We start from the raw sequence: 230,686 nt of genomic DNA, 5'->3' as shown, positions 1-230,686 counted from the left end.
CATGCAACATCCTGTTTATCTATTCCGGAAATCGACGTTTTTGCGCTGATTAAATTTTGAATCATTAAAATAAAATCTTCGTCTTTCGCTAGGTCTAAAATACGAAGATCTGTTCTTTCTATAAGGGGAGAACGCATCACTTTTTCATATTTTGGAAGTCCATTGTTCGGGAGATTAACCCCAATGGAATCTTTTACAGCAACAGAGCAATAGTGAACAATAGCATTTAGATATAATTCAGCCTCATCCATATCCATCACTTGTGTTGGAAAATTTGGATACATCGGATGAAAACTTCCATTTGCTCCAGTCATTTCTTGGAGGTCAAGGATAAGAGTATTATAGAAATAGAAAAACTCCTTTTCGTTCATCGTGCGAACAGTATTTATCAACTTTTCTGAAAATGTAAAGCCAAGTTTTTCAATGTTTTTTAAAGCTGTGGCTAACACATCTAAACATAATACGTTTTCAGGTCCTTGATTCACAATCAATTTCCCTTTTCTGCGCACAAAGATACTGTTTTTGCCCATCTCCATCAGCTTCCAATCTAGAATTCATTATTTTAAAAAAAATAAAAAAATCAGGTAATCGAGATATCTCACAGCCTGATTTTTTCTAATGATATTTCTGTTTATAATTATAATCAGGAAAGCGATACCTCTGCTTTTTATTCGATAAGTTGTAGAAGGAAGAAGTATCATAGCCTGATATATAAAGTATAATAGATAAAAACTAATAATGAAATGGTCTTATAAAAATTTTTTTGATTCCTAACAAGTTTTGGTGCAAATTACAGAAACGCCTTCATTAGTTGAAAAGTGGATGTTTTTGTTTAATTATTTACGATGGATACGGTCAAAGCTCATACTATATATATCTGCCGCGGTGAATAGAAAACGGGATCTCAGCAGCCATTTCATTTTTAACATAAGCACCCGATAGTTTAAGTCCAATATTTCACAATCTTTATTCAGGATAAAAAAAGGGACCTTGCTATTAAAAAAATCACACCTATAAAATTAGCTAATTAAATGTTTCACAATTAGGTCTTGAGCAAAATAGAGGATTAGCCAACCAGTGATTCCCAGACCTAATGAAGCAATTAAATGAACGGAATGTTTCAGTGCTATTCCTATAATTAACAACATTACAACAGTACCAGGAATCCCCCAAACTACACCCATAGCAAACTTGCTTAATTTGTCCATATGTTCACCCTGTACATATAGCCAAAAAATACTTAAAACGCTAACGATAGGTAAAGCAGCAATTATTCCACCTTGTTGAGGGTATCTTCGTGAAATTTCTGTAATAACGCCAATGATAATAGCTGAAATAAGGATTTTAACGATTGCGAACATCTTCTGCTCTCTCCTTTAATAATGTAAATGCCTCTAAGATGAGTATCCTTTCTTCTTCGCTCATTTTTTCTAATAAAACTTGCTTAAGTTTTTCTTCATCGAGACTGGAATGATGGTGCAATACATTGCTTCCCAAATCGGTAAGCCTTAAAATGACCTTTCGCTCATCCTCGATGCTGCGAGTTTTAAATACATAATTTTTTTCCAATAAGCGTTTAATATGTTCTGAAGCCGTGTTATGAGACACCTGAATCGCTTCAGCAATTTCTTTTATTCCTATTCCTACTTCGTCCTCTTTTTGGATCACTTGTAGGATCCTTATCGCTTGGTGAGTAATTTTTTCTTGGTGGTTATAACGTAATTGATAATAAATATCCGTCCAAAGTTGATTCAACTGTTCAATTTCATTTACCATATTACACCTCATTATATCGCATCTTAAGAATATATCTTATAATACGATATAAAATAATAAAAAGCAACTATTCTTTAACTAACCTGCTCCTTTAGTTCAACAACAATGAAACAATCCTTTAAATCTCCGCACCAGCTTCTCTTGCACCGTTCGTATAAAGTACAACTAAATATTGTAAAATATTCCTCCTTCAGATTGGCACGAACATTTATTCGTGTATAATTATAATATGCTTATCAAAGGAGGTACTTTTATGAATTCAATAGAATTAATTATTTTAAACTTAAATGAAGTTAGAAGAAGAAGTATCAAAGTCTGGAAGTCTATTCCTGAAGAAAAACTAGGTTGGAAGCCAGATAATGAAGCAATGCATTGTCTAGAAATGGTCCGGCACGTACTGGAAAGCGAATATTATTATCACCTGGCACTTATTAATCAAGGAAGTTTATCCGTTTTTAATTCGCCTTTTGAAAACAGACCTTTCACTTCTGTAAATTCTGAATTGGAATTTGCCGAACCCTATCGTAATCAATTCATAAATACAATCAGATCATTTTCTGAAGAAGACTTAACTAATATTAAGATTGACCGTTCTGATTCAGGATACATAAGAGACCTGGGGGATATGCTCCTACGCATTGCGTATCACGAATCTGTTCATACTGGTCAGTTATTAGATTATTTAAGAACCGCAGGTGTTCCAAGAATCCGTATCTGGGATTAGTGTGTAATTTAGGTGCTGTCACTGTTGTGAAGCACTATTTTTATTGCGTATTGGTTTTTTAAAAGTGCTCCTTCTTCAACTAATCAGCCAGATTGTTTAAGTACATCATCTCACAATCTTTCTTTGAAAAAGGAAAAAAGGCGACCTCCTATTTGAAGAATCGCACCCGTTACTTTAAGTACAACATTTCACAAACTTTTATTTATTACCCCGTTAAAGATGTGTCCAAGTATAAAGAACCTTTTTTAGTAAAGCCTACTGTAAACATTGGTGAAAGACATGAGAATATAATTAGCACTACCACATACAATATTTTCTTTTTAAATTACATTTCTTTAAGGTGTTTCAAACATTTAAGATCTTCCTACTATAGTTTAAACAATTCCTCAAAGGTATCCGCAAGAACATACAACTGATTATCTCTCACGGACTTAAGTTGTTGTATAAGAATTTTGGCTTTATGATTATCTGTATCATGCAAATTTTCTACAGGTTTGTTGTTCTTCAATTTTTCTACTAGGTTTAACAACATATCGCATAGTGTTTGTTTGAATTCTTTTAAATCATCAGGGTAAAGGTTAGAAAGTTCATTATATTGGCTAACTACATAGTGGATTTGCGTAAAAGTAAGTCCTGGCTTATGTTCAAGGGCAAGAGACAATACATCAAAATGAGGATGTTTTTTCATAAATTTGTATAAGTTGCCCATTGCTTCCGGGAAATTGCTTGGGGAAACGGGATGTTCCTGGTGATAAGAAAAACATTTAGGGTCCAGGATAAAGCGTGCACTTTCTTTATACAATCGGTAACCCAACTCCCAGTCCTCTGCACCATATCCTTGGAAGGACTCATCAAAATATCCCGTTTTTTCCAATTGCTTTCGATGCACCGAAACATTCCCTGTTAAAAACGCAATATAGGGAAGTGTATAATTCCTTAGGTCTGAACCAAAATCACGTAAACCCATGTTTAGCATGTTAGTAAAATACCAGTTCGGAAATGAAAGTCTTTTATAGCTATAATCGTCGATGTTTTTATTGGTAATAAGTGGATAAAGGCTATCCGAGCCAGGATGATTTTGGATATAATTATTATACGAAAATTTAAAGAAAGAATCGTTGCCTACAAAGGAATTTATATGACTCCATTGATTTTGATTATATTTAGATGTTAGAAACGTGTATATTCCCCGATAGTGCATTGCTCCACAAACAACTAAATTTTCCTCGTTCTGATGATGCCTAAAGTGATTTTCAACAAAGTCGGGTTCTGTAAGCATTTCAGCATCCAGAAAAATGATGATATCTCCTTCTGCATACCTTAAACCAAGGTTACGTGCTTTAGATCTTCCGATATTTTTTTTTGGGCGTATATACTTAAACTTCTTAAATAAAGGATTGAATTCCTCTGGAATTAAGTGTGTATTATCCGTCGAACAATCATCTACTAAAATTACTTCATAATTAGCAGGACTAAAGGTTTGCCTGTTCAAACAATACAGCGAAAGGGAAACATAATCGTATTTATTGTAGGAAGGCATTATAATACTTACTTTTAGGTCTTTTAATTTTTCGCTCTTTACGTTTATATCATTATTGACGTTTTTTGAATGCATCATGTCCAATCTATTCCTCCCTCTTATAAATTTCACTTTATAATCTATGTAAAAGTGGACAGAGGAGATTAGACAAGTGTATTACTTTTTTTAAAAAAGTTCAGTGCAATAAGAAAAACTAATCACCATCTATAGATTCGTGGTTTATTTCACCCAGTTAGGAAAATGAGGACCGAAGTATTTACCGATTTTCTCAGCCCCTTTCATTACACGTTATATCCTTTCTTCAGATAATAAACAGTTTTCCTTAGTTATTTCAGTCCTGTCAATTTTGGGCGAAACAAAGTATTCAGTTTCTTTTGTAAACGCCGTTTGATAAGAAAATAATGCTCTGCGGGAATGGTATGCTTTACATACCAATATGACCTTTTTCGGGTGTATTCCATTGTTCCAAGAACATCCAAGCAGAAACTTGCCTTTTCAAATATACTCATTTCTATATATTCCTTTAAAATGGATTCTTGAGGAGTCTCGCCTGTAATTCCAATATTTCTTAAGAGTTCCCAATCTGTGGATTCTAAACTTGGGTTAACCCCATGACAGTAATATGTAATGTGCAAATCCCTGTTGATATAAAGATACTGCAATTTCCATTAGTTGAGTCTCACTGCACCAGGAATTAAAATAACATCTGATGGAGCCATTTCAGTTTCAAAAAAAATAAACTCAGTAATGCAATTGAATGGAAACGACATTATGTATTGTCCTTTACAAAAAAGCTTTCAAAACTTCTTTTCAGTTCTTGCGTGAATTCCTTTTTTAAGTAACCTGCCCGATAGTTTAAGTGCAACATGTCACAATCTACCTTGTTGAAAAAGAAAATTGCAACCTTCTTCTTGAAGTATCGTACCCGTTAGTCACCCATGAATCGAAAAATCATCGCTTCACCACAGAGAATGAAAGTAGGGTTTTTGTGGTCATAATGATATTGCGACATGAGGTTTAATTTTAGGCTCAGCTTTTTTAAAAATTATAATTGCTGGGTCAACTTTAGCATTGTCTTTTTTAGATTTTCACTGTTTTGTACTTTCATGGTAGTTTAAGTGACCCGTCGGCTCCATTCCTACGATCACTTTTTTCCATTTTGTTTTGATCCATCAACTCTTTATGGGCATTTTTTCGAGTCAAGGATGACGAATAATGCCAAACAAGCCTTTAGCACGACTGGATCAATTAAGTTTTTCTAAGTGAGAAAGTTGAGAATATAATTAGACGAGTAAATTACTAATTATTAGAAAAGGGGTAATGGAATGCAAAAGGATTTTCATTCAAAAAATCGTAATCTATTATTTGAAAAACTGGAAGATGCCTCTCTCCTGATAATGTTTGCAGGGAAAGCACCGCAAAGATCTGCAGATGATGTATATCCATTTGTACCAAACCGTAATTTTTATTACCTAACTGGTATTGATGAACCTAATGTAATTTTACTAGTTCATAAAATTAATAAAAAAGCAGAAGAGTATTTATTTATCAAAAAAGCTGATCCACTATTAGAAAGATGGGTGGGTAAGTCTCTAACCAAAGAAGAAGTTGCCAAAGCTTCTGGAATAAGTAATATACTATTTATCGAAGAATTTGAATCAATGCTATCCCGGACTATAATCAGAAACACCATAACGAATGTATATTTAGATCTGGAGAGAAGAGAATTAGAATTCGTTACCACAAAAGCACAGCAATTTGCCGGAAAAATACAGTCCAATTATCCTTACCTGAAAATTAAAAATGTTTATAATGAAATTAGTGAACTGCGCGTTATTAAAACACCTGACGAAATTGAAGAAATGAAGAAGGCTATTGAGATTACCTATAGAGGAATCAAAAACCTAATGAGCCATTCAAAACCTGGAATGAAGGAATATGAGCTTGAAGCCTATTTTAATTTCACCCTTAAAACAGAAGGGATAAAACATTTTGCTTTTAACACGATTGTGGCGGGCGGCAAAAATGCTACTGTCCTTCATTATGAAAAAAATGATGCAGTAGTTGAAGATAACAGCCTTGTCCTTCTTGATTTAGGTGCACAACATAACTATTACAATGCTGATATTAGCTTTACCTATCCTGTTAATGGTAAATTTACAGAAAGACAAAAAACCTTCTACAATATTGTTTTAAAAGCATTAAGAGAAACCACAGCACTTATAAAACCAGGTGTTCCATTCGCGAAATTAAATGAGCATACAAACAAAGTCCTAGCTGAAGAGTGCGTGAGAATTGGTTTAATAAAAGAAGAAAATGAAATAGGGAATTATTATTTTCACCAGGTAAGCCACATGCTTGGACTAGACACTCATGACGTCGGCAGACGTGCGGACTTAATATTGCAGCCTGGAATGGTGCTAACCGTCGAACCAGGATTATATATTGAAGAAGAACGAATAGGAATAAGGATTGAGGATGACGTTTTAGTTACAGAAGAAGGTCATGAGGTTCTCTCAAAGAATATTTTCCGCTCTGTTGAGGAAATTGAAGGGTTTATGAATAGATAACATTTGAGGAAGGTTTGGGGATCAAGTAACCCGAACGCGCCGGGAACAATACGGCTAGGGGTAGCACCAGCAAAACGCGCATATTTACAACGTTAAGGAAATTCCAAAATAAAAAGCCCAATTTCTCAATTTTAAAACTGAGAAATTGGGCTTTTTCGTTACTCAATAAAAGCGCCCGATTGCTGAATATGAGAAAGTGTAAAAAGGCTACAAAAATGGCACTTTAGTTATTTTACTAAAGCAAACCGTTAGCCATCCATGAATCGCTAAAAATCAGCACTTCACCACAAAGAATGAAAATGTATTGAATCCGTCCATACTGCTTCTATGGCTGGGAGAGGAAGGTCGATCAACTATGGTGCCTTAGAGCCCATCCGTTAGTCTGACTCCAACGACCACGGTGCACCACAAACTGTCGCTCCCTTTCGGGAAGCACTCATGGTAGATTAATCCTAATTCTGATTGTTGCACCAGCCTCCAATTTTCAAGCCTAGAAAGGAAGATTTCAGTGGATGTTATCATTGAAAGAGCATGTGGATTAGATGTCCATAAGGACAATATCACTGCTTGTATTATGACTTCACAAGGAAAGGAGATTCAAACATTTTCTACTAAAACGGTTTTTCTATTAAAGTTATTGGACTGGATTAAGGAGAATAATTGTACTCACGTAGCTATGGAAAGTACGAGTGTTTATTGGAAACCTATTGTTAATTTATTAGAGTCCGAAGGAATAGAGTTTTTAGTTGTAAATGCTCAACACATGAAGGCACTTCCGGGACGCAAAACGGATGTTAAAGATGCCGAATGGATAGCCCAACTTCTTCGTCATGGACTACTGAAAGCAAGTTTCATTCCGGATCGGAATCAACGAGAACTGCGGGAACTTGTTCGCTATCGCCGGAGTATCATTGAAGAACGCGCCAGACAACATAATAGGATTCAAAAGGTTTTAGAAGGAGCCAACATTAAACTAGGTTCTGTTGTATCTGATATTATGGGTGTTTCATCGAAAGATATGCTTCGAGCAATCGCAGATGGTGAAGAAGATCCTGAAAAACTAGCAAACTTCGCTCGTCGTACAATGAAAAAGAAAAAAGAAGAACTTGAATTGGCACTTCAGGGCTATGTAAACCCACACCAACGCTTAATGTTAAAAACGATTTTAACTCACATTGATTTTCTAACTGAGCAAATTGAAATGTTAGACCAAGAGATAGCGCAAAGAGTAAGCACTTATCAAGAAGATATAGAACGACTCGATTCCATTCCTGGTATCGCCACAAGAATGGCTGAACAAATCTTAGCTGAAATTGGTACGGATGTTGGAAACCAATTCCCGACTGCCGCACATTTGTGTTCATGGGCAGCCTTGGTCCCTGGACACAATGAAAGCGCAGGAAAAAGAAAATCTAGCAGATCAAAAAAGGGAAATAAGTATTTAAGATCCGCATTAACAGAAGCAGCTCAATCAGTAAGAGGTTCAAAAAACTATCTCGGTGCACTGTATAGACGCACAGCTGGACGAAAGGGAAAGAAAAAGGCAGCAATTGTAGTCGCCCATGCGATGTTGCGAATCGCATATTACCTTCTAACCCGAAAAGAAATGTACGTTGACTTAGGCGAAGATTATTTTGATAAGCAAAGACAAGTATCTATTGTACGGCATTCGGTTCGAAGACTAGAAAACTTAGGTTATACGGTTACAATAACAGAAGCCTCCTAATCCATTAATCAAGTACATATACACCATCGATTAGACGCTCCTCCCCTTTTTTAAAAAGATGAATGAGCTGCGTCTATTTAAGTATTGCCATTTTTCGGATGTCACAGAAGTTAATTTTCATGGTAGTTGAAGAACCATTTTTTCCGTGGTACCGGGTAATATTCGCCGGCGACAAGTTCTGAAGGTACGGCTCCTTCAATTCGTAAAAGGTCGTCTGAACTTAAGTTCAGGTCAACTGCGCCGAGTGAAACATGAAGTTGTGACTGCTTTCTTGCACCAATCAATGGGATAACATCCTCACCCTTGGATAAAACCCACGCGATAGCAATCTCCGCAATGGTTGCTTGCTTTTCTTCAGCAATTTCACGCAATGCCTCTACAAGGGCTAAATTTTTTTCAATATTTTCGTTGGCAAACCGCGGACCATTACTGCGTTTATCATCCAAACCTAGAACCCGATCTTTTGACCATGTACCGCTCAATAAACCTCTTGAGAGAACACCATAAGCAGAAAGCGAAATACCTAATTCCCGTAGAGTTGGCAAGATATTTGATTCGATGCTCCGATTAAATAGTGAGTATTCCATTTGCAGCCAACTAATAGGATGTACAGCGTGTGCGCGACGAATTGTATCCACTCCTACTTCAGAAAGACCAAGGTAACGCACATATCCCTTCTTTACCATATCGGCAATTGCACCAACCGTTTCTTCAATTGGTACGTTTGGATCGATGCAGGCTGTGCCTGGTTGATACAGATCGATGTATTCAACACCTAGGCGCAGTAGGGTATCCTCAAGGAAATTCTTTACTGTATGAGGGTGGTTATCACTCTTTCGATGACTCTTGCCCTGAGAGTGTAGCTTGCCATCGAATTTTACTGAAATGAACACATTTTCCCGTTGGATTCCTTGGAATGCTTCACGTAGAAGTAATTCATTGTGTCCATCGCCATAGAAATCCCCTGTATCAAAGAGTGTAATGCCTTCCTCAAGTGCTGCGTGGATTGTTGCAATGCTTTCGTTTCGTTCAGCATTACCATATAGCCATGACATCCCCATACAACCGAGACCAATCTCAGAAACCAGTGGACCGTTATGACCAAGTGCTCGTTTTTTCATTGACACATTTCCCCCTCGGCAGTCTCAGTGATCCAATCTGTAACCAATTTCGTTCTGAAATCCTGCTCCAAACGGCATATCGAATAATAACAAATAGAACAACTAAACAAACAAAAGACATTAAATATTGAAAGCGGACAATCCCTATTACATAGTAATTCTTCATAAATGTTCACTACTTCAACATTACCATAAATCGGTAAAAAAGTGGGAGATATTTAAATGGTTCTTCTTAAGCTAACCTGCCCTTTACTTAAAGAAGGTAAGCCACCTTGATGGCAGTTGGTTCTTCAACTCTTGCACCCGATAGCTTAAGTATATTCCTTCACAATCTTCGTTTAAATATGAAAAACTATCCTATAACTAAAAGTTTCTATCCAACAAAATCCCCATCTGTTCTGCCACAACTTGAGTTGGTTCAGATAATCCATTGGCAATCCACGCTGTTACTAACTCTACTATTGCTGCTCCAAAAAATTTAAGAATTAAATCCTTATTTAATCCTTGATTCTTTCCTTCGGTCACATCTACTTCACCCTCTAACTCCTCAATCACAAATTTTAGGAAATGACTACGAAAAGTAGTGGCTCCTTTACTTGCTAGCATGGTTGAAAAGAATGAAGAATTACGTTCAAAGTATTCAAACCACATCAGATTTCCCTCGACAAAATTCAAATCAGCTGCCGATTTGCACAGTTTCCTTAATTCGTTTATATGTTCTTCAATGAGCTTATCCAGTAAATCATATTTATCGATGTAATGATCATAAATGGTTCTTCGACCGACGTTTGCCTTGTCAGAAATATCTTGTATCGTAATATGATCAAAACTTTTTTCAGACAACAGTTCAATAAAAGCCTTTTTTATTGCTTCTTGAGATTTTTGTACTCTTCTATCTACTTTAGGCATTGTTGTAATCACCGAGCTTTCTTAAAAGTTATCGTACAAATTTAATCAACTTGTGCAGTAACGCACAAATCACGGCATTTTGATTATTGCAGTTACCCTCTATTCATTTTATATTATATACAGATGTGCGATAACGTATCAATATGCGATTTATTAACACATCAACTTTTACTACTTTTGAAATAATTAAAGAGAGTTAATTGATTTCATAGAGGAGGTTTAATAATGAATCGTGTTGAAAGGAGCAAGGATAAGTTCAACCAGCTATTTGGCGAGGGAGTAACTGCCGCACATGCTACTGATCCTGATTTTCAGAACATACTGAGCTATTTCATTTTTGGGGAAGTTTTTTATCAAGGTAATTTAGATGACAAACAGCGTGAGTTAATTACTCTGGTAGTGCTCGCAACCAATCAGACGTTGCCTCAACTGAAGGCACATGTTAGTGCGGCACTAAATGTTGGTCTTACACCTGTAGAAATCAAAGAGGCTGTTTATCAGTGTGCTCCGTATATCGGATTCCCGAAAACATTAAATGCTATCAATGAGGTTAATGAGGTTTTCAAAATGAAGAATATCTCTTTACCGTTTGAAAGTCAAAATACTGTAGATGAAGATAATCGTTTTGATAAAGGACTTGCAGTACATGTTGAAATATTTGGCGAATTAATTGCAAAAATGCGGGAAAATGCTCCAACAAACCAAAAGCATATACAGGATTATCTTTCTGCTTTTTGCTTCGGAGATTTCTATACTCGTGGCGGGCTTGATTTAAAAACACGAGAATTGTTAACTCTCTGCATCATCAGTGCTTTGGGTGGTGCTGAAGGTCAAGTTAAGGCACATGTACAGGGTAATAAAAATGTGGGCAATGACAAAGAAACATTGATCACAGCCATCACCCATTGCCTTCCATATATGGGCTTTCCAAGAACACTGAACGCTTTAGCCTGCGTTAATTAAATTATTCCTGAAAATTAAGAAAGGGTGTTATTTATCATGTCTAATATTCAAAATAAAGTTGTCATTATTACTGGTGCTTCATCTGGAATTGGAGAAGCTACTGCTAAAGAACTTGCATCTAAAGGTGCAAAATTGATACTCGCAGCTCGTCGTGAAGACCGATTAAAGAAATTACAAGATGAGATTCAAACAAGTGGCGGACAAGCTATTTATAAAGTTACAGATGTGTCTTCTCGTCAACAAATGGAAGAACTTGCTGCGTATGCTCTTAAAGAATTTGGAAAAATTGATGTACTAGTCAACAATGCTGGAATCATGCCACAAGCGTTTCTTGCTGAAAATAAAGTTAACGAGTGGGATAAGATGATTGATGTAAACATCAAAGGTGTTTTGTATGCTATTGCTGCTATCGTTCCATCTATGAGACAGCGTAAATCAGGTCACGTTATTAATCTTTCTTCTGTAGCTGGACATAACATTTACCCAGGCGGAACGGTTTATTGCGGTACAAAATTTGCAGTAAAAGCCATTTCTGAAGGCTTGCGTCAAGAAGAAGCGATGAGTGGCACGAATATCCGTGTAACCAATGTTTCTCCTGGTGCTATTAGCAGTGAGCTCTTAGAAACGACAACCGACCCAACCATGAAAGCAGGCTTAGAGGACTTTTATCAAGTAGCCATTCCTGCAGAAAGAATTGCTAAGACTATCGCTTTTGCAATCGAACAACCAGAGGATGTTACAATCAATGAATTAATTGTCCGTCCAACTGTTCAAGTCGGTTAATAATAATAAAATTTATTGGAGGAATTAAAATGGCAAAACATGAAGAAGTAAAAAATGGAGTTATTTTCCCAGCTGGCGAGAAAAATGATGCATACGCACAATACTTTGTGGGACAAAGTTATCTTCAAGGATTAGTTGCTGACCCTAAAGTGAATGTTGGTGTTGGAAATGTAACTTTTGAACCTGGATGCAGAAATAACTGGCATATCCATCGTGATGGATTCCAGCTTTTATTGGTAACTGGTGGCGAAGGATGGTATCAAGAAGAAGGAAAGCCTGCTCAATTCTTAAAAGCTGGCGATGTTATTGTCACTCACGATGGTGTGAAACATTGGCATGGTGCAGCAAAAGATAGTTGGTTTGAACACATTGCAATCACTGCAGGTAAGCCGGAATGGTTAGAACCTGTCGATGATGAAACCTATAACAAATTGTAAAAAACTAACGTATCGAATCATTGATTCGATACGTTTATTATAACGGTCGTATGGCAGAAAAATATTGAAGTGGTACAGTCGTTACCTTAAGCTAAGAAGTTATTAAAAATGCAGCGATTAAGTTGATGATATGTATATTAGACATGCTGACTTAACCAACCTTTTATAGATACTCAACAATTTTGATTGATTTGTTGAGTAATCAACGAATTGCATTAATTTAACCATTGAATACATTCATTTCTCTTTATGATATTAAACAGATGTTGATTAATGAATTATCATTGATTTTTTTAAGGGTTATATGGTTAGGTCATGACCTTAAAATTGAACTTGCATAAAAAAATGTGGGGAAAGGAGATGGTTATTATTCGTATGGACAGGTTAAAAATATATTCTTTGCTGTCAGTTGCTTTGTTGATCTCATCAGGTCCTTTGATTGCCGCAAACATTCCTGCAATCGAAAAGGAATTTCCGACAGTAAATCCAACCCATGTAGGGCTGTTAACAACCATTCCTTCACTGTTTGTAATTTTAGGTATTTTAGTTGCGAACCGTTTGGAACTATGGATTGGAAAGAAAAGAACGATATTGATTGGTTTAACGCTTGTTTTTTTGCAGGGGTTTTTCCGGTACTAAAACATGATACCTTTTCGTTTTTATTTCTTACACGCATTTTCTTTGGTTTAGGAATCGGTTTATTCAACCGCTTAATCATTCAAATGATTAGTGATATATTTCAGGATGATCCCCGCAGAAAAGCAGCTGTTATTGGATTGGAAAGTGCCTTTGAAGGATTGGGCGGCATTTGTTTGACGTTTATAGTGGGGCAGTTGTTGAAATCAACTGGTATACATCGTTTCTTATATATACTCTGGCGCTTCCAATTTTTCTGGGATTCCTTTTCTTTGTTCCGAATGATAAGAAGAAGATGGCAAAAAGAAAAGCAGAACTAAAAGGAACTGAATCGGACAGCCCCAACGACGTAGGATCCTATCGCTCGGTCTTTGGTTATGGTATTTTGCTTTTTGTGATTGTAACCATTTTTATTAATTACAATATTCAGGTTACCCCACTGCTTTTAGAAAAACACATTGGCAATGCAACTATTGGCAGCAATAATCTTGCCTTCATTGGTTTAGGCGCATTTATTGCCGGTTTTTCATTCGGTAGAATTTTTCAACTGCTGAAGGATTATATCATGCCAGTTGCACTTTTATTTCTCGGAATTTCTATCTATATCACGACTATTTCAGAAAGTATCGTACTCACGACATTTTGTTCAATGGCTATTGGCTTTTCTTTTCGTTGTATGATGCCATATTTGTTTCATACATTTACGCAACAATGCAAAAAAATGGCAAAGCTTGGAACAACAATGGTGTTAGTTGCTTATAACATTGGTGCTACCCTATCTCCTTATGAGGGGACAGTGGTTTCTAAGCTATTAAACTTTCATACTGTTCAGTCTTTGTTCCTTTCAAATTCAATTATCATTATTTTGATTTCCCTCATTGTTTTGGGAGTTGTTCTTAAAAAGGCAAAAATGAGCAAAGTTCAACAAAGAAGTTTTTAGTTTACCGTTTATAACTATGGGGAAATTTGTTTCTTTTCTATAACTTTGTGAAGGAATGTACTTAAACTAAACTGCCACGTTAGCTCAATAAAAAAAGCTGCCTCAATGACAGCCGTGTTCTTCAACTCTTGCACCCGTTACTTTAAGTACATCTCTTCACAATCTCAATGGAGTAGAACCTATTGATACATAATTAAATCACCTTTAAATTAGACTTCATAATGCCTCATAAGACTTGTATCAAGCAAGTTTATAACGGAGTTCCATAAAACTTGGATTGGATATAATACCTTTCTCCATATTCATTACTTAAAAAGCCCACATTATAACTTTTTATATCTATTAGTTCCTTAAAAATGTTAAGAATACTGCAATTCCAGTCAATATTATGGTTTTTATATGGATAATTATCACTGTTGGGATTGAACGTATGAATAAATACTGCATCTTGTCCAGCGTCATTCAAGTTAATTAACACCCAAGATTGGTATGGTTTATTAAATGTTTCAAGTTCCTTTAATAAGTTATTGTATAAAGCCAAATGTGCTTTTACATGTTCTTTTCTATATCTCACACTATCATTACCAATTCCCCAAAAATCAAGATGTCTATGCCAAAAATCGAACCACCCATCAAGTTGAATGTCACATTTATTTACTTCTGTTTGTTTCCATAGTTCACGAAAATAACGTTTCTTTCCTCGGAATTTTTTCAATATATACCTCCTAAAGAAATTGAAATCTACAATGTCATTTTCGACAGATATATCCTTGTTCAACAATCCTGCACGTTAGTACAATAGCACCTAGCCAAGATACTCTTTTAAATTACCTTTATCCCACTCAATTATTAACATTTCAACATCAAATCCAAAAATTTGAGGTTTACTGACTAATCGTTTTAGTACATCTTTCGCCTTTGCTTCCTTTACCGAAAGTAAATGCGTGGCAGAACAATATTTAACATAGTCATTTGAGTGTTCCAGCAACTTTTCTAATTCATCAATCCCATTGCTTCCAAGACTTTTTAATGTTTTAAAGTTTTTGAAATTCTTATCAAATAATCGATTTGTTCTTCTTGAATTTTCGACAACCTCAAATGCAGCTACACCATATTCAATTGCTGATTTTATACATTTTTCTACCAAAGTATTAATTTCCACAGATACACCTCTCCAAAAATTCTATTTGCTTATTTCCTAATTCACTATCCTTATTAAACAATCCTGCTCCCTTAGTTCAATAAGAAAATGTGTTCCGAAGCAGCCTCGAACTTGAACTCAACTCCCCGTTAGCGGAACAAGAAAAGAGCTGCCGCAGCACCCCTTTGCTATACAAAAGAACCATTTAGTGACTTTTTTCAATCTTACAAATCCACTTATAATAATTCAGTAAAATAACCAACAAAATAGGGTCAACAAGAAAAGAATACTTCAATTTCCACCACCCATAATTGAAATATCCCCAAGGTTCTGGAAGTAATGCTATTAATTCATAAAACAACATAAAAACTAACCAGTAAATATAATAAAGTATTCTTTTTAATAATGGAGAGTTAAACGGATACCAATTCAAAAACATCATATTTATAGGTGGTAAAAGTATTGTGAGGGTAGGTAAAGATGCCCAATCAACATCTTTTGTAAAGTACCAATAACCTTGGTATTTGTGGTCAATATACAAATCAGCAATCCCCTGTAAAATAATAGTAAATGACCAAATATGAACAATTTGATTTTTAGTCAACTGCTTGTTAGTTTTAAAAGCAATTATATTAAAGAGAAAAACAGCAATAAAAAGTCCAATCATAAAAAAATCCTTTTTTTATTTACTTTTCTCTTATCAAAGTTCAATTATTCTGTCATTATTACTTGTTGAGCTAACCTGCCAGTTAGCACAAGAAGATTGACTTATAAAAGTGGTAATGTGGCACTTATTAATTCATCTTGCTGATTTAGATATTCTAAAACACTTTGTATATCCTCTACATTGTAACTTCTAACAACTATCATATGTTTTATGTGGAGTCCTGGAGGATGTATATCAGGTTTCTGTAAGGCATTTTTTAATCGTTCTGGGGTGAATAGAATACACCATCTTTCACTTCCGTCACTCATTTTCATACTGATTTCTATCCAATTGGTTTCATTAGCGTCATTTGATACTTCATCATCAAACTTCCAGCTTATTAAATCTATGATGTCCTCACTATTCACAATAAAGTGGGATAATGGAAACCATCTTAATCGTCCATTGTCGCATTTAATAAGAACCATTTCTTTATCATTATTTATATCAATTACTTTGTATGAGTTTCCTCTTGTTAATCCATCAGAGTATACACCAGGGGTTCGACAAAGGATATTCTTATTTATCATAAGACCTCCTTATTAAACCTGAATAACTATAATTTATCATATCACGTTATTAAGCTAACCTGCCCCGTTAGCGGAATAAGAAAAGCGACTGTTCTTATTGAACAATCGCACCCGTTATAGTGAGCAAAAAATATTTTTAAGTTTCCTCATCCCTATACCATATCAATTTACATTATTCGTAAGGCTCTTCATAATTGACGACATAAATATTCCCTAATGAATAATCAAATGTAAGCTCCCAAGCTTGCGGTATCTTCATTCGTTTATATATAGAGATAATCACACTTCTTCTTTGTTTCTCAAGTTCCTGAAATTTAAGCAGGAATTTATCAAATTCCTCAACAGTAGAGACCGAAATACTGATATGTTGAAGTGCAGCATCAAGTGCATCTACTTCCATTAAATGTTTGATATCTTCTTCAGTTAATTTTCCCACTAATGTGCCGTCAATAGGTTTATTTTCATTTACGTTTTTCATAGATTCTTCCCCTTTGTAATAAGAATTTTCAAAGCTTTCAGGTACGAAACTTTTTGCATTATAGAGAATCCCATCATGATTAGGCAATATATATGTATCTGACCTCCACTGCAAACCATATTGATTGTATAACGGTTCCCATACAGCATACCTCTTTTTTTCAAATTTTTCGGCTAACACTTCGATGTGTTGAACTAACTCCTGACTTGGATTTACCAACATTTTTTGTAATTTTCTAAACCCGTTAATCTTTGCAGAGAAAGATTGATATAGTGGAAAAAAACGCTTATTTTCTTCTTCTGTTAACCGACAAACAATCGTTCCGTATTTCGGGATAAAACGGCTCATTCATCTATCCAACTCCTATTAAAATTATATTAGCCTCTTTAATTACCTCCCTGTTTTTTGTTGAAGATTTTATTATCATTATTCTCGATAACACTAAGGCATTATTCCAACTAATCCAAGTAAAAAAGGAATTGGGGGGATTATATTATAAGCATTCATTTGTAAGACCTTTCTTTATCATTGGTGGGTTAATACAATAATAAGAGAAAACATCTTCTTCAACTATCCTGCCCTTTAGTTGAATAACAAAAAAAGCCGGCAATAGCAGCCAGCCCTTCAAGTTATTACTCTTCCATAAAAATACGTGCATAGTATTCCGTTTCTTCATCTAATTTGTTATCTTTTCTCATTTCCTCAATCGTTTCTTTTCGGTCGTCTTCAATCACTTGAAAACTTCCTGATACATTTGTTGTTTTCCCTTTGTCCTTATTCATACTTTTACTCCTACATTTCTTCTTATTTGTATTACGAATTCATTTCCGTTTTATTTTGTGCTTAATTTATTGCTTTATTCGAATGACCCTTAAGGGTTCTTCTTAAGCTAACTTGCTTTGTTAGCACAAAAAGAAAAGTTTAGCTTAAGAAGACTTTTAAAGAAACGGAAAGCTTATTCCCCATATCCCAGCAACAATACATAAGATTCCTCCGACTAGAAATAAAATTTTTAATGAACCAAAAATTAAAAGATAAGGCTAATTGAGTTATATACCTAACTTGGTCATAAGTCTTGTTGTTGTTGTAGAAGCGTTCCCGTGTTGCGTGAAAAAACATATATATTGCAAAAAATCCAACCGCCAAAATAAATGTATCCGCATAAAAGTCATTTCCCATTCAATTAGCCCCACACCACTTAAATATTCTAATTATGTAAATAAGCTTACTCAAAGAGTAAGCTTAACCTCTATAAACACTATCACATGTTCCAGGTTTCGGTTCATAAAAACAATGTTCTTTAAATGCACCAGTATGAGGTTGACCGTACCATGTTGGTGGACATGGAGCATGTGGATTAAAATACCATAGAGCAAACTTAGCTGGATGATCTCTCCAACCATTTATATTTTGTTGCGCTAACCTTCTTTCGGAAGTTCTTGATCTTTGATAAAATACATTCCCTTTTTGCACTGCTTCAAAAGAAAAATTTCCTCCTTGTACTTGAAATATTACATCATGAATATTGCCTACACTTTTAAAATCTAAGCATTGTGCGACAACACGATTTATTATTACATTTCCAACATATAACATTCCTTGCTGTCCTTCGCCTTCCGCTTCTGCTCTCATCATTCTTGCCATTTCATCTAATTCATGACTTCTAGCCCTTACTCTTGCCACTTCATCACCCCCAAAAATATAGTATGAAAAAAATCCTACATTCATGTCATTATTTATATAATAGAGTTGCTTAGTTACCATTATGCAAATATACTCCCTGTTACTTGAATAAGAATAAATCGATCCTTCATTATTGAAGCATCGCATCCGTTAGTGAAACAAGGTTCAAACTTCTTCTTGATATATTTCTAATATTATCGGCTTTAAATTCAAAGGTATTTTAAACTCCTGAAGGTTTTCTATATGAGTTAAAAAATCATCTATATCATCATAATCCATTGACCATTCTTCTACCTCTAACTTCCTTAACTCAAAAGTTGGTTTAAATAAAAATTCACAGTGAAGTTGTTCCATCTGAGAATACTCGTCTTCTTCATAAATAGTAAACTGACGTACAAAATCAAAATGAAATAGTTCCTGTCCAGTAAAATCAAACAAACCACATTGAAATAGAATCTCTTTACCTTCTTCTCCCTCAACTGGTTCTTTACAAAAATTCTTAAATGTTTCCCAAACTTTTTTTATATTTTTGGAATCTTTACCAACCTTATTTTTAAGGTAACTTTCAGCATTTTTGACCGAAATCATTCCAACACCTCCGATATTATTATGGAAGTATTTTTATTAAACTACCCACCACTCACCACCGTTAGGTGGGACATAGGTTTCCTCTATGTTCAATCTTTAGACCCTTACATTCGGAAATTCGTCAGTTCCTTTCCAAGAAACTATTCTCACCATATCTAGTTTTCTCCTGTTTATCACGTTGAAAGCGTTTATAACAGAACTTCTCCCGCTGGCCCGATTGTTGAAAATAAACAGACCGTCCTCTTTTGCTATTCTGCTTTCTTAGTTCATTGAATATCGGGTATTTACACATTTTTTGTGGCCGTTACATATAGTACATTAATGAAATTGCCTATGGGGGAATCTGAATGATAATACATGTTGTCAGCAGTGGTGAGACGCTTTGGCAAATCTCTAACCGTTATGCCGTTAGCATGAGTTCCATTGTACAAATAAATGATCTCCAGAATCCAAATCAATTAGTGGTTGGCCAGGCGTTAGTAATTCCAAAACCAGGAACTACCCACATCGTAAAATATGGGGAAACATTATGGTCGATTGCCCAAAAGTATGGTGTTTCGATTTCAGCGATTGTTCAATCCAGCAACTTAACAAACCCGAATCTTTTATATCCGGGAACCACACTCTACGTTCCAGCCATTACACATATCGTCCAACCTGGTGAAGCCTTATGGCAAATTGCCAATCGATATGGAACCACTGTTCAAGCTATCATCAATGAAAATCAGATTACTAACCCTAATTTGATTTATCCTGGACTGCAGCTGGCCATTCCAAGAACAAAACCAGCGATTGAAGTGAATGCTTATACCTATCAACCGAGTGCAGGAGCCGTCCAAACCCTTAATGAAATTGGCCATTTGTTAACGTACTTTAGTCCATTCGCCTACCTTATTGCAGAAGATGGAACGTTAAATCCCGTCAAAAATGATGAGGAAATGGTTAAAGCGTCATTGTCTAAAAATGTCGTGCCCATGATGTCAGTTACCAACTTTACTTCCACCCAGGCCGGATCAAATGTGGCACATACCATTTTGGCTACTCCAGAAATAAGAGATAAGGTCCTCACCAACATTCTCCAAGTCATGGATAGCAAAGGCTATAAAGGAGTTAATATAGATTTTGAGAATGTATTGCCGGCAGACCGTGAGGTATACAACCAGTTCCTACAGCTGGCAGTGGACCGCCTCCATCCAAAAGGATATTTTGTTTCAACTGCACTTGCACCAAAGGTGGGAGCCACTCAAGCCGGTCTCTTATATGAAGCCCATGACTATGAAGCGCACGGGAGAATTGCCGACTTTGTCGTGCTGATGACATATGAATGGGGATACCGCCTCGGTCCTCCGCAGGCCATCTCTCCTATAAATGAAATGAAGCGAGTAGTGGAATATGCATTATCCGTTATGCCAGCTGATAAAATCTTTTTAGGCTTCCAAATTTATGCGCGGGACTGGAAGATTCCTCATGTTAAGGGCCAAGAAGCCGAAACTTTCAGCCCACAGGAAGCCTTAAGACGTGCAGTAAAATATGGAGCTGCCATTCAATATGATGCTACCGCCCAATCTCCATTTTTCCGTTACGTAGATGAAAAAGGGCAGGGTCATGAGGTGTGGTTTGAGGATGCACGAAGTGCACAGGCCAAGTTTAATATGGTCAAAGACTATAACCTCCGTGGGATCAGTTACTGGGCATTGGGTTATCCATACCCAGAGAACTGGGCTTTATTGAGGGATAATTTTTCGATTAAAAAACTGATGTAACAATGATAAAATTCAAATCGAGCAGAATCATTCTGCTCGATTTATTAGTAAGCGTCAAATAGTTCCCACCTATTAACAGAATTTTCTCTAAGAGATTTTCTCCTCAATTGAAAATATTTAGGTAGGTTTTTTATTGTACAAATCAAAGTTGCTTAACGAATGGAAACTTTTAATATTATAAAGGACAAGATTCCTGAAGAGTTTTGCAAAGTATAGTATTTATTTAAAGATATCCAGGTTTTAGCGTCAATTTTACAATACATACAACAATGGTAAATCGTTTAAAAACAATTAAACACTATTAGCGGGTTTATTTCATAAAGAACTGAAGGAAACTTATTTTCATGGTAGTTAAAGTAGATCAATAAATTTCATTAGCATTTGGTGATAAGTTTTCTATATGCTTTAAATACTCCGTAACACCATTATCTTGTTCATATGGATATTCATAATTTAAACTATCTGCAACATATTTTGCTGTACTACGAAACAACTGAGCCATTGTTAATAATGCTTTCCAGACACCATCATAACTCCCATCAGCATAAGTAGAAAGAAGTTCCTTCCAGATTTCCTCTGGAAGAAATCTCTCTAGATATTTACCGCTTTTACCTAAGCTTACAGAAAAGTCAGTTTGAATACCTACCTGCCATTCCAGCATTTTGATTAGCATAGGTCTAACAATAACATTAAGATGTTCTTGTGCATAAAGAATTTCCTTCCTCCATAAACCCTTCGCTACGTAAGTGGATACCCACCAAAATTCATTACAACAATCTGCATAGAATTCAGCAGATGGACGTTTTACCCAATAATCCTCATCAGTAGGAGGAGGAATTGCAGGGAGGCAATGATCTTTATCCATCAATATTTTTGTTAGCTTATCCTCTTTACAATACTTTTCTTTTTCGTTTAAGGGAATTAACGTCAGATCAATACGATTTCCATCTGTAAATTGCATTAGATATGAGAATCGACTACCCAATGATGGAGAAAACATCGACATAGCCATAGGTGTTTGCATAATGATTCGTTTACCAAAAACCTCTATCCAATTGTGATTCCGTGAAAAAGAATCCATTTCGGTTACAAGATAAACAATATCAAAATCCTGAAACATATCATTTGAAACATTAGGATTTGTTCGTGAACCATTCATTACTACTGCACGAATTCGTTCATCTTTTTCTGCTGTGTCCAGAATTAAAGCTATCATTTCTTGTTCAGTACGCATAGATCTTTATCTCCTTTTCATTAACAATGAGTTTAGCATGTTGGATTCCTTGAATTACTATAAATTCTCTGATTGATTGACATTTCCTTCTATAACTAAACTGCCATGTTACTTGAATAAGAAAAAACGATCCTTCGAAATTGAAGAGTCTCAACAAGAGTTATTCTTTTAAGTATTCATCTAATCTTCTCATTACCTCTTCCAAAGATGTGATGGATAATAAGGTATCAAAAGGTTCCATATCTGTTGCAAAAGACCGCTGCGGCGACCACTTTCTTCAACACTTGCACCCGTTAGCATGGTTTATTTTGATATCCATTCGTATTGAATATCAGGTAAATTTTCTTCATTTTCGTGCCCTCTACCAATGATTTTAAATCCATTCTTTTCATAAAATAGTTGTGCTTTTTTATTTACTTCAAATGTATATAATGTTAATCTCCCACTTGATTTTGCTTTTACTTTTTCTAATAATGTTTGTCCTATACCCATTCCTTGATAATCTATATGAATATAAAGTTGGCTTATTTCCGTTTCATTAGAAGCAATCATTCCCACTACTCTATCGTCAATTAACGCTAAATTTATTTGAAACTGTCCAGGTAATATATTATTTAAAAAATAAACGTGATTTTCAAAGCTATGAATTTCTTTCTGACGAATTGCTTGTTCCTTACTATCTCGCCACATTTTCACTGTTTGTTCAGCGTACTTGGGATTATAATCAGTAATTATGATTTGGTGTTGGTTCACTACAAATACCTCCTCAATTTTTGTTTACTGCTTTTTTTGTTGTTTTCTTGTTATAAATTCGATGAATACTCCCCATTAGGTGTTTAGCTTTAATCAAGAATAGATTGTATTTTTTTACAAATATTACACCATATGGAGGTGACGAACATTTTCAAAAAAACACTTTTAACCTTAGTTTTTATCTTTCTTTTTTGTACACATTTTGTCTTTGCTGAAGAGTATCACCGCAAAGGATATAGTGATGATTTATACCGTGTAACAAATGATGTTCCACAAGAACAACATTTTAAAAATTTTATGTTAGACCTTCTAATCCCTGAAATTCTTAATGCTGCAAGGAAACAATATCATGATAAATCGATAAGCGGAATGTCCTTTGATTGGGAAAATCACTATAATGTTGTGGAAATTATAGAATCACAACTCCAAGATACTCGTCAGGAGTATCCATACATGGTGATAGTCACTGTTTCTCCGCATAGCGGTATTAAGAACCGTAAATCCTATGGAACTGATAAAATCACATTTGGTATTAACCCAAATATATTTTGGAGAAATATCAAGGATCGTCCTGCTATAAAGTTAATTAATTATCAGCATTTAAATTCTTCCAAAAGTCCTTAGACCTCCTGTATAGAGGTCTTTTTTGTCTCTTAATACGAATTTTGTGCAAATGGAACATAAGGAGTTATCTTTCTCTTCAACTAACGTGCAACGTAAGCCGAAAAAGATATTATTAATCTAAAAGTTGAGACGATTCTTTATCAAAGAATCGCCTCATAAATTAACCACCCAAACTGTAAACAAAGTCTATTTACTTGTTACTAGTAACTTTCGTGTTTTGGCATCATATATTTTATAACTAACTTCAAACTGATGGTCTTTTGTAACTGTAACTTTACAATAATAAGGGATTGACTTTCCATAAGCATCCAATGGAGGAATATCTCTGAAGCTAAACACTTCCTCTGTATTAAGCATTTTAAAGTCCGCTTCTGAAGAACGACCTGTTGAATCTATTTCGATCACACATTTCCCACTGACGACATCATATTCCTTCAGTACAACATATTTTAAACTTAGGAGAGTAATAACTAAAAGTAAAACACCAAATAAAAGGGTTAAAAGGCATTTACCTATTCCTAATAATGGGTAGTCTTTGTTAATAAACATTAGAATGAAGTAAATTGCTGAGCCTACTACAAACAATACTCCGAGTATGAGCAATAAATAATAAAAAAACATTTTTAACTTCCTATTACAACATTGTTAGGTCAATTTTTTTTCTAAATAATACTGGTTATGTCCTTTTGGGTGATCTTCAACTTTACCAATAACCTTATATCCACATTTCTTATAAAAGTCTGGTGCCTGGAAGCTAAAGGTATCTAATAATATTAACCTACAATTATTTTCTTTAGCTGTTTTTTCAATATGATTTAATAACTCTTCTCCATATCCTTTTCCTCTTTATGAATGATCAACCCAAAGATACTCAATATGTAGATGGTACCAGAAAATCGTTCCAGTAATCCCCCCAACTATTTTCCCCTCATCATTTCTAAGTATATGGCTAACCTTTATTGATGATTGTTTTACCTCATCAGGTAGTAATGAAAGGTTATATTCAATTACCTTTTTTCTAATATAATCACTATCTTCTAGATTCCACTCCTTAGAAAGTTCCATAGATTCCCTCCACATTATAAATATTCACAATATTTATAATATAATAAGAAAAATTAGCGAACTTCTTCTTGAAGTATCGCCCCCAATAGTTTAAGAAGACCTATCATTAATAATCTATGATTTTAACGGATTGCATTCATTATTCTATATCTTTTGGTCACCATAAATGTGAGGTGATTATCAAATGAAAAGAATTTTGTTTTTCTTTCTAGTTATTTCCCTTACATTCACAATGGGACTCAAAAAAGATGAAGAGCAGACTTGCAGAAAGTGGTGCCAACCGTTCTTAGAATATGCACACAAGAAAGCACTTTATAAAGGAACCATACAGGAACGTTATCGAATTATTTGTCACATGAAGTATGTTAAGAAAAGAAGTGATGAAGATATCATTGACATGGCAAATGTAACAAAGAAAGACATTGCTGAAGTGATGAGAATAGTGGATAGAAAAACTGGTAAATTTCCTTGGGAGTTACAAGGACAACAATAATAGGATGTATGTAACCTACCTGCTCCGTTAGCACAATTAAAGATGGGATCGCCGCAGCAACCCCATCTTTAACATAAGCACCCGTTAGCTTAATAAGAAACCCTTTAAATTTTTTCTAAAATTGATTTAACAAAAGCAGTTTTCTCTTCTGCATATTTATGTTTATTATTTTTATTTAACTTTGCTAAATTAAGTTTGAGCTGTTCATATTCAATTCTTGCTTCATCATTATCTCTCAAGTAATCTCTGAACTTTAGCTGTTCAAGTAAATATTTATTTCCACATTGATACATATGGATTTGATGGGTTCTTGGTTCACCCTTACTAAAATAATGTCTGTCTGGCAAAATATTTGTTCCTTTATACGAATATCCCAACTCCTCTAAAGATGAGGAAGTAGTCCCACCATCATTAAAATCTTTGATTTCTATGGCTATGTCAATAATTGGTTTTGCACTTAAATGTTTTTGTATTTGTCAATATTAATTTGAGCCAGAGCGATCACTTTAAAAGTGAGCCACTTCATTCTGAGTTATTTCCATATTTGATAGAGAAGTGGGAGTTTAGGGTATCTTGCCCCGAGGGGCAAGATACCCTAAACTCCTCGCACGCCAGCCTACTGGTCGGCCTCTTCCCTTTGTTTCATACTTTGTCTAAATCGATATGATTCTCCGTTTAGGAGGAGGATATGAGCCCTGTGGGTTAGCCGATCTAGAAGAGCAGCGGTCATCTTTTCATCTCCGAATATAGAGGTCCATTCTGTAAATTCTAGGTTCGTAGTTATCATGACGCTTGCCCGTTCGTACCGACCGGCAAAGAATTGGAATAAGAGCTCAGATCCTATTTTTGTGAACGGTACGTATCCAAGCTCGTCAATAATGATCAAATCAAATTTGAGCCACCTTTTTTCTAGTGCACCTAGCTTATGTTCTTCATGAGCCAGGAGAAGTTCTTCTACTAATTCTGCAGCCGAAACAAACTTAACTTTATAGCCATTTTTAATCATTTCAATGCCGAGCCCCGTAGCCAGATGCGACTTTCCAGTCCCACTGTTACCTAAAAATATTATGTTTTCCTTCTTTTCTACAAAATCTCCCTTTGATAGAGTCAAAAAACGATTCCTATTCAGACTTGGCATCAAACTAAAATCATAGCTATCTAGTGCTTTATGAACAGGAAAGGCTGCTTGTTTAAGCCTTCTTTGCCTTTGGTTATCTTCTCTAGACTCTGATTCAGCTTCTAGTAAAGCCAATAGAAATTCCTCATAGCTTAAGTTACGATCCTCAGCCTCTCTTGCGAGGGAACGATATTGTGCTGCGATAGTCGGAATCCGTAGTTGTTTAGTTAAGTGATCTAAAAGTAGTTCAGTTGTCATTTCCTTGTACCTCCTGTCAATTGACCATACTGTTCTATATTGGACTTGTTCACCTTGTAATCAAGGAGATTGACAGGTGTTTTATCCGTAGGAAGAGTACTGATTGGTATGTGCTGGTTTGTAAGCCTTTGTATGATTTCATGGACCTTCTCATAGCGAAAAACTTGCGTTTTCTCTGCTTCCGATAAGGCTTTCGTTAAATTGTCCATACCAATATCACGATGGAGGAGGAGAAGTCGAATGAACTTTCTATCACCTACAGATCCTTCCTGCTCTCGCATTTTCAAATGGAATCTCTTGAATACATCAGGGATCTCGTTTGAATGGAATGCGTGTGCGTCTCGGATTGCCCGTGGTTTTTTAAGTAATACTTCCAAATAATGATCAAGAACAGTAATCATCTGGTTGCGTTCATAAGACCGACTGTGTTCTGCGATCACTTGGTTTTGAGCCACTACGATTACACGGTCGACAAAAATTTTTGCCCATACAGATTGCCCTACATAGTTGCAGGGTACAGAATAACGATTGGTTTCCACTGTAATAAGGGAAGTTTTATTAACCTTGCATGATAAAAGCTTACAAGCTTCAAATCGGTTCTCAGGAAGAGGATGAAGATATTCCTTTTCCTTCTCCCACATTTCCAAGACAGTTTCTGATTTATTTGGGACGAGTGTCCTTCCGGCCTCTTTTAAACACCAATCCAAGAGATAGTCATTCAGTTCCTTTACAGAAAGAACTTCTGGTAAAGGTACCAAGGCATTTCTTCTTATGTATCCTACTGTACCTTCGACACGCCCTTTTTCGTTACCACTTGCAGGATTACAGAATTCTGCTTTAAACACGTAATGTGCTTGGAGCCCAATGAAAGATTCTTGTTCTAGCCGATCTCTTCCTTGGAGTATTTTTATTACAGCTGTTTTTAGATTATCCAGGAGACCCTCTGTAGGGACACCTCCTATGAATTCAAACGCATGGACAAAGCCATCCAGAAATGCTTCCTGTTTTTCATGAAGATACGCTCTTACATACCTCATTCGGCTTGCGGAGAGCTGAACGCAGAAGAGGAAAATACGTTGTTTTCGACCCTGTAGTATAATATCCGCCTCTCCCCAGTCGAATTGGAATTGGTGGCCGAGTTGAAAATCCAGAGGAATGAAGGCTTCCTGAATTTGTTGTCTGCGTTTGGCTACGATTTTACGAATGTTAGAGGCAGAGCCTTTAAAATCATATTCATCTTGTAATCTCTTAAAGATTTTTATAGCGGTATGCTTTTGTTTTCTCCAGTTCTTTTGATCTTCTTCCAACCATTGGTCAATGATTGGAATGACCCGTTTTGTTTCTGAAGAGTATTCCTTAGTTGCATAGACGGTTTTTCTTAAGACTGTGGTCGGTGCTGTATTGTTTTTTAGGTATTTGCTTACCGTGTTACGGGATATTCCAAGTTTTGTCGCTATTTGTCTTTGCGATAAACCTTCAACCTCTTTTAAGAATTTGATATTATGAAATTGAGCCATTTCGATCATCCTTTTCGTCCTCTCAAATGTAGTAAGTTTGGTCACTAACTATCATAAGAGAGGTTAATAGAATTGGAAATCATGTGGCTCATTTTTTATGTGATCAAATCGTATATATGTGGCTCAAATCTAGATTATCAAAAACAGTTTTACTGATGTACTTCCAATGTGGTGAATATCCATTATATATTCACCTATTTTATCTTGCATTTTTTCTTTCTCTAATAAAAATTCTTTATTCCATTCCTCTGTCCAAGGAACTAAGAAGACCTCTCCTTTTGGCAAGCCTAGCATCTTATTCCACCTTTTAACGTTAATACCGTTTTTAACCATTTGAACATCATACCATAATTAAAGACTCTTGTTCCATTAAACTTTCCCTTTAGTTCAATAAAAAAAGCTGCTGCTGCAACTCTTTTTTAAAATCCTACACTCTTTTAACTTAAGAAAGTTTTCTTTCATAAACGTGAAAATAGTAGTTATAAGGGTTTTTGTCATTCATAACCCCTTTTTCAACAGAAACTTCTTTCCATTCATCGAAATTAACATCAGGAAAAAATGTATCTCCTTTAAATTCATAATGAATTTTTGTAATGTACATCTTCTCAACAAAAGGAAGGAAAATATTATAAATCTGCTCCCCTCCGAAAATGAAAATCTCTTCTTCATTTTTACATAACTCAAAAACAGCTTCGATTGAGTGGACAATTTCACAACAGTCGAAATTGAAGTCCTTATCCCTCGTCAGAATAATATTTCTTCTGTCAGGTAAAGCTCTTCCAATTGACTCAAGGTTCTTTCTACCCAATATAATTGAATGGCCCTTTGTAATATTTTTAACATACTCCCAATCCTTTGGAATTCTCCAAGGAATGTCATTTTCTTTGCCTATTACTCTATTCTTATCCATCGCAACAATTAAAGAAACCTTCATATATAACACAGCCTTTTTAGCCTATTTTACAATATAATTTTGCATTTTTATTAAAATTCCTTATTATACTCCCTCAGTTTGATACGAATATCTCTTGAATGCTCACTTATTCGCAGGATTTCATAACCCTTGTAATTGGATTTACGGGTAATTAAAATGAATTCAGATCATTTGGCTTCGTGAAGGCATAGTCAAATAAAGGAGTTAGCTACTACTCCATATTTTACCATATAATGTACATCTCCACGCCGCCCCTGGAGGCTTTCCCTCCCATGTCTCAACGGGTCAATTGCCCTCTCATTCCTTCGTCATGCCTATCCAAGGGGTGGAGGCCAGTTATGCTAACCTGATGGGTCACAGTGCCCTTTTGTTAAATAAACCTGGTACTCGGTACATATTTGAAATCCTACGAATAAGACAACATTCAAAATTAAAGTCAATTTTTTTAATAATTTATTTTATTAATTAATGTCTTATTTCTAAGCAGCTAAAGGGATTAATTCTTGAATTTTATTAGGACAGTAAGACTCGTTTCGTCGTGCTATGCCTACAAAAATCCTTGCTAGTTTACCAATCAGTTTCATGATTGACTTCATCTTCTTTATCTTCTTGACCTTCACATTATGGGAATGCAGGGCTTTAAATTCAGGGTTATTCATCACAAGGCTCATAGTTGCTAAGTAGAGGAAGCGTCTTAGTCTTGATCTTCCACGCTTTGAAATGACAATCTGACCTTTCCATTTACCTGAACTTGCCTCAGCTAGATGTAATCCTGCATGACGTAATAGAGAGTTTCCGTGGGAGAATTGACTTAAATCTCCAGCCTCACCTAGTATCCCTGCTAATGAAATTTCACTTATTCCTTTAATCATGAGTAGTTTTTTTGCAAATGGTATTTTATTGAGAACCTCTTTAACTTGTTTTTCAACTCTTTCGAGTTGTTTTACTGCGAGGTCATATTCTTCTAATAATTGTTCTAGGTGGAATTTATAAGCATCAAGTGCTTGTCCAGTTCCAATAGAAGATTTTGCTAGATTGATCAGTAATTGAGCTTTTTTAGGTCCTGGTTGCCTTTTCATTAATGATTTCCATCCCCTCTGGACATCTAGTGACTCCATTGAAGATATTTCATCTGGAGTTGGAAACAAACGAAGGGTTGCGATGGCTCCTTTGCACGAAACATCGTTAAACACTTGTCTCAGCTCTGGAAAGACAACATCCACCCATCGATTTATTTGATTTATAGACATTACGAGTCGTTTTACAATCACATCACGGTTGGACATTAGAACTCTAAGTTTTTCAAATGATTCTGAGGATGGGCGAATCAAAGAATAGTAGCCGTTTTTGACCATATCTGCGATAACTAGTGCATCTTTTTTATCACTCTTAGATTGGGTATTATCACGATTCTCTTTATTCCTTTTTACTAAGTGGGGATTGACGGTTACTACCTCAATGTTTTGGTTATATAACCAGGTTAATAGGTTAATCCAGTAATGACCAGTAGGCTCCATACCTACTATTGCTTCATTTAAGTTTTTCAATCTTTTTAAATCTTGTATCCAGTTTAATAGTTTAAAGAACCCCTCTTCATTATTTTCAAATGAAATAGGGTCTCCTACAACAATTCCACGAAAATTAACTGCTCTTGCAACATGTAGTTGTTGAGCAATATCTACACCTACAATTAGATGTGTATCGGTAATTCTTTCTATTAGTTGATTTTGTTTGTCTTGCATTTTAAAATTCATAGTAGGGTTCCTCCTAAGATTTGAGTTAGAGTGGTGTCTATACTCATATCTTACTGAGGGGCTCTTTTTTTTTCAAAGTTCAAATTTAACCATCTACAGGAATGCTAACCTGCTCCGTTAGTACAATAAGAAAAAAGCCGCCTAGAATGGCAGCTGGACTTTAAATATTGGTATCATTTAATTTATTAAATTTAATAATCATTCACAGAGTGACTCAATATCATTCTCTATACTTACATTTTACCGTTATTTATATTTTTATAATAGAGAATTTTTTTGTTACTCCTACACTATATTATACTTTAAATACAAATCTAATATTTGAAGAGGTGTTTCAGTATGAATGACAAAAAAGATGTATTAGATAATGGTCCTTTTTTTCATGGTACTAAAGCAGCATTAGAAATTGGTGATTTATTAGAACCTCAACACTTATCAAATTACCAAGAAAAAAAATCTAACCATATATACTTTACTGCAACATTAAATGCTGCCAAATGGGGTGCTGAATTAGCAACATCTAATTCAAAAGAAAGAATCTACATTGTAGAACCATTAGGGGATTTTGAAAATGATCCTAACTTGACTGATAAAAGATTTCCTGGAAACCCAACACGCTCATATAGATCTAAATCACCTCTAAAAATAATAGCTGAATTAGCTTCATGGGAAAGACACTCTGATGAAGAGATAAATCATATGCTTACATCTTTAAAGAAATTAAGTGAAGAAGGAAAAAATGTGATATACGATTAATTTTCAAATATAATCTTTTCCCTTACTTCATAAATATCTAAGAATACTCTTATCCTAATTCTTTATATAATTCAATAGGGTCTATTTCTACCCCAATTAACTTCGCATTCTAATTAACACCAACTAATAAATCATCTGCATTCATTTTGTAAGAAATCTGACCGTTAGAAGAATTAGAAAAGCTGCACAATTATCATCTCTGCTTTCTCTAAAGCTACCCACCCAATTAATAAATTTATCTAACGGGATGGATGTCCGCTTATAATGCAACCTTTCTTCAACTGCACACATTCTTGTGCAGTTGCTTCATTACTAAGTTATTTTTAAAAGTAAGTAGTGAATTAAAACTTTTCAATTGATTTCTGAATTAACGAAGTCACTATTTTCAAAGTGTCTTTATCAGTTAATCTTTCGGATTAATGATGGCCAAAACCTGATGGTCTTCCCACTTTCCGTTTATCTTAGCGTTTTTTTAGCAATGACTTCTAGGGCTATCTCAGGTGACAATATGGATGGAATTATTGTGACCGTGTACGAATGAAAGATGTCCAAGCTAAAAGAACCATACAAAAGGTTTTAAGCACTAAAAAACTGGCTAGAAAATATCTAACCAGTTTTTTAAGATTACAGTTGACGTGAATGCTTTATCTTCCTTGAAGAGACTGGAATGCTGCTCACGAATGATAATAGCAATGCTATAAGTAGTAGACTAACGAAAAATCCAAAGCTCAGGCTGAAACTTGATGTCACGTTTAGGATTCGGCTCGCTATTGAAGGGCCAAATGACATTCCTAAAAAGTTGATTAAGTTATAGATTCCCAGCCCCATTGCACTTTTTTCCTTCTTTATCGTGTGGGGAATATCAATATTGATGACAATGGTAAGGATTGTAAAGCTTATATTAATAAGGGCAACGCCAACACTAGCCACTGCAAATTGGTTTACTCCAAAGATGGCTAATAGCAGAAATCCAATGAATTGAAGGACGACAGCAACGACCAATCGACCATTCCCTTGGATGCGGGTTATAGCTGGTCTTATTACGAAGCTCAGCAAAAAGGAAAAGATTGATATCCCCGCCAAAATAAAGCCAGTTTTCAAGGCAGAGACATGAAACTGCTGTCCTGCTAATAACGGAAAAAGAAAAATAATTCCCACCATGGCAGCACTATTAATAAAACTAAGCAAAAGGAACCGATTAAAGGCATAGAATCGAAAAACTGACAGATCCATAAATATCCCGACATCTTGACGTTTGCCATGGATCCCTATAAAAAATACAGATATCACGGTAATGATTAGCAAATAACCATTTAATTTGACTCCTAAAATAAACGTCACGACAAAAGTCAATAAATAAAGGAAGCCTAAAAAATCAAACGGTTGGGTAAGCTTCTTATGATTGGCATATCCGGAGGGCACAAACAAAATAATTCCTAGCAACGTAAAAATAGCCATACTCATTAATAAAAAGAGGGAGTGCCAGCCAAAAAAATGAGTAAAGAAGCCTCCGAGCAAAAATCCTATTCCTGAACCAAGTGATAGACAGGCACCTATTAATGTTAAAGCCAGATTGCGTTTTGGGAAGGTGAGATACTGATTCGTCAGGATCATGGATAATGCAATAAACGAGCTGCCACCCGCTGCTTGAATAATACGGGCCAAGACCACAACGCTAAAATCATTCGTCGTGTACCCTATAAGGGAACCTGTAACGAATAAACTAATCCCAAAAATCAACAAACTTTTAATTTGAAAATAAGAGGCTAGCTTACTATAAGTAATAGAACCACAGGCAATCAATAAAGTATAGGAAATAACCACCCAGCTAATTTTGGAAGCTGTCACCTCAAGCCCATTCATCATTTCAAATAAGGCAACATTAAACAGAAGTGAATTGACTACACCGGATAAAACGATTAAACATAATGTGATAATCAACCTATTCTCTTTTTTATTCATCTATTTCTCCCCCGTTATATCAAAGTCATAAAACTTTAGAACTAATAACCAAAAAAGGAGGCTACATTAAAGTGTAGCCAAAAACCCAGGTAAATAGCGGGTGAATGTCTCCTCATTTAATGAGACATATTTTATGACACCCTCACGATCAATCTTCACCAGCTCTGCTTCGGATAAAATTTTTAAATGATAGGAACCATTGGACTTACTTACACCTAAACTCCTTCCTATATCCGTACACATTGGGCGATTGTTTCCGTAATACAATAAGCGGATGATTGCGATCCTTTTTTCATCTGCTAAGGCATTAAATATTTTAATTCGTTGCGTATCGTTTTGTTCTAAAGTCATATGACTATTATATTATTAGAATTCACATTGTCAACTTATTTGCCGAATACTTTCTTGGATTTGGCCGGGATGCACAGATGATCAAACCAGTTCAACTAATAGAGCAGCACCTTAAAAAAGATTCGGGTAAAAGAAATATGGAAACAGTTGTTTCTAATCCCATTGTTCTCTGTATATTATTAAAAACTCGTAGAAAAGACTGTGTCCATGCCCTTGTAATCAAAAAATCGTATTTTCGTCAAATACTAGAAAAAATTTGAAATAAAATATTGATTATTTTTACAAATCTGGATTTCAAATTTTCTCTAATATGACTTTGCTTTTTATCCTTTAAAAATATAAAAATATGAACTATGCATTGATTGGTAAATTAATTAACATTTGCACACCATTAAATGGTTTCCATAAGGGTCTTTGAAATTAAACCAGTGATTATGCTCAATTTCTGTTGTTAATTCAACATTCTTATCCTTCATAAAGCTATAGGCTGCTTCAATATCGTGGGCATTAAAATGAAAAGCTGGAGTTTTAAAAATATTTTCTTTTGAATAAATCTTGCTATCTAATACAATTCCAGTTCCATTCGATGTTGGTATAATAAATAAATGTCCAAATAAAATCTCACCTTCTTCATCTAACCCCAAAATCTCACAATACCATTTTCGTGCTTCTTCAACATTACTTACAGGAATAAAGACTGTTCCGATTTGATTTAAAACAGGATTCATTGGAACCTCCTAAAATTGAATTTATTAAAATAATACGCTTTCTTATGTTACTCCTTTACTAAAGCAAAAGTTGAATTAGCCCTTCCTCGATAAAAGTGCCTCAATAGTTGAGTCAAGAAGTCGCAGGATGTATTCTTTAAAGCAAATTTCTATATTAGCCAGTACAAACCATAATAATATTTCTATCAGGATCCCTAATTGTAAAATAAGAAAAATCATCAAAATTTACAATTTCGGATTCAATTTTATATCCCAAACTATTTACGTAATTATAGGCTGCATTGATTTGATCTGTGTGAAAATTAAATAACGGATATTCGTAATTGTTCGCTTCTTTTATTATTTCTTCTGGTCCTGCATCTAGAGTTAAACCAGTATGATCGTTAATTTCAATATTATAAACAGGCCTTCTGATTTCTGCCGTATCGTATGCTTGACCAAGTAATTGTGAATACCAAATTACCGACTTCTCTAAATCGCTGACGTGGACAAAAATAGTATTGATCTGGTTCTTTATCGGACTGTTCATTCTTTCCACTCCTTTAATTATTTGAATCGTCTAGGGATTCATCTATATAAACGGTGAATGAAGTCATTACTTAATTGGTTTAGGTTCTCAATTGTCATATAGATCTCCATTTTTTTATTAAATTCACACTATAATGTTTTATTCAACATTAAAGGATGTTAACCCTTCTAATGTATGTACTATAACGTCATAAATTGCAGCATTAAAAACACCCTCTGTCATCGCCCTACCAAATCCAATAATCCGACCATTTATTGTAACCAATGCTATGACATTACTTGCTTCGAAAACTTGTTTGATAATCTCGTTTGTATGCTTTGTCCAACCGACGGAAGAATAGATTTCCTTCATTTCATCAAGATTCACTTTAGAAAAATCACTATGTATTCTTAAATCCATAAAACCCCTCCTTACAATACTTTAAGTATTTCTCCATTATTATTGATTGCACCTTCTTTAAGTAACCTGCTTCGTTAGCTCAATAAATAAAGTAGGGAAACCTTTCTCAAGGCTTCCCCCTTATCAAACCGTACGTGCCCTATTAAGGCATACGGCTTACCAAATGTTACAATGTTTATCAAGAGGATGCGTTCCAGGCATTTTGCATCTTTTGAAGTCGGTGAGGAGAATAATATTCCTCACCTTTTGCTTTTGAACGTTTGATGCTGTTTTGAAGGTCCCTTTTTGCTTTACTAGTCATTTCGTTTAAATACTGTTCCTTTGTGTACCCATATGCTTTATTTAAATAGAGCCAATATGTGGGAATCAGATTAATTTTGAGAAAGAAGGCTTTACTCCAAAGACTACGCATCTTCCTCTCTTTTCTTTGCGAGGGATGATTATGAATAAAAGCCACCCTTAGTCTTTTTCTTATGTAACCATCTAGAGAAGAAAGGGTTCTTCGAACCCACCTTGTAATACAATGGTTTGAAATCCCTAATTTTATATTTCCTTTTACTGCATCAACTACAGTTAGGTAGTAATTGACTTTCCCCCTGATTATAGGGTTAACACGTTCAATCCACTCTTCCTTACTCAATGTAAGTGTTTTGCGTGTCTTTTCCTTTATCTTAAGACGAAAGTCTTTAATGGATTCTTCCTTTGGTGTTACATGAAAGACAGGCTTTTTGTCTTTCTTTCCTTCTCTCCAATGGTGAAATGTAAAGCCAAGAAAATCGAAATCGTCTTTCTTAAAATCTACTATTTTTGTCTTTTCTTTAGAAATTTCTAGTCCGAGTTCTTTTAACTTATCCTTGGTTATTACGGCAGCCTTCTTAATATCCTCTTTTGTTTTAGCAAATAGTAGAAAATCATCTGCATAACGGACAAATCGTATCCCGTTTAAATCCCATTCCCAATCCATTTCGTTTAGATAGACATTGGCAAGGAGAGGTGAAATGACACCACCTTGAGGTGTCCCGTAATCAGAATGAATGGTTTTCCCCTCTTCCATATGCCCAGCTTTGAGCCATTTCTCAATCATATTAAGGACCGTACGGTCCGATACATATTTCCTTAATACTAGAAGGAGATTATTATGAGGTATGTTATCAAAGAATCCTTTAATATCACAATCGTAAATATGATTATAACCAGATTCTATGTTCCATAAAATTAATTGTAACGCTCGTTTGACTCCACGATTTGGACGGTAACCCACTGACCAATTGTGAAAGAGCATATCTTCGAATTTTGGTTGTAATACGTTTACCACACTCTGTTGCACAATACGGTCTTCTATCGTAGGGATTCCAAGAGGACGCCTCTTACCATTCTTCTTGGGAATGTATACTCTTTTTACTGGTTGAGGTTGATACGATTTTGCCCTTAATTTGTTAAGGAGGATTTGAATGTTCTCATCTAATTTAGCTTCATAACTTTCAATGGTTTCTCCGTCAATCCCACCTACACCTTTGTTTTCTTTTACTTTAAGAAAACTTTCGGTTAATTTACGGTCAAATAAGAGTTGTCCATATACACTATGTAATTTCATTTTCCACTCTTGATTCATTGCATATTCCACGCCTTTCCTTGATGTACATTCAAACGGTTTTACCGCAGTAACATGATTGTTGGCATTACATCTTGTTCATGGCTTGGAGCCATAGGTTATTCCCCTTCCGTTCACTCGATGTTCTGGTCATCAAGTTACTCCCGTACTATGAGAATGTCTGACTACTCCACCTGTTCTTTGTCACTTCGGATTACCCTTATAGACTAGAACCCTGCCTGTTCGGTAAGGTGGAGTCCTCACGGGGTCATCGCATTTCCCTTCTAAGCATACCCTGCACCATCACGCTATAAGTTACATTTTCTCGTTCTGACTTCTGAGGAAAATGTCTCCTGAGTGGGCTTCCTTACTCTTCGAAAAGTCGCCAACTTATCTCGCCGCCGTGCTTCACACTTATTGCATTAGGGTCTACCTATTCGCTTACGGGTCTCTCGACTTTCCGCATCTCCTTCAGACAACACCTCACGGTGTTGCCCTAGATTAAGCTTCCCAAGCTAGGTCAGTCTCCTTGGGTATGGATTTTCACCATCTGGGATTCCTATTCATTATCCTCACCAAGTCGTTTCACCGAGATGACGTCTCTTTCAGATAATGAAAAAGAAGAGTGTCGACTGAGTCAACACTCTACGCGACTGCCCGTCGCACAAAAAGCTGCCTCAATGACAGCAGTGTTCTTCAACTCTTGCACCCCGTTACTATAAGTACAATCCTTCACAAGTCTTTGAAAAGTTGTAATTTAATCATTTTAAGGTCAAAAATTATTGGGTCCGAAAGGATTTTCTGGTGGATATTCCTCTAACTTATCAGCTGTTCTTTCATCTGGTGAAGTCGCCCCAGATTTTTTGTCAAAATAAATGGCTATTCCAGCCAATATAATAATAGGTGTAAATATATAAATCCAAATCATCATGACACCTCCAAACTAACAAACGAATTACTAATATTATATTACAAATTTAACTTTTTTTTACAATATTATTAAACTAGTTTTTGTGCTTCGAATAAATTAAAAGTGTGAGACTAAATCACAAAAGAACAACATATTTTCATTATCCCTTTACTTTCAATTTGACTAAAAAGATTCATTACAGATGTTTCCAAATAGTGTAAAATATAGATTGATAGAAAACAAAGGAGTTGTTTAAATTGTTATCATTTTATTATCAACGCTATAAGTCGTGGGTTTGGCTTATTTTGTTCTCAGCTTTTGAAATAGGGGCAATATCTAAATCCTTTTACTCATCATTGTGGGAAGTTATACTCAACGCAGTTATAGGCTTAATTTGTTTAGGGGTATATATTCGCTTAAGGTTACTCAAACAAAATCAAAATTGAACCTAAATTAAACTGTACTATATAAAAAACATTCTTCAATTAACCTGATCCGTTACTTGAATAAGAAAAATGCCTTGCCCCTTATTGAAGCAAAGCGCCCGTTAATTGAAGAAGACTATTTCAAAAACTTCCCATTCTTACCCTTTAACCTTATGAGCGGAAAAATGCTTAGCAACAACATAGGAGTTGCCCATTAATAACAGTTTATAATCTCTTGTTTCATAATATTCGTCTTCCTTAAATGGTAACAAAGTGGTCGGATAACCATTTTTGGTTAACACCTTTTGATAGGATTCCATTAACGGCATTGGACCCTCAATAAGACCAGAACCCTTATGTAAAATATGATCAAGTCTATAATGGGAGAGCTCATCAAACGGTAAGTAACCCTTCGTATGGCTATGGTGGGTTTTATACAGTTCCCCAATGGTTTTAAAAGTCGATTTCGCTCTCCCCTTTAAGATTAACTTGCCGCAATCGTTGTTATATTTCCATAGCAATTCATGTTCACTTAATATCTCCAATTCTTTACTCTCAAAGGTTTCAAAACGATATTTAGAACCGCTGTCCCGACAGACAATCTGCCACTCCTCTAGAAGTTCATTCTCATAAGCACGATTTATTTGAAGATTAAGGGTTATATCGAATTCGTCTCTTTGTAATCCAGCTAGGACTATATCCACATCCGTCTTTAATTTAGAAATGGCTTCATGAAAATTTTCCAACATGAATGTTCACCGCTTTCTTTCTTCTTTGATAGATAATGTATATGCAGCAAAAAGGAGCATATTTCCCCCACGAAATAATGCTCCTCCAAAACTTTAAATTGCTGTGAAATAACAGCACTTATAAAAACAAACCTATTATAGTAAATGCAAATAAACAAAACTTCCACATTAGTTGAACAAAAATAAGCTTTACTCTCTTTTTAAAGGAAAGCACTTCAGAATCGATTATTGTAATATGAAATAAATTAACCCAGAAATTACTAAAGAAATTATACCGACAAAACCAGATATTAACGCTATTTTCGTTCTGGAATTTCTGTCTTCTGGGGTTTCTGAATAAAAATTTCCTCTTTGACGGTCTCCATCAACCCAAGCCCCGATAAAAACACCTGAAATAATAATACCTACTATCCCCACAATTAGGAAAAACTGAAACAATAAAATGCCCCCTTTTAAACCGCCTACCAATACATACGCATAAAGGGGATCTTTGTTTCATATTAGTTTTCCTTTTTCCACTAAACTGCTCCATTAGCTTAATCAGAAATTTCAATTGAATGTTGCTTAATAAAAAAATGAACTGTACCAAGAGGACAGTTCATTTAAGTGGTATTAGTTCACTTTCTTTGGAGGATTAATGACATTTTTATAAAAACATCTTATCCATTTAGCTAACAAACCGTCCCATTTTCACCACGTAGATAAAAAACTAAAAGAAGAAGCAGCTCTCTAGGCAATGTCTGCCTCTCTTTTAGTTCTGTTTTCGTCCACAACCCTCCTGTAAGGGGAGGGTCTACACTTTACTGGTATTTGTATTTCTGTCAGGTAATCTCCCTTGCTATTTGAAATATTATGGTCAATAATCGTCCTTTAAATGGAATCACAGATAATTCGCAGCCTGTTTTCTTAATTACAGTTGAAATCTTATTTTCATCATAAGAATCTCACCTACGTTTTTTGATCTGTTTAGCGGAGGAGTAATTTCAGTGCGAAAACAGTTTCCAATGCCCTTCGGAGACAACTTCGACCTCTCCGTCGATCACTTTGATGGCGGTTTGATCATCCATTGCATACGCCGCCCCCTGCATCCCGGCGGCCCATCTCTCTGCATTAACCATCGTGTTATACGGCAGCATCTCGTGATCCAAATGCGGGAACATGGCAAAATCGACAAGTCCCAGCGTTTCATCCCCCCCGTTGGGTGGAGTCCAGCCAACGAAGAAGTCCCCGATCTTAGGTGCCATCACCATGCTCCCAGCACTCATTCCCACATAGACTGCGTGCAGCGACGGCAAGAGGTCTGCCAGCCCTGATTGCCGCATCCAATGGCACAGGTAGAGGGCGTCACCGCCCGACACCAGCAGGACGTCCGTCTCCCGGACAAGCGGCACCCAGCGGTCTTCGTCGATGCTTGGCAGCGCTGTGAGCTCCAACACGCCGACGGACTTCCAGCCCAGGTCGACCATAGGGTTCTCTTCTTTCCCGCTGATGAACTTCCAGGCTTGGACGCCGGGGCCGACCCAGGGGTGTCCGTACATCGCTGTGGGGATGCACAGGGCATTTGATTCGGCGATAGGCTTGCCCAGCATGTCAACCAGCGCGTCATGTATGCTTTTGTTATTGATGCCTCCAGATGTAAGTAGTAATTTCATAATCTCCACTCCTTGTCGTTACAAGCTACTATTTTATACTGCATTTTAACCTATTTTTTCATATCCATATTCAGGAACAAGAACAAAGAGCTGCCACCTTAACTCTTTGGTTTGCACAAGCACCCGTTACATTAATTGTAGTTGTTCACAAATTCGATTACCAGCCCTTACGCTTTCGCAAAGAAGTAATATGACCAAGATGATGACGCCCATGCCAAGCGTAGATTCCTATATTTTTACCAACAGAAACCTCACCAGAATCTGGGTGGATAAATGTCTTTTTCATATCAGTTGGACTTAGACTACGTAAAAGGTTTGTCCAGCGTTTATGCAATGCTTCAAGGAGAGATAGTGAAATATCAATAGGTAATTTATAATCAGAAAGTTCCGCCCAATTAGTTTCGTCATATGGCTTAATTACGGGAATTTCTTCTGTAAGAGCCAATTTAAAGCGAACGTATGCATTCATATGACTATCTGCAAGGTGATGTATTACTTGTCGAACAGTCCACCCTTCTGAACGATAAGGTGTATCAAGCTGTTCATTATCTAAGTCTTTTACAGTATCTCGCAATAATCTAGGTAAATTTTCAATATCATTTATCCATTCCTTTGTAACGCTGTCAGTTATCACACCATTAAATTGAAATTTTCCAATTGGATATTTCAAATCCATCTACTATTCCTCCTCTACGTCTCTATTAATTTTTTTTGCTTACTAAATGAAATGTCTAAAAAATATGTAATTCTACATCATTTCCTTTAATCCTTTACACCTCTATATGTTTTTTACCTAACCTGGCCCGTTAGCCATCCATGAATGAGCTTCGTCTTATTAAGAATTGCCTTTTTCACTAAATTACAGAAGTTTATTTTCATGGTAGTTAAAGAAAAGAGATGATTGCATTATTTTACTCAAAATGCGAAATCAAAGAAAAAAGAAGCTACATGATTGAAATAAAATACTCATGTAGCGCCTTTTTGTAAGCTTGTCTACTTAAAATACCTTATTGCTCATCCCATTGGGTCGACAAGGAGGCAAACTCGACACGACCTTGACTCCTGACGCATTTAGCAAAAGTCCCAATATTTACGGATAAATCTGCTAACCTCCGATAAATTCGTATTGTTTGCGATAGTTCTGAGTACAGGGATTGCTTGAACATCATCTTGCTGAAAGGGAGTGGGAATCTGTGGATCGAGGCGGAAAAACCCTTTGCCGAGCAATTGAGAGCTCAAAAATGCATCCGCTTCTTCCGTCCCTTCAACGGTGATCGTTAAAAGAGGAACTGCCGGTTCATGCGGTTCTAGTAGATTCGGAGGGATAAATCCCCAGTTTGGTGCGGTACCAATAGCCTGATTATTGCTACTGAGAAATCCCCATTCACTGGTGTCCTTTTGAATACTGTATGGGAAGAATCCGGTGCCGATCGATAAAAGCGCAATGTTGTCGAGTTCTTGTTTGCCTTTTTTTACGGCAAAGGAAATTCCAACAGTGCTTGGATTACTGGCGACCATAGCTCCATCAATAAATTGTTGGAACGCAGGAAAAAAACCTGGAAAAGCGCTGCTGGCCACCGCGACATCGATTACCTTATGTTCCAAAAACGGAGATCCAGGAAAATTGTTAAAGAACACAGGGGTCCAATGCCCTAATTCACTGTTGAATAAAGCAAACGCTGGAACGACGACTCGTTTATGCAAATCTTTTAAACGGAGATTCGGGGGAAAGAATGAACTTAATACATTGATTAATCCTTCATTGTTATATTTTGTAGTGGTGAGAGGTCCACCAGGTTGTGGATTGCTAAAAATTTCCCCGACCGTATCTACATTGAATGAAGTATTAATTTCTTGCGGTGATCTTCCGCTTGCCAACCCTAGGGCAATGATCGACCCAACAGAGGTTCCGACAAGCAAATCTGTTTTTTTAATCAATTCGGGAAATTTTTTGTCACTGGTCAGTCTTGTTAGAAGTTGGCTGCTTAAAGCTCCTCGGACCCCACCACCATCAAAAGTTATCACACGATATTTTCTAGACAAATGAAACACCTCCTATCTATTTAAATCACTATACTCTATTCCTTTTTGTCCAATTTTGAAACTGGCACTATACCTATATATTCACATATTTTACAAAAAAATAAATATGGTAGTATTGAGGATTCTATTACCTATAAGGTCGTTATTGTAGTTTTAAAATAGGGTCTTCTTGGTTGTGGGGTGCTTAGTAACAGAAAAGGTTAGTGAAGGTTCTTTATACTCCAAGTGAAAAAGACCGTTCCTGTATAACCAAGAAACGGTCAATCTGACTTTCAAAAATTAGTTGCTACTCTCGTCACTGCTTTCTTCAGGGTGATGCTTAGGATGATGCTTTAAATGTAAACTTCCAAACACTCCTGCGTGGTCGGATGGCCATAGTGCCGTTGGTGTACGATCCTTTTGCTCATCTCCTACAACGTCCAATTTTTCAACTTTGAAATCGCCTCGTAAGAGAATTAAATCTATTCTAACAAATAGTTGTGAGATCAAGTTTAATAAATCGGTATCCTGGCAACATGTTAACCCATCACCTTTTCCTGCGATCTCCCATGCATCTTTAAATCCAGCAGTAATCAAATTGTTATATGTTGGACCACTGCCGTCAGAATTGGAGTTGAAATCCCCTATGAATATTAAAGGAAGTTCAGTAGCTCCCGGGCCATTTATAAGTTCATTAGCTTGAGCGAGTTGTATTTGAAGTGTAATGGGTTGTAAAGGTGAAACGGGTTGTAAATGAGTATTTACGAGCCTAAATTTCTTTCCTACCTTTTCGACATCCACAGAGGCCCAACCAAAAAGGAGTTTTTCAATATTACCGCCAACTGGAACGGGAAGAAAAGCTTTAAAATTCTTTGTTTGTATATTTGAGAACTTAAGTCCTGAATTTTTTTGCGCCAAAATCACATCTCGATCTAAAAATCGGACGTTGAAGCCGCTACTGCTAGGTAACGTAACATCCGTAGTGTCTACAGTTGCTAAAACCTGATAATGCAAGCCTCGTTTTTTTAACTCTTTGAGAAGGATCGAAACAAAATCATACTCTACTACTACTTTAGAATTTTGAGGTAACAAAAGTTGCCATATTACTGCTTCTTGAAGACCGATTATATCCGGTTTTTTTCTTGCAATTTGATCAGCAATAGCCCCTGCTCGTACCGGAAAATTTGTTGCTTGAAATTGTCTAAAGACCTCAGTAACACGTTGTGGGAGTTGCGCTGGAGTGGTTCCTACTAGAGGCGTTAAGCTTGTTCCAAAATAGATATTCCACGTTAATAACGAAACATCGTGTTTCAAAAAAGTCACCTCCTTTGTTATATATACTAATATTAGATTAGACAAGATTGCATATTGGAACGGCAATATTACTAGGGTACCTATACATTTTAATTATTGAAGGATTCTGTCCGTTAGTCACACAAGAAAAAATGACCACGGCAGCGATCATTTCTATAGTTCTTACTACTCATTACTTTAAGAACAAACATGAAGGTAGCCTCAAAATAAGACTACCTTCATGTCTGTTCTATTATTTAAATAGTTTGTTTACCGATTAAAATCTCCAATTCAACAGTTATTTGAGCAGAATCCTTATTTAAAAAAGATTCTACTCGTTCCTTAGTTGCTGTCCAAGTTAAAGGAGTCATCTGAACTAACCACTCAATTAATGATTTGTTGAGGCTCCTCGTATAACTTAACCTTAAAGAATCAACAAACTGAAAACTCTTATTAAATTTCTCAATAGTATCAACATTAGTATAATTTTGTTTTTCAGGTTTAGTAAAAAGGTGTTCCCTTAACTCTTTTAAATAACCACTTTGAGGCACCACTTTAATGACCAAACCATCTGATTTCAACAATCTATTAAATTCATCATAATTTGATGGAGATAAGATATTAAGAATAACATCGAACTGTTTGCTCTTAAATGGCGTGTTTGCAAGGTCGGACACAGCCCAAATTTTATTCGTGTAGTTCTTAGAAGCATCCATGATACCTTCTTTAGAAAGATCTATTCCTATTCCTACTACACTTTTAAAAAATAACTCCATGGTTATATAGTTAGGGGTTAAACCCATAAATAATAATAACAAGATATTACAAAATTTGTAAATAATATTTAGTGCCTTTTTATTCCACTATCCTGCTCCGTTAGCTAAATTTCTTCTTTCCTCTCGATAAATTCAATTATCGATATTATTTTTCATTTATTTGTTACACAATAATATCTATAAACATATTAGTAAGGGCGTGTTGGTTAATGATTAATCTTGTTCGAGTTGGATTGCTCACTATTTCTTGGTTATCACTTGTTTTCTTGCCGAAAAAGTCATTTAGAAAATACCTGCCAGTTTCAAATTTGGCAGTAAGTTTAATCCTATTAACAAGTTTATTTTCTCTCCCATTCAAGCTATGGATCGTGGAGAAAGGTGGTATAAAGGAAAAGATTTTTACTGATTTAAGTCTAATTTTAGGACTCTACTTTCCAGCTATGCTGCAACTTCCGGATATAAATGATCTGACCAATGTGATATGCGTTATGAGTTGACACATTTCCGATTATTTCCCACCATTTCACGTTTCCGGGAAAACCATTAACATCACTCTCAACTTTTTCTTCAGATAATAACTCTTGCCAACGTAAAAGCACCTCTAATAGTTGTTCTTTTAAGTTAGCAAACGTATGATTTTCAGGAATAATAAAGCTGTTATTATTATTTCCTATGGGTTGCACAGCATCAACGTGAGATTTTTGGTACCTCGTTTGCCATGTTTGATTCCAATATAGTAGATGCTGCACAATTTCAGCAATACTATTACTTTCTTCGTTTGGCTTCCAAAATGCATGTTCCTCAGACAATCCTTCTACTGAATCTGAAAATGGTACGTACCAACTAGGATCATTAGCATTTGCCAACAACTGATCCAATAAAACATCATTTGCATGTAACATAACGGACACTCCTAATTTTCATATATTTTTTCTGAATATTTAAACAACGTCATTATATTATGTTCTACATTGTATATTGTATGTCCTGTTTTTATTAAACTTACCTGCACCCATTAGTACAATAAGAAAAATCCGACCTTCATATTGAAGAATCGGACTTGTTCATTAGCTCTTTATTAATTGTTCACTGTTATCCTAAGTATATCCCCCTCCTCCTAACTTAAGGGTTGTGGGGAACCGGGTGGAACGTAAAAATGTGGTACTTTAATCCATCCACGTTTACGCATTAAATTTTTTAATCTAGTTGAGAAGGCAAATCCTCTGTTTGAAACTGAATAAATAATAAACCAACATCAGTTCAAATCGATTTTCGGATGCAGCACCCGCAGACCGCATAATTAAACCTAAAGATAATTCATTTTCTATTACATTTGCAATCCCTGCGAATATAGCAATAATTGCACCACTACATTTAATTCCTTATATAAGTAGTCTGCTTCGTTAATTCAATAAGAAAAACGACCGCCGCAGCAATCATCAGCTTTAACTATTGCACCCGTTAGCCATCCATGAATCGCTAAAAATCAGCACTTCACCACAAAGAATGAAAATGTATTGAATCCGTCCATACTGCTTCTATGGCTGGGAGAGGAAGGTCGATCAACTATGGTGCCTTAGAGCCCATCCGTTAGTCTGACTCCAACGACCACGGTGCACCACAAACTGTCGCTCCCTTTCGGGAAGCACTCATGGTAGATTAATCCTAATTCTGATTGTTGCACCAGCCTCCAATTTTCAAGCCTAGAAAGGAAGATTTCAGTGGATGTTATCATTGAAAGAGCATGTGGATTAGATGTCCATAAGGACAATATCACTGCTTGTATTATGACTTCACAAGGAAAGGAGATTCAAACATTTTCTACTAAAACGGTTTTTCTATTAAAGTTATTGGACTGGATTAAGGAGAATAATTGTACTCACGTAGCTATGGAAAGTACGAGTGTTTATTGGAAACCTATTGTTAATTTATTAGAGTCCGAAGGAATAGAGTTTTTAGTTGTAAATGCTCAACACATGAAGGCACTTCCGGGACGCAAAACGGATGTTAAAGATGCCGAATGGATAGCCCAACTTCTTCGTCATGGACTACTGAAAGCAAGTTTCATTCCGGATCGGAATCAACGAGAACTGCGGGAACTTGTTCGCTATCGCCGGAGTATCATTGAAGAACGCGCCAGACAACATAATAGGATTCAAAAGGTTTTAGAAGGAGCCAACATTAAACTAGGTTCTGTTGTATCTGATATTATGGGTGTTTCATCGAAAGATATGCTTCGAGCAATCGCAGATGGTGAAGAAGATCCTGAAAAACTAGCAAACTTCGCTCGTCGTACAATGAAAAAGAAAAAAGAAGAACTTGAATTGGCACTTCAGGGCTATGTAAACCCACACCAACGCTTAATGTTAAAAACGATTTTAACTCACATTGATTTTCTAACTGAGCAAATTGAAATGTTAGACCAAGAGATAGCGCAAAGAGTAAGCACTTATCAAGAAGATATAGAACGACTCGATTCCATTCCTGGTATCGCCACAAGAATGGCTGAACAAATCTTAGCTGAAATTGGTACGGATGTTGGAAACCAATTCCCGACTGCCGCACATTTGTGTTCATGGGCAGCCTTGGTCCCTGGACACAATGAAAGCGCAGGAAAAAGAAAATCTAGCAGATCAAAAAAGGGAAATAAGTATTTAAGATCCGCATTAACAGAAGCAGCTCAATCAGTAAGAGGTTCAAAAAACTATCTCGGTGCACTGTATAGACGCACAGCTGGACGAAAGGGAAAGAAAAAGGCAGCAATTGTAGTCGCCCATGCGATGTTGCGAATCGCATATTACCTTCTAACCCGAAAAGAAATGTACGTTGACTTAGGCGAAGATTATTTTGATAAGCAAAGACAAGTATCTATTGTACGGCATTCGGTTCGAAGACTAGAAAACTTAGGTTATACGGTTACAATAACAGAAGCCTCCTAATCCATTAATCAAGTACATATACACCATCGATTAGACGCTCCTCCCCTTTTTTAAAAAGATGAATGAGCTGCGTCTATTTAAGTATTGCCATTTTTCGGATGTCACAGAAGTTAATTTTCATGGTAGTTGAAGAAGGAAGGTTTATAGAAACCATTCACCTTGGGCAATTTTTTCTACTTTTCCTCCTACATATACAGTGATTTCCCCGTTATCTTCATTTGCTTTTAAAAACAATAAGGATGGTCTTTTTATTTCATATCCTTGTTCTACACGAATATTTATTTCACTTTTTTCAAAATACCGATATTTAACTAAGTAAGAAGCTAAACATCCATTAGCACTGCCAGTAGCTGCATCTTCAGGAACTCCATAATAATCTGCAAAGTCTCGAACATTTAAATCATTTTCAGAATTATATGCTTCAGGAGAAAACACCATAATGGCTTTTGCATCAGTATCTTCAATTAATTCAAAGTATTTTTCTTTATTTACGCTTACTTTTTTAACTGCTTCTAAAGATGATAAAGGTACAACTATCACTGGAAGTCCAGTTGAAACCTCTTGGATAGGAAATCTATCATCTATGTATTCTTTATCTATACTTAAAACATCAGAAACTTTATTTGCATCTAAAATCCGACCAAAAGTTGGTTTGTTTTGTTTCATCCATAGTATTTCTTCTTCATTATCGAACGAGACGGGAATCTGTCCGCCTTTAAAATTTAATATAAGCTTATCGGATGGTTCAGTTAATACTTCGCTTTGAATGATATACGCGGTTCCTAAAGTTGGATGCCCAGCAAAAGGGACTTCTTCGTTAGGCGTAAAGATACGAACGTCGTAACCGCCAGCTTTTTCTTTGTCAGATAAAATAAAAGTAGTCTCTGAAAAATTAATTTCCTTAGCTATTTGTTGCATCTCATCATCCGAAATGTTTCCAGCATTTTTAAAAACAGCAAGTTGATTCCCTGTGTATTTTCCTTGTGAAAAAACATCAACAATGGAATAATTTATTTTCCCCATAATTTCTCTCCTTATTTGCATTTTTTGTAATATTTTATATATATCATACATTTCATTTAAATTTAAGTGAAAAACATTACGATAACCGCACTAACCTGCCTCGTTAGTACCACAAGAAAAAAGGATTGCCGCAGCCATCCCAATCTTTAACTCTTGCACCCGTTAGTTCAATAACAACCTTGAGAACAGCAGGTCACTAATATTTAACGAATGTGGTAACGCTTCGTTTTGATGCCATAGTTCGTCTGGAAAGCTCTTCTTTCCATTTCTTTAAGTCTAATTGATATTCACCGTATTCATCTTTGTAAGTTTTTTTTTAAAGATTAATTGTTCTGGACTCTTCAGGATAATTATGTGATAAGGGATAACCCAGTCGTCCTTCCTCAAATATATATAGCTCTACAACGTCCCCTATTTCCATAAATGAGTCCAAGAATGTAATAAATTCAATATCTTCCCCTCCAAGTTCATAAACATAAGGGAGGGTAAACGGCAAACTTTCCTTATACGCTTCACCATTTAGAAATGCATAATTATTTTCACTTGTGTGATATTCAGGAATAGGTTTTAATGTTGCGATAAAATAATGAGCTGTCATTGAAAAATCCCTTTCATCAATACAATATTCTTATTAAAGCAACCTATCATAAGCATAACCTTGAATAACTGCCAGTTAGCACAACAAGAAAAAAAGACCGATGCAGCGATCACTTTCTTTAACTCTCGCACCCAGTTAGTGAAAGTACATTTTTTCACAATCTTGTTTTCAAAATAAAAACAATCTGTTTTTAATCACCTGCAATAGTAATGTTGTCATATTCCTCATTCTGTAAGATTATTGCTAACTCATCGATTTCATTTATATATTTATCTGGTAAAAACACCTTTATTGATAAAAGTTTTTTTATAAATTCATCAATTTGAAGTCTATTTAATCTAGCTACCGAACGTGGACCATAATATTCTCTTATTTTACTGAGAATACCCCATTTCCCTGGATGTATGTTTCCATAAAATATCTGGGTATGTAATCCTTCGCTTATTTCTCCAAGAAAATGTTCTTCTTTCTTATTATTATAATAATATATGTCTAATCCCATTTGATTTCACCTCATTTCAAATCATTTAATTTGCTCTTAATAACTCTTATATTAGTTGAAGAACAAAAAAAGTTGGGATCGCCGTAGCCATCCCCTATCTTGAAGTAAAGCACCCGTTACTTTAAGTACATTGTTTCACAAACTTTATTTTGAAAATAGAAGTAACATTTTCTTATTTATGTAATTGTCCACAAACAATCTATGCTAATTTTAGTTAAAGAAAGGTTTCAGCAAATTTTTCTCCTGAAATTACCTTTAATCCATTTCTTTTTAATAAAGCAGAAGTAACCCCCATCCCCTCTAGTTTTTTACCAATGAATTCACCGTTATAAATCATTGAACTGCCACAGGATGGGCTATATTCCTTTAGAACTACTACGGTCGCATTTATTTCTTTAGCTTTATTTAGAGTAGCGTAAGCACCTTTTATGTAAAGGTCTGTGACATCTTTTCCTGACTTTTCAATTACTTTAGCCTTTCCATCAAGTACATCTTCTCCGTTTCCACCTATTATTTCAGCAGGTTCTCTGGGAGTTGAAAATCCTCCGAGTAATTCTGGACAAATTGTAATAGCTTTATTTTCTTCTACAAGTTTAGCTATTCCATTATTTAAACTGTGTGTACTGTTATATCTCACCTTCAGCCCCGCTAAGCAAGAACTTACCAATATCATAAATATACCCCCCCAATAAATCCTCCTTAGTAAATTTTATCAAAAATTTCTTTGTTGAACTAACCTGCCCGTTAGTGAAACAAGAAAAGCTACCTAAATGCCAGCTAGTTTTTGTGATATTGCCCAAGTTACTTTAATTAAGAAAAATTTCAGGCACCTGATGTAGTCAAAAAATACATTCCTAACAGAATACTCATTACCACACTACACCTAGAAGAAGACGTTTCAATTTAACTCCTCCCTTATTTTGACCACTATTTTCTACCTAAGACATAAAATTCTAGGTCATTTCAAGTAACCTGCCCCGTTAGTGGAACAAGAACAAAGATCCCTGCTACGACTCTTTGTTAGTTAAAGCATCGAAATATTAAAACTTTGTAGCAAAATGAGGTTTAGGTGTAGTTCATAGAATACCTGCATTTATTTTGGTAATAAATTAGCATTCTCGATTATAAATTTAAGTAAATGTCATGTTATTGGTGGGAGAATATATGAGGTATGTTTTTGATCAAGGGGAAATTCTAGAAGAATCAAAGGTTTCGGTTAGTATAAGAAATAAAGGATTAAATTATGGGTTGGGATGCTTTGAGGGAATTAGAGCTTTTTGGAATGAAAGTCAAAACCAATTGTTTATTTTCCGAATCCACGACCATTATAAACGATTCCATGACTCTGGTAATTCTCTTCATATCCACATTCCATATTCAACAATACAATTAATTCATTGGACAATTCAATTATTAAGACAAAACAATGTTCGGGAGGATGTCTATATACGACCCATTTGCTTTAAAGGAGCAAATACACTGCGTCCTGTTTTAATAGACCCTTTTAATCGGGTAAGTATTTATTGCACAAAGATAGAGTATATGCCAAAGCCTGCTCTAAAGGTTTGTGTTTCTTCATGGAATCGATCAGGTAATAATATGATTCCTCCCCAGGTGAAATCGACGGGAAGTTATTTAAATTCAGGATTAGCGACTTCTGAAGCAAGTTTAAATGGTTTTGATGAAGCTATTTTTTTAACGGATAAGGGGAATGTAAGTGAAGGACCAGGCGAAAACATTTTTATAGTAAAAAATAACAAATTGATTACCCCGCCAATATCCGATAATATACTTTCAGGAATTACGCGTGATACTATCATTCAGTTGGCTAAAAACGAATTGCATTTGCCTGTTTCTGAGAAAAGTCTGTCAAGAACAGAACTCTACTCTGCTGATGAAGTATTTTTCACAGGCACAGCTATAGGTATCAAACCTATAATAAATATTGACAATAGGATTATAGGAAAAGGTAGTGAAGGTGCTTTTACTAAAAATATCCGCTTTCTTTATGAAAATATTGTTAGAGGAAACAATCCAAATTATTTTGGTTACTGCACACCGGTGTATTAGCAAGTGTGGCAGTCTGATAAATAAAGTATACCTCCGATTGAATACCTATGGGGATTGCATCACTTAAAGGGAAAAAAGGCTACCTTCGTTTAATGAAAGCCCTATTTGTGCAAATAGAGAAAGGACCGTCACTGGTCTACCCTATGGACGGTCCTTCTACGATAATCATTTAATTCGAATAGAAAGCTGCATAACCCGCAACGATGCAAATTACCAAAAATAATGCAATAAGTGATAAAATTATTTTAATCGTTTTAGACACATTCAGTTCCCCTATGTATAACCAAAGCCTTTATAATACGCTATTTCAATAATACATTCTCCCTTCAATCAACATTTTCCTTCTTAAACTAAACTGCTCCGTTAGTACAATAAGAAGAAGGAACCACCGTAGCGATCCCTTCTTTAACATAAGCACCAAAAGCATTATACTGCATACCAGTTCTGTAAACACATTCGTTCTAAATCATTTACGGTAAATTTAAGTGAATTTAATAAACCAACCTTTTTTTCATAAGTGCTTTTACAATAGCACCTTTGAAAAAAAATGAAATTAAATGCAATAGAGCGATAAAAAAGATCATTTCTTCTTTAACTAAACTGCATCGTTAGTCCAAGAATAACCGGCAATTATTGCCCGTAATAATATACCCTGACATTGTCATAGGGATTATTCAGTTATATCAGGTAAAAACGATTTAATCACTCTGTCGATTGGGCTTGAGATGCCTTTTGTACCTGTGTTACGGCAGTTAGAGCAGACGAAATCTCGTTTGATGCCTGTTTAATCGCTTCCTGGGAAAGTGTAGGATCGGAGTTTGCCTTTTCAATTGCTTTTGTTAATAATTCCTGGGTGAGTGTTACATTTGCTTTTGCTTGATTTAGTTGATTTACATCAATTTGAGTCATAAGAACCTCTCCTTTTAATTGTAATACCTCTATATCATCACCTTTCATTCGATTATTATTAAAGGAAAAAACTACCTCAAAATTGTAAAAGTGTTATGTATTTTTAGTTTTAATTCTTAAACTAAGTTAAAAACTCAATATGGAATCAAATTTTTATTCGCAATTCTACACAAATGTACACAACATCCTTTACAGTCTTGTCTGGATTGCATAAACTATTATGACTTCATTAGAAAAGAGTGAAAATAATGTCAACAAACTTAGTTGCAACAGTAAGAATTGTCTTGGCTTTAACAGTACAAGCCATTCGATTTGCTAATAGTGCAAAACTTATCATTCAACAACTTGAAGGTTTTGGTTTACCACCCAATCCAATCAAACCAGTTTTATATCAAGATGCCATCGATAATCTGTCAGATGCTTTTAATACTATTGATGCTCCCCCTTTAAATATACAATGGCCAACTGATCCTATCCTTCCACCTAACCCTATCTATCCTAATGATCCCATAAGAATTAAACTATCAGACAACCGAGCATTGCTGGCATTAGATAAAACCAACGATGCTATCAGATATATTTACACAGCTATACTTTTAAGTGCTGATCCTGACATCACTGAGCAACTGCTTTTAATTAGATTCCAGGTAAAAGCTGCACGTCTCGCACTTGAAGATGGTATTGATGCCCCTCCATTTGCACTGGATGTTAAGAGTTGATAATTTATCGGCTCTTTTTATTTAGTTTTCAAACGTTCTTTTTACACTATACTGCCCCTTCAGTTTAATGGTTTCTTCTTAAGCTAACCTGCCACGTTAGCACAACGAGATGAAGAGACCGAAGCAGCGATCCCATCTTAAACTTTTGCACCCGTTTACTTAAGGATATTTTTTCACATTCTTATAAAATTAATATCAAATAGAGAAATCGATGTTGTGAATCTTTCAAAAAAAAGGCTAGTCGAATCAAGCCATTGCAGTATCGTTGTATATCCCCGCCCTTTCTCTCAATTAAATTAAGTAGGAAAATTAATCTGTCCCCTTCTTCCCACTTAAATTGACATCTCTACTAACACATAATATAGTAAGTATAATACTAACTACTACATAAGGAAGGTCATATATGGAGGAAATTGTTAAAGAGCTTCAGAAATTAGGTTTTTCCCAATATGAGTGCAAAGCTTATATTAATCTGCTAATAAATTCACCTGTCACAGGATATGAGGTTAGCAAGAGATCTGGTGTGCCTCGTTCGATGATCTATGAGGTGTTAGGGAAGTTACTGGATAAAGGTGCCATTTATACAGTTCCTTCAGAACCTGTAAAGTATGTTCCTCTTCCTGCCGAAGAGCTAATTCGGCGATTACGTAAAAGTTTTGAAGATTCCTTTGATTTTTTAGAAAAGAATTTAAAAACGCTGGAAAATGAAAGGGAAACCGATGTTATTTGGCGTGTGAATAGCGATGAACACGTAATGGCTGAGATTGTGGACATGATTGATAAGGCACACCATGAAATCTGGCTGTCCATTTGGAATCCACAAGCCTCTTTCATCAAGGGAGAAATAGAAAAACGAACTAATGAGGGAATAAAGGTGTTTTCTATGCTTTTTTCAGAACCGGAAACTAAATTAGGGGTTACATACCACCATGATTTTATGGCTCCGAAAATAGCAGAAAAACGGATGGGTGGGCGACTAACGATTGTGGCTCGCGACATGGAAGAAGTGTTAATAGCTAATTTCGCCCCGAATACTGCTGCTTGGGCAGTCAAAACAAAAGATCCTGCACTAGTTTTGGTGGCAATCGAATATATCCGGCATGATATTGCCTATGGAGAGTTAACAAAACAAATAGGAACGGATAAAGTCAAATCATATTGGAGAAACGATCCAGATTTGTATTACGTAGTTACAGGAAAACGGTTCGAATGAAGGACCGTATTTTCTTTGATTTTTTTATAGTAGTTAGTTAAATAACATCTATAATAATAGAAAAACAATTGAGAAAGGGTTGAGTGACATTTGATTCATACAATATCGATTCTAGTACAGAACCATCCGGGGGTCTTGGCTCAATTATCCGACCTTTTTGTTCATAGAGGATATAATATTGAAAAAATCAAAGCGGGAAAATACAAGAAAACCAATTTAACGCAAATAACTATGGCCGCAACGGGTAGTGAGGATTCATTTGATTCGCTTATAGATCAACTTGGAGCATTATCACAAGTAGTAAAAGTAGATATAGCTAAGCAAAGACGGTATTCATTTTGGTTAGTAGCCTTTTGTTTGTGTATGACCCTTCTTGGTACGAACTTGCCTGCTCCTCTTTATTCTTTGTATAAAGAAAAATGGAATTTTACTTCCGGGACCATGACTTTTATCTATGCACTTTATGCATTAATTGTGATTCCAACCATCATCACGGTTGCACAGCTTTCTGAGCAGTGGGGAAGGAAAAAAGTGCTATTTACTGGGGTCACGCTTTCTATCTTTGGGTCCATTGGCTTTGCTGTATCAGACGGAGTCAATGGACTAATATTAGCTCGCATTTTCCAAGGATTATCCGTAGGAATTCTGAACGGAATTGCTGTGTCATATATGACAGAGCTTCATCCTTTTCAAGACAAAGTGAAAAGTGCATTTGTTGCCGCTATAGCAGGTACGCTCGGAAATGCCTTGGGGCCACTTATTTCTGGTTTTCTTGGAGAATATGCTCCCTATCCTTTACAATTTTCTTATCTTATACACATTTTACTTGCTGCAACTGGAATGTTAGGATTAAAGTTCATGTTAGAAAAAAATGTTCCTACAAACCGAGCAGCTTCTCTTCGACTCCCCTCGGTGACGAAAGAATTTCGATGGCCTTTTCTAATGGCATCCTCCACTTCTTTTCTATCTTGGGGAATTATGAGTTTAATGTTATCTGTGATGCCCACATACCTTGGACTTTTTACTAGTCATGCGAGTTTAAGTTTATCCGGGACGATGGTCGCTTTAGTTTTAGGCGTGTCCACCTTACATCAGATCATGTTGAGAAAACAGTCTGCCTTTCGGTCAATCATTATAGGCTATATTTTATTAATTATTGGGCTAATCTTTCTCGTTGTTACCTTATTTACAAAGTCATTATTCTTCCTTATATTAACAACGGTCTTGATTGGATTAGGGAACGGTCCTAGCTATGCCGGCAGCTTAGCTTATCTGAACCAAATTTCCACAAATGAGATGCGGACTAATTTGACATCATTATTTTTCGTAGTAACCTACTTAGGCATCAGCATTCCTATGGTGACACTTGGATATATTGGAGAATTGATTGGTCTTACCCACGCTATTCAATGGTATTCGTATATCATGATTGGTTTTATCATCTTGAGCCTGATTAAATGGCTGAGAGGGAAGGTTCGTTCCTAATGGCCAAGTGTAATTCAAAAGTCTAGCTTTTAATATGGTACCTATAGATAGGACACTTGAAAAAGAGTGTTTCATCTATAGGTTTTTTTATATACTTAAATCTTTAAGATACGGGGACCAGGAGAACAGCTATGAGCAAGGGCAAGTTCGGATCTACGTTCGGGCAAAATTTATAAAAATCCCTCTTTTTCATCTAAAAATAACCCGGCAGACTTGCTGTCGGGTTATGATGATGACTGGTTTATGAAGAAGTTCCAAGCAAAATGAAATGTAAATTAAGTACAGGAACAGGAAAATCAAACATCCACCACAGCCCAAATATAATCCGAATCATCCACGCTAAAATTGTTTTTTTTGTAATGTATCAATTTTAATGGATAATTTTTTCTTGGCCAGATCTTAATCCTCCAGAATCGGGTTTCATCTTCTACTATATACCATTCCATCAATGATCATTAAGGTTCTACCGTCTTCGGTAAATCCACTATGACGGTTTAAATATTCCACGGGAATGATTTCTCCTGTTTTTTCATCGTAAAAAACAGTGAAGGCTTCATCGGTCAAAAAATCTCCATTTAAATTTTTATCAACGTTTGGTATGGATTCACGGAAATTAATATTGGTATCGATTTCAAACTTACCCTCTTCATTAGTACAAAAAGACATTGTAAACCCTCCACTCTTCTTTTTTTCGTATTTTTTTCATTTTTTCTGGAGTTATCCAAAACTTAATAAAAATTATTATGCCTAAATATGCTGCAAGAATTTTTTACTTTTTATATCAAGGACAATCTTAGTTTGGTCTTGCTACAATTAAATTTATTCCTTCGTTATTATCTCAAGCATGGGAAACGTATGAATCTGATAAACGTATTGAAGGCTTTTCGCCGCAAACATTAAAAGCATATAAACTATAGTCCGGCTTACTTATACGGCCGATTGACTTGTGTAGATTATTTCACTTATTTTCAATTACAACACATCATCGCTTAATCAATCCCGACAGGTGTACTTCTAATACTTTATCTTCTTTATCGTTGTAAGTAGATAACAATACAGTAATGATTCCCGATTCATTCTTCGTCGCTTTCTTATCGATAACCTCGGCGATGATATACAATTCATCACCAGGATACACCGGTTTTATAAATTTCATATTATTCATCCCTGTTCCAGCGATGATATCATCACCATAGATACCTTGTTCAATCCAAAGCCTTACTGAAATGCTTAATGTATGTAGTCCGGAAGCGATGATTCCATCAAATCTCCCCTGCTTTGCTTTTTCCTCATCTAAATGCATATATTGAGGATCAAATTCTCTTGCAAATCTCATAATATCCGCTTTTGTCATTTTGAAGGACTTAGTTTCAAACACCTGTCCAACTGTAAACTCATCAAACTTCATAATTACACCTCTTATTTAAAAACTTTTGCACTTGTTTATATTAAGGTAGCATCAAATGCATATCAAGTTAAAAAAATACTCAAAATCCTCTAAAATCAATAGAAAAGAATACTTTTTTGGGGATATAGATAATTCATCTTTGCGATTGTAAATACCTTATTTAACTCCCTCAGTTTGATACGAATATCTCTTGAATGCTCACTTATTCGCAGGATTTCATAACCCTTGTAATTGGATTTACGGGTAATTAAAATGAATTCAGATCATTTGGCTTCGTGAAGGCATAGTCAAATAAAGGAGTTAGCTACTACTCCATATTTTACCATATAATGTACATCTCCACGCCGCCCCTGGAGGCTTTCCCTCCCATGTCTCAACGGGTCAATTGCCCTCTCATTCCTTCGTCATGCCTATCCAAGGGGTGGAGGCCAGTTATGCTAACCTGATGGGTCACAGTGCCCTTTTGTTAAATAAACCTGGTACTCGGTACATATTTGAAATCCTACGAATAAGACAACATTCAAAATTAAAGTCAATTTTATTAATAATTTATTTTATTAATTAATGTCTAATTTCTAAGCAGCTAAAGGGATTAATTCTTGAATTTTATTAGGACAGTAAGACTCGTTTCGTCGTGCTATGCCTACAAAAATCCTTGCTAGTTTACCAATCAGTTTCATGATTGACTTCATCTTCTTTATCTTCTTGACCTTCACATTATGGGAATGCAGGGCTTTAAATTCAGGGTTATTCATCACAAGGCTCATAGTTGCTAAGTAGAGGAAGCGTCTTAGTCTTGATCTTCCACGCTTTGAAATGACAATCTGACCTTTCCATTTACCTGAACTTGCCTCAGCTAGATGTAATCCTGCATGACGTAATAGAGAGTTTCCGTGGGAGAATTGACTTAAATCTCCAGCCTCACCTAGTATCCCTGCTAATGAAATTTCACTTATTCCTTTAATCATGAGTAGTTTTTTTGCAAATGGTATTTTATTGAGAACCTCTTTAACTTGTTTTTCAACTCTTTCGAGTTGTTTTACTGCGAGGTCATATTCTTCTAATAATTGTTCTAGGTGGAATTTATAAGCATCAAGTGCTTGTCCAGTTCCAATAGAAGATTTTGCTAGATTGATCAGTAATTGAGCTTTTTTAGGTCCTGGTTGCCTTTTCATTAATGATTTCCATCCCCTCTGGACATCTAGTGACTCCATTGAAGATATTTCATTTGGAGTTGGAAACAAACGAAGGGTTGCGATGGCTCCTTTGCACGAAACATCGTTAAACACTTGTCTCAGCTCTGGAAAGACAACATCCACCCATCGATTTATTTGATTTATAGACATTACGAGTCGTTTTACAATCACATCACGGTTGGACATTAGAACTCTAAGTTTTTCAAATGATTCTGAGGATGGGCGAATCAAAGAATAGTAGCCGTTTTTGACCATATCTGCGATAACTAGTGCATCTTTTTTATCACTCTTAGATTGGGTATTATCACGATTCTCTTTATTCCTTTTTACTAAGTGGGGATTGACGGTTACTACCTCAATGTTTTGGTTATATAACCAGGTTAATAGGTTAATCCAGTAATGACCAGTAGGCTCCATACCTACTATTGCTTCATTTAAGTTTTTCAATCTTTTTAAATCTTGTATCCAGTTTAATAGTTTAAAGAACCCCTCTTCATTATTTTCAAATGAAATAGGGTCTCCTACAACAATTCCACGAAAATTAACTGCTCTTGCAACATGTAGTTGTTGAGCAATATCTACACCTACAATTAGATGTGTATCGGTAATTCTTTCTATTAGTTGATTTTGTTTGTCTTGCATTTTAAAATTCATAGTAGGGTTCCTCCTAAGATTTGAGTTAGAGTGGTGTCTATACTCATATCTTACTGAGGGGCTCTTTTTTTTTCAAAGTTCAAATTTAACCATCTACAGGAATGCTATCCTGTTTAGTAAGTTCAATAAGAAAAAAAGACGCTGCTACAGCAACCTCTTGTTTAACTCTTGCACCCGTTAGCTTAAGTACATCATTTCACAAACTTTAATTTCATAATAAAAAATGGTTGCCGCAGCAACCATTAACGATTTAGATAATGTCCCATAAATATAGTAAAAGATTATCGATGGGCTCGTTCTCCGATAATATTACCTATACGACTCAATCCTTTTTCTGCCGTAAGAATCATTTGGTCAAATAACTCCTGAACCGTAGGAACATTGTCTATAAGACCGATGACCTGTCCAGCCCATCCGAATCCTTCTGCTTCATTTCCATCATAGATATACCTGCAATTAGCCTTTCCGCTAATTATATCTTGCAGGTCTTCATAGGTTGCTCCCTCTTTTTCACGTTCGATAATATCCAGAGTAAATTCACTTTTCAAGACACGTCCTGGTGAACCTATTGTTCTTTTTATAATTACTGTATCCGACTCTTTCGCATTAACAATTGCCTGCTTATATTTCTCGTTTGCGTGAACGCATTCTTGAGTAGCAATAAAGCGAGTACCCATTTCAATTCCTTCTGCCCCAAGTGCAAAAGCTGCCAATAAACCTCGTCCGTCGCCAATCCCACCGCTCGCTAACACTGGAATCGATACGGAATCGACTACACGAGGGATAAGTACCATTGTACCAATATCGTCTCGTCCTAAATGTCCACCGCCTTCTTGTCCAACTGCCATTATAGCATCAGCACCGAGTTGTTCTGCTTTTTGTGCCTGTCTAACACCTGCAACAAGGACAAGCGTTCTAATATTTTCTCCTTTTATACGTTCAAAAATAGGTTGGGGATTAGCTCCTGTTATAGAAATTGCAGGTACCTTCTCTTCAATAGCAACCTCAAGCAATTCCTTATATTGCCCATCGTGCCTTGCAATAGCAAAGTTTACAGCGAATGGCCTATTGGTAAGTGAGCGTAGTTTACGAATTTCCTCACGAAGTTTTTCAGTTGAGCCTAGTGTTGCAGCAGTAATCTGTCCGAGTCCTCCTGCATTCGAGACCGCAGCCGCCAGTTCAGCAAAAGCAAGGTAGGCAAGTCCCCCTTGTACTATTGGATATTTAATTCCAAAAATCTCCGTTACTCGTGTTTTCATAGTTTCTCCCACTCCTTTTCAGATGTGCTATGTATTAGTTTTAAACATTCCACACAAAAGATAATTAATCCTGCAACTACTCCTAAAAAGGAAGCACTTGTTGTGTTAACCTGCCCCGTTTGTTCAATAAGAAGTTCAATAAAAAATGCGTTAATCCTAATTGGATCAACGCACCCGTTATATACGTTTAGCGTGACGCTTTTTGCGGTTGGCACACGTCACATTTACGTTGGTTATTATTTTTAAATTTCGTAAATGTTTTTTCAAAGTTGCTACCACATTCACATTTAAACAGTAACTTTTGAGAAAAACCGTGATATTCCGTCGTTAGCAACTTACTTTCCGAATTGTTCTCAACAAATTCTTTAATTTTACCAATCGTCCATCGTTTATTCATTCTCTTACACCCCCATATTTTATCGCTAGTCGGAGGCTTTTCTTGGCATCCGTTCAAATTATGAGTAAAAGTCGTAATTATCCTAAGTTACTAATTATAACATGAGCAGGTACACAATTAAACAAATGGAAGATATATTATTAAACTGCCCCGTTACTTTAAGTGAAATATTTTACAATATGTTCTCTTTTACAAACACGAATCTTTTTAATGCTCGTTTCCTTTCGCCTCTATTTGAACGTGTGAATGAACAAAGCAGCATAAGACATACATAAAAGAGTGAACTAGGTAATCTGATTTTCATAGTTTAAGTGAAATTGGTCACATTTTTTTACCTTAACAATATCTAATCCCTTTATGTGTAGGTGCTTATCAAAAAGACGCCTTCTTACTAAAGTAAAGCGCCCCGATTGTTGTATATTCTTATTGAAATAAAGTACCCGTTAGCCATCCATGCAGCACAAAATCAATGCACGCACCACAGAGAATGAAAATGGTTAGGAAGTTTAATACTGATAATGACCTTAATCCAGTCAACCCTAACCCATTGACTTATTAAATTAACGCTCTCCTCTTTTTTTACGATTGAGCAGGGTCTTCTTAAGAATTTTCATTTTTCTTTTCTTGTAAAGATGAATGAATTTCTTTATTAATTGTAAGGGAGGATCTAACTAATGACACCTGAATATGATCATTGTAGTGATGAGGTCAAAGCAAGATTAGAGGCGATTGATTATAATTTAACACATGGTGAATCACTACCTCCTGATTGGGGTGATCTGCATGCAGAGATCAATTTGAGGAGAATGGAAAGAGAGGAACTAAAACGTGAAAAACAAAGACTTTTAGCTATGTGTGGTAGTCCAGATAACAATCCACCAGATGATAATCCACCAGGTGATAATCCATCACATAACAATCTACCAGATTTAACAATTCCTGATCGAGGAATATATGTTCCTCCCTCCTTTGTCTATCCGCGTTCCCTCTTTGACAAAGATAAAGAAATCAAGAGTTATGAGATGGTTGATCCTCTGGGTGATGGTATTGATTGTGGTGGATCCCATATAGCGTATGATTTGTATTTTGATGGCATTAATTGGGGCACACCTGTTTATGCTATGAAATCAGACTCTGTATTTGTAGCCAGGAACACTGGCTATCCTTGCAGTAAAGATGACAAAGAGAACCCTTGTCCCGCCAACGCTCCTAATGAGGTGGTTATTGATGAGAAAGATGGCTGGTTTACCAGTTACACACACGTTTATCCTAATGTAACAGTATCACAAACGGTTCCAGAAGGTTACCTAATTGGCTGGGTGAATAATACTGGTTTTACAGGAAATCCCCCTACACCTCATGTTCATGTAGCTCGATTCCAGTTGGATACGGATAATATTACAAGAATACCTACCTGTGATTGGTCTATTTCTCTTTGAAGCAGACTAGAGTTCATTATAGAGACTCTAGTCTGTTTCAGGCTCAAGCCATTTTTTAAACGTGAGTCCCATACATCCGAGATAAGTAAGGAAACATCTTAACTGTGCCTTGCCCCTTATTTAAGCAAAGCACTCGTTAGCTTAAGTACAGTTTTTCACACTCTTAAAATCAAATTAGTAATATATAATCTTTTTTTCTTTTAATTGAGGATGCGGAATTAATTTAGCTTTCGCCATTCCTTTCTTAAACCTAACATTGTTTAACCATTCTATAATTGCATTTGCATCATAATTTGGGTGGCTTTTTCCACCATTCTCTAAAGCCCAATATTTTTTATTCTTTTCCTCATCAAAAATCCACTTAAGAAAGTCTTTTTGAATACAGTTTATCTTCCGTCCCACTTTTGTTGAACAAGAAATGTATTGAATAAAATCGCCACCAAAGTCAATTTTAATAATCAAAAGACCGCACTCCCTTAAAGAAGCATATAACTGCTTATATCAGAAAATCCTCTGATCGAGGTAATTTCATTTCCACCCAGTTAAAACCTTTTGTTAGGATAGTTGAACAATACTTTTCTTAACTGGTTTGCTTCTTGCTAATAAAACTTACTTTATCGATTGTCCATTTAACAATCACACCTAAAATAATATAAAGTGGAAATGAATAAATCGATTTCCAGTTATGCAGATCATAAATTTTAAGCCATATAAATAGTGGTTCTCCAATAAAGGCAAAAACAATAGCCATTATTACCATAGCGATGATGAAAGATTTCCAATTTTGAGTATATTGGTAAATAAGCGAATAAGTTACAGGTAGGAATGCGTAGTTTACACCGTATAAAGGCGGAACTGCTGGTATTATCATATTTGGATATCCCCATAGCATATATCCAGTTCCCAAAACATCTATAAAATCAGCAATAGCTATTATCATAAGACCGAAAAGCAGAATTTCTCTTATTCGCTTTTTATCAACAAATCTACACCAAATAATGTAACTAAATACCGTTAAGGCTAGAATTAACCACCAATCAAAATTAAATAAATTGTGTCTTAGATAATAATCAAGGTTTAATGTTGAGAGTTCTTCTCGTTTTTTTACTACATCTCCCCAAGTAGGGTTCACCTTATACCACCGTTCTTTCGATAAGTATCTCCACTTATTATTACCAAATATTTTAAATTAACTATCCTGCCCATTAGTTTAAGTGAAGATCTTCACAATATTTTTTTTACCTAAACAAAATCTAATCCTTTAATGTAGGAGCATATCAAAAAGACGCCTTCTTACTAAAGAAAAGCGCCCTATAAAGGAAGATCGTTCAGCAGTATTAGAGCCTTCAAGCCCATTAAGATATTGTAGAAAGGCACCCATGAGTTTGGATATATGTACATAAAACTCTTTATTCACTAAATAAACATCATTTATATAACTGTCATTTTCATTTAATATGTCTTATGCCCTTAAACTTCTGCGTTTTCAATGACAGTCGTACTTGTCCATTCCCTATCCTCCCGATACGGTACCATGGACAAAACGCCTCAAAATATAAAACCCCCTCACACTTACTAATAATTTTTACTTTTTACTGGGATCCCATATACGTTCATTCAGCTAATTCATTTAATACTTTTTCATAGTTCCCAGCTTGCTGAGGTGTTAAAGAATGGGATAATCTCAATAAAACATTTTTTTGAACATAATCATATTCAGTGAAAGCACCTCCAAGCTCTTTAGTAATATTAGACAAATAATCGAATCTCTTTTTTGCTTCAGTATCCGTTTTAAACACCTCAAAGCTTCCCCCACTATCCACTTCAAAATCTTTAAGCATACCCTTCTTTATTTCTTCTTCCGATGTGGCATCAGGTCCGAATTCCTTTTTTTCATTTTCAACCCTTTTCGAAACAACATTTGTATCAATGAAATTCACTTTTCCAATGTATTGTCCTGGCCTTCCTAACAATTCATTCGGATCATCTTCTTCGGTATATTTCTTCGTTTCAGCGATTGGTAGTCCTTTTTCTTTAAAAAACGTGACTACTTCATCAACTTTTTGTAAATTAACTTTTTTAGTTTGTTTTTCTTTTTCGTTATTTTCATTGTTATTTTTTTGTTGAGAACAGGCAGTTAAGCCGATAGCTAAAATAATAATAAATATTGATAATATACGCTTTTTCATAATATACCTCCTTTCTCTAATTTTATCATTTTCTTTTATAGGGTGGATTAGAAAGTAAGAATATATTCGTATGCTAACTACAGGTGATAAGCTTAGAAAAGTGAAAAAGTTCCGGTACTGGTTTCAGGGACTTTTTCATCCTATTACTTTTCGGTTTGTATCATCTATGATGGTTTCGAGCCTAAATATCCATATTTGACTTCCAAGTGTTACTCAATTATCTGGCCCGACTGTTGAAAAAAGCTAATGACTATTGTTCAACTAAAGCACCCGTTATTTCATTAAGAATAAAAGAATAGCCGCATAACCCCATTTATTCACCTACTAAGCCATCACCATCTCGATCATCCATATATTTATAGAGCCATGAATCTCGCGTACTTGGCATCTTAAAACCAGTAGCTTTGGCTTCAGCGATCGTAACACTTCCGTTATGATTGGTATCCACTTTACTAACATCTCATTACTATTTTCCGTTTCGGTTGCAGGTACATTGTCTTGTTTTTTTAAAAGATTAATCGTTCTAGACTCTTCTGGATAATTATGTGATAAGGGATAACCCAATCGTCCTTCCTCAAATATATATAGCTCTACAACGTCCCCTATTTCCATAAATGAGTCCAAGAATGTAATAAATTCAATATCTTCATCTCCAAGTTCATAAACATAAGGGAGGGTAAACGGCAAACTTTCCTTATACGCTTCACCATTTAGAAATGCATAATTATTTTCACTTGTGTGATATACAAGAATAGGTTTTAATGTTGCGATAAAATAATGAGCTGTCATTGGAAGATCCCTTTCATCAATACAATATTCTTATCAAAGCAACCTTCAATTAACCTGCACCGTTAGCACAAAAAGAAACGGGATCGCCGTAGCCATCCCATTTTTAACATAAGCATCCATTAGCTTAATAAGGAAATGGGTATCGTTCTAAGGATAAAACTAAATCTTTAAGTTTGTCTATTGCTTCACCACTCCAATTCTTCCTTTCAACAGCTCGAAGTACCTTTTTTGATGTTGAAAGCAAACTTTCATTTAGTTCATTGATACTGCAAATTGCCGAGAATTCATTATTCCTTCTTTCTCCATTGGAGGAAAAAGACATTTCTATTTGATTTGTATCTATTTTCTTTCCGAAAACAACAGGTGTTCCATCCATAAAGTCAAACTTATAAGTTTTTCCTGGTTCAGATACAATTAGTCCCTTAAATGATTCTATCCACCAAGATAAAATGATTATTACGAAATCAGACCATTCTTCTTCAGGAAAGAATCGATAGTAATCAATAACGAAAGAAATATTTCCAACAATGTTAAAATTTGATTTTTCTAACGTATCCAATTCAACCGCAAAAGAAACGTTTTGTACCATTTACACAACTCCTAAAACCGATATTTATCTATTAAATTCGCTTAAATTTTAGTATTTCCCTTCTTCCACTAAACTGCTCCGTTACTTCAATAAGAAAAGCTATTCTCCATTTTGATGAAAAGCCATCCGATATTAAAGTTGACACAACAAAAAAATAGTAAGAAATATTTGTTTATACTCTTGTTCGTGTATATAGCACTCTTGTATACTTTATGTTTTTCGGATTTGGTCGTCCGCAGCGGCTTGTAGAAGTGGGCGAAGTTCGTTATTCGTTAGAATTAATTAGGATACCTTTGTGGCTGCCTAACCATTTTACAAATGGTAACCAGTGGAATAAGACAAAGTCAAAAATTCCCCCGGTTGTAAGAAAATATCAATTATGTTACATTCCCCACTATAATAAATGGTTTTCCTTTAATTGAATAACAACCATCTAGTAGAATATTGAGCACGAAAAAACGACTGCACCGTAGCAATCGCCTTATTTTAACTTAAACGTTGGAACAAACAAGTTAAATGTTGTTTGGATTGTTGGCTTTGATTTTAGAAGCAGTAAAAACAATAAAATCTGTATCGCTGGAACCACCGACTTTGAAAGATGCTTCACTTCGTGAGCTATTTGTTTTAAGTTCATATAGGACAAACCCTGAGGCAGAGACGTCAGCTAAAGGTGCCTTATCTAAGAATGAAAAACCAGTTGTTGTAGCTGGCATAAATTCTAGAAATGGGATATTATCGGTCGTGCTAAATATTTCAGTTCCATTGCGGAAGATAGAAAATCGTATCAATATAGGAAAGGTATTAGGATTTATGGATTGAATAGTTGCATGTAACAAAACGCGATCACTCGGATCATCAATATGCAAAGTGGCTGTCCCTATTGTAATAGGTGTCAATCTAATAGGTTCGAAATCACTTCCCGGTAATACACTTCCATCAAATTCTGTAAGCAATCCCTGTTCACCGTTAACTGGTGTAGATGAAATATTAATTACAGGATTGACGTTAATTGTCGGGTTAAAAGTATTCTTATTAGTATTTCCGATTGGACAACAACATGGATTCTTCTCGCAATTTGGACAATTTTTTGAATCAGATCTTTTTTTACTATTACTCAACCATAAGCATCTCCTTTCTTTTAAAATACTATATTATATAGACATGTTGTCCTTTTTGCTTGTATTCTTGTGACACAACAAGCAATAATTCACAAAAGTATTAATTAGACAGTCTGATACAGCATAATCCAACCCAATGTAACAAAAGATCCATTCTGTTACATTAAGGTTTTACTTTGTACCCAAAAAAAGCTGCATACCTTGTTCCTTTATTTATTGCTTTACTAATTCTTAACCAGCTGTTTGAAAGCCTGCTATGCAAAATATTTGGGGGACAAAAATAAAGAGATTGGATTTGGTTATTTTGTGTTAACAATCATGATTATAATGATTATTTTTTTTGTTTAGATGTCTTTTGCTTTTTTATAAGTTTTTGCAGTTCATTATTTTTTTCTTCTGATACCTCAAAGTTGACGACCGCTAAACCAACACGAATTAGAATCATTAGCATCACACCCATACCAACGACTAAATAAATCATGGTAAACCATTTACTTAACGTTGCCTCTGGAATCAGTCCTGTTTCCATACTAGTCGGCAATAGGCTAATAAAGGCAAAGTATAGAGAATCAAGCAAAGCCCATCCCTCAGTTTGATAGTAGAAAATCATTCCGGATAATAGATTATAGAGGTACACTGTTCATCAAAGTTTTTTCCATTACAACCGTGTTCACTAAAATGCCATTTGGGTTTGTCACAACTTCCTCTTTAGATATAATATAGCCCAAGGAATTATACAAACTAATATTTTTGGGTAATGACACACGGACACGACATTCCATTTTCCCAATTAAATTGTCGTAAGCATATTTTTCGAGCCACACTAACATAGCTTTTGCAATTCCTTTACCTCTTGCTGTTGGTGTAACTGATACCCGAGAAAAATATAAAGCATCCTCTTTCAGTGTAAATCTACAGGAGCCAACTGGAACTCCATTTTTCGAGCATAGTAAAGCTTTCTCGGAACTATTCTTAAAAGATTCTTGTAATGTTTCTAATGATTCATTTAATGCACTAGAAGGAACATCAAGGGTTCGATATTCTTCAAACGCTTCTAACATAAGTTTGTAAACAACAGGAATATCCGTATCTATTGCGATTTTTATTTTCATTTTCTTCTATACCCTCTTCCAAAGGAAATTTAGAAACTCTCATTTCTAATATTCGCTTATTATAATATAGTGAATATATTTCGACATCAAATTTGTTGAATTTTCTAACAAGCAGTTCTTAATGCATCACTGCACCGATCGCACAAGTAGAAAACGTAAGACGATTTGTATATCAAAGTGTACAGTGGCATTTTACACTGCATTTACAAAGGATGGCAGCAAGTGGAGGTGTCACGAATGAAGAGATGGTTAAAAGCAGTTATTTTAACATATCTGTCCCTTCTGTTTTTTGGCAGTTTCCTTGCGGTCGGCATGTTGGGGACCGGTGCACTGGAAAATTTTCTTCCATTCATTACTGATATCAAAATCTTCTTGTACTATTTTTTCGCTGGAGCCATTGGCGGTTCCCTTAGACATCTATACATGTTCTGTACTCACTATATGGAAGACGAATTACACGATTATCGAAAATGGATTATGTATATTTTTTATCCGATCTTTGCTACCGGTACCGCAGTCGTGGCTGTCACAATTATCCAAAGCGGTATACTCTTGATTCAATTTACGGATTATCAAGATACCCCTTATGCACCGATTAGCATTGCGTTCTTTGTAGGTTTTGGGTTTAATCGCTTTGTTAATAAGCTTAACACCGTATCAAAAGATATGTTTCAGACGAATAACAAAAAAATGGACACAGCCGAAAAAGCAATTGATGAAGTTGAGGAGTCCTCTGGTGAACAAATGGATAGCCTCAACAATTCTTCCCACAATAAATAAAAAAAGGCCGTCATGTGAAAAATCACATGACGGCTATTGAATTATCTTTGTTCCAAATTTAAAATTGTATAAAGTTCATTTAAATCATGAATTTCATAGGTAGGAAGAATACCAGTATTGTTTGGTTTGGCATCCGGGTTGAACCAACAAGTATCAATTCCAGCAAGCTGTCCGCCTTTAATATCAGAACTTAGAGAATCACCGATGATTAAAGCCTGTTCTGGTGAAAAATTAGGAATTCGATCAAACACATAATCAAAAAATTCTTTCATTGGTTTTTGGAAACCTGTATCTTCTGAGACAAAGATCTCCTTAAATAATGGGTGAAGACCGGAATCACGCAATCTCTTATCCTGTGTTTTTGAAACACCATTAGTAACAATATATAATTCATAATGATTCTGTAGTACTGAAACCAATTCAAACGCTCCATTGATTAATTGGTGGCCTTCCTCTAAATACCCCCGATAATTACTCTCTAATAAAACACCGTCTGCCATTTGTCCTAATTCCTGAAATAAAAGGGAAAAACGGGTATTAACCACTTCGTCTCGAGAAATTTTTCCTTCTTCAAACAATCTCCACAGTCTTTGATTTATTTTTTTATAATTTTCTTCCATTTCCTTTGTTGGCGAGATATTCTGACTTTCAAACAACAGATTCAAGGCTAGCGCTTCAGCCGCAGCAAAGTCCAATAACGTATCATCTACATCGAAAAGTAAGGTTTGATATTTTTTCAAGATCATTTCCCCTTTTTGACAATTAGTACTTTTCTATTTTAATGCAGAAAAGCGCCAGGTGCCACTTTTATTCCTTTCTTAACATCCTCAACCGTTCCTTTATATACGTTGTAGGTTTCACCATGCTCTTTTACTTCCCCTGCCTTTTTAAATCCCAAACGTTGACAGATTCGATTCCCTGCTTCTGTAATCGCGATCATACCGAATTCCTTTATTACGACTCCAGTACCTTGAATATCTTCGATCCAATCCAGCAATTCCAGTATTAATGCCCTGCTGTATTTCTTCCTATCTTCATGAAGAATATCGACTATCATAGAAGAAAAATAAATATACACATCTCTCCCTTTCTTGTACGCTAATGCGTGATGACAAATTCTTGATTCATCTATTTGGCCAAACAATAATTGATCATACATTCTTTTATCTAAGGGGATTAAACTGCAATAGCCTTTTAACTCTCCATTGTCCGCTACAATTTTATACACTCTTTTGTTTCGTTCAAGTAATTGTTCTACAAATGCACGCTCTACTTGCCAATCTTGAGGATACAGCTTTCGGTCCAATTGAATCATGCTATTTAAATCCGATAATTGACCATAACGAACATTGAGTTCCGACATCGTTAATCCTCCCTTATGAAAGACAATCACACGATAAGTCTGGTATTACATGATGGGATCCATTCTTTATGCTCAACAACATTTATCAAACATTCTTCATTCGATTGGTGCCTTAAGCATGGCTTAATAATATTCCTATTGTTAGGACAAAACAGTCTGAATATACTAAAAACAATGTAAGTCATTTTCTTTAAGTAAGGAGACATTGCCATGAACGGACAGGTAAACAGTGAGGTGGTTAAGAAAACAAGTTCTAATCGATGGGCAAGAACGGCAAAAATGTTCGGAATAGGTTATATTGCAGCTCTTTTTACAGGGGTTATTTATGGAATATTGTTAAGATTAGTTATGGGAATCATTGCTTTTTTCTTCCCTCAACTAGCGAGTGGTTTTCATTTCTCAGGAACACTGTTAATCGTAACACTCGGTATTGCTGTAACCTTAGCCAACAGTATTGTATACACCTTCCTTTTTCATCGTTCAAGAAAAAGTTGGGTGGTGAAAGGTTTATTATTTGGTTTGTTCCTATTAATTATCTATGGAATTCCTTTGTTTATGCCCAATCCTAACAGTGAATTATTCGGTCCACAAGCACCGTTAGGAATAGCCCTATTTTCGGTATCATTTTTTATTGGATCTGTCATTCTTGCATTACTGTTTGAGTACCTTTCAAAATGGGTCGACCAATCAAAGGGCAGACTGAAACTTTCGTACGTAAGCTTTGTGATTCTTTCTATCCCCGCAATAATTATGCTAGTAGCTATGTATGTCGAGATGTTCACCGAAACACTGCCGCAAATATTAAATAATTGATGGAACTCATAATCTGAAAATAGGGCCAGACCCTCAGTGCGCTAGGCGATAGCAAATTGAGGATCTGGCCCTATCCTTGTTTGCCTTCTCCTTAGTGTTTTCTACCTATCCTTGTGTTTTGTGTCTATGTATTCTTTCCAAGCGGTAATCCCGCCGTCAAGTAATGTAACATGGTATTCTTTTTTGGATAAAATTTCTGCACATTTTCTGGCGGAATTTCCAGTTGTACATGTTATAACAATCTCACTGTTTTTGGGCAAAGATTGCAGCCCTTCTTCTCCATTTTCCTCAAGATCAAAGATGATATTCTTAGGGATATTCTGATTCTTGATATTTGGATCTGTAATATGATAATCATTGTATTTTTCTTCCGCACGTACATCGAGGAGGAAGATAGGTTCATTATCTTCAAGTTTCTCATCAAGGGCTTTCGGCGAAATTACTTTAAGCGTCATGTTAACTACTCCTTTATTTATTGAATTGAAAATTGGGGTCAGAATCACTGTTTAGTAAAGCGTACAGCAATTCGGGAATGTCCCCATAACAATCCTTTTTACAAGTTTATGATACAAGATAGCATTTTTTCAAGGTTTTACTACCTTAAAAATGAAATACTCTGTTTAATCACTGTTTGTAATAGGTCCGCATCAAATTCTTTAATATTTATCCAGGCTCTGTCGTCTAATTTATAGGGATGTCCAGAATCCATGTATCTGCCGCATACATATCCATTTCCTGTATTTACATTAAATTCACAAGGGCTTAAACAAAATGGCCCCATTTCAATACCGGGGCCGCTTGTTAGAGCTGAGGCGCTTTTTTTAAACTGTCCGAAAAATGGGGCACAGTTAATTCTTATAAACTCAAAGTGTTTCTGTAAACATAAGGGTCATTCGGTTTTGAAATGGTTTTGTAGCTTGTTACTTTTAAAACAGGAATTTTAGTTTTCATTTGTGGATAATAAACTGTATCCATTGTTCCTGTTACCTGATACCATTGGTCATTCGGAATGTGGACGTTTTTCGGGAATTGAATCATCATTCCAAAGGCACCAGAGTCAGCAACACAATGAATGAGCCCAAATCGTAGTAAAAACAGCTGGTTAGGTTGTTCTCCTGGACCATTGTAAGTAAAGCCTTTCATGGTAAGAGTTTTCCCTGCAAAAGCCCCAGAAAAATTATACATTACTTCCAAACCGACTAAATAATCTTTATCCGTTAAAGTAATAGTATCCTTGGGAATATAGGACTTAGACTCTTTCCTGACTAAATCCGTAAAATCAGCTTGGTTCATAAATTTACTCATATCAGGATTTAGAACTTGATGGGTCCCGTACCGATTATTTCCGTCCTCTAATGTTGGAAATGAAAACCCCTTTGCATCCACAAGCTGTGAATCAAGAGTTGCCACTGGCAAAACCACTCCAGTAATAGCAGGAATCAGCACAAGCGTGTAAGCCAAGAACTTTTTTATCTTTTTTCCAGCAGATGGTTTCTTTTTTTTATGTCCGTGTTCATGAGGGTGTTCATGGTCATGATGACCAGAGCTACAATCACAATCATCTTGTCTTTCTTTCTTTTCTCCAGAGAACCATAATTTAATTCCTTCCCCAACTGTAAGGATGGATAAAATCACAATCATACTCTCAGATAAGAAGCTATATTTCATGTTTATATATTTTGAAATGTTTCCTGTAGCATGCAGCATAAAAAACAAGTTTGTAGTAAGTATTAAAATAAGGACTTTAAACATCATCCCACATCCTTTACAAAAGAAGTGAACCAATGAATACAAATGAAGAAATTAATGAAACTAAAAGAACTGCAAATTTTGCCTTAAAAGACCCAAACATCATAAGTAAATTTTTAATATCTACCATATTGCCAAACACTAAGAAAGATACGACTGAAGTTTGGGGGAAAAAATTACGAAAAGATGCTGCTACAAAAGCATCTGCTGCCGAACAAATAGATAAGATAAAAGCTAAAGCCATCATTACCAGTACAGCAGTTACGTGTGTACCGCCCAGTGTTGTTAATATCCGTGTAGGTACATAAACTTGCATAGAAGATGCAATTAGTGCACCCAGCACTACGTATTTTCCCATACTAAAAAACTCGTTAACGGTGTGATTAAAAACACTCATTAATTTTTGTTTAGTATTTTGGTGAGAATGGTCATGAGTGTGTAATTCACTATTTTCCTTTAATGGACTCTCCTTTATGACAAAAGATAATACAAGGCCAACTAAAATAGAAACACCGATCGCTAATCCTGCTCGGTACCCTACCATCTTCCAGCTATCTCCGAAAGCAATAAATGTAGCGAATAGAACAATTGGATTGATAATTGGGCCAGAAAGCATAAAGGAAATGGCTGCATGTGGGGCGAGTCCCTTTTTTATGAGCCTCGAAACGATGGGAACAATCCCACATTCACATCCAGGAAATAATACTCCCATAAAACTAGCAGCAACAACAGATAAATATCTATTTTTTGGCAGAATTTTAAGCAGTGTATTTTCAGAAACAAAAACTTCTATCAGTGCAGCAATAAAAGCCCCAACGACAATAAATGGGAATGCTTCAATGATAATACTTATAAAGATCGTATTCAATTGTAATAATCGATCCATGCATATTCCTCCTGTGATAAAACACAATTGGTTTCTTTAAAAAAACATCTTCTATCATATCAAAATTATCACTAATTTGATATGTTTTGATTTTCCATGTAAATGTTTTATTTGAAACCAATAATAATTAGAAATAGAAAATCCAGCACAATTACGGCTGGATCTCTCTGTGTAAGGTAATGGTTCGTTTACCCAAAAATGATTCTACTACTTAAATGTGAATATTTTATGAATAGATAAAAATAAAAGCCTTTAATATTGTTGTTAATTTTATGGAGTAATCATTTTTTTCATTAATAAATAAAAGGCTATTCAATTTTGATGCCTGAATCAAACACATAGGGCTGCTGCGGAGCACTAATTTTTGAAAGTTGGTCAATTTTTAAAACGGGAATTGTCTCCCCATTAAATTGAGTCTGCTCAATTTTTCCTGTTACTTGAACCCATTTATCCTTCGGCAATACAGCTACCTCTCCTTTTGCCATCATTCCATATACCGAGGCATCGGCAACACAACATGTGATTCCAAATCGAGCAACAATAATCTGGTTTTGCATAAATTCTTTTTCCCGATACACAAATCCTTTTGTGGTTATCGTTTTTCCAATCAACGCATTTAGATTATCTTGAATAATGTTCATTATGTTTACATACTGGCTATCGTCTATATTAATGGAATTAGCATTTAATATTTTATTCTTTAAAGCATCATATTCTTTTTGAGTTAAAGGCTCAGGTTGATAATTAAGTACACTTTGTGTGGTAGTTGAAGTGGTAGTTTTATTGGAAATAGATGATGATGGTAATTTTGGAATGTAATTTGTAGTTTTATTTTGTTTAGGCGGTTGAGAGCTAGCTCCCAAAATAATTGTTCTGTTCATTGCAACAGAGCTTCCCAGCACATTGTTTGAGAAAAGAAATCCTGTGGTTATAGGAATAATAAATAATAAATAAAGAAACACACTTTTCCCGAAAGAGGAAGGATAAGTATGATCCCCATCACAATCACAATGATAAGAATGATCCTTTCCTGAAGTTCCTCTAATAATCAAAAGAACTCCAAGAATAAGGCATATAAAGAGCGTGAAATAAATAAATCGAATCATTTTTGGTGCAATTAAAAGCGATATATTATTCGTTAGAAGTAATTTAAATATCAGTAGCGTAAATCCAATCAAAATGATTCCCCTGATAAGATGATGAAAAGAAAAATCTTGGACTTTATTAGGTCTCATCATTGGACACTCCTTTTATAAAAATATTAACTGATAAACATAAACAGAAAAATAGACGACAAGAGGAGTTACCAATAGTAGATATAAGACAAACTTTTTCTTAAAATAACCGAATAACATTAAGGTGTTTTTTATATCAATCATTGGACCGAAAACAAGAAATGCAAGGATGGAACCTTCTGTAAAAGTAGAACCAAATGACGATGCGACAAAAGCATCTGCTGAAGAGCATACTGAAAGGACGTATCCTAGTCCCATCATAGCCATTGGTGCAAAAGTTGTGCTTGTCCCTATTGATAAGAGAGTATTTCGGTCTAAGAATGCTTGAAATAAACTGGCAAGAAATGCACCTATGAATAAATACTTCCCTGTATTAAATAATTCATCACTAGCATGATAGAGTGTTTCTAATAGTTTATTTCCTCTTTGGTGGTGGTGGTGATGATGGTCTTCCTTCTGCACTTTAAGAATATTTTCCCCTTTAAAACGTCTGTAAATGATTAATCCAATAATAATGGAACTAATAAATCCTACAAGCATCCTTGCATTAGCTACATAAGGTGTGCTTTTAAATGCAAAATAAGTAGACGCATACACCACAGGGTTTAAGATTGGAACACTAAGCATAAATACAACGCCTACATGTGAAGGCATACCTTTTTTTATTAACCTGTGCACGACAGGAACAATGGCACACTCACATATAGGAAAGATTATTCCAAGTAAAGCAGCAGGTATAAGGGCTAAATAGGCATTACAGGGCACAACCCTTCGGATTACATTTTCGGAAACAAATGATTGGATAATAGCTGATACAAATACACCCAGTAAAATAAATGGTATTGCTTCTAAAATAATACTAAGAAAAATGGTATTGACATTAAAAAACGTACTAGGGATTCTAGTAAAAAAAGAAAGGTTTTTTAATTCCTCCGCAAAAAGAAATAGAAAAAGGAATAAACAAAATAATAGTAAAGCGAGGCTATCTTTTACCATCTTATTTATAAAGCTCACATCCATTCTACCTCCTCAAATCTATCATTCCTATCATATGGATATGCAGTTCTAGTTAATTCATTTCATTAAAATTTGATGATTGACATAAATAAATAATCGTTATAAGATTTAATTCGTAATAATTACGATTTACATATTGCAATTAATCTTGAATTATACAAAATAATTATGCTCCTTAAATCGTAATAATTCCTAATTAAACATAACTTTGGAGGTTAATGTAGTGAAAAAAATTTTAATCCCAGTAATTATTTTTCTATTCATGGTAAGTGGTTGTTCTAACACAGTGTCAACGAAAAATGAAAAAACAAGTGTAGAATCTAAAAAACTGCAAATTGTCACTACTTTTTATCCGATGTACTATTTTACAAAAGAGGTGGCTGGCAGTTCAGCAAACGTGGAACTATTAATACCAAATGGTGCAGAACCACATGATTGGGAGCCGACAGCAAAGGATATGATAAAAATTCAAAACGCCGATGTTTTTATATACAATAGCCAATACTTTGAGCTTTGGACTGAAAAAGTATTGAAAAGTATTAATGATTCCAATTTAAAGGTTGTTGAGGCTGCTAATGGGATTAAATTGATGGATGCACTCGAATCAGAGGATGAGGAGGAACATGGTCATTCGGAACATACATCTTCTAAAGATCCTCATGTCTGGCTTTCCCCAGTTCTAGCTCAGGTAGAAGTAAACAATATTGCTAAGGCTTTAGATCAGGCAGATCCAAAAAATAAAGATCAGTTTCAAAAAAATGCAGAAGCTTTAAATGCGAAGCTAGCTGATTTGGACAACTTATATAAAGATACTGTCGATAAAGCAAAGAAGAAAGAATTTGTTACACAACATGCTGCATTTGGATACTTGGCAAAACAATACGGATTGACTCAAATTCCTATCGCAGGAATATCACCAGATGTCGAACCAACATTAGGAAAACTAACCGAATTAACAGAGCTAACAAAGAAGAAAAATACCGAAGTTATTTATTTTGAGGAGATGACATCTTCAAAAGTGGCGGAAACGTTAGCAAAAGAAATAGGTGCTAAAACGGAAGTATTAAATCCATTAGAGGGATTAACGAAGAAAGAGCAAGAAAAGGGCTTAGACTATTTAGATGTTATGAAAAATAATCTGGAGTCATTAAAATTATCGATTTTAGATTAGTTATCTAATTTAGGGTTCTTCTAAAGAGCCCTTATTCTAATAACTTTTAAGTAACCTCTTTATATATTTTTGGTTGGATTGTGCAGGATTGTACTTAAGCTAACGGGTGCTTTAGTTGAAGAAAAAGATAGATTTTGGTTTCAATAAAGCTCCATAAACCCGACAACGGCTTGCAATACTGATGTCAGTTTGCAAGCCATTTTCAATGCCATTTATATGATATTCACCTCAAGACGGAACCCTTTATTTTAGTATATTAGAGCTCTTTTTCCTTATCGCACACACCCAATAAACCCGTAATACGAGACATATTCCTTCGTGCCCCAAATCTTTAATTTACTCTTCTTTGCTAGATTTTCATTTGTTTTATATAGGTTAAGATATTTATAGGGTGGATCCATAATATACGCGACCCGTGCATAACCTTCCTTGATCAGCGTTTCTTGAACGGACTGCCCTTCCACAAATACATATGCTAGCAATCTCCCGTAAGCATCCCTTTTTGTCCCCTCCTCAACTTCCAAGGATAAACTTCCTTCCCTTACCAACTCGTTATTCCTTTGAAAAGCTTCCGCTGCAAATGGCTGGACACACATTCCTGGCTTTTTTGTTTCAGGCGTATCAACTAATAAATAACGAACAATTTCAACCTTCCCCTTTACTCTTGCTTTAATCGTATCCCCATCGATGGTTTCCACTAGTGTAATAGGAATTTGCTCAGGAGCCTGATCCACTACTTCTCCAGTAGGCACATTCTTTGGAATATGGTTAACTGATCTATTTTCACCTGTGATTCTTTCTGAAGGATGAATAGCAAAAAGGGATGCAGCTACGATTAGGGCCCCTCCCGCTAATTTCTTCTTCATGTTCTTCTCCTCCTTAGTTCTCCCTTCCAAGTCAAGGTTTTCTCGTGATTTCAGCGATTAAGTCATCATCCCTCTTCTATATAGAAATAAAAAGTGAAAAAGGATAGGATAGGTTTAATGTTGATATTTGATACCTGTCCGAAATATTGATAAAATCAGGATAAGAACAAACATTCGGAATTAGGTATAGCTTACTATTATCTAAATCCTTTCGTAGTCCTTATTCGTCGGGGCGAAAGAATCAAAAATCGGATTGATAAAAGGATGAAGAGTTATGACAAATACCATAAAACAGAGAAGAATAATTTTAGATTTAGCAGTTACTTTAGATGATTGAAGGGAAAAATGGAGAGGTTGATTGGTGCATTATGGATTCTGATATGGGGTTCACTGATTTTTTGAATCAAATTGATACTATTCTATATGGTAGAAAAAGCTACGATTTATGGGGACAATATCTTCCAAAAAGTGAAGACCCTGATACCGAAAAGGAAATCTGGAAATTGGTTCATAGTAAAAAGAAATATGTGTTTTCCAGAACACATAAAGAGCCTGATCATCAAGCCATATTTATAAATGATAATATTCTTGAAGAAGTAAATCAATTGAAGAAAGAGTCTGGGAAGGACATCTGGCTATATGGTGGAGCAAGTCTCATTACAACTTTTATAAAATTAGGGCTTATTGATGAATTTAGATTATCTATTCACCCGGTTGTTTTGGGAGAAGGAAAACCGCTGTTTGCTGATCTAAAACAGAGAATAAATTTAAAAATGGTTAATACAAGAACATTCTCGTCTGGCGTTGTGCAAATAATCTATCATTGGGATGGTAACTAATAATATCTCTCACCTCGAAGATATATTATTTCACCGTATTACTTGACAGTAGTTTCACTTTTTTCAACAAAGCGGGAACCCATTATTTATGGGTTACTCCTTAATTATTTGTAATTATCAACATTAATTATTAAGTTTGCATAATATTAATACTGCAAATTATTTAGATTTACCAATGATGTCAAAAGATGTCTGTCTTCAAGGTTCAAATAGCTAAATAAACGAAAAAGGTGTACCAAAATAGCACACCCTAATTTTAAATATCTCAGATTTACTATAATAATTTTAAAAACACTGGAGGTTAAAATTCTTTTAATTGTTTATTTCCACCGGATAAATTTCATTTAAATTTTTTAAAAATGTTTCTAAATCAGAATCAGTTCCAAATTTAAATAAATACCCATAGTTTATTGGATTTTCCCCCTTATTTTTCTCTTTTGGGAATTGTTTTAATGCTGTACTGCTCCGTTTTGTCCCCTTGCTTATTAAATGTTCACTCATTCCAATCATATTTGGATGTAAGACAATGCTTGTTTCTTTATTATCCATTAAGTAAACAACTTCCTTACTAGTTAAATGTTCGAACTCAATTGCTTTAGTGGTTTCATAGGTTTTTACAAAATTATTCTTTAAAAATATATATACTGTGTTCTCTTTTTCTTTGCTGAGAGGTAACTTTTTTTCTGAAGATTTTTTGCTTCGATCATCATCTTCCTTACATTTGTTTACTTCTGCTTCAAGAATCTTAGATTCTGGTAAGCTTCCAAGCTGATTCCAGAATTTTTCCATACTACTAGTACCAATACCATTTAATTTCATATGTAGTAAATCAATAGGATCTATAATCTTAGCAAGTGAATCGATCCCCACTCGTGAAAGTTCACGTAAGAGATAGTTGCATCCAATAATCGGTAAGTCTAAAATAGGAGTTTCTGCAAGATTGTAAGATAATAAAATGGTTTCCTCTTTATATTGAAGAGCAAAATCTTTTATATCTGACTGATTAAAAGAAGCATCTTGAGTTGGCTCTTTTAGCTCTCGCTGATTTGTACTGCCGGTTTCAGCAAAGATAGCAGGATTTTTTTCTTTGTCAACTTTTATAGCTTCTAATTCCCGTTCAAATACTTCCCTCATCTCATCCACTTTTTGCAAGGTTTGATCAAAATAAGGTTTAATTAATGCATCCAAGTCATTTAGACCCAAATGATTTGTTGTTTGATCGACTTTAACAGGAAGTTGATATTTTGGAGCCGTAAATTGATGGCTTACATACACTTCCATATACCATACGCTGATTTCAAATAATAACTTGTGAGCTTCCAGAACATCCTTTAAATCTATTTCTTTCACTTCATGGGCTGCTTTATTTCCCATCTTCCGAATCCATTCTAACTTTAAATAGATCTCTTCAGGAGTGATGTCCTGACGATATAATTTATGTATTCGTTCAGCAGGCTTTAACGGATAGATAGCCTCCAATCCCTCTGTATCGCTAATTTTCTTTACTAATTTTTCACAATATAAACGAGCATGGATCAATGCTGCCTGGGGTTGATCTAACAATTGAACTTCAATTCGATAGGCAAGATCAGCTAACTCATTAGAAAATTCTCTAACGAAGTCAAATAAACGATTATTCATTTCTAACCTCCGTATGTAAAAAATCTAAGTATCTACAAATAATATTGTTAATATTAAAATGATAATATCATAGATTTATAGGTGAGTGTACTATTCCATCCAGTAGTAGAGGATTGAATCTAATTCAATCATCCTCTAGCATACTCCTCAAATCCCCCGAAGTTTCAACTGTGTTTGCTTCAAATTAATTATCATCCATTACTTGGTTTTTGAGCAGGTACGGTTAGTGGATGTCTAACGACTAGGCCTGCAATTGAGCAATCTCCGTTTGAGCATCTAAATAATTTAAATGCTGGTACATATCCTCCAGCCATACTAGGCACTTTTCTTTAACCAGTGGAAACGGATGACGAAATCCCCATTTAGGGCTTTTATATTGTAGTCCAATTATCACTTTAGATAGGTGTAGTCTGGCCTCACAAACAAGCTTTCGAATAATCGAATTTTTCCCCCAATCTATGATAATCTTAGATTTACCACCATTTAGTAATAATGCTCTTTCAGTTTCTCTATTATCGGAAAAAAACGAGTGTTCCTTATATGTACACTCCTCTATTAGTTTAAGTTTTTCCTTGAAATCGTCCATATTGCCTGTACATAAATTACTTAGATTAATAATAGAGATTCACATTCCAATTCATGATTTTCATTAGCCTCATTAATTGTAGTTGTTTTGGATCAGCTTTTACTTCCACATAAGGAGCGTTGTTAAATGTTCTTGAAAGAATAGTCGTTGAAAGGATCTATCCTTCGGGCAGCATCTACCAGGGTTCGCCATAACTATGACTGCATCGGGTTCATTTTGTTTAATGTATCCTTTTCTGAAAATGAACGCTTGATTCCTACACTGATAGATCTTGTTTCCTAACTCAATTTGGTAAAAGCTTGCAATCACATCGAATTCTTTTTGCAGTTGTTTTACTGACCAAAATTCTATGTTCATTTTTTACTTACACCTCTTCAATATAAAATTTATTGGTTAACACTCTTACTGATTTTCAGGCTAAAAAAGACACCTATCGTTGTATGTAGAAGGTGTCTTTGGTGGCAGTATCTTAATATATTGTTTTTTTTAAGTTAAACTATCGTGTTTATCTTATCCTATCGAACTAGCAATCTCATTTTTCTTTTACCAAAATGATACTTTCAGGGAGACATGTTCCACACGGTCTAAATCCTGCTACAATCGCTGTTTGCTCATCAGCAAAAAAGACCCGATTATTGACATACCCACCCTAAGCGATGGCACGTAATGCCACAGTACAGTCCATTCGTCCGTAAACTTTAGTTTTGCGGTGGGCGCCATTAGAGTGTAGTTTTTGTTTGCATTCACATTTTCTAATATTTCGCCAGTTATATAGCTCAAATCCGCAGTCTCCTTTTCAAAAACAGTTTTCGAATTTGGCAAAAAAAAAAGATTTTTGCATTCCTTTACTTCAACATAAAAGAGGAAAAACCTGTTAATTTTGAATATTAATTTTTCAATACTCATGATAAATTAACTCTTTACCACTCTTAGAAAGGAAAGTGTACGTTCAGTCGTTACAAAAATCCATCCCTATTTGAAAAAGCCTCCCCTTTTGACATTTGTTTCCCTACCGTGTCCACTACATAATTGATGATTTTTTCTTTTACTCTCCATCTTCTTACCTTATGGGCTGGATCCAGACCATTTTCCAACACTACTTTTTTTAGTTCTTTCAAATCTAGTGATTCGAGAAATACTAATAGTCCTTGCGATCCTTCCTTCTGATAAATTTCAAAAATATTAATATCGTAAATTGGAGCTGATTTTGTGGACTTTTTCTTAATATCAATATTTTTTATTTCCTCTACACTCCCTTCTAGACAGTCGAATATACTTTTTGCGAATGCTTCATCCTCTTCGATCTTTTTGGCAACAGTTTTTAATATAGCTGCGATTTGCTTCCGAATTTTTGGCTCTTTATAATCCAACATACTGACAAAACTCCTCCGTTAATTGCGAAAACGCTTCGTATAAATTCGATCCTGATGAACCGTATTTTTGTTTCAGCGTATTTACACCTTCGGCTTCGAAGTGGGTGGCATCAGCTGCTTTTGAAGCAAGTGGAATTTTGGATTCAAAAAGCCTAGGTAACTCCCCTGCAGAGGCTTTGGATTGTAATTTCTTCAGAGTGGTTTGGTCCCTTGTCACATTGGCACGGTACATGGAAGCAATAATTCCAAGTGCTTGCACGTCTGATTCCGTTCTTCTATTAAAACTATTTACACTGGAGATAATTTGTGGGATTCCGTAAGTCGATAGATGATCAGGAATGGTAGGGATTAGGTAGTAATCACTTATGTTTAAACCGTTTTGTGTAACAATGCCCAAATTCGGCGGACAATCAATGAGGACAAAATCGTAATTTTTTATGTAGTCAATAACTGACCTTTTTAGAACATCGATGGGACGAATTAAAGCGGTTTGACCAATATTTATTAGGCGGTCCTGGATTTGAACAAAGTCCAAGCTGGAAGGCAATAAGTGTAAATCAGACAGTCCTCCGTATAGGTTAGAACATCCTTTAATCACTGATTTCTCCAATTCAAAATTACATGTATCATCTATTTGGTCTTTGAATAAATGATACAATGTTCGATTGGTCCTGTTCCTCATGGCCCACTCATCTTCTCCTATTAAGGAGACGGTTGAATTGGTTTGTGGGTCCAAATCAATAACTAAGACTTTATACTGTTTTACAGCCACTAAAAACTCAGCCAATCCAACGGTAATTGTTGTCTTACCTACTCCACCCTTAAGGTTTATGACACTGATGACTTTTGACATACTAAATTCCCCCCCCATTCAAACTAGCATGTCATAAATATATTCATTAAGAATTTGTCCAAATTCATTCAGGGATTTCTTTTTTCGCTTAAGGCATGAGGTCAAAGGAGGATAGATAATTACAAGATTAGCTCAAGCAATATCTTATTTAAGTTATTTTAAAAACAAAAGAGCCATCAAAAGAAACAAGTTTATGTTTCATTTTGATAGCTCTTATTTTCATTGATTGTTGGGTTACTTATTCTGCACCCACAAGTGACCAGTCCTGTATCTTATTATGGAATCCGAATATCTTTGGCTCTCCAAATTTTACTTGTTTAGAAATGGTTGCAAAATCATAGTCTGAGTAAAGTGAAATGATCGGAACATCTTTCTCCCAAATCGCTTGCAGTTCATTATAAATTTCTTTTCTCTTTACTGGATAAGCTTCTGATTGTCCTTTTAACAGTAGCTCATCTGACTTTGGATTATTATATCTCATAAAGTTATAGGAACCAGCCTTACTATAAAGAGTTGATATTTCCGGATCCAAAGTAAAGGTAAAGCCCATTAATAACAAATCAAATTCTCCGGCTTTTCCTTTTTGCATGATGGTCGGGAAATCGTACGTTGTGACTTTAACCTTTACTCCCACGTCCTTTAGGTTTTGGGTAATAATATCGGCAGACTGCTCACGGACCTTATTACCGATTGGGACTACTAATTGAAGGGTCTGGTTAAAGTCCCAGCCAGCTTCCTTCAACAATTGTTTTGCCTTCTCCGGATCGTAGGTGAATTTTTCTAAATCCTTATCAAGGTAAGGGCTGACCGAAGTATACGGCCCATCTACAATTTCCCCTTTTCCTTTTAATAGCTTATCTACGAATTTTTCACGGTCGAGGGCGTAAACAAGGGCTTGACGTACTTTGGCCTCTGTTATTTTTGTGGTATTAAACATCATCGTTTGAAAACCAATCGTCGGCTCCTCTTTCGTTTTTACATTATTAAACTTTTCAACAGTTTCATAGTCCTGAGCCGGAATCTTTCCGATTCCTGCAGCAACGTTCATATGAAGCTCTCCAGTCTGAAGCTGGGCCACGAGGTTTGGAGCAGGCATAATTTTAACAAACAGACTATTCGTCTTTGGTTTTCCTAAATAATAGTCTGGATTGCTTACAAATTCCACATATTGATCCTTTTTATATTGAACAAACTTATAGGCGCCATTGGTGACAGTCGGTTTGGTGAAGAATGGATCCTTTGATAAATCAGCTGGCGCAATCTTCTCTAAAACATGTTTTGGCAGAATCATCAATTTTGAGCCCAGTTGTTCCTTAACCATATTCGGATCAACAGGTGTTTTCGTTTTAAATTCAACTGTTTGTTGATCGATAACCTTTACCGAAGGAATTTGAGTTTGTCCCACTTTTAACTTGCCTGTTTCATCAAGACCATCAAAAACTGAGATATAGGTGCCGACAGTGGTTTCAACCTTTGGGTTTGCAATTAAGTTAAAGGTAAAAGCGGCATCCTCAGCTGTTACAGGTTTTCCATCCGACCACTTCGCATTCTTATTCAACTTGATTGTAAAGGTTTGATTATCGGTCGTTTCAAAGGAATCCGCCAATTTTGGGACAAACTGTTGCGGACCTGTCATTTCTAAGAAGGAATCAAACATAAACTTTTCAATAAATCCGGAAGCGATGTCCGAGGAATTAATCGTGCTGAAATTAATCGGCGGATTCACCATTCCCAGATACATGGTTTTGTTACCTGATGCTTGACCATTTGAAGAAGTCGAAGAAGTCTTGCTTTGCCCTGAGCATGCTGTTAAAGCCAATGATAAGACGATAGCGGATAAACTTACTGTTCTCTTTAGATAACCCATAATGTCCCCCTATTAAACTCTTTTTTTTTAAATGATTATTTTAAATTTTTTGGATCCATGGCATCGCGCAACCCGTCACCCATAAAGTTAATAGATAAAACAGCTAACAGAATCATCAAACCAGGAGGTAACCATAACCAAGGCTGCGTGGCTAATACGGTTAACGACTGGGCTTCATTCAACATATTTCCCCAGCTGGCCGTTGGCGGCTGTACTCCCATTCCTAGGAAACTTAAGGAGGCTTCTAAAATAATCGAAGAGGCGATTCCAAAAGTTGCATTGACTAAAATCGGTGCTAAACAGTTAGGTAATATATGTTGAAAGAGTATCTTCCAGGACGGTAATCCTAATGCAACCCCCGCTTTCACGTAATCCATCTCTTTAATCATCAGGACGCTCCCTCGAACAATACGTGCAACCGACGGCCAGCCCAATAATCCGATGACAAGAATAATATTCAGGAGACTTGGTCCCATGATACTGACAAGAACAAGGATAACCATAAGATAAGGAAAGGACATAAACACATCCGTTAGACGCATAATGACCATATCCACCCATTTTCCAAAATATCCAGCAACAGCGCCGAGGATCGTACCGATTACGACATATATAGCAACCGCTCCGATACCCACAGCCAAGGAGACCCTAGAAGCATAAATCAGTCTACTTAACAAATCCCGCCCCACTTGGTCTGTCCCCAATAAATGTTCAGCTGAAGGCTGGTCTGCAAAGTCCCCGTTAACAGAATAAGGACTCTGAGGTGCCAAAAGAGGAGCGAGTAACGCCATTAGAACGATTAGACTGAAAACAATTAGTCCAAAAACAGCTAGTTTATGTTTGAAAAACTTTTTGCTAATGACTCTTAAGTAGCTTTCCTCTTTTCCCAGCTCTTGTTTTACGTCGAGATTCGGATCATTGACTACCGGAATTCCTGCCATTTTAGTTGCTAGTGACACCTTAACCTCCTCCTTTCGAAAATTAGTTGTACTTAATCCTTGGATCCGCAACGGAATAAAGAATATCGGTAAGTAGATTTGAGAAAAGAACCATGAAAGCAGCCAAAAGGTTAATGGCCATTAACACCGAATAATCGCGTGAACCGATCGATTGGATGGTTAATTGTCCAAGTCCAGGCCATTGAAATATTTGTTCTGTGACAACGGCTCCTCCGATTAACAGAGGGATATCCAAACCAATGATCGTTATAATCGGGATGAGTGCATTTCTCAGCGCATGTTTATTAGTAACAATAAATTCACCTAAGCCTTTCGCTCTTGCCGTCCGTAAATAATCATGTCCTAGTACTTCAATCATGCTAGACCTTACATAGCGGACCATACTTCCAGCGATTCCTGTCCCCAGGACGATAGCAGGCATAATCAAATGCGATAACGTATCCGAAAATCCCCCTGTACCGCCAAGTGTATTCATACCGCCAGTCGGTAAAATCTGAGACATTATGGCAAAGACATAAATCGCACCTAAACCCATAAAGAAGTGTGGAATCGATACGCCAAGAAAAGAAAAAGTAGTCGTTAAGTAATCGATCCATGAATATTGTTTTGTTGCACTTAAAATTCCGATTGGAATGGCAATAAGATAAGCAATGATTAAGGCTGATCCCATCAGGATAAGGGTTGGACCCAATCGTTCGAAAATCATATTCGTAACGGGTTCATAGGTGGAGTAAGAGAAACCAAAATCACCTTTAAACAAATTCCCTAACCAATGCCAGTATTGGATATAGATTGGATCATTTAAACCAAGAGCTTCTTTCTTAATCTCAATATCTGCCGCCGTTACATCTGGACTTACATACATGTCGACTGGATTACCAGGTGCCAGATTAATAATTAAAAAGTTAAAGATCGTTACACCAAACAAGACAGGGATAGCGATCAGAATTCTTCGAATAATATACTGAACCATAGGATCCCTCCTCGTTTACATTAATGGAAAGTGACAAGCTGTTTGATGATGAAGACCGGTTAATTCCGGGGTTTGCACACGGCAAATATCTTGAGCAATTGGACATCTTGTATGAAAACTGCACCCTTTAGGAGGGTTGGCAGGACTTGGAACATCCCCTTCCACTAAGATTCGTTCCCTGTTGCGCAGATGCGGATTGGGAATGGGGTAGGTACTTAGTAAACCTTGTGTATAGGGATGTTTTGGCTTCTTAAAAATATCTTCTGTCTTCCCAAGTTCAACAATTTTTCCTAAATACATGACGGCGATCCGATCACTAATATATTTGACCGCACCTAAACCGTGAGCAATGAACAGATAGGTCAGCTGAAACTCTTTTTGTAAATCCTTCAGTAGATTCAAAACTTGAGCCTGTATAGACACGTCTAAGGCAGAAACAGGTTCATCACAAATGATCAACTTCGGATTTAACATAAGCGCTCTGGCAATGCCAATTCGTTGCCTTTGACCACCGGAAAATTCATGAGGATAACGGCTTCGATGCAGCTTTGTTAAGCCTACGATTTCAAGCATTTCATTTACTTTTCGGTCCACCGCCTCTTTATCTGCCATTTTATGGGCGAGCAGTGGTTCTGAAAGAAGATCTCCAATCCGCTTTCTTGGATTTAAGGATGAATAGGGATCTTGAAAGATCATTTGCATTTTCGTACGGGTTTTTCTCAAGTTCAATCCACTGATATCGGATAAATCCATGCCTTCTAAAATGACTTTCCCTTCAGTAGGAGGGTCGAGTTTGACAATGGCCCGGCCCGTGGTCGATTTGCCGCAACCGGATTCTCCTACAAGCGAAAGCGTTTCTCCTGGATAGAGGCGGAAATTCAAACCATCGACCGCTTTTACATGACCGACTGTCCGGGGAATAATCCCTTTTTTAATAGGGTAATATTTTTTAAGATTATGAACCTCTAACAAGGGTACATCAGGCAGTGTTTTTATATGATCCTGGTTCGCCTCAACCGTTGAAATACTCATACATGGACCTCCTCGATCGATTTCGTTTTGGTCAGATTCGCTTCTTCTTCCACTAACCAGCATCTTACTTTATGAACTTTTTCCTTATTAATAGAAGAAAGAGGAGGCTTTTCCTGCAGGCATTTCTCTGTAGCATATGGGCACCTCGTGTGGAACCTGCATCCCTTTGGCATATGCTGTAAGGTTGGTACCATCCCTGGGATGGAATATAGCCGTTTATGTTCTTCATATTCAAGGTGAGGAATCGACTCCATTAATCCTTTTGTGTAGGGATGCTTCGGTTCATCAAATAAGGTAAACACATCCGCTTCTTCCACCACTTGCCCTGCATACATCACAAGGACTTTATCTGCCATCTCAGCGATCACGCCGAGATCATGGGTGATTAACATAATCGCGGTATCCGATTCTTCTCTCAGTTCTTTCATCAATTCTAAAATTTGTGCTTGGATGGTTACATCAAGGGCAGTCGTCGGCTCATCAGCAATGAGCAGCTTAGGTTTACAAGACAGGGCCATCGCAATCATAACCCTTTGTCTCATTCCCCCGGATAATGCGTGTGGGTATTCATTCATCACTTCTTCAGCCCGCGGGATTTTTACTTGCCTCAGCATATCAATGGCATATGCTGAAGCATCCTTCGTACTCATTTTTAAGTGAAGCTTGATCCCTTCAATCATCTGGTTACCAATGGTATAAACAGGGTTCAGGGATGTCATCGGTTCCTGAAAGATCATCGAGATCTGATTCCCGCGAACCTGTCTCATTTCGGCTTCTGTGAACTTATTTAATTCTTTTCCATTCATCTTGACCGAACCACTTTTTATGTAACCATTTTTCCCTAGCAATCTCATAATCGACAAGGATGTTACACTTTTCCCACAGCCCGACTCACCAACAATCCCAATCGTTTCTCCCGGCTCCAGATCGAAAGTAACCTCATCAACCGAAATCAATTCGCCTTTGTCAGCCATAAAAGCGGTTTGTAGATTTTCTACTTCGATTATTTTGTTAGACATCTTCTCACCCCTTGCTCTGCTTAAAATCAGGTAAATTCTTCAACTTCTTCTAACTTGGTTTTTAATAAGCAGGTTCCTCAAGAATCTGTTCCACTTTCTCTACCGTATATTGATGAATAATGCTTAATAGTGCTTTCCCAGCATATATCATCGCTTTTTCATCAAAATCAAACTTTGGATGATGATGTGGGTAGGAGGCTCCTATTTCTTCATTCCGTGCACCCGTATGAAAGAACATCCCTGGTTTTTCCTGCAAATAGTAAGAAAAATCTTCAGCTCCCATGATTGGGGTCATGTCTACAAGCATGCCTTCATCTAAGGTATTTTTCACGATATCCTTAAAAACTTCAGTTTCACGCTCATGATTATACAGAGCCGGATAACCGTTGTTATAATCAATTTCATATTCAGCATGGAATGCGGCACATACGCCACTCACCATCGTTCTGAACTCTTCTTCGATTTGTACTCTTACGTCTTTGTCGAATGATCGGATCGTTCCCGTTAATTCGGCTGAATCAGCGATGACATTCGATGCATTTCCTGCATGGAAGGAACCGACTGATACAACGGCGGAATGTCGTGGATTCACGCGTCTGCTCACGATGAATTGGAGCTGGTTGATAATTTGTGCACCGATTGCGATGGCATCAATGGTTTCATGCGGTGAGGATCCATGTCCTCCCTTACCCTGAATCTTGATTTTAAAGGCATCTGCTGCAGCCATTGTATAACCGCTTTTCACTAAATAAGTACCGAGTGGAGCACCGGATGCTAAATGTGTTCCAAACACCACATCCACTCCATCTAAACAACCATCCTCGATCATCGCGATGGCTCCACCCGGTGCTAATTCTTCCGCATGCTGGTGAAGAAGCACGACGTTTCCGGATAACTGGTGGCGATTCTCGCTTAAAACCTTTGCAACCCCTAATAACGTTGCGGTATGGCCATCATGACCGCAGGCATGCATGACACCAGGTCCTTTAGATTTATAAGGAACTTCCTTTTCATCCTGAATAGGAAGGGCATCAAAATCTGCTCTAAGGGCAATGGTTTTCCCCGGCTTAGCCCCCCTTATCAACCCGACTACCCCTCTTCCGCCAACACTAGTTCTTACTTCAATTCCAAAGTCAGATAAGGTTTCTGCAATCATTTTAGGTGTGTCTACTTCGTGGAATGACAGTTCCGGATTTTCATGCATGTGCCGTCTCCACACTACCATCTGCTCGTACATTTCTTCCAATTGATAATGCCAATCCTTAATCACAAAAATCCCTCCGTTACTATTTTTGATAGTACTAGATTACATTTGATGTTATTTAATATGACATGTAACCTTTATGTCACTGAGTATAATGAAGAATCTTCCAAGCGTCAATCTATTATTCTGACAATTTAGAATATTAAAATTATAAAATAAGCGCTTTCTTTCCCTTTCTTTTCATAAAGTAAACGGTTTCTATCTAGCTGGAAAATTCTGTGTTAGATTTTCTTCCACAAAACAAAAAAGCAATGTTCTCATAATCGAGAACATTGCTTTCTTTGAGAAACAGGATTATTTTATGCCTTCTAGTTTCTCCTGTGAAGCGTTTAACGACTTAGGGAAGCCTAGAAGCATATATGCCATATGGACGATCCCGTTTTCAAAATCCTGTAGTCTGATAGATTCATTAGGTGCATGTGCCTTTGATCCGACCCAGCCTACCCCTGTGCTAACGATTGGCAGCTGAAGCTGTTTACCGAATTCAAACATGGGACCAGTGCCAGCGGAGTTAGGGGCTAAAATCCCTTCCTTTTGGTACACTTCTGTGGCCGTTTCCATGACATGGGAAATAAATGGATGACTAAAGTCAGACCGGTAGGCCTTCTGCCCATTTACAAGGGTAACCGCAATATCATTAAATCCCTGTTTTTCTAAATGGTTTTGAATACAGCTACGTATATGGTCTGGATCTTGGCCAGGTACCAAACGACAATCCACTTTCGCCTTGGCTACTTTAGGCAGAACGGTTTTCGCCCCTTCTCCAGTATATCCACTTATTAATCCACAAATGGTCATGGTAGGATGCAAGACCATAGCGTCCCTTGGGTCTTGTCCTTTTGCTGCTGTAATAAGCGGCCTTTTTAATCCGTATAGGGTCGAAATAGCTTCTTCATTGAACGGCAGGGCACTGACAGCCTGTTTTACTGCTTCGGAAGGCTCTTCTATGCCGTCAAAGAAACCTTCTACTAAAATTTCATTTTGCTGATTTTTCATAGAAGCAAGTGCCTGGACTAACCTCCATGCCGCATTATCTACATACGCTCCGACAGAAGAATGCATATCAATATCTGCACCAGCACAAGTCAGCTCTAAGTAAGCCATCCCCTTTATGCCGGCCACCATGCTGATTCTATCTTGTTCATCCTTTCCACCAAATTCCCAAATACAGGCATCAGCTTTGAAGAGATCACGATATTTTTCTAGGTAAGGTGTTAGATTCGGCGAGCCAATTTCCTCTTCCCCTTCAATTAAAAACTTGATGTTGCAGGGCAATCCTCCCTGCGTCTTTTGTAATACCATAATCGCTGTTAATCTAGCAATCAAATCTCCTTTATTATCGGCAACCCCTCTAGCGAATATTTTCCCCTCCCTAATCGCAGGCTGAAAGGGTTCAGAGACCCATTCATCAAGTGGTTCGGGTGGCTGCACATCATAGTGGTTATAAAAGAGTAAAGTTTTCGTCGAATCACCATTCCTTCCTGCTGGAAAAAAACCATAAATGACGGGGTTGCCGCCTAAATCATCAAGGACCTCGGCTCCCCCTTTTGCTTCTTCAATCATTTTCACAACAAAACGAACCGTTTCCGGAATAGCTGAATTTTGTGCTGAAATAGTTGGGAATGTTAAATACTCCTTTAACCATTCGATTGCACTGGCAATAGATTCTTTAGTTTCATTTCTTAAATCGGTTAGATTTTGATTTTTCATAGTAAATCTCCTTTCGGGAACTAGTAGAATTATTTTTATAAAAACAAGATTTTTAAATAGATGGGACAGGTGGCTTGAGCCCGTCTGGTAATGGAGACACATAGCCCCCTTTATGTTTTATTTCGTTCTTGAATTCATCTTGCGCCTGGGCGACCAAACTAGGATTCTCTATTAATTCCACAACACTTAGTCCTATCACCTTTGCGGCTGTTATCATTCCTTTTTGGCCAATGCTCGATCCTACGGCGACAACATTTTGCCAAGAATGCCCTGGTGTCCCAATTGGGGCACATGCCGTTGTAAATTGTGCGGTCGGGATGTTCCAAGATACATCCGCGACATCTGTAGAACCTGACATACATTTTCCTTCATCGTAAGGTTCGATCACCTCATCATGCAAAATTTTGTCTAGCAGATTATTAGGGGCACCCGATGTTTTTACAACTACTTCCTTCATTCCTTGATCAAAGGAATCGGTCAGTTCCTTTGCTAATTTCATATCGTGTTCATTAAAGGATGGGGCTCCCACTTTTTTCAGGTTATTCAGTAAAACTTGTCCTAGAACTTTGTTCGGGAGCATATCGTAACATCCTGTTATAAAATCAATCGTATAATCCGTTCCAGTCATTAAGGCGGCGCCTTTGGCAATATTGATCAATTTCTCATAGGTTTCGACCACTTCTGAGCGGTGTGGTCCTCGTATGTAATACCAAATCTGAGCCTTGTCTGGAACGACATTAGGTGCACCTCCACCATTTGTGATTGTTGAATGAATCCGTATTGGATCGATTAAATGCTCACGTAAAAAATTGACGCCAATGTCCATTAGTTGAACAGCCTTAAGAGCACTGTTCCCAGCTTCTGGATTGGCGGCTGCATGAGACGATTTCCCATAAAAATTAAATTTGACCGAATTCATCGCTAAAGAGCGGCTTGCCCATAATGAATTCAATGAATTTGGGTGCCATGTTATACTAACATCCGCATCGTCAAAAACATGATCCCTTGCCATAAAAACCTTTCCAACAAGGGTTTCTTCCGCAGGACAGCCATAGAATTTAATGGTTCCAGGAATTCCTTCTTTCTCCATCCATTTCTTTGACGCAATCGCACCTCCAGCCGCCGCTACTCCATAAATATTATGTCCACATCCATGCCCACTGCCTTCTGGAATAATTGGCTCTTTAGTTGCTGCTAGTTTTTGAGAAAGACCTGGTAATGCATCATATTCACCTAATATCCCAATGACAGGCTTTCCTTTCCCCCACGTCGCAACAAATGCGGTTGGCATATCTGCGACACCCATTTCAATGGAAAATCCCTCTTTTTCTAGTTTGTTCGCTAACAATTTAGAGGATTGATATTCTTGGAGTCCAAGTTCAGCGTAATTCCAAATTTTTGTCGACCAATCTATTAATTCCTCTGCATGATCATCTACCCATCCTGTTACCACATGATTTATTTTCACTTTTTCAATGAATTTGGTCATCTTTTCATCTCCTTCATTTTCTTAGTCAAAATTTCCTTTCCAAAGATTCATCTGATTGGTTAAGGTAATGGTATTGGTATAGCAACTTCAGATTTTATCCATTAAGCTCTCTTCAGCTCCTCTGTATTTTTTTAATAACTTATTCAAATTTAAATAATTTTAAATATTCTGTAAACAACTCTGTGAAGATACTTAACACTCTTTTTCCTATTATTACCTTCACTACTAATGCCAAAGAGTAAGGATGGACTAGTTAGTTCATCCTGATTACTATGTAATACGTACATCCAAGGCTAATAAAATTAAAAACTCATCATGTTGGTGAGTTTTTTGGTTCACATCATAATTTTAGTGTTAACTCAAACTACATTTTCGACTAAATGAATAAAGTCGTTTCAAGAACTGTTTTACTATATTCGAAAAGTTCAATTCGAATTCTTTGAAAATCGGTAACGTTGGTAAACTTTCTATCTCACCTCTACTCTTAACCACCCAACGCAAAATGGAAGTCTCTCCGATTGCGAAGAAGACTTCCATTTTTGTTAAGGTATTGTCGTTAGAGTGTCAGGCATCGTTTAGGGTTATTTACCAGTTAGTGCCGTATACGCATTCGCTTCACCTGATCCATATAATTCATCATGCCCGGTTAAATTAGGAATTCGCTCAAAGATATAATCAAAAAATTCCTTAGGTAATAAACCATGATTCACGTAATTTAGCAAGAGACAATTCAGGAGTATCGGCCTCATCTACCAATCTCACCCGTGAACGCTCATATTCTTGTGATTGTTCAGTTTTTTCTTCATCTAACCAAAAAGTATTATCTTAAGTAATATGACGATCTCGTACTAGACCTTCTGTTACCTTCACTTAATAACGGACTTTCCTAACTTTACCGGATACATAGATAAATAAAATATCACCATTTTCATAGTTATTGGAGCGCTTCCAGTCAATAATATCGTAATAACTATATGCCCTCTCAACATCATAATCATTTGGATTTGCTGGTATTAACCAAAAACGACATGCATTCTTATGTCCTCTATCTTCAAGTTCTCTACGGCGGTTTGTCGCAATTTCTATAGGTTCAACAATTTTAATGGATTAAGAATTAAAAAGATATCAAACTATTTATGATACAATAGAGAGATAGACAAATATTTACATAGATTAGGGAGTGGAGTATTGAAATCGATCTTATTAAAATTAGGTTTATTAACAACTCTTTCTGTTGGTTTAGTTGCTGGAAAAGCATCAGCAGAAGAAATGGATTGGGCTACAAAATGTTTGTCAATGGGTGATATTCAAACAGGTAAAAATCCATCTTATCAACAAATTAATTGTTTATTAACGAACGCTGCATTAAGTAAAAATATACCTCCTGAAGTTGTAAAAGCGGTCGCTGAGCAAGAATCTGCTTGGAGGCAGTTTGATAATTACGGTAAAGTCGTTTCTGACGCTCCGGATAATGCTAAGATTAGAGGCTTTGGCATTATGCAAGTTACTGACTCTGTTCCAGATCCTGAAAGAGTTAAGAGCGATATTATTTATAATATCGATCAAGGTTTGAATATTTTAAATGAAAAGTATAAATTACAAAATCCTTCTAGTGTTCCTAGAATACCTAGAATAGCGGGTGCGGGAAGAGAAATCATTGAAAATTGGTATTTTCCTGTCATGGCATACAATGGCATAGTGCCATCGAACAGCCCAATATTCCGTAGCGATGGAGCTAGAAATTGGTATACATATCAAGATCAGGTATTTAGTAAAATTGAAAGACAAAGCTTTTATGATGATACAAAATTAGTTCAATATCCATTTGAGTATAATGATTTTGAATACAAAACAGATTTCAGTACAGGTTTTAAGTTTAATAAATTTGACTATGTTTTAACTGATGTGCTCCATGAGTCAGGTTATTTACTGAAAAAAGGTGACGTTGTAATAGTTACTGAAAATAAGACGAAATTAAGGGAGGTTCACCCTACTAGTGACTCAAATGGAAGTGAACAACCTTTAAATAAGACGTTTATTATCACTGGAAATTTTGAATACACTAAACTAGGTAGCAAAGATTATAATGAAAAGCACTATGTTTGGTTCCCAGTTAAATCTACTGATGGAGCATTATCAGGTTATATCTCATCTGCTTATCTAGCGAAAAAGAAAGATTTCGTTGCTCCAATTGTAACTGGGGTTAAAAATAATTCGAATTATAATAAAGATGTAAAGATTACTTTTGATGAAGGTACCGCCTTATTAAATGGAGCTATTTTCAAAAATGGTGCTACAGTTACAAAAGACGGCAAATACACGTTAGTTGTAAAAGATGAAGAGAGTAACACAACTACAATTAAATTTACAATTGATAAAACTAGACCCGTTACACCATCGATGAATAGTGTTTCAGATCTTTCGACTACTGTAACAGGGAAAGCTGAAGCTGGAACCACTGTGAAATTATCAATCAACGGTAAATACCAAAAAAGCACAACAGCGGCATCAAGCGGCAACTACAAATTTACGATTTCGAAGCAAAAGGCCGGAACAACAATTAGTGTAACTGCCACAGATAAAGTAGGAAATGTAAGTGCATCGAAGAGTTTAAAAGTCGTTGATAAGACGCCGCCAGCTATTCAAAGTGTTAATAAAGTCACTTCTAAATCTAAAACTGTAACTGGAAGCGCCGAAAAATACGCTTCAGTGAAAATCTATAGAGGAAGTAAACTTATTGGCAAAGGGTCGGTTTATTCAAATGGCAAATTTTCAGTAGCTATAAAAACTCAGAAAGCAAATACTTATTTAAAAGTTTACGTGATTGATAAAGCTGGTAATAAAAAATACCGGACGATTAAAGTCGTAAAATAATCCATACGATGCGATAAGAAGTGAATCTCTTATTGCATCGTATTTTTTTATGTAATCTGGATATAAAAGTGGAGAAGTGCAAAGCTTGTTGAAGCTTTGCTTGACTGTACCAATTAAACCATCCTAGATGTGGGTTTGTTCGACTCTCTCACTTTCATTTCTCCCTCTTAAAATTCCCCGCTATTGCAGGAACACTCTCGAATTCCTTCTTCATGTCCCGAAACGAAATCACATCATTTCCTCTATCTTCACTTCAGTATTAATTTAAAATAATAGCAAATTATCATTCCCCTGCATCATAGTAATATTAGCTAAGTGTAAGAAGAAAAGGCGACAACCAGAAAATAAGCAGCGTGTTTAACCATAATAGGCTAGTCCATTGGTATATATACCCTAAAAATTCTTCTCTTCCTCGCATTACCTATAATGACAATATTCTCTCATCCTTTCTTTTGAATTCTTCTAAAATGGTACGGGTGTTATCAGTGCTAGCGTTATCTAAAATGACCCATTCAAAATCAGTAAATGTTTGATTTAAGACGCTGTTTGCACACGCTATTATATAGTTTTCCACATTAAAAGCATAGGTGACTATTGAGATGGCTGGTGTCTTTTTGGGTTTAGTCATATGTTCCTTAAGCAATTCCTTTATTTTTTTTGATACTACAGTTTAATTTTCCCCATAAAAAATCTCGGTTCAATACCGGGATCCTTTACAAAAACGAAATAGCCATATTCCAATTGTATTTTATGAGTAATCCTTCCTCTTATCCCTTAGCAGCCATGACATAGTCTTCCAGTTGCTTAGGCTGGCCTGTTTCCGCTGAATGGTTAGCTGACAGTGTGACAGCTAATGTTTTCACCGCTTCGGAGTAAATATCCTAACAAAATTTGTTAATAATTTATCTTGGAATTTCTCCTGCTGCTGATTGACGCGAACCTTACCTTTCTAATTTTTTACTCATTGATCTCAGCCAAAAGTCTGAGGTAAATTACATCCAATTATGGGGGATTAATCTTGAGATTTATTTTAACATTTCCAATATACAATCTATTCATATGATGAAAGAGGTTATAGTTATGAAAATAACAAACTTAGATTTAGACACTTCTAATTTTGAAGAGATGAAAAAGTTTTACTTGGAAGTTTTAGAACTACCATTAATAAATCAAACAAGACAAAACTTCTCGGTGTATGCAGGAGAAACGGTATTAACATTTCATCTAAGTGAGAATAATCCTAAGTATCACTTCGCATTTAACATTCCAAATAATAAAATAGACGAAGCAATGCACTGGCTTTCATCAAAAGTCGATTTAATTAAATATGAGGATGAATATGTTATTCATTTTGAGAGTTGGAATGCTCATTCCTTATATTTTGAAGATCCTGCAGGTAATATTTTAGAGTTTATTGCACGTCATAACTTATTAAACTCGACACCAGGTCCTTTCACATATAAGGATATCTTGAACATTAGTGAAATCGGGCTTCCATTTGAAGACGTATTAGGAGCAGTAGATGTACTTCATTCTTCTTTTGGTTTAACTACGTGGAGACCGCCATCTCCAACATTTAGTACCATTGGAGATGAGAATGGGCTTATAATTGCTGTATCTAAAGGTAGACAATGGTTTATGTCAGATATCATTGCAGATTATCAACCATTAAAGATTGCAATAGAAACAGGCAAACAACACAATATAATATATGAGGGTTATGTTATAAATTCGAAGTAGTAGATTATTGATTTTAATTAACAAGGGACTTCTCTTTTGAAGTCCCTTGTTAATTTCCTTTAATTTTCGGATCCACCGTTTCGTTTGCCAAAGGCTATCCTAAAATTAACATTAGAAAAGCACCGCTCCAATGATGAAACGGCACTTCTTTAAGTAAGTGATTGAACCCCCTGTACCTCAATACGATCCGGTCTTGTATAAATATTTAAAGAATGATTGCGAAGAAAACCAACGGTCGTAATTTGAAGCTCTTCCGCCAGCCTAAGGGCCAGTTCGGTGGGAGCTGACTTTGATAGAACGATGCCGCAGCCTATTTTGGCTACCTTTAGTAATACCTCTGAGGAGATACGGCCACTAAAAACAATAATTTTGTCTGAAAGAGAAATGGAATATTGCAAGCAATGACCATAGATTTTATCGAGGGCATTGTGGCGTCCTATGTCCGTTCTGTCGACGATGATGCCGTTAGTGTCACAAAGGGCCGCATTGTGAACACCCCCTGTATCCTGGAAGATAACGGACGACTCCTGCATTAGTCGCATTAAATGAAAACATTGGTCAATAGAAATTGTAGCATCTACGTTTTCCAGCGGCTTAACGGTTCTAGCATCATTATAAAAATAAAAGCTTTGACGGCTTTTTCCACAGCAAGATGTGACAACTCGTTTGGAATGGAACAACTCGTTTAATTTGTTCACCTTATGCGTATTGACAATCGCACGGCCTGTCGCTTCTATAATCGTTAGCTCTTTAATTTCCGTAATATTTCTGATAATCCCTTCAGACGCCAAAAAGCCAACGACTAGTTCTTCAATGTGCTCAGGGCTGCAAACAAGTGTTGCGAATTCTTGGTCATTCAGAACAATGGTAATCGGATATTCCGTAACGATGGTATCCGTTATTTTGTGTATGGCCCCTGCCTCGTACCGCCATATATTGCTTTCCCTTTTCATTGGCTGATCCATGCTTTTTCACTCCTAATTACTTTCCCGCGATCTGCTGGTCAAAAACAAAAACAGTCATGGCAATATCTTCACTTATATTAATATCAGAAAATAACCGTACTACTTTTGCACCCATCAGGTTTTCAAACCGTATAAGGACCTCAGGTTTTTTATAGATTTCCTTTACAAATCGCGTTCTCGTTTCATGGACCATCTGATCGCCATGTTCGGAAGTAATCATAAACTTCTCCACATTTGTCAGGTTCCCTTTCATTTCACTGATCGCCCAGGAACCGATAAATTTAGTGGTGATTTCCTTTGGACCATTGCCGACATATTCTTTTCTAATTTCCCGAACAAGCATACTAAATTGATGCTCCAGATTCTTTGGCATGACTGTCCTCCCTATCTATACCAGTTAGTTTGATTCTAAAAAGGAAACCCATTCATGACTATAACGAATGGGTTTGTATTTTGTCTTTCATCCTACTCTTTTAATCCTTCACCCATACCTTTTAAAAGGTTAAATCCAAATCCTAAGACACGATTAATATCAGGATCCTTTAAGGCTTTCATTAAATCAAAGATGCCAATCTTCGAATCCTCTTTTAATCCCTGCTCCGCCTTTTTCAAGCCAGCCGTTAAGCTTTTAGCGAGCTTACTTGTTGTTTCGGGATCAAGCTCAGTCAGAATTCCACCTGCCGCCATCGCATTATTGATCATGTTTGTGACAGGCTCACGTGTAAACTGATGGACCGCAATTTTTGCTGCTTTCTCTTTCGCTTTTAGAAGACTTCCAAAAGCGTCTAGGATCCCACTATCATGTAATTCCTGGAGCAGATTCATTGTCTCAAGAAGCGACTCTTTATTTTCTGCAACCCCGCAGAGAAGATTCTCCAGGGATTGCATTTTCTTTTGTTCTTCTGTCATTTCTGTCTTTTGAATGACTTTAATCGGCTGAGCCATTACGCATTCCTCCTGTCATAGAAACCAGGGTTAATATGCTCGTTTACTTCTGCAAGCGGAGTGTAATCCCCGCGTTCCCACTTGCGGTAGATTTCAAGCCCCATTTGCGGTGTACGAGTGGCATTACGTGGATTATACCTTGGAAGTGGATTTTCACCATTCTGTTCAAGGACTTCCATCCGCACTTTTGTTTGTTTGTACGCTGGTGTATGTGTTACGACATCCACTGCTCCACCAGTCAGTAGGTTCACCGCACTCTCGTGGCTTGAGGAATGCATTGGCACATAAACCGTTTTTCCTTCCACACGATCGGTTACAAGAACAGGGAGTTTAATAGCACCGTATGGTGATACAAGACGTACAAATGAACCGTCCTTTACACTGCGTTCTTTTGCCAATTCCGGAGATACTTCCACAAACACTTTCGGGAATTTGTAGTTAAGTCCCTCTGATTTTTGTGTTAAGTTTCCTTCGTGGAAGTGCTCCAACAATCGTCCATTATCCAATGCGAGATCGAACTCTTGCGGGAACTCCATAGGCGGCACATAATCGAATAAACCAAACCGTGCTTTTTTATCAGGGAAATTAAAGCCATCTTGGAAAAGCAATGGCGTGTTTGATCCATCAAGGGAGCCCCAGTGAAAGCTGTTCCATCCTTCAAGAACCTCATAGTTACACTGGCTGAAGAATGGTGTTAAGCTTGCCATTTCGTCAAAAATCTGACTTGGATGGGAATAATTCCAATCGAAGCCCATTTTTTTCGCGAGCTGTGTAAGAATCCACCAGTCCGGTTTACTATCTCCTAATGGCTGTAAAGCTTGGTACAATCGCTGCACACGACGTTCGGTATTGGTAAACGTTCCATCTTTTTCAAGAGATGGAGCGCCTGGTAAAATTACATCAGCAAATTGGGCGGTTGTTGTTAAAAAGATTTCTTGTACGACAAGGAAATCTAACTTCGCAAGCATCGCCTGAGTATGATTGGAATCAGCATCGACCCATGCCATATCCTCCCCAGCGATATACATCGCCTTCATCTCGCCTCTATCAACAGCTCCAAGCATTTCAATATTGTCAAGGCCAGGATTTGGAGAGATTTTCACTCCATAGGCCTTCTCAAATTTTTCTCGGATTTCAATATTTGTGACTGATTGATAACCAGGGAAGATATTTGGCATTGTTCCCATGTCAGCTGCACCTTGTACATTATTATGTCCTCGTAATGGGTAGGCACCAGCGTTCGGACGCATCATGTTGCCTGTTGCCAGAAGCAGGTTCGCAATGGCAACAGATGTATGTGATCCCGCGATATTTTGTGTTACACCCATTCCCCAACAAATGACTGTTCCATCCGCATCACGAATCATTTCAGCCATTTGGATTAATGTTTCTTTTGTAATACCCGTAATCTTCTCGGCCTCTTCCAAACTATAAGGCTCCATCATATCCAAAAATTCATCATAGTGATTAACATGATCTGTGATAAATTTCACATCGTGCCAACCTTGGTCAATGATATACTTCGTAATAGCGGAAAGCCATACATAGTCCGTTCCTTGCTTTGGACGCACGAACAAGTCTGCGCGGTCACCCATTTCATGTCTGCGCACATCCACGGTGATTAATTTTTGCCCATGAAGTTTTTGCGCGCGCTTAATACGAGTGGCAAGCACAGGATGTCCTTCTGCAGGCGCACATCCCACCAGGATGACAAGCCCTGCACCCGCGATATCCTGAATCGTACCTGAGTCGCCGCCGATGCCTCCGGTTTGCTGTAATCCCCATGAAGCTGGTGATTGGCAATAACGAGAACAGTTGTCCACATTATTGGTTCCAAACACTTGACGAGCCATCTTTTGGATCAGGTAGTTTTCTTCGTTCGTAATTTTAGATGAAGATATAAAGCCGATTGCATCGCTGCCATGGGTTTCTTTAATTCCGCCAAGTTTTTCTGCAACAATTGAGAGAGCCTCATCCCAGCTTGCCTCCACAAACACATCACCTTTACGGATTAAAGGTGTGGTAATTCGTTCTTGTGAATTGACAAAATCCCAGCCGAATTTCCCTTTTACACAGGTGGAAACACTATTAACTGGCGCATTTTCAGATGGTTCAATTTTAAGAATTTCACGGTCTTTGGTCCATACTTCAAATGAACAACCCACACCGCAGAATGTACAAACAGTTTTCGTTTTCTCGATACGCGTTTCCCGCATGGCTGCCTCTACTTCTGAAACGGCCATAATGGTTTGATAATCAGGCTCTACAGCTTTGACGATATCAATCATAGGTGTAAGCAATTCATCGGAAATACCTGTCATAAATCCTGCATTTCCAAGCATTGATTTTTCCATTAATGCGTTACAAGGACAAACGGTCACACATTGACCGCAGGAGACACATGACGATTCGTTAATGCTTTTCCCTCCGTCCCATAAGACACGGGGCTGCCCGGTTTCCCAATTGATGGTTAGCGTTTCATTCACTTGAAGATCCTGACAGGTTTCCACACAGCGTCCGCACAAAATACATTGATCAGGGTCATAGCGATAAAACGGGTGAGACATATCTACTTCATAGCCCTTTGAACGATGCGGGCGTGTTTGGTGTTCAATTCCCATCAATTCCGCCGTATTATGTACACGACAATTACCATTGTTATTATCACATACGGTGCAATATAATAGATGGTTTTCTAGAATACGGTCCATGGCTTCCTCTTGGGCTTCTTTTGCAAGCTCAGAAGAGGTCAAAATGTCCATTCCGTCCTCGACCACAGTGGAACATGCTCGCATAATGCTGCCGTTTACTTCACACATACACGTATCACAGCTCTGTACCGGTCCGAGAACTTCGGAATAGCATATGTGCGGATGCTCCATTTCCTGCTTTAGTAAATAGTCTAAAATACGAGTTCCTTTTTCTACTTCGTGTGCTGTTCCGTTGATAAGAACATTCACTTTTTCCTTCACAGTAAGTCCTCCTTAGTAAAAAAACAGAGAAATCTATTAAACTATAAAAATTAATAGTTATTAACTTGCTTTTTTAATACTAGATTTTGCTTTAGATGATAATTGAAGAGAATCCTTGTGAACCGTCCAATAGATCAAGGCTACAAAAACACCGCCGCCAATTGCATTGCCGATAACTACCGGAATAAAGTTTCCTATATAATCTGCCCATGTGAAGTGCCCCGCGAAAATCGCTGCCGGGATGACAAACATGTTGGCCACTACGTGCTGAAAACCAATCGCTACAAATCCCATAATCGGGAACCAAATAGCTAATATTTTTCCACCGATATCGTCTGCACCATAGGCAAGCCAAACGCCTAAACAAACGAGCCAGTTACAACCAATCGCAGAAATTAGGGTTTTAATAAATGTTTCATCTATTTTAGCTTGGGCAATCCCAACAGTTTTAGTAAGAAATGGACCAGCTTCCGTTAAACCTACAATGTGACCAAAGAAATAGGCAACGAAAATCGCTCCAATAAAGTTACTAATTAATACTAGCAGCCAATTCCTACCTAGTTGTGCTAGTGTCGCACGCTTTGCTAGAACAGCAATCGGAAGAGCCATCATATTCCCTGTTAACAATTCGCCGCCTGCAATAATGATTAACATGAGGCCGACTGGGAAAACCGCTCCTCCCAATAGAGAGCTGAAGGTCCCCCATTCTTTCGGGAGATCAGCAATGACTCGAATATCTAATAAAAATCCAAGTGCAATAAAAGCTCCACCTAAGAATCCTAATAATAGTGCATGTTCAGCACGCATGGATGCCTTTTTCGCGCCAGCATCCACTGCTAATTCCGCAATACGCTGCGAACTATGAAACGCCATATTTTTTCCTCCAGTTAATTGAATGTAAAAAGCTTTTTGTTCATACAAAGGGGACAATAGCCGATCTCTTCGTACACTGTTTTTACGTGTAAATAAAAACGCAAAAAAGCCCACCATAAATCGGTTTCCATGCCATACATGGACCGTTTTACAGTGGGCTGATAACTGAGCATTTATTATACTAGCAATCCATCCCGCTACAGAAACAATGGAAGAACAGGATATATAGTCAATTATTATTAACTTACATCAATGAACGTTCCATCCTCTATAAACCTTTCTTATAGTAACATGGATTCATTGATTTGTGAACATTTTACGAATTTTTTTCAACTATTGATTTAAAATTTTTAACTCTTGTTATAACTGAATGTGGATTTTGTGATGATGGGAAAATAAAGGTAAAAATTCCACTTAAATTGGGAAATACCCATATTTCCCTATAAATAAAGGAAGTTTTTCCCCTAATATGATCCAAATCGTTGGATTTTGTCTTATTTTAGAGCAGTTAAAGGGAATATCTCCCCTTATTTCCACTTCTTAAGCTTCTTCTATTTACATTAACCGGAATTTCTCCGCCTATGAATTCTCACACGTAATCAACATTAAATAATAACAGAGCAACTTATCCGTCTGTTTTCTTATGAAAAAAAGCAGGATTCCTAATTTTTTGTTTTTATTGGTGACGAAAATTAGTATCTGCCAACGTTTATGGTTTATCTCTCCAATAATTAGTCATCTTCTTTTTTAAAGAACATCCTTTTATAGGATCTATTCATTAATCATCTTTAATGCCGTATTTAATGCGTCAATAACCCTATCACACCAAATGTCAAATTCCTCATCCGGTATTTGTAGTTCAGGATGTGCTAATATGTATTCGACCGTTTGCTTAATCCCTTGGTCAAATCGGGTCGTAGCAACAAAATCGGGAACCAGTCTTTTTAGTTTAGAATTATCGAAAACGACGGAATTGGCCTTATCCCCCAATAATCCCCCCCTGTAATCCTCTTTACTGCATGCATCCAAAAATTCAGATGACACATGGATCGCATTCAGTTTAACTCCGAGTGCATCCGCGATGGCCTGGTAAATTTGATTCCAGGTAAGACTTTCATCGGAAGTGATATGAACAGACTCACCGATTGCATGGATATTGCCCATTAATCCAATAAAGCCCTTAGCAAAATCACGATTGTGTGTCATCGTCCACAATGATGTTCCATCCCCATGAATAATAACCGGTTTATTCTCCAGCATTCGTTTGGCTACCTGCCAGGCACCTTTGCTTCCTTGTACTCCAAGAGGAATCGAACGTTCGTCATAGGTGTGACTTGGTCTTACAATAGTAATCGGAAAGCTTTCCTCTCGATAAAGCTTCAGCAAATACTCTTCACAGGCAATCTTATTTCTCGAATATTGCCAATATGGATTTGATAATGGCGTTCCTTCTGTAATTCGATAGTCGGACAAAGGAGTTTGGTAGGCAGAAGCGGAACTAATAAAGATAAATTGTTTCGTTTTCCCGTTAAATAATCGATAATCTCTTTCAAGTTGTGCAGGTTCAAACGCAATGAAATCAGCAACAACATCAAATTCTAAATCTTCAATCAGTCTGGAAACTTGGTCTTCATCATTAATATCGGCTTTAAGTAAGTTTACCCCTTCTGGCAAGCGATTCTTCCGACTCCCCCTATTAAGAAGATAAAGCTCACATCCCATTGTTACCAATTGCTTCGTTATGGCAGAACTAATCGTTCCCGTCCCACCGATAAATAAAGCTTTCATTTTTCCACCTCCGCTAATTTTCAAGCAAGCCATTCTATTAAAACGTTAACAAATAATTATTCTATATTAATTTCGAAATTCCTTTTGTAGTTATTATAACTAAAAATATTAAAAAAACGGGAACACTGACCCCCTTAGTGCAGGTTGTGTTCCCTATCCCTATCAATTAGATATTTTAATTAGTGGTTCTTTTTCAATGTCTTACTTTAATTGGCCTGTTCCCATAATCCTAGACCCTATTTTTATTAAGTAAAAGGAGCTTACCCATGTTTTTATTTTTCCTAAATTCTCAATTCCACATGATGGTCGAGTCCGTCATCTCGTAATTCCACAAATGGTCCTGCAGCTTTTTCCTGTTTAAGAATCGGAATTTGCACGCCGTCAACAGTCAACTCGCTTCCACTGCCACCAGACCCATTCTTAACGTTAATGTGGTAAAGAGTCTTCCCAAATCGGTACGTAGCAGAGAATCCCGGCCACTCACTTGGAATACGCGGATCAATATAAAGACGAGTTTCTCGGCGCCGAATCCCTAGGATCCACTCGATACCTGCCTGATAAAACCACCCTGATGCACCCGTATACCATGTCCATCCTGAATGACCCTGATTAGGTTCTGCCGTATACACATCAGCGGCTATAGCGTAGGGTTCACCTGTATATCTTCTTACTTCTTGGTCAGTACGAGTATGCGTCATCGGATTAAGCATTGTAAACATCTCCATTGCCTTATCACCATTCCCAAGCTGACACCAAGCGATGATGCCCCAAATAACTCCATGTGTATATTGGGCACCATTCTCCCTGATTCCTGGTGGATAACCTTGGATATATCCAGGGCTTGGTTCTGTCTGATCGAAAGCTGGAGTCAATAGCCGAACAATAGCAAGGTCCTGCTCGACGAGTTCCCTGTCAAACGAGTTCATGGCCTGAACAGCACGATCCATTGGTGCCGCACCTGAGATTACGGACCATGATTGCGCAATGGCGTCAATCCGGCACTCCTCATTTTGAATGGAGCCGAGCCATTGTCCTGCATCGGTAAATGCACGTCTGTACCATTGACCATCCCAGCCCTCATTGTTGAGAGAGTCTGTTAACTGTTGCCGCATTGTCTGGAATGACTCCACCCGTTCAGAATCCCCACGTAATTCGCAAATCTCGGCAAATCGGTTCAGCACGTCACAAATAAACCAACCGAGCCATACGCTTTCGCCTCGTCCTTTCACACCAACCTGATTCATGCCATCATTCCAATCTCCTACACCGATTAATGGCAAACCATGCTCACCAATCCGGCTCAATGCCCGATCGATCGCTCGCAGGCAATGCTCATATACAGATCCCGTTTCAGAAGAACGTACGGTCGGTTCATAGCGTTCGTGTTCACCCTCAGCAAGCTGTTCACTCACTAGGAACGGTGCGACTTCGTCCAAAACCGTTCGATCACCAGTATGCTCGATGTAACGTGAAACTACATACGGCATCCATAATAAATCATCCGAAAACGTCGTCCGGATTCCACGTTCCGTTTCTTCATGCCACCAGTGCTGCACATCCCCCTCTAAATATTGGTGGGAGGCGTGGAGCACGATTTGTGCTCTTGTTTTTTCTGGCATCGTATGCAGGAGTGCTAGCGAATCCTGCAATTGATCGCGAAAGCCAAATGCTCCTCCCGCTTGATAAAAGGCCGTTCTGGCCCATATTCGACAGGCAAGAGACTGATATAATAACCACCCGTTCAACATAAAATCGGTTTCCTTTGACGGGGTTGACACTTGAATTTGGCCTAAATGATGGCCCCAAAAAGAAGTAATCTCCTCCATCGCTTGATCACAAGCGGAAGGTTGGCTGTATTTCTCAGTTAACTGTAAGACACTCTCTTTAGAATCATCGCATCCTAATAAAATATAGACAACCTGCTCTTTCTCCGGGTCTAACGTGAGCTTAGCCTGAATCGCACCACAAGATTCGTAATGGGTGCCTGTCTGACATGACAATCCCACACGCTCCATTCCCGCTGGATGTTCCATAGTTCCATTTCGTCCTATAAATTCGTTACGGTCCGCGGTCCACGTAAGATCGTTTAAATGGTCTGGGCCCTTATCAGCACCCATCTGTGGATACATCCCCAAAAATGCGGTGGCATCACGGAAGGTTTCTTGATATGTGTTTTTGGCGATCATGACCCGCGCGGACTCATCCCATTCCGTCACAATAAATGGTGCATTCATCTGTCGCTGAACCCCTAATACCCATTCGGCATAATAGGTAATAGAAATCTGCCTTTGCTCCGTAGTCTTGTTTTGCAGCTTCAACTTGATGATTTTTACCGGATCCTCTAATGGTACATATACCATCATTTCGTGTTTAATACCGTTTCTTTCGTGATCAAACTTTGTAAATCCTTTGCCATGCGTTATTTTATATGGCTCGTTTGTATGATCTGCGGATGGTGCAACTGACCAGAACTGACCACTTTCCTCATCTCTTAAATAGGCTGTTTCCGTGGGCGGATCAAGGACGGGATCATTGGACCATGGCGTTAGCTTGCATTCACGGCTGTTCTGCCACCAGGTATAACCCGATCCCATCTCGGAAATGAGACAGCCAAAACGAGGATTGGACAGGACATTAATCCACGGCGCCGGTAAGTGGTTTCCATTTTTAATCATGAGCCGGTACTCTTTTCCATCGGGAGAAAAACCACCCCACCCGTTGAAAAATAACCAATCTTTCGTTTCCGCTTGAATGGCTTGACCTGAAGAAACGAACTTATTTCTTGCAGAAGACACTGGATTAAGTTGGGCCGGCAACCCATTTTTCGTTTCAGACCTAAGCGGTTCATTTTCTGTTTCAACCTTAGGCAATCGCATTTGCGTTTCTATACTAGCACCGCCTGCACGGAACTCGACACGCGCTACGGCCATTAACAATGCTTTGTCCTCCGCAGCCAATTGATTCGAGGCAATCACATATACTCCAGATAAACCTGCACCAAATCGGTCCACTCCATGTTCTGCCGCCTGCTGAAGTGCTTCTTGCAAGAATTGTTGATAACCTTCCTCCGATTCGTTAAGGAGTACAAGGTCGAATAAGAGACCAAGTCTCCTAATGTATTCATGGCCTGTTAACATTTTTACAACGAACGGCATTTGGCTTCGGTCTTCAATTCGGACGAGGACGATCGGTCGATCACCAGATACCCCAAAACTCCATAGTCCAGACTGACCTTTTCTATTGATTGAAATATTTTCACTACGTCCCTCTTTAAGCGGAGGAGTATATAAAATATGACCTGCCAGCCTTTGAAAATCAGTTGCCTCTCGATTCGTTAGATGCAGATTACGAATTTCAATCTGTCCTCGGTTCCATGATAATTGAAACGCCCGTTCCACAGCTTGATTAGGAGCAAACTTACGGATAATTTCGATGGCATCTTCCTTTGTCTCACTAACCGAAGTGACGGCCACTAATCGAATTTCCTTGCCAGGTTCAATGCAAATCCGCCGTCTCATCACAAAGGCTGGATCGGCCACTGAACCAACCTTACCACGAAGGCGAGACCGGATTCCGTGGGGATTGGATAGCCGATAGCCTCGGCCAATAAAGCTTGCGCGGTCTGTTTCAAATTCTACCGTTCCAAGGGTATCACCCTCCACCATGAGTGAATGTGCCGACCAGAGTGTCTGGTCCTTTGCTTCACGAGGTCTTCGGCCAGCAATAAGGCAGCCTGATCCAGCATCGAAAGCCGTCCGGATAAAAAGCTTGCTAAAAGCAGTATGTGCAGCATCTGCGATCGGATTGGACAAAGCAAGCTCAACAAAAGTAGTAACCTCCAAAACTTTTGCTTCGTCACCTTTATTGGTTAATGTTATTCTACGCAGCTCCGCATTCCATTCCGATGAAACGCAAATTTCCATATTTGTCTTAACCTCTCCATCCTCCCGCATATACGTAGCACGATCTAATTCAAATTTTACGAGTTGTTCCGGAGAATTCACTCGGCATGGCTGGTACGACGGCGACCATACTTTATCTTGGGAGATATCCCTTATATAAACATAGCTCCCCCATGGATCCATTACCGGATCCTCACGCCATCTAGAGAGCAATAAACCTTTGTACTGGCTAAAACCACTGCCGGTATTCGTTACCACTGTTGTGAACGAACCATTTGAGAGAACACTGACCTCAGGAACCTTTGTGTCAGGTGAAATATACTCTCTTACAGTTGGAACATCCTGAGCGGTTTTGGAATAAGGCTTGTGCACACGTCCCAAGGCTGGATGCTTAATATACTTCGGCGTTTTAGGAATCCGCTCTTGTAAAAGTAATTCTGCTGAACGGATTTGTTTGTTCCGATGGAATCTCTCTACCATTGTTTTTGGCAGCAATAGGTTCGCTAAGGTTAAGAAACTCATCCCTTGATGATGGGCCATAAAACTTTGAATCACCTGATGCTGCTTCCCATTAGGGAGCCTTTCTTGCGTAAAATCCATTGCTTCATAAAAGCCATATTTACCTCGACCATTTAACTTCTCTATTTTTTTCAAAGCATCCAAAGCCTGATCCTTTGCAAATGGCAGAGCCATGATCGTTGCATACGGTGCAGTAACTAAATCTTGTTCAAGTCCTCGTTTAAAACCGAGACCCGGGACACCGAAGGCCCGATATTGGTAATTCATTTGGTAATCAAACGCATAATAGCCTGACTCAGAGATCCCGAATGGCACTCCTCTCTGGTGTGCGTATTGAATTTGGCGATCCACAACTGCAGCATACGTCTTTTCCCACAAGGTATTTCGATAGGTCCTCATTAACAGCCATGGCATTAAAAATTCAAACATGGTTCCAGACCAGGACAAGAGGACGGGCCGTTTCCCCACTTTTGTCATCGTTCTTCCAAGTACATGCCAATGGGATACAGACACTTGACCAAGCGCAATCGCGACAAAGCTAGCAATTCTTGCCTCAGACGCCATTAAATCATATAGCACTTCATCCTGTGTATTTCGATCAGCATGGTATCCTAAGGAAAAAAGATTAGCTCTATGATCAAATAGTGGCTGGAAATTGGTTTCTTCAATCAATTTTTCAATCCGTTTAAGCAACACATGACCCCTATCGCGCCATATACTATTTGCCTTCTTACCACTTCGTTGTCTCGAGACATCTGGTGCGATTTCTTCGGAAAAAGCCGTTTTCAGTCTTTCATCGTTATGAAAGTGGTAAATCGGTGTTTCCTTTTTATCAAAAGAGTCTAGCCACTCAGCTAAGCCTTCCTTTACCGTAATCAGACAGCCCACTAAATTTCCAGAGTCAACTGTTGATATATACTTCGGTGACAACGGGTTCAGTGTTTCCGTGTCATACCAATTGTATAAATGCCCTTCCCACTTTTCCATCCGCTCAAGTGTCTCCAATGTCCGCTCCAACCGTAAAATTAATCCAGGGGTATCAATAAACGCAAAATCCCTCGCCGCTAATGCGCAGGTAAGATACATCCCTATATTGGTAGGAGAGGTTCGATGCGCTACCCCGTTCGGCGGTTCCATTTGCACATTGTCAGGCGGCAGCCAGTTCTCTTTTTCGGTAACAAAATCTTCATAAAAAGACCATATTTGCTGAGCCAGGTTCGTTAATTCTTCGAGCTCCTCTTCCGAAAATGCCAAACGTTCCTCTGGAGATGGCTGATCGAGCCACCTTATGACAAGTGGAGCACATATCCACATCACCGTTAATGTAAGCCCAATGACCTGCACCACTGTATTTTCATGAAATAAGGTTGCCGCCAAGAACAAAAGACAAAGAACATAACCTCCTAACATGGATTGGAGCAAAGGAGTCCCCTTCCGTTCACTATTCCGATTCACTTCATCCGTTGAGACCCACTCGAGCATCCGTTTTTTTGAAAACCATAAACGATACAACGATCTCACAATAGCATCAAGCAAAAGGACTATTTGAAACGGCAAGGTAACAATCCCTAACAAGACTTGAGCCGCCGTGTTTAAAATACTACGCAGATTCATGAAACTTGTCTGAAAGGTAACAAGTTGGCGAAGAACAGGCAAGAACCATGTCGCAGCCACCAATGCGATCCAGCGTAAAGGTGATCCCGGAAGGATCGTGACTGCTAATAGTGTGGTAATAAATAGTGACGTAGACATTAGACTCCGCCGTAAATTATCAATGATCTGCCACTTTGTCAGGACAGACATATCGACTGGCAGCAGTTCACCTCTTCGGTTCTTCACTCTTGGCAGCAACCATAGTAATAGCTGCCAATCTCCTCTTACCCAGCGATGCAGCCGCTTTTGAAAGACGATAAACTTCGCTGGATAATGATCAATTAATTCAATATCGGAAAGCAGGCCTGCACGCAGGAAACTCCCTTCAAGTAAATCATGACTCAACACCCGGTTATCCGGAATCCGTTCACATAGCACTTGATAAAACGCATCTACATTAAATATTCCTTTTCCAGTGAAAATCCCCTGACCCATTGCATCTTGATACGGATCAGAAACGGCAAACGCATATGGATCAAACCCTGGATCCGCTGAAAATAGACGGGCAAAGCGCGATTTCAATGACGCCTCATGACTCATACTGAGTCTTGGTTGAAGCACCCCGTAGCCCTCGATTACTCTTGTCTTTGTATCATTTAGGATCGGTTGATTATAGGGTAGATGCAGTGTACCAATCATTCGCTGGGCGCTTTCCAGTGGAAGCTGCGTATCAGAATCGAGCGTAATGATATAACGCACATCCTGAAGCGTAGTCAACTCGGCTTTTATTAAAGCAAAGCTTGTATCCTTTCTCCCTTTTAGAAGCTCTACAAATTCGACTAGCTTTCCACGCTTTCTCTCCCATCCCATCCAAACACCTTCTGACAGGTTCCATTGCCTCTTTCGCTGAAAGAGATGAAAGTTTGTGCTGGAATAGGTCGTTCGCAATCGTTCAATTTCTTTTTTAGCCGCTGTTAAAATGACTTCATCCTGTTCTAGTGACTCTGTCTCCGCATCATGGAAGTCGCCAAGTAACGCAAAGTGGAGATTGGAATCCCGATTCGCTAAATAATGCAATTCAAGCCGGTCTGTCAACTCCTTTACTTCTGTGATCGATGACCAGATGACAGGAATCACGACAATCGTTTTCGCATCAGCGGAAATTCCTTTTGAAAAATCAAATCTCAATAATGGGACTGGACTTTTGACTCGTTCAATAAACCAATGAGCTGAAGTAACCGCCCATTCTGTCACTGGGAACAAAAGAGTTCCTAGAATAGCAAGCCATTGAAGCGGTGTAAAAAATTCATCCCAACCTATCCATATTGAAAAGGCAATCAAGAACACTGCGAAGTATACTGCTAACATATTAAAATAGGTCCCTGTGGCTCGGCGCATTAAACCTGTTTCTGGGAGAGCTCGTGGTTTACCACACATTTTTAACGCTTGTCTCAATAGCATCATGCCATTGGGATCTAATAAGTAATAGGCAACAAATAATTGACGATTTTTATCCTTGCTATATTTTTCGTTAAGTTCCTTTCCATATGTATCTGCTCGTTCCTCGCTATTTTCCTGTTCTTGCGATTCCTCACTTGATAGTTTCTCTCCATATTTATCCGCGAGCTCCACTGCTTGTGCTGCCACAAGATTTTCCGGCAGATTTAAACGTCTCGAAAGGCTCTCGATCCTCTTTCGAAGAGTATCACGACTAGAGAAATCAAGTTGCGCATAAAGGCCAGTCCTCTCTTTCCTTAGTGATTGCTCCACCATGCTAATTTGCTCAAAGGTTTCCTTCCAATCCCATCGAGAAAGCTTACGCAAGCTAGTGATTAGGTTACCTGTTGTTACTTGGAAGGCTGCTTGGAGCTGATATTCATATGACAATATGTGATCCAGGCTCTCTGGTCCATTCTCCAATTTGCAAATAAGCCATTCACCGACTGTTGCCGTATAATCCGCTCGCTCGCGCAGATGTTTTACCAAATGGACAATCATCGGACCAGAAAGAGGCATTTCTTGTCCAGCTTCCTCTAATACTTGCTTCAGTTTTTCAGGGGTGATCTCTGTGGTCTTGATATCGGTAAGTAACTTTTCAACCAACACACAAACATCGCGTCTTTCCTTAACTGTATCCATGATTTCGGCCAACCGGCGAATCAAAGCCACCCTCATAATAAGCGGCACAGCCCAAACTTCACCCATTGTCAGTACAGAAACTTCTTGATAAGACTGTAGATAGGAAATATATGAATCCATATCTAAAAGCCCGTCGTTAAATTGAAGATAGTTTGTACAAATCGAATAAACTCTAGAATCCCCCGTTTTTTTGAGGTGGGGTAAAGAGTGAACAAAATTTTTCGTCAACTCTTGGTTTACTACAAGCACCTGCTCTTCCAAAAATTCCGCGTTATCTAGTAACCATTCTTCGGCTGGCTGTGAACAGGATGAACGATTATCTCTTAAGTCGTTAACAAAGTTACGCAATTTCTCAAAGTCGGACTCATTTGACCGTATAAAGCGTGTTGATTTCTTTCGACTTATGTAAGGATCGTGGGTTAATGCTGTTTTATGCGCTTCTTCTCTTAACTGCTCTTTATTAAAAATCAAATTATTCCCCCCAAAAAGGCATTTTTCACCAAGTACTATACTGATAAAAATTGCCCATTCCGGCTGGAAAATATGCAAAAAAGTTCCATGGGGAATGTCAAGAGAAGGCATTTGAACTGTGCAACATGATCAATAAAGGCTTTTACCAAGCCGTTCGTTGAGCATAACTGGCACAAACTGTTCGGAAATTCCGAAAGCTTCTACGAACTTCGCTTTATCGTAACCTCCCATCGGAACAGTGTCGTAACCTTTTGATCGGGCGACAAGCATGAGTTGCATCGAGATAAGGCCTCCATCCGTATATACGATTTGGTGAGCCACTCTTCAGGCGGCAAGAGCCAGCTAAAGGAATTGAAACAAGTGAAGTGAAGTTCTTTGCTGAAAACGAACTGCCTCCTCTGTCAACAGCTAGGAATACAAAAACACAAATTGAACTGGCTTTTAAATACTTAAAAAATCCCTATGAAGCAGTTTATTTTGATTAAGTTTAATTTATAAGGCCCATATTAAAGTTTTTACCTGGACAACTTTTTGTGACCCCTTTTAATTCATGATGTCCCAGAATGTGACCCACTCCAACCACGTTGATCCTGATGAAAACTATGAATCTTATTAATATCCCAACCTATTTCTTCTGTATGGTGTACAATGATGTACATGACATCTTTTAAAGCAATAAGCGGTTGGTTAAATGATAAATTAATATCTTTAATCCATCCCGATTCTACTTTCATGTAGACTTCTCCTCATCATATAAGCTTAATCATGATCCCCGTCTTATCATCTGAGCGAAGATTATTCCTTTTCTCATATTGTTCTAATTCCATAGATTATACTTGTAAACCGTTTGTATGTATTTTTGTAAATGTTTCTTCAATTGAATAATTTGGATGAAAAAAGCCATCTGTTATCATTAATAATGTTTTGATTTCACTGCTATTCAATTGCAAAAAGGGAATCTCAATTCGAGGTATCCCTTCTTAATTTATTAAAGTAAACTTTCCTTATGAGTTATGTTTAGGGTTAGTTTGTTCCTTAAGTCCCTTTTCAGGGAAATCTCCTTCATCCACACGGTCATTTTCCAAATTTTTTCTAACACTTATGTTGTACTTTCCTTCTTGGTATGTATCAACTCTCCATGATTTATCACTCATACAAATATTCCTTTCATAATGGATTTTCCTGGGTGGTATCAGCAAGACTATAAAGTAATCTCACTTTTTGAAGCTTGACGCCCCAGAATCTATAATAGTTAAATTCACTTTGTATTCGATTGGAACTTCACTAAATGTTTGGTCCCAATCTTTTTTGACTTTTTCCCATACTTTAGGATGGTCAATTCTCAATCGATTTCCAAAGCCGGCAAAGTCGACTTGGTACTCCTTTTGCATTTTTTCTCCTACATTATTTACCAATTGATTCACTTCTTCTTCAGCCGCTTTTTCAGCCCTTTTCAAAAATTTTTTTCCGGAATTTTCCTCAGAAACCACCCAATTTTCAGAAATACGCCCTTCTGATTCGATTTTTACATCAAAAGAGATGTTGTTCCCATTAATATGAGGAGTGATTTTGCTTTTCATAGACTTTACCTCGTAAATGATTGGCTGATTTGTCTCTTTATCAAAGTTTTTCACCAAACCGCCTTTTCCCTGTCCAGTCATCCACGTTAAGCCATCCAATTCCTCTTCATTCAAAAAACCAATCAGCTTTTTTGTCTTTCCTGTTATCACGGCAGCTCCTGAAAATTTAACTTCTCCGTTCGTCGAAATTACATTTTGCAAAAGAAAACTAGATCCTGATTGCATCTTTCCCTCTAATTTAGCGAGTGACATAGTGGGCAAAATCCTTGTTGTTCGATCTTCATTATCTGAAATTCCAATCAAACGCAACGCTGGAATTTCTCCTGATTCCTTTGATTCCAGCGTCTCGCTTGCTTGCCCCTTGCTAATGAACACAAGACAGCTTGGTCTAATCTCATTATCACGAAGAAATTGATCAAGTAAATGTTCCAATCTATACTTACGTGCAAGATCCTCACTAATAACGATCACTTTAAGGTGTGGACTGTACATGTGGCGAGTACTTCTCAATGAAAATTCGCGAGTCATTTGATGGATGGAATCTCCGGTTTCAGAAATACTCACGTAAGGGTTTTGTTGCGATTCCCCTCCCTTACTCTCCGAACCTTTTCCTTGTGGTTTAACGAATTGATAAGTTAAGGTTATTTTTCCTGTTTGGTTATATCCCCCTCCTTTTTCCTTTAACTCTTTCTCAATTGTTGACTCTTTTCCTTCATCTAATGCTAAACCTACACTTAAACCTAGATCTTCAATTTCATTACTGCTCCAGCATCCCGTAAGAAACAGGAGTAATAGAACAGAGAGCATACCTTTGAGGGACAGTACATTGTTATGATTTTGCTTCATACTTTCCCACCTTCCATCTTGAAACAATGAGAAGTAGCAACGGTAGTAAACCAAATAAGTAAAACGCGACATTGCCAAGCATATCACCGAGTTTAAATTGGTCATTGATATTTTTCGGCACCATAGAGATAATGTAAATAACAGGAAGTAATCCATACATAAATGGATGAATGTTCTTTTTTAAGAGTTGAGCTAGCCCCAAAGCAGCAGCATAGTAGGTGATGGTAAATGTAGCAAATATTTGCATGATCCATATAACGAGCAACATAGACTCAAACCTTTCAAAGAACAGGCCTTGGATTTCAAAACTTCTTATAAGATCAAGGGAAGGCCAAGTTCTTGTGACCACACCATCGACGGAAAACGCTCCAATTACCATAATGACGGTTATTAAATAAAAGACTAAGGGTATAGCTATTCCGACTACAACAGCTTTTACTGCTTTATGCGGCTGCTTCATAAATGCCGGAAGGAACAACATGATTTCAAAACCTGTAAACGAGAGAGCCGTTGTCTTTACCCCTTTTAACACTGGTATGACCCCCAATCCTAATACTGGACGGAGGTTATCCAGCTCAAATATTCCGAAACTCAAAAAGGCAACTAGCAAAAAAAGAATGACCGTAATAGGGAATATAATTTCAAACAGACGGGCAATCGGATTGATTCCTCCAATGATCAAAAAGAGACCTACCCAAATAAATGACATGGTGGTTGCCCAATTAGGGGTGCCTTCCAGTAAATAAAAGCCTGTTACTTCCACCATTGAACGAACTTGAAACCCAGAAGTTATTAATAAATAACAAACAATAATGAGACTGAGCAGCCCACCTACCCATTTCCCTACGATTTCTCGACTATATTGATAAAAGCTTTTTTCGGGAAACTGTTGGCTTAATTTCACAATGATCACCCCTGCAATCATCGCGATTAGACCGCCTAAAATAACGGAAATCCAAACATCCGGTGTTTTTACCTTATCCACAGATGTCCTGGGCAGAGTGAGGATCCCTGTTCCGAGGATAAAATTGATGACGACAACAGCTGCTTGCGGAGTGGTTATTCGGTCTTTCGGGCTGAGAATCATCTAGGGTTCACTTCCTTTCTAGGTAGGCTATCTTTTACGAACTTGATTTTTTGTCTGCATCATCTTCGGACGAAGTTTCATCATCTGAAGTGGCATGCGAACCATAAAATCTTTCCAGTCACTTAGTCGATAAGGTACAGCAGGACTTGCATAAGGTACGCCAAAACTCTTCAGTTTCACCAAATGACTGCAAAGTAAGAGGAAAAACAGTATGACTCCGAACAATCCAAACAATGCAGCAAAAAACATGGCTACAAAGCGAAGAATACGCAATGGGATCCCTGCATTATAACTCGGAATGGCAAAGGAAGAAATGGCGGTTATTGAAACTACAATAACCATAATATTACTAACAATACCTGCTTGTACGGCTGCTTCACCGATGATCAGTCCGCCAACAATCCCCATCGCTGGGCCAATGGCTTTAGGTAAGCGCAACCCAGCCTCCCGTAAAATTTCGATGGCTACTTCCATAAGGAGTGCTTCTATTAATGCAGGAAAGGGCACACCTTCCCTAGTTTCTATGATTGAAATGGCTAACTCGGTTGGGATCAATCCCTGATGAAACGAGATAAAAGAAATATACAATGAAGGTGCAAACAACGCAACAATGGCTGCTCCAAAACGCAATAGACGGAAGATAGTGCCGGGAATCCATCGTTCATAATAATCTTCCGGCGATTGCAATAGCATACTGAATGTAACTGGAACGATCAAAGCGAAAGGCGTTCCATCTAACAAGATTGCTACTCGTCCTTCCATCAATCCGCTGATTACACGATCGGGACGCTCTGTACTTTGTACTTGAGGAAAGGGACTGAGGTAATTATCTTCGATCAGTTGCTCTACATAGCCTGATTCCGGTACATGATCAATATCGATTTTCTGAATTCTTTTCTTTACCTCTTCAACTAACTCCGGATCAGCAATCTCTTTCATATAGGCGATGACCAATTCTTTTTTTGCGTTTTTACCTACTTGGAATTTTATTAATGATAAGTTCACGTTTTCACCATGGCTTCTCAAAAGGGCGGTATTATCTGTTAAACTTTCAGTGAAACCAACTCGTGGACCTCTGACCAATGCTTCTGATGCCGGCTCTTCAATATTCCGTTTGTTTGCTTTGGTTGTACCAAGTATGAACACATCTGATAATCCATCAATCAATAGGGCGGTTGAACCTGTCAATACTTTTGGTATCAACTCTTTTATATGATGGGCTTCTTTTACATCACTAATGGAAAGAATTTGATTTTTTATAAACTCTTTTGAAATGGTTCCTTTCACATAAGATGGTTCCTGTTTAAATTCGTCGAAAAAATCAATCATCAATGATTTCATAATATGTTTGTCGATGAGATCTTTATCGGAAAGTCCTTCCACAAAAATGATGGCCGCCCGAATACCCGTGCGCCCGATATTAAACTCTCGAATGTGCATATCTGAATTATGACTGATTTCTTGCCTAATAAGGTCCAAATCCAAGGTGAAATCGCCCGTAAAATAACCTGTTAAATTTTCATAAGGCTTATATTCTTCCTTATTTTCACTTTCAATTGCATGTTTTTTTGTTTTTCTGGTCTTTGATCTCCACATTCTCATCACTCTTCCTTTGAAGTACTGATCCAACTAAAAAATCTCGAGATAGAACATGGGATGAAAAACGCAATAAATACTTGCATAAAAACAATCCAGTCTAGAAGATAGGAAACAATATTTTTCCACATATTTATCAACTAATGTCCCCTGCCTACAGCTAGCACAAGGACCATCTTCTGTAAAATATTGTTATCTTATTTATAATAAATTCATCATTTTTCTGATAGCATTATTATTACCTTATATAAGGAAATTAATCGGAATCTACCTGAAACAGATATCCTTCCCTTGTATTAAAATAGCAGCTCTTGTGGTTTTTTTAATAGGATTCGTTTCGTATACCCCTGATTATTATACGAAACCTAGAATAAAAGTTTAATTCACAAGTAATTGATGAGAATTTAAAAAAGAGCCAACCGATAACTAAAACACATTTCTATGTATCACAGATCTTTATGAATCACTTGGTTTTCTGTTCATTATTTCCAAATAAAGAAAGCTGCCAATGTTTGATCGGCAGCTTCAAGTTGTTATGTGGTAAAACCCTTTTGTGTTTTGATGTAAGACATCTGAAACTTCCTCAGCGGAAAGCTTTTTGAGCAGAGCGATTTTCCTTATGGATTCCTCGATCATATTCGGATGGGTCACTTTCCCCGCAAATGGACCTTCAAATGGCCAAGGACCATCGGTTTCAACCATCATAAGCTCGAGAGGATAGACGCTGACAAGCTGCTGGATTTCTTGTTCATACACCACATCCGGGGTAATAGAAATATGATAGCCGTTTCGTATCATACGGTCTATTGTTTTCTGATCCCCTTTAAACCAATGAAAATGCGCTTTGGAAACAGAATATTTTTCGAGAAGGTCACAAACGAGAGGTGCATCATCGTAAACAGCATGAAGAACAATCGGTTTGTCCCATATTTTCGCCTTCCTGATAAACACTTCCAATACTTCAAGATAAGGAGCAATTGAAATCCCCTGCTCTTGCCTTAAGTAGTATGGCAGACCCACCTCTCCTACAGCAATCATTTCGTCACAGTGGTCGTCCATCCAATTGAGCAGCCCGTTCAGCTCGTTTTCAGAAGGCAATGATTGTTCGGGATGGTAGCCAAAAGCAGGTTTTACCTTTTGATATTTTTGTGATAGTAAAAGGTTTCTTTTACTGGAATCCAAATGAAACGATACAGAAATCAAGGCCTCGATTTGGGCAGAATCCAATACCATCCGTTTGATTTCCTCATCCTGATAGTGATCCAAATGGATATGAGCGTCGATCATCTTCATTTGACTTCACCTACTAATTGGTAATATATATCCCTTTTGCATTGAATAAAGCTTTCATCCAGCAGAATCCCTTCGTGCCGCGGCCTATCAAAAGGAACCTCTATATTTGAAACGACCGTTGCTTGCTTACCAGACAGCATCATCACTCGATCGGATAGATACAGTGCTTCCTCAATATTGTGAGTAATAAAAAGAATCGTCCGTCGATGCGATTCCCACATGTCCATTAACCATTTCTGCATTTCAAACCGGGTTAGCTCATCTAAAGCGGAAAAAGGTTCATCAAGACAGATCACCTCTTGCGGGCTCAATAAGGCACGGATAAAAGCAGCTCGCTGCTTCATTCCTCCAGACAGCATGTGAGGATAGGCGTTTTCATAATCTGAGAGTCCGGCAATCGCCAGCATTTCTCGTGCTGCTTTTACGTCTTTTTTACCATGAAGCTCTTGGCCAAGAAGGACATTTTCAAGAATTGTCCTCCACGGGAAAAGAGAAGAAGTCTGAGGCATATAGCTAATAAAACCACGCTTGCCATTAATGCACTGGCCGTCTAATAGGATCTCCCCTTCATCTGGCGAAAGAATTCCTCCAATTAAATTGAAAATGGTGCTTTTTCCACTGCCTGAAGGACCAATAATAGAAACAAATTCATCTTTATTAATGGAAAAATCAAGGTCTTTCAGTACTTCATTTTGCCGGAAACGTTTCGAAACGTGTTGAAAACGAAGATAGCTCATTTTTTCTTATCCCCTTTCGGCTGCCAGCGAACCACTCTTTGTTCTATAAAAACGATGAAAAAGAAAAAAAAGAGGCTTAAGAACATGATCGTAAAAATGGCAACGAATACCCGATCCGTTCGAAAAGACGACGAGGCGAATGTCATAAAGACACCAATCCCTTGCTTGGCACCAAGCCATTCAGAAATAACGGCACCCATTACACTATACGTGGCAGAAACCTTAAAGCCTGAAAAAATCGAGGGCAGTGATGACGGCAGCTCCAATTTCCAAAAAAGCTGTGTTTTGGTTGCACCTGCCATTTTCATATAATGCTTCAACTCGGAAGGGGTTTGGCTAAATCCATCCAAAGCAGCGACTGTAATCGGAAAGAAACAAACAAGCGTGATGACAATCATTTTGGGCAATAATCCAAACCCAAACCAAATGACCAACAGTGGAGCCAGAACGATAATGGGAACATTTTGCGATAAAATCAACAATGGATAGAAAGAATCCCTTAAAACAGGCACCAGATGGAATAAAATAGCGACCGCCAGTCCAATGAATGCTCCAACGACAAATCCAAATAGTGAAATTTTAACCGTTGAAAACACATCAGGATAAAAATCACGCCAACCGGCAATGGCCTCAATGAAAATCTTTGATGGCGGCGGAAGAAGCCATTCCGGCACTTCTGCTATTTTAACAACAATCTCCCAAATGACAAACAAAAGGAGGAGAACCAAAATCGGTCTCCACCCTTTTCCAAGATTCTTCTTCATCATCGATATTTCTCCGTTAAGTCATCCATGGCAATGCCAGATGGCTGATAAAGGATTTTCACTTGAGAAATGACATTTTTGCTTCCCATTTCAATCATTCGTTCATTCATTTTTGAAATCACCGTAAATAATTCGTGGAGTTCGCCTTCCATGGTTGTTTCTAACGGGTGTACCTCATATTTCACACCAGATTCAGCAATGACTTTAATCGCTTCATCGACGTATGGAATGACGTCTTCTCCATCCTTTGTTTTCGGGATGATTTGAATGCTGATTAATGAATTCGCCATATTTTTCTACCCCCTACTGTTTTGGTAAAAATTCATTTGTAAATGCTTTTTTCGCATCTAATTTCTTATCTAGAAGTTTATTCTCATACATCCATTGGGCATAATTTTCCCAAATCTCTTGCTTTTGAATTCCCCATTCCTTTGCATCATCCTGATATTTCGGAGACAACCATTCTTGACTCTTCTTTACCAGCTTTGGATCTAAATCCGGTGCTGCTTTAATCAGGATATCTGCAGCTTGATCAGGGTTTTTAATGGCAAATTCATACCCCTTGGCAGCGGCATTTACGAATGCCTTAACCGTTTCTGGGTTCTCTTCAATCATCTTTTCGTTTGTTTCTAAAACAGGTGTATAGTAGTCCAGTTTGTCAGAGTAATCTGTTAAGTAAACCATATTAATTTTTTCATTACGAAGCTCTGCTTCTACACCAGTCCACCCATAGTAAATCCAAGCGAAATCGATGTCTCGTTTCACAGCCGTAAAAAAGTCGGTATCCCCCATGTTCACGATTTTCACCTTATTGGCATCAGCGTTTTCCTTTTTCATTAGAGAAGTGATGACAGATTTTTCGACTGGCGATCCCCATCCACCGTATGTTTTTCCTTCAAAATCCTTCGGAGATTGAATCTGTTTGCCAGCTGGTGAAGCGAATCCTGATGTATTGTGCTGAATCACTGCAGCGATCGATACGAGCGGTACCCCTTGTATCCGTGCCTGGGTAATCGCTTCTTGGTAACCTACACCAAACTGCGCCTTGCCAGAAGCGACTAGTTGGTCAGCACCAGTCTCACCCGGCATGATAATATCCACATCCAAGCCTTCTTTTTTAAAGAATCCTTTTTCTTTTGCTACATATAATCCAGTATGATTGGTATTTGGCGTCCAATCCAGTACAACCGAGACCTTTTTAAGCGGCTGTTTTTTTTCTTTTGTGTTTTCTGTTTCTTTTTTGCTGCTGCATCCAGTCACTAGAAGGACTGAAAGGAGTAGTACTAGCCATTTCTTCATGTTGTATCCCTCCATATGTAAAATAAAATCTAAAGTGAAACAAATGAAATAGAGCGAAACCTTAGTGTTGGTTAGAAGGCAAAAACTTGCTTAAACAAAATAAAGCACTCAGGCAAAGAACCTGAGTGCATATCAGCAAACAATTAATTGTTTAAGAATATGTTCCCTCCGCCGGTATCAACCAGATCAGGTTCCAAGGGTCATAAGTCTCACGGACTAAATCTCAACCGGCAACACCGGTTCCCCCACATTTCATCGTATTTCAGTTATTATTTTACTATTATATCAGTCAAGGCAGTCAATGCCAACTTATTTAATGTATTTTGCTTCTTTACAGCTGCCTTCCCTTTCCCGTATACATATGAACCTACTTCAATTTGGCAATGGCCTGTATCCAATCCTTACAACTAATACAAAAAAGATGCCCCATTCCAATGGAACATCTTTTTCTATTGAACCTTATCCTATTTGCTCCTCTGTCCCTGTTTCTTCAGAAGTCACATCCTCAATGGAAACAAACTCCTCCGACATTGGACGAAGTTTCTTGGATCCTACTAAGAAATAGTAGACAATCGCCACACCAAAAATCGTCAGAATCACACCTGCCAAAGGCAGCTCCACTCCAAACAATGGAATCGCTGCTAAAACACCGGACCAGCCATGACTAAAAGCCATATCATTAAATATATTGGATGATTGAACATGAGGTAAACCGGCCACGTAATAAATTGAGAGACCGATTAGTGCCAATACCGTTGCCACTAACTCAATGATAGCGGCACCTTTTACACCGATGAGGTTGACCAAAATAAATAAAATAAACATTCCGACCGTTGCATAAATGGCATTAATACTTGGGATTAAGAAATCGATATCCGAGCCAACAGAAACCGCAATCGCTGGAGGGGCAAACACGAATTCCAGTAAACAGCTAAACCAGTTATAAAGCCCAAATTGTTTAATATTACAACCACAAATTAGAAATGACTAATTTCTAGCCAAAAGCAAGAACAAAAAAGCACACGTTATTTCCTATACTCCACTCTAAAGAGGGGTTGCCGCTGCAACCCCAATTTTAATTTCTTATATCTAATATTTTAATAGGAAATACTTATTAACGAATTCTAACCTTGCGAAATCCATCAACTACAATCATAGCTATCGTTTTCATCAATCGTTAAATTTATACTCTCCATGTAGTTTGTCAGTTTTAATGGCGATTATATTTTTACAATTATGGAGAGGGAACCGAATGGTAAACGTGGTTCCTTTTCCTTTTTGGCTCTGGACGGTGATTTTTCCATGAAGCGAGTCAATAATGCGATAGCTCACCATGAGTCCTATGCCGGTTCCTTTTTCTTTCAGGGAATAAAATGGTTGTCCAAGACGTTTCACTTCGTCTTCATTCATCCCCACTCCCTCATCTTGGATTTGGATCATCACGTGCTGTGACTCCTGTTTCACGCAAATGGAAACCGCACCACCTTGAGGCATCGCTTCGATGCTATTTTTGATGATATTGAGGAAGGCTTGTTTCATTTTTGGGGGATGACCCAATATTGCACACTTTTGCTCCGGAAGTCGGACGTCTATGCTTACTTTTCGTTCTAAAGCATAGGAGTAGAGAATCTTGACGACTGTTTGTATTTTTTTGCAAACATCGACGGACTCTTTCGTATCCGCTTCTGGCTTGGCAAGCGAAAGATATTCAGTAATGACGTCATTCGTTCGATCCACTTCTTCTATACAAATTTGAACATACCTTTTATACGTATCTGAAATTGGCGATTCTAGAAGTAACTGGAGAAATCCTCGATTGGTCTGCATGGGATTTCGAACTTCATGAGCAAAGGAACTGGCCAATTCTCCGAGTATCTTATATTTTTCCGCCTGTTGAGCTTCCAGGTGTAACTGGGCATTTTCCCTTAGGGTTTCAATCAAAAAGACGGTTACTATGGTGGCAACACATATCGCTAAAATTTCCTGAAGTGTGTGGTTAAAAAAATCCATCTCTTGAAAATCCACGAGGATGAAGATCAAGGACATCCCCGATGTTATCATCCAAGCCAGTTTCATTCGACCTGCTCGATCCTGTTGGATGAAACGTGGATATGCTAAAAAAAACATGGGTAAGAAGAAAAGGACTTCGTATGCCGTTGAATAAAAACCTGCCCCCCCGAAATACCAACGATACAACAATAAAATGATCGTGAGAACAATACCTGTTGCGTATCCACCTCCATAAAATATACCTATCATAAGAGCTACAAACCGCAGGTCATTTCGCTCGTTTACATCCGAATAGATCGGAAAGGACATGCACAATAATAATGTAATCGTTGCCAAGAAACTGAAAATTAATTTTTGACGTTTCGTTTCGATGAATTGATGATGATTGGTTAAATACATAGAATAAAAAAAGACAGGGATCAAAATAATCATTACTTGTAAGAGTAAGTTTTTAGTATGTTCCATACAGTTTACCTCATTGTTAAGATCATTCAAGTATAAAAGAAAACCGAATATAAAAACAGAAGAAAAAAATGGGTCTTGGTGCAAAAAACTCAAATCAATCGCTATTAATCTCTAATGCTTGGACATACTGATACTATGACTCTAAAAGGGTGTGATCAGTAAACGAACTCCACTCATCTGGATGATGACTTATGCCATTGCGGCTCCTTACAAGATAAAAGAGCTCTGACACAATAAAATTGTCAGAGCTTTTATAATTAATTAGTAGTATTTATTTCATAATTCTGTTTCTTAGAGTAAACACTTATAAAGATAAATGATGCGAGTAAGAAAATGAAAAGAATGGCCCCCACGATTTCGAAATCTAGTTCTGCCCAAGGGTTAAAGAAAGTAAATGCCAGATAGAAGGAAACCCCGTATGCCAAAACGACAATCACCCAACCCATTATTCTTGACGCAGCTTGACCGATTTTGCTGGACTGGTTCACCATTTTATAAACAATCATCGAATCAATTGTATCTGTAATCATCATGCCAAACATAAAAACTAGCCCTAAAAATATAGGGGTATATTGACTTGCATTTCCTGCCGCCAAAGACCAGACGGCGGTTTGACTTACTGTCTCGGCAGCCAAGGCAAACAAAGCACCTACTAAAATAATAAGAAAAGGATTTGTAGTCCCCTTCGCAATTTTTGGAATAAACTTTCCCTTTAGTCCGCTCAGTTGAAACTCTTCGTGATTGTTTCTAGTGCGTAACAGATTATACGTATTTAACGTTCCAATAAGGAATAAAGAAATTATCGACACCCATGATGCAAAATTATCAAAAAAAGATGGGAATGAAAAATTCTCTATCACCATTCCTAAAATACCTGCTGTTAATGCTACCATTCCTCCGTGACCCAATGAAAATAATGTCCCCACCCAAGGTGCAAACGAACTGCCCATTCTCCAATTATAACGGGTTTGTCCATCAATAAAGGCAAGATGATCAGCATCCAACCCATGCCGAAGCCCCAATACAAAAACAAGTAAAAACAGTGATACAGTTTCCATTTAAATAATTCCTCCCTTTTATAAACAGTTGCAACATAAAAAATCAATTGAAATCAAACTTTGCAAGTCTTTCAAATTATTATCTTTTCCCTGCTTTCATAATGAAATAAATTTATAGGAACACCTTTGAAAGCGAGTGACATTTCCCTAAATAAATGTGAAACCACCTCATCACCGTTTGGAAGATTTCCATCTAGTAAAATTCCCGCGACCGTTCCACTGTGGGCGACAACGATTCCGCCCTGATAGCGATGGGCCAGCTGATCTAATAGAGGAAAAACAGGTTTTGGCAAAATTTTTTGATTCACCCGTGCACTGAGGGTTGCTGCCTCCCCAATATAAGTAAAAATTTTTTCCTTAAACCCTTTTGTTACCAGATCATACGCTTTAATAAATTGCTGTTGATCATCCTGGCTGTACTCTTTCGGAAATTCATTAAATTCAATTGTGTTGATCATACCCCCAATGTCGATACCAACGAGGATGAATGGTGGTAAGGCCCCAAAGCTTTCAATCAGCTGACCGTGAATATAGTCATAGACCACGACTTCCTCATACATTACCCCATCGGTAGGTTCCACTTTTGCGGCAATCATCGAGATTATTTCATTTGTGAGCGGAAGACTATAGCTTTCAGCAATTGCTCTTAATGCAGCAACAATATCTGCTGAACTGCTGGCCAAACCTTTACCAACTGGGATATTAGAGCGTATCTCGAGAACCCCGCCGCCCTTTACGCCAAACAGTTGGAGTAACCATTCCCCTGCTCTTTGAGCTTTCACTTTTGAGTCTGCCACTCTTATCCCGTAAGTGATTGGATCTGGAATAAACCTAGCCTCACTTCTTAAACTCGGTATCGGCAGGGTGATTAAATAAGGGCGATCACCAATGATTCCTTGGACCAATTCTCCAAATGTTCCATTGCAGCTTCCTTTTCCTAGTTTCATATAATTAGACTTCCGAGGCCTTCAATGTAGACCATTAAAACTCAATCCCCTTCACGGCAGGAATTCCTTCATTATAATAGTGCTTAACGGGTTTCATTTCGGTTACTAAATCCGCGCATTCGATGATCTCTTCTTTGGCTGACCGTCCGGTGATGATCAGATGCATCCCCTTGGGGCGCTGCTGAATCAACTCCAATACTTCTGTCAACGGAAGGACATCGTCAATCGGAAAATTATCAATCGCGAGTGCATTATTCAGTTCATCTATAATGACAACATCGTAACCGCCAAACTGTACCTTTTCTTTCGTAAATGCCCACGCTGTTTTTAGGGCTTCCCGATGTTCCTCCGGTGTTTTCGTCCACGTAAAGCCGACACCTGTCTGCACGATTTCAATCCCCAATTTCTCGAACGTAATTTTTTCTCCATACGTTCGATCAGGTGATTTAATAAATTGAATAATGAGCACCCGTTTTCCCCGGCCGGCGGCACGGACAGCGAGCCCTAAGGCTGCCGTCGTTTTCCCTTTTCCATCACCGGTGTAAACCAATGTAAGACCTCTCTTTGCTTTGCTTGCTGTTACCTCTTCCATTCGCTTCACTCCTCGTTACAGCCAGACTGTTTTTTCTTCAAAGGATGTCCGAACCGGCAATTTCGCCTTTTTTAATACTTCTGGATCAGGATAACCGATAAACAAATTTCCGATAATTTTCTTGTTTTCTGGTGATCCAATAAACTCAACCATTCGTTGGTCGCGAACAAGTCCGACGCCCCTTGTCCGCCAGACCAGCCCTAATCCCAATTCTTTGGCGGCAAGCCACATTGAATGGATTGCGCAGCATACGGCATATTCATTATCAGCAGATGCCTCTTCATCTCCTGGAACGATGTCGGCTGTAACGACAATATGAACCGGTGTGATTTTCAGTACCTTCAAGGAGCTTTCAATTAAATTTGGTTTGGTTGGAAAGCGTTCCTGTAAATACTCATTGGCCAAGGCCTCATACCGTTTTTTTGCTTCGCCTTTAATCACATAGAAGCTCCACGGTTCCCGCATCCGGTCATTCGGTGCCCATGTCGCAGCTTCTAATAAGTTGTGAATCTTTTCATCTTCGACCTCTCGCGCCGCATAATCACGGATCGCTCTTCGATTTTTGATTTCCGCTATAATCGACATCTTAGTCCCTCCCATTTCCAACTATTTGTTTTTCTTCTGCTTCTTGATACCAGCGTAATTTCTCGCGCAGGCCGACCACATCGCCCACGAGAACAATCGCCGGATGAGTAATCCCGGCTTCAAGGAGCCGGACTTCGATATCCTTTAAACTTCCGGTCACCGTTTTCTGCTTGGCCGTCGTCCCCCATTGGATAATAGCGGCTTTCGTATCAGGACTCTTTCCGTTCTCGATTAATCTCGAAACAATATAGGGTAAATTCCCAATTCCCATATAAAAGGCAATCGTATCGATTCCTTGAGCGAGGGCTGGCCAATTTAATTGATCCTCATCCTTTTCCGCTCGGCTGTGGCCAGTGACAATCGCGAAAGAGGAGGCATAATCGCGGTGGGTCACCGGAATTCCGGCATAAGCAGGCGCTGCAATACCGGCTGTAATCCCCGGCACCATTTCATAGCGGACCCCATGTTCGGCGAGAATTTCCGCTTCTTCACCGACACGGCCGAAAATGCAGGGGTCGCCTCCTTTTAATCTGGTAACAGTCTTGCCCTGACTGGCTTTTTCAATTAACAGCTCGTGAATTTGATCTTGAATGATCTGATGTCTTCCTGGCTGTTTGCCGCAAAATATCAGCTCTGCCTCCGACTTTGCATATTTCAACAGTTCCTCATTTACTAAGCGGTCATATAAAATCACATCCGCCTCTTGGATACACTCCATCCCGTAAACCGTGATAAGCTTAGGGTCTCCCGGTCCAGCACCAACAAGAAACACTTTTCCATTTGTCATCTTCTCGCTCCTTTCCTACGTTACTCATTTGAAATTCGGGCTGATGCAAAAGTGGCCATTTCTTTCAGCATTAAAGTCGCTGATTGTAAGATAGGAAAGGCCACTGCTGCCCCGCTTCCTTCGCCGAGCCGCAAATCTAAATCAAGGAGTGGCTTCTTGCCTAATAACTGCAGTGCAATTTCATGTCCAGGCTCAACGGAACGATGACCGACCATCATATAATCCACTGCTGTCTCACAGATTTCCGTTGCTAAAAGAGCGGCTACAGTACAAATAAATCCATCTACCAATATCGGAATCCGGTTCCGAGCAGCGGAGAGCATTGCACCTGTCATACCGGCTATTTCCAAGCCGCCAATTTTAGCTAAGATATCGATTGGATCTTTCCGGTCAGGGTTTCTTTCCTTAAGTGCCCGTGAGATGACCTCTTGCTTATGACGAATTTTTTCTGGCGCAATCCCTGTTCCCCGGCCGACAAGAGCACCGATATCCTTCCCGCTTAGAAGCGCTGTAATCGCACTGCTTGGCGTCGTATTGCCAATCCCCATTTCACCAACAATTAGGCATTTGATTCCCTGTTGAATCATCTGTTCCGCCCGTTCATAGCCAACGGCGATGGCTTGTTCAGCCTCATCACTTGTCATTGCATCCTGCTGGCAAAAATTATTCGTACCATAGCGAATTTTCCGGTTCACAAACCCCTCAGCCTCAATATCTGCTGCTACACCAATATCGACGACTTCAAATTTGGCTCCGATTTGCCGGCTAAAGACATTGATGGCCGCACCGCTATTTAAAAAGTTCATGACCATTTGCAAGGTTACTTCCTGCGGGAAAGCGGACACCCCTTCTTCCACCACGCCATGATCAGCGGCAAACACGATCACACCAGGCGGTGACACGACCGGAAAGGCTTCAGCAGTCATTTCCGCCAGTTGAATCGCTAATTCCTCCAATCTCCCCAAACTGCCCGGTGGTTTGGTTAACGTATCGATATACGCACGAACTTGCTGCCCCATTGTTCTATCGAGAGGCTGGATCTCTGTTTTTACGCTATTCATTGGGTAATCCCCCTATTTTGGTAATCCTTCATTAATTGTTCAATCACATCGAGTTTTACATGTTCCCTAACATGTTCTGCCAAACGGTCAAACGCTTCTTCCCTCAATTGGTTAAAAGATGGGCGGTTGTGGATGGGTTCCAACCCCTTTTTGCGGCGGATCTGATTAAGCAATTCTCCACGAAATTCATCATTATGGAAAATCCCATGAAAATAAGTGCCAATAATGGTTTCGTCTGAAGAATGACAGCCATCCCATTTTTCATTCGTAAAAATAAGCCCTTGGGACGCTCCTGTCGACAAGGTTTCGCCCATATGAATCTCGTAACCTGTCACATGAAAGTTTTTTCCGAAGAGATGCAGCATCCCATTTGATAGGATCGTCGTCTTTTCTTTCGTAATGGTCGTTTCAATCGGCAGTAACTGGAGACCTTCGATTTCTTGATGGAGCGACTCGATCGCCAACGGATCCTCAATTTTGTCACCGAGCATTTGATAGCCGCCACAGATTCCGAAAAGAACAGTGTGTTTCTTTTTCTGTAATTCTGCTATTTTTCGAGCGATGCCGCTCTTTCTTAAAAACAGCAAATCTTCAATTGTATTCTTGCTGCCTGGGATAATCACTAAATCTGGGTCGTGTAATTGATCCGCTCTCGTTATAAAACGGACATGACAATCCGGCTCGGCAAAAAACGGGTCGACATCGGTGAAATTTGAGATTTTAGGGTACTGGATCACCGCGATATCCAATTCTTTTTCGGTATTTTGAGTGGAGGTATATTGATTTAGAATCACTGAATCCTCGGCATCAATATTTAGATTCTGCAAGTATGGAATCACGCCGAGAACGGGTTTACCTGAATACTCCTCAAACCACGTTAATCCAGATTCCAGCAGGCGGATATCGCCGCAGAATTTATTAATAATCACGCCTATCACACGGTTGCGGTCCGCTGGTTCCATCAGTTGAAGGGTTCCTACTAAACTAGCAAACACTCCGCCTTTTTCAATGTCCCCAATTAAGATCACAGGGGCATCCGCCATTTTGGCGACACGCATATTGACCATTTCCCGATCATTCAGATTAATCTCGGCCGGACTGCCTGCCCCTTCAATGACAATCCGTTCATATTTTCGGGACAGGGTGGAGAGTGATTGTTGAATCAGCGTCAATCCCGTTTGAAAGAATTCCTGGCGGTACCTTCCTGCTTCCATATTCTTATATGGTTTACCATGGACGACAATTTGGGATTGGTTATCCCGGTTCGGCTTTAGTAGAATCGGGTTCATGTCGGTGGTTGCCTGAATCCCTGCGGCTTCGGCCTGAACTCCCTGTGCTCTGCCGATTTCTTTCCCGTCCACTGTAATATAAGAATTCAACGCCATATTTTGTGATTTAAACGGAACCGTTTTATATCCGTCCTGGGCGAATATCCGACAAAAGGCTGTCACGATGACACTTTTGCCGACATCCGAATTGGTCCCTTGAAACATAAGTGGAAGAGCTTTAGCCATTTTCTTTGAACTCCTTACATTTCTTTACCCAATTTCCCACAAGCTCAGGGCATGAGCCAAAATGAAAATGGGTATAACCAGCAATTAAATTGCCTTTCAGATAGCCCTCCTGCTTAAACCCGCGCATTCCTTTCGTTTGGTAGGCCGGGGCAAAATCCGTTCTCGGATGAAAGGTAGAGTAGTGAAATTCATGGCCTCTTGCACTCAGATTTCCCGCTAACAAAAAATTTTCTCCTTCTGCGGTGATTTCACGGTATCCCAAAGCCGCTAGTTTTGTTTGCATTTTCACTTTTCCGGGAATGATCCCGACCATTTTGTAACTCATTTCATCCGTTGTTTCCAACGATTCGGTTAAGTACATAAACCCGCCGCATTCCGCCAAGGTTGGCAGTCCTTTTTCAATGGCCGATCGAATCGAGTCCTTTCCCTCTGTCCGTAAGGCCAGCTCCTCGGCAAATTCCTCTGGAAATCCCCCGCCAATGTACAAGCCATCCGCACGTTCCGGCAAACATTCACCTTTTAATGGGGAGAACTCGATCAACTCTGCTCCGGCGGCAGCCAACATGTCGAGGTTTTCCTGATAGTAAAAGTTAAAGGCGGCATCTCGGGCCACCGCGATTTTTACGGTGGCTTGTTCGAGTCTCTTAAACTGGTATGCTTTTACTTTTAAGGGGGATGCTTTGGCCAGCTCATATAAAGAGTCTATATCGACGGTTTCAAGCACTAAATCTCCGAGTTGATCAAAAAATGGATCCAATTCTCCCCGTTCAACGGAGGGTATCAGCCCTAAATGCCGTTCCGGAATCGAGAGTTCCTCGTTTCTTTTCAAATAGCCTAGGACGGGAATACCGCATTCTTGCTCAATCGCGGTTTGAACGATTTTAAAATGGCCTTCGCTTCCTACCCGATTGGCAATTACCCCGACAATATTGGCCTCTTTCAGAAACGTTTGAAATCCCTTGACGATGGCCGCCGCACTACGGGCCATGCTGGCACAATTGACGACCAAAATGACCGGACTTTCGGTGATGAGACTGATTTCGGCAGTGGAGCCGGTATTGTTAAGCGGATTTTTCCCATCAAAGAATCCCATTACCCCCTCGATAACAGAAATATCCGCCCCAACACTTGCACGGTTGACAATCTCTTTGACCATCTCGTGATTGAGCATCCAGCTGTCAATGTTTCTAGACGTTCTGCCTGTGACGGCCGTATGATAGGTCGGGTCAATATAATCTGGACCGCATTTAAAGCCCTGGACGGTATAACCTTTTTTCCTTAAAGCAGACATCAGACCAATGGTCAGAGTCGTTTTTCCGACACCGCTGCCTGTTCCTGCAATCACAAGTCTGCGATTTGACATCTTCTTTTCCCTCCTCCATCAATGGGGAATGACTGCTACTGAAATGGTGACATTACCTGATTTCTTCTTCATAAGCGCTAACTGTTCCGCACCGCTGTACAACAAGGCAGCCGGCTCACTGACACCGTACGCACCGGTATATCTAAAAACCGTTTCAGAAGGGTTCTGAATTTCAATGCTATTCAATTCAGCTGGTGTGTAATAAATAAATTCCCAGCGGTTATTATTCGCCACTTCGAGCAGCCCCGCTTCATCCTTTTTTAGATCAATCGTGCAAATCGCTTTGACACTTTTTTTCGAAAACCCTAATTCCTCAAGCGTTGCGTCGATTACTGCTTCGATTTCAGCACGAGTGGTTCCGCGGTTGCAGCCCATTCCAAGGACAATCACCTTTGGTCGATATAAAACACCATTATGTAAAATCTCCGTTTCGTCTTCGGATATATTCCGATGGGTTACCACTAGGGCAGCATCCGGCTTTGCAGCCAGCGCTTCTTGGATCGATGAATATGGCTGAATATTTCCCGGGAGCGGGCGGCCATATGGCCACCAGTCTTTTTCGCCTGACTCCTGGACCACAGCAATTTTTTCCTCGTTCACAACCGAAGCGCTAACGGGCGTCAGCTTTTCAGCCGAGTCCCAGATCCAGCCAAACCGTTTTCCGAACAAATCAACTGCAATCGTTTCCTGTACATCTGAAGCGGTGGTAATAATGGGGCGGGCTAGCAAGGCGGCCGCCACTTCTTTCGTTAGTTCATTGGCACCGCCGATATGGCCTGACAGCACGCTGATAACATGTTCGCCCTTATCGTCGATCACGACAACGGCAGGATCCTTTTTTTTATCCTTTAAAATAGGCGCAATCATTCGGACCACGGCTCCAAGGGAAATGATGATGATCAGCCCCTTATAGGCCTCGAAAAGAGAGGGCAGAAGAAGACGGACGCTTCCGGTGAATAACTGGATGTCCTTGTTCCGCTCATCCCCTTTTTCAAACTTCGCCATATAGTACACATCGGCATTTTGAAACGAATGTCCCAGCTTACGGGCCAGTTCGACCCCATGCTTTGTAATCGCAACAACGGCATAGTCACCTTTCTGCTGAATGACCGCCTTTTGCGCTTCTTGGAGCTCGATCATTACGACTCCACCCCCCGGCGGAATCCATGTGTAAATGTTTTGTCATAGAGCTTGGAACGATAATCTTGTTCGTGGATGTTTTCATCTAGCGCCCAGCCGGCTAAGATCATCGCCTGTTTACGAATCCCGTTTACCCGCATATCTTCGTCCAACCGTTCCAGTGTCGACCGGACAATTTTTTGATCCGGCCACGAGGCTTTATAAACGACCGCAACAGGGGTATCCATGCTCCAGCCAGCCCCGGTCAATTCCTTGACAAGCTTTTTCGTTAACGTCGCACTTAAGAAAAGCGCAATCGTGCAATGATGTTTGGCTAAATCCGCCAGCTTTTCAAATTCTGGCACTGGTGTCCTGCCTTCAGCTCTTGTCAGGATGACGGTTTGCGTTAAATCAGGAATCGTCAGCTCGGCTTGCGCGGCCGCGGCGGCTGCAAACACAGAGCTCACACCCGGAACAATCTCTACTTCAATTCCTTTCTTCTTTAACAAGACGATTTGTTCCATAATCGCCCCATAGACAGCCGGATCGCCCGTGTGGACACGAACGACCTTTTTCCCTTGATGAATTCGGTCAGCCATAACGGTGACCATTTCTTCTAAGTGCATCCCGGCCGTTTTTAATATTTCGGCGGAAGGTTTCGCTTTGGCAATTAAGTCTTCATTCACAAGAGAATCGGCATAAAGAACGACGTCTGCCTCCTGAAGATGCTGAAGACCTTTTACCGTGATTAAATCAGGATCCCCTGGTCCTGCACCAATGATATAAAGCTTCATTTTCTCACCACCATTAATGTTAAGTATTCAAGCTCCGCTCCTTCGAGCTCGTCGGCTCTCCAAATAATCTCCTCATCCGATGTTACCTTTGTAACGACTGAAGCCTTGTCAAGCAAATCTAAATCTCGTAATACTTCAAGCATTACATCAATGACCTTCGCTACTTTTATAAAAATGACACAATCATGGTCTTGAATAACTTTTTTCATGGTTTCATAGTCATCACGGGCTGGAACAATCGCCACATGCTCATCGCCATCTGCCAATGGAATTCCCAGCCTAGAGGCTGCCCCATTGATGGACGAAATCCCCGGAACGACTTCAATCGGAACCTGCGGATACTTTTCCTTCATCAAACGCATCATATGAATAAACGTACTGTATAAAAGAGGATCCCCTTCGGTTACAAAAGCGACATCCTTACCCTCCTGGAGTTTCTCCCATACATTTTCCACCGTTTCCGTCCATTTTCTTGCCAATGTGGCTGGATCCTTTGTCATCGGAAAGACAAGGCCCAGCATTTCTTTTTCGTTCGGCTGAAAATAGACATCAATGATTCGATGGGCATAGCTTTTGCTGCCCTTTTGTTTTTTCGGATAGGCAATCACGGGTGATTCCTTTAATTTACGAAACGCCTTAACGGTAATGAGCTCTGGATCCCCCGGGCCAACCCCAAGGCCGTATAATGTACCTAACATTTTTACTCTCCTTCCTTTCGCCATGCTTCTATTATGTAAATTGGATTTAATGCATCAAATCTGGTCAAATTCAAAATGGGCTTACTTCTGGATATTTGCGCCAGTGTAATGTTCGTCTCATATCCCCGCTCTTTAAACGCAAACATCGCTTCTGATAGATTTTCAATCGTTACGGCATTTAAAACAATGCGTCCACAGGCTTTCAAGCGGCTGCAGCAAATATCCAAAATCTCTTCCATCCCGCCTGCCGTCCCGCCAATAAAAACCGCATCAGGATCTGGGAAGGTATCTAATCCCTCTGGGGCTTTCCCATGAACGAGTGTTGCATCCACACGGAACTTGGCTAAATTTTGCTTACAGTTTTCCAGGTCACCCTCGTTCTTTTCGATCGCAAAAACATGTCCTTCTCTGGCGATTTTCGCTGCCTCAATCGCAACAGAACCAGTGCATGTGCCAATATCCCAAACCGTACTGTCTTCCTTTAACCTTAGAGCACTTATGCTTAGTATCCGAATTTCCTTTTTGGTAATTAAACCCTTATCAGGTTTGCGCTGAATAAACTCCGCATTCTCAATGCCAATCGGCCAATGTGGGCTTTCCCCTTTTCTCTTGAGAATCACCACATTGAGCGGTGAAAACTCTTCATCCTTCATTTCAGCAAGGGTAAACCAGCGGCATCGTTCCTTTTCACTGCCAAGGTTCTCTCCCACAAACGCCTCAAATTCAGTCATGCCAAAGGAAAGCAAATACTGAGCGATTTTATTTGGGGAATTTTCCGTATCGGTTAAGATTGCGACCGTTTTTTTTCCATCTACTCGCTGTACCAGCCCTTTTATACTTCTGCCGTGAACGCTAGTGAAATACGCATCCTGCCATCTTTCTTTCATTCTGGCAAAAGCAAGCTGGATCGAGCTTACATAAGGATAAATGTCCAAATCGATTTTAGAAGATAAATAGCTTCCAATTCCATAGAACAGCGGGTCTCCAGATGCTAGAATCACTACGTTTCTCGTCTCCGATCGCAGCCGTTCGACAAGTGAAGAGAGCCCGCCTTCAATCGCGATTTTTTCGCCGGCGAATTCAGGAAAAAAGGAAAGCTGTCTCTTTCCTCCTACTAATAGTTCACTTTCATTAATCCACTTTTCGTACATCGGGAGCAGGCTCACTTTGCCTTCGTCCCCAATGCCGATCATTTTAATTGATGCCACTCTTTCGCACCGCCTTTCCTAACAATTCCCCCTTCATGGTATAAAGGGTCGTATCTATATCAATCCCGCCATCGACTTCCTTTAACGCAGCAAGGCAGCAATGGTCGCTTAGCATTTCGAAAAAGGAGAGATGGCCTTGTGCTGTCATCATATCGCCAACCTGTGATGCCGTATTGGCCGTTCGAATTTCTTCAACCAGAACTGCATCCGCACCGGTACTGCTTGCTACCTCAGCTAAAAAATCAAAATCTACCAGGGCGCTTTTCGAGTGGACCATCATGATCCCCATTGCCACCTTTGAGAATTTCCCCATCATGCCGACCATCGAAACTCTTTTTACCCCTTGCTTCTTGCATTGTTTAAGTGTAAACCCGACAAAGTCACCCATTTCAATAAAGGCTTCCTCAGACAGTTCGGGGAATTGCTTCATGGCATTTTTCTCGCTCCGTCCGCCTGTTGTAATGACAACATGCTCGCAGCCACTGGCCCGGGCAACACTGATCGCCTGGATGATACTCGCCTTATAGGCGGCTGTGGAAAATGGAACCACTATCCCGCGGGTCCCTAAAATGGAAATTCCCCCAATGATTCCCAAGCGCCCATTGAGCGTTTTTTTGGCAATTTCTTCACCGTCTGGTACCGAAATGACGATCTTAATTCCTCTCGTAATCCCGAATTCTTTTAGAACACCTTCTGCTGTCTCACGGATCATCCTGCGGGGAACAGGGTTAATGGCCGCCTCGCCAACAGGAACGGGCAAGCCGGCCTTTGTGACACGGCCAACACCAATTCCCCCATCAAGCACAATGCCTGGTTCATCGAGCCATGACACGGAAGAAACGATTAAGGCCCTGTGGGTGGCATCCGGATCATCCCCCGCGTCTTTAATCGTACTGGCGGTGGCCGTTTGTTCTGTAAGCTCACAGTTTTCTATCTGAAAAGTAGCGAACCTTTTTATTGGCAAGTAAATTGTTGATTCTGTTTGCGGCTCACAAGTTATTAATGCCGTTAGCGCCGCTTTGGTCGTTGCCGTTGCGCAGGCCCCTGTCGTATATCCTTCCCGCAGATTTCCTTTTGGTACTTCCTGCATGGGTTATCCCCGATCGGCCATAATGGAAATGGCGTTTAATGCAGCGACGGTCACGGTACTGCCGCCTTTTCTGCCAATATTGGTGATGAACGGGATATCGAGCTTGGCTAATTCCTCTTTTGACTCAGCCGCAGAAACAAACCCAACTGGCAGACCAATGACAAGACCTGGTTTCGCTTCTCCTTCTTTAATCAGACGGATGAGTTCGAGTAAGGCGGTTGGGGCATTCCCGATGGCAAAAATGCCGCCGTCCGCTTCTTTAATCGCTTTTCGCATCGAAATAATCGCCCGTGTGGTATTTAACCGTTTGGCTTCTTGTACCACATCCGGGTCAGAAATATAGACCTTGATTTCTCCGCCGAATTTTTGAATTCGCGCTTTATTAGCCCCGCTTTGAATCATTTGAACATCGGCAACTACCATTTTCCCGCTCCGAATCGCGCGGATGCCGGACTGAATAGCGTCAGGATGAAAGAGGACGCTTTTCCCGAGTTCAAAATCAGCGGATGCATGGATGATGCGCTGGACAACCGGATATTGCTCCTCGGTAAACGGATGCTCCCCAATTTCATCATTAATCATTTCAAAACTTTTTCCTTCAATCTGTTCCGGTTGGACGGTTAACGGTTTAAATTCAGTACGAAAATCCATTTCTCTCACTCCTGTATTAAAATAATTGTTGTATGGTGACGGGGAGTCTGGAACCAATCTCTTTATTTAATTCTGAGATGACATCGACAAAATGAGCATAGACGGTACCATAGTTCAGTTTCGGTCGGCCAATAAGGATGACCTCAATCCCCAGTTCCTTGGCTGCTTCCACCTTTTCATCGACCGATCCGACTTTCCCGCTCTCTTTCGTCACCATTAAGGTCACACCATATTGCTTATATAGGGCTTTGTCGAACTCTTTTGAAAATGGTCCCTGGATCGCGACAATATTTTTCTGCGGCAGCCCTAGCTGTTCACATTTTTCCATATTATCCACACGAGGCAGCATCCTGGCGATTAAGCGGATGTCCGGTTTACCTAATAGTTTTTCTGTAAAAATTTGAAGCGTCTTGCTTCCGGTCGTCAGCATCACCACGCCTTTTTTGGCCAATGCCAGCTCCGCTGCTTCCTCGTAGCTTTCGACGACTGTCATGTTGTCATATTGGAAAGTTTGTGACTCCCGTTCATACCGGATATAGGGGATTCCCGCCGTTCGGGCCGCCTTGATTGCGTTTTTCGAAGCCTCTTCCGCAAACGGATGACTGGCATCGACAACCGCTAGAATCCCTTTTGTATCAATCAACCCCACCATATCTTCATCCGTTAATCTTCCTACTTGAACAGGGATCCCTGACTCCCTTAATTCAACCGCTGCATTATCTGTGACAACGGAGGCCAGGAGATCGAAGCCCTCCTCTTTTATTTCTAAAGCAAGGGCTCTAGCATCACTTGTACCGGCTAATACGAAAATCATCCTCTATCTCCTGCCTTTTGCCCTGCATGTTCGTGATCATGATGATGGTCGTGGTCATGATGGTGATGATGATGGTCATGGCCGTGATGATGATCGTGGTCATGATCATGGTGGTGGTGATGATCGATGTGTTCCATTACATTGAGACGGTATTGGCAGGTATCGCAGTTCATCTTCACCTCATCACGGAGGGCTTCTTCCACCCGATCGATTAAAATCGCCTGTAATTTTGGATGATAACCAAAATAGTCAGCCAATTGAAATTCAACCGCGGAATATTGATTTTGAATAGGAACCATCATATCTTCTAACCGTTTAATCAGGATACCGGTGAATAGAAAGTAAGGCAGGATTACCACTTTTTTTGCTCCAAGCTTAATACAGCGCTCAATCCCTTCGTTCACAAGGGGATTGGTCACCCCCATAAACGCAGGTTCGACGATTTTATAGTTTGTTTTTTCCCATAGTAATCTACCAATTTTATATAAATCGCTATTCGCATCGGGATCGCTTCCGCCTCGTCCTAACAAAAGGACAGCCGTATCGTCTTCGATGGATTCTAAATTCTCGCCAATTTCTATTAATCTCGTTCTTAGAATTTCAAATGTTTCCTCATGAACACCAATTGGCCGGCCATATGTAAATTGAACAAGTGGATATTTATTCTTTGCCTCATCAATAGCTGCCGGAATATGAATTTTCGAGTGTCCTGCCTGTAAGAGCATGATTGGAATCACGACAATATGGTCGGCCCCTTTCTCGACACACAGATCAATTCCTTGATTAACGGTTGGTCGTTCAAATTCTAAAAAGCACGTCTCAACTAGGTAAGAATCATCCCAAGTCTTTCTCAACTCACCGATGAACTCACGAACCTGCTGATTTCCCTCTTGATCTCTGCTCCCATGCCCCACAAATAAAATTGCTTTCAAAATATTTCCTCCCCTTTGTTTGTAAATGCCTTCCCTACCAATTGACCGCTAGACTTCTTCCCTTTACTCCCCGCAAACAGCCGCTTCGATTTTAAGGTTTGGTGTGATATCCTGGTACACAAAACCTTGAACCTCTTTGACCCGTTTAAAAAATTTATAGAAACGTTCATTTGGATAGGCCTTTTGTTTGTACGCTTGAACAATCCCCTCTATGACCCTGACAATTTGGTCCGGTGCAATCCCTTCCGCTGCGATTTGGCCAGGATGTGCGGTTCTTCCGGCTGTCTTGGCTCCTAAAAATAAATCAAACGCTCCCTTGCGGTAGACAATGCCAATATCCTCTTTTACCGCTCCATAACAGGCCATGCCGCAGCCATTCACACCCAGTTTCAATTCTTTGGGGAGTTCCATGCCGCCAAGCCTTTCCTGCAGCTCATCGGCATAAGGGATGGAATCCTTCTTTTCTCCATCACAAAAATCACAGGCTTTTACAGTTAATACGTCGCCAACAGGAGCAATCAAAAAGTTGGCCGCCGTAAGTTTTTCAATAATCTCATCAGGCTTAGAGGTTAAAATTTGCAGCTTCATATAATGGTCTTGTGTGTATTCCATGACCCCTTCTTCTCCAACGATTTCGGAAAGAATGACCATCTGACTCGCTGTAAATTTTTTATTGGCGACACCTGGGCTGACCGCTACCTCAAAAATAGATTGAAAGTCTTGCTTCACCATTAAACCTTGGGATGGTCCATCGTCCTCACCAAGGATCCTTTCCAAGGCTTCCTCAGCCAGCTCTCTTGGCGACTCTTTCACTGAGGTAGGGGTGACTAGTTTTTTGTTCACCAATGTTACATCTTCCGCTTGCTCCAGTGCCCATGGTTCAGCTTCCTTCTGCAGACGCTGATGTGGTTTCAACGGCTGTATTGCCTGATTTAATGTATACTTCCGTTGATAACCGCGCGGTGTGATAATCAAGCCATCGTAAAAAAATGTGGAAGAGTTACCAATTAAAACGGTGGTTAACATGCCAATTTCATGTTCTAGCATCTCTTGTAAATTGGTTAAGACGATTTTTTGACTATCACGGAAAGCACTCTTTACCAATCCTACAGGGGTGTCTGGGGAGCGATATTTTAGTAAGATTTTTTGTGCTTCCATGATCTGCCGTGTTCTTCTCCCGCTTTTTGGATTGTATAAGGCAATCACAAAATCAGCTTGAGCGGCCGCTTCGATTCGTTTCTCGATCAAGCTCCAAGGTGTCAAATGGTCACTTAAGCTGATCGTACAGGCATCATGCATGACCGGCGCGCCTAATAATGCAGCACAGGAGTTGATCGCGGAAATGCCAGGGACCACCTCCACTTCTACCCCTGAGTCTTTTTTCCAGCCTTTTTCAATTAGCACTTCGTAGACCAGTCCTGCCATTCCATATACACCGGCATCCCCGCTCGAAATGACGGCTACCGTGTAACCTAGCTCAGCTTGCTTCACAGCCTCCTGGGCACGGCTCACTTCTTCTGTCATACCTGTGCTGATGATTTGCTTTCCAGTTATTAATACCTTGATTAAATCAACGTAGGTTTTGTAGCCGATGATGATATCACTTTCTTGAATAGCTTCTTTTGCCCGTCCGGTAATATGTTTTTCATCACCAGGGCCAAAACCAATCACCAATAATTTGCCTTTCACACTATTACGCCACCTTCCAAATTTCCAAGCTAGACTCCAGCTACAATCCGCTGTTACATCTTTTCTTTATCCGCTTTTTGTACTCCTTCGACGCATTCCGACCCTTCTGGCTGCATGAATCCTGCTTCGGAATATTGATAGATCGCATGCTCCTGAAGGCAATGACCTTCCGCCAGATGACGCTTTACAATTGTAGTTCCCACTTCTGGGGTTACATTTTTATACCAAGTCCCGGACGGATAGACGATGGCAACGGGAGCGTCCTTACATCTCCCATTGCATCTCGTTCTTGTTGTATGTATGAGTGAATCTAAGTTTAAATTGATGATTTCATTCCGAATCGCTTGTGTTGCTTCCTCCCCACCCTTTCTCATACAGCTGCTGCCGTTGCAAATGAAAACATGGTGTTTCGTCCCTTGTAAATTCCAAGTAGTCATGTCACACTCTCCTTTTCGTTTTTTACGTAAAAAAAGCACCCCTATGGACATAGGGGTGCAGAATTTATACACACAAAAAAATAGCGATGTATGTTCAGCACTTCTACCTATGTTCCCGTAGGTTGATTGAAGCTCTTTAGGTATAGGCAGGTCTCCTGACTTAGGTTCATCATTCCTTTGCGTCTTCCCGAATTCCTTCAGTGACATTTGCAATGAACTCCCCATACAGTGGCGGGTACCGTGACGGATTTAAACCGTACTTCCCTTTTAAGCACATTTTTCTTTCATGTGCACCTATCCCTAATCTATTCAATTTTTTAAAGCTTGTTTCTTCTTAATCTACATCTAAACTATGAGACCTCAAAAAGATTTAGAATCAAACACAAAAAAATCCGTTCAACATTAGTTGAACGGATAAAACGTCAGCACAAAAAGAAAATATTAAATACTCCTTTTTGCCTAAACGTTCCATCTTCTCAACCCCCGAAGTAATCGAAACTAAAAAAGCTAAGACAGGTCTCCTGACTTGTGTTTCTCCCTACTCTAGACCCTTCCCGTATCGACAAAAAAATAATCGATTCAGTGGTTTGTCTATTTCGTCCACACTTACAGTTGCGGGGACAGTTCTGGTATTGCACCAGATTCCCTATTAAGCCCTAAAGGCATCTTAACTAATTGTTAACAAATTCATATGTAATTTTAAGAGATAATAATTATACTAGTCTAACAAATATAATATATCAAGTGCTTTTTTCATTCCCTTATTTTGTAATCCATGTTGGTCACCTCAGAAGAGCGATCTTGTCTGGTTTTTTTTAATAAGAATATTGACTCCTCTGTCATGACGCCAGCATAATGCATCATCTTGTTATTCACCGCTTCATTCACGGCAAAAATGTAGTCATTTATGGCTATGGCTTTTAAAGTGTCAAGCCTTCTATCTTGTTTGACTGCCTGCCAAAAGTCTGACTTTTCCCTGAAGATTGAGAAGATTATGAAACAAATTCTTAAATGACTCTAGAAGAATGTCTCATCATCTTCTGGAAAAAATTAGAATTTTAAAATGGTCTACAATACAAAAAGAAGCACACGTTCACGTTCCATGTACTTCCTTTAGTAATATGGTTGAATGCGTTGCGTTCAGGTTAGGCTACCAAAACCATCTAGACTGTTGGACTTTTCCCCAAGCATATTTACCTGCATTGAGGAGGAAGTAGACAACCCTTGAGCAGAAGGAGGAGCCGCCATTCCAGGGGAGCCCTTTCCTATAGCGAATCCAATCGTGAATGTGCCAGGGAGTTAATAGGTCAAATTTATACATGTCCCAAATCTTGCATTTCCTTTTCTTTGAATCTGCCGCATCAAGTATACTGTTGACCGCTCGGCGGGCCGCCTCATTGGCCGCTTCCATCGACGCCAGATCGGTATTTGTACGCACATAATCGGAAGCCAAGAAGAGATTGGGGATCTTTGTAAAAGCATAGGGTCTTAAGCTCCACGCAAAAACTTTGTTTATAAGCAAAGGCTCACTATTGATCATTTTGCCGGAATCGTCGAAATGAATGTCCGGATCCAAAAACCAAGAGTGTACATCCTCATCCCGAAGCAACACTTCTTCGTGATTTAAGGCTTTTTTCAGCTGTGCCCATACTTCCTCTTTAATTTCTTCTTTCGTGCAATGGATTGCCTTTTTTCCTAAAAGGATGCCTGGTTGGTTCCATTCCGAAATATCAACCGAAATAATGCCCCTAACCTGGCCATCCCCATAGTCTTGAAGATCCTTTCCGTTCCAAAATTGCTTTTGTGAAATGGCCGTAATCGCCCACGGAGAATCCATAATGATCAGATGGCCGTTTACAATGGGCACATCCCGTTTCATAAAGAACTGGAGCCCGTTCATCCAATCAACATCTTTGACAAGCCTCTTCAATCCTATCAGCGCCGGATCCGCCCTAAGCATTTCAGAGGAAACTAGTGGGGCCATGGCTTCCACCGGGAGAGTACTTAAGTAAAAGTCTGCATTGACATACTCGTCCTTTCCTGCCCTATTGATATGGACACCCGTGATTTTGCCTTCATTGAGGTGAAAGCCGCTTACGGTTGCATTGGTAAAATACCGAACTCCTTTTTGTTTCAAATAGCTGATCCATGGATCGATCCACACCTCATTGGTGGGTCCGTTCAGGACTCGGTCCGAATCATTAGTCGGTGTAAGGATACCGATAAGGAGTTGGGAAAGAACCGTACCGAAGGTCTTGGCGCTTGCTTCTGTAGATTTCGCGGCAACCAATGAGCGGGAAAGGGAAGCAAACACTTCATGGAAGTTCTTCGATTGGTTATCTCCATCTAGATAATCCCACCAGCTAATCCTTTCATATTCATCCATGATTCGTTCCCTGCAGCTCGTCATCACCTGCCAAAGCCGCTCCGTAAAGAAAACCACTTCTTTCTCTGTAAGTCCCCAATCTGAATCGAACAATGCTTTCAAGTTCTTTTTGATACCGGTCATCGATTTCGGAATGGAAGTGGAGATTGCGACTAGTTTATGATCAAAGCGGGCAAGTCCCATTTCCCGAGCTGTTACTAATTGATCATAAACGCTTTGCTTTTGGTCAAAAGGGATTCGTTTCATCGTATCAATGATATGACGATAAAATCCGGGAAAGCAACGGAATCCGTGTTCTCCCGGTAGATTTTTTCTGCCGCTCGTCCCGGAATGGGGAACAGGAATCGAGCGTGCTTTTCCACCCGGAATGGTTTTGCTTTCGTATACCGTTACGTCAAACCCTCTTTCTGCCAGTTCATGTGCCGCACTTAGGCCAGCCACCCCTCCTCCCAAGATGGCCACTTTCTTCATGAGCTCACCTTCCTTGCATAGTGGATTAGAGTAATCCAATATATGCAAAAGGAGTTGGAGGTGATTGGACATTCAGTTAGATGAAACCAGAGAGTTGTATTGTTCTCTTTTCACCCAATCACTACATTGGTTGGGTGACTGGACGTTGGCGATGGCTTCGGTGGGAAGAAGTCGATAACCTTAAGCTAATTACATAGTTTTCTATATGAGACATACAATCATAAAAGTTCAATATACCCTTCTGTACCGTTCACCCGGATCCTCTGCCCGTCTTTTATTTCCTTCGTGGCGTTTTCCACTCCAACAACGGCCGGAAGACCGTATTCGCGCGCAATGACGGATCCGTGGGTCATCAGTCCGCCTACTTCCGTCACCAAGCCTTTGACAGATACAAACAGCGGTGTCCAGCTGGGATCCGTGAATGTGGTTACGAGAATATCCCCATCCTCTATGTGAGTTTCCTCCATTTTCAATATGACACGTGCGCGGCCCTCGATGATGCCGGAAGATACGGGGGTTCCCGCCAAGGCGCCTTGAGGGATACCATCAGTGTTATATGCACCAGTTACGACCTCGCCCTCGGACGTCATCACCCTTGGTGGTGCCAACTTCTCAAAAACTTGATAATCCCTTTTTCTCTTATGAATCATCTTGTAATCCAAATGGTTGGTTCGAACGGTTTCATAAAGCTCCTCAAAGGTTAAATAGTAGATGTCCTCTTTTTCTTGGATGACCCCGTTTCGAACAAGTAGAGCGGCCTCCTTCATCAGTGCCTGCTTGTAGAGATCAAAACGTCTAATGTAAGCGTACTTGGGAAATTCCCGGTAGCCGATAAAATTGCGCAAAATGCTGATCATCTTTTCTGTCTTTTTTGCCTTTCGTTTGCCATCGGGCAATTGCTCCAATCTTTTCAGAAGATCCTCCCCCTTCTGGTCTGCCTCCCACTTGCCTTGCTCAAATTTAACTCTGCTGGAATGAGGAGGAAAATTCGTTATATTGCTAAGAATCATGGGGATCAGTGCGGTGGGCTGTTCTCTCCAACGGGTTCTTGTGATATCAATCTCTCCAGAACAGCGCATTCCGTATTTTGTAAGGTACCCACTCAAAGCGCTAATAATTGCCCGCCCTCCTTCCAATTCGGCTAGGTCCTCGAAAAAGGTGTCATCGCAGGCATGTTGTAAAACTTCCATCGCGTCAGGATATGGCCGAACGATATCCGATACATCCATGAGTGCAAAACCCATTTCAGATGTAACGTTGTTTGCCACCGATTGGGAAAGTGTGTCGGCTGCGTTCCTTTCCCCCAACCATCTTTCCATTTTTTTATTGATCCAGTCCCATGCTAATACCCCAACCATAATGACTCCTAATCCTCTAGGATCATAAAAGAGTTCTTTTAATTTCTTAAGGTCTTTCCTAATGAAAGTAAACAGTTCTTCTCCCGAAAAGGTTGTAATCCGTTCCTGCAGTTCCGTTATGGATGCCTCGTTTAGAGTGATGAGTTCCTGAGTGATCATGGGGTCGTTTTTTCGGTAGATGTTGATTATGTGTAAGGGAAGTGTCCAGGAAAGTCCCTTTGTGCCAAATTTGAATACTCTCTTTCCCCGTGGCAATGAATTCTTGAAATCCTTTCTGTTCATTAAGCTTAACATCGCATTCTTTGAGAGAGGGTCGTTCTTGCCCATCACAAAAGGCAGGATCCTCCGGCCAACGGGAGTGGCCAGGTCGTAAGTAAGGTCAAGAAACAGTCTTCCACCCGCTTTACGAAGCGGAAATTCATCGAATAGATCCATTAAAAAGGACATACCCAATGGTCTAATAGCATCTGTCATCATTTGTTGATGGCCAAACGACAAGTAAACCCTGTTCTGCCCATCGGTATCTTCCGGAATTGGAAATAAGGTTGTGATGGGGCGGCTTTGCACGATATATAACGCCTCTTCAGCAAGGCACCATTCAATGTCCTGCGGGCAGGAAAAATACGCCTCAATCTTTCTTCCTACTTGCTCCAGCTGTAAAATCTGCGAATCTGTAAGGGTTTGCCGATTCTGTTGGTCCCACTCGATCTCTTTTTCCTCTATACCACCCTCTTTTAATGCATGAATGGCTAGTTTCTTGGCAGAGACCGTCTTTTCAACAATGGTTCCCTCTCGAACCTTATAGTTATCTGCATTCACTAAACCAGAGACAAGGGCTTCCCCAAGTCCAAAGCTAGCATCGATTGATAGCACCTTGCGGTTGGAAGTGACAGGATCGGCCGTAAACAAGATCCCTGAAGCTTGCGGGAAAATCATCCTTTGGATCACGACTGACAAGTAAACCTTTCGATGGTCGAATCCATTCATAATGCGGTAGATCACCGCCCTATCTGTATACAGGGAGGCCCAGCACTTACGGATATGCCGAAGGATTTCTTCTTTTCCTTTGATATTTAAAAACGTATCTTGCTGCCCTGCGAAGGACGCATGAGGCAAATCCTCGGCAGTGGCACTGGAACGAACTGCGTAGGCCCACTCCTCGCCAAACTCTGACAGGTACTGAATGATCTCTGTTTCTATCTCCAGGGGTATTTCCGCTTTCTCGATAAGGCTGCGGATCTTTCCACTAATGACACAGATTTCTTCCCTGTCATCGGCTCTTAGCTGATCGAGTTGATGGAGGAAGTAATCAAATGGACTGTTATCGCTGATAATTTTTTTGTAGGCTTCTGTAGTAATGCAAAAGCCTACTGGCACCCGAATTCCCTCAATTCTCGACAGTTCTCCAAGGTTTTTCCCTTTTCCCCCAACAGCCATAAGCTGCTTATGGTCAATTTCTCGAAAACCTAGCACGTAGGCATTCATGGCACACCCTCCCCATAAATGATGGCTTTTTTTATTTTATTGAGGGTATCGCCAATGTGCCCCTTGCATTCGAATTATTTAACCTGGCACCTTAAAATAACCACGATTGCCAATGTTAAATATCCGTTGCCATACGAAGTGATTATGTGATTACATTTCAAACAAAAAAACGATACCCTTTATTGGGTACAGCCACATCGGACAATTTTATAGGATTGATTTATGATTAATTCCTCCTCTATGCGGGAAATGAAATTTTGAGTTTATTATAAAGCATAAGAAATGCCTGTCCTAAATAGCAGGGACAGGCATTGTATATGCATCAACGTTAACGGTATCGTTCTTCTTTAAATGGATTGGCTGTCATCGAATAGCCTAACTCCTCCCAAAAACCGGCCTCGTCATCTTTCATAAATTCTATCCCTGAAACCCATTTGGAACCTTTCCAGAGATAAAATATTTCTGGTGGAATAAATCTTAGTGGATAACCATGTTTTGGATCGATATCCTGCCAATCATGTGCGTTATCCTTCCAACGGTAGACAAACAAAGAATCGTCCCCCAATAAAGGCTCGAGCGGCAGGTTGGCAGAATAACCGAAGTGGTCTCCATTGTAATAACCGTAAATTTTAATGTATTTTACCTCTTCATTTATTTCAACGGAATTTAATAACTCTCTAAGTGCAATGCCTTCAAAGGTTGTATCAAACTTAGACCAGGTGGTAACACAATGCATGTTAACGGTTGAGATGGTCTTAGGAAGATCCATGATTTCTTTATAAGATAAAAACTTTTCTTCTTTTACCTCACCAAAGAGTCTGAAATTCCATGTGGTTTCATTAAACTCGGGAACATCCCCTTGATGCAGTATTGGCCATTTTTCGGTTTCGAATTGTCCAGGTGGAAGCTGTTTGTCCATCATACACCATCCCTTTTCACTTTTAATAATTGGTTCTGTTATAACTGAATGTGGATTTCACTGTGTTTGAAAAATAAACGGAAAAATTCCGTTTAAATTGGGAAATACCCATATTTCCTGAAAAATAAAGGAAGTTTATCCGTTTATATCATCCAAATCTTTAGATAATTGTCTTATGTAGATCTTTTAATCGGAATATCTCCGGTTATATCTGCTTCTTAAGCTTCCCCTATATACATTAGCCGGAAATTCTCCGCCTATACATTCTCATACCTACAGAGCAAAGAATAATAATTTTAATTGCTCATACACACGGATACCTTCTTGTGTTATTTTTACCCGAGTTCGTCTTTTATCTTCAGAGTCTTGAAATAGAGTAACTAAATTTGATTGCTGCAGCCGATTACAGCATTTCTTCTTTTAATTCACCGATGGAGATGTCTCCTCTATCCTTCACACAAGAAGGTCATGGAGCATCAAAAGCAAGTCCAACAATAAGCAGAGAGCCGCCATTTCTTGGCGGCTTTCTTTCTATCTTACAAGTCTCTTGTTCTTGAATTTTGGATGGTATTTATTTTCCAGCAGTATTTTTTGTAAAATCAGGAAAAATACCCTATTAATAGTATGAGGAAAATGGTATAATTTACCTGGTTTTGCCACTTTATTACTAGGGGGTCCTTTATGACTTGGTTTACCAAATGGGCATTACGGAACAAGGCGGCATTAGCTTTCGCTGTGTTTGCCTCTATGATTTTTGGTATTTTTAGTTACACCACGATTCCAATGGAACTGATGCCGTCTGCCGATCAGCCTTACGTGACCATTTCAGTGGTTGGAAACGGCATGGATGCTGTAAGTATGGATGAACAGGTAACACAGCCAATTGAAAAAGCATTAAATGACGTCAGAGGAAAACAAAATGTAGCTGCTCAAACAGGAAATAACTTCACGCAGATGACCGTCACCTTTGAATCTGACATTAATGTGAAAGAAGCTAAACAACAAATTCAAGAAAGAATTTCAATGGTTAATCTTCCCACTGGAGTCATGAAACCTTACGTCGTCAACCTAAACACATCTGAAATTCCGATTGTGGAACTAGGTCTTACCTTTGACAAGGAAATTGGCAATCATGAGCTAAATCTAGTAGAAAACGAGATTATGCCGATGTTCCAAGACTTAAAAGGTGTCGGCAATGTCATCACCAACGGCGGGAACAATCAACAAGTGCTAATCAAAGTCGATCCAGTCAAACTCGCAGCCGCACAATACCCGCTTGAAAAGCTCTACACTCTTCTTCAAGGAAAAAATGCATCGGTGGCAGTGGGCGAACAAACCCTAAACAACGAAGCAACAAGTATCATCGTAACAGGAAAATTAGAATCCGTTGATGACCTCAAAAATATTCAGTTAAATAATAAGACAAAAGTGCAAGATGTCGCTGAAATAACCATGCAAAAAGATACCGCAAGCATCACCCATTTGAACGGGAAGAATTTTATCGACGTCGTAATTCAGAAGGATTCGACCTCCAATGCGGTAACCCTCGGGAAACAAGTAGAAGATGCGGTTAAACAAATTAACAAAGACTATGAGGGAACACTACAAGCTACTATTTTTATGAATTTAGGGAATACCGTTCTTGATTCAATTAACTCGATGACTAGAGAAGTATTGACCGGAGCATTATTTGCGACTCTTATTATCTGGTTATTCCTTCGCAGTTTCCGAATGACCCTGATCACGATTGTCAGCATTCCACTTTCTCTTTGTATCACAATGATTTTACTCTCATTTTTTGGCGTTACGTTAAACATCCTCACCCTTGGAGGGATTGCGGTATCAGTCGGACGACTGGTGGATGATAGTATTGTTGTCGTTGAAAATATTTATCGAAGAAAGAAAGATCATGAACTAACCCCTGCCTTTCTTATCGAAGCTGTTAAAGAAGTGGGCGCAGCCATTACGTCCTCCACCCTTACAACGGTGGCCGTATTTCTCCCAATGATGATTGTTTCGGGAGGTTTAAGAGACCTGGTTGCCCCGTTTGCGATTACGATCACTTGTTCACTACTAGCTTCATTGCTGGTTTCGCTGACCGTCGTACCAGTACTCAGCGGCCTTATGATGAAAAAGGTAAAGGTGAGAGAACACAAGACAAATTCGTTCTACCCCACTGTGTTGAAATGGTCGCTTAACCATAAATGGCTTCCTATCATACTAGTAGTTCTGGTGGTGGCCGGGTCAGTTGGGCTGTTTGTCAGCATGCCTAAAGGGTCTGTCGATCAGAAAGATTCCGCCTACATAGCCATCAGTCTTCGCTATCATAACGGAACCCCATTAAGTGAAATAAATGACGGGATTTCTAAAATGGAGAGCATTCTTGCAGATAAAGAAGGGGTAAAGAACCGTATAGCGATAGCAGGAGTCAATGAAGGTGCTGCGCAGTATGGAAATTTACAAGATGCAAACGTGGTTCAATTTATGGTTTTCCCAAAAGAAGGGACCGATTCCGCCAAATTTGTAAAAGACATTCGAAAAACAAAAGATCAATTCCCAGGTGTGGAGCTGACTGCAGACACTGCTGGTTTGTTGGGAGTAAATAAAACGACAGTTTCAGTGGATATCATTGGCAAAAATGAAGATGACATAAAAAAATCTGCTGATCTCGTCAAGAAAGAAATTAGTACCATTGCTGGCGTACAAAAAGTCGAAAGTAACGATCAAAATACAAAGCCAACCGTTACAATTACGGTGGATTCAAAATTATCCAACGCACAGGAAATCTCTCAGTCGATTCATGCCATGATTCAGCCTGCTGCGATTGGAAGCATTAAAATAGATGGTCGGTCCACTACGGTTAAATTAGGAGCCCTCAAAGAAATTCAAACGGTAAATGATTTAAAAGATTTGCAGCTAATGACACCCAATGGACCAGTTCCTCTCTCAAGGATTGCTAAGATAGAAGAGAGTAAGGAACCAGGTACCATCTATTCAAAAGACGGTCATCATTATCTTCAAGTAAATGCTTTTGTGGATTCAGATAAAATGGTGGACGTAGCGGGCGAAATTCAAAAACAGATCGCTGGATGGGACAAAAATAATACATTTGGCAAAGAAACAAGTGCAGAAATCACTGGTTCTGCCATGCAGTCATCGGATGATTTAGTAGAACTCGGTAAACTAGCAATGTTCTCGATTGGTATTGTGTTTATGATTTTGTTGGTTACTTTAAAGTCGTTCCGTGCAAGCATTGCTATTCTGATTTCTCTGCCACTTGCAGCTATAGGTTCACTTTTAGGGTTGGTGATCACTCAATCTAGCATTAATATCTCTTCTGGGATTGGAATGTTGATGCTAGTTGGAATTGTTGTTACAAATGCGATTGTGCTGGTTGATCGAATCCGTCATAATGAGGAGAGTATGAGTATTCGCGAGGCGATTATGGAAGCGGGAAAGGTACGTCTAAGACCAATTCTGATGACAGCACTTGCTACTGTATTTGCAATGCTTCCGCTTCTGGTTGCACATGAATCCGCGATGAGTTTAAATCTTGTTTCAAAAGGACTTGCGGTGGTCGTCATTTTTGGTCTTATCGTGTCCACCCTTTTAACATTGATTGTGATTCCAACCTTCTATGAATTATTTCATTTCCGCAAAGCAAAAAAACAAAGTCTGCATGGTATCCACGTATCAGATACGTTAGACCAATAATATGGAAAAAAGGCGATGACACATCTATCTGTCATCGCCCTTTCTTTTTTACTTCTTAAGAAGTTCTAAAAACGAACAAATCGTTAAGATCCCTTTATCAAAGTTTTCCAAGTTAAAGTGTTCATTCGGAGCATGAAGATTCTCATCTGGCAATCCGAATCCCATTAAGACAACAGGCGCATTTAGAGAATGGTTGAAATCCGATACAATTGGAATCGAACCCCCTTCTCTTTTGTAAACTGGTGCTCTTCCATAAACCGTTTCATACGCTTCGGCCGCTTTTTGAATCATCGGGCTGTCGATCGGCGTTAAGAATGGATTCCCCGTATCTTGAAGAGACACTGTTATGGTGCAGCCTTTTTGCGCATGTTCTTCTAGATGTTTTTTGATCAATCCCTGAATCTTTTCAGGGTTTTGATTGTGGACGAGACGACAAGTGATTTTGGCATGTGCCTCGTTCGGGATGACTGTTTTTGTTCCTTCCCCCTGAAAACCTCCCCATAATCCGTTGATTTCTAAGGTTGGCCGGGAGCTGATTTTCTCAGGGTATGGGAAATTGTTTTCCCCTCCGGTTAAATCGGTTAACCCTAATGATTTTTTTAGCTTTTCTTCATCAAATCCTAACGCTTTAATTTGTTCCTTTTCAAAATCTGTAAGAAGAACAACATCATCATAAAAATGATCTACATTTACTTTTCCGTTTTCATCATGAAGGGTCGAAAGGAGTTGGACTAATAAATGGTTGGCGTTCTGTACTCCCCCGCCAAACATGCCCGAGTGCAAATCTGAATTGGCGGTTTTTAGGGAAAATTCCAGTGCACAAAGACCTCTTAACGAATAAGTGATGGCAGGAACACCTCTATCCCACATATCTGAGTCAGAAATAACGACTACATCACAAGCTAATTTCTCTTTATTTTCGGATAAGTATGGCGGAAGATGAGGACTTCCGATTTCTTCTTCTCCTTCGATGCAAAACTTAACGTTTACCGGTAATTTACCTTCTGTTTTCAAAAGTGTTTCCACTGCTTTGATATGTAAGAATGTCTGCCCTTTGTCGTCGGTTGCCCCTCTGGCAAAGATCTTTTCATCACGAATCGTTGGTTCAAACGGAGGCGTTTCCCATAAATGAAGAGGATCAACCGGCTGCACGTCATAATGGCCGTACACTAAGACAGTTGGGGCGTTCTCCTGGTGAAGCCAGTCCGCATAGACAATTGGATGGCCTTTTGTCTGGATGATTTCCACATGTTCCATTCCGATGCTTTCTAATTTATTGGCAATCCATGAAGCTGCTTTTTGGATGTCCTCTTTATGCTCGGATAAGGAACTGACGCTTGGAATTTTGAGCAATTCTTTTAATTCCTCAACATTCTGATCATGTTCGTTAGATAATAACTCAGATAATTGACTCATATTATCACCTTTTCTAGTTTATTTCCCCTTCTTATTATATATATAAAGTCATGATTGGCATCAAGTAATACAACTCGGATAACACCTATCACGTCAAAAAATAAAGACCCCACTCGAAGTCTCCACCTCACCTTTTATATTACCCCGCAAAAGCTGGAAAACTCTTTTTAATATGTTTTAATAAAATTGCCAGCCCATAAAAAAGTCTTATTGTGGTTTAATAAAAATATAAAAATAATCCCCAAGCTAAAACTCCAGCAATAAATACTAAAAACCATCGTTTTGAATACGTTATTCCTAAAATTGCTGCTACGCAAAAGAAAGGAATAATAATAATAAACATCCAAATCGACCACAAACTTAAAATCGTTGAAATGATAGAAAGAAAGAGAGCGATCCAGATATATTTCGTATTTTTCTTCTTAATGCCAAGCGTAACAATCATCAAACTTACAATAATTGACATATAAAAAGCAACGCTTAGAAACATCGCATTTTTCCTTCCTTATGGCAGTTTAATTTGAAATGGAACCAGTTTACTATTTACCTATATTTTCTTTTCCTTTTTGATATTTCCACTCCATAATGTTTACTACAATTAGAAAAATAAGAGCTGTTCCAGATGTAGAATAAAGAATATTCCAAGATATATCGGGAATGATATTCAACCTGGATATAAACATTAGAACAAGAAAAAAAGCTAAACCAAAACTTTTTAATAATAAAAACTTCTTACGCAATTTTGCTCCCCCTAAAAATTTCAAACACCTCTTTGTAACAGTTTAATTTCTCATTTTTTTTAAGTACAGGACTATACAATCTTTTTTATAACTCATTTAACTAAATCCACAAAAAGACGCCTTCTTCTTTAAGAAAAGCGCCCGATGTTGAACAGTGAAATATGTGAAAGATTATTCTGCAAATACGTTCTAATAAATTTGACTATCACACCTGTTTCTACGGCTTGGCGAGGAAGGCCGTTGGATTATGGTGCTTTAGGACCAATCAACGCCACCCCAAGAGGATTGCAACTTTCGCAACAGAACAATTTGGCCGATATGATACGTATCGTGCATCATGATATGACTAAGTAAACGCTCGATAGAATATCTGTTAACAGCATATGGAGCTTTTAACTTTTCATCGTCAAGATCCGCAATCACCGTTTTTAATTTATTCATGACTTCATTAAGGCGCTGCACTGTCTGGGCCCACCCAATTTCGTCTTCTGGATCCCCCGGTTTTCCAAAGGTCTCTTCATTGTTTTCTGCCTTTTGCTGATTCTCTGTACCTTTAATTCGATGGATTACGTCTTCATTCCAAAATATCAAGTGATTAACAATCTGCCAAATTGAATTGCTGATTCCCGAACTTGTCCATGCTGCCTCAGCTGCGATGACTCCATGAAGCGCTTGATCCATGGATGCAAACCAATCATTCTCATGCCAATGCATGTCGTGTTGGTCTAAAAACATTTGGGTTACAACTTGCATTCAACCAATCTCCTCACTGTTTAGTTTCATCATTCAAATCATTTATTTTGAAAATTCAACAAAATCATGATCCTTATGATTTATTCGGCTCATCCTACTTTTATTCCTTCATCATTTCAAATAAAGTACACAATAGGGCAGACGTTTTTATTTCAAATGATCAACGAGCCGATTGAGTAATTCGCTTAAAACCACTATCTCTTGATCATTGTATATATGATAAGACTGGGCATTAAAATCATTCCGTAACGATTTCAATTGCTCATACACACGAATCCCTTCCTCTGTTATTTTTACTCGTGTACGTCTTTTATCTTCAGGGTCTTGGAAAAGCGTAACTAAATTGGATTGCTGCAGACGATTGATCATCCCGGTCATATTTTGTTTCGTTACAAGCAATTCTTCTTTAAGGTCCCCAATGGATATTTCTCCCCTATTTATGATCGTCCTTAGAATCACCCATTGCTGTATGCTGCTCAGTCCAACTTCAGCGACCATCTTAGCTCCATGTCTGCTTAGGAGATTAGATAATCTAAAGATATCTAACGTTATATTCGTTTTTACTTCTTCCATACAAACCTCCGCGTCTATTTATTATTGATTATACTAAATCAGTGAATTAATATAGTCAAGTTGTTGACTATTTTGCAAAGGTAACTTAAACTAATTTAGTCAACAACTTGACAAAGTTAACAAATTTTCTATTTTTTTATTTCATTTTTTTAAATAAAGGAGACAAAACATGTCAAAATCAACGACAAATCGTAAAATGGTTACGGTTGCGATGCTGGTTGCGATCCTATTAGTCGCCATTGACGTCACGGTTGTCAGTACCGCCATGCCTCAAATTGTCAGTGACCTCAGCGGCTTAAAATTAATCAGCTGGGTATTTGCCATCTACACACTTACCACTTCTGTAACGACGCCTATTTACGGGAAATTGGCTGATTTATTCGGCCGAAAAAAAGTTTTTATCTTTGGGGTTATTTTGTTTGTGGTCGGCTCGATGTTGTCGGGAGCTGCCCAAACGATGAATCAATTAATTTGGTTCCGTGCTTTTCAAGGAATTGGTGCTGGTGCGGTTATGCCGTTAACCTTTACAATTATTGGTGACCTTTTTCCCGGTGAACAACGAGCCAAAATGCAGGGAGTCTTTAGTTCGGTTTGGGGAATCGCCGGTCTTCTTGGACCATTGGTAGGCGGATTCTTTGTGGACCAAATCAGTTGGCGTTGGATTTTCTATATAAATTTGCCGATCGGTTTAGTCTCGCTCGTGTTAATCACCGTGTTCTTCCACGAAACCGTTGAATTGAAAAAGGACCGTAAAATTGATTATTTAGGAGCTATCACTTTTACCATCGGGATATCCACTTTATTATATGCACTATTAAATGCGGGTCCGGGACAAAAATATGCATGGAACTCGACAGCTATTTATATCCTATTTGCTGTTTCCGTCATCTTTATTGTGTTGTTCGGTTATATCGAAACCAAAGTGAAGGAACCGATGCTTCCTCCATCACTTTTCAAGATTCCTGTCATTCTTGTTTCCAATCTCATCGGTTTTCTATCTAGTGCGGTCTTAATTGGAGTGAATGTATATTTGCCAATGTGGATTCAAACGATTCTTGGCCACAGTGCGACGAGCTCAGGATTGACACTTATGCCAATGTCGATTGCCTGGCCTTTGGGTGCAACTTTTGCCGGTCGGTATATGTATAAAATTGGTTCAAAGTTTACAGCCATTCTTGGTGGTGTTTTGATTGGCCTAGGTGGAACATGGCTGCTTGCTGTGGAACTTGACTCCCCGTATTGGTATTTTGTAGGAATTATGATTGTGATCGGTCTGGGCATGGGTTACGCGACCACCCCAACCACCGTTCTCGTTCAATCAGCGGTTGGCTGGCAAATGCGTGGAGCCGCAACCGCATCAAACAGCTTTACTAAGTCCATTGGCCAAACGGTTGGGGTTGCTATATTTGGAACTATTTTTAACAACTCATTGATTACGTTTGGAAAAGAACATGCAGGGGGAAGTTGGAGTGGAGGAGACAATATTAGTAATCTCTTAAGCTCAGACACCCTTCATCAGCTGCCTGCGAACGTCATGACGATGATCCAGGAGGCGCTCGCCCATGGGATGCACCTTGTATTTATCCTCGTGTTTTTTATTGGGATTACGAACCTCCTTTGTACTCTCTTCCTTCCTTCACACAAGAAGGTAATGGAACATCAAAAGCAAGTCCAACATTAAACGTGAAGAGCCGCCAATTTGGCGGCTTTTCCTTCTTACATAGGCTAAATATCGGATGGTTTTAACCAACTTTTCAAATCAATAACCCGCTCCATCCGCTTACATTACATTGACCATATTCATTATCACCCACTGCTACCACCGTGCCATCCGATTTTAGGCCGACGGTGTGGGCACAACCCGCCGCGATTGCCACAATCTCACGCCAATCACTGACATTACATTGGCCAAACTTATTCCAACCCACAGCCGACACCGTACCATCCGATTTTAGGCCAACGGTATGATTACTACCCACCGCGATTGCCACAATACCTCTCCAGCCGCTTACATCGCATTGGTCATGTTTATTCAAACCGACAGCCGTCACAGTCCCATCCGATTTAAGACCGATGGTATGTAGATATCCCGCTGCGACCGCCACAATATTGCACCAGTTACTTACATCACCTTGGCGATACCGATTGTTACCCACAGTTTCCACTGTCCCGTCCCATTTAAGACCGATCGTATGCCAGTCACCCACCGCCACCGCCACAATTTCATTCCAGCCGCTTACATTGCATTCCCCTTCGTTATTTCGGCCCCTTGCTACCACCGTGCCATCCGATTTTATCCCTATGGTACGACACCAACCTGCCGCGACCGCTACAATATCACGCCAATCGTTTACATCGCATTGGCCATGCTTATTCCAACCTACAGCCGACACCGTCCTGTCAGATTTAAGGCCGATGGTATGAGCATTACCCGTGTTTGTCGCCATATGCACATTACCTGCCGCAACCGCCACAATATCCCGCCAGCCGCTTAGATCACATTGGCCATATTTATTATCACCCACAGCCGACACCGTACCATTCGATTTAAGCCCCACTGTATGACGCCTACCCGCAGCTATGGTACCTTTAGGCCACGGGTTCAGCTTTAACACCTCTTCTTTCGGTGAAATGTAATCCATGTTTTACCTCCTAAAAAATCCATGCAATAAAAGGAACAATCACCACATACAATGCAGAAATAAACCAGTTGTTTGTGTAATAAATCCGCTAAAAATTTAGGAACCTACTTTAGTCCATGAAGGTATTTTAAAATATATTTTTATGAAAAAACAGTCGCACGCAAACAGCAATCCCTCGAACAAAATTTATAAAACCAGCACACACATTTATGTGTATAGAATTTTTTACTCCCCTAAATGAAACAAAAAAGGGTCCAATTGTTTAAGTATGATATGGTATGATGAAAAAAAGCAATGTTAACTCGATGTTTTTTATAGTTAACATCTATAAACTAGGAGGAGAAAGATGTTTAAACTACGAGGCCATCATCTTTTTTGCCTGTTGGGCTATCGGGGAATGGGCTATTCAGAAGAATACGTAAAAAATATGACACGATTGCATCAAACCTTGAGAAATAACCCAAAGACGTTAATTCATATTGTTAAGGGTCCCGATCAGTTGTGTGAAAAATACCCCAACTCTGGTCAATACCACTGCCAGGACGAAAATATTTATGAAAGAGATCAGGCAATCTTAGATAAAATAGGGCTTAAAGTCGGAGAAATTCTGAATTGGGAAGACGTTGAATCATGCATCAGAAAGTTTGTTGTCCCCTCCGATATTCAAATTGTGTGTAAAACTTGTTCCTGGCGTTCCTTTGGAGTTTGTGAGGAAGGTATTCAAGAGATTCATGAATGGAAGGGTTTAAGGAAGGTTACATAAGCCCATCCGCCTTTAGATTCATCATTTGCCTCCACTTAAACTTAATTTAATCTATACACTGAGTTTACAAGACTTTAATATTCAGATGTTAAGATTGGATTAACAACAAATGAGGAGGCAGTATATATGAATGTGCGTGCAATGTTTATTGATATGGATGGTACACTATTAAAAGCCTCAAATAACATTTCCAGCCGAAATATGGAAGCCGTTAATACGCTCATGAATCAGGGGGTCAAGGTGTTTCTGGCTACTGGTCGACACTATGAAGTAACTGCTCCTTACCATAAAGAACTTGGATTACGAACACCGATGATTTGTTTGAATGGTGCCGCTATTCACGATGCAGATTCAGGAAAAACAATACAAATGAAAACCGTCCGACTGAACGATGAACGATTCCACCATGTGACAGCTGAAAGTGCTTGGAATGTTATTATCCATACAGCAAATGGTGTTTATTGCAAGAAGACAAATGAAGAAATTGATTATTGGACACAAGTGGGGCGGATTCCGCCACATTATATTGGAGATTTAAGACAGGCAAATTATCAAGATGTACTTAAATATAGTGTTCGAACAGGTACACCTTGTCCAAACATTTCCGCTTTGTTTAACAAGGAAGCAGAAGTCATCAATTGGAATGACGGGTTTGAATTGCTTGCACCTAATGTTTCGAAATGGTCTGCTTTAAAAAGCCTCCTTCGTGAATATCGAATCAGTCCAAATGAAGTTGTCGCTATTGGAGACGGACCCAATGATATCGAGATGCTTCGTCATGTAGGTACTGGTGTAGCCATGGGGAACGCAAGTGAAAAGGTTAAAGCGGCGGCTGATTTTATTACAGGACACCACGAAAATGATGGATTAGCTCAGTTTATCGAACAATATCTTCTTAAATCAAAACAATCCTATGCGATCTAAAGTTGTTTTATATCTACTATAAATTGCAGCGATTATCAAAAAGCTCCAAACCGATTGAACATGGTTTGGAGCTTTATTTTACATTATTTTGACAGTGCATGTTTAGTCATTGAGTTAGTTACCTGGCTTAAAATTACTGCTGCGATTCCCTGGATGATCGATTTCACGATGACTTGCCCAAGAATAGCTGCTGGAACGGCTTCCCATGGTAAGAAGTTGGCTCCAAGCGGGCTAAGGCCAATGATGACGAAGATCACCGAATCCAATAAGCCCCCGACGACTCCACTATAAAAAACTCTCCAGCTCATCGGCAGTTTCAATCTTGTATAAATCTCTGTATCTGTTGTTTCTGCCACGGCAAACGAGAGAGCCGAAGCTAAGACGATAATCAGTGTATCCCCTAAAATGAATGATACAACCGCAGAAAGGAATAAAGCTGTTCCTATGAAAATATAAGTCTTCTTTCTGCCATATTTATTTTGAACCAAGTCTCGAAAGATAAACGTGGCTCCGATAAATAAGGTACCCATAGGGACAATAAATACCCCCATCTGCAATGGGGCAAAAGCTGCCGTAACCACGTTCGCCGTTACGATGGAAATTAAATATATTATGATTCTCATTCTATCCCTACTCTCTTTCTAACCTCTTACACGCCTCGCTTATTTCCCCAAAGCAAGGCATGCAATTGCGGCAATACTTTAACATCATTCAACGCTGGGTCTAAAACCACACAATCAACTAACCACTCATATTTATTCAGAAGTTTTTGAATCAATTCATTGTTATTCATATTCGTAAGATCATCATTACCAACCTGAAGGTAAAAAGGAATCTCTGGGTAACGATGATGAACCTTTTTCGCATATTCAAGATCGTTTTCATCAAAGATGACGACTTTCAAACTCACTTGATGTTTAAAATCATTGTCGTTTAAATTTTGAAAAATAGAATCTAAGATTTCAAAATTGGTGATCATATTGGAACTTGGCGGTTTCGGTGAAATCGTTAGTTCATCAATGTTTAAGAACCAGTCTTGCCATCTACTCCCTTGTGTTTCGATCCCAATCTTGATGTCTTTTTCTTTTAGTAAATCAATAAACCCATCTAAATTTTTAAGCAGTGCCGGATTTCCCCCTGAGATCGTCACAAACGAGAAATTATCGCCACCGACTCTTTTTAATTCAGCCCAAATTTCATCTGCGCTCAATTGCTGAATATCTTCTTTGGCACTGCCGTCCCATGTAAAAGCAGAATCACACCAGCTGCAAGAATAATCACAGCCGGCGGTCCGTACAAACATTGTTTTTTGACCAATGACCATCCCTTCTCCTTGGATGGTGGGGCCAAAAATTTCTAACACAGGAATCTTGCTCATTCCTCCATCCACTCCCTTCGCGCTTCTGCATAGCTGGTCGGAGTTTCAAAGAGACGGACAAATTCCACTCTTGCTCCATGATATTGTTCCATCCGCTCTTCTGTATCTAATGCTTCCTTCATTTTCTCATAAATCCAAACCACCATATTTTCTGCGGTTGTATTCATGTATGGTAAGGTTTCATTCAAGTATTGATGATCAAGGAATATTTCAATTTCATTTTTCCAAATCTCTTTAATATCACCGAAGTCAATCATTAAGCCGCGTTCATCAACAAATCCGCTGATTCCGAAAATAACGTGGTATGTGTGGCCGTGCAAATTTTTGCATTTCCCTTCATAACAATGCAAGTGATGCGAAGCATCGAAGGTGAATTCTTTGCTTACAAGTACACGTTTATGATGATATTTTAATTGATGTGGATGAATGTCCTCATTTATTTTTTGAAGTTTATCAACGATTCGAAAACCCATCGCTAAAACCTCCCATTTAAAAAGTCTTCAAGCCCTCTTTTTCTTAATACGCAGGCTGGGCATTCGCCGCATCCATCCGCAATCACACCGTTGTAGCAGGTTAATGTTTTTTCACGCACAAAATCCAATGCGCCTAATTCATCCGCTAGTGCCCATGTTTGTGCTTTGTTGATCCACATTAACGGGGTATGAATGACAAAGTTATCGTCCATCGAAAGATTTAACGTAACATTCAATGATTTAATAAAAATATCACGGCAGTCCGGGTAACCGCTGAAATCTGTTTCACATACACCTGTGACTAAATGCTTCGCTCCAACTTGACGAGCTAAAACACCTGCAAAAGTTAGGAATAAAAGGTTCCGACCTGGCACAAATGTGGAGGGAAGTTCCCCTTCACCGCCATCAGTCACTTCAATATCTGAACGCGTTAACGCATTAGGGGCTAATTGATTTAGTAAGGCCATATCTAAAATATGGTGTTTTACACCAAGCTCATTGGCTATATTTTTGGCACATTCAATTTCTAAACTATGCCTTTGATTGTAATCAAACGTAACGACTTCTACTTCTTTAAATTGTTTTAATGCCCAAAATAAACAAGTGGTGCTGTCTTGTCCACCACTAAATACAACAATGGCCTTCTCATTTTTCAACATTTCTTTCTATACTTCCTTTCAAATAGAAAAAACAGTACCCCAAGATAGAAGTACTGCTTCATCTTAGTTTTTTTAATGAGGGGGGCTAGAACCTCGTTTGCATAAATGCAATTATATATTAATTTCTATGACTAAATGATTATAAACTATTATCTTAATTTTTTCACCTATTTATCGACAAATTGTGCATTCTTTTCTTTTCAAGGTTCTGATCTCGCCCATTCAGCTAATGAATGTTGTGCTTTCTGAAATTACCGCCCTTCACCTCTGCTACGTCATATACGGTAACAAAGGATTTTGGATCCAGTTCATTAATGATTTCTTTTAACTTTGTTTCTTCTAAGCGGTTAATGACACAGGTGATTTCTTTAAATTTTTCATGGGAAAAGCCGCCATAAGCTTCTTTATACGTTGCACTTCTGCCTAAACGATCGCGGATGGTCTCCACCATTATTTCAGGCTGGGTGGTAATAATATTGAAGGTTTTAGAACCGCTTAACCCTTCTTCCACAATGTGAATCACTTTCGAAGCAATAAAGTAAGCAATGGCCGATAGAATCGCCCCTTGTAAACCAAATGCGATGCCAACGAAAATAAAGACAAATATATTTAAGAAAAGTATGAGATCACTGGTACCAAATGGTAATCTTCGAGATAAGAGGACGGCCAGCATATCAATTCCATCTAATGCACCGCCATTACGTAAGGCTAACCCCATCCCAAAACCAAGGATAATACCGCCAACCACGGTCACTAACAACGTATCGCCCTCAATAATAGCAGGCGTATGGTGCAAGAGACTGGTTCCAACCGCTAGGGAAGCAATCCCGATAATCGAAAATAACGCGAAACTTTTTCCAATTTGCTTATATCCCAACCAGATAAAGGGAATGTTGATCACAGCAATGAGAACACCCAATGGTAAATCAAATAGTTCTGATCCAACGATACTAAGACCCGTCACTCCTCCATCTGATACGTGGTTAGGAATAAGAACCGTTTCTAGTCCATAGGCAGCAAATAATCCCCCGATAACGACCATTAATCCGCGCAGAATAAATTTTAGTTTATTAGTTTTATGTATTTTGTTTGTAGTCATATATTTCCTCTCTTCCCTTTACTTTTCAACTGTATCTCTGACTTTTTCTCCAATAGATTTTTTCTACTCATAAATTTACATCGATCTGAGTGGTAATCAGGTCTTCTTTTGTTATTCCTAAAAATTTAAGTGTCTCCGATGGTGTGGAATGGTTAAAGTGTTTTTGTAAGAGTGCAATCGAGACACCTTGTTTAAAGGCATGATATCCGAAGGTCTTTGCTAGTGAATTCGTCCCGATTTTTCCTTCAATACCTACCTTAACAGCTGCATCATGGATGATTCGATAGGCCTGTTGTCGTGTAATCGGTTGTTTAAATTTACGAGATTGGAATAAATAAATTTGTTGTTCACTGTTGACCTGGTCTAAGTAAGAATTTACCGCTTCTTTCACTCTTTTGTTTAAATAAACCGACTTCCTCCTTTCACTCTCCAGTTCAGAGTAATGATAAAAATCCTTCATTTCCCCATCCCCATTAAAAAGTTCCTTTACCTTAATCAGTAGCAGTTCAGATATTCTAAGCCCTGTATTTATTCCAACAACAAATAATAAATAATCCCTATATGAATGTTCCATAAGGTAATTTTTCATGGCATTTATTTGTTCTAAGTCTCTAAGTGCATCCACTGTTTCCAACGAATCATTACTCTCCTTCAATGTTACATAACTAAATTATAATATATGTTTGAGTAACATTCAAATATTCTGCCTAGGAATTATGATTTATATATCATAGGAAAATAGATGTACAAGTATACTAGCCCCTAAAAAAACGAGAAAAAGGCCTTAGCCCCTGTTATATAGAGCTAAAGCCATATACTTATGATGATCATTTTCAAGCAGCACGTAATTATAAACACTTAGTATGTAATTAATGATGGTCCAAAAATTTAGTAACTGACCGAGCAGACCGAATAAGAATTGGCCCAATTAATTCCACTAAATCCAAAGAGATATCAAGGACTTCCCACCAAATGGATTCCTTCCCTTCTTCTTTCCTTTTGTCTCTTCGGGCCTTTCTTTTCTCTTTAAATGTATTCACCATACTCTCTCCCCTCTTACCATTATTATACAATTATCTTTTCGATTTATTAACAGTTAACATACGTTTTGCAACTAAAAGTACTTCCTTTTGTTTCGCAATTTAGAATACACATCTCATGCCAACCCAAATGAGGATAGAAATCTCAAGTAACACAATTGTACAAGCATTTCTTACAATCTCTAATATCCTATATTAGTAGATTAAAAAGGTGGTGATTTAATAATGTCTGATCGAAATAGGCAAGATTCTTCAGCAGCTTATGGCTATTTTGCACTCGTAGGAACCGAGCCGATTTTAGTAAATCCCCAGGAAAATATACGATTTAATCAACATGGTTCATTGAAAAATATACGATTTTCCACGACACGCAGTACAATAAAAGTTTTGAAATCGGGAGACTATAAGATCGAATATACATTACTCATTGATGGACCTGCATCCACTTCTGTATATGGTATTTTCTTAAACGATTCTTCTAAGCCAGAAAATCTCACAAAGTTTGGCATAACAAGGCAAGTGAATAATGCGACTCTCATGCTTATAGGACAAGCAATTATCCATGTTTCCAAAAAATCCACCATTGAGCTAAGAAATATTGGTACGACTACAGATACACTTTTACCGGTTTTAGGGGGACAAAGTATAAATGCCGCATCACTATCCATTGTGAAACTTAGCTGATAATTGGTGTTTCCTTTGACAGCCGATCCATTGGAAGTTATTCCATACGAATTGTTTCCTACTCAAAACGAGAATGGAACCGACTTACCATTCGTCACATGTCCGCCGGAATTGGCAATACTTTTATGTTTTACACTTAGAATATGATTGTTATAATGGTGCCTATGTATACTTAGGAGGATACCCAATGACCATATTTGAAAAGTTAAAGCCGATTATTGCCGATCAACTCGGTGTGAAAATGGAGAATATCAAATTAGAGGCATCTTTTAAAGACGACTTCGAAGCAGACTCGCTTGATATGGTGAACTTGACGATGGAAATTGAAGATGAATTCGCGATTGAAATTAGTGAAAAAACTGCAGCAACGCTCCAAACGGTCGGTGATGTTGTAAAATATATTGAAAACCGTTAAAAAATAGAAAAGGCGGATCGCCCATTTTAATCGGACACCTGAACCTTGGTGAACGTTGGCAGAAAGCATCCGCCAATACTCTATCAAATTTCTACAGCCGTGCTGCGTTAATAAAAAAGCGTTCTACATATGAAGAAACGCACCTAGGTTACAAGAGAAAACGAGACCCATAATGGCAATTCCAAACTGAATGAGACGCGATAACATTGATACTCCCCCTTACCCAAAATCCTACAGCCACCCCCATTAAATTCCAATTAAAATCCATTTATATTAAATCTGTGTCTTAGACAGCGTGTAGTTTATCATATAATTGACTTAGTACTTAAAAATTATTTTCAATTAGGGGAGATTGGGATGAATAAAAAAATTTTAATAGCTGTACTCTGTATAGGGTTAGGTGCGGTAATTTATTTTTTGTCATCACGGCCAACAAAACCTGCAATTCCTGCTAAACTTAATATTCCTACTACCTCCTTGGAAGAAAGTATCTGTGAAAGAGTAACAGCACAATTTGGAGATTGCCAAAAAATTCTTTTGTTTGATGCTCATTCTAATTTAGTTTTTGCCGAGAACAGTTCTGGAATCTCGCCTGTGCTTACAAATAAAGAGTTTACTAAATTTAAACAATTCATTTTTCCAATGATGGATTTCCAGGAGTTCAAAGAAGAGAAAGTCGAGCGAGGACCAATAGACTGGCGGGCTAAAAATCATGTTCAAAAGAATTTTTCAGTTATATACGGTTTTGCAGAAGACGAGGCGAAGACCATTGTAATAAATAGTGAAGGCAACGTCCAGCCAAACAGGTTTTTCGTTCGTGATCACTTATGGGTTTGGTATGCTGTTTTTCAGAAAGATAAAGTTACTTTGCCAGTAAAGGTAACAGTTTATAATGCAGAAGGTAAAATTATTTTCGGAGGAAATGGAAAGAAGGAATAAAGATTAACTCCCCCACTCTCCCCGAATGAATCACGAATTTCGGCAGGCTTTGAATGCAAAATGTATTTTATCTTTTTATCACTAGACTTTATCATCTTTTGTCGAATTTTTTCGAATTATTTATATTCGTTTCTTATATTTTTTATAGTACTATTAATCTAGTTCTTTAATACCAAAACTAGATAAAGGCAAACCTTTCGAAAGAATGGGACGCAAAGTTACAGGTCTAAGGTTCTATACTATGATGGCTGTGCTGCCTCAATTAAGAGGAGAGATAATGTATGCAATTAGATCGAAACTATCCACCATATTTTGATGGGAGAAATTTAGACCAAATAATAGCAAAAATTCAAGAAAATCAAGAAAAGTGCCACACGGTAGTTGTCAAACCAGAAATTCCAAAGGGAGAAGTAGTACAATTTCGTTATCCGCACCCGCTAGACGGACTATTTTTAAATCTTTCTGGCAATTAATAATGTCGATTCATAATGATCAAAAAAGAAGTTTGCAAAAAACACGTTGAGTTGCACAGCGTGTTTTTTGTTATTTTAACTACCATTACTTCTGCTGATGTTAATTATCCATAAAGTCTACTTAAAATCTACAAATCTCTAAACAGAACAAATGTTTTGTTGTACAATAGTTATGTCAGATTTGATTTTCTACATAAATAATTTATAGAGGTGGAATTTAATTGAATGGTACATCACACGCAGTAATTGGGGCAGCAACTGGATTTATTGTTGCGAATACATTTCATACTTCTCCTTCTGCGACGCTCTTGTTTGTAGGATTAGGAAGTGTCTCAGGATTAATGCCTGACCTAGATATTGACGGGAAGCTTCGTGAAAAAATTACTTTGTCGCATAAGGTGATTCGACTTTCTGCGATGATCATTGGAATGATTATGATTCTATATAGTTTCTTTGAAAAAACAATGGTAGATAGATGGCTGGGGATTGGAATCGGCTGTTTGATCGTCTTGGTTGCATCCTTCATTAAGCAAAGACATATGTTAACCATCACAGGAATTGCCGTCTTGGCGGGCGGATTCTCTTTAGGAGAACTATGGTTAATTCTGCTAGGGATTTATATTGTCATTGCCTCCTTTACTTCTCATCGCAGCTATACCCATTCGGTTTTAGGCACTGCGTTCTTTGGGATTATTGCTTCCAACTTCCAAGCTTCAATCGGGATTGATGGTGTTTTCTATTCGTGTTTGGCTGGTTACATCAGTCATTTAATAGCAGATTTAAAAATCCTGCCATTTAATAAACGGGGCGTTAAGCTGTTCTTACCACTGTCTTCCAAGGAACTATGAAAAAATATCTGTGAAAGATTAACCACACTATTTAGATTGTTTGGAGGAAATGGAAATCAACAAAAAAAGGCAATGTCCATTATACATCGCCCAATTACGTCTAGAAAATATTAATCTTCTGTTCCTAAAACATCTGTATTTGGGGGCTCATAACCCATTTGACGGAGCATGGCTACTATTTGTCCCTTATGATGAAACTCGTGTGTTATAGTGTGCATTAGCAATTTACCGGGAGTAATAGTTACTAGTTCAGATGCTTCTCTCCAAGGGATTTCTCTTTCAATTGGCACGTTTAATTTATGTCCATGTTGTTCAATTAATTCATTTACTATTGAATCTACTTGATCAAATCGTGATATTATTTCCTCTAAACTGAGATTATGTAATTTTTCCCTTGGAGTAAGTGGTTTATTTGTCTTCAGCAAAACAAATGAGCCAAGCCATGCAACATAGCAATCTGCTATATGAACCAATGTGTCTCTTACACTTTGCCAACCAAAACCATTTGTTTGTGTAAAATGATTAGAATCTACTTTCCCACAAAAATCTAACAGTGTTCCTCTCGTCTGTCAAACCCATCCATATTCGTGTTGAAGCATCCAAACACCCACCTTAACATTTATAGAACATGTTCTATAAATGTTAGAAAAAACCTTTCTATTAGGAAAAAAACTCCTGTAAATAAGTTATAAAGTGCCTATATTTCTTTATCAAGTTTTACCAAATATTTTAAATCAAAATGGAATTTGAGAGATCCAATTTGATTTTGCAAAAGATGGGGGATCGATTTTAATGAAGCATGGTTGGATGGAGGAACCGCCTTCATCTATTGACCGCTCAATATCCTCCCATACTAAATAACATTAAATAAAAGGTAAGGAGATATGCGGACACTAAGTTCTTTTATATCACCTTACCTTCGTTATGGATATAGTTTATCCGTATTTGATTTTCCTGATTTATTGTCCTCTTTTACAAACCTGCCCTGAATCTCAGTAAGGCTTAATGTACTCCATTTGCAAGCTGCTTCATTGCGTTTAACTCTGAAGAAAGCGCCAAAAACCATTCCTTATCTCCCGTTGATAAAGCCAGATCGAGGAGAAATTCAATTTGTGCCTTATTGGTTACATTTGAAACGGGCAGTTTTTTCACCCGTTTACTTAGAATAGGGATGGTTTTTCCAATTGCTTGCTTATTGTCACTCGTAACAACGGTTACTTTCACAACACCTTCTAGACCTTCCGGTGAAAGTGAATCAATATAACCAATAATTAATTCACCCTCCCGGGATTCTGCCTTAATCCAATCACCCGTTTTTAGATTTGTATTATTATAGAAGAACATCGATTTTCACCTTCTTGTTTTTTTCGTTTAATACCAGGATATGCATCGTAAATTAATCTGTAATCTTTTTTATTACATTTCCATTAAAGAAATATTCAACCAATTATCGGTCACTAGCGCTTTTTAACAAGATCCACGACTTCTTTGATTGTATAGTCCCTTAAATATTCTCCCATGTGTTCTTCTACACCAAAGAAAATGCTGCATAAGACTTTTTGCATATTTGCCCCGACAATACATTTTTCATTGGATTCAGGACATTTGGGCTGCAGAGCCCCTTCAGAGGTGATCTTATAGATATCCCAAAGATTTACTTCACTTAAGTCAAGCGCAAAAAGAAATCCTCCGCCCGTTCCTTCTTTGGATTTAATAAATCCATGTTTTTTCAATAAACTTAGAACTTTTCGAATGCGAACCGGATGGACGCCAGCACTTTCAGAGATCGCATCACTAGTGGACATGCGGTCCGTCTGTAACGCAAGAAATGTTAAACTGTGAATGGCAAGAGTAAAATCACTATTCATTAGCTTGCCTCCTAAGACAAAAAACTTCTCATCTAGTTTAAAAATTCATAACTTACTGTAATAATAAACATTACAGATTAGCTAGTCAAGCATGTCGTTAACTATGTCTATTACATTAAACATCCCATTGCTTTTTCACTTGTTCTTCAGCAATCTGTTTAATTTTTTCCCAGGTCATCTCTTTTTCCACTATGACATTGGTATGGTAATTTCGATCCTTATATAATACTTTTACGAATACTTCAATCATCTGTTGTTCCTCCTTTTGTAAATTTTACTTGTAAAGACCATGCTTTTTGCCTTAATTTGCTTCTTTTTGCAATTCGTTATACAAATAGTTTCGAATTCTCCGCGGCAGGAAACTCCGAATTTCATCTTCGTTATAGCCCACTTGTAATCTTTTTTCGTCCATGATAATTGGCCGGCGTACCATTTTGGGATGTTCGATGATTAATTTATACAATTGATTAAGCGGAAGTGTATCAATATCTACCTTTAAATCTTGGTACGCCTTTGAATTCGTTGAAATAATTTCACTCGTCCCCTCTTCTGTCATGCGAAGAATCGATTTAATTTCATCGATTGTAAGAGGATGAGATAGGATGTTTCTTTCTATATAGTCTATTTGATGCTCCTCAAGCCAAGCTTTTGCTTTTCGGCAAGACCCACAGCTTGGTGTCGTAAACAAAGTTACCATCGCCATACACACTCCTTAGTAATATTCTGGCCAACTTATTAAATGTAACAAAAACCATTACAGTTATCATACTGTAAATATAATCGTTACAGTTCATTTTGTCAATGGGTGTTTGCTTGAATCTTATATCCATTGTTAAGATTGCATTAAAGATTCGCTCTAATGATAAAAAATTCCCTTAAGTTTTTAATACCTAAGGGATTATTATCAAGAAGATCAGTCAGAATGGTTATTCTATCTCATCATGGATTCTATTTCTTTTGTTACTATTGCCTTTCCCAATCCTGTTGGAATTTTCCCCTTTAACCTGCTTTAACGTCGCTACGATCAGAAAACTAACGATTACTAATAAGAGCCAGGAACTCACCTTTCCTAAATGAACGAGACTCCATGCATCGGTTTGGTTTGGATATTCCCATGCTCCAAAGAACGTTGCGATATTTTCGGCCACCCATATAAAAAATCCAATGAGTACAAAAGAAAGCGCGAGAGGCATGCGATAACGCGTTCCACCAACCTCATATGTGACCCACGATTGCCAGAAAACGATGATGACAAGTCCTGTTAACCACCAACGAACATCCAACCAATAATGGTGGGTGAAAAAATTCAAATAAATCGCAGCGGCAAGAGGGACTACCAGCAAAAACGGGGGCCACTTCACCAATTCAACCTTAAGCCTCCTCCACGCCTGGCAAAGAAAACTTGCTACACTCGCGTACATGAAACCACTATACAAAGGGACTCCAAAAATTTTAGAAAATCCTTCCTCCGGATAAGACCAAGAGCCCATATGCACCTTGAAAAGTTCAAGAGTAAGTCCAATAAGGTGAAACAAAGTGATCACCTTAAGTTCATCCCGTGTTTCAAGCCCAGAACGCACCAACCCCCACTGCATTATAAGGCAAATAATGAGCAGCCAGTCATACCGCGGCAGAAAAGGAAGTGGGATGATTTGTGTAATAGCCAAAGAGGCAAAAATAACGACAGGAAACAAACATGAAAGGGCTTGCTCCCAGCCAAAACGAACGAGTTGTTTAATCGATCTAATCATTTGTATCTTCAAAGGTTTTTTCTGAGAATCACTTTGGATGGTTAAATTCATGCGTAACTCCCCTTTTATGAATTTGATTCTAATTTTGTAAAAGCGATATTTCTTTTTCTATTGAAATGATTTTACCATCCGTTTTATCGTTTTACAATAAATAATTAATGATTATAATTATATTTTTATTGGTTAAAGCATTCTTCCGATCTGATAAAAAGTTAAAAAGCACTCCTTATTTTCAAAAGGAATGCTCTAAAATTCTAATGGAAATTTATTGTCCATAACAGGAGGAATATTATTCCCTAGTTATGGCATCCGTGAAGGGTGTTTTGCAAAATAACTGGTCCTAATTTGTTAGTTTTCGAATTTGAAAGACGTACTTCTACGCTTGTATTAACTGGTAGTTCCGCTGAAATCTCATCAATTTTACCCACCCATGGATTACCGCCAAACCAGCTTGGAACGTTCTCTTTAACTAAATACAGCTTAAACCGCCAACTGATTTCGCCTTTTATTTGTGCAAATCCCTCATATTGGTCATACAGTCCAAATGAAGAGGGTAATGGAAGCCAATCCGCATAGATACCTACGCCCTTTCGTTCTCTAACAGGACTCGTTGGTGAAGATGTATATGGTTTTTTAACCTTGGTGATTAAAGTAGTACCTTTTGCATTGGGAATACCCTTAACTGGATGAAGTACCACGCTACACGGGTAGGATACTTTTGTAAAAGTTTGTGCATGTAATATTCCAGAGTGAGAAAAAACTAGGACTAACAATACCGTTAGAATTTTTAACATTTTTATCAAACCACCCCCAAATGATGGAGATAGTATAACCATTCTGTCAGTTAAAATTCTCCTCCTATCATTCTTTTTCCTCACACCTCTATTAAAAATATTTTCCCCCTTTAATATTTGGACTTTTTTCGTAAATATTGGAGCTATATGCTGAAGAAAAAACTTTAATAAAAAAACAGAAGATTTTAACATCCATAGTATAATTGATGTGAAGAAAAATAAAAATTTTATTATTATATTGGGGTGTAGCATTGGATAAAGCTTTTTTAAAAGGAATTTTAAGTATTTTAATAGGAGTTATTGTATTCGGATTTTTATTTCTTTGGCAAAAAGATATGGGCTTAATGGCGAATTTCTTTTTTTCTATAACAGCAGGAATCTTGGGTTATATGGTTATATCTCCTTTGATAATGTCGAATGAAGAAAGGAAGAACTTTGAATCTAAATTTGATAAATGGATAGACGATAGTGAAAATAAGTAAAATTATGCTTTTAATAACGTGCAGCCAGATAAAATTCAATTTTAATACTTTGGAAGTGATCGTTGCTATGGGATTTTCCATTACACTTAATGGAAAATGTTGTGAATTTCAACATTCTCATTTATAGTTAAATTAAATAATTTGATTTACCCACATTACTTAAACAAGGAGATTATATGAAACTAGGAGCATTTTCTGTAAGTTTAAACGTGAAGGACATTCATTTATCCAAGTCGTTCTACGAAAAACTAGGATTCCAAGCTTTTGGCGGTGATATTACTCAAAATTGGCTGATTATGAAGAATGAAAATTGCGTCATCGGGCTATTTCAAGGGATGTTTAAAAAAAACATTCTGACATTTAATCCAGGATGGAATCAAAATGCAGAGAATCTCGAAACGTTTACAGACATTCGAGACATCCAAAAGAAACTAAAGTCTGAAGGTATAAAAATGCTGACGGAGGCAGATGAAGGCACTGTTGGACCCGCACATATGATCATTGAGGATCCAGATGGAAATCAAATTCTTCTCGATCAACATCGGTAAGAGGGAAAATGGAGGAATAAAATGACTATGGAACAATCAATTACAACGAACCTCTCATTCAAAGAGATGGCCGTGTCTTTTCTACAGCTCGCTTCATCTGGGAAGGCCCGCGAAGCATTCCAGCGTTACGTAGGTCCCGACTTTTGTCACCATAACCCCTATTTCAGCGGAGATGCGGATTCGCTCATGCTTGCAATGGAAGAAAATGCAGCTTTAAATCCGAACAAAATCTTTGAGGTCAAACTGGTGATTCATGAGAAAGATACCGTAGCCGTTCATTCACATGTAAGACAGCACCCAGAGGATCTCGGAGGGGCAGTGGTCCATATCTTTCGATTCAAAGATAACCAAATCGTTGAATTGTGGGATATCGGACAACCCTTACCTGAGGAATCCCCTAACGAGAACGGTATGTTTTAAGTTCATTTAAGGAGATTGAAAAGGAACGAACCAACCTACTATTATTAAATATTAAGTTGTCAGACTGTCGACAAACCCGAAAAACTTGGGATTTTCCGGCAGTCTTTTTTACGGCTCTGTTAAATGGTTTGTTTTATTCGCCCCTGCTCCTTCCCTCCATACCTATCAATTGGGTCTTAAATATCTGGATCTTTTATAAAAATTAAGAACTGAAAGTTCAACTAGTGTCCAATTAAGTTATAACGCCAATTATTGCACCGCATAAAGCTTCCTGGAGGATATTCAAATTCGCATTCAGAGATAAACTGAAAGTCAAGCTTCCGACAAATTGCATTAGAAGCAGGATTATCAATCGATGGAAATGCGTGGATGTATGTGTATTTGTTCTCACTAGATGCTTCTTCAATTGCTAACTTTACCGCTTTTGCAGCTATTCCTTTCCCTTGATAATATGGTAGAACGCTCCATCCAGTTTCATATACACTCTCATTATTCCAAGTAGTTTGCCAATAACCCACAGAACCTATTGGTTCTAATTCTGGTAACAATTTAATACTGAACATACGTCCTCTATTACCTAGTTCAAGATAATCGTTTATGTCGCTTCAAAATCTGCTCTTTACTCTCTGGACCTCCAAGATGCTGCATCATTTCTGGAGCGTTTATAAGAAAAAGCAAATCAAGGTCATTATCCTCCCAAGGCTTTATCTGAATAATATGGTTACTTCCTTCCAAATTTTCTTCATCCTCTCACCATTTATTTTTATTAACTCTTTCTTTACGAAAGCTTCAAACACACACTGCCACTTTTTAGCAGTGTATCTGCCATACCTGAATAAATGTTGGTGGAAAGGGTAGCATACCTCTGTAAACTTTAATGAGGTGATGAAAATGTCTAGCATGTTGCAACAAGAAGAAATGGAAACATTAAGAGAGTTAATCAAAGACGTAGACACGGCCATGCTGACTACGGTAACTGAAGAAGGGCTTGTTTCACGTCCTATGAAAACACAAGAAATAGAGTTTGATGGTGACTTATGGTTTTTCACTAAGAAAGCGACTAATAAATATGAAGAAATTTTACATGATCAAGATGTTAATGTGACTTATGCAGGTAAATCCTATGTTTCCGTCCGTGGAAGAGCAGAAATCGTTGAGGATTTAGACAAGAAAAAGGAATTGTGGAGCAAAGCAAATGAGAAAATTATGTAAACTTCTTATGATGATTCCAACGTTATTTTGATAAAGGTAAAGGCAGAAGCAGCTGAATATTGGGAAACCGGTAATTTTACGAAGAAAATCGCCTTTTTCTATAAACGCATGACAGGACAAAGTTCTAAATCGACAGATATTAATGAAACGGTTGAATTAAATAAATAATAGAAAAAATGGGTTGTCTGGCCATAGGACAATCCATTCAGCTGTGTTGAGTTATACCTAAAAACAAGCTGCCATAATTGACAGCACTGATCTTTCCCTTCCGCACCTATAATTTTCTTTCTTTCCTGTTTATCAAATGCATAAGGAAACGGATAAACAACATTAGAAGAAAGGTGCTGATAAATGTGTACTTCCATGTCCATGTATGGTATTTAATTAACTCGGTATATCTTTCAAACAAAATCTCAATTATCGTTAAAACAGTGGTGTACAAAATACCTTGTAGTACAATGTTGAAATATCTCGAACAAAAAGTTGTTTGATAAAAGTAAATACAAACAACTGGAAATAGAAGATATTCATAAAGAAGACTGGAACTAAAATAGTTACTTAAAAATCTCACTGGATATTCGAGCATTTCCTCTTCTACAACAAGAACACCAAAAAACGTTGAAAAATATGAAGACAATGCAAAAATTACAATCCATTTTATGATAGGTGGTTTTCTTAAGCTATAAATCAATAGCGTGATCCCGATTATGAGCAGTGACCACAATATTATTCTTTCCATAGATAAAATAGCTCCTTTTCTTTACTTTGCTTATCAATGAGTATAACCAAAGTAAAGATCAAAGATAAGATTTTATCAATAGCCTAAAACTCATTAAAAAAAGACGCTTTCCGGAAAAGCGCCCGATTGTTGAAGATCATTGTAAGTATTATGTTATTTAAAAAGTATAGGAAGCCTTGGGCTCTTTAGCATTCTTTAGTTCCTTTAAACTTTCTTTGATTAACTCTCTTTGTTCCTCGGTAATAATAAAATCCATTAGACGTTCCTCAAAATGAGCAATACGTCTTTCCAATTCCTCTAAAGTAAGGTTATTAGTATTCTTCATAAACCTACCAACTCCTCTTATAATAATTAGTATTCTTCATAAAATCTTTCAAAGCCACTATTAGCAGCGCGTTATTTAAGTAAAGGAAGCTATCCAATATCTATTATTCAAATGGTAGTTCTATTCGAATCCTTTTAATCTTAGGATCCTTTAATTTTCCCATTGTTTAAGAACTTGTTCTTTTGCAATACGATAAACTTCTTCTTCTGTTTGGTTTTTGGTAGCTATTACATTGGTTTGATAAATTTTACCTTGATGTGTTACATAGATGGTATACTTGTACATTTTGTTCTTTCTCCTTTTTTCACTAATAATCTTAACTTCTCATTCCACTTTACTAATAAATTTAGTTATTCCTGCAATTGTTTATTAACTTTTTTATATTTTACAAATAATGCGAAAGTTATTAAAGCTAAAAAAAAGGACAATTTTTGACAAATTCATAACTTTACCAAAATTGATATCATCTCTAGCAACTGTAATGACTGGCAAAGTCAATAAAATCAACAAACTTTTTATAATTCTGATCTCTAATGAATTTTTTTACACTTCTTTGAATGCAGAAAATTGTCGAAATATAAATCTAAAAAAGGGGATATTCCCAAAAACCCAGCAGCTAAAATAAAAAAAACTAAACTGAAACCAGAATAGATTCATCTGATTCCACTCCTTACCTTCTACATAGGATGGTAATGCCTGGTTAAACTAAAGTAGAGAATAACCAGAAAGGGGGAAAAAAGCTGTGACACGGAAACTTATAGCCTTTTTCCTATTTGCCTGCCTTCTTTTCACCGGAGATTTTCAAACAGACGGCATGCCTCCGCCGGACCCCGTCCAGATGGGGATGGAAGAAGGATATTATGAAGGAATCCGTTCGGGGCTTGAAGACCGTCACAACTTCAGGATCTCCCGTGCTTGGCAGCAGATGCCGCGCTCCAAACTGAGCATTGACAACAAGATGGAAATAGCACGGCCCCTCATAAAAATAGGACTTCTCCGACAGGTATACCTCTCTTTTTCGTCTGGGGAGAAATTCTACGACTACCTTCATGCCCATCCGGAAATGGATGCGGTACAGGCCGCCCAGCGGAAACTAGGACAAAGGTTTGTAAGGGCGTACGAAAAAAGCTTCCAAAAAGGTTATGAGAAATCCCTCACTGCTCCACCCGATAAGGCGGCAAGCTACGCAGCCTTATTGAGAGAGAAGAATAGATAAGGGGAAACCAAAATGAGCTTAAAAAATCACCACTCGTCTAAGAACTCATAGAGGTGTGGTGATTTAATCAAGGTTTACATAATCCCCTACTTTGATTTGATACTTTTCAAACCATCCAAGATTAACTTCGATTGCATAATGATAAAAAAGTTCCGGATCATAAGTAGGACATTCATCCTGTTTACAAGGGACCATATCTAAAATTTTTAGAATTTTTCCGTCTGAATCAAGAAATGCAATAGATAAAGGAATTAAGGTGTTTTTCATCCAAAAACCGCCATATGTTTTTCCGGAAAACACAAATAGCATCCCCTCGTTTTCGGGTAGTTTTCTAACAAACATTAAGCCCTTATCTCTTTTTTCTTGAGTATCTGCAACGTGAACGGTTAAATTGGTTATCCTTTCTCCACTAGATACTGTAATCATTTTTGTGTGAAGACTTGTTTTTTTCGCTTGACGAAAAAGAAAATCGATTATTTTAAATCCATTTTTCAATAAATTCACTCACCTTGTCTTTTCCCTTTTATTATTTGGCTCTTATCGTAAACTTTGTTGCTGTGTTCGATTCGTGGCATATTCGGACAGCTCTGGTGAATCCAAAGGCACTCATGTCCGAACATCAATCTTCTTCGGACAGCTCTGGTGTTTTCATAGGCACTCATGTCCGAACATCAGTCGTCTTCGGACATCTCTGGTGTTTTCATAGGCACTCATGTCCGAACATCAGTCGTCTTCGGACATCTCTGGTGTTTTCATAGGCACTCATGTCCGAACATCAGTCGTCTTCGGACATCTCTGGTGTTTTCAAAGGCACTTATGTCCGAACATCGGTCGTCTTCGGACAGCTCTGGTGATTCCAAAGGCACTCATGTCCGAACATCGGTCGTCTTCGGACAGCTCTGGTGATTCCAAAGGCACTCATGTCCGAACATCCGTCGTATACGGACAGCTCTGGTGATTCCAACCGCACTCATGTCCGAACATCGGTCGTCTTCGGACAGCTCTGGTGTTTCCAAAGACACTCATGTCCGAATGATAATTCCTTCTTTAGATTTTTATGATTAAATCGGTTCCAAAAACAACAATTATTCCGAAAACAGCCTATTATTTAAAGGAAGAAAGTTGGAGATATTAGATAAAAACAACGTGGAAAACGCCTTTTCACTTTCTATACTTATTATATGGTTATACATTTAAGACTTTATTTCATCATCACAGCTACAATATATTAGCCAACAAAAAAAGCTGCTACAATGACAGCTCCGTTGCATAATTAATCTTGTTCTTCGAGTTCAATAAACTAATGGTACCTACTGCTAAATTCTACGATGTCATTTTCAATCCAATGACTGCTACTAATATTAGAGCTATAAATAAAATACGTCTCCAATCCTTTGCTTCTCCATAAAAAAGCATTCCAATAATTGTCCCGCCTACAGTTCCGATCCCTGTCCAAACGGCATAAGAAATTCCCGCGGGGAGGGTTTTCATAGCTAAACCTAGAAAACTAAAACTAAAAATAAATCCAATGAACAGAACCATATAGGACTGTATGTTTTTGTCTTTAACAACTTTATTCATACCTGTAACCCCAACCACCTCAAAAGCTCCTGCCAATATGAGATACATCCAAGCCATATTACACTGCACCTTCTTTCTTACTAGATTCAGTTGTGACAAGCTTTAAGCCTACAACACCAGACAGAAGTAAGAAAATAAATAATACTTTCGTCCAACTAAAGGCCTCTCCGAATATCAACATCTCCGCCACAACAGTCCCAGCTGTCCCAATTCCAGTAAAGACCGCGTAAACAGTAGCAACGGGTAGACTTTTTATTGCCTTTATTAATAACACAAATGAAATATATATAAGGAGAGCAATACCAACCCAAGAAAGCCAATTACTCGCATGCTTTAATCCTAATGCCCATAACACCTCAATAAGACCAGCCAATACAACAAATACCCAGTTTCGTTTCATAACCTATTCCCCCAAAAAATATCCTTATTCCTTCGAAAGTCCACGCCAATAAAGATACCAAGAGGCATCCAATCTCTTCATTAATCGTTCGGAACCTCCATATAACATTTCAACAAATATTCCATCTAACACTCCTAAAAATGCAGAAGTAGCTCGTTGTGAGTCAATGGTTGAGCTAATTTCTCCCTCCAACATAGCCTTCTCAACGACCAAAAGGAGATGTTTTTCTACCTTATCCAGATACTCATAAACAGAATCTATAACCTGTTCATAAAGATGAGCAGGTGGAAAGAAAGAGATTCGAAGCCAAAATTTTGTTATGTTGTTCTTCTCATATCTTTCTTTATATAGCAAAAGAAAATTATATAAGAATTCCTCAATCGGTTGTGTTTTGTTACTGTCTATATAATTAATAACGAATTTTAATTCGGCATCAAAAACATCACGGTAAACCTGTAAAAAAAGTTCTTCTTTCCCTTTGAAATGAGTGTAGATGGATTGTTTTTTGATTCCTACATCATCAGCGATATGTGCCATCGATGTTCCCTCATATCCCTTATTCGTAAAATGATTCAGTGCAACATTCTTAATTTGATTAAAAGTCATAAATACCACCTTCCGAACGGTCGTCAGTTATAATGTAAAACTTATCACACATTCATTTTTCAGTCAATCTAGTCTAAAGTTTTACCATTCTTACAGATCTCTTTAGTCAAATAAGAAAAAGGCTGCAACATCGCAGCCAGATTAGTTAGAATATTCCCGTCCCTTTTCCAAAGTTATCAAGCAATGCACGCACTTCATCTGTTGATTTCGTGTTCATCAATTGATTTCTTAATTCAGCAGCTCCAGGGAACCCTTTAACATAAATTTTGAAAAAACGATGAAGCCCTGTAATGGAACGTGGCAGTACTTCCGCATATTGATCTTGAAGATCAAGCTGTAGTCTTAATAGATCTAGGTATTCTTTACTGCTATGCTCTCTAGGCTCTTTTTCAAAAGCAAATGGATTTTTAAAAATACCTCGTCCGATCATCACGCCATCAATACCATATTGTTCAGCAAGCTGCAGGCCAATTTGACGGTCAGGAATGTCTCCATTGATTGTTAGTAGCGTATTGGGTGCGACACGGTCACGTAATTTTTTGATTTCCGGAATTAGCTCCCAATGGGCATCTACTTGGCTCATTTCCTTTCTTGTCCGCAAATGAATCGAAAGGTTCGCAATATCCTGATTTAAAATATGCGTTAGCCACTCCTCCCACTCATTGACATCCTTATCGCCAAGTCGAGTTTTCACGCTGACAGGCAGCCCGCCCGCTTTTGCTGCTTGAATAAGTTCTGCCGCAACGTCTGGGCGCAGAATAAGACCACTGCCTTTCCCCCTCGATGCCACATTCGGTACTGGGCAGCCCATATTAATATCGATGCCTTTAAATCCTAGCTCTGCCATACCAATACTCATTTGACGGAAATATTCGGGATTATCCCCCCAAATATGAGCTACAATTGGCTGTTCATCTTCTGTAAAAGTTAAACGGCCACGCACACTTTTCATGCCCTCTGGATGACAATAGCTATCCGAGTTAGTAAACTCTGTGAAAAACACATCCGGTCGGCCGGCTTCACTTACGACGTGACGAAAAACAAGATCTGTCACATCTTCCATTGGGGCAAGTACAAAAAATGGCCGTGGTAAATCACGCCAAAAATTATCTATCATTTCAAAACTCAATTCCTCTCACTATGGATCAACTTCAAACACTCGGTCAAAAAATATAAAGCCAAAAGTCCATTTCTTATAAACTTATATCATGATTAATAACTTATTATCAAACACAAGGACATTTTCACATTGATGATTTATGAAAAACTATTGTGAAAATCAGCAATGTTTATTTTATCGAAAATCAGTCCTAAATGCTATGTTTATAGACAAAAAAAGTTACCTACCCTTTGTCCTTTTAGGTAGGTCTTTCACTGTTGTTGGGTTTTACTCTTTGCTTTTTTAAAGGTTTGTAAGATGAGATAAAACACAAACAATATAGGTAAATAAATATACAGAAAGCTAGAGGTGACTATGTTCATAAAAGTCCCTACTTCCTCAGCATCTACTTTACTTTTGACATTAATCACCATGAAATGAACGATAATAATGGATATCCATAATGAAAATCTTGGTTTAAATTTAAACGATTCTTTCAAAACTCGAATCGCCCCCCACAATGCCATACAACAAGGGGGAAGGATTACTAATAGCCATAAAAAAATAAAGATATATTCAAATCTTTCGATAAATGGAAAGCGGATAATTTTTGACATCATGAGGGTTGGCCAAGTAACATGTTCAAGCTGCCCATGACTAAAATAAACAAATGAGATGATGGTAACCACTAAATATAAAATAGTTGTATACATTTGTGAAATGTGAGCCCATTTTTGGGAATTTTGATTATTTTTAATAAAAGGAAAATAAATAAGTAAAAATTCTGGTCCTGAGTACATAAAAATACTTTCTTTTGCTGATACCAAATAGTCACTTAAACTGTGATTAAAAACGGGTAATAAATTCGTCCAGTACGCATATTGGAGTGGAAAATATACCGTTAACAGAAGGAGCGAAGGGATTAGCATCCCCCAAAAACAAATACCGGTAATAACCCTAAAGCCCCCAACAACTAAATATGAAATCACAAAAATCATAGTAAGTGATAAAAACCAGATAGGGGTATTAGGAAAAACCCAAGTAACCAGAACTGATAAATAGGACCTAATTATAGTTGAAACAATTAAAAGCATATATCCATAAAAGAAAATATTTAATATGTTTCCTAGCCATCTCCCAAATATTTGTTGATGTAAAGACATAATATCCCCATTATTTGATTTCTTTAATAAGAAATACAGTAACCAAATAATGAGATGAATACTGATTCCGACTAATAAAACTGAAATCCATGCGTCTTGTTCTGCTCCCTTTATTATTTTACTTTGAAAATTCAACAAGCCTACACCGGTTTGGGTACTGTGAATCAGAAAAAATAAAAAAAAAGGAGATACTGTTAAACTTTTATTTAATTGTTTACTCATGGTCATTCACCTTTTCTTTTTACTCTCCAATCCCTGCTTGAGATAGTTCTAATTTTAAATTTATATCCAAGGCAATAGTTGGGTACACCTTTTCATAGAACTCCTTTTCGTTCCATTTTTGTGAATTCGCTCTTGCTAAGTCACCAATACCTAAAGGATCAACTTGATGCTTTTGAAATTTTACGAAAAGCTTTTCAAAATCCTTTTTCATTTGTTTTTCCAATTGCTTTTTTAATAATAGGCTATTTTGTTTTTTCCTTAAATCCAGCCAGTCTGGAAAATCCTTTACCATTCCATTTAGTGTTATATTGAGTGTTACCTTTGATTTCGAATCTTTAATAATAATTGACTTTTTGTTTTTTCCATATAAAATGGCTAAAATTGCAGTATCCCTCGACTGCCCCATAGGTATGTTAAATTCAGTTTGTCCACTAATCACTCTTCCTCTTAAAATTTTATATAAGAAGCTTTCTTTTTGATCTAAGATAAGTTCCAGCTTGTCTTTTTTCAACACTGCTAGCCCTTTTACCTCAGTGTTCCCCTTTTGATTTATCTTTAAATAAGGCAGGGAAGGATCTCTTCCCTCTCCATAGAAATCGAATAAAAAACTTTGCAAAGTGGGAATTGGTACATTTTGAGTTCGATAATTTTGTTCAATCAATTTATACGGATAGTCGCTATTTTTATCTTTATTTTTCATTAATATTTCTCCTGCTGGTTTTTCTGAAACAGCCACTAACATATTGCTTCCAACTAAAGGATCCCTGCAAACAGTCTTAACAAAATAAGACACCCCATTTTCAGCTAGTTCTTTACCAAAAATTAAAAGATTCAATTTTCCAATTTCTATCGGTTTAGGAGATTGTGCATTTAGAGATTGTTTTATTAAATAGGATTTCCTACCTTTCCCCTGTAAAATAGAGCTCTCACCTTGTTCTTCATCTCCCGTATAATCTGTATAAAGCACAGTTCCAACATACTGGCTATCAACTTTATCAAAACCTAATACTTTAGGAAGTTGCATATCATCTATAATTTTTTGACGTGGGAAAGAGCAGCCAGGAATAATCAAAATGAGAGGCAAAATAGCATAAAAATACTTTATATTTTTTCGCTTCTGACTATTCATTATTAATATCATCCTTATCTTGATTTGGTGTATATCTTTTAAGTGAAAGAGGTCTTAAAAATCTGCTTCGTGTCGTTGTAAACTGATAGGAAGATCGAATAAAGCTGTCTCGAAAGTTCTTTATTCTAAAAGGAAATAGAGGGACCATATAGGGATTCCCCAAAGATTTAAGTTTTAATAAATGTCCTATCAGAAGAACAAATCCGATGATAATTCCAAAGCCGCCCAAAAATGCTGCAAATAAAATAAGAGGAAACCGTATGAGGCGAATGGCATTCGACATTTTAAAGATAGGAGTTGTGAAAGAAGCAAGTGCAGACAATGACACAATAATGAGTAAAATATTACTGGTTAGAGCAGCTTGGACAGATGCCTGCCCGATAACAATACCACCAACAATACCCAAGGTTTGTCCAATTTTTGTCGGCAAGCGTGCCCCCGCTTCCCTTAACAATTCAATGGTAATTTCCAAAAAAATAGCTTCCAATACCGGAGGAAATGGAACATGAGCCCTTGAACTAATAAGGGGTTGCAATAAATCATCCGGTACGACTTCATAATGAAAGGTTAAAATTGCAACATAAATAGGAGTCGCAAACAACGAGAAAATAACGCTTATAATTCGTATAATTCGAAAAAACGACCCTAGTACCCAATTAAGATAATAATCTTCGGGAGAAATGAAAAAATCTAAGATCGTTGTTGGCCCTGTAATTATGTAAGGAGATCCATTCGATATGATCGCAACTTGCCCCAATACCATCGCATAAACAACCCTATCAATCCGCTCAGTGGATAAAAAAATAGGAAAGGGAGTATTTGAATTATCTGAAATAATTTGATCAATTTGGGAATTATCGAAAATAACATCTAAGTCAATATCCTTTAATCGTTGTCGAACAGTTTGAATATATTCTGGATTGGTAATTCCATCTAAATAGGCAATGACTACTTCTGTTTTAGACATTGATCCAATTTTTATTTCTTCAAAAACTAACTCTGGAACCGCTATTTGCTTTCTCAACAAATGAAGATTTATACCTATGTTTTCTACAAATCCAGCCTTTGGGCCGATCACACTAAATTCATTTTCTGTATCATTATTCTCTCGATAACCAAGATTCGCATTTTCAATATTTATCGTTAAGAAATGTTGGTTGGAATTCTTTAATTGAACAATAACATGTCCTTTTATTAGTTTTTCTTCAACATCTAATGGATTAGTTGTAACTAAGAAATCCTCAAATGGAATACACTTTTTTATATCATTAATTCCACTAATCTTATCCATATTTTCTTGAATTGCGGGAAGAAGAAGGTTATTTATTTTCTTTGGGTCCACCATACTTTTATAGTAACTAATTGTAATATCCTGTTCTCCAGATAGTAAAAATTGATGAAAATCACTCGATTTTCCAGCTTGGTCAAAAATTGTTTTTATTGACTTTTTCTCGTCTTCTGACTTCTGATTATTATTTTTATATTTTTGTAAAAACTTGAAAGGCATTTTATCACCTAAATTGATTTTATGAAACTCCCAATCATTAATTTGCCCCTGCACTTAGTTTTCATTCCCAATGTATCTTTTTACTTTTATTTTTTAACGACAAAAAACTAACCAGAAAATTTCTCCGGTTAGTTTTTTTTCTATTGATTCGCATTTTTAAAGGAAGGATTTTGTTAATTAAAATCCTTCCTTCACAATGTTAATTTTGAAATACCTTTCTAATAAACAGTTGTTTATTCTTATAAACAATTATACTTACCAAAGCTAGTATTACCCCTGATAATACGAATACCATTCTTACCCCTAACAGGTCTGCTAATATCCCCATTACCAAAGAGCCAGCCCCAAATATCCCCGTTCCAATCGCACTTAATGAGGTATATACAGTAGACAACTGCTCTTTGGTTACACTAGTTTGTATAACCGTTTGTTGAGGAATGTATTTGATTTGTCCAAATAGCCCCATAAAGAGCGATAGACATAAGGCCATAAGTGGATTACTATTTAGGCTAAAAAATATAGTGACAATGAAACCAGTGAATGAACCAACAAAAATTAAAGTACCCAGGTTCTTTTCCACAAAACTAGGATATTTAATACAATAAATGCTTCCTATGATTAAGCCTAGAAAGAAAGCACCATTGACAAACCCCCACCACTTTTCATCAACGTGTAAAGCATCGTTAACGAAAACATATAAAATCGCCGCAATCCATACCGTCCCTGCAATGGTTTCTAAAGTGTCTATCAAAGCAATTCTTTTCAATACAGGTGTATTTAATAATGTTTTCCAGCCCTCTTTGAGTTGTTCTAATTTCCCTTTTTGCTCCGATGCGGTATGACTTACAGTTTCTAATAAACTTAGCAAAACACTTGAAATTACGAACAAACATCCAACGAGCCAAATGAGTTGTTGCGGACTTAATATTATTAAAAACAAACTGCCTACGAACCACATTACTGCTTGGATGATTTGAGTAACTGTTTCAGCAATTCCATTAGCTATTATTAAATCATCATTGTTTACATAGTGTGGAATTAATGTTTGTCTTATGGGATTTGCACAACCGTCAAGAAGCGCAATCAATCCAATTATGAAGAAGATTAGATAATAATTAGATGCTGTAATACCAGCGATCATCAAACCCAAAATAACAAGCAGAATGGTCTTTCCAATTTGTGACCAAGCCATTAACCATTTTAAATTCACTTTTCCCACTAAAAGAGGAGTTAACATGCTGGAAACAAACATAGATGAAGTAATCGTAAATGGAACGAATGATGATACTGTTGCAGAATCTGTTAAGTTGAATATCACACTAATAACACTGACGATATATAGGACATCGCCCATATTTGCAAGCGAATGACCCAACAGTAACAGAGTAAAATTTTTATTCAATTTCATTCTACATCCCCCCGATATTTCAAAATTAGTATTGTTTACGGGAGACCTTAGATTGGACTGTTCATTTTATGCCTAACTCCTTTCAAAATCGGATAAACCTGGGGGATGTAGATTTATCTCAAAATTTTTTCTAAAAAATGATTATATAAATTTTAGCAAATTTAAAACATTCAAAACAGGTGCGAAGCTAAACAATCTCAAAAAGATTAATCTTCTATTAATCTCTCGCTTTTTATATAATGAATTACATATTCAAACCTTATCAAAATCAGGAAGGAGATACTACAATGGAAAACTTTTATATGTTTGTTCTTATGTGTATTTTTTTTATCATTTTACCCGGTCCCGATACTGCAATCACTACAAAAAATACGGTCACCGCTGGGAAATCTGGGGGTCTTAAAACACTTTTTGGTATTTGTTGTGCCCTTCTTATCCATACGTCTGCTGCTGTATTAGGACTTTCCGCCATCATTGTGAAATCAGCATTAATATTTTCTGTCTTTAAATATGTGGGGGCTGTTTACTTAATTTATCTGGGTGTTAAGACATTATGGTCTTTAAAGAACAAGGAAGTAGCAGCAAGTGCTGAGATGAATACAAAAAGCAAGTTTGCTAGTACATCTTGTTTTAAACAAGGGTTCCTTACAAATCTCTTAAATCCCAAAATTGCAATTCTTTTTTTAACCTTTTTCCCTCAATTTGTTGACCCTGGAAGCAATACTTTTTTACCGTTTGTTATCATGGGTACCACTTATACTGTATTGACCATCCTTTGGTCAGTACTTTATGTCCATTTAATTCATCAGATTAGTACTTTTATGAAAAAACCTAAAACACAAAATATTATTGAAGGACTCACGGGAACCATACTGATAGGCTTTGGGATTAGACTATTTCTTGAAAAGGCTCATCATTAAAAGTTTTATTTTTTAGGTAAATTTCTAAATACTCAAAAAAGCTTACTCGTCGAGTAAGCTTAGCCTCTATAAACACTATCACATGTTCCAGGTTTTGGTTCATAAAAACAATGTTCTTTAAATTGTCCAGATTGAGGTTGACCATACCATGTTGGAGGGCAGGGAGCATGTGGATTAAAATACCAAAGTGCATATTTCGCCGGGTGGTCTCTCCAATAATCCAAATTTTGTTTTGCTAATCTTCTTTCAGCAGTTCTTGATCGTTGATAAAATACATTCCCTTTTTGAACTGCCTCAAAGGAGTAATTTCCACCTTGTACTTGATAAATTACATTCGGAACTGACCTTAGTCCTTTAAAGTCTAAACAATTGGCTACAAGGCGGTTCACAATAACATTACCAACATATAACATTCCTTGTTTTCCTTCACCCTCAGCCTCTGCTCTCATCATCCTTGCCATTAAGTCAACATCTGAACTTCGATAATTTACTCGTGGCATTATTCCACCCCCAAAATATAGTATGAAAAAAAACCTGTATCTATGTCATTAAGGAGGTCGGTATTTTTGGTGAAACCAACCTTACTATTAGGTTGTTACTTTAATGGTTTTATTGACTTTTAACTTGAAAGGATAAAAGGAAATTTGTAATGAGATGGTAAAATAGGTATAAAGATTGTAAAAAGAAGAAACGAAGCAGTTTAGCTTTAATTTGATTTATAAGGGGGATTAATAATGAAAAGGATTTGCATTCAATGTCAAACTGAAATGATAAACGATTGTAAAATAAATGTGGAATATGACTTATCTGGAATTACGATTAAACAAAAGCGTAAAGGATTATTCAAAAGTGCTTCTGCAAAGACTAAAGCATCTGTATGTCCAAATTGCGGTTTTGTAGCTCTTTATATTGAAGAGTACGAAAAATTTAATAAATAATTAGGGAGTTATTTGATAATTTAAGATTTAAGCTAAAAAAATGTTAATGTATATAAAACCATCTATAGAAAAAAAGCCGAGCATCCCAATTCAAAATAAAATGCTCGGCTTTTTAGATTGAAAATACTTAAACTAAACCTTGCCTAGCCACATCCTAGGTATCCATCCCTAATTCAATAGATTAACTTTCAATTTACCGAAGAAAATTCTCAATAAGGCTAATTTGCTCTTCCGTATTTAAAGCTGGGGCATGACCAAGTTTTGGAATCGTTACCATTTGACAGTTTGGTTTTTGCTTCATTTTTTCCGCAACATCAAGAGGAAGAACGTCGGAAATTTCTCCTCGAATGAGTAATATTTTTGATTGAATTGCTTCCCAGTAGTTCCATAAGTTTAGATCTTCTGTGTGCTGAAATTGCAAAGCAATGTTTGGATCATAATCAGGACTCATTCCACCCTCATCGCTTCTTCTACATGAGTATTGGGTAAAATCATTCCACTCCTCTTCATTCGAAAGACCAAATGTGGTATAAATGGTTTGATAATACTTCTTTAATTCACTAAAGGTTTTAAATTGCGGTGGATTCCCTACATAGCTAATAATTCGTTTAATGCCTTCAATATCCTGAACAGCATTTTCAGAAGCACCTGCTCCAATGTCATTTAAAACTAAATGTGAAATCCGGTTCTGATGATTAAGCGTTCCAGCAATACGCATTCCAATGGCTCCACCCATTGAGGTCCCAACCCATCGGACCCGTTCGATTCCTAAATGGTCCAATAATTGAATCGCCAGGTTACTGTAGTTTTCAAAACAATAGTCCTTTTCGGGGGAAGAACTCCATTGGCTCAATCCCCGCCCAATTGTATCCGGACAAAGGATATAGTAGTTTTGGGATAGATGGCGGGCTAAAGTATCAAAGTCTCGCCCATTTCGAGTTAAACCGTGCCAACAAACCACAGCTGGTTTCTGTGGATCTCCCCATTCTGTAAAATGAACTTCCATTCCATTAATCATTTCAAACCTAGATCTAGGAGAAGACATACAACCACCACCATTCATTTTTAATATTCCGACAATTAAATATTCGATTTACTGGCAAGAATCCCTTCTTCCACCTACTCACAATATATTTGAAATGGGAATTGATTTCTAATTTTTTCATAAAACGTCGGTATTTGTAGAACTTTATTTTGTAATTTTTGAAAAAATTGTAATATAATTTACATATCGTTTATAGATAAAGGCAAACTTTTCGAAAGATTGGGACGCAAAGCTACGGGTCTAAGGTTTTAAACTATGATGGCTGGGCTGCCTAAAATAGGACTTATTTTAGGAGGCTAGATTATGAAAAAAATCAATTTGGAATATGCAATACTAGATCAAGACTGGGGAGTTCAAGAACTTGACGATTGTATTCGCCTTCTTATTGATGTGAAATTAAATTGGGATAAAATGGACTTAGAGCCTGAGGTGAAGAATGCCTTTCCTTACTTTCATTTAATTGTTGATCTTTATCCAAACGGATATATTAACTATGAAATGTATCATCATTTTAGTAATTTAAAATTTAAAAGATTTTCGTTTTATAGTTGCTGTGGACAAAAAGAAGGAATGGTTTGTTCGTTCTTTAATCAATATGCAGCGGAAGTTTTTTGCGAAGTTCTGAAAAAAGAGGAGAAGATTAAACACTTCTTTACTTGGCATCTCTCTAATAACAAAAAGAGTGTTAACCAGTAATATTACAATGGCCTTGAATGGAACTTTTTTTGATTCTTAATATGATGGATGTTGTTAGAAGAGCTGCCAAAATTGGCAGCTCTGATTTTTCCGTTATAGCATCCTTTTTCCTTCAACGACCTTTTAAAGTGAGCCTCATTAGACTAATTTAAACTAGTAGAAATTTAAAATAGAATTGACTGTTTAAACCCTTCAACCATATTTAAATAAAATAAAATTTTTATGAAGTTCCCTTTCATATATTGAAATCCTGACAGCTAAGTCTTCCGTTCTTAAAACAAAATCTTTTACTCCAATAAATTCAGATTCAGCAATCAAATAGAATTGTGTTCCCTTTTTTAAACCTTTAAAGTTATTCTTTAACTTATATACCTTCATTATTTTAACTAGTTTCTCCCATAATCTTTATTAACACAGACATTTACACTATTTTATTGCTTTTTTGAGTCTGCTATCAACAAAAATCCAGTAATGCTCTTCAATTAGAATCAAATCTTATTCTAGAAAAAAAACAATTTTACCATTTATTTATCAATACAATCTTTCCAATTGCTTTATTAGATTCCAAAAAAGTATGTGCTTCATTTACTTGATCAAAATCAAAAACCGTTTCATCTACTAAAGGCTGAAGTTTCCCTTCCTCTACAAGATTCGATACTTTTCGTAATATGTTCCCATATTCCTGCCTTTTTTCCTTATTCATAATTTTTAAAATCATAAAGGTAATATGTAATGATAGTGCCTTAGCATGCAGAGGTGACAAATCATGCGTTGAGCGTGCTGCGATGGATAATACGGTTCCGTAAGTGGCAGCAGCTTGGAAAGATCGATCTAGGTTTTCGCCACCGACTGTATCGAACACAACGTCAAACCCTTTTCCATCTGTATGTTCTATTACATACTCCTCCACTGACTGTTCTCGATAATTAATGGCCACATCTGCACCTAAACGCTGTCCAATGTTTAATTTTTCCTCAGATGAAGCTGTAGTATATACTTTTGCTCCAGCTACCTTTGCTAGTTGAATGGCGACATGACCTACCCCGCCTGTAGCTCCATGAATAAGGACCGTTTGGCCGTTTTGAATATTCGCACGATTATAAAGTGACTCCCATGCTGTAATCGTTACGAGAGGAAGCGCCGCTGCTTGTGCCATCGTTAAATTTCTTGGTTTAATAGCTAGAAGCTGCACATCCGCAAGCATATACTCAGTTAGGGCACCGTCTGTTCCTTTCACACCACCTGCGCAACCAAAGACTTCATCACCAATCTTGAACTCTGATACTCCGTCTCCAACCTCTACAACTACTCCAGCTACATCGCCGTGTAATATCGCTGGAAATTCTGGTGCAATTGCAGATACCACTCCAGACCGAACTTTTGTATCAATTGGATTTACACTTGTTGCTTTTACATGAATAACAACATGCCCAGGAATTGCCTCAGGCTTATGAACCTTAGCCATCTCAAAAACAGATGGATCACCAAATTTTTTAATCACTTGTGCTTTCATTTGATATCACTCCTCTCCTATCATTTTACATTAAGTATTTAATGTAGCTAAAATAATGTGAACTTTATTTATATAACGTATTTTCTTTTAAAAGCAAAAATCTCATCAACCGCTTGGTGATATCCACCTGATTTTTGAATCGATTCCCTTATAGTTGAAGCAGCTTCATGGAAAGATGGTTCATTTAACACATGATCTGCGGCATCACGAAGTTGATTTGCAGTCAAGCCTTGCACTGGTAATGTAGTACCAGCTCCGAGATTGGCCACCTGCCCGGCAATAATCGGCTGATCCGCGCTTTGAGGGATTACAATAAGCGGAACTCCGTAGTAGAAACCCTCATTGGTACTATTCATTCCACCATGTGTGATAAATAATTTACTCTGTTTTAGCACTTCCGTTTGTGGAACATAATTTTTTACAATAAAGTTTTGAGGGATCTCTCCTAAATCAATTAATGGAGTTTGCTTCCCAATGGACATAACAACCGTATGATCGCTATTTCCAAATGCAGCAAAACAAAGTTTATAAAAATCAATGGCACGGTTAAAAACTGTCCCAAGAGAAATGTAAATGGGACTTTTTCCTTTGATCGTATCAAGGTCAAAGTCATCCTGCATTAATCGTGTGGAGATGGAAGCACCTATAAATTTGAAAGTTTGGTCGAATGCTTCTCCAGAAGGTTGAAACTCTCTAGTTGTATAGACGATTGTGAGTGGGGCTGGATTACAAAAAACTTCGTAAGGAGAAGCAATCTCGACATCATATTTTTCCTTTATCATGTCTGTCAGGCGTTGATATTCATCATTAATTTCCTTAGCTGCTTCTGTAGGAATATTTTTTGAAAGCCGTTCCAGCAGTTTATCGAATGATTCCTTTGTCTCTGCAAAGGATGTACAAGAATTGATGGCAGGAAGATTTAGGATTTGGGCAAGTAAACGTCCACAACCAAACATGGAATCATGGATGATGTAATCAAAATGCTCACCTTCAATCTGTTCAAGCACACTAGGTATAACAATATCTGCCGTATGTAGAAGACCGTTAATCCTTTCTGGTAAATAACTTCTCCCACCTTTGATAAAGGCCTGTATAAATTTTTGACCGTCCAACGTACGCACTGTTGCTCCCGTCTTCTCAATCCGCTCACGAAAATCTTCAATTGTAATGTACACGACCTCTTCCCCACGCGAAACAAGTTCTTTTACAACTCCAATCGTTGGATTGATATGCCCTTCTGAACCGGCATTAATAAATAATACACGTGCCATTTCTTCACTCCTCATTAGGTTTTGAATCAAAATACTGTTTCATCTTCATGAAGTCATCAGGGGTGTCAACATCCGCTCCCCACATTGGATTGTCAAATGAAACAATCTTCATTACGTGCTTATATTTTTTGATAATGCTATGACCGCCACTATCCCCCTCAATTGTATGGAATTCGTTAAATAATTCTGCATCCATTAAGACCGGATGGCCTAATTCGCCTTGATATTCTGGGCGGACAATCCGAATTCCTTCTTTCCTACTTGCTTCATAATTTTCCATTAAGGATTGGATGACTGTCCTAGAAACAAGCGGCTGATCCGCTAGGAAAATTATAACAGCATCCACCTGTTCTTTGATAGATTGGATTCCTAGTTTTAGGGAAGTGGACATCCCAGCAGCATAATTCTGGTTAAAAATGATCTGTATTTCTAGTAAGTCCATAGTATGTTGTTGGATTTCTTCTATATATTTACCGGCAACCAAGATAATCGGATCCAAAGAGCTTTCAACGACTGGTCCAAGGACATAAAGAAAAAGAGGTTTGCCATGTATGGATAGTAATAATTTAGGTTCACCCATTCGTTTAGACATACCTGCAGCGAGTATGATTGCACCAATTTTATGCATGAATTTTCACCTTACCATGCAAAGGCATAGGATTTCTCCTGTTTCTAACGACCATTAGTTCCGATACAATACTTAAAGATACTTCTTCCATCGTTTCAGCTCCTATATCCAACCCAAGTGGTGAACGAATTGGACCGCTGGAAAAATTTTGTCCAATATTGATTAGCATTTCTTCCGTACGAGAGATTGGACCTAGAACTCCAATGTATCTCGGGTCACTTTTTAATGCAAGTTGCAGGGTTTTTTCATCCAATGACTGGTGATGATTCATAATCACCCACCATGAATCAGTGACATCATTCGGGTCGATTTCCTCAGGGCTCTTTTTCAAATGCAAAGCTGAAGGAAATATATGAGAATTATTGAAATCTTCACGTGAATCCAAGACTGTGACAGAAAATCCAACTTTAGATGCTAAATCTACAACGGGTACTGCATCCTTTCCTGCTCCCGCTACAATCAAGTGTTCACTAGGCTTAACCGCATCAATTAGATATCTGCTTCCGCCACAGGTTACTATTTCTGCACGAGTTTGCGTATTCATTACAGTTTTTGCTTTTTCAATCACTTCAAAAGGCACACTCGCGTGATTTCCAATAAGATCGCCGTCCATATCAACTAACAATCTGTTTCCCGTAGGAATTTCCAATACAAGAGTAAAGTGCTGTCCTTTTTGTAAAACTTGGTCGGTTTGAACCCAGAATTCATCCTGTGGCTCAATAGGCAAGATAAGTATTTCAAGATTCCCTTTGCATCCTATTCCTAAACCCCAAATTTCATTTTCGCTTAAGTCGTATTTGTGTGTTAAAGGAACATTCATTTCCATAGCTTTTATAGCCCAGCCGTATAAATCGCTTTCCAAACAACCACCGCTTATCGTGCCGAACATTCGTCCGTCTAATGCCATCATCATTTTTGTTCCAGGAAGTCTGTATGCAGAACCTTTTACGGCAATTTGCATGACCATGGCTGCTTTTTGGTTACGATCCCATGCTAATCTGATATTTTTCAATACATCTTTCATTTCTTGTAATCTTGACACACATTACTCCTCCCAGCTGCTAAGAAATGATCATTCCTAATATTATGAAGAAAGAGGGGGACAAATTGGAAGAATTCCTTCCTTTTTGTCTCTCCCCTCTTTTCTCTCTTATCTTCTAATAACCTTTTTTGACTAAGAAAATACTTAATAAAAGGGAAAGGGCAATGAAACATAAAATAGCGATAAAACCACCATTATATGAACCACTCATTTGACTGAAAATGCCAACAATCACCGGCCCTAATGCTGCGATTAAATACGATAAACATCCGAAAATACCACTAATACTTCCCATTACCTCTGGCGAAGCTACACGATGAAGCATTGTCATGGTCAATGCTGCTGGCATAAACAAAAGACCTATTAGTAAAATACTCAGGATGGCCGCAACTGTACTGTTTGTCGTAAAAAGGGAGAAAAGCATAAATACAATGATAAGCGCGCCTGCACCTCCAACAAAAACAGCTCTCTTCATGAACTGATCGGAGAAATACCCAGCCACCATTTGTACAACAATGGCTAGAGCGAATCCCCCAGCATTGATTACCGCTGAATTTACAAAATCTATTCCTTTTTCTTCTGTCAAGTAACTAGGTAAAAAAGTTGAAATTCCGTAATATCCAATAGAAAAACAAGAATAAACAATCGTTAAAATCCAAAACAAAGGACTTTTAAGTACAGTTTTGATGCTTCCTTTATTAACAGTAGTCGTTCCCTCCACTTTTTGATTGCTTTGAATATAGTTAACTTCTGTTTGATTAACTGCATAATGCTTAGCTGGATTATCTCTTGCCATAATCCAAAATAAAATTAAACATACGATTGAAATCGCTGCAAGTATAAAGTAACTTTCCCTCCAACCATATGCAGACGCTATGATCGCTATGAGTGGAAGTCCGAGGACTGGGCCAAATGCATTCCCACTATACCAGGTGGTTTGCGCTTTAGCTTGTTCACTATGCGGGAACCAATTTGAAGTTAATTTGAGAGCCATTGGGTACAAGACTCCTTCACCAATTCCTAATAGAGCCCTAGACCATAAAATCATACTAATAGAATCAGCTATTCCCCCCAGAATCATCGCACATGCCCAGAGGCAGATTCCAATAAGTCCACTGCGTTGCGCACCAATCTTGTCAATGATAAAACCCCAGGCTAATTGGCCAAATGCATAGGTTACTAGAAATATACTGCTAAGTGTCCCTTTTACAAGATTTCCATCAATGCCTAGGTCTTGCAGAAAAGGCTTATTGGCAAGCAGAATATTGATGTTTGCTTTATCCATCATGGAAACGGTAAATAGCAAAAGTAATGGAAAAGCGATAAAAAACCAACGAGTTTTGCTCATTTTTTCAGTCGGAATTATTGTTTGAGCATTAAAGTTATTCAATATATTTTCCCCTAACATCATGAATTGTTTTATAATCAGTACTTACAGTATCTAGATATAAATCTTTTCAAACCTTCTGCTTTCATGATTGTCTACTATTCTGTTTTCGCATAGGGTATATTCTAACGACATTGAATCCATCATTTTTTTACAAAATGCTTCTCAACCTATTTCAACTTTATCCTGTTTACGTTCTGCTTCTTTCATCCATTGACGGAGGTTACTAGGGCTAATAGGCAGTTGATTAATGGCAATGTCTAATGGAAAGAGTGCATCTACAACAGCATTCGCAATAGCAGCAGGCGGAGAAATGGCTCCACCTTCCCCAACCCCCTTTATACCTAATGGATTTCTGGTTGATAGGAATTCTTGATGGCCTTTTTCTACATTCGGAACCTCCATCGATGTTGGCAATAAATAATCCATATAAGAACCAGTCAAGAGTTGGCCTTTTTCATCGTAAACAACTTCCTCATATAGTGCTGCACCAATTCCCTGAGCAATCCCCCCTTGAACTTGTCCATCTACGATCATTGGGTTGATGACCTTTCCAGCGTCATGAACCACGCTATATCCTTTCAAGTTAACAAAACCCGTTTTCTTATCCACTTCTACCATGCAAATATGGACAGACGATGCAAAAGTAACAGTTGGCGGAACAAAGTAATGTGTGACTTGTAGACCTGGTTCCATTCCAGCAGGCACCTTGCATCTAGACCCAGGACGTGCTGCATTCGCAACTTCCGTATAGGTCACACATTTTTCAGGTGTAGACTCAACAAAAACCTTGCCATCCACAATTTGCAAATCAGAAGCTTCCACATCCAGCATAACAGCTGCGACAGCTAATACTTTTTCGCGTAATTTCACCGATGCTGCTTGAATGGCTGATCCCGCATTTACCGCACTTCGGCTTCCATATGTTCCTGCTCCATAAGCCAAGTTGGTAGTATCTCCCACCCTAATTGTAATTTTATCCGGGTTTAGCATTAACTCATCTGCACATATTTGAGAGAATACAGTTTCATGGCCTTGCCCTTGCGGGGATGCTCCAAGATGGGCTACTACTTGACCAGTACTGTCTATAGTTACATAAGCACTTTCAAATGGACCTGCCCCTGTTCCTTCTACATAAGTAGAAATACCTATTCCAACAAGCTTACCTTGTTTCTTCCATTCTTTTTGTTGTGCACGGAAGCCTTCGTAATCGACCTTTTTTAAAGCTTGTTCTAGTGCAGCAGGATAGTCGCCGCTATCATAAATTAACTGAGCACCATCTTTTATCAATATGCCTTGGTCGTAAGGCATTTCTTCCGCTTGAATCATGTTCTTTCTCATAACGTCAACCGGGTCCATTTTTAGTTTTCTAGCCACCATATCGATAATTCGATCCATAACGAAAACTACCTCTGGTCTTCCCGCTCCCCTAAATGGAACATTCGGTGTTTTGTTCGTTAGGACAATCTGGCAACCAATATCGTAGTTTGGTATTTTATAAGCGCCTCGCAAATGATAGGCACTGTTGTAAGCACATGTTAGACCAAAATAATTCATAGCACCGCAATCTATAATGAACTGATCTTTTATTCCAACAATTGTACCATCCTGTTTAAAAGCCACTTCTACATCATGGATTTGATCCCTTGAATGGCGGGCACTTGTTAAATGTTCTAATCGATCTTCGATCCATTTGACTGGTCTCTTCAACAATTTGGATAAATATGGGATGATAATTTCTTCAGGATGAACTCCACCTTTAGGACCAAAACCTCCCCCAACATCTGGGGCTGTTACTCGAATGCTTTGTTCAACTAGACCTAAACATTTAGCCATATAGGTTCTTACTTCAAAAGGCAGTTGCGTTGATGAGTAAACATGGAATTGATTGGTACGAACATCATAGGTTGAAATGACCCCTCTCGTCTCTAACGGGTTGGAAGAAACCCTTGGGGTTTTAATCCTTGCCGTTAGGATATGCTCTGCATCTTTAAGAGCTTGATCTGCATCTCCTGTTGTCACTCGGAAATCCGCCTGAACATTTCCGTCAAGATGATCCTGAATCAACGGCGCGTCTTTTTCCAATGACTTAAATGGATCGACCACGATCTGGATTGTTTCATATTCTACTTTAATTAAATCAGCTGCATCTTCAGCAATATACCGATTTTCTGCGACAATGACTGCAATTGGCTGCCCTACATACATAACCTTATTTTTAGCCAGGACGTCTTCATAACAAAAACGAATTGTCGGATTAATTTCCTTCACTACATTAGGAGGCAAAGCACTATGTGATTCAAATTGGACAAGAGGCTTGATCTTCCCGTCTATTTCAAGTCCAGTAAGGATGGCGTAGACACCATTTAAAGCCTTCGCTTCAGTGATATCAATCTTTTTAATGATGGCATGAGCATGTGTGCTGCGAACAAAGACTGCTTCCGCCATATTTGCCATTTGGATATCGCCTACGAACTGTCCTGTACCTGTCAATAGTCGATAGTCTTCTTTTCGCCTAATACTTTGACCAACGTATTTTGTCATCCTTCTTCCCTCCCTAATTAGATACTGTTTGAGCAGCCTGCTTTACAGCTTTAATAATGTTAGAGTATCCTGTGCAGCGACATAGATTTCCAGAAATACATTCTCTTATTTCCTCTTCGCTTGGATTTGGGTTTTCTACAAGATAACTAGAAACCGTCATCAAGAAGCCTGGGGTACAAAATCCGCATTGCAATGCATGATTGTCTGAAAATGCTTGCTGTAAGTCATTAAGCTCACCATTTTCTTGCATTAGTGATTCCACAGTCGTGACTTCACAACTATCTGCCTGAACAGCAAGCATTAAACATGAGCGAACGGGGTCCCCATTTAAATGAATTGTACAAGCTCCGCAAACTCCATGTTCACAGCCGACATGCGTTCCAGTAAGTAACAAGTTCTCCCTAATAAAATCTGAAAGCAGCAGTCTAGGCTCTACCTCTCTCTCGATATTCTGACCGTTAACTTTTAGGCTTATTTTAACCTTTTCTATCATAATACTCCGCCTCCCTGTGCACGTTCAGTTGCTTGCTTTAATGCACGAATAACCATAGTTCCAGAAAGTTCTCTTCGATATTCGGCCGTCCCATGAAGATCAGATTCCGGTTCAACAATTTCCATTGTTAGATTACCCGCCTCTTCATATATTTGCTCGGACAGCTCTTTACCGATTAGAAGTTCCTCCACATCCACTAATGGTATTGGAACAGAATTTACACCGCCAATGGCTAAATTGACACCTGAACAACGACCATCCGCATCTAAATCAACGACTGCAGCCACTTCGACAAGCCCAAAATCCCCATGTCTTCTCGCCACTTCAACAAAGGCAGAACCGCTCGATGGTTTTGTAATAGGGAAACGAACCTCCTTAACTAATTGATCCGGTTGTAGCGAAGTGAGCATATACGTAAGGAAAAATTCTTCAGGACATAATACTTCTTCACCATTTGCATCGGCAATAACAATTTCTCCCCTTAAAGCCGTTATCACACATGGTAATTCAGCAGATGGATCACCATGGGCGATACTTCCACCAACAGTTCCTCGATTACGAATTTGTAAGTGGCCTACCCACCGGATTGCTTCCGACAATAATGGACACTTTTCTTTAACCAATTCAGATTTTTCTATTTCCCCGTGTTTTGTCAATGCACCAATGGCAAGAAATTCCCCGTCTTCTTTGATATAGTTCAACCCTTCAACTTTTCCTAAATCGATTAAGTACTTTGGTGTTGAAAGTCTCATATTCAATAGAGGAATCAAACTTTGGCCACCGGATAAGACTTTCGCATCTTCCCCGTATTCGGATAAATATTGTACTGCTTCTTCTATGCTCGAAGGTCGAAAGTAATTAAACTTTGCCGGTTTCATAGAAATCCCTCCATTCGAAATAAAAAAATAAATCAGTTTGAATTTCTATTCCTTAAATGTTTTGGTGAACTATTAGCTGTTTTTCTATATCTTTAAAGAATTTGCCGGCCATGAATTTTGCAATACCTCCAATGACCCTGCTTCCAACCCCAGCAATCATTCCGCCAATATCTGCATTGCATTCCCAAATTAATTGACACCCTTCTCCTTCAGGGATGATTTTACAGTCCATTTTTGCGGAAACAAATCCCGGCTTTCCGCTACCCTCGGCATTTAAGATGTAATGAGATGGTACCTCTACGTTCTCTAATTTAACCTTACCCGTGTAGTCCCCTTTTACAGCTGCTACACCAAGCTTTAGTTCAACGTCATATTCTTCATTTCTAACCAAGATTAGGTTTTGACACCCTGGTATGGCATTCTTCAGCAATTCTGGATTATGCATGGCTTCCCAAACGACTTCTGCACTATAATTAAATTTTGCTTTCCCTGATAATTCCATTAATATCTAGCCTCCATTCGATTTTTATGAGTGAATTTTTAGTTGATCCTTATCCACCGTGTAAATGTATCCGCTTTCTTTTTAATCATTAATTTTCAAACTTTCCTTTACGCGCCACATTTGTTGTTTGCCAAAACATATCCTCCTAACTGATTCTTGAAAAGCAGCTTCTCCCGTTTTCTTCATTACCGTTACCATTCCTTTAGCATTGGATTCGATTTTAAATGTTTGAAAATTAAGTCATTTCAAATCATTTATTTGATTGTACACTTGATTCTTTATAAAGTTAAATACATAATTATCTATATATCGATAGCTAAAAGCTATAAGGGGAGGGATGATAAATATGGATCTGCTTCAGTTAAGATATTTCCAAACGGTTGCCCGCATGGAGCATATGACGAAAGCTGCAGAGCAACTGCATATCGCACAACCCTCGCTAAGTAAGTCAATCTCCAAATTAGAAAAGTCTCTGGGTATCCCCTTATTTGATCGGCAAGGGAAGCTAATCAGACTGAACCAATTCGGAAAAGCCTATCTTCGACGGGTCGAACGAATCTTTGCAGAATTGGAGGAAGCAAACCGTGAATTAAACGACATGACCGGTCTTGATAATGGGGTTGTTCATTTGGGGACGACTACCACACGCTTGTTACCAAATTTAATCAGCTCGTTTCTGACTCAATACCCTCATGTCAATATTCGACTATTACAAGTCCCAACAATGGGGGTAAAACATTACCTGGAAAATGGGGAAATTGATTTTTGTATCTCCTCACCACCGCTCCAGCAACCCGGAATTTGCTGTAATCCCTTGTTAACGGAAGACATTTATCTGGCTGTTCCCGCCACACATCCTTTTGCAAATCGTGACCAAATTGATCTCAATGATGTTGCCAACGATAAGTTTATCAGTCTTACAGCAGACTATGATTTCCGTGACTTAACTATTGAATTTTGTAATCAATCCGGTTTTACCCCCAACATTGCATTTGAATGTAACGACGCTGAGGTTATCTTCGATATGGTGAAATTAGGATTGGGAATCGCCTTTATTCCTGCCCATTGGTGGAAAGAAAACAATATCCATTCACCGGTAAAATTGAAGATCAAAAAACCTGTCTGCCAGAGAGTGATTGGGTTGACTTGGGTGGAAACACGATACTTATCAACTGCTGCACGAACATTTCGCACGTTCGCAAGTGATTATTTTGACTAGTGGTGAAGGGCAACTCTCAATTCTATGACCGTGATTCTCTGAAGGAATTGTTGAAAAAGGGGGAAAGTATTTCTGAACAAGCTAGTAACCAGTTAGAGATCAACAAGATTAAATCAGTATTGTCAAACTTATCTGTTAAAATGACAAATTTATGAATCTGGAAAAAAACTCTTTTCAATTTCAGTTTTAATTGATATTATTCCTATTAAATCAGTAGGAATAGTAGGTGTTATTAAAATGTCTTTGTATGAAAAATTACCAAGTGATTTTTTGATTCAATTTTATTATGAAGTGAAGAAAATGATTTCAAAAGGATTAGTTTCTAAAAATATGTACTATGAATTAGGACTAATAATTGCAGCTGCGTCAAGTAGAGGGATACTATTGGATAAGCCAAAAGATTTTAAACAACACATTGTCCACGAATTATTAATGGAATAATGTAATTAGAATTCCGCCGTGATTGAAGTAAATAGTTAATCGCAGGAAGTCTTTCATTAAACAAACAAAAAAGCCGCTGATAAAAATCAGTGGCTTTCTTCAGCTATAGAACACGTTAGATTAAGTGTTAAATTTTGTTGTTGTTTTAAAATCTATGAAATACCTCGATTAGGAACGACTTTTTTAAAGATGAAGTTAGTTAATGTAATCCATTATTTTTTGGTAACCAAATGGTAAAACGCCTGCGACTAATAAACCAATTACAATTGAAGAAGTAGAAAAAATAATGCATTTCCTAAGTGATATATCATTCCTCTTAAAGGCGATAATGTATACCTTCATCATAAAAAAGACAGTAATAAATATTATGATTGCTGAAAACACACTTGCTAAAATTACCTCCATTGTGGTCCTCCTTTAATAAAGTCTTTTAAATTAACCAGTAGCCTCCAAAATAAACTTTTATCCATATTATAACAAAAATATCTTCATGCTTCTTCCACTCAAAGTGACCTGCATTTTTAATGCCTTATTTCCTCATAATCTGTTCTTAGAGGTGATGCATATATATTAATAAATAAGATGTAAACTGGATACAGAATGACAGACCCATAAATCAGAAGGCTAAATCTCGGAAATAGTTCTACGCCTACATTAATAGGAAAAACAACAGGGAAAAAGGAGAAAAAAAGAATAAAATATGGTAGCCACAAAAGGAGTGACAAATAGCTGTATTTTCTACTAATATTCCATTTTTTTGTTAAGTAAATGAATAAGATTGTCGAAAGTAGAAGTCCAATAACATTAATAACAGCAATTAAAATGTAAACATTATCCCATTCCCAGCCAGTTAACATACTAATATGAGATACATTTATTATGAGTTCGATTGCTATAAACAACGCTATTGCGTATAACACACTAATAATATTTAACTTTATAAAAAACTTCATCATATACCTCCTTAATAAAGACACAGCAACACCTCTGAGTTAAGTTCTTTATTCAATTATAATCATTCTTAAAGGAACCTGCCACGTTATAGGACAAGAAAATGACCGTTGCAGCGATCATCGTCCTTAACAAAGCACCCATTTTCACTTTTAATTGAGGATAGGAAAATTAATTTAGCTTTCGCCATTCCTTTCTTAAAACAAACAAGAAATGTATGAATAAAATCGTAATCTTGTCCGATCTTCGGTCGTCTTCGGACAACTCTCGTGATTTCAAAGGCACTCATGTCCGAACATTGGTCGTCTTCGGACAGCTTTCGTGATTTCAAAGGCAATCATGTCCGTACTTCGGTCGTCTTTGGACAGCTCTCGTAATTTTAAAGGCAATCTTGTCCAAACAGCGATCGTCTTCGGACAGCTCTTGTGATTTCAAAGGCAATCTTGTCCGTACATTGGTCGTCTTCGGACAGCTTTCGAAACTTCAAAGGCAATCATGTCCGTACATTGGTCGTCTTCGGACAGCTTTCGAAACTTCAAAGGCAATCATGTCCGAATTATAATTCCTTCTGTAAATCGCTTCCGAAAACAGCCAATATTTTTTATAAAAACTACCTTTTCTATATTAACCTTTATCTCTAAACAAGTTTTTTGTGGTTTTTAAACATTGAAAAAGAACTAATGTTCGTATATAATATTTATTAGGACCATAACAGCTGTTAGCCTAAGTTAATGTTAAAGGAGACTGTGCAATGATTAAACCTTATTTAATGTTCAATAGAGAATGTGCAGAGGCATTTGAATGGTATCGAAAAGCTTTTGATGGTGAAATGATTTTAATGCAAAAATACGGTGAAATGCCGCCAGATCCTAATTTTCCAATTTCTGAAAGCGATAAAGACCTTGTCCTTCATGCACAATTGAAATTAACCGATTCAGGCATCATTATGGGTTCGGATGGAAAACGGGACATTCCAAACGGAGAGAAAGTGGTCATCAGTGTTGAGCTTGACTCTGAAGAGCAAGCGAAAAAGGCATGGAATGTCCTTGCAGATGGTGGATCTGTTTTTATGGATCTTCAACCAACATTCTTTGCCAAACTGCATGGTTCTGTAAAGGACAAATATGGTGTTAGTTGGATGTTTACAGTGAATAGATAGGGAAATCTCATCATACATCAGAGCTGAAGATCCTTTCTTCAGCTCTATTGCTTGTTCATGTATTTTGAATCAAATTGGATTATCATTCACTTATTTTCTTCCACTTAAAATCATTGCATTACCTAATACTTTTTTGTTCAATAAGAGCTTGGGCAATTTCATTTCATTCGCAAGTTTGTAGCTATTCAATTCAGATACCCCATGTTTCTTTAAGACATTTAATAGCTCACTTTGATCCCCAAATATTTTTTCATCCATAAACAAATCTAAGAAAACAAATTCACCACCAGGTCTTAAAACTCTTAATGCCTCTTTCATTACTTCAGTTTTATCACTTTGATCTTTTACTTCATGAAATGTTAAACAACTGACAATTACGTCAAATTCATCATCATTAAAAGGAAGCGCTGCAGCACTTGCTTTCAGAAAGTCAATTCTATCAAAGACCCCTTCTATTTCAGCATTCTGTTGGCATTGAGCTTTCGAATATTCCCAATTCCCGCCCCAATAATCAATTCCCGTTAAATAGGCATTTGGAAAAGTCTTTGCCAGTTTAATAATCAGGGAACCACTTCCTGTCCCTATATCTAGAATGTTTCCCTTTTTAGCCGCATTCACCTTGGAAACTATTAAATCATGAATTTTGGACTGATAATTCCCCCCGACTGGTGCGAATTGGTAAACAGAATAAGCAAGGATAAATGTCATATAAATAAAAGGCAGCGCCAACATTCCGAACAAAACTCGCAGAAATATAGGAACAGGGAATAATGTACTCAAGAGAAGACTAAGTGAAATAACCACAAAAATTAGTAGTTTGTAAATTCGAATCCAGGTTTGGTATTTTGTTTTTGTTTTCAAGATATCAGCTATCCTTAGTCATCTATTTTTTGTTTGTTATTATTATAAAGGAAATGAATCATCCTTTGTTTAATCTTTATAGAAATTCCTAACTAATTCGTGCTTTGTGACAGGTGAACTTGCACTTTCGTATAATGAAATTGGATGCAATATTTAGATCAAATATAAGATGGTGAAACTGGTATGAAAATAAATTTATCAGCGAATCAAATGGCGGAAATAAAACGAATCATTCAAAAAGAACTTTTGATAAAAGGAATAGTACCAACAGATGACTATCTATTTATCCACTGTTTTTCGAAACTTCAGAAAGAAACCGTCTATTATCATTTGTTCATTGAAAATGATACGTTGATCCTCCGCTGCTATGCACGCTTGTTTGACAACCTTGGCCTGAGCGTGTTGGTCAGAAGCACAGCAAAAAATGTATTCGAATATCTGGAATACCAAACCGGATGTCAAAAAACAATTTATCTTGAAAACGGGATCGAGGTAAAAATTTAAAAAAGAAGGCCAATTCAAATCATTTAAGCTCCTTTTATCATAGTACTATACTTGATAATTTCCGAAAACACTTGATCATTGGAATAAGAAAAAGCGTCTCCACTTTTTGTAGAAACGCATCCGCAACTTCCATTTAAAAAACATTTTTCTAATATATTCGCTTTTTGTTTACTAAAAATGTGACCAAAGCAGCAATGATTAACACCGGAATTGCATAAATTTGTCCAACATACAATTTCCAGCTCACCATATTATAGCCTTCTGATGCAGGAACTATGACTGAAATGATACAGACAATTAAGTAGGCTAATAATGGCGGAATTATATTTTTCATTTGAACACCATCCTTAGTGTAATTTTACACTAATCATAACAAATATAATCAATATTGTAAATATTTTCTAAAAAAAGGCTGTGTTAAACTTGTCTGTTGATTTCCGTTCCAGGCACAAGCGGTTCGCGGGCGTGCCGGGGAGCCTCCTCGTCGCTTTGCTCCTGCGGGGTCTCCCCTGCCTCGTACTCCCGCAGGAGTCTTCGTGCCTGGAACGAAGAGAAACAGAGTGCCAAAATCATCATTAACCTTTAACACAGCAAAAAAAGACCATCCTTAGGATGATCTTTACACGCGCTTTGATCCAATATATCTAGGATGCCAATAAGAGTTGTTTGTGTTGGTAATAATGACTCCTTTTGAAGAGGATGCCATGATCATTTTCCCGTATCCAATATAAATGGCTACATGGGTTGGGGCACTGGCTTTGGTCGGTGCGTAGAATAGTAAATCGCCAATCTGCAAATTAGATGGTCGATATCCGTTACCATAGTACATTTGGGCAGCCGTGCGATTAAGTGTTCTTCCCGCTTTTCCGTAGGAATACTTCACAAGACCTGAACAGTCAAATCCGCTTGGCGACATCCCACCCCATCGGTATGGAACCCCAAGATTAGATTTAGCAATCGAAATCGCTGCTGTATGATAATTATAAGTTGCTGCTTCCGCTTTTTCACCCTTGGCGGCGAACAAAGAGCCACAAGAAGCTAAGATGGTAAAGGCTATGATGAATTTCTTTAGCATGATTGTTTCCTCCTAGTGTGAGTTGATAGATTCACTATACTAGAAAGGTATAACAGACTCATCACAGCAATATGTTAATTTTATTACAAAAGTAATTCTACTATAATTTTCTTGATCCTTAATAGAAACTAGAAATTGAATTTATATATGAAAAAGTCCGGTACTTACAATTGCACCGGACTTTTTCACATCACCAGACACCGAACCAATGGTGCCCTACCCTAACTGGCGATTAAACGCATTACTGGCGAAGAAGTAAGCGATAATCATAATGCCGACGCACCAGGCAAGCGCAATCCAGATACCGTTGCCAACAGACCCGTCATACAAGAGGGCGCGAATCGCATTTACGATGGAAGTCACGGGCTGGTTCTCAGCGAACGCACGGACAATTTTAGGCATGGTTTCGGTGGGGACAAAGGCAGAACTGATAAATGGCAGGAAAATCAGCGGGTAGGAGTAGGCTGTCGCCCCTTCCATAGATCTTGCAGTCAATCCGGGAATGACTGCAAGCCATGTCAGCGCCAGCGTAAATAGCCCGAGTATCCCAGTTACTGCCAGCCAATCCAGTATATCTGCGCTGGAACGGAAGCCCATCAAGAGCGCAACGAGGATAACCACCACGACAGTAAGCGCATTGGAAACAAGCGAGGTCAATACGTGCGCCCACAAAACCGACGAGCGTTTGATGGGCATAGTAATGAATCGCGCCATCAGCCCGCTCTTTACATCCGTAAACAGCCGTACGGAAGTGTAAGCGACGCCGGATGCTATTGCCATCAGTAAGATACCCGGCAATAAATAATTAACATAGTTGTCTGTGCCCGACTCAATGGCGCCGCCAAAAACATAGACAAACAGCAGCAGCATCATAATCGGCGTAATCGCCACCGTGATAATCGTATCCGGGCTGCGCAGAATGTTGCGCATTAAACGCCCAAGTAACACCCCAGTATTGCTTTTCATTTACCTCTCCTCCTTTTGGCCAATGATCGCGAGGAAAATTTCCTCCAATGTCGGCTGCTTTTCGATGTACTCTACTTTCGCTGGCGGGAACATCTCTTTGAGTTCAGTCAGCGTACCGGTCGTGATGATTTTTCCCCCATGCAGGATGGCGATTCGGTCCGCCAGTTGTTCGGCTTCCTCCAAGTACTGGGTCGTCAGTAAGATGGTCGTGCCACCGCCGGCAAGCTCCTTGACGGTTTCCCAGACTTCCATCCGAGCTTCAGGGTCAAGTCCTGTCGACGGTTCGTCGAGAAAAATGACTGCTGGCGTCCCGATCAGGCTCATGGCGATGTCAAGGCGGCGCTTCATCCCGCCGGAATATGTGTCCGCCCGCCGGTTAGCCGCGTCACGCAGGCTGAATCTTGCAAGCAGATTGTCGGCGACTTGAGCGGGATTAGGAACGCTTCGCAACTTGGCGATCATTATCAGGTTTTCCCTACCTGTGAGCATTCCGTCTAAAGCAGCGAACTGCCCCGTCAGGCTGATGCTCTGGCGAACTTGATCCGGTTGACGCTGAAGGTCGAAGCCGCTAATACCAACTTCCCCTCCATCAGGCTTCATCAGCGTCGAGAGGATGTTAACCGTCGTCGTCTTGCCCGCTCCATTTTAGCCCAGCAGTGCGAAAATTTCGCCTCGCCGGACCTCAAAATCCACCCCTTGTAAGATTTCCTTGTCTTTAAAGGATTTTTTTAACCCTTTTACAGAAATCGCTGCATTGTTCATACTTTCTTCCTCCTTATAAAATGCGCTAGATTGCCTATCCTTCTCTACTCAGTCTGACAGATATTCTGTATTACTTACTACCGGGTTAAAAATATAACTGAATAGTGAAGGTGACACAATACATTTGTAACCAGCTATTCAGCAGGAATAATCTATTGAATTTACTTTTTTCCCAATCGGTTTTTGATACTCTGATTCAAATCTTCACGATACTTCGCGAAATAGGTTCTAGCGTTGGCCACTAGTTCATCGGCAAAGGACGCCACGTCCTCACCAGTGATTTCCAGCACTTGTCTGCCTTCTGCCGCACCTGCTTCGAACAGCTCGATTAATTCATACTGCATATGCAGCATATCCATACCGTTGCCCGCTGAGAAATTCCACATGTAGTTTTGGATTTTCTTAAATACAAACTGGTAGTCCTCTGGCAGGGCTTCAACCCGTGCCATCATCATTTTGTACTCTTTTTTATCACCAATCATTTTTTTGAACATTTCCAACATGTTATTTTTCCTCCTTTTTTAATATAACTGAACTAGACACGCCAAATTATTGGACGGAATATCTTATGAAGCTAGAATGACTTTAAGACATTGATTTTCGATGAGACAAAATCCCATTTTTTCCAAAACAATTCAAGTTCCTGGCGGCCAGCCTCATTAAGTGAGTAAAACTTGCGGGGCGGCCCCATATCTGACGGTTTTTTTTCTATGTTCACAAGTTTTTTCTTTTCTAATCGCACGAGGATCGTGTAGACCGTCCCTTCCACGACTTCGCTAAACCCGAGTTCGTTTAGGCGGCGGGTAATCTCGTAACCATAGGTTTCATGGCGGCTGATGATTTCCAACACGCAGCCTTCCAGCGAACCCTTCAACATTTCAGTTAAATTTTCCATATTCAGCTCCTCCTTTACCTCCTCTATATTGTCTGACTTATATTCAGTATAACTTAGTACTAAACAATAATTTTTACCTAATAACTTAGGGAAATCTTACTATTAAGTATTGCTAATTACAAGTACATCGTAACACCGAGTAGCGGGAATGTCAACCATTTTTCTTTGTACTTATTATTAACAACCAATATCATTCTAATAACCGGGATAACGACTCCCCCCTTCCTCTTTATTTCGATCCCAGTAAATAGTTCAGGTGCACCAAAAGTAGCACACCCCAAAAATATGAATGATGAAATCAACAATGACTTTTCACACAGCCAAATATTCAAAAAATGGTATGATAAATATTGGAAGGAAAAATTCTGGAATAGCATCCATAAAGTCCAATATACATAAGGTAATGAACGATCTAATTGATTACTTTAATAAAGTAATACTTTATCTTTAATAGACTTGGAGATGATTCTTATGACTAAATTTTCAACTGTAAATGGATGGCTGCATTTTACGAATCCACCGAAACAATCCCCCCATATTATGAATAAAAGACGGTACGATTTGAGTTATCAAAATGCTGTTGAAGAGGATCTTGGCCATGGTTTCAAACGGTATTTGTGGAGACCTGGGGTCCAGATAAATAGTCATGAATATCTAGATTTTCGATTAATTGCACGAGAAAACGAAAACGTTATCACTTCGGGATACTTTACAGATCCAATGGAACACATCTATTCTTTACAAAATGGTCCAAAAGAGACAAATGTCATGGTTTTAATCCTTCACAATGCCTCAAATACAGATTCAGAAGTTTCCCTTTGGCTCGTGGTTAAAGGCTAGATAGTAAAATATCTTTTCAAACTAATAGAACTTACCATTAATAGACAGGCCATTTGCTTAGGACAAGTTCGAGTAAAAATTAATAAGTCTGAATCAGTCGAACTTTAAAATCACCCAAAAAGTCTCCCTAATAAAACGCCCTCAAAATAACATTTGAAGGCGTTTTTTCCATTTTGAGTGATTTTCTATCACATTACTAGATTAAAATTCTTCGTATTCAGCTGGGTCTTGATTATTGATCCTTCCATCCGGACGAGTTAATCCTGAAATAAGTTCCATTTCTGATGCATCCAAGGAGAAGTCAAAGATTGAGATATTTTCAAGTTGCCTTGTAGGAGAAGCAGATTTTGGAATCGAAATAGCCCCCAATTGATACTGCCAACGAAGAATTATTTGTGAAATGGATTTATTATGCTGGTTGGCAATCATTTGAAGTAAGTCATTATGTAAAATATCATTGGCGCGAGCTAATGGGCTCCAAGATTCAATCTTAATCTCATGTTCTTCATGCCAAATTCTTTGATCCGCTTGATTGAAGTAAGGATGTAATTCAATTTGGTTCACACTGGGTTTAACACCTGTTTCCTTCTCTAGACGCTCTATATGCTCCGGCAAGAAATTACATACACCAATGGAACGGATAATCCCCTTCTTTTTTGCGTCAATTAATGCTTGCCATGCTTCCACATATAGGCCTTGTTTTGGGTTCGGCCAATGAATCAAATATAAATCATAATAATCGAGATGGCCCCTATATAAGGATTCTTCAATGGTCGTTACTGCATTGGTATACGATTGATAACGTCCCGGTAATTTAGAAGTGATTCTTAACTCTTCTCTCGGAACCGAACTGCGTCTAACTGCTTCACCTACCGTTCCTTCGTTTTCATAATTATAAGCAGTATCTATTAGTCGATAACCAAGATCCATTGCACTTTGGATGGAAGTAACCCCTTCATTTCCTTTTAGCTTATATGTACCCAATCCGATTACCGGCAAAGTTAACCCATCATTAAGAGTTACCTCTGGAATGGTTTTACTCATTATTTAATCCCTCCTTATTTGTAATATCTTAAGATTAGCACAATTTTGAATAGTTTTCATGAAATGCGTGCTCCAGTAAAAAAACACTTACCTCGGAACTTGATTCTCCTGGTAAATGTTTTAATTTCCATCCATTAAGCGAAATCTCAAAAATGCGCTTTATCTATTCAATTGTTTCACTTTCGTCATCTTTTTTTCCTTACTTATCTTGATGATCTCTCCAATAATACTGACGGCAATTTCTTGTGTGGTTTCTGAACCAATGTTCAAGCCGATGGGAGAGTGTACCTGCTCCAACCGTTCTTCACTGACGCCTTCCTTTTTTAATTTTTCAAATATGGTTATGACCTTGCGTTTGCTGGCAACCATGCCCACATACGCAATCGGAAATTGCAGTGCCTTTTTTAAGACGATATCATCGCCATCCTTTGTCACAATCACTACATAGGAGTTCTCATTTAGGCCGGCTTCCAGCAAGGCTTTTTCAATATCCTCGTCCACATAAACGTTCGTCGCATTTGGAAAGCGATCCTGCGTACAATAACCAACCCGATCATCGACAACGCAATAAGGGATTTCAAGGAAATCCGCCAGCTTTGCCAACGCTTGGCCTAAATGTCCGGCACCGCATAGAACAAGTTCTGGCCTGCTTTTATAGACTTCAATAAACACCCGCAATGTTCCGCCACAATTCATTTGAATTCCGTCTTTTGCATGTTTATTTAATTTGTATTCAACGATTTTCGATTTCCCATCTTGGATCGCTTTAACACTCTCTTCGATGATATAGTATTCAGCCAAGCCCCCTCCGACAGTACCTTCAATTGTGCCATCACGGTATACAATCATTTTTCCAACATGCTGGGGAGTTGAGCCCTTTGATTCGATGATCATGGCTAAGGCAAAGGTTTCGTTTTGACGGTTCAGTATGGCGACTTTTTCCATCAATAGCATGAATAAGCTCCCCCCTTTTTATTAACATTAAGTCGGCTGATATTGCTTCATGCTAAGAAAAAAACGTAACAAATTTAAGGAAACGGTTTTTCTGTAAGCTGCTGTGGAGCGCTGATCGTCGATTGGCCGAATAATCTTACTGAATGCTGCCACTACCTGACCGATGTCGGCGTCGGCTAATGGTACGCTTTTTCCGACCAGTGTCTTTTCAATATCAATGGAACGAACCATTGTAGGCCCGACCGCCCCGAAGGCAAAACGCACATCATCGATTCGAGCATCATTGATTCGGATGTATCCTGCAAACCCTACTTTGGCAATGGCATCAGCGTTGCGGTTGCCGACTTTCTCGAAAACGACATGAGCTCCTTCTTCTAAAACAGACGGCAATATGATTTCAGCCAAAATCTCATTTTGATTCCGCACGATCCTTCGGGGGCCTTGAATAAAATCGCTAATAGCCATGATCCGATCACCATGAATGGAACGCAGTACAAGTTTTGCATTATAAACGTATAATAATGGCAGTGTGTCGCCAGCCGGAGATGCATTGCAAATATTCCCACCTAATGTCCCTCTGTTTCTAATGGCCGGTGCCGCAATCGTTCTGATCGCGTCCTTTAATGGGACTGGGATTAACCGTTCTTCCAGTAATTCACTATAGGTACAGCAAGCCCCAATGTGAAGATCCTTCTCATTTTGATAGACCCGCTTTAGTTCAGACAAATGATCAATAAAAATAATCGGTTTGGGAATTTTCGGAGCTGTTCCTCTTCGGCTTTTGTGGAGGACCATGACATCCGTTCCACCCGCCATGATGGCACAATCTTCTTTGTTCAATTGACTCAACGTGTCGTCTAAATGATCGAAGCGATACGAGGTTATTTTTTCTGCCATATGCCGTCCCCTTTTTTCGCTGCTAGGTTGATCGCATTCACAATCATATTGTAGCCCGTACATCGACACAGATTTCCGGAAATACCTTCACGGATTTCTTCCTCTGATGGATGAGGGTTTTTGGATAATAAAGCGGCACTTGCCATGACCATCCCAGGTATGCAATAACCGCATTGCACCCCACCGGCTTCAGAATAACTCTCATCTAATATCTTAAATTGTTCCGTCTCCATAATCCCTTCTATCGTTTGGACATCAGCTCCCTCAATCGAACCAATGGGAATCAGGCAGCTGTTTTGCAGGAGGTTATTCACAAACACACTGCAGGCACCGCATTCCCCTTCCCCGCAGCCTTCCTTTGTTCCAATTAACTCAAACTCTTCTCTTATTAAATCTAGTAATCTTATTGCGGGAGAGGCGTCCGTTTCTATCGTTCTTCCATTTAGTGTGAATTTAATCAACCTTCTTCACCCTCTTTCACCCTAAGACTTTCAATAATGACTTCCGGTGTAATCGGAATTTGCTGAAAAGAAGTTTGCAATGCATTCTCGATGGCCGCTTGGACTGCTGGAGCGCCGCCGATTAACGTCAATTCACCTGCTCCCTTTGCCCCGTATGGACCATCCGCATAGGGGTTATCAAAGACCTTGCTTTCGATTGGAACCACGTCCAAGGAAGTCGGAGGTCCATAATCCGATATGCTTTTTTGTTGGATCTTGCCAAGATGTGATGTCATCTTCTCTAAATACCCGTACGCTAACCCTTGAGCCAGACCACCGTCAATTTGGCCTTTCATAATCCGGTCATCTATGACCTTCCCCACTTCATAATTGCCGTATACTTTTTCTAGCTTTACATTCCCTGTTAACGTATCCACTTCCAGTTCAACGATATTCACACCCCATGAATATGCCGGATAAGCATCTCCAGTGAAGGTCAACTCGTTCCACGGAATCATTTCACGATGAACATAATGCTCCGCTACTTCTTGTTCCTCCCCTGCCCTCCACTGATCCTTCAGTTTTTTGGCAGCCCGTTCAAGCAATTTTCCAACGATCATCGTTGTCCGGGAGGCAACAGTCGGGCCGGAGTCTGGAACCTCTTTTGTATCAGGAGAAGGATACGAAACTCTTTCGTATGGTAGGTCGAGTTCTTTTGCGACAATTTTACTCAACGTCGTATAGATTCCTTGTCCCATATCAGAATTTGAGATTTTTAGTGAGACCTGGTCGTCCTTTGATTTAACCAGTTTTACCGTTGCTTTAATATGGTCTCGTTCGCCACTGCCCGTAAATCCGCAGCCGTGGAGAAATAAGGAGGTTCCAATGCCTTTTTTATACCGCTGACTTTGTTGATTGAATCGTTGAAACTCCTGTTTTTTCTTTTTGTAATCTGAGGAATTAAGCAGGTCCTCAATCATTTCTTCTACCAAGATTGGATCGCGGAATATACCTTTAGTGATGGTAGGATCTCCTTGCTTGACGAGGTATTTTCGTTTATATTCAAGTGGTTCGATATTTGCCTGATTACTAAGATGTCCCATATGACTTTCGATACCGGCAAAACTCTGTGGAGCACCAAAGCCTCTGAAAGCGCCATTCGGAACGGTATTCGTCTTTAATACATAGCCTTTTGCATGAAAATGTGGAATTTTATATACACCGGCACTGTTTATTAATGCACGCTGCAGCACGACAGAGCTCAACCCCACATTCGCTCCGCCATCGAGATAGATGTCCACACACAGACTCAAGATATTTCCTTCCTTATCTATGGCCGTTCGATATTTGAGTTTAGCGGGATGCCTTTTCGTGGTCACCACCATATCCTCCGCACGGTCAAACACGAGCATCACTGATTTTTTGACTGCTTTGGCCGCCACCGCTACGTGACAGGCCATCATGGAAGGAAACTCTTCTTTGCCGCCAAAGCCTCCGCCAGTCGGGCTCTGAACTACTCTGACTTCATCGTCACCACAGGCTAAAGCACTAAGCAAGGCATTTTTAATATAATATAGACATTGCATAGAACCTTGGACTTCAATTTCTTCTTCCTTATAGATGGCGAGCATTCCTTGTGGCTCAAGGTAGACATGCTCCTGATAACCCGTGTCATACACTTCTTCGATGATTCTGTAGGCACTTTGCTCGATGGCTGAAATGACAGCTAAGCTTTCTCCAAACTCATAGCTTGCCATCGTAACCCCAGGTTTTGATTTTTGATGGATCGCTTCGTCCAATGTGTAAATAGCCTGATTCTCTTCAAAATCAACCTTTACTTCATTTAGTAACCTATACAAGGTATCTAGGTCTTCGCCTACGAGCATCAATATCGGCTCTCCAATATAATTGACCCATTCATTCGCAAAAATGGGCTGATCTTCTTGGATAATCTTGACATAATTCGGTCCCGGAATATCCTCGGCTCCAACCACGTCATATCCTTCCGGTAGTTTCGGCAATTGAATGGATTTGATTTTTCCATATGCAATTGGCGACCTGTACAAAACACCATAAACCATATTTTCTACTTTCACGTCACTAATGTAGGGCAGCTGACCCGATACTTTACCACTATGATCCTTTTTGGGCACTGAGGTGCTTATGTCTTTTAGGTTCATTCCAACAACACCCTTCGACTCTTTTTTAAAGGGGACACTTTATTAATAGAAACCTCTTCCTATGATTTTATAAATGAGAATCCTATTTTATGATTCATTTCATTCAAGTTTCGTTGTTTTAATTATATTTTAATATCGAAAGGCTTTACCTATTTATGTAAGAATATTTGACATAGTATTTTCAGATCATTTGCTTGCTCATTTCCGATCAACTGCCTCGTTAAAAAAACAAAAAAATGCGGCTCCAACCAATCTGCCTGTTCGCATTAAAACAAGCAGTTGGGGTAAGCCGCAAAATCTTAAAAACATAGTAGATTATTTACAAATGCAATCATGATAATAATGAACTGCTTTTTGATACTCCTCCGGTGTATCCATGTCCAACAGTACTCCTGGATCCTCTACATTTAGATACTTCTTTTCATATTTGTTAAGGACCACACGCAAATTACTGTCTGGATTGGTTTTAAGAATTTTCTGTTGCACTTCACTAGATAATTTGATGGGGTGACCCCCTTTAAAGTTAAAGCTCGGAATAATTACGTTCCCTTCTTGTTCTGCTAGTTGCTGAACGGTCTCTTTTTTGACAAGCGGACAATCTCCGGGAGTTATAAAAAACGTTGGCGCGTTTACTTCGTTGCAGCCCTTTTGAATGGAAGAAAACATTCCCCGATTAAAGTTTTCATTGTAAATATATTTTATCTGAAAGGAATAGGCATTTTTCTTGATGATTTTTTCCATTTCTACTTGGATGAGTTCTGCTTGAAAACCAGCTACGACGATGACTTTGCTGCACAATCCTTCAAATTTAGAAATCGTTTGCTCTAATACGCTCATTTTTCCCAATGGCAAAGTCATTTTAAATGCATTCGCACGGCTGGAAAATCCTGCTGCCAGGACGATTGCTTCCATTTTCTCACCTTCTACTATTTGTTTAATCTTACTTATATATTTGTCTTGTCGCTTTGTTTCGATTACTTCTCAAGTGGAAATTTTTATGGTATTTCGTTGACATGATAATTTTATTTCGTGAAAAATAGTTTAATGAAATTAGCTTGGTTAAATTGTAATAAAGTACATAACATAAATTTAGAGGTGGTTTAATGAAAAACTCAAAATTATTTTATATAGCTTTGCTAATTCTACCTTGGCTAACCGTTCCGTTTTTAGGTAGGAATTCATTAAAAAAATATTTACCAGCCGGGTTATTTATTAGTATATTCACAAAAGCTTTAGACTTGTTCGGTGAAAAGAAAAAATGGTGGAAAATTTATGAAGGGGTACCACCATTGGATAGTGCAAACTTTTTTAATTTTGGTCCATATTTTGTAGCAAGTCTTTGGATGTTAAAATTAACTTTTGGTAAATTTCCCTTATATCTAATATCAAATCTAATTCTTCACTTTTGTTTTATTTATCTAGGAGGATTAAAATTACTTAAACGTTTTAAAATAGCTTCCATAGATGGATTAACCAAATCCCAATATTTTGCAATACACTTTTTAAGGTGTTTAGTTTTTTACTTTTTTCAATATATAAATAATATTAGTCACGATACAAAAAAGCTTCATTAAAATATCATTTTAAGTTGGTATCCCACCTCCTTCTCAAATAATAGAATATAAAAAGTCACACCCGATAATTGGATGTGACTTTATGTTCTCTTCTAATGTAAATTTTGTTAGACTAAACTCCGCAGGTAGGACTCGAACCTACGACCGATCGGTTAACAGCCGATAGCTCTACCACTGAGCTACTGCGGAATAATGTAAGTTATTTTGCTATCGCAAAATACTCTGGTGCCGGCTAGAGGACTTGAACCCCCAACCTACTGATTACAAGTCAGTTGCTCTACCAATTGAGCTAAACCGGCAAATAAATTTGAAATGATATTAAGTTTTGTACACGCTGGATAGTTACGTCATCCTGACCTCAGAATGCTTATGCAAGTAGCAGCTCGGTCAGTTTGCTGAAGTTTAATCAGGATGCCTATTCGGTCGTGCTCTACCAATTGAGCTAAACCGGCATAATGCTTACGTCATATTTACATAATAATCGGAAAATGAATCTTTTTCAAGATATTTTTTCAAATTTTAGTGAAAATGACGGGAGTTAACCCGTGTGCAAGGAATTGGCACTTATATATTTTCGAGTGAATTTTAGACCCATCTATCTTTTAGAAAAGAGCAAAATTTAAATAAGGCCTCACGATTGGATGAGGCCACACGTTCGATCGATCGTTGGTTATCCGCAGTATGTTTTATCTAGTCTTGCACTCAAAACATAGTTATTTCATTTTAATAGGAGTTACGACAGCATATAAATTTTCAGATAGATCATTTACCTTTATATCAATTACTTTATATTCAGTCCCTCCACCGTTAAATGAATTTTTAGTCGTTTTAATTTTTAATTCATGGTTATTCATAGCGATTTCTTCCTTCCAATCAAATTACTCACAGAAGTTAATTTATGTTGATGGAGAAGAAACGTGCATGATTTTTAACAAAAAATTATTTTTAAGCAGCCATTCAATATCCCCCATAACGTTCAACTTGACTCATCTTTCTCTACCCATATCTTTCTCAACAGGACCTTATTTAAATGCTTCATTCCAACTATACTAAGATTCATCCAAATCCAGCTATAAAACTGGCTAAATAGGAAAACGCCTGCTACCACTGTTCCACTTCCCTGCCTTGAGATAGAAGGGCCTAACACGGGGAACTGGAATATATAAAGTAAAATAAGAATCCCAAACGAAAGGGATGTTCCACCCATGACCGAAACCATAGATCCCGTTTTATAAAATTTAAATCCTATCCCTAGGGCAATCCCGAGAAGTCCAGTGGTAAACAGGAAAATAAGTACTTCACTTGGCTGGAGGATGATCAATAATAGAGTAGTGACCGCATATGTTAACAGACCAATTCGAATAGAAAGGACGGTTGCGAGGATAATCGGTCCGGCAGCCATAATGCTAAGCGCATAGCCAATCCCGCCTATCAATCCTGCCGATTGAAGGATAGCAGCGAACCCACCCAATAGGCTCCCTACAACAAGATTCATATTCTTGGTATACGGAACGGCTGTAATCCGATGCTTCTTTTTAAATATTCCCAAAGTCCAAGTTATCAATCTCATAAGCATCCTCCTCGAATTGATAAATGGCGCTCCAATCTGCCCCAGTTCCTCATAGAGTATGGAAATTGAACCATCTTTAACATCTATTCTTGGATCAACAATTGATGCCTGAATTTTTTAAAAGGACAGGCGGAAGATCATTGTCCCTATGATTCTTTATACCAATCGATGTTCCAATGTACCTAGATGTTTGCCCATTTAAATCGGGACATCTCCCCACTCTTGTACGTATGAATATACTGCAGTATGGAGGTGTCAATCATGAAAGGACTATATAGAGATGATCCTTTAAGCCGGAAACAATTAACGGACTGGAAAAAGAATGCGATAGAGAAATTCTCTACTAAAATGAGTGACAAAGACAAACCCTTTCCGTGCATCCCTGCCACTATTGGATTCGCAAAGAATCAGCTGCGATACAGCTTTATTGGGAATCCACGAGAAGCTTCTACTGTATTTGAACTTGCTGAAGCCTTGAGCAGCTACACAGAAGTTTCAAGGGAAATTGGAAGCAACACATCACTGATTGTTTTTTATGAAACGCCTGAGGACATGAAGATGGCCTATACGGTTGAAGAGTACGAACAATTATTTTGGAACCATCTCAGTGGCTTACGGAGCATCGACCCATATGATTGGCCAGAGGATATCCCTATGGACCCCCATCTTCCAATATGGGAGTTTTGTTATCATGGAGAGAAATATTTTATGTACTGCGCAACCCCTGCCCATAAGAATCGAAAAAGCAGGCATTTTGATGAACTGATGCTCGCGATTACTCCTCGCTGGGTCCTTAATGAATTTAATAAGTCACCCAATTTTGCAAAAGGGATTAAACAGCAAGTTAGAAAAAGACTGGCAGCCTACGATTCCGCTCCGATCCATCCCGATTTAAACAGTTATGGAGCAGAGGATAATTTTGAGTGGAGACAATATTTTCTTCGTGACGATGATACGTCATTGGCCAAATGCCCCTATCATCGGTTTATTAACTTTTTTAAATCGGATAAATAACGAGAAGAGATACCGGAAGTTCTCCTGCAAACAAAAATAACCAACAAATTAGATTACAAATTTGTCGGCCATTTTATTTTACATTTTGTATATTGCAATAAGCAACGGAACCTGTTGAGGATCTCTCCTCTGCCTCTTATACAGATATTTTTCTTTCTCCGATTTCCTTAAGGCCAGCACGGATGAGCAGGAAGACAACTACCCATGAAGCCAGCATTAAAAAAATCTGTCCAAATGGGAACATTCCTGTTATGGGAGTGTCCCATAACGCATGCATCAATACCACTAAGACAAAGACGCGTAAAAACCTAAAACGGAATAGCATTTTAAGATTAAATGGATGGTCCCCTTGCACTCTGCAGAATGCTGCACCAGTCAGCGCCGCCCAGGCAATATGCCCGCCGGGAGCAAAGATCCCTCGAAACAGGATGGTGTTGTAGAGATTTGCACCATCCCCAGAAAGCAATGACCTTAGTGCATAGCCCGCTGTTTCAAACGCGGCAAAACCCGCTCCAACGGCGGCACCAATAAGAAGCCCGTTAAGTATATATCTGTATTTTCGGTATCGAACAAACGTAATGACCGTTATAGCTTTGGCCAGTTCCTCTGCAATGCCAATTGTAATCGGATTAATCATATTTTTCAGAATATCGAAAAACACAAGTGCGACTAACATCGAGAGAACTCCGCCGATCAACACGATATAAATCACCCTATAAAAAGCAATATTTTGCGGAGCATTCATTTCCCAAAAGAAGATTAACGTTGTAAACGGAACAGCAAATGCGCCAACAATAATCAATCCAGGTATAAAGTTTACATTACCGAAATATGTCACACCCATGTAAAATCCTGCGAAGGCCAGAAGAGCAATGATAAATACCCTTGCAAAAAGCCACGGTTTCGGCCAAGTGTCTTTCACTTCTGAAATCTTGGGTGTCGTTAGTGCCGTTCCAACGATAAACAGCCGTTCAGCTTCCAGTTCACTATGATTCCTGAAAACACGAGAAAATACATTTTGAAATTTCGGCTCAACCGAGCGTTGGTATTTCGGAACCATATCGACATAATGGGCAAACTCATAAAAAAAACTGTTTTCATCTTCTTGTGTGTTATCCTTAAAAAACCTTTCGCCGCAGCTTATGCAGAACTTTACTCCATCTGGATTGGAATAAACACATTGTGGGCATTTCAAACACCTTCACCCCTTTTGGTTAGAAAAAAAAACATCCTCACAAAGAGGATGCCCAAAAACAGGTAAATTATTTTCATAAATGTTCTAACCCCAAGATTTGGGTCATCATCAAAAACCTTGCTCAGATGCTTTTGATCAGCTTGATCTCTCCATTCTTAGGGATAAATTCACTGATGTTTTCATATTTTTCTTCCGTTTTAGAATGGTTTCGGTCCTCCACAACATATTCCTTAAAGGAGCAGCAAAAGAGCTTTCGAGCCACTTTTCCTTTTTCACCAATCAAATTAAACCAGCCTTGTCCAACATAAAAAGGGTTTGTGAGTATATTATCAATGACATACGTGATACGTTCCTTTTCTTCCCCTGGATTAAATTTTGTTTTAGATGAAAAAGCCAAGATAAAATAGTTTTTATATCGATCAAATTCTAGTAATTGAAGATGGTACTGCTTATGCTGCCTTTGATTGAAATCACTCAGGACTGTTTTGATACTTTTTTCCACATCAATTTCAAATTTACTAGCATCCTTCCAGCTCGATATACGGGAATCAAAAATGGACAGTGTTAATATATAATATGTTTCAAAATTTTGGGGATCAAATACTTCATTACCAGCCTTTTCATCTTCTGGTACTACAATATATTTTTTATAGTCAGCAAAGAAATTTTCAATCATATCGAATACCCTCTTTCATACCTTGATAGAATAGATGAATAATATGCTTTGACCTATTTTTATGAGTGACTATTTACATAGTGAAAACAACATCCTGTGTGAGCATATCATTACTTTTTTAGCACAGTTTTTCCAGTATGAACCAGTGATTTGAATTGTATATAATATATTCTTTTATAAAAATTAAAAATCCTGCTTAATCTTGCAAAAATCCTCATTTTTCACCCTTTTAATTAGAAAGTCCCATGATAGAATGAATAATTTGTCGTGTATACGTGAATCCATCCTAAATTTATTCAAATTTTGCATAAAAAAATAGCTCAGTAATGTAATTACTAAGCCACTTCCCACAAAGGATGCTAACATCTTACATATTTACGTTTGAAACCAAGTTTTCCTCGATCGATTTCCTTTTGGATATTTTCGGAAGCGAGGAGAATCTTGCTTTTTTTCTTGTCCCGCTTGATTTCTACTGGGCCTACTTCTTTTGCCGTTTCAACCGCCTTATCATGGAGCGGTACATAGGAAATCCCGACTGTGTACATAAAATTATTCATAGCGGATTTTGTTCGATCAGGAGCATCGTGAATCGTATTTTTCACCTGATCTAGCAAGCTTTCAATCTTGCTTTCTCTAAATTCACTGTCCTTACGATTACCTAACAGCCAGCAATAACAACTCCAGCCTGCCGACATTTTAAGTTCTTCACCGCTTGCAATCCATTTGTCAGCAACATCTTGTGCAATATCGGTTTCGGACAACGTTACGGCAACCACATAATCAGATAGCATATAAAAATACGCCCCATCGATCCAACGCTCAAAATCTGCCTCCGTCATGATCATGGGGTCCGCAATGACGCCGGCAAAATACATGGCATCGTAGTTCCCGGTTGCATAAAGCTGCTCGGCGAGAGGCTGATTTTTCTTGATTTTCTTTGCAAGCGGCTTCATTGCACCTGTAGCTACTCCAAAAAGCGGTTCGTGTGCACCATTACTTGTGTATATCTTTTTCGTACGTTCCTTGCCGAGGGCTTCAAGTTCCTGCATAACCGTTTCGAAATCCATCGTTTGCACTCCTTCCTTTTTATCGAAGTAATTGAAAATATAAGATGATTCTTCCACTCTTGAAAATGAGATAACCTTTAAGTTATTTGCGGTAGTAATATAATAAATTCTGTCCCCTTCCCCTTTTCACTTGCCACTTGTATTTTACCTTTAAAAGAACGGACAATTTGGAAACTTACCATCATTCCTAGTCCTGTTCCACTCTCCTTTAAGGTATAAAAAGGGGATCCAAGTCTATCAATTTGTTCTTTTGTCATACCAATCCCTTGATCCTTAATAGTAATCTTTATATATCCATCCGCTGTTGAACAACTTGTAATCCAGACAATTCCACCATCTGGCATAGACTCTATCGCATTTTTCAAAATATTTATCAATAATTGGTTTAATTTTTGAGGATTAGCATGGATCCAACCGTTGTTATAAAAATCAGTTTTAATCTCAACATTATGGCTTAGAGAGTAACTTTGAATCATATTTACAACACGTTGTAACTGATAACCTACGTCAATTCTCCCATTGTTATTTATGGAGGGTTTACCAAAAGATAAAAAATCATTTATTATTTCATTTGCGCGATCTAGCTCTTCGATAGATATATGAATATATTCCTTCTTTTTCTTCGGCAAATCAGGCTCGTTTAGAAGTTGCAGAAAGCCACGAGTCACTTGCATCGGGTTTCGAATTTCATGAGCAAAAATGCTGGCTAACTCACTAATTACTTTTAATTTCTCAGTGTTTTGCATCTCTGACCGAAGTTGGTGAATCTCCCTGATAGCTTCGTATAACACAGTGAAGAACCAAGTAGCGGCGACTACAAAGAGAAGATGAATAATCTGTACTTTAAAATAATCTATTAAAAAACCTCTTAGAATACAAAATAAAGTAAGGCCAATAAGACAGTAGTAAAGGGAAAGACCAACCGCAATTTTAACTCTTTTTTCTTTTTTTGAACTTGCAAACGATTTTTGAAAAAACAATATTACAGGCAGTGCAAATAATAAGACAAGAACAGTATTATAAAATCCTAAACTGATTCCAAAATAAAGTCGAAAAAATATGATTAGCGCTGATAGGAAAATGCCTGACCAAAAACCGCCGTAAAGCGTCCCTAATAATAGAGGAATAATTCTTAACTCCAAGCGAGCATTTTGTCCAAAACTCACTGGGAAAGACATACAAAATAATATGGATATACCCCACAAAACGGACATTATTACTGTCTTCTTTTTAGTGCTTTCTACCTTCTCCGTTATAAATGTAAAGTAAATAAAAATGGGTATTACCATAAACGCCAGTTGCAGCAAAAAATCCTTTATTATACTCATCTTTGTTACCCTTCATATTCTGTTCAATATCTGATTGGTGCAGAAAAAATTGATTTTCATTTTATCTACTGACCGAACAAACATAACTATTTCATATTATACTTTAAAGTTATCATACTTTGTCTATTTTTGAATTTTCTTTAAAATACCGGATGGACATTTCTCACGAATAACCTAAAAATCAAAAAATCCCCAATCAAAAAACACCAGCAACTTAACCGTCCTGATGTTTTTTTGACATTTTATTAAAATAATTTTCCTAAATAATGCGGCATTTGGCGGCGCCACCAAATCCAATCATGTGAAACATCTTCGCCCCACTCATCAAACAATGCTGGAATTTGTTTTTCTTCAAAGGCCTTTTTTAATGTAAAGTATGATGGCAGCCCTTCCTGTTCCCAATCACCAAGCCCGGTACAAATAATGATATCTGCTGAACGATATCGGTCAATAAACCAGCCATTATTTTGATTCCATATGTAATCACTCGGTGAATTTTCGTATACAAGCGGGTCATTTCCATAATCCCCAAAAAAGTAACGCGCATCGTAAATACCGCTCAGTGCAACGGTTTTTTGGAAGACATCCGGATGTTTCAAGAAAAAGTTCAACGCATGATAGGCCCCCATACTACAGCCCGTTGTCATCATTGGATCAAACCAACCTGTTTTATGTTTAATAAAGGGAATAGCTTCTGAAATCACATATCGGTCATATGCCGCGTGGGCTAATGCACGGTCATGCGCCGGTTTTGAGTCGTGCAGCCAACTTTCGCTATCTATACTCGCCAATGTAAAAAACTGAACTTTTCCTGATTCAATAAAGTCATGACACACATCAATCATTCCAAAATCATAGTATTCCGTATGCGTCCCTCCAGATGAAGGAAAAACTACGATTGGCATGCCGCTGTGTCCATATCTGTTCAACACCATTTCACGGCCTAATTCACCGCTCCAATGGTGTAACTGTTCTATATGCATATAAAAAATCTCCTATCCCTATACGTTTGCAATGCTGTAATTTTTTCGTTCATGTACAAAACGGATAATCTCATCCACTTCTTCTTGCGAATTTGCATTAATCGCATAAAATTGATTTCCTTGGAGTTCCGCAAACGCTTCTGGCATGCGCTGTTCAAACTTCACCCGGTCTCCAAATCGTTCATAAATAGCATTGGTATCATGTTGATACTCATACACATCACGCTGTGTTACACCGACACAAAACTGGTTTTCGACATTGGGCTCTTTGAATTCTCCTCCTGTCACAAGCGCAGCATACTGTGCAAATAAATCAATGGAGTACGCGAAATTGTACATATCAACCGTGTAGCCGCCAGCCAAGCGGTTATTGTATTCAAGTGCAACATAATCCCCATTTTCTAATTTAAAAAACTCAATATGGAAAAAGCGTTCTTTCATGCCAAAAGCTTTCACAATCGCCTTTCCATAAGCCTCGAGTTTTGGATCGATTTCTTTTTGAATCACATAAGCTAAATCCAACTGACCATTTACGAGTTCCAGTGTTGGCACATTATAGGTAAAGCTGGTTTGGAAAACAATGTTCCCTTGCTGATCCACTAAACCATCAAATGTACAAAGCACGCCTCCTTCGACATATGGTTCTAAGAAGTAAACTTGCGCTTCTCCCCATTCTTCTTCAAAATGGCGTACATCCTCTTTTGAACTTAATTTAAAGGTTGCAGCGGATCCCACTCCATTATCAGGTTTCGCGATAACTGGCAGTCCTAAGTCATTAATAGCTTTAGATAAATCCTTTTTAGTTTTTACGACTCTTCCTTCTACCACAGGCACATCTGCTTGTTTAAACAACTTTTTCATTTCAGATTTATATTTAACTTTTTTCAAGTCATTTGATTTATTGCCGAACACGTTAAATTGCTCACGCAACTGTGCATCAAGTTCTAACCAGTATTCGTTATTGGATTCAATCCGGTCAATTGGACCATGTTTATAAAATAAAAATGCAACTGCACGTTTCACTTCATCGACATCTTCTAAATTATTTACACGATAATATTCTGTTAAAGAGTTTTGTAATTCGCTACCTAATTGGTCATATGGCTCTTCGCCAATTCCTAATACATTGACACCTGCATCGTTTAAACGATGAGCAAATGGCTGAAAATTACCTGGATAATATGGTGATATCAAAATATAATTCATACAAAAAGCCCCTTTCACAGAATCAAAAAATTCATTATTTTCTCAACTAGGGTACAATTATTTCAATATATATTCAATATAAACTTTCAAAAATTTTCAAAAAATTGATAGATTCCTATTTTGTTCAGATTCAGTCAAATATAAATATTCAATTCATTCAAGACCACTTCACACTTAAGAAACGTAAACATTCTGGCAAGTGTTTTGCCCAAGCTTTTTCATTATGTTCTTCATCCGCAAAAATATTTAAACGAATGCTATCAATAGGAACAGAGCCTTTTATCAGTTGTTTATAATACTTAAGCGAGCAATCGATATAGGCCTGTTTCATATTCCCAAACATCATTTGTCGATCGGTATCGTCACCCTCCTGAGTCCCCACTTGAATGTACACACGTTGTTCAGGATCCAACTCTTTCCCGGCAATATAACTGTCAAAGGCTTTACTTGTAATCCAATTGGCTAAAGAAAAAATACCTAAACCACCAATTTGTTCTTTATATTCAATACCCATAAAAGCCGAAATATTTCCTCCAAGTGAACTGCCAATCACCGCTGTATGATATTTATCCGCCTTTGTTCGATAATGCTCATCGATAAACGGCTTCACGACCGTCATGACAAACTCAGCAAACTCCGCTCCTCTTCCGCCTAGTTCAATATCTTCAGGAAGTGGGCTTTCAGTAATTTTCCAAGGCGTATATTCATTAATTCGATCTTGTCCAGCGTTATCGATCCCCACAATAATCATCTTCGGTAAATCGGGGTTTTGTTTAATTGCCGGAATTACTTTCCATGAATACCCGCTATAAGCTTCACTACTATAGAAAACATTTTGTCCATCATGCATATAGACAACTGGATAATTTTCAGCCACATCTTTATCATAATTTTTCGGCAATAAAACACGCACACGACGAGATTCATTTTTATAAGACATATGTAATTGATGTGTTTCTAGTTTTAAATAAAAATAGGATTGGTTCATTTTACCTTCCTCGCTGCTTGATATTACATTAAATATACTGAATAAATCTAATGTTCACAATACAAAAAATAAGAAAAACCGAGCAAACCTCTTACGGGTTCTGTTTTCTTTCGCAAAATATTTGCCACAGGTAACGGAACCCTTTAGCAGCTTTACTCCATTATTTTACTTAAAGGACCAAAAATGTATTGAAGCAGAGTAAGAGGCCCCGGCACGTTTTCTAGGTTAAAAAAGGCAATCAATTCTGACAATAACAGGATTGCTGAAAATGTTATGATATCTGCCTTCGACGCCTTTTTGAGTCTCTTCCACTCGAATAACACAATGATTACCAAAAGTCCTTGTATGCCTAATACTGTGACCCAACTCCATTGCATTACTCCTTCACCTCGTCTCTAGGTAGGGCTGCGGGCGGGCCAATGTAACCAGGTCTCCTTATTTTTGCATTCACTGTTATATGGACCTCGACCTCTGGGAATTTCTCCTCCCAGTGATCCTGCACTTTTTTCCATTCCTTCGGGTAGTGTTGATGAAATTTCCTCCCAAAATCGATGACATCTGCCTTGAATTCCTTTTGAAGCTTCTCAACGGTTTGGCCTACTCTTTTCTTTAAGGCGGCTTCGAATTCTCCCTGGATTTTCATCAGGACATCTTCATTCAGTAGATTTAGCTGCGTTTCGTTTTGAACAATATCTCCTTCAATCGCGATATTTAGATGCATCATCCAGCGATTTTCTTTGATTTTAGGTCTAAAACTCATCTTTCCTATCGTCGGTGTCATCGTAACTTTACCGTCCTCACCTTTAGGCTTAACGGATATGGTACTCCTTTTCACCTCGTCCTTTAACCAAAGTAAACCACGTGTCTCTTTCATGTTTAACGTTCCAATCATTTTATCTTTCTTATATACAGCCGTTCCCTCAAAAACAGGTATGGTCTGATTCGATTTCCTTGTTTTATCATTTTGGGACAACTTTTTTATATAAGGCATAGACACACTTTCACTCTCACCCATTAACCCCATGTCTACATCTTTTAGTGTTGTAATCATTCCATTTTCAATTTGTGATACTTTTCTCAGGGCCTCCCCTGAATATCTTTCTAAAGGTGGAATTAATGTCAAAATATCTCTCGCTTCCCCTTTACTAACATATAAAAGTGATTTTCCTCTTGGACTTGGATGGCGTGCCAAAAAATCGATTTCTTTACGTATACCGTTTTTAGCAAGCTCGTCTCCAAAAATAAAAAGTTTACATTGACCCCAGAACAGTCTCCTCGGTACATTGAGTTGTAACTTGGAAATGGCATTTGCCAGATTATCGCCTATTCCTTCACGAACAAAAGTGGAAGCTGAGCTTGGATCCTCTCCTGTTTGTCCGCTTGTAATGGTACGTGGGATAAATATCTGGACTGAGATTCTTGTTTTTCCATCTTCTAAACGGTCGATGGCCGCAGCAGTAATAATGGCAAGATCTGGCAATTCTACCTGATCCCAACAGCCAGAAAGAGTGGGAATACAAAAGCACATGATGGAAAGTAGAATCTTCTTCAACTGCTCTCACTCCTTTTCCTACGTACCAAAGCAATGATGAGCAAGAAAAGGGGCAGGATCGTCTGAACCA

General features: G+C 38.2%; 232 protein-coding genes, 2 tRNA genes, 10 pseudogenes and 5 riboswitches (2 of these 249 running past the window's edge). Of the genes and pseudogenes, 49 read left to right on the top strand and 195 right to left on the bottom strand.

The window, feature by feature from the left end; all coding sequences use genetic code 11:
* The 3 genes from AC4QJR_RS13170 to AC4QJR_RS13160 all read right to left on the bottom strand — a co-directional run.
* On the bottom strand, positions 1-530 hold the start of the coding sequence (locus AC4QJR_RS13170) for a TerD family protein (protein ID WP_496526477.1). Its footprint begins 1,603 nt before the window's first position; 530 of the gene's 2,133 nt are visible here — the first part of the coding sequence; its start codon is at positions 528-530; its stop codon lies off the left edge, out of view.
* A 489-nt stretch (positions 531-1,019) separates the two neighbouring features.
* The gene (locus AC4QJR_RS13165) at positions 1,020-1,361 is read right to left on the bottom strand and encodes a DUF3147 family protein (RefSeq protein WP_496526476.1); all 342 of its coding nucleotides are present in this window, start codon (positions 1,359-1,361) and stop codon (positions 1,020-1,022) included.
* Positions 1,345-1,776, bottom strand: a complete 432-nt coding sequence (locus tag AC4QJR_RS13160) for a MarR family winged helix-turn-helix transcriptional regulator (RefSeq protein ID WP_496526475.1) — start codon at positions 1,774-1,776, stop codon at positions 1,345-1,347. The genes AC4QJR_RS13165 and AC4QJR_RS13160 overlap by 17 nt, the downstream gene beginning before the upstream one ends.
* A 253-nt stretch (positions 1,777-2,029) precedes the next feature.
* Here AC4QJR_RS13160 and AC4QJR_RS13155 point away from each other — a divergent pair, with 253 nt between their 5' ends.
* Positions 2,030-2,500 carry a DinB family protein gene (locus AC4QJR_RS13155; RefSeq protein WP_496526474.1) on the top strand — a complete coding sequence of 157 codons (471 nt, stop codon included), beginning with the start codon at positions 2,030-2,032 and terminating at the stop codon, positions 2,498-2,500.
* Between the two features lie 367 nt (positions 2,501-2,867).
* Here AC4QJR_RS13155 and AC4QJR_RS13150 read toward each other — a convergent pair whose 3' ends face one another.
* The gene (locus AC4QJR_RS13150) at positions 2,868-4,118 is read right to left on the bottom strand and encodes a glycosyltransferase family 2 protein (protein WP_496526473.1); all 1,251 of its coding nucleotides are present in this window, start codon (positions 4,116-4,118) and stop codon (positions 2,868-2,870) included.
* Positions 4,119-5,365: 1,247 nt separating this feature from the next.
* Here AC4QJR_RS13150 and AC4QJR_RS13145 point away from each other — a divergent pair.
* The gene (locus AC4QJR_RS13145; protein ID WP_496526472.1) at positions 5,366-6,610 is read left to right on the top strand and encodes an aminopeptidase P family protein; all 1,245 of its coding nucleotides are present in this window, start codon (positions 5,366-5,368) and stop codon (positions 6,608-6,610) included.
* 508 nt (positions 6,611-7,118) lie between these two features.
* Positions 7,119-8,336, top strand: a complete 1,218-nt coding sequence (locus AC4QJR_RS13140; protein ID WP_375377754.1) for an IS110 family RNA-guided transposase — start codon at positions 7,119-7,121, stop codon at positions 8,334-8,336.
* 110 nt (positions 8,337-8,446) lie between these two features.
* Here the strand turns inward: AC4QJR_RS13140 and AC4QJR_RS13135 are convergent, their stop codons facing one another.
* Together AC4QJR_RS13135 and AC4QJR_RS13130 are read right to left on the bottom strand one after the other, a co-directional pair.
* Entirely contained in the window at positions 8,447-9,457 is a 1,011-nt protein-coding gene (locus AC4QJR_RS13135) for an aldo/keto reductase (protein ID WP_496526471.1), read from the bottom strand.
* Positions 9,458-9,820: 363 nt separating this feature from the next.
* Entirely contained in the window at positions 9,821-10,366 is a 546-nt protein-coding gene (locus AC4QJR_RS13130; protein ID WP_496526470.1) for a TetR/AcrR family transcriptional regulator, read from the bottom strand.
* 225 nt (positions 10,367-10,591) lie between these two features.
* On the opposite strand from AC4QJR_RS13130, the gene AC4QJR_RS13125 reads away from it, so the two are divergent.
* The 5 genes from AC4QJR_RS13125 to AC4QJR_RS13105 all read left to right on the top strand — a co-directional run bounded on the left by AC4QJR_RS13125 (position 10,592) and on the right by AC4QJR_RS13105 (position 14,125).
* The gene (locus tag AC4QJR_RS13125; RefSeq protein WP_496526469.1) at positions 10,592-11,329 is read left to right on the top strand and encodes a carboxymuconolactone decarboxylase family protein; all 738 of its coding nucleotides are present in this window, start codon (positions 10,592-10,594) and stop codon (positions 11,327-11,329) included.
* A gap of 36 nt (positions 11,330-11,365) precedes the next feature.
* Positions 11,366-12,112 (top strand): SDR family oxidoreductase, encoded by a 747-nt coding sequence (locus AC4QJR_RS13120; protein WP_496526468.1) that lies wholly within the window; start codon positions 11,366-11,368, stop codon positions 12,110-12,112.
* A gap of 29 nt (positions 12,113-12,141) precedes the next feature.
* A complete protein-coding gene (locus tag AC4QJR_RS13115; RefSeq protein ID WP_496526467.1) occupies positions 12,142-12,549 on the top strand; it encodes a cupin domain-containing protein in 408 nt (135 codons plus the stop codon).
* 360 nt (positions 12,550-12,909) lie between these two features.
* Complete coding sequence (locus AC4QJR_RS13110) at positions 12,910-13,188, top strand: hypothetical protein (protein ID WP_496526466.1); 279 nt, start codon at positions 12,910-12,912, stop codon at positions 13,186-13,188.
* A gap of 169 nt (positions 13,189-13,357) precedes the next feature.
* The gene (locus AC4QJR_RS13105; protein WP_496526465.1) at positions 13,358-14,125 is read left to right on the top strand and encodes an MFS transporter; all 768 of its coding nucleotides are present in this window, start codon (positions 13,358-13,360) and stop codon (positions 14,123-14,125) included.
* A 250-nt stretch (positions 14,126-14,375) separates the two neighbouring features.
* Here the strand turns inward: AC4QJR_RS13105 and AC4QJR_RS13100 are convergent, their stop codons facing one another.
* The 8 genes from AC4QJR_RS13100 to AC4QJR_RS13065 all read right to left on the bottom strand — a co-directional run bounded on the left by AC4QJR_RS13100 (position 14,376) and on the right by AC4QJR_RS13065 (position 19,251).
* On the bottom strand, positions 14,376-14,840 hold the full coding sequence (locus AC4QJR_RS13100; RefSeq protein WP_496526464.1) for a hypothetical protein: 465 nt from the start codon (positions 14,838-14,840) through the stop codon (positions 14,376-14,378).
* A gap of 90 nt (positions 14,841-14,930) precedes the next feature.
* Entirely contained in the window at positions 14,931-15,287 is a 357-nt protein-coding gene (locus AC4QJR_RS13095; RefSeq protein WP_098576528.1) for a DUF2019 domain-containing protein, read from the bottom strand.
* Positions 15,288-15,471: 184 nt separating this feature from the next.
* Positions 15,472-15,933 (bottom strand): hypothetical protein, encoded by a 462-nt coding sequence (locus AC4QJR_RS13090; RefSeq protein ID WP_098576527.1) that lies wholly within the window; start codon positions 15,931-15,933, stop codon positions 15,472-15,474.
* A 101-nt stretch (positions 15,934-16,034) separates the two neighbouring features.
* Positions 16,035-16,502: a hypothetical protein gene (locus AC4QJR_RS13085; protein ID WP_496526463.1), complete on the bottom strand. Its 468-nt coding sequence runs from the start codon at positions 16,500-16,502 to the stop codon at positions 16,035-16,037.
* Between the two features lie 172 nt (positions 16,503-16,674).
* Complete coding sequence (locus AC4QJR_RS13080) at positions 16,675-17,328, bottom strand: hypothetical protein (RefSeq protein ID WP_496526462.1); 654 nt, start codon at positions 17,326-17,328, stop codon at positions 16,675-16,677.
* A gap of 284 nt (positions 17,329-17,612) precedes the next feature.
* Complete coding sequence (locus AC4QJR_RS13075) at positions 17,613-17,762, bottom strand: hypothetical protein (RefSeq protein ID WP_180230256.1); 150 nt, start codon at positions 17,760-17,762, stop codon at positions 17,613-17,615.
* Positions 17,763-18,222: 460 nt separating this feature from the next.
* On the bottom strand, positions 18,223-18,663 hold the full coding sequence (locus AC4QJR_RS13070) for a cell wall hydrolase (protein ID WP_098576532.1): 441 nt from the start codon (positions 18,661-18,663) through the stop codon (positions 18,223-18,225).
* 165 nt (positions 18,664-18,828) lie between these two features.
* The gene (locus AC4QJR_RS13065) at positions 18,829-19,251 is read right to left on the bottom strand and encodes a hypothetical protein (RefSeq protein ID WP_496526461.1); all 423 of its coding nucleotides are present in this window, start codon (positions 19,249-19,251) and stop codon (positions 18,829-18,831) included.
* Positions 19,252-19,598: 347 nt separating this feature from the next.
* On the opposite strand from AC4QJR_RS13065, the gene AC4QJR_RS13060 reads away from it, so the two are divergent.
* Positions 19,599-21,014 (top strand): LysM peptidoglycan-binding domain-containing protein, encoded by a 1,416-nt coding sequence (locus tag AC4QJR_RS13060; RefSeq protein ID WP_496526460.1) that lies wholly within the window; start codon positions 19,599-19,601, stop codon positions 21,012-21,014.
* Between the two features lie 361 nt (positions 21,015-21,375).
* Here AC4QJR_RS13060 and AC4QJR_RS13055 read toward each other — a convergent pair whose 3' ends face one another.
* Both AC4QJR_RS13055 and AC4QJR_RS13050 read right to left on the bottom strand, forming a co-directional pair.
* The gene (locus tag AC4QJR_RS13055) at positions 21,376-22,248 is read right to left on the bottom strand and encodes an aminoglycoside 6-adenylyltransferase (protein WP_496526459.1); all 873 of its coding nucleotides are present in this window, start codon (positions 22,246-22,248) and stop codon (positions 21,376-21,378) included.
* 303 nt (positions 22,249-22,551) lie between these two features.
* Entirely contained in the window at positions 22,552-23,001 is a 450-nt protein-coding gene (locus AC4QJR_RS13050) for a GNAT family N-acetyltransferase (protein WP_496526458.1), read from the bottom strand.
* A 138-nt stretch (positions 23,002-23,139) separates the two neighbouring features.
* Between AC4QJR_RS13050 and AC4QJR_RS13045 the strand changes: the two genes are divergently transcribed.
* Positions 23,140-23,625, top strand: a complete 486-nt coding sequence (locus AC4QJR_RS13045; RefSeq protein ID WP_496526457.1) for a DUF3888 domain-containing protein — start codon at positions 23,140-23,142, stop codon at positions 23,623-23,625.
* Positions 23,626-23,811: 186 nt separating this feature from the next.
* On the opposite strand, the gene AC4QJR_RS13040 is transcribed toward AC4QJR_RS13045, so the two are convergent.
* Together AC4QJR_RS13040 and AC4QJR_RS13035 are read right to left on the bottom strand one after the other, a co-directional pair.
* Positions 23,812-24,246, bottom strand: a complete 435-nt coding sequence (locus tag AC4QJR_RS13040; RefSeq protein WP_496526456.1) for a hypothetical protein — start codon at positions 24,244-24,246, stop codon at positions 23,812-23,814.
* Between the two features lie 24 nt (positions 24,247-24,270).
* Positions 24,271-24,690 (bottom strand): annotated as a pseudogene (locus AC4QJR_RS13035) (GNAT family N-acetyltransferase).
* A 184-nt stretch (positions 24,691-24,874) separates the two neighbouring features.
* On the opposite strand from AC4QJR_RS13035, the gene AC4QJR_RS13030 reads away from it, so the two are divergent.
* The gene (locus AC4QJR_RS13030) at positions 24,875-25,183 is read left to right on the top strand and encodes a hypothetical protein (protein ID WP_496526455.1); all 309 of its coding nucleotides are present in this window, start codon (positions 24,875-24,877) and stop codon (positions 25,181-25,183) included.
* A gap of 104 nt (positions 25,184-25,287) precedes the next feature.
* On the opposite strand, the pseudogene AC4QJR_RS13025 reads toward AC4QJR_RS13030, so the two are convergent.
* The 6 genes and pseudogenes from AC4QJR_RS13025 to AC4QJR_RS13000 all read right to left on the bottom strand — a co-directional run.
* A pseudogene (locus AC4QJR_RS13025) lies at positions 25,288-25,647 on the bottom strand (GrpB family protein); the annotation flags it as partial.
* A 152-nt stretch (positions 25,648-25,799) separates the two neighbouring features.
* Positions 25,800-26,558 (bottom strand): IS21-like element helper ATPase IstB, encoded by a 759-nt coding sequence (gene istB / locus AC4QJR_RS13020; protein ID WP_496524312.1) that lies wholly within the window; start codon positions 26,556-26,558, stop codon positions 25,800-25,802.
* Entirely contained in the window at positions 26,555-28,084 is a 1,530-nt protein-coding gene (gene istA / locus AC4QJR_RS13015) for an IS21 family transposase (RefSeq protein WP_496524313.1), read from the bottom strand. The genes istB and istA overlap by 4 nt, the downstream gene beginning before the upstream one ends.
* Before the next feature lie 141 nt (positions 28,085-28,225).
* A pseudogene (locus AC4QJR_RS13010) lies at positions 28,226-28,369 on the bottom strand (GrpB family protein); the annotation flags it as partial.
* 148 nt (positions 28,370-28,517) lie between these two features.
* A complete protein-coding gene (gene dfr, locus AC4QJR_RS13005) occupies positions 28,518-29,009 on the bottom strand; it encodes a DfrD/DfrG/DfrK family trimethoprim-resistant dihydrofolate reductase (RefSeq protein WP_251463457.1) in 492 nt (163 codons plus the stop codon).
* A gap of 479 nt (positions 29,010-29,488) precedes the next feature.
* Complete coding sequence (locus tag AC4QJR_RS13000; RefSeq protein ID WP_496523452.1) at positions 29,489-30,763, bottom strand: IS110 family RNA-guided transposase; 1,275 nt, start codon at positions 30,761-30,763, stop codon at positions 29,489-29,491.
* A gap of 339 nt (positions 30,764-31,102) precedes the next feature.
* Here AC4QJR_RS13000 and arr point away from each other — a divergent pair, with 339 nt between their 5' ends.
* Complete coding sequence (gene arr, locus AC4QJR_RS12995) at positions 31,103-31,519, top strand: NAD(+)--rifampin ADP-ribosyltransferase (RefSeq protein WP_496526454.1); 417 nt, start codon at positions 31,103-31,105, stop codon at positions 31,517-31,519.
* A gap of 624 nt (positions 31,520-32,143) precedes the next feature.
* On the opposite strand, the gene AC4QJR_RS12990 is transcribed toward arr, so the two are convergent.
* The 15 genes from AC4QJR_RS12990 to AC4QJR_RS12920 all read right to left on the bottom strand — a co-directional run bounded on the left by AC4QJR_RS12990 (position 32,144) and on the right by AC4QJR_RS12920 (position 45,808).
* Entirely contained in the window at positions 32,144-33,481 is a 1,338-nt protein-coding gene (locus tag AC4QJR_RS12990; RefSeq protein ID WP_496526453.1) for an MFS transporter, read from the bottom strand.
* 66 nt (positions 33,482-33,547) lie between these two features.
* Positions 33,548-33,832, bottom strand: a complete 285-nt coding sequence (locus AC4QJR_RS12985) for an ArsR/SmtB family transcription factor (protein ID WP_098573007.1) — start codon at positions 33,830-33,832, stop codon at positions 33,548-33,550.
* A 374-nt stretch (positions 33,833-34,206) separates the two neighbouring features.
* The gene (locus AC4QJR_RS12980; protein ID WP_098573009.1) at positions 34,207-34,560 is read right to left on the bottom strand and encodes a VOC family protein; all 354 of its coding nucleotides are present in this window, start codon (positions 34,558-34,560) and stop codon (positions 34,207-34,209) included.
* Positions 34,561-34,714: 154 nt separating this feature from the next.
* Positions 34,715-35,089 (bottom strand): VOC family protein, encoded by a 375-nt coding sequence (locus AC4QJR_RS12975; RefSeq protein WP_496526452.1) that lies wholly within the window; start codon positions 35,087-35,089, stop codon positions 34,715-34,717.
* 138 nt (positions 35,090-35,227) lie between these two features.
* A complete protein-coding gene (locus AC4QJR_RS12970) occupies positions 35,228-35,488 on the bottom strand; it encodes a hypothetical protein (protein WP_306460587.1) in 261 nt (86 codons plus the stop codon).
* Positions 35,489-35,666: 178 nt separating this feature from the next.
* Positions 35,667-37,100 (bottom strand): group II intron reverse transcriptase/maturase, encoded by a 1,434-nt coding sequence (ltrA, locus tag AC4QJR_RS12965; RefSeq protein WP_496523769.1) that lies wholly within the window; start codon positions 37,098-37,100, stop codon positions 35,667-35,669.
* Positions 37,101-37,851: 751 nt separating this feature from the next.
* Positions 37,852-38,010 carry a hypothetical protein gene (locus tag AC4QJR_RS12960; RefSeq protein WP_179195816.1) on the bottom strand — a complete coding sequence of 53 codons (159 nt, stop codon included), beginning with the start codon at positions 38,008-38,010 and terminating at the stop codon, positions 37,852-37,854.
* Positions 38,011-38,572: 562 nt separating this feature from the next.
* Positions 38,573-39,163, bottom strand: a complete 591-nt coding sequence (locus tag AC4QJR_RS12955; protein ID WP_496526451.1) for a hypothetical protein — start codon at positions 39,161-39,163, stop codon at positions 38,573-38,575.
* A 225-nt stretch (positions 39,164-39,388) separates the two neighbouring features.
* Entirely contained in the window at positions 39,389-39,601 is a 213-nt protein-coding gene (locus AC4QJR_RS12950; RefSeq protein ID WP_496526450.1) for a DUF5316 family protein, read from the bottom strand.
* A 545-nt stretch (positions 39,602-40,146) separates the two neighbouring features.
* Positions 40,147-40,815: a Type 1 glutamine amidotransferase-like domain-containing protein gene (locus tag AC4QJR_RS12945; RefSeq protein ID WP_496526449.1), complete on the bottom strand. Its 669-nt coding sequence runs from the start codon at positions 40,813-40,815 to the stop codon at positions 40,147-40,149.
* A gap of 157 nt (positions 40,816-40,972) precedes the next feature.
* Positions 40,973-41,491: a YfiT family bacillithiol transferase gene (locus AC4QJR_RS12940; RefSeq protein ID WP_496526448.1), complete on the bottom strand. Its 519-nt coding sequence runs from the start codon at positions 41,489-41,491 to the stop codon at positions 40,973-40,975.
* A gap of 395 nt (positions 41,492-41,886) precedes the next feature.
* On the bottom strand, positions 41,887-42,858 hold the full coding sequence (locus AC4QJR_RS12935) for a patatin-like phospholipase family protein (protein WP_496526447.1): 972 nt from the start codon (positions 42,856-42,858) through the stop codon (positions 41,887-41,889).
* A gap of 279 nt (positions 42,859-43,137) precedes the next feature.
* Positions 43,138-44,151 carry an endonuclease/exonuclease/phosphatase family protein gene (locus tag AC4QJR_RS12930; protein ID WP_496526446.1) on the bottom strand — a complete coding sequence of 338 codons (1,014 nt, stop codon included), beginning with the start codon at positions 44,149-44,151 and terminating at the stop codon, positions 43,138-43,140.
* Positions 44,152-44,387: 236 nt separating this feature from the next.
* Positions 44,388-44,906: a methyltransferase domain-containing protein gene (locus AC4QJR_RS12925; protein ID WP_496526675.1), complete on the bottom strand. Its 519-nt coding sequence runs from the start codon at positions 44,904-44,906 to the stop codon at positions 44,388-44,390.
* Positions 44,907-45,325: 419 nt separating this feature from the next.
* Positions 45,326-45,808: a DinB family protein gene (locus AC4QJR_RS12920; protein WP_496526445.1), complete on the bottom strand. Its 483-nt coding sequence runs from the start codon at positions 45,806-45,808 to the stop codon at positions 45,326-45,328.
* A gap of 819 nt (positions 45,809-46,627) precedes the next feature.
* Between AC4QJR_RS12920 and AC4QJR_RS12915 the strand changes: the two genes are divergently transcribed.
* Positions 46,628-47,845, top strand: coding sequence for an IS110 family RNA-guided transposase (locus tag AC4QJR_RS12915; protein WP_375377754.1), 1,218 nt, complete (start codon positions 46,628-46,630; stop codon positions 47,843-47,845).
* Positions 47,846-47,986: 141 nt separating this feature from the next.
* On the opposite strand, the gene AC4QJR_RS12910 is transcribed toward AC4QJR_RS12915, so the two are convergent.
* The 4 genes from AC4QJR_RS12910 to AC4QJR_RS12895 all read right to left on the bottom strand — a co-directional run bounded on the left by AC4QJR_RS12910 (position 47,987) and on the right by AC4QJR_RS12895 (position 50,641).
* The gene (locus AC4QJR_RS12910; RefSeq protein ID WP_496526444.1) at positions 47,987-48,868 is read right to left on the bottom strand and encodes a PhzF family phenazine biosynthesis protein; all 882 of its coding nucleotides are present in this window, start codon (positions 48,866-48,868) and stop codon (positions 47,987-47,989) included.
* 316 nt (positions 48,869-49,184) lie between these two features.
* A complete protein-coding gene (locus AC4QJR_RS12905; protein ID WP_496526443.1) occupies positions 49,185-49,466 on the bottom strand; it encodes a hypothetical protein in 282 nt (93 codons plus the stop codon).
* 190 nt (positions 49,467-49,656) lie between these two features.
* On the bottom strand, positions 49,657-49,968 hold the full coding sequence (locus tag AC4QJR_RS12900; protein ID WP_496526442.1) for a hypothetical protein: 312 nt from the start codon (positions 49,966-49,968) through the stop codon (positions 49,657-49,659).
* A gap of 214 nt (positions 49,969-50,182) precedes the next feature.
* Positions 50,183-50,641, bottom strand: a complete 459-nt coding sequence (locus AC4QJR_RS12895; RefSeq protein WP_496526441.1) for a 2-thiouracil desulfurase family protein — start codon at positions 50,639-50,641, stop codon at positions 50,183-50,185.
* Between the two features lie 491 nt (positions 50,642-51,132).
* Here AC4QJR_RS12895 and AC4QJR_RS12890 point away from each other — a divergent pair, with 491 nt between their 5' ends.
* The gene (locus AC4QJR_RS12890) at positions 51,133-52,038 is read left to right on the top strand and encodes a branched-chain amino acid transaminase (RefSeq protein ID WP_496526440.1); all 906 of its coding nucleotides are present in this window, start codon (positions 51,133-51,135) and stop codon (positions 52,036-52,038) included.
* A gap of 702 nt (positions 52,039-52,740) precedes the next feature.
* On the opposite strand, the gene AC4QJR_RS12885 is transcribed toward AC4QJR_RS12890, so the two are convergent.
* Complete coding sequence (locus AC4QJR_RS12885) at positions 52,741-52,947, bottom strand: hypothetical protein (RefSeq protein WP_098576924.1); 207 nt, start codon at positions 52,945-52,947, stop codon at positions 52,741-52,743.
* Between the two features lie 248 nt (positions 52,948-53,195).
* On the opposite strand from AC4QJR_RS12885, the gene AC4QJR_RS12880 reads away from it, so the two are divergent.
* The 3 genes from AC4QJR_RS12880 to AC4QJR_RS12870 all read left to right on the top strand — a co-directional run bounded on the left by AC4QJR_RS12880 (position 53,196) and on the right by AC4QJR_RS12870 (position 56,364).
* Positions 53,196-53,666: a hypothetical protein gene (locus AC4QJR_RS12880; protein WP_496526439.1), complete on the top strand. Its 471-nt coding sequence runs from the start codon at positions 53,196-53,198 to the stop codon at positions 53,664-53,666.
* Between the two features lie 403 nt (positions 53,667-54,069).
* A complete protein-coding gene (locus AC4QJR_RS12875; RefSeq protein WP_496526438.1) occupies positions 54,070-54,879 on the top strand; it encodes a TrmB family transcriptional regulator in 810 nt (269 codons plus the stop codon).
* 90 nt (positions 54,880-54,969) lie between these two features.
* Positions 54,970-56,364: an MFS transporter gene (locus AC4QJR_RS12870; protein WP_496526437.1), complete on the top strand. Its 1,395-nt coding sequence runs from the start codon at positions 54,970-54,972 to the stop codon at positions 56,362-56,364.
* Positions 56,365-56,784: 420 nt separating this feature from the next.
* Here AC4QJR_RS12870 and AC4QJR_RS12865 read toward each other — a convergent pair whose 3' ends face one another.
* The 5 genes from AC4QJR_RS12865 to AC4QJR_RS12845 form a co-directional block, all read right to left on the bottom strand.
* Positions 56,785-57,030 carry a hypothetical protein gene (locus tag AC4QJR_RS12865; RefSeq protein ID WP_098576934.1) on the bottom strand — a complete coding sequence of 82 codons (246 nt, stop codon included), beginning with the start codon at positions 57,028-57,030 and terminating at the stop codon, positions 56,785-56,787.
* A gap of 316 nt (positions 57,031-57,346) precedes the next feature.
* Entirely contained in the window at positions 57,347-57,772 is a 426-nt protein-coding gene (locus AC4QJR_RS12860) for a MaoC family dehydratase (RefSeq protein WP_098576937.1), read from the bottom strand.
* Between the two features lie 575 nt (positions 57,773-58,347).
* Positions 58,348-59,622, bottom strand: coding sequence for an IS110 family RNA-guided transposase (locus AC4QJR_RS12855; RefSeq protein WP_496526436.1), 1,275 nt, complete (start codon positions 59,620-59,622; stop codon positions 58,348-58,350).
* A 281-nt stretch (positions 59,623-59,903) separates the two neighbouring features.
* Positions 59,904-60,881 (bottom strand): NAD(P)H-dependent flavin oxidoreductase, encoded by a 978-nt coding sequence (locus AC4QJR_RS12850; RefSeq protein WP_496526435.1) that lies wholly within the window; start codon positions 60,879-60,881, stop codon positions 59,904-59,906.
* Positions 60,882-61,068: 187 nt separating this feature from the next.
* Complete coding sequence (locus tag AC4QJR_RS12845; protein ID WP_251463473.1) at positions 61,069-61,278, bottom strand: hypothetical protein; 210 nt, start codon at positions 61,276-61,278, stop codon at positions 61,069-61,071.
* A gap of 674 nt (positions 61,279-61,952) precedes the next feature.
* On the opposite strand from AC4QJR_RS12845, the gene AC4QJR_RS12840 reads away from it, so the two are divergent.
* A complete protein-coding gene (locus tag AC4QJR_RS12840; protein WP_496526434.1) occupies positions 61,953-62,717 on the top strand; it encodes a M23 family metallopeptidase in 765 nt (254 codons plus the stop codon).
* 174 nt (positions 62,718-62,891) lie between these two features.
* Here the strand turns inward: AC4QJR_RS12840 and AC4QJR_RS12835 are convergent, their stop codons facing one another.
* From AC4QJR_RS12835 to AC4QJR_RS12800, 8 genes are all read right to left on the bottom strand, one after another.
* The gene (locus AC4QJR_RS12835) at positions 62,892-63,179 is read right to left on the bottom strand and encodes a hypothetical protein (RefSeq protein ID WP_496526433.1); all 288 of its coding nucleotides are present in this window, start codon (positions 63,177-63,179) and stop codon (positions 62,892-62,894) included.
* Between the two features lie 118 nt (positions 63,180-63,297).
* Complete coding sequence (locus AC4QJR_RS12830; protein WP_088090780.1) at positions 63,298-63,849, bottom strand: CBO0543 family protein; 552 nt, start codon at positions 63,847-63,849, stop codon at positions 63,298-63,300.
* 481 nt (positions 63,850-64,330) lie between these two features.
* The gene (locus tag AC4QJR_RS12825) at positions 64,331-64,906 is read right to left on the bottom strand and encodes a hypothetical protein (protein WP_496526432.1); all 576 of its coding nucleotides are present in this window, start codon (positions 64,904-64,906) and stop codon (positions 64,331-64,333) included.
* 324 nt (positions 64,907-65,230) lie between these two features.
* On the bottom strand, positions 65,231-65,695 hold the full coding sequence (locus tag AC4QJR_RS12820) for a hypothetical protein (protein ID WP_496526431.1): 465 nt from the start codon (positions 65,693-65,695) through the stop codon (positions 65,231-65,233).
* A gap of 124 nt (positions 65,696-65,819) precedes the next feature.
* Complete coding sequence (locus AC4QJR_RS12815) at positions 65,820-66,284, bottom strand: hypothetical protein (protein ID WP_496526430.1); 465 nt, start codon at positions 66,282-66,284, stop codon at positions 65,820-65,822.
* Positions 66,285-66,796: 512 nt separating this feature from the next.
* Positions 66,797-67,402 (bottom strand): hypothetical protein, encoded by a 606-nt coding sequence (locus AC4QJR_RS12810; RefSeq protein ID WP_496526429.1) that lies wholly within the window; start codon positions 67,400-67,402, stop codon positions 66,797-66,799.
* A gap of 331 nt (positions 67,403-67,733) precedes the next feature.
* Entirely contained in the window at positions 67,734-68,012 is a 279-nt protein-coding gene (locus AC4QJR_RS12805) for an ion channel (protein ID WP_496526674.1), read from the bottom strand.
* A gap of 13 nt (positions 68,013-68,025) precedes the next feature.
* Positions 68,026-68,514 carry a GNAT family N-acetyltransferase gene (locus AC4QJR_RS12800; protein ID WP_496526428.1) on the bottom strand — a complete coding sequence of 163 codons (489 nt, stop codon included), beginning with the start codon at positions 68,512-68,514 and terminating at the stop codon, positions 68,026-68,028.
* Positions 68,515-68,751: 237 nt separating this feature from the next.
* Here AC4QJR_RS12800 and AC4QJR_RS12795 point away from each other — a divergent pair, with 237 nt between their 5' ends.
* Positions 68,752-69,294 (top strand): hypothetical protein, encoded by a 543-nt coding sequence (locus tag AC4QJR_RS12795; protein ID WP_496526427.1) that lies wholly within the window; start codon positions 68,752-68,754, stop codon positions 69,292-69,294.
* A gap of 41 nt (positions 69,295-69,335) precedes the next feature.
* Here the strand turns inward: AC4QJR_RS12795 and AC4QJR_RS12790 are convergent, their stop codons facing one another.
* Both AC4QJR_RS12790 and AC4QJR_RS12785 read right to left on the bottom strand, forming a co-directional pair.
* Entirely contained in the window at positions 69,336-70,034 is a 699-nt protein-coding gene (locus AC4QJR_RS12790; RefSeq protein WP_496526426.1) for a YjjG family noncanonical pyrimidine nucleotidase, read from the bottom strand.
* A gap of 38 nt (positions 70,035-70,072) precedes the next feature.
* Entirely contained in the window at positions 70,073-70,657 is a 585-nt protein-coding gene (locus tag AC4QJR_RS12785) for a hypothetical protein (RefSeq protein WP_496526425.1), read from the bottom strand.
* A gap of 210 nt (positions 70,658-70,867) precedes the next feature.
* Between AC4QJR_RS12785 and AC4QJR_RS12780 the strand changes: the two genes are divergently transcribed.
* Complete coding sequence (locus tag AC4QJR_RS12780) at positions 70,868-71,470, top strand: hypothetical protein (protein ID WP_496526424.1); 603 nt, start codon at positions 70,868-70,870, stop codon at positions 71,468-71,470.
* A gap of 101 nt (positions 71,471-71,571) precedes the next feature.
* Here AC4QJR_RS12780 and AC4QJR_RS12775 read toward each other — a convergent pair whose 3' ends face one another.
* The 5 genes from AC4QJR_RS12775 to AC4QJR_RS12755 all read right to left on the bottom strand — a co-directional run bounded on the left by AC4QJR_RS12775 (position 71,572) and on the right by AC4QJR_RS12755 (position 76,360).
* The gene (locus tag AC4QJR_RS12775; RefSeq protein WP_496526423.1) at positions 71,572-71,925 is read right to left on the bottom strand and encodes a rhodanese-like domain-containing protein; all 354 of its coding nucleotides are present in this window, start codon (positions 71,923-71,925) and stop codon (positions 71,572-71,574) included.
* A 400-nt stretch (positions 71,926-72,325) separates the two neighbouring features.
* Positions 72,326-73,225, bottom strand: coding sequence for a TIGR03943 family putative permease subunit (locus AC4QJR_RS12770; protein WP_496526422.1), 900 nt, complete (start codon positions 73,223-73,225; stop codon positions 72,326-72,328).
* 10 nt (positions 73,226-73,235) lie between these two features.
* A complete protein-coding gene (locus AC4QJR_RS12765) occupies positions 73,236-74,105 on the bottom strand; it encodes a permease (protein WP_496526421.1) in 870 nt (289 codons plus the stop codon).
* 308 nt (positions 74,106-74,413) lie between these two features.
* Positions 74,414-75,283 carry a TIGR03943 family putative permease subunit gene (locus tag AC4QJR_RS12760; RefSeq protein WP_496526420.1) on the bottom strand — a complete coding sequence of 290 codons (870 nt, stop codon included), beginning with the start codon at positions 75,281-75,283 and terminating at the stop codon, positions 74,414-74,416.
* 72 nt (positions 75,284-75,355) lie between these two features.
* Entirely contained in the window at positions 75,356-76,360 is a 1,005-nt protein-coding gene (locus AC4QJR_RS12755; protein ID WP_496526419.1) for a permease, read from the bottom strand.
* 259 nt (positions 76,361-76,619) lie between these two features.
* Here AC4QJR_RS12755 and AC4QJR_RS12750 point away from each other — a divergent pair, with 259 nt between their 5' ends.
* On the top strand, positions 76,620-77,528 hold the full coding sequence (locus AC4QJR_RS12750) for a metal ABC transporter substrate-binding protein (protein WP_496526673.1): 909 nt from the start codon (positions 76,620-76,622) through the stop codon (positions 77,526-77,528).
* Between the two features lie 272 nt (positions 77,529-77,800).
* On the opposite strand, the gene AC4QJR_RS12745 is transcribed toward AC4QJR_RS12750, so the two are convergent.
* Positions 77,801-78,394: a thermonuclease family protein gene (locus tag AC4QJR_RS12745; RefSeq protein WP_496526418.1), complete on the bottom strand. Its 594-nt coding sequence runs from the start codon at positions 78,392-78,394 to the stop codon at positions 77,801-77,803.
* Between the two features lie 274 nt (positions 78,395-78,668).
* Between AC4QJR_RS12745 and AC4QJR_RS12740 the strand changes: the two are divergent.
* Positions 78,669-79,233 (top strand): annotated as a pseudogene (locus tag AC4QJR_RS12740) (dihydrofolate reductase family protein).
* A gap of 312 nt (positions 79,234-79,545) precedes the next feature.
* Here AC4QJR_RS12740 and AC4QJR_RS12735 read toward each other — a convergent pair.
* From AC4QJR_RS12735 to AC4QJR_RS12665, 15 genes and pseudogenes are all read right to left on the bottom strand, one after another.
* A complete protein-coding gene (locus AC4QJR_RS12735; RefSeq protein WP_496526417.1) occupies positions 79,546-80,874 on the bottom strand; it encodes a DUF4145 domain-containing protein in 1,329 nt (442 codons plus the stop codon).
* A gap of 241 nt (positions 80,875-81,115) precedes the next feature.
* Complete coding sequence (locus tag AC4QJR_RS12730; RefSeq protein ID WP_496526416.1) at positions 81,116-81,460, bottom strand: hypothetical protein; 345 nt, start codon at positions 81,458-81,460, stop codon at positions 81,116-81,118.
* Positions 81,461-81,559: 99 nt separating this feature from the next.
* Complete coding sequence (locus AC4QJR_RS12725; protein ID WP_496526415.1) at positions 81,560-81,817, bottom strand: hypothetical protein; 258 nt, start codon at positions 81,815-81,817, stop codon at positions 81,560-81,562.
* 175 nt (positions 81,818-81,992) lie between these two features.
* A pseudogene (locus AC4QJR_RS12720) lies at positions 81,993-82,085 on the bottom strand (Ada metal-binding domain-containing protein); the annotation flags it as partial.
* Positions 82,086-82,416: 331 nt separating this feature from the next.
* Positions 82,417-82,833, bottom strand: a complete 417-nt coding sequence (locus AC4QJR_RS12715) for a hypothetical protein (RefSeq protein WP_496526414.1) — start codon at positions 82,831-82,833, stop codon at positions 82,417-82,419.
* On the bottom strand, positions 82,820-83,686 hold the full coding sequence (locus tag AC4QJR_RS12710; protein ID WP_496526413.1) for a ParA family protein: 867 nt from the start codon (positions 83,684-83,686) through the stop codon (positions 82,820-82,822). The genes AC4QJR_RS12715 and AC4QJR_RS12710 overlap by 14 nt, the downstream gene beginning before the upstream one ends.
* Before the next feature lie 238 nt (positions 83,687-83,924).
* Positions 83,925-85,553 (bottom strand): ABC transporter substrate-binding protein, encoded by a 1,629-nt coding sequence (locus AC4QJR_RS12705; RefSeq protein WP_496526412.1) that lies wholly within the window; start codon positions 85,551-85,553, stop codon positions 83,925-83,927.
* Between the two features lie 35 nt (positions 85,554-85,588).
* Entirely contained in the window at positions 85,589-86,494 is a 906-nt protein-coding gene (opp4C, locus tag AC4QJR_RS12700) for an oligopeptide ABC transporter permease (protein ID WP_496526672.1), read from the bottom strand.
* A gap of 40 nt (positions 86,495-86,534) precedes the next feature.
* Positions 86,535-87,485, bottom strand: coding sequence for an ABC transporter permease (locus AC4QJR_RS12695; RefSeq protein ID WP_496526411.1), 951 nt, complete (start codon positions 87,483-87,485; stop codon positions 86,535-86,537).
* 15 nt (positions 87,486-87,500) lie between these two features.
* Complete coding sequence (locus AC4QJR_RS12690) at positions 87,501-88,517, bottom strand: ABC transporter ATP-binding protein (RefSeq protein ID WP_496526410.1); 1,017 nt, start codon at positions 88,515-88,517, stop codon at positions 87,501-87,503.
* A complete protein-coding gene (locus AC4QJR_RS12685; RefSeq protein ID WP_496526409.1) occupies positions 88,514-89,536 on the bottom strand; it encodes an ABC transporter ATP-binding protein in 1,023 nt (340 codons plus the stop codon). Before AC4QJR_RS12685 ends, AC4QJR_RS12690 begins: the two co-directional genes overlap by 4 nt.
* A gap of 61 nt (positions 89,537-89,597) precedes the next feature.
* A complete protein-coding gene (locus AC4QJR_RS12680) occupies positions 89,598-90,806 on the bottom strand; it encodes a M20 family metallopeptidase (protein WP_496526408.1) in 1,209 nt (402 codons plus the stop codon).
* 288 nt (positions 90,807-91,094) lie between these two features.
* The gene (locus tag AC4QJR_RS12675; protein ID WP_496526407.1) at positions 91,095-92,510 is read right to left on the bottom strand and encodes a M20/M25/M40 family metallo-hydrolase; all 1,416 of its coding nucleotides are present in this window, start codon (positions 92,508-92,510) and stop codon (positions 91,095-91,097) included.
* Positions 92,511-92,562: 52 nt separating this feature from the next.
* Complete coding sequence (locus AC4QJR_RS12670; protein WP_496526406.1) at positions 92,563-93,999, bottom strand: amidohydrolase; 1,437 nt, start codon at positions 93,997-93,999, stop codon at positions 92,563-92,565.
* Positions 94,000-94,580: 581 nt separating this feature from the next.
* On the bottom strand, positions 94,581-94,748 hold the full coding sequence (locus AC4QJR_RS12665) for a hypothetical protein (RefSeq protein ID WP_496526405.1): 168 nt from the start codon (positions 94,746-94,748) through the stop codon (positions 94,581-94,583).
* 439 nt (positions 94,749-95,187) lie between these two features.
* Between AC4QJR_RS12665 and AC4QJR_RS12660 the strand changes: the two genes are divergently transcribed.
* Positions 95,188-96,873 carry an Ig-like domain-containing protein gene (locus AC4QJR_RS12660; protein ID WP_496526404.1) on the top strand — a complete coding sequence of 562 codons (1,686 nt, stop codon included), beginning with the start codon at positions 95,188-95,190 and terminating at the stop codon, positions 96,871-96,873.
* A 421-nt stretch (positions 96,874-97,294) separates the two neighbouring features.
* Here the strand turns inward: AC4QJR_RS12660 and AC4QJR_RS12655 are convergent, their stop codons facing one another.
* Positions 97,295-97,501, bottom strand: a complete 207-nt coding sequence (locus AC4QJR_RS12655) for a glycosyltransferase family 2 protein (RefSeq protein ID WP_496526403.1) — start codon at positions 97,499-97,501, stop codon at positions 97,295-97,297.
* Between the two features lie 452 nt (positions 97,502-97,953).
* Here AC4QJR_RS12655 and AC4QJR_RS12650 point away from each other — a divergent pair, with 452 nt between their 5' ends.
* Positions 97,954-98,613 (top strand): VOC family protein, encoded by a 660-nt coding sequence (locus AC4QJR_RS12650; RefSeq protein ID WP_496526402.1) that lies wholly within the window; start codon positions 97,954-97,956, stop codon positions 98,611-98,613.
* A 149-nt stretch (positions 98,614-98,762) separates the two neighbouring features.
* Here the strand turns inward: AC4QJR_RS12650 and fdhD are convergent, their stop codons facing one another.
* From fdhD to AC4QJR_RS12440, 42 genes and pseudogenes are all read right to left on the bottom strand, one after another.
* Positions 98,763-99,578, bottom strand: coding sequence for a formate dehydrogenase accessory sulfurtransferase FdhD (gene fdhD, locus AC4QJR_RS12645; RefSeq protein WP_375376634.1), 816 nt, complete (start codon positions 99,576-99,578; stop codon positions 98,763-98,765).
* A 16-nt stretch (positions 99,579-99,594) separates the two neighbouring features.
* Complete coding sequence (locus AC4QJR_RS12640) at positions 99,595-99,951, bottom strand: Na-translocating system protein MpsC family protein (protein WP_496526401.1); 357 nt, start codon at positions 99,949-99,951, stop codon at positions 99,595-99,597.
* 92 nt (positions 99,952-100,043) lie between these two features.
* Entirely contained in the window at positions 100,044-100,523 is a 480-nt protein-coding gene (locus tag AC4QJR_RS12635) for a helical membrane plugin domain-containing protein (RefSeq protein WP_375376636.1), read from the bottom strand.
* Positions 100,523-103,495, bottom strand: coding sequence for a formate dehydrogenase subunit alpha (gene fdhF / locus AC4QJR_RS12630; RefSeq protein ID WP_496526400.1), 2,973 nt, complete (start codon positions 103,493-103,495; stop codon positions 100,523-100,525). The genes AC4QJR_RS12635 and fdhF overlap by 1 nt, the downstream gene beginning before the upstream one ends.
* Before the next feature lie 60 nt (positions 103,496-103,555).
* The gene (locus AC4QJR_RS12625) at positions 103,556-104,368 is read right to left on the bottom strand and encodes a formate/nitrite transporter family protein (RefSeq protein ID WP_496526399.1); all 813 of its coding nucleotides are present in this window, start codon (positions 104,366-104,368) and stop codon (positions 103,556-103,558) included.
* A gap of 771 nt (positions 104,369-105,139) precedes the next feature.
* Positions 105,140-106,156 (bottom strand): SDR family oxidoreductase, encoded by a 1,017-nt coding sequence (locus tag AC4QJR_RS12620; protein WP_496526398.1) that lies wholly within the window; start codon positions 106,154-106,156, stop codon positions 105,140-105,142.
* Positions 106,157-106,437: 281 nt separating this feature from the next.
* On the bottom strand, positions 106,438-114,780 hold the full coding sequence (locus AC4QJR_RS12615; protein ID WP_496526397.1) for a glycoside hydrolase family 94 protein: 8,343 nt from the start codon (positions 114,778-114,780) through the stop codon (positions 106,438-106,440).
* 159 nt (positions 114,781-114,939) lie between these two features.
* Positions 114,940-115,092: pseudogene (locus tag AC4QJR_RS12610) on the bottom strand (nitroreductase family protein); the annotation flags it as partial.
* A 236-nt stretch (positions 115,093-115,328) separates the two neighbouring features.
* Positions 115,329-115,514, bottom strand: a complete 186-nt coding sequence (locus AC4QJR_RS12605; protein ID WP_373561696.1) for a hypothetical protein — start codon at positions 115,512-115,514, stop codon at positions 115,329-115,331.
* 270 nt (positions 115,515-115,784) lie between these two features.
* Entirely contained in the window at positions 115,785-115,934 is a 150-nt protein-coding gene (locus AC4QJR_RS12600; RefSeq protein WP_496526396.1) for a hypothetical protein, read from the bottom strand.
* A 60-nt stretch (positions 115,935-115,994) separates the two neighbouring features.
* Complete coding sequence (locus AC4QJR_RS12595) at positions 115,995-117,206, bottom strand: Ger(x)C family spore germination protein (protein ID WP_496526395.1); 1,212 nt, start codon at positions 117,204-117,206, stop codon at positions 115,995-115,997.
* Complete coding sequence (locus tag AC4QJR_RS12590) at positions 117,190-118,293, bottom strand: spore germination protein (protein WP_496526394.1); 1,104 nt, start codon at positions 118,291-118,293, stop codon at positions 117,190-117,192. Before AC4QJR_RS12590 ends, AC4QJR_RS12595 begins: the two co-directional genes overlap by 17 nt.
* A 27-nt stretch (positions 118,294-118,320) precedes the next feature.
* Positions 118,321-119,895, bottom strand: coding sequence for a spore germination protein (locus AC4QJR_RS12585; RefSeq protein ID WP_496526393.1), 1,575 nt, complete (start codon positions 119,893-119,895; stop codon positions 118,321-118,323).
* 519 nt (positions 119,896-120,414) lie between these two features.
* A complete protein-coding gene (locus AC4QJR_RS12580; RefSeq protein WP_496526392.1) occupies positions 120,415-121,182 on the bottom strand; it encodes a TatD family hydrolase in 768 nt (255 codons plus the stop codon).
* Complete coding sequence (locus AC4QJR_RS12575; RefSeq protein WP_496526391.1) at positions 121,179-121,919, bottom strand: ABC transporter ATP-binding protein; 741 nt, start codon at positions 121,917-121,919, stop codon at positions 121,179-121,181. Before AC4QJR_RS12575 ends, AC4QJR_RS12580 begins: the two co-directional genes overlap by 4 nt.
* Positions 121,916-122,683 (bottom strand): ABC transporter permease, encoded by a 768-nt coding sequence (locus AC4QJR_RS12570; protein ID WP_098574203.1) that lies wholly within the window; start codon positions 122,681-122,683, stop codon positions 121,916-121,918. Before AC4QJR_RS12570 ends, AC4QJR_RS12575 begins: the two co-directional genes overlap by 4 nt.
* Positions 122,683-122,973 (bottom strand): thiamine-binding protein, encoded by a 291-nt coding sequence (locus tag AC4QJR_RS12565; RefSeq protein WP_098574141.1) that lies wholly within the window; start codon positions 122,971-122,973, stop codon positions 122,683-122,685. Before AC4QJR_RS12565 ends, AC4QJR_RS12570 begins: the two co-directional genes overlap by 1 nt.
* A gap of 13 nt (positions 122,974-122,986) precedes the next feature.
* Complete coding sequence (locus AC4QJR_RS12560; RefSeq protein ID WP_098574139.1) at positions 122,987-123,982, bottom strand: ABC transporter substrate-binding protein; 996 nt, start codon at positions 123,980-123,982, stop codon at positions 122,987-122,989.
* 146 nt (positions 123,983-124,128) lie between these two features.
* A riboswitch (TPP riboswitch) is annotated at positions 124,129-124,239 on the bottom strand.
* Between the two features lie 202 nt (positions 124,240-124,441).
* Positions 124,442-124,897, bottom strand: a complete 456-nt coding sequence (locus AC4QJR_RS12555; RefSeq protein WP_496526390.1) for a hypothetical protein — start codon at positions 124,895-124,897, stop codon at positions 124,442-124,444.
* Between the two features lie 255 nt (positions 124,898-125,152).
* A complete protein-coding gene (locus AC4QJR_RS12550) occupies positions 125,153-126,457 on the bottom strand; it encodes an ATP-binding protein (RefSeq protein WP_496526389.1) in 1,305 nt (434 codons plus the stop codon).
* Between the two features lie 257 nt (positions 126,458-126,714).
* On the bottom strand, positions 126,715-127,515 hold the full coding sequence (locus AC4QJR_RS12545) for a HoxN/HupN/NixA family nickel/cobalt transporter (RefSeq protein ID WP_496526388.1): 801 nt from the start codon (positions 127,513-127,515) through the stop codon (positions 126,715-126,717).
* Between the two features lie 71 nt (positions 127,516-127,586).
* Entirely contained in the window at positions 127,587-128,462 is an 876-nt protein-coding gene (locus tag AC4QJR_RS12540; protein ID WP_496526387.1) for a GHMP family kinase ATP-binding protein, read from the bottom strand.
* Between the two features lie 34 nt (positions 128,463-128,496).
* Positions 128,497-129,054, bottom strand: a complete 558-nt coding sequence (cobO, locus tag AC4QJR_RS12535) for a cob(I)yrinic acid a,c-diamide adenosyltransferase (RefSeq protein WP_496526386.1) — start codon at positions 129,052-129,054, stop codon at positions 128,497-128,499.
* Positions 129,055-129,069: 15 nt separating this feature from the next.
* Positions 129,070-129,639 (bottom strand): nitroreductase family protein, encoded by a 570-nt coding sequence (locus AC4QJR_RS12530; RefSeq protein ID WP_496526385.1) that lies wholly within the window; start codon positions 129,637-129,639, stop codon positions 129,070-129,072.
* A 1-nt stretch (position 129,640) separates the two neighbouring features.
* Positions 129,641-130,426, bottom strand: a complete 786-nt coding sequence (gene cobA / locus AC4QJR_RS12525; RefSeq protein ID WP_496526384.1) for a uroporphyrinogen-III C-methyltransferase — start codon at positions 130,424-130,426, stop codon at positions 129,641-129,643.
* A 20-nt stretch (positions 130,427-130,446) separates the two neighbouring features.
* Positions 130,447-131,487: a nicotinate-nucleotide--dimethylbenzimidazole phosphoribosyltransferase gene (cobT, locus tag AC4QJR_RS12520; protein ID WP_496526383.1), complete on the bottom strand. Its 1,041-nt coding sequence runs from the start codon at positions 131,485-131,487 to the stop codon at positions 130,447-130,449.
* Positions 131,484-133,001, bottom strand: coding sequence for a cobyric acid synthase (locus AC4QJR_RS12515; RefSeq protein WP_496526382.1), 1,518 nt, complete (start codon positions 132,999-133,001; stop codon positions 131,484-131,486). The genes cobT and AC4QJR_RS12515 overlap by 4 nt, the downstream gene beginning before the upstream one ends.
* Positions 132,994-134,364 carry a cobyrinic acid a,c-diamide synthase CobB gene (locus AC4QJR_RS12510; protein ID WP_496526381.1) on the bottom strand — a complete coding sequence of 457 codons (1,371 nt, stop codon included), beginning with the start codon at positions 134,362-134,364 and terminating at the stop codon, positions 132,994-132,996. Before AC4QJR_RS12510 ends, AC4QJR_RS12515 begins: the two co-directional genes overlap by 8 nt.
* 18 nt (positions 134,365-134,382) lie before the next feature.
* Positions 134,383-135,504 (bottom strand): cobalt-precorrin 5A hydrolase, encoded by a 1,122-nt coding sequence (locus AC4QJR_RS12505; RefSeq protein WP_496526380.1) that lies wholly within the window; start codon positions 135,502-135,504, stop codon positions 134,383-134,385.
* A complete protein-coding gene (gene cobM, locus AC4QJR_RS12500; RefSeq protein WP_496526379.1) occupies positions 135,504-136,277 on the bottom strand; it encodes a precorrin-4 C(11)-methyltransferase in 774 nt (257 codons plus the stop codon). Before cobM ends, AC4QJR_RS12505 begins: the two co-directional genes overlap by 1 nt.
* Complete coding sequence (gene cobI / locus AC4QJR_RS12495) at positions 136,274-136,975, bottom strand: precorrin-2 C(20)-methyltransferase (RefSeq protein WP_496526378.1); 702 nt, start codon at positions 136,973-136,975, stop codon at positions 136,274-136,276. The genes cobM and cobI overlap by 4 nt, the downstream gene beginning before the upstream one ends.
* 2 nt (positions 136,976-136,977) lie before the next feature.
* Positions 136,978-138,168, bottom strand: coding sequence for a precorrin-6y C5,15-methyltransferase (decarboxylating) subunit CbiE (cbiE, locus tag AC4QJR_RS12490; RefSeq protein WP_496526671.1), 1,191 nt, complete (start codon positions 138,166-138,168; stop codon positions 136,978-136,980).
* Position 138,169: 1 nt separating this feature from the next.
* Complete coding sequence (locus AC4QJR_RS12485; protein WP_496526377.1) at positions 138,170-139,273, bottom strand: cobalt-precorrin-5B (C(1))-methyltransferase; 1,104 nt, start codon at positions 139,271-139,273, stop codon at positions 138,170-138,172.
* A gap of 3 nt (positions 139,274-139,276) precedes the next feature.
* Complete coding sequence (locus tag AC4QJR_RS12480) at positions 139,277-139,924, bottom strand: precorrin-8X methylmutase (RefSeq protein WP_496526376.1); 648 nt, start codon at positions 139,922-139,924, stop codon at positions 139,277-139,279.
* A 16-nt stretch (positions 139,925-139,940) separates the two neighbouring features.
* The gene (cobK, locus tag AC4QJR_RS12475; RefSeq protein WP_496526375.1) at positions 139,941-140,738 is read right to left on the bottom strand and encodes a precorrin-6A reductase; all 798 of its coding nucleotides are present in this window, start codon (positions 140,736-140,738) and stop codon (positions 139,941-139,943) included.
* The gene (locus AC4QJR_RS12470) at positions 140,735-141,670 is read right to left on the bottom strand and encodes a sirohydrochlorin chelatase (protein WP_496526374.1); all 936 of its coding nucleotides are present in this window, start codon (positions 141,668-141,670) and stop codon (positions 140,735-140,737) included. The genes cobK and AC4QJR_RS12470 overlap by 4 nt, the downstream gene beginning before the upstream one ends.
* 63 nt (positions 141,671-141,733) lie before the next feature.
* On the bottom strand, positions 141,734-143,359 hold the full coding sequence (cobJ, locus tag AC4QJR_RS12465; protein WP_496526373.1) for a precorrin-3B C(17)-methyltransferase: 1,626 nt from the start codon (positions 143,357-143,359) through the stop codon (positions 141,734-141,736).
* 53 nt (positions 143,360-143,412) lie between these two features.
* Positions 143,413-143,796: a (2Fe-2S) ferredoxin domain-containing protein gene (locus AC4QJR_RS12460; protein ID WP_496526372.1), complete on the bottom strand. Its 384-nt coding sequence runs from the start codon at positions 143,794-143,796 to the stop codon at positions 143,413-143,415.
* Positions 143,797-143,924: 128 nt separating this feature from the next.
* Positions 143,925-144,109: riboswitch (cobalamin riboswitch) on the bottom strand.
* 181 nt (positions 144,110-144,290) lie between these two features.
* A riboswitch (cobalamin riboswitch) is annotated at positions 144,291-144,481 on the bottom strand.
* 140 nt (positions 144,482-144,621) lie between these two features.
* Positions 144,622-144,780 (bottom strand): annotated as a pseudogene (locus AC4QJR_RS12455) (transcriptional regulator); the annotation flags it as partial.
* Positions 144,781-144,946: 166 nt separating this feature from the next.
* Positions 144,947-146,653 carry a hydroxysqualene dehydroxylase gene (locus AC4QJR_RS12450; RefSeq protein ID WP_496526371.1) on the bottom strand — a complete coding sequence of 569 codons (1,707 nt, stop codon included), beginning with the start codon at positions 146,651-146,653 and terminating at the stop codon, positions 144,947-144,949.
* A gap of 218 nt (positions 146,654-146,871) precedes the next feature.
* Complete coding sequence (gene ppsA / locus AC4QJR_RS12445; protein ID WP_496526370.1) at positions 146,872-149,496, bottom strand: phosphoenolpyruvate synthase; 2,625 nt, start codon at positions 149,494-149,496, stop codon at positions 146,872-146,874.
* Positions 149,497-149,824: 328 nt separating this feature from the next.
* Positions 149,825-150,415 (bottom strand): molybdopterin-dependent oxidoreductase, encoded by a 591-nt coding sequence (locus tag AC4QJR_RS12440; protein WP_496526670.1) that lies wholly within the window; start codon positions 150,413-150,415, stop codon positions 149,825-149,827.
* Between the two features lie 386 nt (positions 150,416-150,801).
* Between AC4QJR_RS12440 and AC4QJR_RS12435 the strand changes: the two genes are divergently transcribed.
* Positions 150,802-150,972: a hypothetical protein gene (locus AC4QJR_RS12435; RefSeq protein WP_496526369.1), complete on the top strand. Its 171-nt coding sequence runs from the start codon at positions 150,802-150,804 to the stop codon at positions 150,970-150,972.
* Positions 150,973-151,096: 124 nt separating this feature from the next.
* Positions 151,097-154,129: an efflux RND transporter permease subunit gene (locus AC4QJR_RS12430; RefSeq protein ID WP_496526368.1), complete on the top strand. Its 3,033-nt coding sequence runs from the start codon at positions 151,097-151,099 to the stop codon at positions 154,127-154,129.
* A gap of 48 nt (positions 154,130-154,177) precedes the next feature.
* Here the strand turns inward: AC4QJR_RS12430 and AC4QJR_RS12425 are convergent, their stop codons facing one another.
* The 5 genes from AC4QJR_RS12425 to AC4QJR_RS12405 form a co-directional block, all read right to left on the bottom strand.
* Positions 154,178-155,545: a dipeptidase gene (locus AC4QJR_RS12425; protein ID WP_496526367.1), complete on the bottom strand. Its 1,368-nt coding sequence runs from the start codon at positions 155,543-155,545 to the stop codon at positions 154,178-154,180.
* A 217-nt stretch (positions 155,546-155,762) separates the two neighbouring features.
* Positions 155,763-156,035, bottom strand: coding sequence for a hypothetical protein (locus AC4QJR_RS12420; protein ID WP_375376649.1), 273 nt, complete (start codon positions 156,033-156,035; stop codon positions 155,763-155,765).
* Between the two features lie 49 nt (positions 156,036-156,084).
* Complete coding sequence (locus AC4QJR_RS12415) at positions 156,085-156,285, bottom strand: hypothetical protein (RefSeq protein WP_496526366.1); 201 nt, start codon at positions 156,283-156,285, stop codon at positions 156,085-156,087.
* Between the two features lie 255 nt (positions 156,286-156,540).
* Entirely contained in the window at positions 156,541-157,038 is a 498-nt protein-coding gene (locus AC4QJR_RS12410; protein WP_496526365.1) for a DinB family protein, read from the bottom strand.
* Between the two features lie 147 nt (positions 157,039-157,185).
* Positions 157,186-157,611: a MarR family winged helix-turn-helix transcriptional regulator gene (locus AC4QJR_RS12405; RefSeq protein ID WP_098576594.1), complete on the bottom strand. Its 426-nt coding sequence runs from the start codon at positions 157,609-157,611 to the stop codon at positions 157,186-157,188.
* A gap of 169 nt (positions 157,612-157,780) precedes the next feature.
* Between AC4QJR_RS12405 and AC4QJR_RS12400 the strand changes: the two genes are divergently transcribed.
* A complete protein-coding gene (locus AC4QJR_RS12400; protein WP_496526364.1) occupies positions 157,781-159,292 on the top strand; it encodes an MDR family MFS transporter in 1,512 nt (503 codons plus the stop codon).
* Positions 159,293-159,365: 73 nt separating this feature from the next.
* Here the strand turns inward: AC4QJR_RS12400 and AC4QJR_RS12395 are convergent, their stop codons facing one another.
* Positions 159,366-160,253, bottom strand: a complete 888-nt coding sequence (locus AC4QJR_RS12395; protein WP_496526363.1) for an RCC1 domain-containing protein — start codon at positions 160,251-160,253, stop codon at positions 159,366-159,368.
* 346 nt (positions 160,254-160,599) lie between these two features.
* Here AC4QJR_RS12395 and AC4QJR_RS12390 point away from each other — a divergent pair, with 346 nt between their 5' ends.
* Together AC4QJR_RS12390 and AC4QJR_RS12385 are read left to right on the top strand one after the other, a co-directional pair.
* Positions 160,600-161,016: a DUF1284 domain-containing protein gene (locus AC4QJR_RS12390; protein ID WP_496526362.1), complete on the top strand. Its 417-nt coding sequence runs from the start codon at positions 160,600-160,602 to the stop codon at positions 161,014-161,016.
* 126 nt (positions 161,017-161,142) lie between these two features.
* On the top strand, positions 161,143-161,940 hold the full coding sequence (locus tag AC4QJR_RS12385; protein ID WP_496526361.1) for an HAD family hydrolase: 798 nt from the start codon (positions 161,143-161,145) through the stop codon (positions 161,938-161,940).
* Positions 161,941-162,023: 83 nt separating this feature from the next.
* Here AC4QJR_RS12385 and AC4QJR_RS12380 read toward each other — a convergent pair whose 3' ends face one another.
* The 7 genes from AC4QJR_RS12380 to AC4QJR_RS12350 form a co-directional block, all read right to left on the bottom strand.
* Entirely contained in the window at positions 162,024-162,563 is a 540-nt protein-coding gene (locus AC4QJR_RS12380) for a VUT family protein (protein ID WP_098576591.1), read from the bottom strand.
* Positions 162,564-162,589: 26 nt separating this feature from the next.
* Positions 162,590-163,318 (bottom strand): 7-carboxy-7-deazaguanine synthase QueE, encoded by a 729-nt coding sequence (gene queE, locus AC4QJR_RS12375; RefSeq protein WP_496526360.1) that lies wholly within the window; start codon positions 163,316-163,318, stop codon positions 162,590-162,592.
* Positions 163,315-163,791 carry a 6-carboxytetrahydropterin synthase QueD gene (queD, locus tag AC4QJR_RS12370; protein WP_098576589.1) on the bottom strand — a complete coding sequence of 159 codons (477 nt, stop codon included), beginning with the start codon at positions 163,789-163,791 and terminating at the stop codon, positions 163,315-163,317. The genes queE and queD overlap by 4 nt, the downstream gene beginning before the upstream one ends.
* 2 nt (positions 163,792-163,793) lie before the next feature.
* Entirely contained in the window at positions 163,794-164,447 is a 654-nt protein-coding gene (queC, locus tag AC4QJR_RS12365; RefSeq protein WP_335541818.1) for a 7-cyano-7-deazaguanine synthase QueC, read from the bottom strand.
* Between the two features lie 229 nt (positions 164,448-164,676).
* Positions 164,677-165,549, bottom strand: coding sequence for a YitT family protein (locus AC4QJR_RS12360; protein ID WP_496526359.1), 873 nt, complete (start codon positions 165,547-165,549; stop codon positions 164,677-164,679).
* A gap of 67 nt (positions 165,550-165,616) precedes the next feature.
* Positions 165,617-166,183, bottom strand: a complete 567-nt coding sequence (locus AC4QJR_RS12355; protein ID WP_375376660.1) for a tyrosine-type recombinase/integrase — start codon at positions 166,181-166,183, stop codon at positions 165,617-165,619.
* Between the two features lie 235 nt (positions 166,184-166,418).
* Positions 166,419-166,592 carry a hypothetical protein gene (locus AC4QJR_RS12350; RefSeq protein WP_180230272.1) on the bottom strand — a complete coding sequence of 58 codons (174 nt, stop codon included), beginning with the start codon at positions 166,590-166,592 and terminating at the stop codon, positions 166,419-166,421.
* A gap of 222 nt (positions 166,593-166,814) precedes the next feature.
* Here AC4QJR_RS12350 and AC4QJR_RS12345 point away from each other — a divergent pair, with 222 nt between their 5' ends.
* From AC4QJR_RS12345 to AC4QJR_RS12325, 5 genes are all read left to right on the top strand, one after another.
* On the top strand, positions 166,815-167,273 hold the full coding sequence (locus tag AC4QJR_RS12345) for a hypothetical protein (RefSeq protein WP_496526358.1): 459 nt from the start codon (positions 166,815-166,817) through the stop codon (positions 167,271-167,273).
* 187 nt (positions 167,274-167,460) lie between these two features.
* Positions 167,461-167,688, top strand: a complete 228-nt coding sequence (acpP, locus tag AC4QJR_RS12340) for an acyl carrier protein (RefSeq protein WP_098576585.1) — start codon at positions 167,461-167,463, stop codon at positions 167,686-167,688.
* A gap of 357 nt (positions 167,689-168,045) precedes the next feature.
* On the top strand, positions 168,046-168,627 hold the full coding sequence (locus AC4QJR_RS12335; protein WP_496526357.1) for a hypothetical protein: 582 nt from the start codon (positions 168,046-168,048) through the stop codon (positions 168,625-168,627).
* Positions 168,628-168,804: 177 nt separating this feature from the next.
* A riboswitch (cyclic di-GMP riboswitch) is annotated at positions 168,805-168,888 on the top strand.
* 20 nt (positions 168,889-168,908) lie between these two features.
* Complete coding sequence (locus AC4QJR_RS12330; RefSeq protein ID WP_496526356.1) at positions 168,909-169,100, top strand: hypothetical protein; 192 nt, start codon at positions 168,909-168,911, stop codon at positions 169,098-169,100.
* Between the two features lie 221 nt (positions 169,101-169,321).
* Entirely contained in the window at positions 169,322-169,948 is a 627-nt protein-coding gene (locus AC4QJR_RS12325; protein WP_496526355.1) for a metal-dependent hydrolase, read from the top strand.
* 110 nt (positions 169,949-170,058) lie between these two features.
* On the opposite strand, the gene AC4QJR_RS12320 is transcribed toward AC4QJR_RS12325, so the two are convergent.
* The 7 genes from AC4QJR_RS12320 to AC4QJR_RS12290 form a co-directional block, all read right to left on the bottom strand.
* The gene (locus AC4QJR_RS12320; protein WP_496526669.1) at positions 170,059-170,502 is read right to left on the bottom strand and encodes a DinB family protein; all 444 of its coding nucleotides are present in this window, start codon (positions 170,500-170,502) and stop codon (positions 170,059-170,061) included.
* A 448-nt stretch (positions 170,503-170,950) separates the two neighbouring features.
* On the bottom strand, positions 170,951-171,292 hold the full coding sequence (locus AC4QJR_RS12315; RefSeq protein WP_098576581.1) for an IDEAL domain-containing protein: 342 nt from the start codon (positions 171,290-171,292) through the stop codon (positions 170,951-170,953).
* Between the two features lie 113 nt (positions 171,293-171,405).
* Positions 171,406-171,816, bottom strand: coding sequence for an RrF2 family transcriptional regulator (locus AC4QJR_RS12310; RefSeq protein WP_251463122.1), 411 nt, complete (start codon positions 171,814-171,816; stop codon positions 171,406-171,408).
* A 115-nt stretch (positions 171,817-171,931) separates the two neighbouring features.
* Positions 171,932-172,066: a BA3454 family stress response protein gene (locus tag AC4QJR_RS12305; RefSeq protein WP_098576579.1), complete on the bottom strand. Its 135-nt coding sequence runs from the start codon at positions 172,064-172,066 to the stop codon at positions 171,932-171,934.
* A gap of 51 nt (positions 172,067-172,117) precedes the next feature.
* Entirely contained in the window at positions 172,118-172,513 is a 396-nt protein-coding gene (gene spxA, locus AC4QJR_RS12300; protein ID WP_098576611.1) for a transcriptional regulator SpxA, read from the bottom strand.
* A gap of 229 nt (positions 172,514-172,742) precedes the next feature.
* Positions 172,743-173,564 (bottom strand): DUF817 domain-containing protein, encoded by an 822-nt coding sequence (locus AC4QJR_RS12295; RefSeq protein ID WP_496526668.1) that lies wholly within the window; start codon positions 173,562-173,564, stop codon positions 172,743-172,745.
* A 299-nt stretch (positions 173,565-173,863) separates the two neighbouring features.
* A complete protein-coding gene (locus AC4QJR_RS12290; RefSeq protein ID WP_496526354.1) occupies positions 173,864-174,361 on the bottom strand; it encodes a YoqH family protein in 498 nt (165 codons plus the stop codon).
* Positions 174,362-174,612: 251 nt separating this feature from the next.
* On the opposite strand from AC4QJR_RS12290, the gene AC4QJR_RS12285 reads away from it, so the two are divergent.
* From AC4QJR_RS12285 to AC4QJR_RS12275, 3 genes are all read left to right on the top strand, one after another.
* Entirely contained in the window at positions 174,613-174,843 is a 231-nt protein-coding gene (locus AC4QJR_RS12285) for a hypothetical protein (protein WP_496526353.1), read from the top strand.
* A gap of 176 nt (positions 174,844-175,019) precedes the next feature.
* On the top strand, positions 175,020-175,391 hold the full coding sequence (locus AC4QJR_RS12280) for a VOC family protein (RefSeq protein ID WP_496526352.1): 372 nt from the start codon (positions 175,020-175,022) through the stop codon (positions 175,389-175,391).
* Between the two features lie 21 nt (positions 175,392-175,412).
* Positions 175,413-175,811, top strand: coding sequence for a nuclear transport factor 2 family protein (locus tag AC4QJR_RS12275; RefSeq protein ID WP_098576576.1), 399 nt, complete (start codon positions 175,413-175,415; stop codon positions 175,809-175,811).
* 221 nt (positions 175,812-176,032) lie between these two features.
* Here the strand turns inward: AC4QJR_RS12275 and AC4QJR_RS12270 are convergent.
* Positions 176,033-176,546, bottom strand: a pseudogene (locus tag AC4QJR_RS12270) (GNAT family N-acetyltransferase).
* Positions 176,547-176,702: 156 nt separating this feature from the next.
* On the opposite strand from AC4QJR_RS12270, the pseudogene AC4QJR_RS12265 reads away from it, so the two are divergent.
* Positions 176,703-177,191 (top strand): annotated as a pseudogene (locus tag AC4QJR_RS12265) (pyridoxamine 5'-phosphate oxidase family protein).
* Between the two features lie 106 nt (positions 177,192-177,297).
* On the opposite strand, the gene AC4QJR_RS12260 reads toward AC4QJR_RS12265, so the two are convergent.
* The 3 genes from AC4QJR_RS12260 to AC4QJR_RS12250 all read right to left on the bottom strand — a co-directional run bounded on the left by AC4QJR_RS12260 (position 177,298) and on the right by AC4QJR_RS12250 (position 178,372).
* Positions 177,298-177,762, bottom strand: a complete 465-nt coding sequence (locus AC4QJR_RS12260) for a CBO0543 family protein (RefSeq protein ID WP_496526351.1) — start codon at positions 177,760-177,762, stop codon at positions 177,298-177,300.
* Positions 177,763-177,919: 157 nt separating this feature from the next.
* Positions 177,920-178,087 carry a hypothetical protein gene (locus AC4QJR_RS12255; RefSeq protein WP_375376675.1) on the bottom strand — a complete coding sequence of 56 codons (168 nt, stop codon included), beginning with the start codon at positions 178,085-178,087 and terminating at the stop codon, positions 177,920-177,922.
* Positions 178,088-178,237: 150 nt separating this feature from the next.
* Positions 178,238-178,372: a BA3454 family stress response protein gene (locus AC4QJR_RS12250; protein ID WP_098576574.1), complete on the bottom strand. Its 135-nt coding sequence runs from the start codon at positions 178,370-178,372 to the stop codon at positions 178,238-178,240.
* Between the two features lie 457 nt (positions 178,373-178,829).
* Here AC4QJR_RS12250 and AC4QJR_RS12245 point away from each other — a divergent pair, with 457 nt between their 5' ends.
* Entirely contained in the window at positions 178,830-179,303 is a 474-nt protein-coding gene (locus AC4QJR_RS12245; RefSeq protein WP_098576573.1) for a hypothetical protein, read from the top strand.
* Between the two features lie 63 nt (positions 179,304-179,366).
* Here AC4QJR_RS12245 and AC4QJR_RS12240 read toward each other — a convergent pair whose 3' ends face one another.
* The 9 genes from AC4QJR_RS12240 to AC4QJR_RS12200 all read right to left on the bottom strand — a co-directional run bounded on the left by AC4QJR_RS12240 (position 179,367) and on the right by AC4QJR_RS12200 (position 188,418).
* The gene (locus AC4QJR_RS12240; protein ID WP_496526350.1) at positions 179,367-179,798 is read right to left on the bottom strand and encodes a DUF192 domain-containing protein; all 432 of its coding nucleotides are present in this window, start codon (positions 179,796-179,798) and stop codon (positions 179,367-179,369) included.
* 828 nt (positions 179,799-180,626) lie between these two features.
* Positions 180,627-180,941, bottom strand: a complete 315-nt coding sequence (locus tag AC4QJR_RS12235) for a DMT family transporter (protein WP_098576572.1) — start codon at positions 180,939-180,941, stop codon at positions 180,627-180,629.
* Position 180,942: 1 nt separating this feature from the next.
* On the bottom strand, positions 180,943-181,284 hold the full coding sequence (locus tag AC4QJR_RS12230) for a DMT family transporter (RefSeq protein WP_375376677.1): 342 nt from the start codon (positions 181,282-181,284) through the stop codon (positions 180,943-180,945).
* A 24-nt stretch (positions 181,285-181,308) separates the two neighbouring features.
* Positions 181,309-181,890 carry a TetR/AcrR family transcriptional regulator gene (locus AC4QJR_RS12225; RefSeq protein ID WP_098576570.1) on the bottom strand — a complete coding sequence of 194 codons (582 nt, stop codon included), beginning with the start codon at positions 181,888-181,890 and terminating at the stop codon, positions 181,309-181,311.
* Between the two features lie 145 nt (positions 181,891-182,035).
* A complete protein-coding gene (locus AC4QJR_RS12220; protein ID WP_098576569.1) occupies positions 182,036-183,007 on the bottom strand; it encodes a tRNA dihydrouridine synthase in 972 nt (323 codons plus the stop codon).
* Positions 183,008-183,261: 254 nt separating this feature from the next.
* The gene (locus AC4QJR_RS12215) at positions 183,262-184,374 is read right to left on the bottom strand and encodes a GerAB/ArcD/ProY family transporter (protein WP_496526349.1); all 1,113 of its coding nucleotides are present in this window, start codon (positions 184,372-184,374) and stop codon (positions 183,262-183,264) included.
* Between the two features lie 19 nt (positions 184,375-184,393).
* Positions 184,394-185,503 (bottom strand): Ger(x)C family spore germination protein, encoded by a 1,110-nt coding sequence (locus AC4QJR_RS12210; RefSeq protein ID WP_496526348.1) that lies wholly within the window; start codon positions 185,501-185,503, stop codon positions 184,394-184,396.
* A complete protein-coding gene (locus AC4QJR_RS12205) occupies positions 185,496-187,010 on the bottom strand; it encodes a spore germination protein (RefSeq protein ID WP_496526347.1) in 1,515 nt (504 codons plus the stop codon). The genes AC4QJR_RS12210 and AC4QJR_RS12205 overlap by 8 nt, the downstream gene beginning before the upstream one ends.
* 199 nt (positions 187,011-187,209) lie before the next feature.
* On the bottom strand, positions 187,210-188,418 hold the full coding sequence (locus AC4QJR_RS12200; protein ID WP_496526346.1) for an MFS transporter: 1,209 nt from the start codon (positions 188,416-188,418) through the stop codon (positions 187,210-187,212).
* Between the two features lie 287 nt (positions 188,419-188,705).
* On the opposite strand from AC4QJR_RS12200, the gene AC4QJR_RS12195 reads away from it, so the two are divergent.
* A complete protein-coding gene (locus AC4QJR_RS12195) occupies positions 188,706-189,338 on the top strand; it encodes a LysE family translocator (protein ID WP_496526345.1) in 633 nt (210 codons plus the stop codon).
* Positions 189,339-189,397: 59 nt separating this feature from the next.
* Here AC4QJR_RS12195 and AC4QJR_RS12190 read toward each other — a convergent pair whose 3' ends face one another.
* Positions 189,398-189,838 (bottom strand): cell wall hydrolase, encoded by a 441-nt coding sequence (locus AC4QJR_RS12190; RefSeq protein ID WP_098576468.1) that lies wholly within the window; start codon positions 189,836-189,838, stop codon positions 189,398-189,400.
* Positions 189,839-190,072: 234 nt separating this feature from the next.
* Here AC4QJR_RS12190 and AC4QJR_RS12185 point away from each other — a divergent pair, with 234 nt between their 5' ends.
* Positions 190,073-190,276 (top strand): hypothetical protein, encoded by a 204-nt coding sequence (locus tag AC4QJR_RS12185; RefSeq protein ID WP_496526344.1) that lies wholly within the window; start codon positions 190,073-190,075, stop codon positions 190,274-190,276.
* 193 nt (positions 190,277-190,469) lie between these two features.
* Here the strand turns inward: AC4QJR_RS12185 and AC4QJR_RS12180 are convergent, their stop codons facing one another.
* Positions 190,470-191,321, bottom strand: a complete 852-nt coding sequence (locus AC4QJR_RS12180; RefSeq protein WP_375376684.1) for an alpha/beta fold hydrolase — start codon at positions 191,319-191,321, stop codon at positions 190,470-190,472.
* A gap of 191 nt (positions 191,322-191,512) precedes the next feature.
* Positions 191,513-191,596, top strand: a riboswitch (cyclic di-GMP riboswitch).
* Positions 191,597-191,624: 28 nt separating this feature from the next.
* Between AC4QJR_RS12180 and AC4QJR_RS12175 the strand changes: the two genes are divergently transcribed.
* A complete protein-coding gene (locus tag AC4QJR_RS12175; RefSeq protein ID WP_098576464.1) occupies positions 191,625-192,017 on the top strand; it encodes a hypothetical protein in 393 nt (130 codons plus the stop codon).
* Between the two features lie 517 nt (positions 192,018-192,534).
* On the opposite strand, the gene AC4QJR_RS12170 is transcribed toward AC4QJR_RS12175, so the two are convergent.
* The 9 genes from AC4QJR_RS12170 to AC4QJR_RS12130 form a co-directional block, all read right to left on the bottom strand.
* Positions 192,535-193,530 carry a zinc-dependent alcohol dehydrogenase family protein gene (locus tag AC4QJR_RS12170; RefSeq protein WP_496526343.1) on the bottom strand — a complete coding sequence of 332 codons (996 nt, stop codon included), beginning with the start codon at positions 193,528-193,530 and terminating at the stop codon, positions 192,535-192,537.
* 68 nt (positions 193,531-193,598) lie between these two features.
* Positions 193,599-194,801 (bottom strand): macrolide family glycosyltransferase, encoded by a 1,203-nt coding sequence (locus AC4QJR_RS12165; protein WP_496526342.1) that lies wholly within the window; start codon positions 194,799-194,801, stop codon positions 193,599-193,601.
* A 4-nt stretch (positions 194,802-194,805) separates the two neighbouring features.
* Positions 194,806-195,429, bottom strand: a complete 624-nt coding sequence (locus AC4QJR_RS12160) for a nucleotidyltransferase family protein (protein WP_496526341.1) — start codon at positions 195,427-195,429, stop codon at positions 194,806-194,808.
* Positions 195,422-196,471: an XdhC family protein gene (locus tag AC4QJR_RS12155; RefSeq protein ID WP_496526340.1), complete on the bottom strand. Its 1,050-nt coding sequence runs from the start codon at positions 196,469-196,471 to the stop codon at positions 195,422-195,424. The genes AC4QJR_RS12160 and AC4QJR_RS12155 overlap by 8 nt, the downstream gene beginning before the upstream one ends.
* A gap of 115 nt (positions 196,472-196,586) precedes the next feature.
* Positions 196,587-197,861, bottom strand: a complete 1,275-nt coding sequence (locus AC4QJR_RS12150; protein ID WP_496526339.1) for an MFS transporter — start codon at positions 197,859-197,861, stop codon at positions 196,587-196,589.
* 162 nt (positions 197,862-198,023) lie between these two features.
* Positions 198,024-200,402, bottom strand: coding sequence for a xanthine dehydrogenase family protein molybdopterin-binding subunit (locus AC4QJR_RS12145; RefSeq protein ID WP_496526338.1), 2,379 nt, complete (start codon positions 200,400-200,402; stop codon positions 198,024-198,026).
* Positions 200,403-200,415: 13 nt separating this feature from the next.
* Complete coding sequence (locus AC4QJR_RS12140; RefSeq protein WP_496526337.1) at positions 200,416-200,895, bottom strand: (2Fe-2S)-binding protein; 480 nt, start codon at positions 200,893-200,895, stop codon at positions 200,416-200,418.
* A complete protein-coding gene (locus tag AC4QJR_RS12135; RefSeq protein ID WP_496526336.1) occupies positions 200,892-201,773 on the bottom strand; it encodes an FAD binding domain-containing protein in 882 nt (293 codons plus the stop codon). Before AC4QJR_RS12135 ends, AC4QJR_RS12140 begins: the two co-directional genes overlap by 4 nt.
* Before the next feature lie 52 nt (positions 201,774-201,825).
* Positions 201,826-202,275 carry an SRPBCC family protein gene (locus tag AC4QJR_RS12130; protein WP_496526335.1) on the bottom strand — a complete coding sequence of 150 codons (450 nt, stop codon included), beginning with the start codon at positions 202,273-202,275 and terminating at the stop codon, positions 201,826-201,828.
* A gap of 346 nt (positions 202,276-202,621) precedes the next feature.
* On the opposite strand from AC4QJR_RS12130, the gene AC4QJR_RS12125 reads away from it, so the two are divergent.
* Positions 202,622-203,494, top strand: a complete 873-nt coding sequence (locus AC4QJR_RS12125) for a LysR family transcriptional regulator (protein ID WP_496526334.1) — start codon at positions 202,622-202,624, stop codon at positions 203,492-203,494.
* Between the two features lie 237 nt (positions 203,495-203,731).
* Positions 203,732-203,935, top strand: coding sequence for a hypothetical protein (locus AC4QJR_RS12120; RefSeq protein WP_098576459.1), 204 nt, complete (start codon positions 203,732-203,734; stop codon positions 203,933-203,935).
* 195 nt (positions 203,936-204,130) lie between these two features.
* Here AC4QJR_RS12120 and AC4QJR_RS12115 read toward each other — a convergent pair whose 3' ends face one another.
* Entirely contained in the window at positions 204,131-204,340 is a 210-nt protein-coding gene (locus AC4QJR_RS12115) for a hypothetical protein (protein ID WP_098575492.1), read from the bottom strand.
* A gap of 1,297 nt (positions 204,341-205,637) precedes the next feature.
* Here AC4QJR_RS12115 and AC4QJR_RS12110 point away from each other — a divergent pair.
* Positions 205,638-206,045, top strand: coding sequence for a VOC family protein (locus AC4QJR_RS12110; protein WP_496526333.1), 408 nt, complete (start codon positions 205,638-205,640; stop codon positions 206,043-206,045).
* A 90-nt stretch (positions 206,046-206,135) separates the two neighbouring features.
* On the opposite strand, the gene AC4QJR_RS12105 is transcribed toward AC4QJR_RS12110, so the two are convergent.
* Positions 206,136-206,909: a class I SAM-dependent methyltransferase gene (locus tag AC4QJR_RS12105; RefSeq protein ID WP_496526667.1), complete on the bottom strand. Its 774-nt coding sequence runs from the start codon at positions 206,907-206,909 to the stop codon at positions 206,136-206,138.
* Between the two features lie 180 nt (positions 206,910-207,089).
* On the opposite strand from AC4QJR_RS12105, the gene AC4QJR_RS12100 reads away from it, so the two are divergent.
* Positions 207,090-207,410, top strand: a complete 321-nt coding sequence (locus AC4QJR_RS12100) for a hypothetical protein (RefSeq protein WP_496526332.1) — start codon at positions 207,090-207,092, stop codon at positions 207,408-207,410.
* A 148-nt stretch (positions 207,411-207,558) separates the two neighbouring features.
* On the opposite strand, the gene AC4QJR_RS12095 is transcribed toward AC4QJR_RS12100, so the two are convergent.
* The 6 genes and pseudogenes from AC4QJR_RS12095 to AC4QJR_RS12070 all read right to left on the bottom strand — a co-directional run bounded on the left by AC4QJR_RS12095 (position 207,559) and on the right by AC4QJR_RS12070 (position 211,108).
* Positions 207,559-207,744 carry a DUF4017 family protein gene (locus AC4QJR_RS12095; RefSeq protein ID WP_496526331.1) on the bottom strand — a complete coding sequence of 62 codons (186 nt, stop codon included), beginning with the start codon at positions 207,742-207,744 and terminating at the stop codon, positions 207,559-207,561.
* A gap of 285 nt (positions 207,745-208,029) precedes the next feature.
* Positions 208,030-208,485: a C40 family peptidase gene (locus tag AC4QJR_RS12090; RefSeq protein WP_098575486.1), complete on the bottom strand. Its 456-nt coding sequence runs from the start codon at positions 208,483-208,485 to the stop codon at positions 208,030-208,032.
* A gap of 216 nt (positions 208,486-208,701) precedes the next feature.
* Positions 208,702-209,451, bottom strand: a complete 750-nt coding sequence (locus tag AC4QJR_RS12085) for an ABC transporter permease (RefSeq protein ID WP_496526330.1) — start codon at positions 209,449-209,451, stop codon at positions 208,702-208,704.
* Positions 209,452-210,213, bottom strand: a pseudogene (locus AC4QJR_RS12080) (ABC transporter ATP-binding protein).
* 161 nt (positions 210,214-210,374) lie between these two features.
* A complete protein-coding gene (locus tag AC4QJR_RS12075) occupies positions 210,375-210,716 on the bottom strand; it encodes a DUF1048 domain-containing protein (protein WP_375377605.1) in 342 nt (113 codons plus the stop codon).
* A gap of 71 nt (positions 210,717-210,787) precedes the next feature.
* Positions 210,788-211,108, bottom strand: coding sequence for a PadR family transcriptional regulator (locus AC4QJR_RS12070; protein ID WP_496526329.1), 321 nt, complete (start codon positions 211,106-211,108; stop codon positions 210,788-210,790).
* A gap of 471 nt (positions 211,109-211,579) precedes the next feature.
* Between AC4QJR_RS12070 and AC4QJR_RS12065 the strand changes: the two genes are divergently transcribed.
* Complete coding sequence (locus tag AC4QJR_RS12065) at positions 211,580-211,948, top strand: hypothetical protein (protein WP_496526328.1); 369 nt, start codon at positions 211,580-211,582, stop codon at positions 211,946-211,948.
* Between the two features lie 201 nt (positions 211,949-212,149).
* On the opposite strand, the gene AC4QJR_RS12060 is transcribed toward AC4QJR_RS12065, so the two are convergent.
* The 6 genes from AC4QJR_RS12060 to AC4QJR_RS12035 all read right to left on the bottom strand — a co-directional run bounded on the left by AC4QJR_RS12060 (position 212,150) and on the right by AC4QJR_RS12035 (position 218,375).
* Positions 212,150-212,992, bottom strand: coding sequence for an aldo/keto reductase (locus AC4QJR_RS12060; protein WP_496526327.1), 843 nt, complete (start codon positions 212,990-212,992; stop codon positions 212,150-212,152).
* A 159-nt stretch (positions 212,993-213,151) separates the two neighbouring features.
* Positions 213,152-213,946 (bottom strand): XdhC family protein, encoded by a 795-nt coding sequence (locus AC4QJR_RS12055; RefSeq protein ID WP_496526326.1) that lies wholly within the window; start codon positions 213,944-213,946, stop codon positions 213,152-213,154.
* 27 nt (positions 213,947-213,973) lie between these two features.
* The gene (locus AC4QJR_RS12050) at positions 213,974-214,843 is read right to left on the bottom strand and encodes an FAD binding domain-containing protein (protein ID WP_496526325.1); all 870 of its coding nucleotides are present in this window, start codon (positions 214,841-214,843) and stop codon (positions 213,974-213,976) included.
* Positions 214,828-215,304, bottom strand: coding sequence for a (2Fe-2S)-binding protein (locus tag AC4QJR_RS12045; protein WP_098575514.1), 477 nt, complete (start codon positions 215,302-215,304; stop codon positions 214,828-214,830). The genes AC4QJR_RS12050 and AC4QJR_RS12045 overlap by 16 nt, the downstream gene beginning before the upstream one ends.
* Entirely contained in the window at positions 215,301-217,463 is a 2,163-nt protein-coding gene (locus tag AC4QJR_RS12040) for a xanthine dehydrogenase family protein molybdopterin-binding subunit (RefSeq protein WP_496526324.1), read from the bottom strand. Before AC4QJR_RS12040 ends, AC4QJR_RS12045 begins: the two co-directional genes overlap by 4 nt.
* Before the next feature lie 315 nt (positions 217,464-217,778).
* A complete protein-coding gene (locus AC4QJR_RS12035) occupies positions 217,779-218,375 on the bottom strand; it encodes a nucleotidyltransferase family protein (RefSeq protein WP_251461432.1) in 597 nt (198 codons plus the stop codon).
* A gap of 191 nt (positions 218,376-218,566) precedes the next feature.
* On the opposite strand from AC4QJR_RS12035, the gene AC4QJR_RS12030 reads away from it, so the two are divergent.
* The gene (locus AC4QJR_RS12030; RefSeq protein ID WP_098575474.1) at positions 218,567-219,037 is read left to right on the top strand and encodes a hypothetical protein; all 471 of its coding nucleotides are present in this window, start codon (positions 218,567-218,569) and stop codon (positions 219,035-219,037) included.
* Positions 219,038-219,154: 117 nt separating this feature from the next.
* Here AC4QJR_RS12030 and AC4QJR_RS12025 read toward each other — a convergent pair.
* From AC4QJR_RS12025 to AC4QJR_RS12010, 4 genes are all read right to left on the bottom strand, one after another.
* A tRNA-Asn gene (locus tag AC4QJR_RS12025) sits at positions 219,155-219,226 on the bottom strand.
* A gap of 34 nt (positions 219,227-219,260) precedes the next feature.
* A tRNA-Thr gene (locus AC4QJR_RS12020) sits at positions 219,261-219,336 on the bottom strand.
* Between the two features lie 414 nt (positions 219,337-219,750).
* Positions 219,751-219,891, bottom strand: a complete 141-nt coding sequence (locus tag AC4QJR_RS12015) for a hypothetical protein (protein WP_496526323.1) — start codon at positions 219,889-219,891, stop codon at positions 219,751-219,753.
* 122 nt (positions 219,892-220,013) lie between these two features.
* Entirely contained in the window at positions 220,014-220,607 is a 594-nt protein-coding gene (locus AC4QJR_RS12010) for a hypothetical protein (protein WP_496526322.1), read from the bottom strand.
* 261 nt (positions 220,608-220,868) lie between these two features.
* Here AC4QJR_RS12010 and AC4QJR_RS12005 point away from each other — a divergent pair, with 261 nt between their 5' ends.
* The gene (locus AC4QJR_RS12005; RefSeq protein WP_496526321.1) at positions 220,869-221,621 is read left to right on the top strand and encodes a YqcI/YcgG family protein; all 753 of its coding nucleotides are present in this window, start codon (positions 220,869-220,871) and stop codon (positions 221,619-221,621) included.
* A gap of 136 nt (positions 221,622-221,757) precedes the next feature.
* Here AC4QJR_RS12005 and AC4QJR_RS12000 read toward each other — a convergent pair whose 3' ends face one another.
* The 10 genes from AC4QJR_RS12000 to AC4QJR_RS11955 all read right to left on the bottom strand — a co-directional run.
* Positions 221,758-222,816 (bottom strand): PrsW family intramembrane metalloprotease, encoded by a 1,059-nt coding sequence (locus tag AC4QJR_RS12000; RefSeq protein WP_098575471.1) that lies wholly within the window; start codon positions 222,814-222,816, stop codon positions 221,758-221,760.
* Positions 222,817-222,937: 121 nt separating this feature from the next.
* Positions 222,938-223,492, bottom strand: a complete 555-nt coding sequence (locus tag AC4QJR_RS11995) for a hypothetical protein (protein ID WP_496526320.1) — start codon at positions 223,490-223,492, stop codon at positions 222,938-222,940.
* Positions 223,493-223,851: 359 nt separating this feature from the next.
* Positions 223,852-224,559, bottom strand: a complete 708-nt coding sequence (locus AC4QJR_RS11990; RefSeq protein WP_496526319.1) for a DNA alkylation repair protein — start codon at positions 224,557-224,559, stop codon at positions 223,852-223,854.
* Positions 224,560-224,636: 77 nt separating this feature from the next.
* Positions 224,637-225,887 (bottom strand): ATP-binding protein, encoded by a 1,251-nt coding sequence (locus tag AC4QJR_RS11985; protein ID WP_496526318.1) that lies wholly within the window; start codon positions 225,885-225,887, stop codon positions 224,637-224,639.
* A gap of 245 nt (positions 225,888-226,132) precedes the next feature.
* Positions 226,133-226,870, bottom strand: a complete 738-nt coding sequence (locus AC4QJR_RS11980; RefSeq protein WP_496526317.1) for an esterase family protein — start codon at positions 226,868-226,870, stop codon at positions 226,133-226,135.
* An 18-nt stretch (positions 226,871-226,888) separates the two neighbouring features.
* The gene (locus AC4QJR_RS11975; RefSeq protein WP_496526316.1) at positions 226,889-228,076 is read right to left on the bottom strand and encodes an ATP-grasp domain-containing protein; all 1,188 of its coding nucleotides are present in this window, start codon (positions 228,074-228,076) and stop codon (positions 226,889-226,891) included.
* Positions 228,077-228,233: 157 nt separating this feature from the next.
* Complete coding sequence (locus AC4QJR_RS11970; protein WP_496526315.1) at positions 228,234-229,064, bottom strand: alpha/beta hydrolase; 831 nt, start codon at positions 229,062-229,064, stop codon at positions 228,234-228,236.
* Between the two features lie 152 nt (positions 229,065-229,216).
* Complete coding sequence (locus AC4QJR_RS11965) at positions 229,217-229,441, bottom strand: hypothetical protein (RefSeq protein WP_098575464.1); 225 nt, start codon at positions 229,439-229,441, stop codon at positions 229,217-229,219.
* Entirely contained in the window at positions 229,441-230,616 is a 1,176-nt protein-coding gene (locus AC4QJR_RS11960) for a Ger(x)C family spore germination protein (RefSeq protein WP_496526314.1), read from the bottom strand. Before AC4QJR_RS11960 ends, AC4QJR_RS11965 begins: the two co-directional genes overlap by 1 nt.
* Positions 230,613-230,686 carry the final stretch of a GerAB/ArcD/ProY family transporter gene (locus tag AC4QJR_RS11955; RefSeq protein WP_496526313.1) on the bottom strand. It continues 1,018 nt past the right edge of the window, so 74 of the gene's 1,092 nt are visible here — the last part of the coding sequence; its start codon lies off the right edge, out of view; the stop codon is at positions 230,613-230,615. Before AC4QJR_RS11955 ends, AC4QJR_RS11960 begins: the two co-directional genes overlap by 4 nt.

The sequence above is a fragment of the Neobacillus sp. BP17 genome (genome assembly GCF_059579525.1).
Note: the sequence above shows the minus strand (reverse complement) of the source record. Positions and strands in the feature narration are given on the sequence as shown.

What these genes read in the sequence shown, in the direction of transcription:
- AC4QJR_RS12460 (WP_496526372.1), bottom strand. Translation starts at nt 143,796, where the DNA reads ATGACTACTTGGAATTTACAAGGGACGAAACACCATGTTTTCATTTGC.
- AC4QJR_RS13065 (WP_496526461.1), bottom strand. Translation starts at nt 19,251, where the DNA reads ATGATTTCGGTCAAAAATGCTGAAAGTTACCTTAAAAATAAGGTTGGT.
- AC4QJR_RS12640 (WP_496526401.1), bottom strand. Translation starts at nt 99,951, where the DNA reads ATGCCAAAGAATCTGGAGCATCAATTTAGTATGCTTGTTCGGGAAATT.
- AC4QJR_RS13125 (WP_496526469.1), top strand. Translation starts at nt 10,592, where the DNA reads ATGAATCGTGTTGAAAGGAGCAAGGATAAGTTCAACCAGCTATTTGGC.
- AC4QJR_RS12335 (WP_496526357.1), top strand. Translation starts at nt 168,046, where the DNA reads ATGAATAAAAAAATTTTAATAGCTGTACTCTGTATAGGGTTAGGTGCG.
- AC4QJR_RS12440 (WP_496526670.1), bottom strand. Translation starts at nt 150,415, where the DNA reads ATGGACAAACAGCTTCCACCTGGACAATTCGAAACCGAAAAATGGCCA.
- AC4QJR_RS12190 (WP_098576468.1), bottom strand. Translation starts at nt 189,838, where the DNA reads ATGCCACGAGTAAATTATCGAAGTTCAGATGTTGACTTAATGGCAAGG.
- AC4QJR_RS12450 (WP_496526371.1), bottom strand. Translation starts at nt 146,653, where the DNA reads ATGAAGAAAGTGGCCATCTTGGGAGGAGGGGTGGCTGGCCTAAGTGCG.
- AC4QJR_RS12730 (WP_496526416.1), bottom strand. Translation starts at nt 81,460, where the DNA reads ATGGACGATTTCAAGGAAAAACTTAAACTAATAGAGGAGTGTACATAT.
- AC4QJR_RS12885 (WP_098576924.1), bottom strand. Translation starts at nt 52,947, where the DNA reads ATGACTCAAATTGATGTAAATCAACTAAATCAAGCAAAAGCAAATGTA.
- AC4QJR_RS12755 (WP_496526419.1), bottom strand. Translation starts at nt 76,360, where the DNA reads ATGGATGTGAGCTTTATAAATAAGATGGTAAAAGATAGCCTCGCTTTA.
- AC4QJR_RS13150 (WP_496526473.1), bottom strand. Translation starts at nt 4,118, where the DNA reads ATGATGCATTCAAAAAACGTCAATAATGATATAAACGTAAAGAGCGAA.
- AC4QJR_RS12990 (WP_496526453.1), bottom strand. Translation starts at nt 33,481, where the DNA reads ATGAATAAAAAAGAGAATAGGTTGATTATCACATTATGTTTAATCGTT.
- AC4QJR_RS12765 (WP_496526421.1), bottom strand. Translation starts at nt 74,105, where the DNA reads ATGGATCGATTATTACAATTGAATACGATCTTTATAAGTATTATCATT.
- AC4QJR_RS12305 (WP_098576579.1), bottom strand. Translation starts at nt 172,066, where the DNA reads ATGATTGAAGTATTCGTAAAAGTATTATATAAGGATCGAAATTACCAT.
- AC4QJR_RS12350 (WP_180230272.1), bottom strand. Translation starts at nt 166,592, where the DNA reads ATGGTGAATACATTTAAAGAGAAAAGAAAGGCCCGAAGAGACAAAAGG.
- AC4QJR_RS12255 (WP_375376675.1), bottom strand. Translation starts at nt 178,087, where the DNA reads ATGAAGAATACTAATAACCTTACTTTAGAGGAATTGGAAAGACGTATT.
- AC4QJR_RS12825 (WP_496526432.1), bottom strand. Translation starts at nt 64,906, where the DNA reads ATGAAAAAGCGTATATTATCAATATTTATTATTATTTTAGCTATCGGC.
- AC4QJR_RS12890 (WP_496526440.1), top strand. Translation starts at nt 51,133, where the DNA reads ATGAGGTATGTTTTTGATCAAGGGGAAATTCTAGAAGAATCAAAGGTT.
- AC4QJR_RS12260 (WP_496526351.1), bottom strand. Translation starts at nt 177,762, where the DNA reads ATGGAAAGAATAATATTGTGGTCACTGCTCATAATCGGGATCACGCTA.
- AC4QJR_RS12400 (WP_496526364.1), top strand. Translation starts at nt 157,781, where the DNA reads ATGTCAAAATCAACGACAAATCGTAAAATGGTTACGGTTGCGATGCTG.
- AC4QJR_RS12570 (WP_098574203.1), bottom strand. Translation starts at nt 122,683, where the DNA reads ATGAAGAAGAATCTTGGAAAAGGGTGGAGACCGATTTTGGTTCTCCTC.
- ppsA (WP_496526370.1), bottom strand. Translation starts at nt 149,496, where the DNA reads ATGAATGCCTACGTGCTAGGTTTTCGAGAAATTGACCATAAGCAGCTT.
- AC4QJR_RS12845 (WP_251463473.1), bottom strand. Translation starts at nt 61,278, where the DNA reads ATGAATAAACGATGGACGATTGGTAAAATTAAAGAATTTGTTGAGAAC.
- AC4QJR_RS12785 (WP_496526425.1), bottom strand. Translation starts at nt 70,657, where the DNA reads ATGTCGGAACTCAATGTTCGTTATGGTCAATTATCGGATTTAAATAGC.
- AC4QJR_RS12395 (WP_496526363.1), bottom strand. Translation starts at nt 160,253, where the DNA reads ATGGATTACATTTCACCGAAAGAAGAGGTGTTAAAGCTGAACCCGTGG.
- AC4QJR_RS12545 (WP_496526388.1), bottom strand. Translation starts at nt 127,515, where the DNA reads ATGGAAACTGTATCACTGTTTTTACTTGTTTTTGTATTGGGGCTTCGG.
- cobT (WP_496526383.1), bottom strand. Translation starts at nt 131,487, where the DNA reads ATGAATAGCGTAAAAACAGAGATCCAGCCTCTCGATAGAACAATGGGG.
- AC4QJR_RS12590 (WP_496526394.1), bottom strand. Translation starts at nt 118,293, where the DNA reads ATGATTCTCAGCCCGAAAGACCGAATAACCACTCCGCAAGCAGCTGTT.
- AC4QJR_RS13165 (WP_496526476.1), bottom strand. Translation starts at nt 1,361, where the DNA reads ATGTTCGCAATCGTTAAAATCCTTATTTCAGCTATTATCATTGGCGTT.
- AC4QJR_RS12100 (WP_496526332.1), top strand. Translation starts at nt 207,090, where the DNA reads ATGAAAATAAATTTATCAGCGAATCAAATGGCGGAAATAAAACGAATC.
- AC4QJR_RS12655 (WP_496526403.1), bottom strand. Translation starts at nt 97,501, where the DNA reads ATGACTAAACCCAAAAAGACACCAGCCATCTCAATAGTCACCTATGCT.
- AC4QJR_RS12880 (WP_496526439.1), top strand. Translation starts at nt 53,196, where the DNA reads ATGTCAACAAACTTAGTTGCAACAGTAAGAATTGTCTTGGCTTTAACA.
- AC4QJR_RS12390 (WP_496526362.1), top strand. Translation starts at nt 160,600, where the DNA reads ATGTTTAAACTACGAGGCCATCATCTTTTTTGCCTGTTGGGCTATCGG.
- AC4QJR_RS12405 (WP_098576594.1), bottom strand. Translation starts at nt 157,611, where the DNA reads ATGGAAGAAGTAAAAACGAATATAACGTTAGATATCTTTAGATTATCT.
- AC4QJR_RS13145 (WP_496526472.1), top strand. Translation starts at nt 5,366, where the DNA reads ATGCAAAAGGATTTTCATTCAAAAAATCGTAATCTATTATTTGAAAAA.
- AC4QJR_RS12015 (WP_496526323.1), bottom strand. Translation starts at nt 219,891, where the DNA reads ATGAATAACCATGAATTAAAAATTAAAACGACTAAAAATTCATTTAAC.
- AC4QJR_RS12910 (WP_496526444.1), bottom strand. Translation starts at nt 48,868, where the DNA reads ATGGGGAAAATAAATTATTCCATTGTTGATGTTTTTTCACAAGGAAAA.
- AC4QJR_RS12980 (WP_098573009.1), bottom strand. Translation starts at nt 34,560, where the DNA reads ATGAATCCTGTTTTAAATCAAATCGGAACAGTCTTTATTCCTGTAAGT.
- AC4QJR_RS12170 (WP_496526343.1), bottom strand. Translation starts at nt 193,530, where the DNA reads ATGAAAGCACAAGTGATTAAAAAATTTGGTGATCCATCTGTTTTTGAG.
- AC4QJR_RS12940 (WP_496526448.1), bottom strand. Translation starts at nt 41,491, where the DNA reads ATGGATTTGAAATATCCAATTGGAAAATTTCAATTTAATGGTGTGATA.
- AC4QJR_RS13060 (WP_496526460.1), top strand. Translation starts at nt 19,599, where the DNA reads ATGATAATACATGTTGTCAGCAGTGGTGAGACGCTTTGGCAAATCTCT.
- AC4QJR_RS12055 (WP_496526326.1), bottom strand. Translation starts at nt 213,946, where the DNA reads ATGCTATTGATGGAAAAAGTCGCCATACTGAACCGTCAAAACGAAACC.
- AC4QJR_RS12250 (WP_098576574.1), bottom strand. Translation starts at nt 178,372, where the DNA reads ATGTACAAGTATACCATCTATGTAACACATCAAGGTAAAATTTATCAA.
- AC4QJR_RS12850 (WP_496526435.1), bottom strand. Translation starts at nt 60,881, where the DNA reads ATGAAAACACGAGTAACGGAGATTTTTGGAATTAAATATCCAATAGTA.
- AC4QJR_RS12110 (WP_496526333.1), top strand. Translation starts at nt 205,638, where the DNA reads ATGATTAAACCTTATTTAATGTTCAATAGAGAATGTGCAGAGGCATTT.
- AC4QJR_RS12565 (WP_098574141.1), bottom strand. Translation starts at nt 122,973, where the DNA reads ATGGCGAATTCATTAATCAGCATTCAAATCATCCCGAAAACAAAGGAT.
- dfr (WP_251463457.1), bottom strand. Translation starts at nt 29,009, where the DNA reads ATGAAGGTTTCTTTAATTGTTGCGATGGATAAGAATAGAGTAATAGGC.
- AC4QJR_RS12310 (WP_251463122.1), bottom strand. Translation starts at nt 171,816, where the DNA reads ATGAATAGTGATTTTACTCTTGCCATTCACAGTTTAACATTTCTTGCG.
- AC4QJR_RS12125 (WP_496526334.1), top strand. Translation starts at nt 202,622, where the DNA reads ATGGATCTGCTTCAGTTAAGATATTTCCAAACGGTTGCCCGCATGGAG.
- AC4QJR_RS12280 (WP_496526352.1), top strand. Translation starts at nt 175,020, where the DNA reads ATGAAACTAGGAGCATTTTCTGTAAGTTTAAACGTGAAGGACATTCAT.
- AC4QJR_RS12725 (WP_496526415.1), bottom strand. Translation starts at nt 81,817, where the DNA reads ATGAACATAGAATTTTGGTCAGTAAAACAACTGCAAAAAGAATTCGAT.
- cobM (WP_496526379.1), bottom strand. Translation starts at nt 136,277, where the DNA reads ATGAAGCTTTATATCATTGGTGCAGGACCAGGGGATCCTGATTTAATC.
- cobO (WP_496526386.1), bottom strand. Translation starts at nt 129,054, where the DNA reads ATGGAAGAGGTAACAGCAAGCAAAGCAAAGAGAGGTCTTACATTGGTT.
- AC4QJR_RS12430 (WP_496526368.1), top strand. Translation starts at nt 151,097, where the DNA reads ATGACTTGGTTTACCAAATGGGCATTACGGAACAAGGCGGCATTAGCT.
- cbiE (WP_496526671.1), bottom strand. Translation starts at nt 138,168, where the DNA reads ATGATCGGCATTGGGGACGAAGGCAAAGTGAGCCTGCTCCCGATGTAC.
- AC4QJR_RS12290 (WP_496526354.1), bottom strand. Translation starts at nt 174,361, where the DNA reads ATGTTAAAAATTCTAACGGTATTGTTAGTCCTAGTTTTTTCTCACTCT.
- AC4QJR_RS12135 (WP_496526336.1), bottom strand. Translation starts at nt 201,773, where the DNA reads ATGAAACCGGCAAAGTTTAATTACTTTCGACCTTCGAGCATAGAAGAA.
- AC4QJR_RS12425 (WP_496526367.1), bottom strand. Translation starts at nt 155,545, where the DNA reads ATGAGTCAATTATCTGAGTTATTATCTAACGAACATGATCAGAATGTT.
- AC4QJR_RS12575 (WP_496526391.1), bottom strand. Translation starts at nt 121,919, where the DNA reads ATGAGCTATCTTCGTTTTCAACACGTTTCGAAACGTTTCCGGCAAAAT.
- AC4QJR_RS13120 (WP_496526468.1), top strand. Translation starts at nt 11,366, where the DNA reads ATGTCTAATATTCAAAATAAAGTTGTCATTATTACTGGTGCTTCATCT.
- AC4QJR_RS12955 (WP_496526451.1), bottom strand. Translation starts at nt 39,163, where the DNA reads ATGTTGGAAAATTTTCATGAAGCCATTTCTAAATTAAAGACGGATGTG.
- AC4QJR_RS12410 (WP_496526365.1), bottom strand. Translation starts at nt 157,038, where the DNA reads ATGCAAGTTGTAACCCAAATGTTTTTAGACCAACACGACATGCATTGG.
- istA (WP_496524313.1), bottom strand. Translation starts at nt 28,084, where the DNA reads ATGATCGAAATGGCTCAATTTCATAATATCAAATTCTTAAAAGAGGTT.
- AC4QJR_RS12620 (WP_496526398.1), bottom strand. Translation starts at nt 106,156, where the DNA reads ATGAAAGCTTTATTTATCGGTGGGACGGGAACGATTAGTTCTGCCATA.
- AC4QJR_RS12735 (WP_496526417.1), bottom strand. Translation starts at nt 80,874, where the DNA reads ATGAATAATCGTTTATTTGACTTCGTTAGAGAATTTTCTAATGAGTTA.
- AC4QJR_RS12695 (WP_496526411.1), bottom strand. Translation starts at nt 87,485, where the DNA reads ATGGTTCAGTATATTATTCGAAGAATTCTGATCGCTATCCCTGTCTTG.
- acpP (WP_098576585.1), top strand. Translation starts at nt 167,461, where the DNA reads ATGACCATATTTGAAAAGTTAAAGCCGATTATTGCCGATCAACTCGGT.
- arr (WP_496526454.1), top strand. Translation starts at nt 31,103, where the DNA reads ATGAATGACAAAAAAGATGTATTAGATAATGGTCCTTTTTTTCATGGT.
- AC4QJR_RS12040 (WP_496526324.1), bottom strand. Translation starts at nt 217,463, where the DNA reads ATGAACCTAAAAGACATAAGCACCTCAGTGCCCAAAAAGGATCATAGT.
- AC4QJR_RS12145 (WP_496526338.1), bottom strand. Translation starts at nt 200,402, where the DNA reads ATGACAAAATACGTTGGTCAAAGTATTAGGCGAAAAGAAGACTATCGA.
- AC4QJR_RS12710 (WP_496526413.1), bottom strand. Translation starts at nt 83,686, where the DNA reads ATGTCAAAAGTCATCAGTGTCATAAACCTTAAGGGTGGAGTAGGTAAG.
- AC4QJR_RS12345 (WP_496526358.1), top strand. Translation starts at nt 166,815, where the DNA reads ATGTCTGATCGAAATAGGCAAGATTCTTCAGCAGCTTATGGCTATTTT.
- AC4QJR_RS12095 (WP_496526331.1), bottom strand. Translation starts at nt 207,744, where the DNA reads ATGAAAAATATAATTCCGCCATTATTAGCCTACTTAATTGTCTGTATC.
- cobA (WP_496526384.1), bottom strand. Translation starts at nt 130,426, where the DNA reads ATGACAAATGGAAAAGTGTTTCTTGTTGGTGCTGGACCGGGAGACCCT.
- AC4QJR_RS12600 (WP_496526396.1), bottom strand. Translation starts at nt 115,934, where the DNA reads ATGAGTGATAAATCATGGAGAGTTGATACATACCAAGAAGGAAAGTAC.
- AC4QJR_RS12770 (WP_496526422.1), bottom strand. Translation starts at nt 73,225, where the DNA reads ATGATGTTTAAAGTCCTTATTTTAATACTTACTACAAACTTGTTTTTT.
- AC4QJR_RS12605 (WP_373561696.1), bottom strand. Translation starts at nt 115,514, where the DNA reads ATGAAAGTAGAATCGGGATGGATTAAAGATATTAATTTATCATTTAAC.
- AC4QJR_RS12750 (WP_496526673.1), top strand. Translation starts at nt 76,620, where the DNA reads ATGGTAAGTGGTTGTTCTAACACAGTGTCAACGAAAAATGAAAAAACA.
- AC4QJR_RS12865 (WP_098576934.1), bottom strand. Translation starts at nt 57,030, where the DNA reads ATGTCTTTTTGTACTAATGAAGAGGGTAAGTTTGAAATCGATACCAAT.
- AC4QJR_RS12220 (WP_098576569.1), bottom strand. Translation starts at nt 183,007, where the DNA reads ATGATAGATAATTTTTGGCGTGATTTACCACGGCCATTTTTTGTACTT.
- AC4QJR_RS12005 (WP_496526321.1), top strand. Translation starts at nt 220,869, where the DNA reads ATGAAAGGACTATATAGAGATGATCCTTTAAGCCGGAAACAATTAACG.
- AC4QJR_RS12540 (WP_496526387.1), bottom strand. Translation starts at nt 128,462, where the DNA reads ATGAAACTAGGAAAAGGAAGCTGCAATGGAACATTTGGAGAATTGGTC.
- AC4QJR_RS12200 (WP_496526346.1), bottom strand. Translation starts at nt 188,418, where the DNA reads ATGAAATTGAATAAAAATTTTACTCTGTTACTGTTGGGTCATTCGCTT.
- AC4QJR_RS13160 (WP_496526475.1), bottom strand. Translation starts at nt 1,776, where the DNA reads ATGGTAAATGAAATTGAACAGTTGAATCAACTTTGGACGGATATTTAT.
- AC4QJR_RS12230 (WP_375376677.1), bottom strand. Translation starts at nt 181,284, where the DNA reads ATGAAACGAAACTGGGTATTTGTTGTATTGGCTGGTCTTATTGAGGTG.
- AC4QJR_RS12960 (WP_179195816.1), bottom strand. Translation starts at nt 38,010, where the DNA reads ATGATGATTTGGATTTATATATTTACACCTATTATTATATTGGCTGGA.
- AC4QJR_RS12855 (WP_496526436.1), bottom strand. Translation starts at nt 59,622, where the DNA reads ATGAATTTTAAAATGCAAGACAAACAAAATCAACTAATAGAAAGAATT.
- AC4QJR_RS12180 (WP_375376684.1), bottom strand. Translation starts at nt 191,321, where the DNA reads ATGTCTTCTCCTAGATCTAGGTTTGAAATGATTAATGGAATGGAAGTT.
- AC4QJR_RS12060 (WP_496526327.1), bottom strand. Translation starts at nt 212,992, where the DNA reads ATGAGTAAAACCATTCCAGAGGTAACTCTTAATGATGGGTTAACTTTG.
- AC4QJR_RS13110 (WP_496526466.1), top strand. Translation starts at nt 12,910, where the DNA reads ATGGTTATTATTCGTATGGACAGGTTAAAAATATATTCTTTGCTGTCA.
- AC4QJR_RS13130 (WP_496526470.1), bottom strand. Translation starts at nt 10,366, where the DNA reads ATGCCTAAAGTAGATAGAAGAGTACAAAAATCTCAAGAAGCAATAAAA.
- AC4QJR_RS12670 (WP_496526406.1), bottom strand. Translation starts at nt 93,999, where the DNA reads ATGACCAAATTCATTGAAAAAGTGAAAATAAATCATGTGGTAACAGGA.
- queD (WP_098576589.1), bottom strand. Translation starts at nt 163,791, where the DNA reads ATGGGTTTTCGAATCGTTGATAAACTTCAAAAAATAAATGAGGACATT.
- AC4QJR_RS12975 (WP_496526452.1), bottom strand. Translation starts at nt 35,089, where the DNA reads ATGAACAGTCCGATAAAGAACCAGATCAATACTATTTTTGTCCACGTC.
- AC4QJR_RS13115 (WP_496526467.1), top strand. Translation starts at nt 12,142, where the DNA reads ATGGCAAAACATGAAGAAGTAAAAAATGGAGTTATTTTCCCAGCTGGC.
- AC4QJR_RS13155 (WP_496526474.1), top strand. Translation starts at nt 2,030, where the DNA reads ATGAATTCAATAGAATTAATTATTTTAAACTTAAATGAAGTTAGAAGA.
- AC4QJR_RS13080 (WP_496526462.1), bottom strand. Translation starts at nt 17,328, where the DNA reads ATGAGCCGTTTTATCCCGAAATACGGAACGATTGTTTGTCGGTTAACA.
- AC4QJR_RS12815 (WP_496526430.1), bottom strand. Translation starts at nt 66,284, where the DNA reads ATGGTACAAAACGTTTCTTTTGCGGTTGAATTGGATACGTTAGAAAAA.
- AC4QJR_RS12275 (WP_098576576.1), top strand. Translation starts at nt 175,413, where the DNA reads ATGACTATGGAACAATCAATTACAACGAACCTCTCATTCAAAGAGATG.
- AC4QJR_RS12905 (WP_496526443.1), bottom strand. Translation starts at nt 49,466, where the DNA reads ATGACAGCTCATTATTTTATCGCAACATTAAAACCTATTCCTGAATAT.
- AC4QJR_RS12895 (WP_496526441.1), bottom strand. Translation starts at nt 50,641, where the DNA reads ATGATATTGGTAAGTTCTTGCTTAGCGGGGCTGAAGGTGAGATATAAC.
- AC4QJR_RS12035 (WP_251461432.1), bottom strand. Translation starts at nt 218,375, where the DNA reads ATGGAAGCAATCGTCCTGGCAGCAGGATTTTCCAGCCGTGCGAATGCA.
- AC4QJR_RS12705 (WP_496526412.1), bottom strand. Translation starts at nt 85,553, where the DNA reads ATGGGTTATCTAAAGAGAACAGTAAGTTTATCCGCTATCGTCTTATCA.
- AC4QJR_RS12195 (WP_496526345.1), top strand. Translation starts at nt 188,706, where the DNA reads ATGGAAAACTTTTATATGTTTGTTCTTATGTGTATTTTTTTTATCATT.
- AC4QJR_RS12820 (WP_496526431.1), bottom strand. Translation starts at nt 65,695, where the DNA reads ATGACAGCTCATTATTTTATCGCAACATTAAAACCTATTCTTGTATAT.
- AC4QJR_RS12690 (WP_496526410.1), bottom strand. Translation starts at nt 88,517, where the DNA reads ATGAGTATTTCAACGGTTGAGGCGAACCAGGATCATATAAAAACACTG.
- AC4QJR_RS11995 (WP_496526320.1), bottom strand. Translation starts at nt 223,492, where the DNA reads ATGATTGAAAATTTCTTTGCTGACTATAAAAAATATATTGTAGTACCA.
- AC4QJR_RS12860 (WP_098576937.1), bottom strand. Translation starts at nt 57,772, where the DNA reads ATGAAGTTTGATGAGTTTACAGTTGGACAGGTGTTTGAAACTAAGTCC.
- AC4QJR_RS11980 (WP_496526317.1), bottom strand. Translation starts at nt 226,870, where the DNA reads ATGCATATAGAACAGTTACACCATTGGAGCGGTGAATTAGGCCGTGAA.
- AC4QJR_RS12185 (WP_496526344.1), top strand. Translation starts at nt 190,073, where the DNA reads ATGAAAAGGATTTGCATTCAATGTCAAACTGAAATGATAAACGATTGT.
- AC4QJR_RS12165 (WP_496526342.1), bottom strand. Translation starts at nt 194,801, where the DNA reads ATGGCACGTGTATTATTTATTAATGCCGGTTCAGAAGGGCATATCAAT.
- AC4QJR_RS11990 (WP_496526319.1), bottom strand. Translation starts at nt 224,559, where the DNA reads ATGGATTTCGAAACGGTTATGCAGGAACTTGAAGCCCTCGGCAAGGAA.
- AC4QJR_RS12090 (WP_098575486.1), bottom strand. Translation starts at nt 208,485, where the DNA reads ATGCTAAAGAAATTCATCATAGCCTTTACCATCTTAGCTTCTTGTGGC.
- AC4QJR_RS12675 (WP_496526407.1), bottom strand. Translation starts at nt 92,510, where the DNA reads ATGAAAAATCAAAATCTAACCGATTTAAGAAATGAAACTAAAGAATCT.
- AC4QJR_RS12130 (WP_496526335.1), bottom strand. Translation starts at nt 202,275, where the DNA reads ATGGAATTATCAGGGAAAGCAAAATTTAATTATAGTGCAGAAGTCGTT.
- AC4QJR_RS11965 (WP_098575464.1), bottom strand. Translation starts at nt 229,441, where the DNA reads ATGCAATGGAGTTGGGTCACAGTATTAGGCATACAAGGACTTTTGGTA.
- AC4QJR_RS12050 (WP_496526325.1), bottom strand. Translation starts at nt 214,843, where the DNA reads ATGGCAGAAAAAATAACCTCGTATCGCTTCGATCATTTAGACGACACG.
- AC4QJR_RS12115 (WP_098575492.1), bottom strand. Translation starts at nt 204,340, where the DNA reads ATGGAGGTAATTTTAGCAAGTGTGTTTTCAGCAATCATAATATTTATT.
- AC4QJR_RS12360 (WP_496526359.1), bottom strand. Translation starts at nt 165,549, where the DNA reads ATGACTACAAACAAAATACATAAAACTAATAAACTAAAATTTATTCTG.
- AC4QJR_RS13090 (WP_098576527.1), bottom strand. Translation starts at nt 15,933, where the DNA reads ATGATTGGACTTTTTATTGCTGTTTTTCTCTTTAATATAATTGCTTTT.
- AC4QJR_RS13085 (WP_496526463.1), bottom strand. Translation starts at nt 16,502, where the DNA reads ATGATAAATAAGAATATCCTTTGTCGAACCCCTGGTGTATACTCTGAT.
- AC4QJR_RS12840 (WP_496526434.1), top strand. Translation starts at nt 61,953, where the DNA reads ATGACACCTGAATATGATCATTGTAGTGATGAGGTCAAAGCAAGATTA.
- AC4QJR_RS12140 (WP_496526337.1), bottom strand. Translation starts at nt 200,895, where the DNA reads ATGATAGAAAAGGTTAAAATAAGCCTAAAAGTTAACGGTCAGAATATC.
- AC4QJR_RS12120 (WP_098576459.1), top strand. Translation starts at nt 203,732, where the DNA reads ATGTCTTTGTATGAAAAATTACCAAGTGATTTTTTGATTCAATTTTAT.
- AC4QJR_RS12745 (WP_496526418.1), bottom strand. Translation starts at nt 78,394, where the DNA reads ATGAAGAAGAAATTAGCGGGAGGGGCCCTAATCGTAGCTGCATCCCTT.
- AC4QJR_RS12580 (WP_496526392.1), bottom strand. Translation starts at nt 121,182, where the DNA reads ATGAAGATGATCGACGCTCATATCCATTTGGATCACTATCAGGATGAG.
- AC4QJR_RS12925 (WP_496526675.1), bottom strand. Translation starts at nt 44,906, where the DNA reads ATGGAGTTATTTTTTAAAAGTGTAGTAGGAATAGGAATAGATCTTTCT.
- AC4QJR_RS13040 (WP_496526456.1), bottom strand. Translation starts at nt 24,246, where the DNA reads ATGTTTTTTTATTATTTATTGCTCATACTCGGAGTATTGTTTGTAGTA.
- AC4QJR_RS12030 (WP_098575474.1), top strand. Translation starts at nt 218,567, where the DNA reads ATGAAAAACTCAAAATTATTTTATATAGCTTTGCTAATTCTACCTTGG.
- AC4QJR_RS12235 (WP_098576572.1), bottom strand. Translation starts at nt 180,941, where the DNA reads ATGGCTTGGATGTATCTCATATTGGCAGGAGCTTTTGAGGTGGTTGGG.
- AC4QJR_RS12315 (WP_098576581.1), bottom strand. Translation starts at nt 171,292, where the DNA reads ATGTTCTTCTATAATAATACAAATCTAAAAACGGGTGATTGGATTAAG.
- AC4QJR_RS12380 (WP_098576591.1), bottom strand. Translation starts at nt 162,563, where the DNA reads ATGAGAATCATAATATATTTAATTTCCATCGTAACGGCGAACGTGGTT.
- AC4QJR_RS12800 (WP_496526428.1), bottom strand. Translation starts at nt 68,514, where the DNA reads ATGAAAATAAAAATCGCAATAGATACGGATATTCCTGTTGTTTACAAA.
- spxA (WP_098576611.1), bottom strand. Translation starts at nt 172,513, where the DNA reads ATGGTAACTTTGTTTACGACACCAAGCTGTGGGTCTTGCCGAAAAGCA.
- ltrA (WP_496523769.1), bottom strand. Translation starts at nt 37,100, where the DNA reads ATGAATCAAGAGTGGAAAATGAAATTACATAGTGTATATGGACAACTC.
- AC4QJR_RS12160 (WP_496526341.1), bottom strand. Translation starts at nt 195,429, where the DNA reads ATGCATAAAATTGGTGCAATCATACTCGCTGCAGGTATGTCTAAACGA.
- AC4QJR_RS12985 (WP_098573007.1), bottom strand. Translation starts at nt 33,832, where the DNA reads ATGACTTTAGAACAAAACGATACGCAACGAATTAAAATATTTAATGCC.
- AC4QJR_RS12805 (WP_496526674.1), bottom strand. Translation starts at nt 68,012, where the DNA reads ATGATTTTCTACTATCAAACTGAGGGATGGGCTTTGCTTGATTCTCTA.
- AC4QJR_RS12665 (WP_496526405.1), bottom strand. Translation starts at nt 94,748, where the DNA reads ATGAGGCCGATACTCCTGAATTGTCTCTTGCTAAATTACGTGAATCAT.
- AC4QJR_RS12065 (WP_496526328.1), top strand. Translation starts at nt 211,580, where the DNA reads ATGACTAAATTTTCAACTGTAAATGGATGGCTGCATTTTACGAATCCA.
- AC4QJR_RS12685 (WP_496526409.1), bottom strand. Translation starts at nt 89,536, where the DNA reads ATGTCTAACAAAATAATCGAAGTAGAAAATCTACAAACCGCTTTTATG.
- AC4QJR_RS12385 (WP_496526361.1), top strand. Translation starts at nt 161,143, where the DNA reads ATGAATGTGCGTGCAATGTTTATTGATATGGATGGTACACTATTAAAA.
- AC4QJR_RS12485 (WP_496526377.1), bottom strand. Translation starts at nt 139,273, where the DNA reads ATGCAGGAAGTACCAAAAGGAAATCTGCGGGAAGGATATACGACAGGG.
- AC4QJR_RS12505 (WP_496526380.1), bottom strand. Translation starts at nt 135,504, where the DNA reads ATGATCGAGCTCCAAGAAGCGCAAAAGGCGGTCATTCAGCAGAAAGGT.
- AC4QJR_RS13075 (WP_180230256.1), bottom strand. Translation starts at nt 17,762, where the DNA reads ATGAATAAGGACAAAGGGAAAACAACAAATGTATCAGGAAGTTTTCAA.
- AC4QJR_RS12075 (WP_375377605.1), bottom strand. Translation starts at nt 210,716, where the DNA reads ATGTTGGAAATGTTCAAAAAAATGATTGGTGATAAAAAAGAGTACAAA.
- AC4QJR_RS12225 (WP_098576570.1), bottom strand. Translation starts at nt 181,890, where the DNA reads ATGACTTTTAATCAAATTAAGAATGTTGCACTGAATCATTTTACGAAT.
- AC4QJR_RS12480 (WP_496526376.1), bottom strand. Translation starts at nt 139,924, where the DNA reads ATGGATTTTCGTACTGAATTTAAACCGTTAACCGTCCAACCGGAACAG.
- AC4QJR_RS12595 (WP_496526395.1), bottom strand. Translation starts at nt 117,206, where the DNA reads ATGAAGCAAAATCATAACAATGTACTGTCCCTCAAAGGTATGCTCTCT.
- AC4QJR_RS13135 (WP_496526471.1), bottom strand. Translation starts at nt 9,457, where the DNA reads ATGAAAAAACGAGCACTTGGTCATAACGGTCCACTGGTTTCTGAGATT.
- AC4QJR_RS12780 (WP_496526424.1), top strand. Translation starts at nt 70,868, where the DNA reads ATGAACGGACAGGTAAACAGTGAGGTGGTTAAGAAAACAAGTTCTAAT.
- AC4QJR_RS12775 (WP_496526423.1), bottom strand. Translation starts at nt 71,925, where the DNA reads ATGACGCTTAAAGTAATTTCGCCGAAAGCCCTTGATGAGAAACTTGAA.
- AC4QJR_RS12070 (WP_496526329.1), bottom strand. Translation starts at nt 211,108, where the DNA reads ATGGAAAATTTAACTGAAATGTTGAAGGGTTCGCTGGAAGGCTGCGTG.
- AC4QJR_RS12420 (WP_375376649.1), bottom strand. Translation starts at nt 156,035, where the DNA reads ATGTTTCTAAGCGTTGCTTTTTATATGTCAATTATTGTAAGTTTGATG.
- AC4QJR_RS12875 (WP_496526438.1), top strand. Translation starts at nt 54,070, where the DNA reads ATGGAGGAAATTGTTAAAGAGCTTCAGAAATTAGGTTTTTCCCAATAT.
- AC4QJR_RS12010 (WP_496526322.1), bottom strand. Translation starts at nt 220,607, where the DNA reads ATGAGATTGATAACTTGGACTTTGGGAATATTTAAAAAGAAGCATCGG.
- AC4QJR_RS11970 (WP_496526315.1), bottom strand. Translation starts at nt 229,064, where the DNA reads ATGAACCAATCCTATTTTTATTTAAAACTAGAAACACATCAATTACAT.
- AC4QJR_RS12900 (WP_496526442.1), bottom strand. Translation starts at nt 49,968, where the DNA reads ATGGGATTAGACATATATTATTATAATAATAAGAAAGAAGAACATTTT.
- AC4QJR_RS11975 (WP_496526316.1), bottom strand. Translation starts at nt 228,076, where the DNA reads ATGAATTATATTTTGATATCACCATATTATCCAGGTAATTTTCAGCCA.
- AC4QJR_RS12585 (WP_496526393.1), bottom strand. Translation starts at nt 119,895, where the DNA reads ATGAGAATGTGGAGATCAAAGACCAGAAAAACAAAAAAACATGCAATT.
- AC4QJR_RS12085 (WP_496526330.1), bottom strand. Translation starts at nt 209,451, where the DNA reads ATGAAAAGCAATACTGGGGTGTTACTTGGGCGTTTAATGCGCAACATT.
- AC4QJR_RS12330 (WP_496526356.1), top strand. Translation starts at nt 168,909, where the DNA reads ATGCAATTAGATCGAAACTATCCACCATATTTTGATGGGAGAAATTTA.
- AC4QJR_RS12510 (WP_496526381.1), bottom strand. Translation starts at nt 134,364, where the DNA reads ATGTCAAATCGCAGACTTGTGATTGCAGGAACAGGCAGCGGTGTCGGA.
- AC4QJR_RS13030 (WP_496526455.1), top strand. Translation starts at nt 24,875, where the DNA reads ATGAAAAGAATTTTGTTTTTCTTTCTAGTTATTTCCCTTACATTCACA.
- AC4QJR_RS11985 (WP_496526318.1), bottom strand. Translation starts at nt 225,887, where the DNA reads ATGAGTATAATAAAGGATTTTTTGCTGCAACTGGCGTTTATGGTAATA.
- AC4QJR_RS12215 (WP_496526349.1), bottom strand. Translation starts at nt 184,374, where the DNA reads ATGAGTAAACAATTAAATAAAAGTTTAACAGTATCTCCTTTTTTTTTA.
- AC4QJR_RS12635 (WP_375376636.1), bottom strand. Translation starts at nt 100,523, where the DNA reads ATGGCTCAGCCGATTAAAGTCATTCAAAAGACAGAAATGACAGAAGAA.
- AC4QJR_RS12795 (WP_496526427.1), top strand. Translation starts at nt 68,752, where the DNA reads ATGAAGAGATGGTTAAAAGCAGTTATTTTAACATATCTGTCCCTTCTG.
- AC4QJR_RS12560 (WP_098574139.1), bottom strand. Translation starts at nt 123,982, where the DNA reads ATGAAGAAATGGCTAGTACTACTCCTTTCAGTCCTTCTAGTGACTGGA.
- AC4QJR_RS12970 (WP_306460587.1), bottom strand. Translation starts at nt 35,488, where the DNA reads ATGGATTTAAGAATACATAGTGATTTTTCTAAAGTGAATCTTGATGAA.
- istB (WP_496524312.1), bottom strand. Translation starts at nt 26,558, where the DNA reads ATGACAACTGAACTACTTTTAGATCACTTAACTAAACAACTACGGATT.
- AC4QJR_RS12530 (WP_496526385.1), bottom strand. Translation starts at nt 129,639, where the DNA reads ATGTCGATTATAGCGGAAATCAAAAATCGAAGAGCGATCCGTGATTAT.
- fdhD (WP_375376634.1), bottom strand. Translation starts at nt 99,578, where the DNA reads ATGGATCAGCCAATGAAAAGGGAAAGCAATATATGGCGGTACGAGGCA.
- AC4QJR_RS12205 (WP_496526347.1), bottom strand. Translation starts at nt 187,010, where the DNA reads ATGCCTTTCAAGTTTTTACAAAAATATAAAAATAATAATCAGAAGTCA.
- AC4QJR_RS12625 (WP_496526399.1), bottom strand. Translation starts at nt 104,368, where the DNA reads ATGGCGTTTCATAGTTCGCAGCGTATTGCGGAATTAGCAGTGGATGCT.
- opp4C (WP_496526672.1), bottom strand. Translation starts at nt 86,494, where the DNA reads ATGGCAGGAATTCCGGTAGTCAATGATCCGAATCTCGACGTAAAACAA.
- AC4QJR_RS12650 (WP_496526402.1), top strand. Translation starts at nt 97,954, where the DNA reads ATGAAAATAACAAACTTAGATTTAGACACTTCTAATTTTGAAGAGATG.
- cobI (WP_496526378.1), bottom strand. Translation starts at nt 136,975, where the DNA reads ATGTTAGGTACATTATACGGCCTTGGGGTTGGCCCGGGGGATCCAGAG.
- queE (WP_496526360.1), bottom strand. Translation starts at nt 163,318, where the DNA reads ATGAGCAAGATTCCTGTGTTAGAAATTTTTGGCCCCACCATCCAAGGA.
- AC4QJR_RS12515 (WP_496526382.1), bottom strand. Translation starts at nt 133,001, where the DNA reads ATGGCTAAAGCTCTTCCACTTATGTTTCAAGGGACCAATTCGGATGTC.
- cobK (WP_496526375.1), bottom strand. Translation starts at nt 140,738, where the DNA reads ATGATTTTCGTATTAGCCGGTACAAGTGATGCTAGAGCCCTTGCTTTA.
- AC4QJR_RS12210 (WP_496526348.1), bottom strand. Translation starts at nt 185,503, where the DNA reads ATGAATAGTCAGAAGCGAAAAAATATAAAGTATTTTTATGCTATTTTG.
- AC4QJR_RS12175 (WP_098576464.1), top strand. Translation starts at nt 191,625, where the DNA reads ATGAAAAAAATCAATTTGGAATATGCAATACTAGATCAAGACTGGGGA.
- AC4QJR_RS13000 (WP_496523452.1), bottom strand. Translation starts at nt 30,763, where the DNA reads ATGAATTTTAAAATGCAAGACAAACAAAATCAACTAATAGAAAGAATT.
- AC4QJR_RS12550 (WP_496526389.1), bottom strand. Translation starts at nt 126,457, where the DNA reads ATGGAACATACTAAAAACTTACTCTTACAAGTAATGATTATTTTGATC.
- AC4QJR_RS12945 (WP_496526449.1), bottom strand. Translation starts at nt 40,815, where the DNA reads ATGAAATTACTACTTACATCTGGAGGCATCAATAACAAAAGCATACAT.
- AC4QJR_RS12920 (WP_496526445.1), bottom strand. Translation starts at nt 45,808, where the DNA reads ATGTTACATGCAAATGATGTTTTATTGGATCAGTTGTTGGCAAATGCT.
- AC4QJR_RS12715 (WP_496526414.1), bottom strand. Translation starts at nt 82,833, where the DNA reads ATGTTGGATTATAAAGAGCCAAAAATTCGGAAGCAAATCGCAGCTATA.
- AC4QJR_RS13055 (WP_496526459.1), bottom strand. Translation starts at nt 22,248, where the DNA reads ATGCGTACTGAACAAGAAATGATAGCTTTAATTCTGGACACAGCAGAA.